General features: G+C 63.0%; 217 protein-coding genes, 3 tRNA genes, 4 pseudogenes and 1 riboswitch (2 of these 225 only partly in view). Of the genes and pseudogenes, 134 read left to right on the top strand and 90 right to left on the bottom strand.

Translation table 11 applies throughout. From position 1 onward, the window contains the following. The 6 genes from JN280_RS25050 to JN280_RS25025 form a co-directional block, all read left to right on the top strand. Positions 1–4 carry the 3' end of a twin-arginine translocase TatA/TatE family subunit gene (locus JN280_RS25050; RefSeq protein ID WP_202306297.1) on the top strand. 218 nt of this gene lie to the left of the window's left edge, so the window shows 4 of its 222 coding nt (coding positions 219–222); its start codon lies beyond the left edge, outside the window; its stop codon occupies positions 2–4. A 33-nt stretch (positions 5–37) separates the two neighbouring features. Further along, positions 38–751 (top strand): Sec-independent protein translocase protein TatB, encoded by a 714-nt coding sequence (gene tatB / locus JN280_RS25045; protein ID WP_202306294.1) that lies wholly within the window; start codon positions 38–40, stop codon positions 749–751. A gap of 44 nt (positions 752–795) precedes the next feature. Next, positions 796–1581 carry a twin-arginine translocase subunit TatC gene (gene tatC, locus JN280_RS25040; RefSeq protein WP_202315033.1) on the top strand — a complete coding sequence of 262 codons (786 nt, stop codon included), beginning with the start codon at positions 796–798 and terminating at the stop codon, positions 1579–1581. A gap of 192 nt (positions 1582–1773) precedes the next feature. Next, positions 1774–3078 (top strand): serine--tRNA ligase, encoded by a 1305-nt coding sequence (serS, locus tag JN280_RS25035; protein WP_202306291.1) that lies wholly within the window; start codon positions 1774–1776, stop codon positions 3076–3078. A 2-nt stretch (positions 3079–3080) separates the two neighbouring features. Further along, positions 3081–3839 (top strand): 5'/3'-nucleotidase SurE, encoded by a 759-nt coding sequence (surE, locus tag JN280_RS25030; RefSeq protein WP_202306288.1) that lies wholly within the window; start codon positions 3081–3083, stop codon positions 3837–3839. Beyond that, a complete protein-coding gene (locus JN280_RS25025) occupies positions 3836–4489 on the top strand; it encodes a protein-L-isoaspartate(D-aspartate) O-methyltransferase (RefSeq protein ID WP_202306286.1) in 654 nt (217 codons plus the stop codon). Before surE ends, JN280_RS25025 begins: the two co-directional genes overlap by 4 nt. Before the next feature lie 125 nt (positions 4490–4614). Here JN280_RS25025 and JN280_RS25020 read toward each other — a convergent pair whose 3' ends face one another. Continuing rightward, entirely contained in the window at positions 4615–5433 is an 819-nt protein-coding gene (locus JN280_RS25020) for an IclR family transcriptional regulator (RefSeq protein WP_202306284.1), read from the bottom strand. Between the two features lie 184 nt (positions 5434–5617). On the opposite strand from JN280_RS25020, the gene JN280_RS25015 reads away from it, so the two are divergent. From JN280_RS25015 to JN280_RS24980, 8 genes are all read left to right on the top strand, one after another. Then, positions 5618–7147, top strand: coding sequence for a M81 family metallopeptidase (locus JN280_RS25015; protein WP_202306282.1), 1530 nt, complete (start codon positions 5618–5620; stop codon positions 7145–7147). Positions 7148–7221: 74 nt separating this feature from the next. Further along, complete coding sequence (locus JN280_RS25010) at positions 7222–8847, top strand: ABC transporter substrate-binding protein (RefSeq protein WP_202306280.1); 1626 nt, start codon at positions 7222–7224, stop codon at positions 8845–8847. A gap of 146 nt (positions 8848–8993) precedes the next feature. Then, the gene (locus JN280_RS25005; RefSeq protein WP_202306277.1) at positions 8994–9935 is read left to right on the top strand and encodes an ABC transporter permease; all 942 of its coding nucleotides are present in this window, start codon (positions 8994–8996) and stop codon (positions 9933–9935) included. Next, entirely contained in the window at positions 9935–10819 is an 885-nt protein-coding gene (locus tag JN280_RS25000) for an ABC transporter permease (RefSeq protein ID WP_202306275.1), read from the top strand. Before JN280_RS25005 ends, JN280_RS25000 begins: the two co-directional genes overlap by 1 nt. Before the next feature lie 4 nt (positions 10820–10823). Beyond that, positions 10824–12485, top strand: coding sequence for an ABC transporter ATP-binding protein (locus tag JN280_RS24995; protein WP_202306273.1), 1662 nt, complete (start codon positions 10824–10826; stop codon positions 12483–12485). A 36-nt stretch (positions 12486–12521) separates the two neighbouring features. Beyond that, positions 12522–13685 (top strand): M20 aminoacylase family protein, encoded by a 1164-nt coding sequence (locus JN280_RS24990; protein ID WP_202306270.1) that lies wholly within the window; start codon positions 12522–12524, stop codon positions 13683–13685. A 42-nt stretch (positions 13686–13727) separates the two neighbouring features. Beyond that, on the top strand, positions 13728–14858 hold the full coding sequence (locus tag JN280_RS24985) for a M20/M25/M40 family metallo-hydrolase (protein ID WP_202306269.1): 1131 nt from the start codon (positions 13728–13730) through the stop codon (positions 14856–14858). A gap of 380 nt (positions 14859–15238) precedes the next feature. Next, on the top strand, positions 15239–16765 hold the full coding sequence (locus tag JN280_RS24980; RefSeq protein WP_202306268.1) for a peptidoglycan DD-metalloendopeptidase family protein: 1527 nt from the start codon (positions 15239–15241) through the stop codon (positions 16763–16765). Positions 16766–16951: 186 nt separating this feature from the next. On the opposite strand, the gene JN280_RS24975 is transcribed toward JN280_RS24980, so the two are convergent. After that, complete coding sequence (locus tag JN280_RS24975) at positions 16952–17830, bottom strand: ATP-binding protein (RefSeq protein ID WP_202306267.1); 879 nt, start codon at positions 17828–17830, stop codon at positions 16952–16954. Between the two features lie 276 nt (positions 17831–18106). On the opposite strand from JN280_RS24975, the gene yajC reads away from it, so the two are divergent. The 6 genes from yajC to JN280_RS24945 all read left to right on the top strand — a co-directional run bounded on the left by yajC (position 18107) and on the right by JN280_RS24945 (position 23777). After that, positions 18107–18445 carry a preprotein translocase subunit YajC gene (gene yajC / locus JN280_RS24970; protein WP_202306266.1) on the top strand — a complete coding sequence of 113 codons (339 nt, stop codon included), beginning with the start codon at positions 18107–18109 and terminating at the stop codon, positions 18443–18445. Between the two features lie 48 nt (positions 18446–18493). Further along, entirely contained in the window at positions 18494–21055 is a 2562-nt protein-coding gene (gene secDF, locus JN280_RS24965; protein ID WP_202306265.1) for a protein translocase subunit SecDF, read from the top strand. A gap of 7 nt (positions 21056–21062) precedes the next feature. Further along, a complete protein-coding gene (locus tag JN280_RS24960; protein ID WP_202306264.1) occupies positions 21063–21461 on the top strand; it encodes an Mth938-like domain-containing protein in 399 nt (132 codons plus the stop codon). Positions 21462–21472: 11 nt separating this feature from the next. Further along, the gene (locus JN280_RS24955) at positions 21473–22315 is read left to right on the top strand and encodes a phytoene/squalene synthase family protein (protein ID WP_202306263.1); all 843 of its coding nucleotides are present in this window, start codon (positions 21473–21475) and stop codon (positions 22313–22315) included. A gap of 77 nt (positions 22316–22392) precedes the next feature. Next, entirely contained in the window at positions 22393–22824 is a 432-nt protein-coding gene (locus JN280_RS24950) for a hypothetical protein (RefSeq protein ID WP_202306262.1), read from the top strand. Between the two features lie 2 nt (positions 22825–22826). After that, positions 22827–23777: a sterol desaturase family protein gene (locus JN280_RS24945; RefSeq protein ID WP_202306261.1), complete on the top strand. Its 951-nt coding sequence runs from the start codon at positions 22827–22829 to the stop codon at positions 23775–23777. A 54-nt stretch (positions 23778–23831) separates the two neighbouring features. Here JN280_RS24945 and JN280_RS24940 read toward each other — a convergent pair whose 3' ends face one another. Then, positions 23832–24683 carry a crotonase/enoyl-CoA hydratase family protein gene (locus JN280_RS24940; RefSeq protein WP_202306258.1) on the bottom strand — a complete coding sequence of 284 codons (852 nt, stop codon included), beginning with the start codon at positions 24681–24683 and terminating at the stop codon, positions 23832–23834. 28 nt (positions 24684–24711) lie between these two features. Next, the gene (gene trmFO, locus JN280_RS24935; protein WP_202306256.1) at positions 24712–26121 is read right to left on the bottom strand and encodes a methylenetetrahydrofolate--tRNA-(uracil(54)-C(5))-methyltransferase (FADH(2)-oxidizing) TrmFO; all 1410 of its coding nucleotides are present in this window, start codon (positions 26119–26121) and stop codon (positions 24712–24714) included. A gap of 376 nt (positions 26122–26497) precedes the next feature. Here trmFO and JN280_RS24930 point away from each other — a divergent pair, with 376 nt between their 5' ends. After that, on the top strand, positions 26498–27046 hold the full coding sequence (locus JN280_RS24930) for a hypothetical protein (protein ID WP_202306255.1): 549 nt from the start codon (positions 26498–26500) through the stop codon (positions 27044–27046). 197 nt (positions 27047–27243) lie between these two features. On the opposite strand, the gene JN280_RS24925 is transcribed toward JN280_RS24930, so the two are convergent. Then, positions 27244–27384 (bottom strand): DUF1127 domain-containing protein, encoded by a 141-nt coding sequence (locus JN280_RS24925; protein ID WP_106727353.1) that lies wholly within the window; start codon positions 27382–27384, stop codon positions 27244–27246. 340 nt (positions 27385–27724) lie between these two features. On the opposite strand from JN280_RS24925, the gene JN280_RS24920 reads away from it, so the two are divergent. Then, positions 27725–28831 (top strand): DUF2157 domain-containing protein, encoded by a 1107-nt coding sequence (locus JN280_RS24920; RefSeq protein WP_202306254.1) that lies wholly within the window; start codon positions 27725–27727, stop codon positions 28829–28831. Further along, positions 28828–29412 (top strand): GDYXXLXY domain-containing protein, encoded by a 585-nt coding sequence (locus tag JN280_RS24915; protein WP_202306253.1) that lies wholly within the window; start codon positions 28828–28830, stop codon positions 29410–29412. The genes JN280_RS24920 and JN280_RS24915 overlap by 4 nt, the downstream gene beginning before the upstream one ends. A gap of 13 nt (positions 29413–29425) precedes the next feature. Here JN280_RS24915 and JN280_RS39575 read toward each other — a convergent pair whose 3' ends face one another. Then, positions 29426–29551: a type II toxin-antitoxin system HicB family antitoxin gene (locus JN280_RS39575; RefSeq protein WP_244742034.1), complete on the bottom strand. Its 126-nt coding sequence runs from the start codon at positions 29549–29551 to the stop codon at positions 29426–29428. Between the two features lie 143 nt (positions 29552–29694). On the opposite strand from JN280_RS39575, the gene JN280_RS24910 reads away from it, so the two are divergent. Next, positions 29695–30288, top strand: a complete 594-nt coding sequence (locus JN280_RS24910) for a nucleotidyltransferase family protein (RefSeq protein WP_202306252.1) — start codon at positions 29695–29697, stop codon at positions 30286–30288. A gap of 387 nt (positions 30289–30675) precedes the next feature. On the opposite strand, the gene JN280_RS24905 is transcribed toward JN280_RS24910, so the two are convergent. Continuing rightward, positions 30676–30760, bottom strand: a tRNA-Leu gene (locus tag JN280_RS24905). A 345-nt stretch (positions 30761–31105) separates the two neighbouring features. On the opposite strand from JN280_RS24905, the gene tig reads away from it, so the two are divergent. After that, positions 31106–32605, top strand: coding sequence for a trigger factor (tig, locus tag JN280_RS24900; RefSeq protein ID WP_202315032.1), 1500 nt, complete (start codon positions 31106–31108; stop codon positions 32603–32605). Between the two features lie 159 nt (positions 32606–32764). Here tig and JN280_RS24895 read toward each other — a convergent pair whose 3' ends face one another. Beyond that, positions 32765–33187: a VOC family protein gene (locus tag JN280_RS24895; RefSeq protein WP_202306251.1), complete on the bottom strand. Its 423-nt coding sequence runs from the start codon at positions 33185–33187 to the stop codon at positions 32765–32767. A gap of 213 nt (positions 33188–33400) precedes the next feature. On the opposite strand from JN280_RS24895, the gene JN280_RS24890 reads away from it, so the two are divergent. Then, a complete protein-coding gene (locus JN280_RS24890; protein ID WP_202306250.1) occupies positions 33401–34231 on the top strand; it encodes a helix-turn-helix domain-containing protein in 831 nt (276 codons plus the stop codon). Between the two features lie 191 nt (positions 34232–34422). On the opposite strand, the gene JN280_RS24885 is transcribed toward JN280_RS24890, so the two are convergent. Together JN280_RS24885 and JN280_RS24880 are read right to left on the bottom strand one after the other, a co-directional pair. Further along, positions 34423–35928, bottom strand: coding sequence for an arylsulfatase B (locus JN280_RS24885; protein WP_202306249.1), 1506 nt, complete (start codon positions 35926–35928; stop codon positions 34423–34425). Positions 35929–36627: 699 nt separating this feature from the next. Further along, on the bottom strand, positions 36628–37395 hold the full coding sequence (locus JN280_RS24880; protein ID WP_202306248.1) for a DeoR/GlpR family DNA-binding transcription regulator: 768 nt from the start codon (positions 37393–37395) through the stop codon (positions 36628–36630). A gap of 73 nt (positions 37396–37468) precedes the next feature. On the opposite strand from JN280_RS24880, the gene JN280_RS24875 reads away from it, so the two are divergent. Beyond that, positions 37469–38662, top strand: coding sequence for an N-acetylglucosamine-6-phosphate deacetylase (locus tag JN280_RS24875; RefSeq protein ID WP_202306247.1), 1194 nt, complete (start codon positions 37469–37471; stop codon positions 38660–38662). Positions 38663–38683: 21 nt separating this feature from the next. Here the strand turns inward: JN280_RS24875 and radC are convergent, their stop codons facing one another. From radC to JN280_RS24860, 3 genes are all read right to left on the bottom strand, one after another. Beyond that, entirely contained in the window at positions 38684–39427 is a 744-nt protein-coding gene (radC, locus tag JN280_RS24870; protein WP_202306237.1) for a RadC family protein, read from the bottom strand. Between the two features lie 137 nt (positions 39428–39564). Continuing rightward, positions 39565–40392, bottom strand: a complete 828-nt coding sequence (map, locus tag JN280_RS24865) for a type I methionyl aminopeptidase (RefSeq protein WP_202306235.1) — start codon at positions 40390–40392, stop codon at positions 39565–39567. Between the two features lie 120 nt (positions 40393–40512). Continuing rightward, a complete protein-coding gene (locus tag JN280_RS24860) occupies positions 40513–42900 on the bottom strand; it encodes a bifunctional diguanylate cyclase/phosphodiesterase (RefSeq protein WP_202306233.1) in 2388 nt (795 codons plus the stop codon). Between the two features lie 185 nt (positions 42901–43085). Between JN280_RS24860 and JN280_RS24855 the strand changes: the two genes are divergently transcribed. Together JN280_RS24855 and JN280_RS24850 are read left to right on the top strand one after the other, a co-directional pair. Then, entirely contained in the window at positions 43086–43352 is a 267-nt protein-coding gene (locus JN280_RS24855) for a hypothetical protein (RefSeq protein WP_202306231.1), read from the top strand. 111 nt (positions 43353–43463) lie between these two features. Further along, positions 43464–43856 (top strand): hypothetical protein, encoded by a 393-nt coding sequence (locus tag JN280_RS24850; protein ID WP_202306229.1) that lies wholly within the window; start codon positions 43464–43466, stop codon positions 43854–43856. A gap of 138 nt (positions 43857–43994) precedes the next feature. On the opposite strand, the gene JN280_RS24845 is transcribed toward JN280_RS24850, so the two are convergent. From JN280_RS24845 to JN280_RS24830, 4 genes are all read right to left on the bottom strand, one after another. Further along, positions 43995–44558: a DUF305 domain-containing protein gene (locus tag JN280_RS24845; protein WP_244742026.1), complete on the bottom strand. Its 564-nt coding sequence runs from the start codon at positions 44556–44558 to the stop codon at positions 43995–43997. Between the two features lie 1222 nt (positions 44559–45780). Beyond that, positions 45781–46680, bottom strand: a complete 900-nt coding sequence (locus JN280_RS24840) for an NYN domain-containing protein (protein WP_202306227.1) — start codon at positions 46678–46680, stop codon at positions 45781–45783. A 77-nt stretch (positions 46681–46757) separates the two neighbouring features. Next, positions 46758–47393, bottom strand: a complete 636-nt coding sequence (locus tag JN280_RS24835; RefSeq protein ID WP_202306225.1) for a methyltransferase family protein — start codon at positions 47391–47393, stop codon at positions 46758–46760. A 19-nt stretch (positions 47394–47412) separates the two neighbouring features. After that, positions 47413–48255, bottom strand: a complete 843-nt coding sequence (locus JN280_RS24830; RefSeq protein ID WP_202306223.1) for a sterol desaturase family protein — start codon at positions 48253–48255, stop codon at positions 47413–47415. Positions 48256–48665: 410 nt separating this feature from the next. Here JN280_RS24830 and JN280_RS24825 point away from each other — a divergent pair, with 410 nt between their 5' ends. The 3 genes from JN280_RS24825 to JN280_RS24815 all read left to right on the top strand — a co-directional run bounded on the left by JN280_RS24825 (position 48666) and on the right by JN280_RS24815 (position 51528). Beyond that, positions 48666–49700, top strand: coding sequence for an acyltransferase family protein (locus JN280_RS24825; protein ID WP_202306221.1), 1035 nt, complete (start codon positions 48666–48668; stop codon positions 49698–49700). A gap of 7 nt (positions 49701–49707) precedes the next feature. Then, a complete protein-coding gene (locus JN280_RS24820) occupies positions 49708–50778 on the top strand; it encodes a phosphatase PAP2 family protein (protein ID WP_202306219.1) in 1071 nt (356 codons plus the stop codon). 171 nt (positions 50779–50949) lie between these two features. Then, a complete protein-coding gene (locus tag JN280_RS24815) occupies positions 50950–51528 on the top strand; it encodes a hypothetical protein (RefSeq protein WP_202306217.1) in 579 nt (192 codons plus the stop codon). 294 nt (positions 51529–51822) lie between these two features. On the opposite strand, the gene JN280_RS24810 is transcribed toward JN280_RS24815, so the two are convergent. The 10 genes from JN280_RS24810 to JN280_RS24765 all read right to left on the bottom strand — a co-directional run bounded on the left by JN280_RS24810 (position 51823) and on the right by JN280_RS24765 (position 60223). After that, positions 51823–52389, bottom strand: coding sequence for a hypothetical protein (locus JN280_RS24810; RefSeq protein ID WP_202306215.1), 567 nt, complete (start codon positions 52387–52389; stop codon positions 51823–51825). Beyond that, on the bottom strand, positions 52386–52964 hold the full coding sequence (locus JN280_RS24805; RefSeq protein WP_202306213.1) for a L,D-transpeptidase: 579 nt from the start codon (positions 52962–52964) through the stop codon (positions 52386–52388). The genes JN280_RS24810 and JN280_RS24805 overlap by 4 nt, the downstream gene beginning before the upstream one ends. Before the next feature lie 312 nt (positions 52965–53276). Then, positions 53277–54440 (bottom strand): pilus assembly protein, encoded by a 1164-nt coding sequence (locus tag JN280_RS24800; RefSeq protein ID WP_202306211.1) that lies wholly within the window; start codon positions 54438–54440, stop codon positions 53277–53279. Next, on the bottom strand, positions 54437–55009 hold the full coding sequence (locus JN280_RS24795; protein ID WP_202306209.1) for a TadE/TadG family type IV pilus assembly protein: 573 nt from the start codon (positions 55007–55009) through the stop codon (positions 54437–54439). Before JN280_RS24795 ends, JN280_RS24800 begins: the two co-directional genes overlap by 4 nt. Before the next feature lies 1 nt (position 55010). Continuing rightward, positions 55011–55508, bottom strand: coding sequence for a TadE/TadG family type IV pilus assembly protein (locus JN280_RS24790; protein ID WP_244742021.1), 498 nt, complete (start codon positions 55506–55508; stop codon positions 55011–55013). Between the two features lie 10 nt (positions 55509–55518). After that, the gene (locus JN280_RS24785) at positions 55519–57045 is read right to left on the bottom strand and encodes a TadE/TadG family type IV pilus assembly protein (RefSeq protein WP_202306205.1); all 1527 of its coding nucleotides are present in this window, start codon (positions 57043–57045) and stop codon (positions 55519–55521) included. An 88-nt stretch (positions 57046–57133) separates the two neighbouring features. Continuing rightward, positions 57134–57421 (bottom strand): hypothetical protein, encoded by a 288-nt coding sequence (locus JN280_RS24780; RefSeq protein ID WP_202306203.1) that lies wholly within the window; start codon positions 57419–57421, stop codon positions 57134–57136. Next, a complete protein-coding gene (locus JN280_RS24775; RefSeq protein ID WP_202306201.1) occupies positions 57408–58835 on the bottom strand; it encodes a type II and III secretion system protein family protein in 1428 nt (475 codons plus the stop codon). The genes JN280_RS24780 and JN280_RS24775 overlap by 14 nt, the downstream gene beginning before the upstream one ends. A gap of 86 nt (positions 58836–58921) precedes the next feature. Then, positions 58922–59950 carry a Flp pilus assembly protein CpaB gene (gene cpaB / locus JN280_RS24770; RefSeq protein WP_202306199.1) on the bottom strand — a complete coding sequence of 343 codons (1029 nt, stop codon included), beginning with the start codon at positions 59948–59950 and terminating at the stop codon, positions 58922–58924. Between the two features lie 99 nt (positions 59951–60049). Next, positions 60050–60223 carry a Flp family type IVb pilin gene (locus tag JN280_RS24765; RefSeq protein WP_202306194.1) on the bottom strand — a complete coding sequence of 58 codons (174 nt, stop codon included), beginning with the start codon at positions 60221–60223 and terminating at the stop codon, positions 60050–60052. Between the two features lie 828 nt (positions 60224–61051). Here JN280_RS24765 and JN280_RS24760 point away from each other — a divergent pair. From JN280_RS24760 to JN280_RS24700, 13 genes are all read left to right on the top strand, one after another. Further along, positions 61052–62434, top strand: coding sequence for a CpaF family protein (locus JN280_RS24760; RefSeq protein ID WP_202306193.1), 1383 nt, complete (start codon positions 61052–61054; stop codon positions 62432–62434). A gap of 194 nt (positions 62435–62628) precedes the next feature. Next, positions 62629–63405: a type II secretion system F family protein gene (locus JN280_RS24755; protein ID WP_244742018.1), complete on the top strand. Its 777-nt coding sequence runs from the start codon at positions 62629–62631 to the stop codon at positions 63403–63405. A gap of 4 nt (positions 63406–63409) precedes the next feature. Then, positions 63410–64369 (top strand): type II secretion system F family protein, encoded by a 960-nt coding sequence (locus tag JN280_RS24750; RefSeq protein WP_202306185.1) that lies wholly within the window; start codon positions 63410–63412, stop codon positions 64367–64369. Between the two features lie 155 nt (positions 64370–64524). Continuing rightward, positions 64525–65001 (top strand): tetratricopeptide repeat protein, encoded by a 477-nt coding sequence (locus JN280_RS24745; protein ID WP_446720789.1) that lies wholly within the window; start codon positions 64525–64527, stop codon positions 64999–65001. Next, positions 64998–65498 (top strand): prepilin peptidase, encoded by a 501-nt coding sequence (locus JN280_RS24740; protein WP_202306182.1) that lies wholly within the window; start codon positions 64998–65000, stop codon positions 65496–65498. The genes JN280_RS24745 and JN280_RS24740 overlap by 4 nt, the downstream gene beginning before the upstream one ends. A gap of 313 nt (positions 65499–65811) precedes the next feature. Continuing rightward, entirely contained in the window at positions 65812–66075 is a 264-nt protein-coding gene (locus JN280_RS24735; RefSeq protein WP_342216122.1) for an HNH endonuclease, read from the top strand. Between the two features lie 267 nt (positions 66076–66342). Further along, positions 66343–67092, top strand: a complete 750-nt coding sequence (locus JN280_RS24730) for a hypothetical protein (protein WP_202306181.1) — start codon at positions 66343–66345, stop codon at positions 67090–67092. A gap of 471 nt (positions 67093–67563) precedes the next feature. Continuing rightward, positions 67564–68943 carry a tyrosine-type recombinase/integrase gene (locus JN280_RS24725; RefSeq protein WP_202306179.1) on the top strand — a complete coding sequence of 460 codons (1380 nt, stop codon included), beginning with the start codon at positions 67564–67566 and terminating at the stop codon, positions 68941–68943. A gap of 601 nt (positions 68944–69544) precedes the next feature. After that, the gene (locus tag JN280_RS24720; RefSeq protein WP_202306168.1) at positions 69545–70447 is read left to right on the top strand and encodes a hypothetical protein; all 903 of its coding nucleotides are present in this window, start codon (positions 69545–69547) and stop codon (positions 70445–70447) included. Between the two features lie 59 nt (positions 70448–70506). Further along, complete coding sequence (locus JN280_RS24715) at positions 70507–71070, top strand: hypothetical protein (protein WP_202306166.1); 564 nt, start codon at positions 70507–70509, stop codon at positions 71068–71070. Continuing rightward, the gene (locus JN280_RS24710; protein ID WP_202306164.1) at positions 71040–71855 is read left to right on the top strand and encodes a hypothetical protein; all 816 of its coding nucleotides are present in this window, start codon (positions 71040–71042) and stop codon (positions 71853–71855) included. The genes JN280_RS24715 and JN280_RS24710 overlap by 31 nt, the downstream gene beginning before the upstream one ends. A 174-nt stretch (positions 71856–72029) precedes the next feature. Next, positions 72030–72449 (top strand): hypothetical protein, encoded by a 420-nt coding sequence (locus tag JN280_RS24705; RefSeq protein ID WP_202306162.1) that lies wholly within the window; start codon positions 72030–72032, stop codon positions 72447–72449. A 126-nt stretch (positions 72450–72575) separates the two neighbouring features. Continuing rightward, on the top strand, positions 72576–72998 hold the full coding sequence (locus JN280_RS24700; RefSeq protein ID WP_202306160.1) for a hypothetical protein: 423 nt from the start codon (positions 72576–72578) through the stop codon (positions 72996–72998). A 681-nt stretch (positions 72999–73679) separates the two neighbouring features. Here JN280_RS24700 and JN280_RS24695 read toward each other — a convergent pair. Then, entirely contained in the window at positions 73680–73895 is a 216-nt protein-coding gene (locus JN280_RS24695; protein WP_202306158.1) for a hypothetical protein, read from the bottom strand. Here JN280_RS24695 and JN280_RS24690 point away from each other — a divergent pair. Next, positions 73895–74104, top strand: coding sequence for a hypothetical protein (locus JN280_RS24690; protein WP_202306157.1), 210 nt, complete (start codon positions 73895–73897; stop codon positions 74102–74104). The two genes, JN280_RS24695 and JN280_RS24690, sit on opposite strands and share 1 nt — an antisense overlap. A gap of 49 nt (positions 74105–74153) precedes the next feature. Here the strand turns inward: JN280_RS24690 and JN280_RS24685 are convergent, their stop codons facing one another. Further along, positions 74154–75131 carry a hypothetical protein gene (locus tag JN280_RS24685; RefSeq protein WP_202306156.1) on the bottom strand — a complete coding sequence of 326 codons (978 nt, stop codon included), beginning with the start codon at positions 75129–75131 and terminating at the stop codon, positions 74154–74156. Positions 75132–75335: 204 nt separating this feature from the next. On the opposite strand from JN280_RS24685, the gene JN280_RS24680 reads away from it, so the two are divergent. The 4 genes and pseudogenes from JN280_RS24680 (at position 75336) to JN280_RS39565 (ending at position 77681) form a co-directional block, all read left to right on the top strand. Beyond that, entirely contained in the window at positions 75336–75581 is a 246-nt protein-coding gene (locus JN280_RS24680) for a hypothetical protein (RefSeq protein ID WP_202306155.1), read from the top strand. Positions 75582–75799: 218 nt separating this feature from the next. Then, positions 75800–76474, top strand: a complete 675-nt coding sequence (locus JN280_RS24675) for a recombinase family protein (protein WP_202306152.1) — start codon at positions 75800–75802, stop codon at positions 76472–76474. 466 nt (positions 76475–76940) lie between these two features. Continuing rightward, positions 76941–77066: pseudogene (locus tag JN280_RS39570) on the top strand (IS3 family transposase); the annotation flags it as partial. After that, positions 77058–77681 carry a group II intron maturase-specific domain-containing protein gene (locus JN280_RS39565; protein WP_342216200.1) on the top strand — a complete coding sequence of 208 codons (624 nt, stop codon included), beginning with the start codon at positions 77058–77060 and terminating at the stop codon, positions 77679–77681. The pseudogene JN280_RS39570 and the gene JN280_RS39565, both read left to right, overlap by 9 nt. A 320-nt stretch (positions 77682–78001) precedes the next feature. Here the strand turns inward: JN280_RS39565 and JN280_RS24665 are convergent, their stop codons facing one another. Next, positions 78002–78391, bottom strand: a complete 390-nt coding sequence (locus tag JN280_RS24665; protein ID WP_202306150.1) for a hypothetical protein — start codon at positions 78389–78391, stop codon at positions 78002–78004. 11 nt (positions 78392–78402) lie between these two features. Then, a complete protein-coding gene (locus JN280_RS24660; RefSeq protein ID WP_202306149.1) occupies positions 78403–79281 on the bottom strand; it encodes a GNAT family N-acetyltransferase in 879 nt (292 codons plus the stop codon). Between the two features lie 231 nt (positions 79282–79512). Here JN280_RS24660 and argE point away from each other — a divergent pair, with 231 nt between their 5' ends. From argE to dapD, 7 genes are all read left to right on the top strand, one after another. After that, positions 79513–80637: an acetylornithine deacetylase gene (gene argE / locus JN280_RS24655; RefSeq protein WP_202306144.1), complete on the top strand. Its 1125-nt coding sequence runs from the start codon at positions 79513–79515 to the stop codon at positions 80635–80637. Between the two features lie 16 nt (positions 80638–80653). After that, complete coding sequence (locus JN280_RS24650; RefSeq protein WP_202306142.1) at positions 80654–81577, top strand: 2-hydroxyacid dehydrogenase; 924 nt, start codon at positions 80654–80656, stop codon at positions 81575–81577. Between the two features lie 13 nt (positions 81578–81590). After that, positions 81591–81947, top strand: coding sequence for a cupin domain-containing protein (locus JN280_RS24645; RefSeq protein WP_202306140.1), 357 nt, complete (start codon positions 81591–81593; stop codon positions 81945–81947). 186 nt (positions 81948–82133) lie between these two features. Beyond that, positions 82134–83177 carry a tartrate dehydrogenase gene (locus tag JN280_RS24640; RefSeq protein WP_202306138.1) on the top strand — a complete coding sequence of 348 codons (1044 nt, stop codon included), beginning with the start codon at positions 82134–82136 and terminating at the stop codon, positions 83175–83177. Between the two features lie 19 nt (positions 83178–83196). Continuing rightward, on the top strand, positions 83197–84672 hold the full coding sequence (locus JN280_RS24635; protein WP_202306136.1) for an NAD-dependent succinate-semialdehyde dehydrogenase: 1476 nt from the start codon (positions 83197–83199) through the stop codon (positions 84670–84672). 409 nt (positions 84673–85081) lie between these two features. Beyond that, the gene (locus JN280_RS24630; protein WP_202306134.1) at positions 85082–86458 is read left to right on the top strand and encodes an aspartate aminotransferase family protein; all 1377 of its coding nucleotides are present in this window, start codon (positions 85082–85084) and stop codon (positions 86456–86458) included. A gap of 101 nt (positions 86459–86559) precedes the next feature. After that, positions 86560–87567, top strand: coding sequence for a 2,3,4,5-tetrahydropyridine-2,6-dicarboxylate N-succinyltransferase (gene dapD / locus JN280_RS24625; RefSeq protein WP_202306133.1), 1008 nt, complete (start codon positions 86560–86562; stop codon positions 87565–87567). Positions 87568–87606: 39 nt separating this feature from the next. Here the strand turns inward: dapD and JN280_RS24620 are convergent, their stop codons facing one another. The 4 genes from JN280_RS24620 to JN280_RS24605 all read right to left on the bottom strand — a co-directional run bounded on the left by JN280_RS24620 (position 87607) and on the right by JN280_RS24605 (position 91526). Next, positions 87607–88095: an Lrp/AsnC family transcriptional regulator gene (locus tag JN280_RS24620; protein WP_202306132.1), complete on the bottom strand. Its 489-nt coding sequence runs from the start codon at positions 88093–88095 to the stop codon at positions 87607–87609. 8 nt (positions 88096–88103) lie between these two features. Next, positions 88104–89177, bottom strand: a complete 1074-nt coding sequence (locus tag JN280_RS24615) for a tartrate dehydrogenase (RefSeq protein ID WP_202306131.1) — start codon at positions 89175–89177, stop codon at positions 88104–88106. Beyond that, positions 89159–90136, bottom strand: coding sequence for a DMT family transporter (locus tag JN280_RS24610; protein ID WP_210387817.1), 978 nt, complete (start codon positions 90134–90136; stop codon positions 89159–89161). Before JN280_RS24610 ends, JN280_RS24615 begins: the two co-directional genes overlap by 19 nt. A 64-nt stretch (positions 90137–90200) precedes the next feature. Beyond that, on the bottom strand, positions 90201–91526 hold the full coding sequence (locus tag JN280_RS24605) for an NAD(P)/FAD-dependent oxidoreductase (RefSeq protein WP_202315026.1): 1326 nt from the start codon (positions 91524–91526) through the stop codon (positions 90201–90203). 275 nt (positions 91527–91801) lie between these two features. Between JN280_RS24605 and JN280_RS24600 the strand changes: the two genes are divergently transcribed. The 12 genes from JN280_RS24600 (at position 91802) to tdh (ending at position 106984) form a co-directional block, all read left to right on the top strand. Further along, entirely contained in the window at positions 91802–92836 is a 1035-nt protein-coding gene (locus JN280_RS24600; RefSeq protein ID WP_446720714.1) for an ABC transporter substrate-binding protein, read from the top strand. A gap of 41 nt (positions 92837–92877) precedes the next feature. Continuing rightward, entirely contained in the window at positions 92878–93873 is a 996-nt protein-coding gene (locus JN280_RS24595; RefSeq protein ID WP_446720741.1) for a FecCD family ABC transporter permease, read from the top strand. Continuing rightward, positions 93870–94634: an ABC transporter ATP-binding protein gene (locus JN280_RS24590; protein WP_202306128.1), complete on the top strand. Its 765-nt coding sequence runs from the start codon at positions 93870–93872 to the stop codon at positions 94632–94634. The genes JN280_RS24595 and JN280_RS24590 overlap by 4 nt, the downstream gene beginning before the upstream one ends. A 946-nt stretch (positions 94635–95580) precedes the next feature. Then, the gene (locus tag JN280_RS24585) at positions 95581–97245 is read left to right on the top strand and encodes an ABC transporter ATP-binding protein (RefSeq protein ID WP_202306126.1); all 1665 of its coding nucleotides are present in this window, start codon (positions 95581–95583) and stop codon (positions 97243–97245) included. Positions 97246–97283: 38 nt separating this feature from the next. Beyond that, positions 97284–98951 (top strand): peptide ABC transporter substrate-binding protein, encoded by a 1668-nt coding sequence (locus JN280_RS24580; RefSeq protein ID WP_202306124.1) that lies wholly within the window; start codon positions 97284–97286, stop codon positions 98949–98951. Between the two features lie 76 nt (positions 98952–99027). Continuing rightward, positions 99028–99978, top strand: coding sequence for an ABC transporter permease (locus tag JN280_RS24575; RefSeq protein ID WP_202306122.1), 951 nt, complete (start codon positions 99028–99030; stop codon positions 99976–99978). Between the two features lie 28 nt (positions 99979–100006). Beyond that, entirely contained in the window at positions 100007–100885 is an 879-nt protein-coding gene (locus JN280_RS24570; RefSeq protein ID WP_202306119.1) for an ABC transporter permease, read from the top strand. Between the two features lie 58 nt (positions 100886–100943). Beyond that, on the top strand, positions 100944–102254 hold the full coding sequence (locus tag JN280_RS24565; protein WP_202315022.1) for an NAD(P)/FAD-dependent oxidoreductase: 1311 nt from the start codon (positions 100944–100946) through the stop codon (positions 102252–102254). A gap of 79 nt (positions 102255–102333) precedes the next feature. Next, positions 102334–103758, top strand: a complete 1425-nt coding sequence (thrC, locus tag JN280_RS24560) for a threonine synthase (RefSeq protein WP_202306117.1) — start codon at positions 102334–102336, stop codon at positions 103756–103758. Between the two features lie 30 nt (positions 103759–103788). Continuing rightward, entirely contained in the window at positions 103789–104760 is a 972-nt protein-coding gene (locus tag JN280_RS24555) for a homoserine kinase (RefSeq protein WP_202306116.1), read from the top strand. Then, the gene (locus JN280_RS24550) at positions 104751–105938 is read left to right on the top strand and encodes a glycine C-acetyltransferase (protein WP_202306115.1); all 1188 of its coding nucleotides are present in this window, start codon (positions 104751–104753) and stop codon (positions 105936–105938) included. Before JN280_RS24555 ends, JN280_RS24550 begins: the two co-directional genes overlap by 10 nt. Before the next feature lie 11 nt (positions 105939–105949). Further along, positions 105950–106984 carry an L-threonine 3-dehydrogenase gene (gene tdh, locus JN280_RS24545; RefSeq protein WP_202306114.1) on the top strand — a complete coding sequence of 345 codons (1035 nt, stop codon included), beginning with the start codon at positions 105950–105952 and terminating at the stop codon, positions 106982–106984. 84 nt (positions 106985–107068) lie between these two features. On the opposite strand, the gene JN280_RS24540 is transcribed toward tdh, so the two are convergent. From JN280_RS24540 to JN280_RS24515, 6 genes and pseudogenes are all read right to left on the bottom strand, one after another. Next, positions 107069–107419 (bottom strand): hypothetical protein, encoded by a 351-nt coding sequence (locus tag JN280_RS24540; RefSeq protein ID WP_244742012.1) that lies wholly within the window; start codon positions 107417–107419, stop codon positions 107069–107071. 55 nt (positions 107420–107474) lie between these two features. Next, a complete protein-coding gene (locus tag JN280_RS24535) occupies positions 107475–108161 on the bottom strand; it encodes an aspartate/glutamate racemase family protein (RefSeq protein ID WP_202306113.1) in 687 nt (228 codons plus the stop codon). Between the two features lie 86 nt (positions 108162–108247). Next, positions 108248–109182 (bottom strand): annotated as a pseudogene (gene ltaE, locus JN280_RS24530) (low-specificity L-threonine aldolase). 148 nt (positions 109183–109330) lie between these two features. Further along, positions 109331–110386: a cupin domain-containing protein gene (locus JN280_RS40165; RefSeq protein ID WP_202306112.1), complete on the bottom strand. Its 1056-nt coding sequence runs from the start codon at positions 110384–110386 to the stop codon at positions 109331–109333. After that, the gene (gene pdxA, locus JN280_RS24520; protein ID WP_202306111.1) at positions 110386–111396 is read right to left on the bottom strand and encodes a 4-hydroxythreonine-4-phosphate dehydrogenase PdxA; all 1011 of its coding nucleotides are present in this window, start codon (positions 111394–111396) and stop codon (positions 110386–110388) included. Before pdxA ends, JN280_RS40165 begins: the two co-directional genes overlap by 1 nt. Continuing rightward, positions 111393–112460 (bottom strand): four-carbon acid sugar kinase family protein, encoded by a 1068-nt coding sequence (locus JN280_RS24515; RefSeq protein ID WP_202306109.1) that lies wholly within the window; start codon positions 112458–112460, stop codon positions 111393–111395. The genes pdxA and JN280_RS24515 overlap by 4 nt, the downstream gene beginning before the upstream one ends. 74 nt (positions 112461–112534) lie before the next feature. Here JN280_RS24515 and JN280_RS24510 point away from each other — a divergent pair, with 74 nt between their 5' ends. The 3 genes from JN280_RS24510 to JN280_RS24500 all read left to right on the top strand — a co-directional run bounded on the left by JN280_RS24510 (position 112535) and on the right by JN280_RS24500 (position 116521). Then, positions 112535–113413, top strand: coding sequence for a LysR family transcriptional regulator (locus JN280_RS24510; protein ID WP_202306107.1), 879 nt, complete (start codon positions 112535–112537; stop codon positions 113411–113413). Positions 113414–113695: 282 nt separating this feature from the next. After that, positions 113696–114904, top strand: a complete 1209-nt coding sequence (locus tag JN280_RS24505; protein WP_202306106.1) for an ISAzo13 family transposase — start codon at positions 113696–113698, stop codon at positions 114902–114904. Positions 114905–115198: 294 nt separating this feature from the next. Next, positions 115199–116521: an NAD(P)/FAD-dependent oxidoreductase gene (locus tag JN280_RS24500; RefSeq protein ID WP_202306105.1), complete on the top strand. Its 1323-nt coding sequence runs from the start codon at positions 115199–115201 to the stop codon at positions 116519–116521. A 286-nt stretch (positions 116522–116807) separates the two neighbouring features. Here JN280_RS24500 and JN280_RS24495 read toward each other — a convergent pair whose 3' ends face one another. Continuing rightward, complete coding sequence (locus JN280_RS24495; RefSeq protein WP_202306103.1) at positions 116808–117746, bottom strand: ornithine cyclodeaminase family protein; 939 nt, start codon at positions 117744–117746, stop codon at positions 116808–116810. 237 nt (positions 117747–117983) lie between these two features. Between JN280_RS24495 and JN280_RS24490 the strand changes: the two genes are divergently transcribed. From JN280_RS24490 to JN280_RS24480, 3 genes are all read left to right on the top strand, one after another. Then, positions 117984–118850 carry a GNAT family N-acetyltransferase gene (locus JN280_RS24490; RefSeq protein ID WP_202306101.1) on the top strand — a complete coding sequence of 289 codons (867 nt, stop codon included), beginning with the start codon at positions 117984–117986 and terminating at the stop codon, positions 118848–118850. Positions 118851–118870: 20 nt separating this feature from the next. Further along, positions 118871–120040 (top strand): alanine racemase, encoded by a 1170-nt coding sequence (locus tag JN280_RS24485; RefSeq protein WP_202306098.1) that lies wholly within the window; start codon positions 118871–118873, stop codon positions 120038–120040. A gap of 70 nt (positions 120041–120110) precedes the next feature. Next, positions 120111–121565, top strand: coding sequence for an aldehyde dehydrogenase family protein (locus tag JN280_RS24480; protein ID WP_202306093.1), 1455 nt, complete (start codon positions 120111–120113; stop codon positions 121563–121565). Positions 121566–121676: 111 nt separating this feature from the next. Here the strand turns inward: JN280_RS24480 and JN280_RS24475 are convergent, their stop codons facing one another. From JN280_RS24475 to JN280_RS24465, 3 genes are all read right to left on the bottom strand, one after another. After that, positions 121677–122342, bottom strand: a complete 666-nt coding sequence (locus tag JN280_RS24475; RefSeq protein ID WP_202306092.1) for a GntR family transcriptional regulator — start codon at positions 122340–122342, stop codon at positions 121677–121679. Positions 122343–122407: 65 nt separating this feature from the next. Next, positions 122408–123793 (bottom strand): aspartate aminotransferase family protein, encoded by a 1386-nt coding sequence (locus tag JN280_RS24470; RefSeq protein WP_202306091.1) that lies wholly within the window; start codon positions 123791–123793, stop codon positions 122408–122410. Beyond that, complete coding sequence (locus JN280_RS24465; RefSeq protein ID WP_202306090.1) at positions 123793–124866, bottom strand: phosphotransferase; 1074 nt, start codon at positions 124864–124866, stop codon at positions 123793–123795. The genes JN280_RS24470 and JN280_RS24465 overlap by 1 nt, the downstream gene beginning before the upstream one ends. A gap of 539 nt (positions 124867–125405) precedes the next feature. On the opposite strand from JN280_RS24465, the gene JN280_RS24460 reads away from it, so the two are divergent. The 6 genes from JN280_RS24460 to JN280_RS24435 all read left to right on the top strand — a co-directional run bounded on the left by JN280_RS24460 (position 125406) and on the right by JN280_RS24435 (position 132130). Continuing rightward, complete coding sequence (locus JN280_RS24460) at positions 125406–126095, top strand: haloacid dehalogenase type II (RefSeq protein WP_202306080.1); 690 nt, start codon at positions 125406–125408, stop codon at positions 126093–126095. A 154-nt stretch (positions 126096–126249) separates the two neighbouring features. Continuing rightward, positions 126250–126426: a hypothetical protein gene (locus JN280_RS24455; RefSeq protein ID WP_202306073.1), complete on the top strand. Its 177-nt coding sequence runs from the start codon at positions 126250–126252 to the stop codon at positions 126424–126426. Positions 126427–126498: 72 nt separating this feature from the next. Continuing rightward, positions 126499–128682, top strand: coding sequence for an FAD-dependent oxidoreductase (locus JN280_RS24450; RefSeq protein ID WP_202306072.1), 2184 nt, complete (start codon positions 126499–126501; stop codon positions 128680–128682). Between the two features lie 339 nt (positions 128683–129021). Beyond that, entirely contained in the window at positions 129022–129690 is a 669-nt protein-coding gene (locus tag JN280_RS24445) for a haloacid dehalogenase type II (RefSeq protein WP_202315021.1), read from the top strand. A 4-nt stretch (positions 129691–129694) separates the two neighbouring features. Beyond that, positions 129695–130765, top strand: a complete 1071-nt coding sequence (locus JN280_RS24440; RefSeq protein WP_202306067.1) for a phosphotransferase enzyme family protein — start codon at positions 129695–129697, stop codon at positions 130763–130765. 36 nt (positions 130766–130801) lie between these two features. After that, a complete protein-coding gene (locus JN280_RS24435) occupies positions 130802–132130 on the top strand; it encodes an aspartate aminotransferase family protein (RefSeq protein ID WP_202306061.1) in 1329 nt (442 codons plus the stop codon). Positions 132131–132204: 74 nt separating this feature from the next. On the opposite strand, the gene JN280_RS24430 is transcribed toward JN280_RS24435, so the two are convergent. Further along, positions 132205–132693 carry an ornithine cyclodeaminase family protein gene (locus JN280_RS24430; protein ID WP_202315020.1) on the bottom strand — a complete coding sequence of 163 codons (489 nt, stop codon included), beginning with the start codon at positions 132691–132693 and terminating at the stop codon, positions 132205–132207. 13 nt (positions 132694–132706) lie between these two features. Between JN280_RS24430 and JN280_RS24425 the strand changes: the two genes are divergently transcribed. Continuing rightward, positions 132707–133150 carry an NAD(P)/FAD-dependent oxidoreductase gene (locus tag JN280_RS24425; RefSeq protein WP_342216199.1) on the top strand — a complete coding sequence of 148 codons (444 nt, stop codon included), beginning with the start codon at positions 132707–132709 and terminating at the stop codon, positions 133148–133150. Positions 133151–133621: 471 nt separating this feature from the next. On the opposite strand, the gene JN280_RS24420 is transcribed toward JN280_RS24425, so the two are convergent. Together JN280_RS24420 and JN280_RS24415 are read right to left on the bottom strand one after the other, a co-directional pair. Then, entirely contained in the window at positions 133622–134155 is a 534-nt protein-coding gene (locus JN280_RS24420) for a PTS sugar transporter subunit IIA (RefSeq protein WP_202306060.1), read from the bottom strand. A 184-nt stretch (positions 134156–134339) separates the two neighbouring features. Next, positions 134340–134900 carry an NUDIX hydrolase gene (locus JN280_RS24415; protein ID WP_202306059.1) on the bottom strand — a complete coding sequence of 187 codons (561 nt, stop codon included), beginning with the start codon at positions 134898–134900 and terminating at the stop codon, positions 134340–134342. Between the two features lie 226 nt (positions 134901–135126). Here JN280_RS24415 and JN280_RS24410 point away from each other — a divergent pair, with 226 nt between their 5' ends. Then, positions 135127–135402, top strand: a complete 276-nt coding sequence (locus tag JN280_RS24410; RefSeq protein WP_202306058.1) for a hypothetical protein — start codon at positions 135127–135129, stop codon at positions 135400–135402. A gap of 740 nt (positions 135403–136142) precedes the next feature. On the opposite strand, the pseudogene mnhG reads toward JN280_RS24410, so the two are convergent. After that, positions 136143–136384: pseudogene (gene mnhG, locus JN280_RS24405) on the bottom strand (monovalent cation/H(+) antiporter subunit G); the annotation flags it as partial. 270 nt (positions 136385–136654) lie between these two features. On the opposite strand from mnhG, the gene JN280_RS24400 reads away from it, so the two are divergent. The 5 genes from JN280_RS24400 (at position 136655) to JN280_RS24380 (ending at position 139718) form a co-directional block, all read left to right on the top strand. After that, complete coding sequence (locus tag JN280_RS24400) at positions 136655–137044, top strand: DUF5602 domain-containing protein (RefSeq protein ID WP_446720853.1); 390 nt, start codon at positions 136655–136657, stop codon at positions 137042–137044. Then, the gene (locus JN280_RS24395) at positions 137041–137571 is read left to right on the top strand and encodes a plastocyanin/azurin family copper-binding protein (RefSeq protein ID WP_202306054.1); all 531 of its coding nucleotides are present in this window, start codon (positions 137041–137043) and stop codon (positions 137569–137571) included. The genes JN280_RS24400 and JN280_RS24395 overlap by 4 nt, the downstream gene beginning before the upstream one ends. Before the next feature lie 81 nt (positions 137572–137652). Next, complete coding sequence (locus JN280_RS24390) at positions 137653–138096, top strand: histidine kinase dimerization/phospho-acceptor domain-containing protein (protein WP_202306053.1); 444 nt, start codon at positions 137653–137655, stop codon at positions 138094–138096. Between the two features lie 42 nt (positions 138097–138138). Further along, positions 138139–139251, top strand: coding sequence for an IS630 family transposase (locus JN280_RS24385; RefSeq protein ID WP_202306052.1), 1113 nt, complete (start codon positions 138139–138141; stop codon positions 139249–139251). A gap of 89 nt (positions 139252–139340) precedes the next feature. After that, positions 139341–139718: an ATP-binding protein gene (locus JN280_RS24380; RefSeq protein ID WP_244743601.1), complete on the top strand. Its 378-nt coding sequence runs from the start codon at positions 139341–139343 to the stop codon at positions 139716–139718. Positions 139719–139726: 8 nt separating this feature from the next. On the opposite strand, the gene JN280_RS24375 is transcribed toward JN280_RS24380, so the two are convergent. Further along, entirely contained in the window at positions 139727–140575 is an 849-nt protein-coding gene (locus tag JN280_RS24375; RefSeq protein ID WP_202306051.1) for a LysR family transcriptional regulator, read from the bottom strand. A gap of 188 nt (positions 140576–140763) precedes the next feature. Here JN280_RS24375 and JN280_RS24370 point away from each other — a divergent pair, with 188 nt between their 5' ends. From JN280_RS24370 to JN280_RS24340, 8 genes are all read left to right on the top strand, one after another. Next, positions 140764–141516: a gluconate 2-dehydrogenase subunit 3 family protein gene (locus JN280_RS24370; protein ID WP_202306050.1), complete on the top strand. Its 753-nt coding sequence runs from the start codon at positions 140764–140766 to the stop codon at positions 141514–141516. 24 nt (positions 141517–141540) lie between these two features. Then, entirely contained in the window at positions 141541–143310 is a 1770-nt protein-coding gene (locus tag JN280_RS24365) for a GMC family oxidoreductase (protein ID WP_202306049.1), read from the top strand. A 123-nt stretch (positions 143311–143433) separates the two neighbouring features. Continuing rightward, the gene (locus tag JN280_RS39550) at positions 143434–143685 is read left to right on the top strand and encodes a c-type cytochrome (protein ID WP_244742005.1); all 252 of its coding nucleotides are present in this window, start codon (positions 143434–143436) and stop codon (positions 143683–143685) included. A gap of 65 nt (positions 143686–143750) precedes the next feature. Beyond that, on the top strand, positions 143751–143846 hold the full coding sequence (locus JN280_RS40345; protein WP_446720788.1) for a c-type cytochrome: 96 nt from the start codon (positions 143751–143753) through the stop codon (positions 143844–143846). Between the two features lie 58 nt (positions 143847–143904). Further along, positions 143905–144561, top strand: a complete 657-nt coding sequence (gene fsa / locus JN280_RS24355; protein WP_202306044.1) for a fructose-6-phosphate aldolase — start codon at positions 143905–143907, stop codon at positions 144559–144561. Between the two features lie 26 nt (positions 144562–144587). Then, complete coding sequence (locus tag JN280_RS24350) at positions 144588–146123, top strand: FAD-dependent oxidoreductase (protein ID WP_202306042.1); 1536 nt, start codon at positions 144588–144590, stop codon at positions 146121–146123. Positions 146124–146199: 76 nt separating this feature from the next. Beyond that, positions 146200–146496, top strand: coding sequence for a hypothetical protein (locus JN280_RS24345; RefSeq protein WP_202306041.1), 297 nt, complete (start codon positions 146200–146202; stop codon positions 146494–146496). A 178-nt stretch (positions 146497–146674) separates the two neighbouring features. Beyond that, positions 146675–147499: a universal stress protein gene (locus JN280_RS24340; RefSeq protein WP_202306040.1), complete on the top strand. Its 825-nt coding sequence runs from the start codon at positions 146675–146677 to the stop codon at positions 147497–147499. Positions 147500–147651: 152 nt separating this feature from the next. Here the strand turns inward: JN280_RS24340 and JN280_RS24335 are convergent, their stop codons facing one another. From JN280_RS24335 to JN280_RS24320, 6 genes are all read right to left on the bottom strand, one after another. Beyond that, positions 147652–148020, bottom strand: a complete 369-nt coding sequence (locus tag JN280_RS24335; RefSeq protein ID WP_202306039.1) for a DUF488 domain-containing protein — start codon at positions 148018–148020, stop codon at positions 147652–147654. A 563-nt stretch (positions 148021–148583) separates the two neighbouring features. Next, complete coding sequence (ctaD, locus tag JN280_RS24330; protein ID WP_202306038.1) at positions 148584–150179, bottom strand: cytochrome c oxidase subunit I; 1596 nt, start codon at positions 150177–150179, stop codon at positions 148584–148586. A gap of 757 nt (positions 150180–150936) precedes the next feature. Beyond that, positions 150937–151071 (bottom strand): recombinase family protein, encoded by a 135-nt coding sequence (locus JN280_RS40160; protein WP_342216121.1) that lies wholly within the window; start codon positions 151069–151071, stop codon positions 150937–150939. A gap of 167 nt (positions 151072–151238) precedes the next feature. Then, a complete protein-coding gene (locus tag JN280_RS40155; RefSeq protein ID WP_342216120.1) occupies positions 151239–151472 on the bottom strand; it encodes a hypothetical protein in 234 nt (77 codons plus the stop codon). Continuing rightward, on the bottom strand, positions 151450–151632 hold the full coding sequence (locus JN280_RS40150) for a recombinase family protein (RefSeq protein WP_342216119.1): 183 nt from the start codon (positions 151630–151632) through the stop codon (positions 151450–151452). Before JN280_RS40150 ends, JN280_RS40155 begins: the two co-directional genes overlap by 23 nt. Before the next feature lie 419 nt (positions 151633–152051). After that, the gene (locus JN280_RS24320; protein ID WP_202306037.1) at positions 152052–153809 is read right to left on the bottom strand and encodes an adenylate/guanylate cyclase domain-containing protein; all 1758 of its coding nucleotides are present in this window, start codon (positions 153807–153809) and stop codon (positions 152052–152054) included. 433 nt (positions 153810–154242) lie between these two features. Between JN280_RS24320 and JN280_RS24315 the strand changes: the two genes are divergently transcribed. The 5 genes and pseudogenes from JN280_RS24315 to JN280_RS24300 all read left to right on the top strand — a co-directional run bounded on the left by JN280_RS24315 (position 154243) and on the right by JN280_RS24300 (position 156336). Continuing rightward, positions 154243–154431, top strand: coding sequence for a hypothetical protein (locus JN280_RS24315; RefSeq protein WP_202306036.1), 189 nt, complete (start codon positions 154243–154245; stop codon positions 154429–154431). 102 nt (positions 154432–154533) lie between these two features. After that, entirely contained in the window at positions 154534–154935 is a 402-nt protein-coding gene (locus JN280_RS24310) for a hypothetical protein (protein WP_202306032.1), read from the top strand. A 5-nt stretch (positions 154936–154940) separates the two neighbouring features. Beyond that, on the top strand, positions 154941–155111 hold the full coding sequence (locus JN280_RS24305; protein WP_202306030.1) for a DUF3489 domain-containing protein: 171 nt from the start codon (positions 154941–154943) through the stop codon (positions 155109–155111). A 383-nt stretch (positions 155112–155494) separates the two neighbouring features. Beyond that, positions 155495–155650, top strand: a pseudogene (locus JN280_RS39545) (MarR family transcriptional regulator); the annotation flags it as partial. 110 nt (positions 155651–155760) lie between these two features. Further along, on the top strand, positions 155761–156336 hold the full coding sequence (locus JN280_RS24300) for a hypothetical protein (protein ID WP_202306028.1): 576 nt from the start codon (positions 155761–155763) through the stop codon (positions 156334–156336). A gap of 333 nt (positions 156337–156669) precedes the next feature. On the opposite strand, the gene JN280_RS24295 is transcribed toward JN280_RS24300, so the two are convergent. Further along, complete coding sequence (locus JN280_RS24295; protein WP_202306025.1) at positions 156670–157020, bottom strand: phage terminase small subunit P27 family; 351 nt, start codon at positions 157018–157020, stop codon at positions 156670–156672. Between JN280_RS24295 and JN280_RS24290 the strand changes: the two genes are divergently transcribed. Continuing rightward, positions 156973–159486 (top strand): BPTD_3080 family restriction endonuclease, encoded by a 2514-nt coding sequence (locus JN280_RS24290; protein ID WP_446720787.1) that lies wholly within the window; start codon positions 156973–156975, stop codon positions 159484–159486. The two genes, JN280_RS24295 and JN280_RS24290, sit on opposite strands and share 48 nt — an antisense overlap. A 271-nt stretch (positions 159487–159757) precedes the next feature. Here the strand turns inward: JN280_RS24290 and JN280_RS24285 are convergent. The 4 genes from JN280_RS24285 to phaC all read right to left on the bottom strand — a co-directional run bounded on the left by JN280_RS24285 (position 159758) and on the right by phaC (position 163954). Then, positions 159758–159834 (bottom strand) — tRNA-Met (locus tag JN280_RS24285). A gap of 594 nt (positions 159835–160428) precedes the next feature. Further along, positions 160429–160504 (bottom strand) — tRNA-Glu (locus JN280_RS24280). 75 nt (positions 160505–160579) lie between these two features. After that, positions 160580–161713 (bottom strand): YcbK family protein, encoded by a 1134-nt coding sequence (locus JN280_RS24275; protein WP_342216118.1) that lies wholly within the window; start codon positions 161711–161713, stop codon positions 160580–160582. A gap of 417 nt (positions 161714–162130) precedes the next feature. Beyond that, a complete protein-coding gene (gene phaC / locus JN280_RS24270; RefSeq protein WP_202306022.1) occupies positions 162131–163954 on the bottom strand; it encodes a class I poly(R)-hydroxyalkanoic acid synthase in 1824 nt (607 codons plus the stop codon). A gap of 245 nt (positions 163955–164199) precedes the next feature. Between phaC and JN280_RS24265 the strand changes: the two genes are divergently transcribed. The 5 genes from JN280_RS24265 (at position 164200) to recJ (ending at position 170415) form a co-directional block, all read left to right on the top strand. Next, entirely contained in the window at positions 164200–164421 is a 222-nt protein-coding gene (locus tag JN280_RS24265; RefSeq protein ID WP_202315346.1) for a hypothetical protein, read from the top strand. A 207-nt stretch (positions 164422–164628) separates the two neighbouring features. After that, positions 164629–165846, top strand: coding sequence for an LL-diaminopimelate aminotransferase (locus JN280_RS24260; protein ID WP_202306019.1), 1218 nt, complete (start codon positions 164629–164631; stop codon positions 165844–165846). Positions 165847–165994: 148 nt separating this feature from the next. Continuing rightward, on the top strand, positions 165995–167308 hold the full coding sequence (locus tag JN280_RS24255; protein ID WP_202306018.1) for a homoserine dehydrogenase: 1314 nt from the start codon (positions 165995–165997) through the stop codon (positions 167306–167308). A 193-nt stretch (positions 167309–167501) separates the two neighbouring features. Continuing rightward, on the top strand, positions 167502–168482 hold the full coding sequence (gene glpX, locus JN280_RS24250) for a class II fructose-bisphosphatase (protein ID WP_202306017.1): 981 nt from the start codon (positions 167502–167504) through the stop codon (positions 168480–168482). 148 nt (positions 168483–168630) lie between these two features. Then, the gene (gene recJ / locus JN280_RS24245) at positions 168631–170415 is read left to right on the top strand and encodes a single-stranded-DNA-specific exonuclease RecJ (RefSeq protein WP_202306009.1); all 1785 of its coding nucleotides are present in this window, start codon (positions 168631–168633) and stop codon (positions 170413–170415) included. Between the two features lie 9 nt (positions 170416–170424). Here the strand turns inward: recJ and JN280_RS24240 are convergent, their stop codons facing one another. From JN280_RS24240 to folE, 3 genes are all read right to left on the bottom strand, one after another. Next, positions 170425–171396: a patatin family protein gene (locus JN280_RS24240; protein WP_202306008.1), complete on the bottom strand. Its 972-nt coding sequence runs from the start codon at positions 171394–171396 to the stop codon at positions 170425–170427. 88 nt (positions 171397–171484) lie between these two features. Then, positions 171485–171943, bottom strand: a complete 459-nt coding sequence (gene hisI, locus JN280_RS24235) for a phosphoribosyl-AMP cyclohydrolase (RefSeq protein ID WP_202306007.1) — start codon at positions 171941–171943, stop codon at positions 171485–171487. Positions 171944–172020: 77 nt separating this feature from the next. Continuing rightward, a complete protein-coding gene (gene folE, locus JN280_RS24230) occupies positions 172021–172662 on the bottom strand; it encodes a GTP cyclohydrolase I FolE (protein WP_202306005.1) in 642 nt (213 codons plus the stop codon). Between the two features lie 236 nt (positions 172663–172898). Between folE and JN280_RS24225 the strand changes: the two genes are divergently transcribed. Next, complete coding sequence (locus JN280_RS24225) at positions 172899–173345, top strand: iron-sulfur cluster assembly scaffold protein (protein ID WP_202315018.1); 447 nt, start codon at positions 172899–172901, stop codon at positions 173343–173345. A 27-nt stretch (positions 173346–173372) separates the two neighbouring features. On the opposite strand, the gene JN280_RS24220 is transcribed toward JN280_RS24225, so the two are convergent. Further along, complete coding sequence (locus JN280_RS24220; RefSeq protein ID WP_202315017.1) at positions 173373–174278, bottom strand: LysR substrate-binding domain-containing protein; 906 nt, start codon at positions 174276–174278, stop codon at positions 173373–173375. Positions 174279–174373: 95 nt separating this feature from the next. Between JN280_RS24220 and JN280_RS24215 the strand changes: the two genes are divergently transcribed. From JN280_RS24215 to thrS, 3 genes are all read left to right on the top strand, one after another. Then, a complete protein-coding gene (locus tag JN280_RS24215) occupies positions 174374–174541 on the top strand; it encodes a hypothetical protein (protein ID WP_202306004.1) in 168 nt (55 codons plus the stop codon). A gap of 80 nt (positions 174542–174621) precedes the next feature. Continuing rightward, positions 174622–174999: a membrane protein insertion efficiency factor YidD gene (gene yidD / locus JN280_RS24210; RefSeq protein ID WP_202306003.1), complete on the top strand. Its 378-nt coding sequence runs from the start codon at positions 174622–174624 to the stop codon at positions 174997–174999. Between the two features lie 162 nt (positions 175000–175161). Further along, positions 175162–177144 (top strand): threonine--tRNA ligase, encoded by a 1983-nt coding sequence (gene thrS / locus JN280_RS24205; protein WP_202306002.1) that lies wholly within the window; start codon positions 175162–175164, stop codon positions 177142–177144. Positions 177145–177281: 137 nt separating this feature from the next. Here the strand turns inward: thrS and JN280_RS24200 are convergent, their stop codons facing one another. Beyond that, positions 177282–178247, bottom strand: coding sequence for a hypothetical protein (locus tag JN280_RS24200; RefSeq protein WP_202306001.1), 966 nt, complete (start codon positions 178245–178247; stop codon positions 177282–177284). 140 nt (positions 178248–178387) lie between these two features. Here JN280_RS24200 and JN280_RS24195 point away from each other — a divergent pair, with 140 nt between their 5' ends. After that, positions 178388–178972, top strand: a complete 585-nt coding sequence (locus JN280_RS24195; protein WP_202305999.1) for a nitroreductase family protein — start codon at positions 178388–178390, stop codon at positions 178970–178972. After that, on the top strand, positions 178973–179581 hold the full coding sequence (locus tag JN280_RS24190; RefSeq protein ID WP_202305997.1) for a flavin reductase family protein: 609 nt from the start codon (positions 178973–178975) through the stop codon (positions 179579–179581). It abuts the gene before it with no gap. A 141-nt stretch (positions 179582–179722) separates the two neighbouring features. On the opposite strand, the gene JN280_RS24185 is transcribed toward JN280_RS24190, so the two are convergent. Both JN280_RS24185 and JN280_RS24180 read right to left on the bottom strand, forming a co-directional pair. Next, positions 179723–180592 carry an HpcH/HpaI aldolase/citrate lyase family protein gene (locus JN280_RS24185; protein ID WP_202305995.1) on the bottom strand — a complete coding sequence of 290 codons (870 nt, stop codon included), beginning with the start codon at positions 180590–180592 and terminating at the stop codon, positions 179723–179725. Continuing rightward, a complete protein-coding gene (locus JN280_RS24180; protein WP_202305993.1) occupies positions 180592–181047 on the bottom strand; it encodes a MaoC family dehydratase in 456 nt (151 codons plus the stop codon). Before JN280_RS24180 ends, JN280_RS24185 begins: the two co-directional genes overlap by 1 nt. 184 nt (positions 181048–181231) lie before the next feature. Between JN280_RS24180 and JN280_RS24175 the strand changes: the two genes are divergently transcribed. Then, positions 181232–182353, top strand: coding sequence for a DUF2336 domain-containing protein (locus JN280_RS24175; protein WP_202315016.1), 1122 nt, complete (start codon positions 181232–181234; stop codon positions 182351–182353). 20 nt (positions 182354–182373) lie between these two features. Here JN280_RS24175 and parE read toward each other — a convergent pair whose 3' ends face one another. The 7 genes from parE to JN280_RS24140 form a co-directional block, all read right to left on the bottom strand. Further along, positions 182374–184440: a DNA topoisomerase IV subunit B gene (gene parE, locus JN280_RS24170; RefSeq protein ID WP_202305990.1), complete on the bottom strand. Its 2067-nt coding sequence runs from the start codon at positions 184438–184440 to the stop codon at positions 182374–182376. A 265-nt stretch (positions 184441–184705) separates the two neighbouring features. Beyond that, a complete protein-coding gene (gene gcvP, locus JN280_RS24165) occupies positions 184706–187507 on the bottom strand; it encodes an aminomethyl-transferring glycine dehydrogenase (RefSeq protein WP_202305988.1) in 2802 nt (933 codons plus the stop codon). A gap of 11 nt (positions 187508–187518) precedes the next feature. Continuing rightward, positions 187519–187887 (bottom strand): glycine cleavage system protein GcvH, encoded by a 369-nt coding sequence (gene gcvH, locus JN280_RS24160; RefSeq protein WP_202305987.1) that lies wholly within the window; start codon positions 187885–187887, stop codon positions 187519–187521. 5 nt (positions 187888–187892) lie between these two features. Beyond that, entirely contained in the window at positions 187893–188993 is a 1101-nt protein-coding gene (gcvT, locus tag JN280_RS24155; RefSeq protein WP_202305986.1) for a glycine cleavage system aminomethyltransferase GcvT, read from the bottom strand. A 152-nt stretch (positions 188994–189145) separates the two neighbouring features. Next, positions 189146–189233, bottom strand: a riboswitch (glycine riboswitch). A gap of 151 nt (positions 189234–189384) precedes the next feature. Continuing rightward, positions 189385–190065 (bottom strand): DUF1345 domain-containing protein, encoded by a 681-nt coding sequence (locus JN280_RS24150; protein WP_202315014.1) that lies wholly within the window; start codon positions 190063–190065, stop codon positions 189385–189387. A 95-nt stretch (positions 190066–190160) separates the two neighbouring features. Then, entirely contained in the window at positions 190161–190640 is a 480-nt protein-coding gene (locus tag JN280_RS24145) for a YaiI/YqxD family protein (RefSeq protein ID WP_202305985.1), read from the bottom strand. Positions 190641–190659: 19 nt separating this feature from the next. Beyond that, complete coding sequence (locus tag JN280_RS24140) at positions 190660–191787, bottom strand: S-(hydroxymethyl)glutathione dehydrogenase/class III alcohol dehydrogenase (RefSeq protein ID WP_202305984.1); 1128 nt, start codon at positions 191785–191787, stop codon at positions 190660–190662. A gap of 211 nt (positions 191788–191998) precedes the next feature. On the opposite strand from JN280_RS24140, the gene JN280_RS24135 reads away from it, so the two are divergent. Beyond that, a complete protein-coding gene (locus tag JN280_RS24135; RefSeq protein WP_202305982.1) occupies positions 191999–194011 on the top strand; it encodes an acetyl-CoA carboxylase biotin carboxylase subunit in 2013 nt (670 codons plus the stop codon). Positions 194012–194106: 95 nt separating this feature from the next. On the opposite strand, the gene JN280_RS24130 is transcribed toward JN280_RS24135, so the two are convergent. Next, positions 194107–194478: a nuclear transport factor 2 family protein gene (locus JN280_RS24130; protein ID WP_202305980.1), complete on the bottom strand. Its 372-nt coding sequence runs from the start codon at positions 194476–194478 to the stop codon at positions 194107–194109. A 198-nt stretch (positions 194479–194676) separates the two neighbouring features. On the opposite strand from JN280_RS24130, the gene dnaE reads away from it, so the two are divergent. Together dnaE and JN280_RS24120 are read left to right on the top strand one after the other, a co-directional pair. Continuing rightward, positions 194677–198207 (top strand): DNA polymerase III subunit alpha, encoded by a 3531-nt coding sequence (dnaE, locus tag JN280_RS24125; RefSeq protein ID WP_202305978.1) that lies wholly within the window; start codon positions 194677–194679, stop codon positions 198205–198207. Positions 198208–198411: 204 nt separating this feature from the next. Continuing rightward, a complete protein-coding gene (locus JN280_RS24120; RefSeq protein WP_202305976.1) occupies positions 198412–199173 on the top strand; it encodes a TSUP family transporter in 762 nt (253 codons plus the stop codon). 40 nt (positions 199174–199213) lie between these two features. Here the strand turns inward: JN280_RS24120 and JN280_RS24115 are convergent, their stop codons facing one another. From JN280_RS24115 to JN280_RS24095, 5 genes are all read right to left on the bottom strand, one after another. Next, positions 199214–200095: a DMT family transporter gene (locus JN280_RS24115; protein WP_202305974.1), complete on the bottom strand. Its 882-nt coding sequence runs from the start codon at positions 200093–200095 to the stop codon at positions 199214–199216. 80 nt (positions 200096–200175) lie between these two features. Next, positions 200176–200355, bottom strand: a complete 180-nt coding sequence (locus tag JN280_RS24110) for a hypothetical protein (RefSeq protein ID WP_202305973.1) — start codon at positions 200353–200355, stop codon at positions 200176–200178. A gap of 30 nt (positions 200356–200385) precedes the next feature. Then, on the bottom strand, positions 200386–201189 hold the full coding sequence (locus JN280_RS24105; RefSeq protein ID WP_202305972.1) for a DUF72 domain-containing protein: 804 nt from the start codon (positions 201187–201189) through the stop codon (positions 200386–200388). Positions 201190–201247: 58 nt separating this feature from the next. Further along, positions 201248–204169, bottom strand: coding sequence for an excinuclease ABC subunit UvrA (gene uvrA, locus JN280_RS24100; RefSeq protein ID WP_202305970.1), 2922 nt, complete (start codon positions 204167–204169; stop codon positions 201248–201250). Positions 204170–204853: 684 nt separating this feature from the next. Next, positions 204854–205069 carry a hypothetical protein gene (locus JN280_RS24095; RefSeq protein ID WP_244741995.1) on the bottom strand — a complete coding sequence of 72 codons (216 nt, stop codon included), beginning with the start codon at positions 205067–205069 and terminating at the stop codon, positions 204854–204856. Between the two features lie 363 nt (positions 205070–205432). On the opposite strand from JN280_RS24095, the gene ssb reads away from it, so the two are divergent. Continuing rightward, positions 205433–205939, top strand: a complete 507-nt coding sequence (ssb, locus tag JN280_RS24090) for a single-stranded DNA-binding protein (RefSeq protein WP_202305966.1) — start codon at positions 205433–205435, stop codon at positions 205937–205939. A gap of 9 nt (positions 205940–205948) precedes the next feature. Continuing rightward, positions 205949–206464, top strand: a complete 516-nt coding sequence (locus tag JN280_RS24085) for a GyrI-like domain-containing protein (RefSeq protein WP_202305965.1) — start codon at positions 205949–205951, stop codon at positions 206462–206464. Between the two features lie 64 nt (positions 206465–206528). Here JN280_RS24085 and JN280_RS24080 read toward each other — a convergent pair whose 3' ends face one another. The 3 genes from JN280_RS24080 to JN280_RS24070 form a co-directional block, all read right to left on the bottom strand. Next, on the bottom strand, positions 206529–207158 hold the full coding sequence (locus JN280_RS24080) for a MarC family protein (RefSeq protein WP_202305964.1): 630 nt from the start codon (positions 207156–207158) through the stop codon (positions 206529–206531). Positions 207159–207283: 125 nt separating this feature from the next. Next, on the bottom strand, positions 207284–207664 hold the full coding sequence (locus JN280_RS24075; protein ID WP_202305962.1) for a VOC family protein: 381 nt from the start codon (positions 207662–207664) through the stop codon (positions 207284–207286). A 23-nt stretch (positions 207665–207687) separates the two neighbouring features. Beyond that, entirely contained in the window at positions 207688–208200 is a 513-nt protein-coding gene (locus JN280_RS24070) for a hypothetical protein (RefSeq protein ID WP_202305960.1), read from the bottom strand. An 84-nt stretch (positions 208201–208284) separates the two neighbouring features. Between JN280_RS24070 and JN280_RS24065 the strand changes: the two genes are divergently transcribed. From JN280_RS24065 to JN280_RS24055, 3 genes are all read left to right on the top strand, one after another. Beyond that, a complete protein-coding gene (locus JN280_RS24065) occupies positions 208285–209130 on the top strand; it encodes a helix-turn-helix domain-containing protein (RefSeq protein ID WP_202305958.1) in 846 nt (281 codons plus the stop codon). A 344-nt stretch (positions 209131–209474) separates the two neighbouring features. Continuing rightward, positions 209475–212258 carry a DNA gyrase subunit A gene (gene gyrA / locus JN280_RS24060; RefSeq protein ID WP_202305956.1) on the top strand — a complete coding sequence of 928 codons (2784 nt, stop codon included), beginning with the start codon at positions 209475–209477 and terminating at the stop codon, positions 212256–212258. Between the two features lie 60 nt (positions 212259–212318). After that, a complete protein-coding gene (locus tag JN280_RS24055; RefSeq protein WP_202305954.1) occupies positions 212319–212465 on the top strand; it encodes a hypothetical protein in 147 nt (48 codons plus the stop codon). A gap of 103 nt (positions 212466–212568) precedes the next feature. On the opposite strand, the gene JN280_RS24050 is transcribed toward JN280_RS24055, so the two are convergent. After that, entirely contained in the window at positions 212569–212811 is a 243-nt protein-coding gene (locus JN280_RS24050; protein ID WP_202315345.1) for a hypothetical protein, read from the bottom strand. Between the two features lie 74 nt (positions 212812–212885). Here JN280_RS24050 and coaD point away from each other — a divergent pair, with 74 nt between their 5' ends. The 6 genes from coaD (at position 212886) to tgt (ending at position 217177) form a co-directional block, all read left to right on the top strand. Then, positions 212886–213386 (top strand): pantetheine-phosphate adenylyltransferase, encoded by a 501-nt coding sequence (gene coaD / locus JN280_RS24045; protein ID WP_202305953.1) that lies wholly within the window; start codon positions 212886–212888, stop codon positions 213384–213386. An 18-nt stretch (positions 213387–213404) separates the two neighbouring features. After that, a complete protein-coding gene (locus JN280_RS24040) occupies positions 213405–213992 on the top strand; it encodes a peptidylprolyl isomerase (protein ID WP_202305952.1) in 588 nt (195 codons plus the stop codon). Positions 213993–214015: 23 nt separating this feature from the next. Further along, entirely contained in the window at positions 214016–214531 is a 516-nt protein-coding gene (locus JN280_RS24035) for a peptidylprolyl isomerase (RefSeq protein WP_202305951.1), read from the top strand. A gap of 175 nt (positions 214532–214706) precedes the next feature. Further along, positions 214707–215792 (top strand): tRNA preQ1(34) S-adenosylmethionine ribosyltransferase-isomerase QueA, encoded by a 1086-nt coding sequence (gene queA, locus JN280_RS24030; protein WP_202305950.1) that lies wholly within the window; start codon positions 214707–214709, stop codon positions 215790–215792. Next, on the top strand, positions 215785–216054 hold the full coding sequence (locus JN280_RS24025) for a hypothetical protein (RefSeq protein ID WP_202305948.1): 270 nt from the start codon (positions 215785–215787) through the stop codon (positions 216052–216054). The genes queA and JN280_RS24025 overlap by 8 nt, the downstream gene beginning before the upstream one ends. Continuing rightward, positions 216047–217177 carry a tRNA guanosine(34) transglycosylase Tgt gene (gene tgt, locus JN280_RS24020; protein WP_202305947.1) on the top strand — a complete coding sequence of 377 codons (1131 nt, stop codon included), beginning with the start codon at positions 216047–216049 and terminating at the stop codon, positions 217175–217177. The genes JN280_RS24025 and tgt overlap by 8 nt, the downstream gene beginning before the upstream one ends. A 37-nt stretch (positions 217178–217214) precedes the next feature. Here tgt and JN280_RS24015 read toward each other — a convergent pair whose 3' ends face one another. Next, entirely contained in the window at positions 217215–217631 is a 417-nt protein-coding gene (locus JN280_RS24015) for a DUF4864 domain-containing protein (protein WP_202305945.1), read from the bottom strand. Positions 217632–217859: 228 nt separating this feature from the next. On the opposite strand from JN280_RS24015, the gene JN280_RS24010 reads away from it, so the two are divergent. From JN280_RS24010 to JN280_RS23985, 6 genes are all read left to right on the top strand, one after another. Further along, a complete protein-coding gene (locus JN280_RS24010; RefSeq protein ID WP_202315012.1) occupies positions 217860–218096 on the top strand; it encodes an Lrp/AsnC ligand binding domain-containing protein in 237 nt (78 codons plus the stop codon). 161 nt (positions 218097–218257) lie between these two features. After that, the gene (locus JN280_RS24005) at positions 218258–219670 is read left to right on the top strand and encodes a circularly permuted type 2 ATP-grasp protein (protein WP_202305943.1); all 1413 of its coding nucleotides are present in this window, start codon (positions 218258–218260) and stop codon (positions 219668–219670) included. A 133-nt stretch (positions 219671–219803) separates the two neighbouring features. Beyond that, complete coding sequence (locus tag JN280_RS24000) at positions 219804–220745, top strand: alpha-E domain-containing protein (protein ID WP_202305942.1); 942 nt, start codon at positions 219804–219806, stop codon at positions 220743–220745. 15 nt (positions 220746–220760) lie between these two features. After that, positions 220761–221558: a transglutaminase family protein gene (locus JN280_RS23995; RefSeq protein WP_202305941.1), complete on the top strand. Its 798-nt coding sequence runs from the start codon at positions 220761–220763 to the stop codon at positions 221556–221558. Between the two features lie 34 nt (positions 221559–221592). Further along, positions 221593–222324, top strand: coding sequence for a proteasome-type protease (locus JN280_RS23990; protein WP_202305940.1), 732 nt, complete (start codon positions 221593–221595; stop codon positions 222322–222324). Positions 222325–222468: 144 nt separating this feature from the next. Beyond that, positions 222469–223887, top strand: coding sequence for a pyridoxal phosphate-dependent decarboxylase family protein (locus JN280_RS23985; RefSeq protein WP_202305939.1), 1419 nt, complete (start codon positions 222469–222471; stop codon positions 223885–223887). A gap of 306 nt (positions 223888–224193) precedes the next feature. Here the strand turns inward: JN280_RS23985 and JN280_RS23980 are convergent, their stop codons facing one another. The 4 genes in view from JN280_RS23980 to JN280_RS23965 are tightly spaced (at most 35 nt apart) and all read right to left on the bottom strand, a layout consistent with a single transcriptional unit that may run on beyond the window. Continuing rightward, entirely contained in the window at positions 224194–225387 is a 1194-nt protein-coding gene (locus JN280_RS23980) for a serine hydrolase domain-containing protein (protein WP_202305938.1), read from the bottom strand. A 35-nt stretch (positions 225388–225422) separates the two neighbouring features. Beyond that, positions 225423–226349 carry a MurR/RpiR family transcriptional regulator gene (locus JN280_RS23975; RefSeq protein ID WP_244741992.1) on the bottom strand — a complete coding sequence of 309 codons (927 nt, stop codon included), beginning with the start codon at positions 226347–226349 and terminating at the stop codon, positions 225423–225425. Beyond that, on the bottom strand, positions 226346–227815 hold the full coding sequence (locus tag JN280_RS23970; protein WP_244741989.1) for an amidase: 1470 nt from the start codon (positions 227813–227815) through the stop codon (positions 226346–226348). Before JN280_RS23970 ends, JN280_RS23975 begins: the two co-directional genes overlap by 4 nt. A 3-nt stretch (positions 227816–227818) precedes the next feature. Further along, a protein-coding gene (locus tag JN280_RS23965) for an ABC transporter ATP-binding protein (protein ID WP_202305937.1) crosses the window boundary here: on the bottom strand, positions 227819–228890 show its 3' portion. The gene runs 572 nt beyond the window's last position; the window shows 1072 of its 1644 coding nt (coding positions 573–1644); the start codon falls outside the window, past its right edge; the stop codon is at positions 227819–227821.

Below are 228890 nucleotides of genomic sequence, written 5' to 3'. Positions count from 1 at the left end.
CTGAGCGCCGGTTCCGCCGTAGCCGGATTGGATAGCCATGTTTGATATCGGCTGGACCGAGATGCTGGTGATTGCGGTCGTGATGATCGTGGTCGTCGGCCCGAAGGATTTGCCGCGCATGTTGCGGACTTTCGGAAAGACCACGGCCAAACTGCGTACCATGGCCGGTGATTTCCAGAAGCAGTTCAACGAGGCGCTGAAGGAGGCGGAGCTCGACGACGTGAAGAAGTCGGTCGATTCGCTGCGCACCCTCAATCCGATGGCGGAGATCCGCAAGCAGCTCAATCCGTTCGAGCAGGCTGCGGCGGACGTCAAGGCCGGCGTCGACTCCGCGTTGAAGCCTGCGCAGCCGGCTGCCGCCGACAAGGCGGCGTCGACGGAAGCGATCGGGAATGGCGTGGCCGATGGGCATGCCGCGGCTGCTCCGACCGGTCCGACGGAAATGCCGGCAGAGCCGGTATTCCCGGCCATGTCGGCGGAACCGGCTTCGCCCGTCACTGCACCTGCCGCCCCGCTGAAGGCAGGGCCGGCGGCCTTGCCGGCTCAAGCGCCGGCGGTAGAGGCGACTGCCGGCGAGGCAGCAGTCCCGGCCGGCAAGACCAAGGAGACACGCCAGGGCCAGTCAGGGGCCAAGGCCCCCGCAACGAAGGCGTCGGCCAAGACGAAACCGGCCGCGGCAGCGCCTGCCAAGGGCAAGCCTGCCGCGAAAGCCGCGGCAACCAAGAAAAACACGGCGGGAACCGCAAAGTGAGCAATTCCGAGCAGGACGAAATCGACAAGTCGTCGGCGCCGCTCATGGAGCATCTGATCGAGCTGAGGACGCGGCTGATCTGGTCGATCGGCGGTTTCTTCGTCGCTTTCCTGGTCTGCTTCTTCTTCGCCAAGCAGCTGTTCAATCTGCTCGTCATCCCGTTCAAATGGGCGACCCAATGGGCCGGCCTCGATCCGCAAAAGGTCGAACTGATCTATACGGCGCCGCAGGAGTTCTTCTTCACCCAGATCAAGCTGGCGATGTTCGGAGGCATGGTCATCGCCTTTCCGCTGATCGCCACGCAGATCTACAAATTTATCGCGCCAGGCCTCTACAGAAACGAGCGCGCGGCCTTCCTGCCGTTCCTGATTGCATCGCCCCTTCTTTTCCTGCTGGGGGGCGCGCTCGTCTATTTCTTCTTCACGCCGATGGTCATGTGGTTCTTCCTGACCATGCAGCAGGCGGGTTCCGGCGACCAGGTGCAGATCTCATTGCTGCCGAAGGTTTCGGAATATCTCAGCCTGATCATGACGCTGATCTTCTCGTTCGGGCTGGTGTTCCAACTCCCGGTCGTGACCACGCTGATGGCCCGTGTGGGGCTCCTGACGTCGGAAGGCCTTCGGGAGAAACGGAAATGGGCGATCGTGATCGCCTTCGTCGTCGCCGCGGTGCTGACCCCGCCCGATCCCGTCAGCCAGATCGGTCTTGCGCTGCCTACCATCCTTCTCTACGAGATCTCGATCCTGGCGGCACGCATGATCGAACGCAAACGCGAGGAGGAGCGCGCCGCGGCCGAGAAGAAGGCGGAAGGCGAGGCGGCCGAGGCCTGAACGGCATTCCCGCGCAGCGGCCTGCCAAGCGCTTTGGCGGTCGCTTTGCAATCAGCCGCATCCTTACCCTCTCCACGTTTGCCGTCGCTGCGGGTATGGAAGAAGGGTAGTGACCGCCGAGCGCCCGATTCTCCCTTTGAACGAAGGAGATCGCGGCTCGGACAATCCGAACGAGAACGGAATTCTGGACCCATGCTTGACATCAGATGGATTCGCGAGAACCCGCAGGCCCTGGTCGATGCTCTGGTGAAGCGTGGCCAGCCCTCCGATGTCGCGCGATCGACCGTCGATGACCTCGTCGCCAGGGACGAAGCACGTCGCACCCACGTTTCCAGGCTTCAGGAGGCGCAGGAACGCCGCAACGCCGCATCGAAGGAGATCGGCAATGCGATGCGCAACAAGGACATGGCGCTTGCCGAGCGGCTCAAGGAAGAGGTCGGCGAGATCAAGGCCTTCATCCAGGGCGGCGAGGCGGAGGAGCGCCGGCTCGACAAGGAACTGGACGATGCGCTGGCCGTCATTCCCAACATCCCGCTCGACGATGTGCCGGTGGGCGAGGATGAACGCGGTAATGTCGAGTTGCGCAAGGTAGGCCAGCCGCGTGAGCGCGCGAACTGGACGCGCGAGCATTTCGAGATCGGCGAAGCGCTCGGCATGATGGATTTCGAGCGGGCGGCGAAGCTGTCCGGGGCCCGCTTCACCGTGCTGCGGTCGCAACTGGCCCGGCTGGAGAGGGCGCTTGGCCAGTTCATGCTCGACCTCCACACGACCGAGCACGGCTACACCGAGGTGCAGCCGCCGCTTCTGGTCCGCGACGAGGTTCTGTTCGGTACCAATCAGCTCCCCAAATTCGAGGAGGACCTGTTCTTCACCCCGCATGCGGGGGGGCGCCTCGGCCTGATCCCGACGTCGGAGGTGCCGCTCACCAACCTGGTGCGAGAGGAGATTCTTTCTCACGAGCAGTTGCCGTTGCGCTTCACCGCCCTGACCCCGTGCTTCCGTTCCGAAGCCGGGTCGGCGGGCCGCGACACGCGCGGCATGCTGCGCCAGCACCAGTTCTACAAGGTCGAACTCGTGTCGATCACCGACCAGGAGGGCTCGCTCGCCGAGCATGAGCGCATGACCGAATGCGCCGAAGCAGTGTTGAAGAAGCTTGAGCTGCCGTTCCGCACCGTCGTCCTGTGCACCGGCGATATGGGTTTCGGTGCGCGCAAGACCCACGACATCGAAGTCTGGCTGCCCGGCCAGAACACCTATCGCGAGATCTCGTCCTGCTCCGTCTGTGGCGATTTCCAGGCCCGGCGCATGGATGCGCGCTACCGTGCCCGGGACGAGAAGGGCACCCGCTTCGTTCATACGCTGAACGGTTCGGGCGTCGCGGTCGGCCGCGCGCTGATCGCCGTCATGGAAAACTATCAGGACGAGGGCGGCGGCATATCCATCCCCACTGTGCTGCGCCCCTATATGGGCGGCCTGGAAAAGATCGAAGCGAAATAGCCATGCGTATCCTGCTCACCAATGACGACGGAATCCATGCAGACGGGCTGCGCACCCTGGAGCGCATCGCCCGCCGATTGTCCGATGACGTCTGGGTCGTCGCGCCCGAAACGGACCAGTCGGGCTATGCGCATTCGCTTTCGCTTTCGGAACCGCTGCGCCTGCGCAAGATCGACGATCGTCACTTTGCGGTGCGCGGTACGCCGACCGACTGCGTGATCATGGGGGCCCGCAAGTTGATGCCGGGCCTTCCCGACCTCATCCTGTCGGGAGTCAACTCCGGCTCCAATATCGCCGACGACGTCACCTATTCCGGCACCGTCGCCGGCGCCATGGAAGGGTGCCTCCTGGGTATCCGCTCCATCGCGCTCAGTCAGGCCTACAACGTGTTCAACCAGGAGCGCATCGTTCCGTGGGAGGTGGCGGAGGCGCATGCGCCGGCCTTGCTCGATCGGCTGATCGGTACCGAATTGCCGCAAGGCGTTTTCCTCAACGTCAATTTTCCCAATTGCCGGCCCGAGGAAGTGCGCGATACGGTGGTGACCAGTCAGGGCAAGCTGGTTCACGGATTGTGGATCGACGAGCGGGCGGACGGGCGTAACTTCCCCTACTACTGGCTGCGTTTCGGCCGCGAACCGGTTGAAAGCAAACCGGGAACCGACCTCGCCGCGTTGCGAGACAAGCAGATCTCGGTGACGCCGCTGAAGCTCGACCTGACCGCGCATGAAGTCAAGGACGCGCTGCAGAAGGCGATTGCATGATCAACGGCGCCGAGGATCGCGAAGGGTTTGCGGCATTCCTGCTGAGGCTGCGCGGCAACGGCATCGTGACCAAGGATCTCGTCGCCGCCTTCGAGGCGACGCCACGGCGCGCATTCATTCCCGGCCAGTGGCAGAGCCTGTCATGGTCGGACCGCATGATCCCGATCGAATGCGGGGAGGCGATCGAAGGCGCCGATCTTCAGGCTGCGGTGCTGCTCGCGCTCGACCTTCAGCCGGGTGTCCGCGTGCTCGAGATCGGTACCGGCACCGGTTTCACTGCCGCGGTGATGGCTCGCCTTGCCGCGCGGGTCGTCACCGTCGAGCGCTACAAGACGCTCACGGAACTCGCCAGGCAGCGCTTCGAAAATATCGGCCTGACCAATGCGTTCATCCGCCACGCCGACGGCGGCAATGGACTGCCGGGCGAGGGGCCCTTCGACCGGATCGTGGTGTGGACGGCCTTCGACAGCCTGCCGCGCCCCTTCGTCGACCAGTTGTCGAGCGGCGGCGTCATGATCGCCCCGATCGGACCGGGCGAGGGCGTGCAGGACGTCGCCAAGCTCACCAAGGTCGGCAGCCGTTTCGAACGCGAAGATATCGGCCAGGTCCGCCTGCAGCCGATCGCCAAGGGCGTCGCTGCCGCGATCTGACGGCAGTTCCCATTCCACGTCCAGCCTCTCGCCAGGCATGACCGCCATCGGTAGGGAGCCTTGCTGGCGTGGGGAAGCCGCCGTGGCGATCTCGATGAAGCCAGGCGTGCCGTCACGGTCCTGCCTCAGCGCGTCCCCAGCCTGTTGATCGCGCCGGCGGCCTCGACGGCCAGCGGTGCGAAGCGGCGGCAGAACGTCTCGGCGTCCCATTCGCTGAGCGACGCGGCCACATGTATGGCGCCAAGCGGCCTGCCGTCCGGCGCCAGCACGGCCGTGGCGATGGCGACCTCGCCGAGGAGGATTTCCTCCACCGCCAGGGCGAAGCCGTTCTCGCGCGCCTCGTGAACCTTGGCCCATATCCGCTCCGGGTCGGTGATCGTCTTGGGCGTGATCTCGCGCCGATCCGAGCGCGCGATCACGTCGTCCACCTCGGCGTCGCTCAGATGCGCCATCACCGCGCGACCGCCTGATGTGCAGTAGATCGGCACGCTCTGGCCGACCAGTGTCGCAAAGAATGTCTCGCGTTTGCTCTGGAGCCGCGTCGCGTAGACGAGGCGCAAGCCGTCGACCAGGCTGAGGTCGACACGTTCGCGTACACTGCGGCGCAATTCCAGCAGCACCGGCGAAGCGCGCGAGACCAGCGGATTGAGCCGCAGGTAGTCGCGCGTGAAGTCGAGGATCCGGATGCCGGGCAGATAGCCCCTGTCGTCCGCGTCGCGCTCGATGAAGCCCAATTGCCTCAACGTGTGGACGACGCGTTGCGCGGCACTCTTGCCTACGCCTGCGATCGCGGCGATCTCGTTCAGCGTGAGTGGTCTTCCCGCCTCGTGAAAGGCCGAAAGCACCTGCATGGCGCGTCCGATCGCCTGCACGAACAGCGGGTCGTCTTCATCGATGTCGATGACCGGCCTGACCCCGTATTCCCCCTTTTGAGTGTTCCGCAAGCCCACCTCCCCAAAAAGCGTTTGACTCCACCCCGATGGCAAACCTATCGTAACAGCGATACAAGCATATCGCCTAGCGATACGACCATCCTATCACGCATGTTCCGGGCGTCGACCCGAAAAATGCGTGATGTGGAAATTGGCTCGATGGCGATGCCGGTGTTTGTTGCAGACGAGGGGCAGCATGAGCAAACGGGTGGCGTTGGCCGGTTTTCTGCACGAGACGAATACGTTCGCGCCCTCCAAAGCCACCTTTGCACATTTCGAGCAGGGTGGCGGCTATCTTCCCCTGTCGCGGGGACACGAAATCCTCCCGCGTTGCAGAGGCGTCAATCTCGGTATTTCCGGGGCCCTCGCCCATGCCGGGCGGGAGGGCTGGGAAATCGTTCCGGTATTGTGGACAGGAGCAATACCGTCCGCCCATGTGACCCGTGACGCATACGAATCCATTGCCGGCGAGATCGTGGCCGGCATCGCCGCGGCGGGTCGGCTCGACGGCGTGTTCCTCGATCTCCACGGGGCCATGGTGGCGGAGCATCTCGACGACGGCGAGGGCGAGTTGATCGCCCGGATACGCCGGGTCGTGGGGGCCGACGTTCCGATCGCCGCCAGCCTCGATCTGCACGGCAATACAACCGGGCTGATGGTCGAGAAAGCGGATCTTCTGGTGGCCTTCCGAACCTATCCGCATGTGGATATGGCCGAAACCGGCAGGCGCGCCGCGGAAGGCCTGGCCATGCTGATGAAGCGCGGAAAACCGTTCGCCAAGGCGTTCCGCCGTTTGCCTTATCTGATCCCGATTCCCTGGCAATGCACCGGCCTCGAGCCGGCAAGGAGCCTTTACGCCGAGACGGCCGGGCTCGAAGGCGGCGAGATCGCGAGCGTCTCCTACTGGATGGGTTTTCCCGCGGCCGACATCGCAGAGTGCGGCCAGAGCATCGTCGTCTATGGCGAGACGCAGCAAGCCGCCGACCGTGCGGCCGATCATCTTTACGCGCGCGTACTGGCGAGTGAAGGCGCCTTTGCCGGCCGTGCCTATGAACCGGACGAGGGGGTTCGCGAGGCGATCCGCATTGCTGGCGCGGCGCGCAGGCCCGTGGTGATCGCCGACACGCAGGACAACCCCGGTGCCGGCGGCGATTCCGACACGACCGGCATGCTGCGTGCGCTGCTGCGCAACGGAGCCGGGAACGCGGCCATCGGCATGATCGTCGATCCCCAGGCGGCGCGTGCCGCGCATGCGGCCGGTGAAGGGGCGGAAATCGCCATAGCTCTCGGCGGACGGTCGGGCGTCGCCGGGGATGCGCCGCTCGAGGGCACGTTCCGCGTCGAGAAGGTCGTAAGCGGAGACCTGCACGCCACCGGTCCGTACTACGGCGGAACGCATATGAATGTCGGCCTGTCCGCGTGCCTGGCCATAGACGGCGTGAAAGTGGTGGTCGCGACGCACAAGGCGCAGATGGCGGATCTGGCAATGTACCGGTTCGTCGGCATCGAGCCGACCGAGAAAGCCATATTGGTCAACAAGAGCTCGGTCCATTTCCGCGCCGACTTCGAGCCGATCGCCGAGACCGTTCTCGTCTGCACGGCGCCGGGTCCCATGCCGCTGGATCCCGCCGACCTCGCCTGGACCAGGCTTGCCGAGGGCATGCGCCTGTCGCCGAACGGACCTGCCTATCGACGATCCGTCCATCCTCGAACGATGGAGGCATGACGGAAAGGGAGAAACGCTATCGGGGCGTCATGTCAACGCGCGCGAATTCACTGTCAACGAAAAAGGGGAACATCATGTTGCGTATTCAGGAGAGACTTCACAGCTTTAACCGCCATGTGCGCGGCGCAGCCTTGGGGCTGCTGGCCGGCGCCGCGCTCTCGGCCGGCCTCGGCGTCGCGAGCCAGGCCCAGGCCGAAGGCAAGACCATCACAGCCGTCATGCATTCGGGTCTGCGTGTGCTTGATCCGATCATCACGACCGCGCACATCACGCGAAACCACGGCTACATGATCTACGACGTGCTGGTTGCGGTGGACGAGGTTTTCAGGCCGCAGCCGCAGATGGCCGACTGGACGACGACGGACGATGGCCTCACCTACACCTTCACCCTGCGCGACGGCCTGAAGTTCCATGACGGCGCTCCGGTCCGCGCGGCCGATGCCGTCGCTTCGCTGAAGCGCTGGGGCAAGAGGGATTCGGGCGGCCAGTTGATCTTCGATGTCACCGACAGCCTCGAAGCCAGGGACGACAAGACGATCGTCTGGACGCTGAAGAGCCCGTTCCCCGCACTGCTCGACATTGTTGGCAAGCAGTCGGCCGTTCCGCCCTTCATCATGCCCGAACGTGTGGCGAGCGGTTCGGCCGACGAGGCGATCACCGATTACACCGGCTCCGGTCCCTTCGTCTTCGTGCAGGAAGAATATCAGCCGGGCGTTTCCGTCACCTACAGGAAGTTCGAGGATTATGTGCCGCGCAGCGAGGCGCCGAACTGGATGGCGGGCGGCAAGAAAGTCAATGTCGACACGGTGAAATGGGTGACGATGCCCGACGCCCAGACCGCCATCAACGCCATCATGTCCGGCGAGATAGACTACATCGAGATGGTGCAGATCGACCTTCTGCCCATTCTTCAGTCCAGCGAAGACGTGACAGTCGAGGTGCGCGAGCCGTTCGGCTACCAGACCATGGGCCGTATGAATTTCAAGCACCCACCTTTCGACAACGTCAAGATCCGCCAGGCTGCCCAGATGGCGCTGAGCCAGGCCGACGTCCTGGGCACGCTCATCGGCAACCCCGAATACTACAAGGCCTGCGGCGCGATCTTCGGCTGCGGAACGCCGCTTGCCGATGAGGCCGGCTCCGAGATGCTGACGTCGGGCGGCAACATCGAGGGTGCCAGGAAGCTGCTCCAGGAGGCCGGCTATGATGGGACGCCCGTCGTCCTGATGCAGCCGACCGACGTGGTGACCTTGTCCTCCCAGCCGGTCGTGGCGGCGCAGGCCTTGCGCAATGCCGGCTTCAACGTCGACATGCAGGCAATGGACTGGCAGACGCTCGTCACGCGCCGTGCCAGCCAGGCCAAGCCGTCCGAAGGCGGCTGGAACATGTTCTTCACCAACTGGATGGTGCCCGAGGTCAACTCGCCGCTGATCAGCCCCATGCTGAACGGCCGCGGCGACAAGGCCTGGTTCGGATGGCCAGAAGACGACCAGCTCGAAGCGCTGCGCGCCGAGTTCATCGCCGCCGACTCTTCCGAGAAGCAGAAGGAAGTCGCGGTGAAGATTCAGAAATATACTTTGGAGAACGTCGTCTATGTGCCGCTTGGCCAGTATCTGTCGCCCCAGGCGCGCAGCAACAAGGTCACGGACATGATCCCGTCTCCGGTCCCTGTCTTCTGGAACATTCAGAAGGCCGACTGACCGCGGCCCGTCGGGAGTTCGGTTGACCCGTCTCCCGTCCGCAAAGCCGATCCGGCGCCGCCCCCGGCCGTTCTTCTCCTCGCCATGCGTGGAGAAGCGGGCGCTGGCGGGGCGGCCGCCCTCATCGACAACCAGGCGCGACATTCATGCTAGGCTACATCGTTCGGCGCATCCTGGCCGTCATCCCGGTCATGATCATCGTCGCCATCTTCGTGTTCCTGCTGCTGCGGCTCACGCCCGGCGACCCCGCCGCGATCATCGCCGGCGACATGGCCACGCCGGCGCAGCTCGAGCGGATACGCACCTCGCTCGGCCTCTCCGAACCGCTCCACGTGCAGTTCGTCACCTGGGCCGGATTGCTGCTTCGCGGCGACCTCGGCACCTCGTTGATCTCCAACATGCCGGTCACGCAGATGATCGGCCAACGCATGTGGCCGACCTTCAACATCGCCGTGCTGACCATCTTGCTTTCCGTTGCGATCGCAGTACCGATGGGGGTGCTCGCCGCCTGGCGGCATCGCACCTGGGCCGACTACGCGGTGATGACCTTTTCCGTGCTCGGCTTCTCCATTCCAGTATTCGTCATCGGCTATCTGTTCATACATGCCTTCGCCGTCGAACTGCGCTGGCTGCCCGTGCAGGGCTATTCGCCGCCCTCCGCGGGCTTCGGCAAGTTCCTTGCGCGCGCCATCCTGCCCTCCCTGACGCTCGCCACCATCTATGTCGCCCTGATCGCCCGCATGACGCGGGCTTCCATGCTGGATGTTCTCGGCGAGGATTACATCCGCACTGCTCGCGCGAAGGGCGTTAAGGAGAGGGCCGTGCTGTTCCGTCATGCACTGCGCAACGCCGCCGTGCCGATCATGACCATCATCGGGACCGGCTTTGCATTGCTCATCGGCGGCGTGGTCGTCACCGAGAGCGTGTTCAACATCCCCGGGATCGGACGGCTCACGGTCGACGCCATACTGGCGCGCGACTACCCCGTTATCCAGGGCATGATCCTGCTGACGAGTGCGCTCTACGTGCTCGTCAACCTCGTCATCGACCTGTCCTACACCTTCATCGATCCAAGGATCCGCTACTGATGGTCGCTTCTCAGCAACCGGCGGCGCGGCTGCAGTGGCTGTTCGGCGCGATCGCCCTGCCGCGGCGCTGGCGTGTCGGCGCAGGCCCCGTCATCGCCGCAGCGGTACTCGCCGCGATAGTCCTGGTGACGCTGCTCGCCCCGTTCATCGTGCCCCACGATCCCATGGCAATGGACGCGGTGCAGCGCCTGAAGGGGCCGAACGATATCTATCCGCTGGGAACGGACGCCTTTGGACGGGATGTCCTTTCGCGCGTGCTGACGGGTGGCCGCATCTCGTTGTTCATCGGCATCGGAACGGCGGTCGTGAGCGTCCTTGTCGGGCTTCTGATAGGGCTCGTTTCCGGCTTCTTCCGCCTGGCGGACGCGATCGTCATGCGCGTCATGGACAGTCTTATGGCGATCCCGTCCATCCTGCTCGCCGTGGCGCTCGTTGCCCTCAACGGCCCGAGCATCTGGTCGGTCATGGCCGCGATCGCCATTCCGGAGATCCCGCGTGTCGTGCGGCTCGTCCGTTCGGTGGTGCTGTCGGTGCGCGAGGAGCCTTACGTCGAGGCGGCCATCTCGCTCGGTTCCTCCATGCCGAAGATCCTTTGGCAGCACCTGATGCCCAACACGCTGGCGCCACTCATCGTGCAAGGCACCTATATCTGCGCCTCGGCGATCCTGACCGAAGCGATCCTGTCTTTTCTCGGCGCGGGCGTTTCCACCGAGATTCCCACCTGGGGAAACATCATGGCCGAGGGCAGGACCTATTTCCAGCTCAAGCCGTCGCTGATCTTCTGGCCCGGCCTGATGCTGTCGCTCTGCATATTGTCCATCAACCTGCTTGGCGATACCGCGCGCGATCTTCTCGATCCGCGTCTGAAGAAGCGTGAGGGCTGACCCCGTGAAGTTCAAGAATCGCCAATTCGACGATGCGCCGATCGTGCTGGAGATCACCGACCTGAGCGTCGGACTGGTCGGAGCCGAAGACGCCGCGCCCGTTCTGGATCAGATTTCGCTCAGGATCCGACAAGGCGAGACAGTGTGCCTGGTCGGTGAAAGCGGCTCCGGCAAATCCGTGACGTCGCTCTCCGTCATGGGGCTCCTGCCCAAGGCCGCGCTCGCGGCCCTCGGCGGTCGCATCGACCTCGAAGGCAAGAACCTCCTGGAACTGGGCCCGCAGGCCATGCGCGACATGCGCGCGCGCAAGATCGCCATGATTTTTCAGGAGCCGATGACGGCGCTCAATCCGGTGATGCGGGTCGGCGACCAGATCGAGGAGGTGCTGAACACGCATACCAGATTGCCCGCGAGGGAGAAGAAGGCGCGAGTGCTCGACATCATGAATCAGGTGCATCTGCCGGATGTCGAACGCATTTACCGTTCTTATCCGCATCAGCTTTCGGGAGGGCAGCGCCAGCGGATCATGATCGCCATGGCGCTGATCCTGGAGCCGCGCCTGCTGATTGCCGACGAACCGACCACGGCGCTCGACGTCACCACGCAAAAGCAGATCCTGAACCTGATCGCCGAACTGCAGGAGAAGCACGGAACGGCCGTGCTTTTCATCACCCACGATATGGGCGTGGTGGCGGAGATCGCCGACACGGTTTGCGTGATGAGGCTTGGCAGGATCGTCGAGCATGCGCCGGTGGAAGAGTTGCTCCGGAAGCCCCGCCAGGACTATACGAAGCAGCTGTTGCGGGCGGTTCCGAGCCTCGTGCCTCGCCCGCCCCGGCCCGCGGCCGGGGGTAGCGGCGTGCTTGCGGTGGACCGACTGCAGAAGGTCTACGGCTCTCACGGCGTCTTCGGCCGAGGGGAGCCGACCCGAGCGGCGAGCGGCGTGAGTTTCTCCATTCCGCGCGGGCGCACGCTCGGCATCGTCGGCGAGAGCGGGTCGGGCAAGTCGACCGTAGCGCGCTGCATCATGCGGCTGATCGATCCGACCGAGGGCGAAATCCATGTCGCGGGCAGGGAGATCGCGACGCTTTCGAGGCGTCGGCTTCGCCCCTATCGGAAGCACATTCAGATCGTCTTCCAGGATCCGTTCCGCTCTCTCAACCCGCGCTGGACGATCGGCCGAAGCCTGATCGAGGGACCGCTCAATACCGGCACGGACAGGAAGGCCGCGCTGGCCCGAGCGGTCGAGCTTCTCAAGCTGGTCGGCCTGCCGGACGATGCCGTGGGCCGCTATCCGCATCAGTTCTCGGGCGGACAGCGACAGCGAGTGGCGATCGCCCGGGCCCTGGCCATGGAGCCCGACATATTGGTGGCGGACGAGGCGGTTTCAGCGCTGGACGTTTCCGTGCAGGCTCAGGTCCTGGATCTGCTCGACGAATTGCAGAAGAAGCTCGGCATCGCCATCCTGTTCGTTACGCACGACCTGCGCGTGGCGGCGCAGATTTGCGATGAGGTGCTGGTGATGCAGCGCGGTCGTGTCGTCGAGCACGATAGCGCGGCAAACGTTCTGTCCAACCCCCGGCATGCCTATACGCGCTCGCTGATCGAAGCCGCACCGGGCCGCGCCTGGGATTTTGCCAATTTCCGCGAATTGCAGACCGCCTGACACGCGGCTGGAACATTTATTCTGGAGGAAGCCTACATGCCCGTACTGCCGAGAATCGCTGACTATGCCGGCGAACTCACGGAAATCCGCCGCGACTTCCATCAGCATCCCGAAATCGGTTTCGAGGAGGTCCGCACGTCGGGCATCGTTGCCGAACTCCTGAGAAAGTGGGGAGTGGACGAAGTGCATACCGGCCTCGCCAAGACCGGCGTCGTCGGTATCATCAAGGGCAGGAAGGAAGGCGGCCGCACCGTCGGCCTGCGCGCCGACATGGATGCGCTCCCCATGCCGGAGCTGACGAACCTGCCTTACGCCTCGAAGAACCCGGGCGCGTTCCATGGCTGCGGTCATGACGGCCACACCACGATGCTGTTGGGCGCGGCGCGCTATCTGGCCGAGACGCGCGATTTCGCCGGCCGCGCCGTGATGATCTTCCAGCCGGCGGAGGAAGGGCTGGGCGGCGCGCGAGCGATGCTGGCTGACGGGCTGTTCGAGAAATTCCCCTGTGACGAAGTCTACGGCATGCATAACGACCCGCTTGCCGACCCGAACAGGTTCGGCGTCAAGCCTGGTCCGGCCATGGCGGGCGCGACCTTCTTCGACATCACCATCAACGGCGTGGGCAGCCATGGCGCCATGCCGCATCATTCGAAGGACCCGATCATCATTGCCACGGCGCTGGTGCAGAGCCTGCAGTCGATCGTCAGCCGCAATGTCGAGCCGACGCAGCCGGCCGTGCTTTCGGTGACGCAGATCCATTCGGGCTCCGCCTACAACGTGGTGCCCGACAAGGCGGTGATCTCCGGCACGATCCGCTATTTCGCCAGCGAGGTAAGGGACCGTATTCACGAGCGCATCCTGAAGATGTGCGCCGGCACTGCGGCAAGCTACGAGGTGGAGATCGTTCCCGACCTGCGACCCATCTTCGATGTACTGATCAACGACGCCGAGCTTGCGCTGGCCTATCGGGAGGCGGCGAGCGAGATCGTGGGAGAGGAGAACGCGACCATCACCGAAGGGCTCGTGACCGGAAGCGAGGACTTCGCCGACATGCTCAGACTCGTTCCCGGCGCCTATTGCACGCTCGGCCACAAGGGATCCGTGCCAGTGCACAATCCCGGCTTTCTCCTCGACGACGACATGCTCCCGGTTGGCGCAAGCATCATGGCGCGCATCGTCGAGAAGCGGCTGCCGCTCTAATTGCTGTGGCGTAAACACTTTTCAGGATCAGGAACCGATTTCATGGATTTCAGGCAACTGCCATTCGATACCGATACGATGCTTGCCGGGCTCAAGCCCTGGGTCGAATGCGAAAGCCCGACCTTCGACGCCGCCGCCGTCGACCGCGTGATGGACCTTGCGGCATACGACTTGGCAGCGGCCGGTGCCGAGATCGAGCGCATACCCGGCCGCATGGGGTTCGGCGGCTCGGTGCGGGCGCGCTTTCCCCACAAGGACTTCGGTAAGCCCGGCATATTGATCTCCGGTCATCTCGACACCGTCCACCCGGTCGGCACGCTCGCGAAGAATCCCTGGCGCATCGAAGGTGGCCGTTGTTATGGCCCCGGCATCCAGGACATGAAGGGCGGCAACTATGTGAGCGTCGAGGCCCTGCGCCAGCTGGCGTTGACCGGCACCGGGACGCCGCTGCCCGTCACCGTGCTTTTCACGCCCGACGAAGAGGTCGGTACGCCCTCGACACGCGAGCTGATCGAGATGGAGGCGCGCAAGAACAAGTTCGTCCTCGTGCCGGAGCCCGCGCGCCCGGACGGTGGGGCCGTCACCGGCCGCTATGCCATTGCCCGCTTCAATGTGAAGACCACCGGGCGGCCGAGCCACGCTGGATGGGCTCTGAAGGACGGCCGTTCGGCGATAGCCGCCATGGCCCGCAAGATCCTGCAAATCGAGCAAATGACCGGCGAGGACTGCACCTTCTCCGTGGGTGTCGTTCATGCCGGCCAATGGGTCAATTGCGTCTCCTCCTCCTGCGACGCGGAAGTGCTCTCCATGGCCAAGCGCCAGGCCGACCTGGACGAGGGCGTCAGGCGCATGCTGGCCCTCTCGGGTGAGGAAAACGACGTGACGATCGAAGTCACCCGCGGCGTCACCCGGCCGGTGTGGGAGCCCGACGCGGGCACGATGGAGGTGTACGAGATCGCCCGGCGGATCGCCGGGGAGATCGGCTTCGAGCTCACCCATGCCAGTGCCGGTGGCGGTTCGGACGGCAACTTCACCGGCGCGCTTGGGATCCCGACACTCGATTCGATCGGCGTGCGGGGCGCCGGCCTGCACACGCTCAACGAGCATATCGAGATCGACAGCCTCGTGGAGCGGGCGCAACTCGTGGCGGGGCTGCTGACGCGGTTGGCCTGAGGTGCCACGGGAACGAGAGCCGAAGCCTCTGGCCCGGGCGGGGCGGACCGTCGACCTGTAGCGGGAACCGCGTGCCGGTCGTCGATCCCCCGGTTCTCGATCCCACGGTACTCGATTTATCGTCCGTGATCGGCGAAAGAGCCGGCGAATCGCGGGCGACGGCGAGGGGAGCAAGACGATGTCATGTCAGCGTCGTGCCGGGCGATTGATGCCCGACCGACGTTTTTTGCGATTCCGGAGCTTTTCTGCGGCCGGAAGACCTCAAAAGCACCGGAAACCCTTCCATCCGGACCGGGTCGGGATGACTGCTTAACCGACCAGTAAGATTAACGCGCTTTAATCATGCTCAATTCGGTATTCGGGTACGCGTGGGTCTGGCGATGCGATTCAGTATTCTCAAGGTCAATAGGCGTTTCCTGGCGCGCGGCGCCGCGATCCTGGTGGTCGGTGGTCTCGCCACGGGGTGCAGTTCGAGCGCGATGCGGTTCAGCGATGGCGTCGATGGCATCTTCACTGCCTCGACGGACAACCAGCGCTCGATCATAAAGCCGCAGAGCCAGCCTTATCCGGGCGATGCGCAGTCCGCAGCGGTCCACGGCAACCCGGCCGGTTCGGTTGCGCAGGCGGCGCCGACCCCCGTCGACGTCGCGGCCGGTTCGGTCAGCCGGGGCGACCTCGCGCCGCCCAGCGGAGCAGGGGCCGCCAAGCCGACCCAGCCGGCCCCGACGCTGACGGCGGCGGTGACGCCTCCGGATCGCAGCGCGATCGAGGCGGCGAAGCCGCAGGCCGCGGCCGCGGCCGAGGAGGTGGCGGGCTGGTCGAGAGCCGGCGGCACGCAGATCACGGCCAGGGAAGGCGAGACCGTCTACAATCTCTCGCGCCGGTTCGGCGTGCCGGCCGACGTTCTTATGCGGGTCAATGGCCTCTCCGGTGCGAGCGCGCTGCGCGCGGGGCAGAAAGTCGTCATCCCGACCTATGTCTATTCCAGCAAGTCGCCTGTCTCGGCGCCCGATAGCAATCCCAATGTCGCCGACGCGAAATCGTCGCGCGGGATGAAGAGCGACCTGCCCGCCGACAAGGTGCCGACCCGCAGGCCGACGGACAACGTTGCGGTGCTGCCGCAAGAACCCAAACTGAAGGAGAGCGGGGCCGCCTCCGCGAACGCCGCGCCGACCGATGCGTCTGGCAGCTACACCGTGAAGCAGGGCGATACGCTGGCCGCGATCTCGAGAAAGACCGGGGTCAGCACCGCGGCCCTCAAGAGCGCCAACGGCATGACGGATGGGCTGATACGCGTCGGCCAGAAGCTCACCATTCCCGGAGCGGCTACTCAGACGGCGAGCGCGAAGCCGGCAAAGGTCGATTCCGTCGTCACCAGCACCGCAGCCCCTGCCAAGGAAGCCGCCGCTGAAAAGGTGGCTGCCTACACGCCGCCCAGGAAAGCCGAGCCCGGGAAAGCCGAGCCCAGGAAAGCCGAGAGGGTCATAGAGGACGCGGAGCAGGAAGCTTCGGCCGCACCAGACTCGACAGGCATCGGCCGGATGCGCTGGCCGGTGCGTGGCCGCGTCATCACCGGTTATGGCGGCAACAGCGGTGGCAAGGCCAATGACGGCATCGACATCGCGGTGCCCGAGGGCACGCCGGTCAAGGCAGCGGAGAATGGCGTCGTCATCTATGCGGGCGACGGTCTAAAGGAATTCGGCAACACCGTCCTTGTCCGCCACGAGGACGGATTGGTCACCGTCTACGGACATGCCAGCGAATTGAAGGTCACGCGTGGCGAGAAGGTCAAGCGTGGGCAGGAAATCGCGACGTCGGGCATGAGCGGGTCGGCCGACTCCCCGAAGCTGCATTTCGAGGTCCGCAAGAACTCGGCTCCGGTCGATCCGAAAACTTTCCTCGAATAGCTCGCTGGGGCGGCAGCCCGTTCGGAACTGAGAATTGCGGTCGGCACGCCCCTTCAGCCTCGGATCAATTCCGCATTTGGTTCGGCCGTCAAGCTGCGCTGATATTGCCGCTGACGGCCGGATTGACTCCGTCGGCAGGGCGCCGGAGATCACCGGCTATCTGTGACGGACGGTAGCGAAGGACCTTCAGTCCTTCAGCGGCTGGCCCAGCCGGCCGGCGAGGTCCTGCGTGAACTGCCAGGCGACGCGGCCCGACCGGCTTCCGCGCGTCGTGGCCCATTCCAGCGCCTCGGCCCGCAGCGTCTCCGGATCGATCTCCAGTTCGTGATAGCGGACATAGCCGACGACCATTTCCAGATATTCGTCCTGCGAGCATTTGTGGAAGCCGAGCCACAGGCCGAACCGGTCGGAGAGCGAGACCTTCTCCTCGACCGCCTCGGACGGGTTGATCGCCGTCGAGCGTTCGTTTTCGATCATGTCGCGCGGCAAGAGATGGCGCCGGTTCGACGTGGCGTAGAAGATGACATTGGCCGGCCGGCCCTCGACGCCGCCGTCGAGCGCGGCCTTGAGCGACTTGTATGACGTGTCGTCATGATCGAAGGACAGGTCGTCGCAGAACAGGACGAAGCGATAGGGCGCCTGCTTCAGGAGCGACATCAGCTTCGGCAGCGTGTCGATGTCCTCGCGGTGGATCTCGATCAGCTTCAGCGGACTCTTCCCGTCGGCGTGTGCCGCATTGATGCGGGCGTGAGCGGCCTTGACCAGCGACGACTTGCCCATGCCGCGCGCCCCCCACAGCAGCACGTTGTTGGCCGGCAGGCCGGCGGCGAAGCGTTCGGTGTTGTCGACCAGTATGTCGCGGACGCGGTCGACGCCCTTGATCAGTCTGATGTCGACGCGGTTGACGCGACGGACGGGTTCGAGTTCGCCGGGATCTGCCGCCCACACGAAACAATCCGCTGCGTCGAAATCCGGTTCGGGCGTCTGTCGCGGCGCAAGCCTCGCCACCGCCTCGATCAGCCGGTCGAGTTTATGTTCGAGCGTCTCGTTGTTTTTCTGAGGCATCTGGAGCGGATTCCTGACATATGAATGGCGGCCAAGCGTCTACCGCATCGGCCGGGAAATCGGAATCGTTTTCGATAGGCACAGCGCTCCGGTCGACGGGGCAGAGCCGCTCTTCGCGCCTGGAGACGGACCTGGGGCGCTCTATCACGTGGAAATCCGGCCGAAAACCGCCCTGGATCAGGGTGAGCGCGGTTGCAAAGCAGGTATGACCGACTATATTCCGGCCACCTTTGAGGGGGCCGGGTTCGGCCCCGTTTTCCGTCTCAGGAGTTTTCCATGTTCGTGACGCCGGCTTATGCGCAAGGTGTGGGTGGCACCCCCGATATGTTCATCAGTATTTTGCCGTTTGTCCTGATTTTCGTGATCATGTATTTTCTGATCATCAGGCCGCAGCGTCAGCAGTTGAAGAAGCGCGGCGAGATGTTGTCGGCGATCCGGCGCGGCGACACCGTGGTCACGGGCGGCGGTCTCGTGGGCAAGGTCACCAAGGTGATCGATGACAACGAACTGGAAGTCGACCTCGGCAACGGCCTGAAGGTGACGGCGTTGCGCTCGACCATCGCGGATGTCCGCGTGAAGGGCGAGCCGGTCGCGAACCAGAACGCCAAGAAGTAATTTCCCGGGCGGAGCCCGGTTGCTCTCCGCCTGATCCGACGAGGCAAGATGCTCTATTTTTCGCGCTGGAAGACAATCTCGATTTGGCTGATCGTGCTGCTCGGCGTGATCTTCGCCTTGCCCAATGCACTTCCCCAATCGACCCTCGACACGATGCCGGACTGGATGCCGAAGCGTCCGATGACGCTCGGCCTCGACCTGCGGGGCGGCTCCCATATCCTTCTGGCCGTCGACCGCCAGGACCTAGTCAACGAGCGGCTGAACGTCACCCGCGACGATATCCGTACGCTGCTGCGCGATGCCAGGATCGGCTATACGGGGCTCTCGGGCACCGGTCGCACCGTGCAGGTGCGCATCCGCGAGGCCAATGAGCTCGACGCCGCCAAGGAGGCGCTGGCGCAGCTCCTGCAGCCGGTCTCGGCGGGTGTCTTCGGCACGAGCGCCATCAACGAACTGACGCTCGACGAGCCGGAGCCGGGCCTGTTGCGTTATACGCTCACCGACGAGGGCATCGACTATCGCGTATCGAGCGCCGTCACCCAGTCGATCGAGGTTCTCGGACGGCGCGTCAACGAACTGGGAACGACCGAGCCGATCATCCAGCGGCAGGGAGCGGACCGCATCCTCGTTCAGGTTCCCGGCCTGCAGGACCCCACACGGCTCAAGGAGATCCTTGGCCAGACCGCAAAGCTGACCTTCCAGATGGTCGACCAGTCGATGTCGGTCCAGGAGGCTATCGAGGGGCGGCCGCCGGCGGGCTCCAGCGTGATGTATTCGCAGGATGATCCGCCCGAACCCTACCTGATCGAGAACCGGGTCATCGTCTCGGGCGAGAATCTGGTGGAAGCGCAGCCCAGCTACGACCAGCGGACGAACGAACCGGTGGTGACGTTCCGCTTCGATACCAAAGGGGCGGCGCGCTTTGGCCAGGCGACCCAGCAGAATGTCGGCAGGCTGTTTGCCATCATCCTCGACAACCATGTGATTTCGGCGCCGCGCATCAACGAGCCGATCCTCGGCGGCTCGGGCCAGATCTCCGGAAACTTCAGCCCGGAAAGCGCGAACGACCTGGCCGTGCTGCTGCGTGCCGGCGCGCTGCCCGCCGACCTTACGATCGTCGAGGAACGGACTGTCGGTCCGAGCCTCGGCGCCGACTCCATCGAAGCCGGCCAGTTCGCCTCCGTCATCGCCGGCATCCTCGTCGTCGGCTTCATGCTGGCCGCCTATGGCAGGCTGGGGCTGATCGCCAATGTGGCGCTCGCCGCGAACGTCACCCTGATCATCGCCATCCTTTCCGCGCTCGGTGCGACCCTGACGATGCCCGGCATCGCCGGCATCGTGCTCACCGTCGGCATGGCGGTCGATTCAAACGTGATCATCTACGAGCGCGTTCGGGAGGAGCGCGCGCAGGGCCGCTCGCTCGTCCAGTCGCTCGATTCGGGTTTTGCCCGCGCGCTGGCGACCATCGTCGACGCCAACTTCACGACCTTCATCGCGGCGGTCATCCTGTTCTTCCTCGGCTCTGGGCCGGTGAAGGGTTTCGCGGTCACGCTAGGCATCGGCATCGTGACGACGGTGTTCACGGCCTTCACGCTGACGCGATGGCTGGTGGCGCTCTGGCTGCGCTACTACAAACCCAAGGAACTGCCGAACGGACTCGTCCGCTTCATTCCCGACAACACCACGCTGCCCTTCATGGGCTGGCGGCGCTACGCTTTCACCTTGTCCTCGGCGATGTCCATCGCGTGCGTGGTGCTGTTCTTCACTATGCAGATGAACTACGGCATCGATTTCCGTGGCGGAACCAGCATCGAGGTCCAATCCAAGGGAGAACGCGCCGACACGGCGGCCGTGCGCGCTGCCTTGGCCGAGCTCAACCTGGGCGACGTTCAGGTCCAGGAGTTCGGCTCGGACCGGGAGTTGCTCATCCGCGTCGAGGGCCAGCAGGCAGGCGACAATGCCGAACAGAGCGTCGTGGCAAAGGTGCGCCTCACCCTTGAGGATGACTACGAGTTCCGTCGCGTGGAATCGGTGGGGCCGACGGTCTCCGCGGAACTGGCTTGGAAAGGAACGATGGGCGTGCTCGCCTCGCTCGTCGCCATGCTGATCTACATCTGGTTCCGTTTCGAATGGCAGTTCGGCCTCGGTGCCGTGATCGCCACGGTGCACGACGTGATCATGATGATCGGGCTTTATGTGCTGTCCGGCCTGGAGTTCAATCTCACCAGCATCGCGGCGATCCTCACCATCGTCGGCTATTCGATCAACGACACGGTCGTGGTCTATGACCGCGTGCGCGAGAATTTGCGCAAATACAAGAAGATGCCGATCGAGGACTTGCTCGACCTGTCGATGAACCAGACGCTGTCGCGTACGATCTTGACCGGTCTGACCACGCTTCTCGCGCTGATCGCGCTCTATCTGTTCGGCGGAGAGGTCATCCGTTCCTTCACCTTCGCCATGATCTTCGGCATCCTCGTTGGCACCTACTCGTCGGTCTTCGTGGCTGGACCGCTCCTGATCCTGTTCAAGCTCCGGCCGGGGAGTTTCGGCACGGACGAGCAGGGCAAGAACAGGATTGAGACGACGGCGCAGCCGTCGAAGACGTGACCTTGCCATGACCGGGCGCTCCCGAGGAATCCTTATCCGCGAGGCACATTTTCCCGGCCGCGCCCCGATCGATGCCTACGGCAATGGCGGCTTCCGTTTCGCCGACATGTCCCACCGGGGCTCGATCCTGTGCCTTCCGTCCGGGATCCATGGCTGGGAGCCGGCCGATCCGGCGGCGCTCACCGCATCGGATTTCGAGCGGCTTCTGGCCGAGGCTGCCGATATCGAAATCCTTCTCGTCGGCACGGGCAGGGAACTGCGCCCGCTCGCCAAGGACCTTTGGTCCGCGTTCAAGGAAGTGCGGATCTCGGCGGATCCGATGTCGACGGGAGCCGCCGTGCGCACCTACAACGTGCTGCTTGCCGAGGACAGGGCGGTCGCCGCGGCGCTGATCGCGGTCGACTAGGAGCCAGCCGGGTGAGCAAACCAGCCGGCCAGATCGCCGCGACGCTGCGCGCGGCCGACCGCGATCGTTACCTCTCCGTCCTCTACGCGCCGGAGGGCAAGCGCGATGCGCTGTTTTCCCTCTATGCCTTCAACGCCGAGATCGCCGCCATACGCGACCGGATCCGCGAGGCGTTGCCGGGCGAGATAAGGCTGCAATGGTGGCGGGATGTGCTGGCGGCATCTGAAGGGGCTGGCGAGGGGCATCCGGTCGCCGCGGCGCTCGTCGAGACCATCCGCCTTCACAATCTGCCCCGGTCCGCCTTCCACAACTATCTCGAGGCGCGCATTTTCGACCTCTATGACGACCCGATGCCGAGCCGCGTCGATCTCGAGGGCTATTGCGGGGAAACGGCATCGGCAATCATCCAACTCGCCGCGCTGATCCTCGATCCGGCCGCGGCCCCGGCGCATACGAAGCTTGCCGGCCACGCCGGCTGCGCGCTTGCCATCACAGGCCTTCTGCGGCTCCTGCCGATTCACCGGGCGAGGGGGCAGTGCTATGTGCCCCGCGACATTCTCGCTTCAGCCGGCATGTCGCCCGAAGAATTCCTGGCGGGAGCGCCGGATGGTTCGGCGCGACATGCCGTCGAGGCGACGGTCGCGCTCGCAAGCGATCATCTCGCCGCTTTCCTGAAGAATGCGCCCGATCTGCCGCCCGGCCTGCGGCCGGCCTTCCTGCCGCTCGCTGTGGTTCCGGCCTATCTTTCGAAGCTTTCCCGCAACCCGGCGGCGGCGCTGGAAACTTCGGCGGGTATCTCGGACTTGCGGCGCCATTGGATCATGCTGCGCGCCGCATCCAGCGGCTGGCGTTGATCCACGCCTTTGACGTAAACGTCAATCGTGCTAGCGTCGGAAAATGCCGTAGAAGCGGCCAGGGAGGAAACCACTTTATGACCTTGCCGGTGCTGATCGCCATCGTGGTGGTCGGGATAGCGCTTGTCGTGGTCGCCGTTCACCTGACAGGCGGCAGCAGGGTCGCGACCATCGGCGGCGACGATCATGCGCGCCAACTGTTTCAGCAGGATTTTCCCGACGAGCTACCAGGCCATGTGGCGATCACCACCGACCGCATGTCGGCATTCCTGGCGCTTTCCGGCGGACGCACCGGCATCGTCCAGAGTTTCGGCGACGGCTATTTCACCCGCATGACGGCGCCGAAGGACGTCGCGGCAGTGACGTTGCGGCCTCCCGCCACGGTGTCGATCCGCTTTCGCGACTTCACCTGGACGGGCGGCCATTTCACCTTCGCGCAGGAGAGCGAAGCGCGAGCGGTCGCCGCCGCGCTCGATGCGGCAGGGCAAAGGGAAAGCCAGGAGGCCTGAGCATGGAGAGCTACGACTTTCCCAGCGTGACCCAATACGCCATTCCGTTCTTTGTCGCCGCCATCCTGATCGAACTCTGGCTGGTCAGAACCGGTCGGGCGAAAGGAGCCTTCGAGACGCGCGACACCTTCACCAGCCTGATGATGGGTACCGGCAACGTCGCCGCCGGCATCCTGCTCGGTGTCGTGTCGTACCAGGCGCTGCTGTGGCTCTGGCAGTTCCGCTTCTTCGATCTCGGTCTTTCGCTTTGGGTCTTCGTCGCGGCGTTCCTGTTCGACGACCTGCGCTACTATTGGTACCACCGCATTGCCCACCGGGTGCGCTGGGTCTGGGCGGAGCACGTCAATCATCATTCCAGCCAGCACTACAATCTGTCGACCGCCCTGCGGCAGAGCTGGACGGGCCTGTTCACCGGCATGTTCGTACTGCAGGCGCCGCTCGTGCTGCTCGGCTTCCATCCGGCGGTCATCGCTTTCGTCTTCGGTTTCAACCTCGTCTGGCAGTTCTGGATCCACACCGAGACGATCGGCAGGATGTGGGGCTGGTTCGAGTTCATCTTCAACACGCCGTCGCATCATCGGGTCCATCACGCCACCAACCCGCGCTATCTCGACGCCAACTATGCCGGGACGCTGATCATATGGGATCGCATGTTCGGCACCTTCGTCGAGGAACTGCCGGAGGACCGGCCGCGCTACGGTATCGTGAAGAACCTCGGAACCTTCAATCCGCTGAAGGTCGCCTTTCACGAGTGGATCGGCATGTTACGCGACGCGTTCGCGCCCGGGCTGAGCTTTCGCCAGCGCTTCGGCTATCTCTTCGCGCCGCCCGGCTGGAGCCATGACGGCTCGCGGGAGACCTCGCAGAGCCTCAAGGCTGCCTATGTCAGGCGCAACCCGGCGGAAGCCGGCAAGCCCGGACTGCCGGAAGCGAGCCTCGGGCCGGCCGAGTGACTGGCGGAGCGGGGCGGTCGCTTGGTCGGAGCTCTTGACAGGAGACGGCTCCGATCAGGTGGCGCTGTCCTTCCTCGTCGGGACGAAGTCCGCGAAAACGGCTTCGGATTTCGCCATCTTCGCCTGCAGCGCGGTCATCAGATCGTTCGCCCTCAGCATGCCGCCGTTCCAGGTCGCGATATAGTCGAGCCCGTCGGCAACGGAATGATCGCGGGCATAAGCGAGGTTGCGCTTGATGCCGGCGATCGCCAGCGGCGACTTCTTCGCGATCGAGGCGGCCAGAGCATGAGCGCCTTCCATGAGGCTCATGCGGTCGTCGGCAAGCTGGCTCAGCAGGCCGAACGCCTTCGCCTCGGCCGCGGTGAAGCGCCGGCCGGTATAGGCGAGCTCGGCGGCGATCGACGGCGCGATCAGCTTGGGCAATCGCTGCAGCGTTCCGACGTCGGCCGCCATTCCGATATGGATTTCCTCGATCGAGAAATAGGCGTCGGCGCTGGCGAGCCGGATGTCGCAGGCCGTGATCATGTCGATGCCGGCGCCGATACAGGCGCCGTGGACGGCGGCGATGACGGGAAAGCGGGCGCGTTCGATGGCGTTGAAGGCGTCCTGCAGCCTCAGGATAAGGTCGCGCATCGCATAGGCGGCGCGGCCGGGCTCGTTCTCGAACAGCCTGGCGATGTCGGAGAAGGCGGCGAGGTCCATGCCGCCGGTGAAATGTTTGCCCTCGCCAGAGAGGATCGCGCAGCGGATCGCCTCGTCCTGCCCGAGCGCGTCGAGCAATCGCGGCAGGTCGGCCCAGAAGTCCGGCGTCATGCCGTTCGCCTTGTCGGGGCGGTTCATGACGATGCGGGCGATGCCGCCGTCGCATTCGACCTTGAAGAAGCTGCTCTCGAGTTCCGGTGCCATCATCCCTCCCGACAGTGGCGTCTTCGGACTATTCGGCCGCTTCGGCCGTCGTGTCCAGCCCGAGCCACGCGCGGCAGTCGGAAATCGCACGCGCCGTGATCGCCTTTTTCTTGGCCAGCGTCTTTTCCTTGCCGCGCAGGCGCTTGCCCTCGGGCTTCGGCGTGGCGGCCGGCGGAAACAGCCCGAAATTCACGTTCATGGGCTGGAACGAGCGCTTGCCGGGCTCGTCGTCGGAAACGATGTGACCGCCGGTGATGTGGTTGAGCAGCGCCCCGAAAGCGGTCGTCGCGGGCGGAGGCGCGAGTGGTCGGCCAAGACGCTCGGCTGCCGCGAACCGGCCGGCCAGCAGCCCGATCGCAGCGCTCTCGACATAGCCCTCGCAGCCCGTGATCTGCCCGGCGAAGCGCAGGCCCGCACGCCGCTTGAGCTGCAGGGTGCCGTCAAGCAGCGTGGGCGAGTTGATGTAGGTGTTGCGGTGCAGGCCGCCGAGCCTGGCGAATTCGGCATTCTCCAGTCCTGGAATCATACGGAAGATGCGCGTCTGCTCGCCATGGCGCAGCTTCGTCTGGAAGCCGACCATGTTGTAGAGCGTGCCGAGCGCATTGTCCTGGCGGAGTTGCACGACCGCGTAGGGCTTCACCGATGGATCATGGGCGTTGGTCAGGCCCATCGGCTTCATCGGCCCGTGGCGCAGCGTCTCTGGCCCCCGCTCGGCCATCACCTCGATCGGCAGGCAGCCGTCGAAATAGGGCGTGCCTTCCCATTCCTTGAACTCGGTCTTCTGGCCATCGAGCAGAGCCTGCACGAAAGCCTCGTACCGGTCCTTGTCCATCGGGCAGTTGATATAGTCCTTGCCCGTTCCGCCCGGGCCGACCTTGTCGTAGCGCGACTGGAACCAGCAGGTATCCATGTCGATCGTGTCGAAATGGATGATCGGCGCGATCGCATCGAAGAAGGCGAGCGCGTCGGCGCCGGTGGCGCTGCGGATCGCCTCGGCGAGCGAAGGCGCGGTGAGGGGGCCGGTGGCGATGATCGCGAGGTCCCAGTCCTCGGGCGGCAGGCCGGCCACTTCGCCGCGTTCGATCGTGATCAGCGGATGGGCCTCGATGCGTTCGGTCACATCAGCGGAAAAACCGTCGCGGTCGACCGCGAGCGCGCTGCCGGCCGGCACCTGATGGGCGTCGCCGGAACGCATGATCAGCGAGCCGGCAAGCCGCATCTCGGCATGCAGCAGGCCGACGGCATTTGTCTCGGCATCGTCGGAGCGGAAGGAATTGGAGCAGACCAGCTCGGCGAGCCCGTCGGTCTTGTGCGCCTCCGTGCCGCGCACAGGGCGCATCTCGTGCAGGATGACGGGCACGCCCGCCTCAGCCGCCTGCCAGGCCGCTTCCGAACCGGCGAGCCCGCCGCCGATCACATGGATGGGTTTCATCGTCATGGCCGCCGGAATAGTCCTCGCAACGGCCAAATGCAAGGAAACCGGACGTCGATGCCTGTCCGGCGGCTCCAATCGCCGAGCGCCGGGCTTCCCGGCGGCAAGCACACGGGGAACCTTCGCGTCAGTGCCGTCGATATTTTCTCGCATGCTTCCATGAGGCCGATCCGCCAGCGGCGGAAGCTGCCTCCTCGGGCAATGGGGCCGGCCATGGCGCACAGGCTGTTGCATTTCTGCCGCGTGCCCAGGCAATTCGAGTTGTTGCCGTCACCGCGCGTTGCGGCGACTCGATCCGCCGATTACTCATCGGTTCATGAGGAGCCGTTTTCCTGCCCTTGTTGCACCACTGGTTCTGTTCTGCCTTGCCGGATGCACCTCCGTGACCAGTCGCTACGAGGGTGAGTTGAAAAAGGTCGATACGGCGCGGATCTATGCGTGCCACGGCTTCGACTGCTACCACAAGACCCGTGTCGACCTCGGCGCGGCCGACGCCGGCCGTTTCGCCGAGATCATGGCGGCGGGCGCCGCTTCGCCCGAGGCGGAGCGTGCGGCGATCTCGAAAGCCGATCAGTATTTCGAGGATAGGGTGGGCCAGACGATCGGCGTTCGCGATCAGCCGAAATCGAGTTTCGGCAAATCCGGGCAGAAGGGGCAGATGGACTGCATCGACGAATCGACCAACACGCGTTCGTTGTTGCTTTACCTCGCCAAGCGCGGCCTCTTGAAATACCACACCGTCGAGAAGAACGTGTCGCGCGGTTTCTTCTTCGACGGCCGCTACCCGCATTCCACGGCTGTCATCACCGAGAAGGGCGGCGGCAAATGGGCGGTCGATTCCTGGTATGCCCCCATGGGCGGCGCGCCTGACATCATCCCGCTCAGCCAGTGGCTGCCGCGCGGCGTGCTGTCGAGCGGCGCGCTGGACTGACGATCGGATTTTCGGGATTGGCTTGCCTGGAGCAGCCGGTATCGGCGCGGGCGCTATAGTACCCCTGAATGCACAACACCCGCCGGGGGAGGAGGTCCGGCGGGTGTCGTTTTGTTCGGCCAGCAATCGGGAGGAGGTGAAAGCTGGCCGTATCCGCCAGGACCTGGGAGGAGGAAGGTCCTGACGAAATCTCGCTGTCAGATCGACTTGCGCGCGACGAAGGGGATGTCGCTGCGGCTGATGCCGAGGTCGGTGAGTTCGCGGTTCGACAGGCGGCTCAGCTCGGAAACGGTTTCCCGGTAGCGGCGCCAGTTACGGTAGTTGCGGATCAGGTTCATCGTAGTGCTCGTTTCGTCTTTGCTTCGTACGTTCGTCTCTGTGTACGAGGCGTAGATAGGCCCGGCCGTTGGCCTTTTGAAGTGCTGTTGCTGCATGGCAGCAATGCAGATTGTGCAATGCAACATCACGAAACTTACGCAATTGTCGCATGAGGTTATCTGCGAATCGAAAGTGTCATGGCGTCAACCACTTGCGTGCTAAGGTGCGAGTCGGCCGCAGTGTCGCGATCGCGGAGTCTCGGTCATCCCGATCGGGTGCCGACGGTGCTTCGGCATTGCATTGGACGCAAGATTCCCGGGGTGATCCAGCCCCCGGAGGTCGACGACGGAAGAGCTCGCAATGGCGACCTATTCGGCTCGGGTGAAGAAGGACATAGCGCGCTGGGTCGAGCAGGGCCTGATCGGTGTTGCGACCGCGGATGCGCTCTCCCGCGACGTGGAGGCGAACGAACGGCGCTCCCTCAGCTTCGGATCGATCCTGGCGATCCTTGCGGCCATCCTGTTCGGAGCGGCGATCCTGCTGATCGTGGCCGCGAACTGGGAAGGGATCCCGCGGCTGGTGCGTGTCGGGCTGCTCTTCGCGCTGATCCTGGCGGGTTATGTCGGCGGCGCGTTTCTGAAGCTGCGGCAGCACGAGGCGTTCGGCGAGGCGCTCTGGCTCGTCGGCGCCGCGGCCTTCGGCGGCTCGATTGCGCTCATCGGCCAGATGTACCACCTCGCTGGCGACGAAGCGCAGGCCGTGCTCACCTGGTGCCTGGGCACAGGATTGGCTGCTGCGGCGCTTCGATCGGGGCCACTGACCGTCGCTGCCGCGGGGCTCGCAGCCGCCTGGCTGTTCCTGACCGGTTTCGAGATCTGGCGCGACAGCCCCATTCCGCACCTGTTCCTGGCCATTGCCGCCGCGCTCTGGCTGATCTCCTATTGGACCCGGAGCAGGGCGGCGCGGCATCTGATCCTGTTGTCGCTTATCGGCTATGTGGCGCTGCTCGCCGTCCGGCAGGATATGGTGCCGGTAACGGCTGCCCTGGCTGCCGTCTCGGCCGTGCTTTTCGCGCTGGCCGTGTGGCTGCCCGTTTCGACCGAAAGCGTGGCCCGCATCGACGGCCGCCTGCCGGTGCATGGCCTGATCGGCTTCCTCGTCGGCATGGCTATGCTGCAGGCCGAGATCGCCGATGATCTTGGGCCGTTGGTCCTGGCGGCTGCCGTGACCTTCGCGGGTGCGGTCGCCGCGCTGGTGCTCGGGGGCCGGGAGAGCCGGGGCCTGCGCTGGATCGCCTATCTCGGCTTTGCCCTGGAACTCTGCTTCGTCTACGCAGCCATGCTCGGCACGATGCTGGGCACTGCGGGCTTCCTCCTGGCTGCAGGCGTCATCCTGGCGCTGCTCGCCCTCGTCATTATCCGCGTCGAAAGACGCATGAACGCCGCCCCGCAGGGAGTTGCCGTGTGATGACGGCGAAGAGACTGCTCATTTCGGCGATCGTTCTGTCGCTCCTGCAGATCGGCTTCCTGGGCTGGATCATCACCAGCCGCGCCGGCCTGCTGCGGGCCGGGACGGAAGTGCTTCTCAGGATCCAGCCGGTCGACCCGCGCGATCTCTTGCGCGGCGACTACGTCTCCCTGCGCTACGACATCGACCGCATCCCGGCGGCGATCATAACCAACATTCCGCCCGGTGCCTCCACGACCGAAGCCGGGCCGCTCTTCGTGCGGCTGAAGAAGGGGACGGACGGTTTCTGGGAGGCGGCCTCGGCCAGTTTCGGTGCGCCGCCCGCGACGCCGCCCGGGCCCGGCGATGCCGATATCAGGGGCGATGTTGCGGCCGGCTGGTCCCTGGATCAGGCCGCGTTCGTCGATCCCGACTACGGCATCGACCGGTTCTATCTTCCCGAAGGCGAGGGGCGGGCGATCGAGAACGACATGCGTGAGCGGCCCTTCGCGATGCGCGTGGCGATCGGCCGGGATGGCACGGCCCAGATCAAGGCCCTGATGGACGGCGACAAGACGCTTTTCGAGGAGCCGTTGTACTGAAGACGACGAAGCATCAATCGGAGTTCGTCATACTTCGATTTTGCTCGTCGGCAGCGGAAAACACGTTAGGGAGATCGGGAAGCTGAAAGCCGTAGGCGCTTTCCGCTTCCTTGTGGACCAGTGCGAAGAAGTGGCGCATGGCCGCCTTCCTTGACGGGTACGCTCGGCCAGGCCCTACAGCCAGCCTGCCTGCTTTGCGATCACTCGAGCGGTTCCTTCCGGAAGGTTCCAGGCGAGCGACACACGGATATCGTCTTTAATATGCAGGAGCGAGCCAGAGCTATGCCGATCTCGGACGAGACTTTCGTTGATGCGACGATGCAAAATCCCGCGAACGTCGAGATCATCGAGCGTTTGCGATGTCTCGGGTTGCCGCAATGCTTCCTGACGGCGGGTTGTCTTTTCCAGACTGTTTGGAACCTGCGATCCAGCCGCCCGGCACAGGCCGACATCAAGGACTACGACATCTTCTACTTCGACAACAGCGATCTGTCGTGGGACGCCGAGGATGAAGTGATTCAGCAGGCCAAAGCGCTTCTCAGCGATCTCCAAGTCTCGATTGAAGTCAAGAACCAAGCTCGGGTCCATCTGTGGTACGAAAAGCGGTTTGGTGGCAGCTATCCGCAGTTGCGGTCCTCGAAGGATGGCATCGATCATTTCCTCATTTCCGGTACCTGCGTGGGAATCGATGTCAGTACAGGCGAACTCTACGCGCCGAACGGAGTGCAGGCGGCGTGGAACGGTGTCTTGGAAATCAATCCTAAGAACGCGCGGCCTGACCTCTTCCGCAAAAAGGCAGAAGACTTCCTAAGCCGACGGCCTTGGCTGACAATTGACTCGCTATCGTCGCCTGGTCGTCCGCGGGCAGTGTCGTGAGCGAACTTCCGCTCAGGTCGCACTTTGTCGTCTACAGGGAGACTATCCAGGGGCGAACCCGGAGGGTTCGCAAGGGCGACCGCCCGTCGGCCGGGCAGGCCGCCCCATCGGATCCGTGAGCGAAGCGAACTGACGTGAGATCAAGAAATGGTGCGCCTTTGGCAGAGGCATCGAACCCGAAGGGTTCGCAAGGGCGACCGCCCGTCGGCCGGCCAGGCCGCCCCATCGGAGCGGTGAGCGAAGCGAACTGGCGTGAGATCAAGAAAATGGTGCGCCTGAGCGGTGAAGGATCGAACCCGGAGGGTTCGCAAGGGCGACCGCCCGTCGGCCGGCCAGGCCGCCCCATCGGAGCCGTGAGCGAAGCGAACTGGCGTGAGATCAAGAAAATGGTGCGGATGAAGGGACTCGAACCCCCACGCCTTTCGGCACCGGAACCTAAATCCGGGGCGTCTACCAATTCCGCCACATCCGCAACGCGACCGCCAAATCCCACGCGGTCATCATTCTGTCAATCTCCGGGCCGAAAGCGATGTCGCGGCAGGCGTGAAGATAGTTGAAAATCCGGCCCGTGTGTGACAAAAGGCGTGGCAAATGTGACGGGACCGGCGTTCCGCTCGACCAGAATCTGGTAAGTAAAAGGAAAAACAGGCACTTACCGTCTTCCGGCGACGAGTTTCATGAAGAAGGCGTAATCCGCTGCGGCAGCGGGAGGCGCTTCCGAAATCCCTCACACAACGGCACTCCCGGCACGAAAATCCGGCAGGCTCACCACAGGCGAGGCCCCTTCCAGGGTATTCGTGAACACAAAGGTTGAATGATGCAGGTAACCGAAACGCTCAATTCCGGTCTGAAGCGCGAAATCAAAGTCGTTGTACCGGCCAGCGACATGGAAGCCAAGCTGATGAAGCGGCTTTCCGACGCGAAGAACAAGGTCCGCATCAACGGTTTCCGTCCTGGCAAGGTGCCCGTCCAGCATCTACGCAAGATGTACGGCAAGTCCTTCATGGCCGAGGTCGTGAACGAGATCCTCAGCAATTCTGCCCGCGACATCCTCTCTGACCGCGGCGAGAAGGCGGCCATGCAGCCCGAGGTCAAGATGACCGAGGACGAGAAGGAAGCCGAGAAGATCCTGGCTGGCAACGCCGATTTCGAGTTCGAGCTGGCCTATGAGGTCATCCCGGCAATCGAGATCAAGGACTATAGCGGCATCAAAGTCACCCGCCAGGTCTACGACGTGCCCTCGGAAGAAATCGAGGAGCAGGTGAAGAAGATCGCCGAATCGGCGCGCTCCTACGAGCCCAAGGAAGGCAAGGCCGCCGAGGGCGACAGGCTGACGATCGATTTCCTCGGCAAGCTCGACGGTGTCGCCTTCGACGGCGGCGCCGGTTCCGACCAGTTCCTGGTTCTGGGCTCCAAGCAGTTCATCCCCGGCTTCGAGGAGCAGCTTGTCGGCGTGAAGGCCGGCGACGAGAAGACCATCACGGTCACTTTCCCGGAGGACTATACGGCAGCACATCTCGCCGGCAAGGAAGCCACCTTCGACGTCACCGTCAAGGAGGTGGCCAAGCCGGGCGAACTGGAACTCAATGACGAGACGGCGAAGAATCTCGGGCTGGAGTCGATCGACCGCCTGCGCGAGATCGTGAAGGGGCAGATCGAGAGCCAGTTCGGTACGCTGACCCGTCAGAAGGTGAAGCGCGAACTGCTCGACCAACTCGACGAAAGCTACAAGTTCGAGGCTCCGTCCAAGCTCGTCGAGGCCGAGTTCAACAACATCTGGAACCAGGTGACCAGCGACCTCAAGGGTGCCGGCCGCAGCTTCGAGGACGAGGAGACAACTGAAGACGAGGCGCGCGACGAGTATCGCCGCCTTGCCGAACGTCGTGTCCGCCTTGGCCTGGTCCTCGCCGAGATCGGCGAGAAGGCGGGGGTCCAGATCACCGACGAGGAGATGCAGCGCGCGCTGTTCGAATTCGTTCGCCGCTACCCGGCCGACCAGCAGCAGGGCATCTTCGAGTTCTATCGCAGCAACCCCGCGGCGCTCACCAATCTGCGCGCGCCTCTGTTCGAAGAGAAGGTGGTCGATCACCTGCTCACGCAGATCTCGGTCACGGATCAGAAGGTGAGCAAGGAAGAGTTGCTGGCCGACGACGAGGACGAAACCGAGACCAAGAAGAAGCCGGCCAAGAAGGCCGCTTCCAAGAAGGCGGACAAGGCCGAGAAGGCCGAAGGCGCCGAGGCAACGGAAGCGGCAGAGCCGAAGAAGAAGGCGGCCCCGAAGAAGAAGGCCGCCGCGAAGGACGACGCCGCCGAGTAAGGCGGGCCAGCGACAACGCAACGGAGAAGGCCGTCCGCGAGGGCGGCCTTTTTCGATGATTCAGACCATGGCTTTTGCGGTCACAAGCGAAGTTGCCGCAGCCGCGAGTTGCTGCGTTTCCGTGGCCGTCCCGCGGAACGCGGCTCTTGCGCTCACTTCTCAATCGTCCGGGATCACTGCCGGATTGAAGACGACTTCCCAAAGATGATCGTCCGGGTCCTGGAAATAGCCGGCGTAACCGCCCCAGAACGTCTTCTGCGCCGGCTTGACCAGACGCGCTCCGGCATCGATCGCCTGGCGCATCACGGCGTCGACGTCCTGCTCGCTGGCCACGTTGTGACCGAGGGTGAACTCCGTCGCGCTGCGCGCGGTCGCCGCGATACCAGCGTCGCGGGCGATGTCTTCGCGACCAAAGAGCGCGAGCCTCAGCCCATGCTGGAGGTCGAAGAACGCGACCGCGCCATGCTCGAATTCGGTACCGATAATGCCTTCCGTGGCAAGGCCGAGGCCGTCGCGGTAGAACCGGACGGATGTCTCGAGATCGTCGACCCCTATGGTGATGACGGTGATCCTTGGTCTCATGATCGTTTTCCTTCTCGGCTGTTCGTCGCGATGGAAAGGGGCATGTGCCCCTGCCGCGCTCTGACCCATTTTGCAACTTTCGGCCGTGGTTCCTTGAACAAATCGGCCACGGCACGCGTTTTCGAATGGGCTCGTCTCGGCCCCCCGCGGTATCCTGTGTGTGGCTTGCCAGAGCACCGAGCCCGTAGCGGCAACGGCCTCGGGAAAATTCCGATGTTTGAGCATACGGGAAAGGGACAAGACGCCGGGCCGCTCGCACAGGTCACGGGTGAATACCTTGAGCGTCCGGCCCCGCGGTCGCTGCGCGACAGCTTTGCCTGTGTCTGGACCCACCGGATGCCGCTGGCGCCGGTGCGGCAGGTGGTCATCGTTCCCGATGCCACGATCGACCTGCAATGGCTCGACGGGAAGTTCCGGATCGCGGGCCCCGACAGTTCTGTCCAGCAGGAGATCGTGGCGGCCGGCGCGACGGTCGTCGGCTTCCGGTTCCGGCCTGCCGTGGCCACGGCGTGGCTCGGGGCTTCCGCGGAAGAATTTCGCGACCGGCGGGTGGCGCTGGAGGACATCTGGGGAATGAAGGCTCGGAATATGGCGGCTGCCGTTCGCGATCACCTGGAGGCTGAAGGGATCGTCGGCGCGATTGAAGCTGTCCTTGCCCGGTTCGGACCGGAGTGCGCTGCCGCCGATGCTGCGATGCGCGCGGCCTACACACTGGTCGCCGAAGGGCCTCCATCCGGCATCCCGCTCGTTCCCTGGCTCGGCCGCGCCCTCGGCATGAGTGAAAGAACGCTGCGCCGCCGGTTCGACGAAAGTTTCGGCTACGGCCCGAAGACGCTCGATCGCATTCTGCGCCATCAGCGCTTTCTGCGCCTGGCAGGCACCGAGGGCGTATCGACGGCAATGCTGGCCGCGGAGGCCGGCTATTCGGACCAGGCGCATCTGGTGCGCGAGAGCCGGCGCCTCACCGGCAGCACGCCGCTGGAACTCCGGCGCGCCTTGCGCGCCGACGCCTGTCACCGTCCATCCGCAATCAATTCTTGCTGACCGAACGATCTTTCGATTGACTTCGCCTGCCGGACTGCTGAATTTCTGACGCAGAGTTTCACTGTCGGCAGGATTGCGTCCGCCCGGTTCACGATCGCGGCGTTCTTTTGATCTGGCCGCCGACGGCATGGCCACCAGGGAACGAACGGCCCCGCCAGGCCGCTCGTCCTCAGAATGAACCGCCAAATCACTCAATCCCCGACATTGAACATTTCGGCAGCGTCGGGCAATACGGTGTCCGAGTGCAAGAGCATTCGCACGGCGTCCTGCAGGATGAGAGGAGGAGACATCTTTGAGGCGAGCTCGATGACCCGCGCCTGCAGTTTCTGCACCATTTCGGGGTTCTGATCGGCAAGGTTCGTGGTCTCGGACATATCCTTCGAAAGATCGAAGAGTTCGACTTTCGGCGGCAACGTCGTCTTCCACACAAGCTTCCAATCGCCCTGGCGCACGGCGGCCGTCATCGGTTCGATGTTGTAGACGATCTCGGTGCGTGGCGATGGCTTTCCTTCGCCAAGCATCGGCCACATGTCCATCCCGTCCAGCGGCTTGTTCTTGCCGAGCTCAGCGCCGGCCAGACCCGCCAAGGTCGGGTACATGTCGACGACATGCATCATTCCGCCGGCAGTGCCGGGCTCGATCTTTCCCGGCCAGTTGACCAGGCCAACAACGCGCGTGCCTCCTTCATAGGTCGTCCCCTTGCCCTCCCGGTAAGGACCGTTGTCGGCCGGAAGCTTGCCCTCGACATCGCTTTCCCCCGCAAAGAAAGCATTGACCACGCCGCCGTTGTCGCTGTGAAAGACAAAGAGCGTATTCTCGCGCATGCCGCGCATTTCGAGAGCTTCGACGACTCTGCCGATGCCATCGTCCATCACCGAGATCATTGCTGCATAGTTTCGCCGGCTCTCGTCGGCGATGTGGCTGTTGCGTTCAAGATATTCCTTCGGCGCCTGGAAAGGCGTATGCGGCGACGTGAAGGCCAGATACAGGAACAAAGGGTTCGACTGATCGTGCTCGTTGATCACTCGCACGGCTTCGCTGGCGAAGAGGATGTTGTCGAATCCTTCCTCCTCCATGGCGTCGTTGTTCCGGTACCAATCGGCATTACCGTTTGCCGACTTATGCGTGAAGTGATCGATCTCGCCAAGCAGTGCGCCATAGAATGAATCGAATCCGCGCTGGCGTGGCCAGAACGCCGCCTTGGCGTGACCGAGGTGCCACTTGCCGCTCGCGGCGGTGGCATAGCCTGCCTCCTTCAGCATTTCTGGCAAGAGGTAGTCATCGAGCGCCAGGCCGTAGGTACCCCCTTGGGGAATGACGGCGGTCTGCATGCCGTAGCGGAACGGGTAGCGGCCCGTCATCAACGCCGCCCGGGTGGGCGTGCACATGGGCTGGGCGTAGTATTGCTCAAGCCGGGCGCCTTTCTCCGCCAGTTCGTCGATGTTTGGCGTCTTTATGTCAGAGCCGTGAAATCCGACATCCTTCCAGCCCAAATCGTCGGCCAGGATAAAAACAATGTTCGGCTTGGTCGACTGTGCCAACGCAGCCGTTTCGGAAGCAAGCGCGGCGACCATTCCGCGCACGCCAACCCTGCCAGCGATCTGCGCCGCCAGCGAACCGCCAGTGGTGAGCACTGCCCGGCGCGTAAACCCTTTTGGACCGATATGACCGGCCTTGTCATCAGCGTTCTTGTCCATTGGTTCTGTCTCCGTTGCTCAGCGGTTTGTCCGGCATTTCGCGCAAGAACAGTTCGTTGATGATCATCGCCCGTCAACCTATGGCTGTACCGATACCCAATGTGGAAATTCCGGGCTGGCGAGCATCAAAAATGCCACTCTGCTACCCGGCATATGCGCCCCTGCCTCCGCAGGCGGGCATGTTGCGAGCGGCGTCTGAAAATGATGGTGAGGGCCGGTAATCTTTCCTCATATACTTGTTCCACATCGCCTCCCAGCGGAACCAACCAGGCATCGGCGTCTTGGCATTGTCTATCCGATTTGCGCAAAAGGCGAGTACGTGAGCTCTCAGGTTTCTGGATTTTCGGATAGATCGGCAAAGCTGTCGCCGCGCAACTTTCAGATGTAGCGCTACGCGTACCGCTCGGCGGGACACGACCAAACCAATGCTATGTCCTCTTTGAGTCCATGCACCGTGCCTTGCGAAAATCGATCACGCTCTGGCCGATCCGGCAGCCTGCTGCCTCGTCCTGCAAAATTCCTGTTTTCTGCAGGACCAGCGCCCACCGGATCGCCAACTATGCTTCCCGAAAGCGTGCGGTGGTTTCGGGAAATCTCGTGAAAGAGCCATGCATGGCCTGCAGCGTGTCACGTCAATTCACGCGAGACGCTCCGGGATCATCGCTGACGAAGCGCCAGGGCCTGAAGAACGGTTGGCCGCTAGCAATAGACGATGCGGCTCGGAATCGAGGCTGCCGTGACCCACTCCCGAGCGCGCGCGGAGCCTTCGGTGACGAGTACGTCGACGAGGGCGAGATCGCCGAATTTGTGCGCGGCGGCGGACCCGAACTTGTCCGGGGTGGCGACAGCAGCCACTTCGGCGGCACTTTTCATCATCGCCTGCTTGATCGTGGCTTCGTCGTACCCCGACGTCGTCAGGCCGAACTCGGCGTGGAACCCATGGACGCCGATGAAGCACAGATCCGCGTTGACGTCGCGCAGCGCATCGAGGACACGGGCGCCGAGCGTCATCTGGCTGCGCTTGTCGAAAACGCCGCCGAGCAGGATGACCTCGAGCATCGGATGCTCCGATGTCGCGGTTGCGATCGGCGGGCTGTTGGTCACGATCGTCGCCGGCAGGTCGCGGGGGAGGTGACGCGCCACCTCCAGGTTCGACGTGCCGCCGTCCATTACGACGACCTGGTTCGGCAGCACGAGGCGCGCCGCGGCTTTGGCCAGCCGCGCCTTGAGGTCTGATGCGATTCTGTAGCGGCCGGAAAAAGGCAGCGCAGCCGGGGAAATCGGCAATGCCGCGCCGTGCACGCGCTTGATCAAGCCGTCGGCCGCCATTTCGCGGAAGTCGCGCCGCGCCGTGTCCTCCGACACGCCGAAGCGCTCGGAAAGTTCTGTCGTGCTCAGCCGGCCTCTTTCGCTCAGGGTCGCGAGCACGAATTCCCGTCTCTCGTCAGGTGTCGCTTCGTTCGTCATTGGTGCACGATCTTGCGTATTTCGGTAAAAGCATGCAGAATGAAACCCGAATTATCGTGCATGGTCAAGGCGCATGGACAAGAAGCTACTCATCCGGGGCAAAGTGATCCTTCCGGAGGGCATCGTGGACGATGCCGTTGTCCGCTGCGAGAACGGCCGCATCGTCGCGGTCGAGCTGTTCGCCCCGCGGCATGTGTCGGAAGACCTCGTCGACTGCAGCGGGAGCTATGTTTCTCCCGGATTCGTCGACATCCATGTCCATGGCGCGGCAGGTGCCGACTACATGGACGGCACGGCAGAGGCGGTGCGCATGGCCAATCGCGCCCATGCCAGGCACGGCACGACGTCCTTGTTTCCGACAACCACCACCGGTTCCTTCGGGCAGCTCGACGCGATGGTGCGTTCCTGCGAGGAAGTGCGCCGGCAGTGGAGCGTTTCGGACGGGGCGCGGATCGCGGGCATCCATTTCTACGGACCCTATTTCGCCGAGGACAAGGTTGGCGTGCATGCCCGCGAGGGCAGGCGGGATCCGGTCCGGGAAGAATACGAGTACTTCCTGCGCAAGGAGATAATCAGGATCGCGACCTGCGCATCCGAGCTTCCCGGCGCGCTCGACTTCTTCGACCATGCCAGGGAGCAGGGCTGCTTCATCACCTGCGGCCATTCCAATGCCCGCTGGAGCGAACTGGAGGCCGCCTTCGCCCATGGCATGCGCCATGTCGATCATTTCTGGTGCGCCATGAGCTCGGTCTCGTCTTTGCGCGGCCGCTTCGGCTTTCCCATGCAAGCCGGCATGGAGCAGTATGTGCTTGCCAACAAGGGCATGAGCACCGAAGTCATTGCCGACGGCGTCCACCTCTCCGACGACCTCTTGCGTTTCGCCTATGAGGTGATCGGCTTCGAGCGGACTTGCCTCGTCACCGATTCCAACCGCGCCATGGACGCCCCGCCCGGCAAGTACCGTTTCGGTCCATCAGAGGATGGGACCTGGGTGTTCAGCGACGGCAATGCGGTCAGGGGAGCCGACGGCAGCCTCGCCAGTTCGATGCGCGGCATGGACTGGATGGTGAGGACGATGGCCGGGGCGCTCGGCCGCGACCTCCACAATGTCGTCAGGATGGCGAGCCTCACGCCGGCAACGCTCGCGGGAATAGCGGACGAGGTCGGCAGTATCGCGCCGGGCAAGCTGGCCGACATCGTCGTGCTCGGCCCGGAATTGGACGTCAGACGGGTCTATATCGGCGCGGAAGCCGCATATGCGGCGTGAGGACCGGCGACTGGTCGCCGCTCAGACCAGTTGCAGGCCCTTCATGCTGATATGGCCGCTCTTGCCGATGATGATGTGGTCATGCACGGCGATGCCCAGCGGCTTCGCCGAGTCGATGATGGTCTTGGTCATTTCGATGTCGGCACGCGATGGCGTCGGGTCGCCCGAGGGATGGTTGTGCACCAGAAGCACGGCTGTCGCCGAGAGTTCGAGCGCGCGCCGCACCACCTCGCGCGGATAGACCGGCGTGTGGTCGACCGTGCCGGTCTGCTGCACCTCGTCGGCGATCAGCGCGTTCTTCTTGTCGAGGAAGAGCACCCGGAACTGCTCCCGCGTCTCGAAGGCCATGGTCGTTCGGCAATAGGCGATGACCTGGCTCCAGGACGACAGGATCTGCCGCCCCTTGATCTCGCCATGGGTCATGCGTCGAGCCGCTGCTGCGACCAGCTTGAGGTCGAGCGCGGCCGACGGTCCCACGCCATCGATCTCTCTCAGAAGGTGGATGGGCGCGCCGAGCACCTCGGCCACGGAGCCGAAGCGCGCGAGCAGGGACTTGGCTATGGGCTTCGTGTCGGCGCGTGGGATCGAACGGAACAGCAACAGTTCGAGCAGTTCATAGTCGGCGAGCGTCTCCGGGCCGCCGGACGCAAAACGCTCCCGCAGACGATCGCGGTGGCCGTGGTAGTGTGGCTTGTCGGCGGCCTTGTCCCTGGCCGGTAACGGCCCGACCGGAAAACGGCCTTCGCCCTCTCGCTCGTCTGTCATCGAATGCCGCCCGCTGTCACCGCCCATCTGGCCGGGCAGAAAGTATATGCAGGTTTCGCCATCGCGCGCCACGCGATTTGCGGGAAAACGCAGGCCTCCCCGCAGCCGGCCCGTCGGGCCGAGGGCGTCTGGTTGCTCTACGCAGGCAGACCGGGACGATCGAGCCCCGCCGGCGACAGCGTGAAGATCTCGCATCCCGTCTCGGTGACGCCGACCGTATGCTCGTACTGCGCGGAGAGCGAACGGTCGCGCGTGACCGCCGTCCAGCCGTCGGACAATACCTTTACATGCGGACGGCCGAGATTGATCATCGGTTCGATCGTGAAGATCATGCCCGGCCGCATCTCGACGCCTTCGCTCGGGGTGCCGTAGTGCAGGATGTTGGGCGCGTCGTGGAACAGCCGGCCGACGCCATGGCCGCAGAAGTCGCGCACCACCGAGCACCGTTCGTTTTCCGCATAGGTCTGGATCGCCGCACCGATTGCACCGGTCCGGGCGCCCGGCCGCACGGCCGCGACGCCGCGCATCAGGCATTCATGCGTGACTTCGAGCAGGCGTTCGGCCGCGCGCTTGATGGTGCCGACCGGATACATCCTGCTGGAATCGCCATGCCATCCGTCGAGGATGTAGGTCACGTCGATATTGACGATGTCGCCCTCGCGCAACGGCTTGGCATCGGGGATTCCATGGCACACGACATGATTGATCGAGGTGCATGAGGACTTGGTGTAGCCGCGATAATTGAGCGTCGCCGGAAGTGCGCCGTGGTCCATGCCGAACTCGAACACGAACCGGTCGATCGCCTCGGTGGGAACGCCGGGTTTCACCATTCCGGCAAGTTCGTCCAGGCAGCGCGCCGTCAGGTTGCAGGCTGCTCGCATGCCGGCGAAGGCCTCTTCGCCATAGAGCCTGATCTGGCCGGTGTTACGAAGTGGAGCCGTGTCGGCATCGAGATAGGTGACCATGGGTGATTCCGCGCTTGACCGACGCGACCGTTTGCCGCCGCCGCCCCCCATGTGACACTCAATCGTCCAAGGTTCAAGGGCGGCGCAGCCGAACGAAGGCGGAAGGATAGGCCCGCCGGCCTATGCCGCTCGGGAGGCGTCGTCGGCCGCGTGGGGTTCGGCCTCCGCGAAGGTTTCGAGCGCCGCGGGGCGGCCGAGATAGTAGCCTTGGCCGATGGTGCAGGCCTCCGCGGCCAGGAAGCGCAGTTCGCTCGCGGTCTCCACACCCTCGGCCAGTACCGGCAGCCCGAGCCCCTTGCCGAGGCCGAGCACGGCACGCACGATCGTTGCCGCCTGCTCGTTGGTATCGACCGAGCGGATGAAGGAGCCGTCGATCTTGATCTTGTCGAAGGGGAAGGCGCGCAAGTTGGAAAGCGACGAATAGCCCGTGCCGAAATCATCCATCGCCACCTTGACGCCCAATTCCTTGAGCTGACGCAGCGAGGCGAGTGCCCGGCTCATGTCGCGTACGAGAGCCGTCTCGGTGATCTCGATCTCCAGCCTGTGCGCCGCGAGCCCGGTCTTTGCGAGGATGGTTTCGACGCTGCGCGCGAAATCCGTCTGATGAAGCTGGACTGCCGACACGTTGACCGCGATCGTCAAGGGCTTTTCCCACGATGCGGCCGCGCGGCAGGCCGTCTCCATGACCCAGTGACCGATCTGGATGATGATGCCGTTCTCCTCGGCGATCGGCACGAAGAGCGCCGGCGAGACGTTGCCGCGTTCGGGATGCGTCCAACGCAGCAGCGCCTCGAAGCCGACCACCTCGCCGCTGTCGAGCAGCTTCTGCGGCTGATAGACGAGATGGAACTCGCCGCGCGTCATCGCGTGCCGCAGTTCATGCTCCATCAGCCTGCGATCGCGTGCTTCGACACCCATCTTCGGCTCGTAGAAACGATAGGTGTTGCGGCCCTCGGCCTTGGCCCGGTAGAGCGCGGTGTCGGCGTGGCTGAGCAGCACCTCGGGCTCGGAAGCATCCGTGGGATAGATCGCGATGCCGATGCTGGTCGAGGCCAGCCCGTCGCTCTGGGCGGTCTGGCTGTCTTCCCTCAATGCCTTCAGGATCGCTTCGGCAACGACGCTCGCGGAGGCCGGGGCTGCGAGGCCGGGTACGATCACTGCAAACTCGTCGCCGCCCAGGCGCGCCAGCATATGGCCGTCGTCGAGCACCCGCGAGGCGCATCGCGCCACCTTCTGCAGCATGGCGTCGCCTGCCGCGTGCCCGAAAAGGTCGTTGACTTCCTTGAACCGGTCGAGGTCGAGACAGAGCAGGGCCAGGTATTTTCCGCTCTGGCCCGCCATTCGGTCCAGTTCGGCATCGAGCCGCGTCGCGAAGCTGCGGCGGTTGGGCAGGCCCGTCAGGCTGTCATGGTGCGCGAGCCGGTGGATGTCGGCCTCGTTGGCCTTGCGCTGCCTGATGTCACGTACCGCGACCGCGACGTGCGGGCGGCCGGCATATGAGACCGGTCGGGAGATGAGTTCGACCGGCACGGCTCCGCCGTCCGGCAGCGTGAGTTCGGCCTCGAAGACTTCCGAGAGACCGGCCTCCAGCCTGTCGAGCACGGCGCGATGGGGAAAGAAGGTTGCGAGCGGCCGGCCGGCGATCGCCTTCGCCGAAACGTCTGCCAAAGCGAGGAAGCTGGCATTGGCGGTCGCGACCTCCTGGCCGTCGCAGACGATCAGCCCTTCCACCGCTGCGTCGGCGAGGCCTTGCATGCGCGTGACCTCCAGCCGGGACCGTTGCTGATCTCTCAGGTCGATCCACAGCGCCAGCGCCGTGATGACGAGGATGACGAAGCTCGCGATCGCCACGGCGACGGCCAGCCAGAACGGCGTGGCGGCCGACTGGGAAATCTCGACCGATGCGTCGGGCAGGATGGACACGGCCGCCATGGCCGTGAAATGCAGGCTGCAGATAGCGACGGTCAGCAGCAGGGCGCCGCAGACCCGGGCGCGCCAATCGCTGCGGGCGAGACCGACGCAGACGGCCGCTGCTCCGAAGCCTGCCGCGGCTGCCAGAGCCGCGGCGACCAGGACGGGATCCCAGGCGAGATGCCCCGGAACCTCGAAGGCTGCCATGCCGGTGAAGTGCATGGCCGTGATGCCGCAGCCGATCAACGCACCACCGGCGAGACGGTTGTCGAGCTTCTGCTGTGCCGTCGCAGCCCACATGCCGAAGCCGGTGAGCACGATCGCCACGACCAGCGAGGCACCGGTGAGGAGGCCGTCATAGGCGGTGGGCAGGGAAGGAGAGAAGGCGAGCATCGCGATGAAATGCGTCGCCCAGATCCCGAATCCGATGGAGACTGCCGAGACCCCCAGCCAGAAGGCGCGCAGACGGTCTCGTGAGCGAAGCACCTGATGGAGAAGGTTCATGGCGGCCATCGAGGCCAGCGTACAGACGAGCGCGGCCAGGATCACGAGCCTGAGGTCGTGCTCATCGACGATACAATTGTAGACGGTCAGCATGCCGGACCTCCGAAACGCGAGCGGCACGGCTAGCACCCGGGCGTTGAAGAAGCGGTGAATCGCAAGCGTTAATTCTGGGTTGAGAGAAAGGTGCCTGCCGGACGCGCCAGCGCCTGCGAAGGTCCATCCCGGCATGCATGTCCGCTCTGCTTGGTGCGCTCATGTCCTGGCCCCCCGGAGTACCGTTGACCGTTTCCGTGGAGGAGTTGCCCCTTCTTGCATTCTTCGGCATGGCGTCAGCCGCCGGACTGGCGCTGTTCACGCTCGGCGCGCGCCTGCTGCCTGCGGTGGAAACCGCTCTCATCGTCTTCCTGGATGTGTCGCTCCCTCCGCTCTGGGTATGGTTGTTCTTCGCAGAGACTCCCGACCCCGTCACGATGGCGGGCGGACTGATCGACTTCGCGGCTGTGGCGCCGCATCCGGCGCGCAGCGCCCGCCCGGGACACGGATAGCTCCAATTGTTGATGGCGAAGACCGCCGCGTTGGTTGCTTCATGTCGCGACGGATCCCGCTCGCGGAACGGTTCGCGCGGCGGCCGTTTGGGCGATGAAGGAGGGGCAACCATGTCGGCAACACGCGGGCCACGGCTGGTCTTGCTGCGGGAGGCGAGCGCAAATGTGGACGCGCAGACCGTTTCGCTGCTGCTCGAATCTGCAAGCGGCAAGACCTATCGCATGCCTTTCGCCGCATCCTGCATTCCCATGGTCGTGGCCGGGCTCGCTGCGGAATTCGCAAAACTGAAGGCCGCGCTCCCCCCCGGCGAGGTTCCGATGCTTCAGGACGTTCGCGGCGGCATTACCGTCGGCGTGCGGCCGGACCGCACGGCCGTCCTTATCCTGGCGCTGCAGGGGGTCGAGTTGCCGCTGACGCTCAATCGCGAGGAACTGGTCAACCTGAGAACCGGCATCAACGATGCGTTGATGATGATCGACAGGACGGCCCAGGGGATCAACTGAGCCCCGTAACGCAATCAAACTGGACGCCGCGTGATCGCACAGACCTTCTTGGTGTTGCGCGCTGCATCTGGTGGCCAGAATTTGACGCTTGGTGCCGGCCCGAAATGTCACGAGACGACCCGTCGCGGAATTCCGCCGCTACTCAATCGCCTCGCGGATTTTCGGCATCATGTCCGGCGTGACAGTCGCGGGACGTGCAGGAATTGGCTGCTTGGCGCGCTCTCCGTTCTTCTCGATGTCGTCGATGAGAAGCCTCATTTCCTCGATCTCCCGCACCTGGGATGCGATGATCCCGTCAGCAAGCTGGCGCACGCGCGGGTCGCTGATTTCGGCTCTCCGGGCATTGTTGATGGCGATGGAGTGATGCGGAATCATCGACTGCATGAAGATCGTGTCATCCACGAGGCTTTGGCTGCGGTTGACGTAGAGCAGGGTGACGGCAGCAACGGTCGCGCCTGCGAAGATGGCGAGCTTGATGCCCATTCCATTGTACATCGACCACATGAAGCCCAGCATGACGACAGCCATCACACAGCCCATGAGCAGCGATGCAATAAGCCGGTTCAGGCTGAACGTGGCGTGATCGTAGCTGTAGACGAGTTGATACATCAGTAGGAACATAATCAGGGTAGAGGTCGCGATCATCGCTGCGAACCGACCCCAGCCCATGCTCATCATGTGCTGTTGGTGACCCATTTTCATTCCTTTCTTCGATGTCGGCATCGAAGCAGGAACGTAGGCGACCGGGATTTGGTTCGACGGAGGGTCGGCAGCCCACTGGTGACGGCTATCCGCCGGGGTGGTCGAGAACCGTTTCGAGTTTTTCGGTTCGCATGTTCGGTGGGTGTTTGCGCGTCCCCCTTTTCTCAAATCAACGTCCGCTTCCCACGGCTGCGGCCGTCGTTGCGTCGGGTACCACGCGTCAGGTTTTTGCCCACCGGCGACTGGCTTTGGAGAATATACATTCCCATTTCGTATGGAAAAAGCGGGGAGGGTGTAGGCCGGATCAATCTAAGAGATCGATTTCAAGAATTCATGATCTTCATCAACTGCGGCCGGCTTGACAATTTGTTCTGTTCGGCAATCATGGCCGCCGCTCAGATGTACGTGGGCCTTGGGGGAGAGGCAGTTCATCCGGCCTGAGCTCTCGACGCGGACGGTAGCCGTTTCCGCGGGGGGCTCTGTCTGTCCAGCGTTCCCGCACGCGCTATCGTCAGCGAACTGAACAGTGGCAGCATACGGGGCGATTCAGAAATGCGAGTACATGTAGGCCCGGCGAAACGGCCGGGAAGCGAGCGCACGATCTTCAACGGACCTGTGGGGCGACAGGAAGTTGCGTCGGACGGAGACGAGGTTTGCCTCTCGTTCTGTGCCGACGGTCTATACGATCGCCAGTCGCAATATCGGTACACGGTGAGATTCTCGCGAAGCGAATTGCTGGCCATGCTGGGCGCGGCATCGTGAGAAGTGCCGGCACCGAGGTCGGCACAAGCCTGGTGGGCGGACGGTCTGCCGCCCGCCGATGGGCGGCGCCGGGCGCACGACCCGGCGCCTGCCAATACGCGCGCCATACCCCGTGACGTGACGGTAGGAGTTCGTTAATCGCCGCAATCTATCCGCGTACAACCCTTCGAACAGATGGCGGCAGGTTGCGCGTGAATGACGTTGATCGCTTCGAGCATTTCCAGGACCCTACCGATGCGTGGCTGGTGTGGGACGGCACACTCGCCGAGCCGGCGACATATTCCGGCATCGCGCTGACCGAACTGTCAGTGTCCGAGGCGCGGTCCATGTGCAGCCTTCTGAACCGCCTCCACGCAGCACGGCGCGCACGATGCCTTCTGATAGGACGATCAAGGCGCTCGGCGATGCTCAGGAGCGTTGCCGGTGGCAAGAGATAATGCTCTGCGCTCAGAACGGCTCATCAATTGCCGGAACTGCATTGTCGCTCGCGTTCCTTCTCATTGCGACCCTTCGCTGGCTGCTGCGACGGCCTTGACACGGCAAGGGCTTGACCTGCGCCTGTCCGCGGCGTCGGCCCGGCATCATTCGATATCAAGGATGTTGTTGCGCCGGTTGCCCGATTCGGCTTGGGTCCCTTCTGCGATGATGGCTTGATGCGAATGCGCATCGTACCGCCTTGGGAACCGTCGATTTCGAACGAGTCCACTCTTCGGATGAGATCGCTCAGTTTGCGGACGCCGTACCTCGTCGGATCGAAATCGGACGCCAGTTTCGCAAGTTGGTTGCCGACGGCACCCAGCGGCACCCAGCCGCCTTCGCTCTCCATTTTTTCGATGATCTTCTTGATGATCGGTACAGCATTGTCCGGAGGCAGGCGGGATTTGGCGGAGCGGGCGACATCCGCGCTGTTCGCCGGAACAGTCGGCATAAGATTCTCTATATAGATGAACCGCCGGCACGCCTGCCTGAAGCTTTCCGGGGTCTTCTGCTCCCCGAAACCGAAGACGTCGACACCCTGTTCGCGAATGCGGGCCGCAAGCCGCGTGAAATCGCTGTCGGAGGAAACAAGGCAGAAGCCGTCGAAACGACCCCTGTACAGAAAGTCCATCGCGTCGATTACCAAGGTGATGTCGGAGGCGTTCTTGCCGAAAGCGAATTGCTGCTGCGGAATGATCGCATGCCGTGGCAGCACATCGGCCCAAGCCCTCGAGCGACCGTTTGAGAAGTCGCCATAGATGCGGCGAACGCTGGCTTCGCCGATCTTCGCAATTTCTTCGAACAACCCGTCGGCGATCTTGGCCGATACGTTGTCGGCGTCGATAAGAACGGCAAGCCGCGGCGAGCGATTCTCCGATGACATTTCTTCCTCTACTTCGTGGGGCCCAACTTAGAACATCGTCCCACAATGGGAGAGCGGTGACATCTTGAGGCGGGTGACTAGTTCTGGAGCGCCGGTCTCGGCGCCTTGAGCCGCGGTAAAAGCATGGGCACCTGTTCGGCATAGGCTGCATACTCCGGGAAGGCTGTTCGCAGCACACTCTCCTCGTTGCGGATGCGCAGATATTGAAATCCCAAAGCCATGGAGGCGATCGCCAATGCCCCCCAAGACGGATTGCTCAGGATGATCCCGGCGAGCGCGACAGCTTCGCATGCGTAAAGGGGATGTCTGACGAGTCGGTATGGGCCCGACGTCACAAGCCGGCGCGCCTGGGCCATGATGCTGAAGGACCGACCGAGCCACCAAAGGCACCAAATGCAAAGGGAAAATCCGACAATCGTGAGAAGATCGGCGATCAGGCGAATTGCCGGGGATATCTCGACAACCGGGAGCACGATCAGCGTCACCGTGGCAAATGAGCCTAGCAGGGCAACGACGCGGGGCTGAATTCCCTCCGCCGAACGCTTCGGCGGCAATCGCCTGACTGTCGTCACAACTATAAGAAGCAGAAAGCCAAGGCTGGCGACTCCAGCGGCGAGATCGATCAGGCTCCGTGGCGAACCATCCATCGCGTCGAACATTGCTGTAAGCTGGATGGCCTTCAAGGTCGCGCAAACCGTGAAGTATGCGGTCATTGTTCCTCGGCCGATCAGATCACGCGTCTGCGATTGAAGCATCATCTCCTGTTTCCTTGGCTTTCGGCAGGAATGGATAGGACATCTGCTGGATATAGTTCCCGGGCACGGCGTCACGAATGCCGTATTTCACCGGCATCCGCTTTCCCGGCATATAAAGCGTACCGAACAGAGCATCGAGAAAAGGCAACTGGCCGGCAAAATTCTTGTCATAGGCAACTCGCTCATCAGCGTGATGCCAATGGTGGAACTGCGGTGAGGCGATCAGCCACCTGAGCGGCCCGAATGAAAGCTTGAGATTGGAATGGATCATCAGGACGTGCCAATGGAAGATGGCGACGAACACACCGATCGCCGTGTCGGAGAAGCCGAAAACGACGGCCGGCACAAAGGCAGTTCCTCGACCCAGGATCAGATCGACTGGGTGATTTCGGTGTGCAGCCATCCAGTCCATCTCTTCGATGCTGTGGTGGATCGCGTGAATGTTCCAAAGGAATGGAACGGTGTGAAAGGCACGATGGGCGAAGTAGTAGGTGAGGTCGGCAGACAGGATGATCGCCGGCACTTGCAACCATAGGGGCAGGCCTCCGACCCAATCCTTGAGAGCGGGCGGGACCAACCACCCGAAGATCGCAGTGCCGACGACAACGACGCCGACCAGTCCCGCTTTGGTGACAAATCCGTTCAGAAGCGCGTGGACAACATCGTTGGTAAACTGCTTGCGAAAGGTTCTCTGATTGCGATGAACGCTGAAGAGATGCTCAAGCGGAACGAAGATCAGGAACGCGATCAGCAGGGTCTTTACAGGCTCCAGGATCAACTCAGCACCCCCCCGAAAACAGCCGACGGTTCCTGCGCGCAAGGAAGGTCGGCGATCCGCAGATCGATACAAAAACCATAAGCTTTGGCGACGCAGGGCGCGTCAGCGACGTCAAGCACCACCGCTGACGCGAACGGCATGGTTGAGGGTAAGCATGGTCGCCACAATTGCGACCTGCCGCTTCCTGCCACGATGCTTGTCAGGATTCCAGCCATGTCCAGCCCCTGTCAGAATCAAAACCACGGTTTCGATCGTCCGGCAAGCCGATGGTTTCCGGATAGTTAATGCCTAATCCAAAATTGGTAGGAGATACCCGAAGCGGCAGTTGCTTATTTGCGATCCTTTTGAACAACTTCGCGGGCTACCCCGTCCAAGGACGTTAACCCTTTGTCAGCCAATCTATTGCGCTGCCGGGGAATGAGTGGTCCAATCAAAACTGGGGGGGAACCGCGTTGATCTGGTCACTGCAGTCATTGCGTTTCGTCGCGGCGCTGATGGTGGTGTACGCCCATGCCGCCCAGACGGCGCTGGCGGCAACGGGGTCGACAGGGCTCCTGCCGCTCCAACTGGCAGCAGTCGGGATAAGTGGCGTCGATATCTTCTTCGTGCTTTCGGGCGTTGTGATCGCAAGAACTGCTCGCGGCCTGACCTGGCGGCAATTTGCCTGGAAGCGCCTCAGACGCATCGTTCCGATCTATTATCTTGTCTGTATTCCTGCGCTGTTTATGGCGGCTCGCGTCGGCTTCGGCTGGCGCGACTTCATAGCGACTTTTCTCCTTTGGCCGGCGACCGATGTCATGACCACGCCGATGCTCCCGGTGGCCTGGACGCTCTGCTTCGAGGCGCTGTTCTACTCGGCGGCAGCGCTCGTCCTGGCAGACCGTCGATGGGTCTACGTGCTTGTGGCCATGTATGCAATCGCGTTGGTGCTGCGGCCCTACGGTCCCCTGTTCCAGTTCCTGGGAAATCCGATCATCGTAGAATTCCTGTTGGGGGTGGGGATTGCCTTTCTGCCTGGGCGAAGGCTGGGCCTATTGGGGATTCCTGCCGGTATGGTCGCGCTTCTGGCGACGGGTTTCTCGGGCACCGCACCGACCGGCGAGACCGTCAGCTTCCTGGCGGGCGAAGGTGCATTCCCACGCCTGCTGGCCTATGGCGTGCCTGCCGCACTGATCGTCTACGGCACCATGCAGATCAGAGCAGGCGAAAGTGTATGGGCCTATCTTGGGGACGGCTCATATACTCTCTATCTCGTCCACAGCCTTGTCATCACTGCATTATCCGTCCTTTGGCTGAAGTTTCACTTGCCGGCCGATGTGATAATCCTTGTCGGAATGGGGGCTTCCGTTTTGCTGGCATGGCGCATCCACGAGCGTATCGAGCGGCCGCTGCTTAGAATTCTGGGGCAAGCTGACGCGGGGTGGATGGTATTGACGACTTGGAAGCGGCGGCACCCGGGTGAAGGCAAATATCCTGGATTCGAGTGAGGATTGGATGCGCGACCAGTGGTTGAGGGATCCCGTGTGGGCAGGATCGAGAGGCTTATTGGTGCTGTTGCTGGGGATCACTCTTCTCCTGGGAGCGATTGACCTTCTCAGGCTGCCTTTCTCATCGGTGGATCTAGCTGCTCGGAACTGGGTCGATCTTATCAAGGCATCAGGCTGCCTCGCCCTTGTATGGCTCGCATGCTCCTTCGTTCTTTATCGCCTGAACCGGGATTTTTCCCGCATGGCTCAGGTAATTCGAGGCGTGGCGGAAAGAGTTCGGGCCTTCGCTGCTCTCGTCGGTGCCTTCCTTCCCCTGTCGATGTCGATATCGGTTTTCATGTATCTTTCGTCAGCTACTGATAAGCCGCTTACCGACGCTGAATTGGCGATGATTGACGAAGCGCTGGGTTTCAATTGGCTCAATTTCCTGATCGCGGTAAATGAGAGCGCTTTCTTCAGCACCGTCTTGCTGGTGGCATACCACAGCCTGGCATTCCAGGTGCCTCTGGTGCTCTTCTGGCACGCCATGCAGCGCTCTGAGCATTACGCTATTGAGTTCATCGCGCTTTTCGGCATATCGGCGACCATCTCTCTTGCCCTGATGAGCGTCATTCCGGCAGCCGGCGCGTACACCTATTTCGACCCCGGCCCCGCCGATTTCAGCAATTTCACAGCGCAAGCGGGCATGTGGCATTATTCGGTTCTGTCGGCCCTTCGATCAGGAATGCCGTTCGAGTTGGTCCTGACCGAGGTCAATGGACTGGTGACTTTTCCGTCGTTTCACACAACGCTTGGTATCCTTGTCGTATATTCCCTGCGACACAGTGCGCTTTGGATTCCCGTCGGCATGTTGAACTTGCTGATGATCATCGGCACCTTGCCGGAAGGCGGCCACTACCTCATCGACGTAATCGCTGGGATGATGGTGGCCGCTACCTCGATACTAGCCGTCAGAACGTACAGCGCTCGATTGGCCCATTTCGATAGGCAGCGGAACCCGCTGGCGGTAGGCGCTGGAATCGAGGAGACGAACTTGATCGGCGACACCACGACAGCGTTTCCAGACGCGCGGCGCTAGAAAGAACGGACGGAATTCTTGGCGCTATCGTGACCGCCACGACGTGCGCAAGGTGCCGGCGTTCGAAGAATTCTGCGGCTTGCGTCGATGCGCCCGCGGAGCTTGCATTGAGACCGGTATTAAGCCTCGGACAACTTTTATGGGGCATCCTCCTGGGTAACGGAGGGTGTCATGCTTCGCCGCAAATACGTCGCTGCCGGATTTCCGATCCTCGTCCTAAGCCTGTTCATGACCGAGCGTGTCGTTTCATATCTGCTCGACATCTATCCACCAGCGCCTCCCTTGTGGGCTGCGTCGTCTGAACTTCGAGCGTTGTTCCGCGATAGCGCAAATTGGCTGGATATGGTCACGGGCCACTCGCTTCCGCTGCAAATTGCGTCCATCTCCGGCCTGGCGGCGTTGATCGCGCTTGCGACAGGAATGCGGCAGTGGGGGCCGGTCTCGTTCCTGATCAATCATGCCACCCTGCTTCTCCTGGCCAGCATGCTTGTCGTCGGTAGCGGCGCTTCGGTCGCCAGCTCCCATTCCGCGCCGGCCGCGAGAAGCTACCTGCTGCAGGGCAGCCAACTCGGCGCAATTCCTGTCCTGGTCCTGTCGCTCGGTTTGGTGGCGTGCGCCTGGTGCCACATGGTAGTCCTGGCCGAGGCTCGTCGACGCGAGCGGACGGTGTCGACAGCCGTCAGGGAACTGGCATTTGACCTGGAGGACAGGCGGCAGTTGCGACGAAATAGGCCTTCACATAGCCGGTGATACGCACCGTCGGCAAAGGATAGTAGTCGACCGGACACCATTGGCGTTTGCGGCTCGCGCCTCGCGGCCGGCAGGCGCCGGTAGCGTGGATGATGCCGGTGTGGTCTGGCGCTATGGCCCCAGTCGGTTTCGAGCGGTGATCCTGTCTGCTCCTGATGTAGAGTACGTCCCAGAGATCGACATTGACCACCCGATAGCATTCGGCCTCCGCAGCCTGCGAGGACGGCACAGCTGCAAACGCGGTCACTGCCAGAGTCGCGCACGCGATGCGGCATGCCTTAGCACGGCGGAGTCTCATTGAACTTTGCGGTAGGTGACCTTGCCGTCCGGCAATTCGATCCGCTGATAGGCCGGACTGACCGGCTTCGGCGCTGACTTGCGTCGCGGCCGCGGCGGATCGGCCGCGATGACGGACGGTTCTTCTTCCGCGGCTGGTTCTGACAAGGGCACAATGGTCTCCACCGGCAGGTCCGACTGCAGCGACGCGGCGCCAAGTCCGATCTCCGAGCGCAACCGCGACAGGCCGCGATCGAAATCGGCCATCGCCTCGTTCACCAGCCCCAGACGCATGTCGAAATCGCGATTGAGCTCGTGCACCCGATTTTGCATGCCGGTGTTGACCAGGTCGAGCCGCTCGATGATCCGCTTCTCGAAGGCCGCAAGTTCCTCCAGCCGCTTTTCGACTCCACGCACCTCACTCGCCGCCCGGTAAAGGGAGATGGAGGCCGTCAGATTGACTGCGGTCAGCACGAGGGCCGACACGCCCAGGATCGCGAGGAGTTTCCCTCCGGTGCTTCTGTTGCCCTGCTGCCGGAATTCTCCCTCGACCGGAGGTGCTGTCGTGTCACGGATTGTCGTCATTGCACGATGACCTTTGTCCCTACGGGGACCCGCTGAAAAAGATCGACCACATCGGTGTTGGTCAGGCGAAAGCAACCAGAGGTGCCGTCGAAGCCGACTCCCCTCGGATCATTGGTACCATGAATCCGGTACAGCGTGTCGCGACCATTCTTGTGGAGGTAGAGCGCGCGCGCGCCAAGCGGATTGTAGGGGCCCGCCGGCACCAGTTCCGGCAGGTCCGGCTCGCGTTTGCGCATCTCCGCCGGGGGCCGCCATTCGGGCCATATCTGCTTGGCGCCCACTTTCACGGTGCCGGTCCAGCCGAAGCCGTCGCGGCCGACGCTGATCCTGTAGCGCAGCGCCTGTCCCTTGCCGGTTACCAGGAAGAGGGCTTTCTCGTCCTTGCGGATGATGATCGTCCCGGCGCGTTCATTTGTGTCCAGGCTGACCGAGTTGCGCAGGCTCGGGCCCATGCCGGGCAGCCGGGGGCGGTCGGCCCGGTGGACACGCTGGATACCGGCCTCGGCGGCGGCGGGTGGAGCGGCGCAAAGAATGCCGGCAATGGCCAGGATGACGAAATTGAAGTGCCTGCTCATGATGGACACGAACCGTGGGTTCGGGCCTCGCCATGGAGGTGGACCGGAACGCTGTCGAGTCGCATGGCAGCCCAGTCCTTCACCGTAGCGGTCGCGTTCGAGGTCACGGCATGGATCCTCGGGTCGGGGCCCGAGGATGACGAAGTGGAAAGGCCGCGGCAAACCACCGGCGCCACTGGCGACAACGGTTGGCGATTGACGAAAGCGTACCCGTCTTCGTCATCCTCGGGCTCCGACCCGAGGATCCATTCCGTGACCTTGACGACGGCCGCCGACGGAGAGAAGACCGCTTGCCGCAGCGTCGTCGCATTTCTACCGCGCCTTTGCATCGAGCCGCTCGCGGAAGATTGCTTTCACGTCCTTGTTGAAACGCGCCCGGGCATGCACCTCGGACGGGAGCAGCGCGCGATTGAGCGCATCCGTCAGCAGCGGCGTGTCGAGGCTGACGGCCTTGATGTGCGGCTGCCTGAAGATCTTCTCCAGCTCGCCGCGGGAGAAATGGTTGCCGAACAGCTTGCGCTTGCGCTTGTTGGCGACCAGCGTGATGCTTGCGCCGTTGCCGCGCAGGCCGCGTATCCTCTGGAAGAGATGCTTGGCGTGGCGCAGCGAGGCGATGTTGAGTTCGAAGACGACGAAGATCTCGTCGCTGGTCGAAAGGACCGAGTTCTGCCACGGCGTCTCGACATTGGGCAGGTCGATGACGACATCCTCGAAACGGTAGGCGGCCAGATCGAGCAGCTTGAACACGAAATCCTGGCCGTTGGACGCGAACGGCAGGCTCGGCCGCTCGAAGGAATAGAGCGTGAAGCCCGGCTTGCGCGTCAGCTTGATGAGGTCCATCAGTTCGACATCCAGCCGGTCGGGATTGGCGACCACGCCTTCGATGTCGAACTCGGTGTAGACATTGAGGTAGGCGCTGCAATTGGCGTGCTGGAAATCGAGGTCGACGAGGCAGGTCGCCGCGGCCCGCTCCGCGGACCGGGAGGCGAGATGATCCGCGGCCGAAAGGGCGAGCGTCGTGGCGCCGGCGCCGCCCGTCGCGCCGATGAAGGTGATGACCCGGCTCTTCGACGCCTGGCTGCCGCTGTCGTGGAAGGTGACGGCATTGATCAGTTCCTTTCCGTCGAAGGGCTTGCGCAGCCAGTCGGCCGCGTTGAGCCGGACGAGGTTGCGCATCTGTTCGGAGCCGAGCTCTCCGGAGAGTGCCACGAGAGGAACATTGGCCCAGGCGGCGCGGGCGTCGACGAGCCGGGAGCCGGCGAGCAGTTCGCCCTCGCCGACGTCGAGGATGGCCACGCTCGGCCGTCCTTCCGCCGGCGGTCCCGCCAGGAAGGCTTCCGTCTCGGCGACCTGGACATCGTAGATGGCAAGCGCATCGAGCCGCGTCGCGATTTCGCGCCGGAGCTGGGGGTCGGAGGAATAGAGCGCGATGCGCTTTCGCCTGGTAGGCAGGACTTTGGGACTGAGAGCGTTCATGGCCAGGTACTCTTCAGGTCTTCGCCCGTGACCGTGCTGAGCATGGAGGGCATGGTTATGTTGTTGAGGCCGAGAAGTCCGCTGAGAAAGAAGAACTGGAAGGTCAGGCCTTCAAGGCTGACGGTGACGGTCGGCACCGGCCCGCCCGGGCGGCCCCAGTAGCCCAGCCCGGTAGCGGTATAGGTAATCCTGACATTGGCCGGCTGGAGCCGGGGGAAGAATGGCACCATCCGGTTGTAGATCGTGTCGAAATTGGCCTGGCTGAAGCGGGCGCAGCCACCGGCGCCTGTGCAGGAATAGGTCGGAAAGCTGCCGGACCCCATGGCCGTTCCCGCCAATGCGGAGTCCGCGGTATTCGCGGCGCTGGCGAGCGAGGTGCTCACGGGACTGGAAACGGCGGCAGTCCTGGCGCCCACCTGAACGGCCTTGTTGGCCGCGTTCCATTGATAGAACGCATAGCCGAAATCCACGAAGCCAAGCGTCAGAGTGAGCAGCAGCGTCAGCGCGATGGTCATTTCGACCATTGCGGCGCCGCCTTCGTCCTTTCTGAAGTCGTTCGGTTGCCGCATCTCAATACCCGATGAATCGCTCTTCCTGGGAGGCCGTGAAGGTGATCGGGCCGAGGCCGATATAGGCAAGCAGCGAGGTCGCCCCGTAGGTATACGAGGTGGTGACGCGCACCGTGGTGACGTTGGCGCCGGTGCCGCGATAGTCCTGGAGGCCGGTGACGGAATCGACGTTGTTGGTCGTCGTATAGGTCGTGATGGCGACGGCCGCCGTCCAGTCGGTCACCCTGAGCGTCCCCGCGGTCGGTATCCCGTATTTGGCAATGTTCTGTGCCGCGGTTGTGCAATCGGTAGCGACCGCGGAAAATCCATCCGTGCAGCGTGCCATGAAGCGCGCCGCGTCACGCAGGCCGGCCTCGATCAGCAGCTTGCGGTGGAAGATGGTTCCGAACTCGAAGACGCCTGCCGACAGCGCGATCATCAGCGGGGTGATCAGCGTCATCTCGACCAGGATCGCGCCGCGCTCCTCGCGACGGAACCGTCGGGCGATTCTGCGGAGCATGCCGGTGCGCCTAGCGGTAGAGCTGAACATTGTCCTTCGCGAAGCCGATCATGGTGCCTCGCCCCTGTTCGCCGTCGATATCGACGATCTCTGCCATGATGTCGCCATTCGTGCGCGCCTGGTCCACCGGCTCGGTCAGGAAGAAGCTGGCGAAGCCGACAGCCGGGATCGCAGCTCCGCTCTGGCCGTTGAGTTCGGTGGCGTGCTCCCCGCAATTGATGATGGCGCCATAGATCAGCCGACGGTCGGGATCGGTCGACGGGCTGGCATGGCATGCCGGAACGCCCGTCTCGCCGCCGAGCGAAGGATTGTCCACCAGGCCGCTGCTGATCTCGTATCTGTAGAGGTCGTATCGCGAGGGCGGGTTTGTATTGGAATAGGCATTGCCGTCGCTGTCCACGAAGCCCGCCATGTCGGAAGCCGTGAAGCCGTTCGCGGCCAGATAGCCTTCATAGTCCCACATGCCGTTGCCGATGCGCCCGGTATAGGCGCTGTCCTGCGTCAGATGGCGGTACTGGGTGAGTTCGGCGGCATCCGTCACGGGATCCATGTTGCAGGCATTGGGATTGGCCGGGTTCTTGTACTTGTACCCTTTGCGCATGTTGGGTGCCGGCGGGATCGCCGGATCGGTCTTTTTCATCTGCCCGCCATAGATGTCGAAGCGGACATTGATGGCGTCGCGAACGGCCGGCTGCGGGCCGCCCGTGCGCATGTAGACCCCGCGGGAATTGACGCATTCGGGGGAATCGGCCTGTGCGATGTCGTCGGCGAGTTCCGCGGCGCCATAGCCGTGATCGTCGGTCGGGCGGAGGAAACCGAAATTGCCGGGTCCCCAGCTTCCGGTGCCGCCGCCCTGCACGAGCTTGATGCCCTTCCTGTAGAAATTCTGGTTGTTGACGACCTGGTGGAGGGGAATCCCCAGATCCTCGAACGGATTGCAGATGAAGAGCGGGGTCATGTCGCAGACGACCACGCCTGCAAAACCGGCGACTGCGCTCGCGCCGACATTGAAGCCGTTGTCGGCGGTGCTGCCCGTCAGGAACGAAGCCGGGAAGATCGCAGCGAAGCCTGTCGGGTTGACCGTGACTTCGATGAACTCGGTCTCCTCGGGTGTCGCTGCATGATTGGCTGCCGAAACGTCGGTCGTATCGCTGGCCGGTATCGTCTCGAGAAAGCACCAGGAAATGTGTCCGCGCGACCGGCAGGCCGAGTTCGACGGATCGACTGTGACGCCTCCCGCACTGGCAAGTGTCGTCGGCCCCGAAGTCGAGAAAGTGCTGGTGTTGTCGACCAGATTGGCGAGCGCCCGTTCCGCCCGGGTCCAGGCATCGGGTCCGCCGTCGAGCTCCGCCGCCGACGCCAGAGCGAAACTGTCGGCCGCCTTCTGCAGATCATTGTGAAGACTGTTTGCCCGGCTCATGTCGATTGCGAGCAGCGCAAAACCGATGATGACCGGAAGCATGATGCTCACCAGGATCAGCGCCATGCCGCGCTCGTCTGCCTGGAACTGGCGTATTTTCTCCAAAACCCTGCACATCTACACACTCCCCGCGGGACGCCTCCGTTCGTCCCGTAACCCCTTTAGCCCTGCCGCATCGCGTCCTGTTTGTTCATTTGTCGTTTGTTCAGTTATTGGTTCCGAGATTCACGGTCACGTTCGCCGGCGGCGGTGGTTTTGCCTGCTGCGACGTCCGGTAGTTCTTCACCGCATCGGCCGCCCGCTGCCCGTCGGTCGGAATGGCCGTCACCTTCGATGCCGGATTGAAGGGATCGACCGTATGCAGCAGCCGGTTATGTTTCTGGGCGTCACCGGCCGCCAGCGTCACCGTTTCGTAATGATTGAGATAGTCCGCGCAGCCCCCGAGTAGGCCCGTGGCGGCGAGGACCGCGAAAAGTGTTCTATTTCTTGGCATAGATCATCTTGTCCTTGGCTGGGACGTCGAGCATGTGGCCGTAAGGTCCAACCACGCCGTCGCCGAGTTCGTAGCGGCGCACCATGTCACGGGTGACCTCGAGCTGTCCGAGCAGGAAGAATTCGGGGTCGTTGGCCGGCCGGGTCTTGTCGAGCGGCGTCGCCACCTGCTGGCCGGGCTTGGCCGGTCGCACCAGCCGCGGCGTGACGATGATGACGAGGTCGGTTTCGTTCTTGATGTAGCTCGACGAGCGGAACAGCGCGCCGATCACCGGAACCTGGCTCAACCAGGGCACCTGGCTCTGCAGCTTGCGGCCGGTCGACTGCAGCAGGCCGGCTATGGCGAAGCTCTGTCCGTCGCGCAATTCGACCACCGTCGATGCCCTGCGGGTGATGAAGGACGGAATCTCGATGTCCCTGGTGCGGATCGTGTTGGTCGGGTCGACCTCGCTCACTTCCGGATTGAGCCGGAGGTTGATCTTGCCGCCCTCGAGCACGATCGGGGTGAAGTCGAGCTTCACACCGAAATCCTTGAATTCGATGGTGATGGTATCGTTTTCCTGCGCGACGGGGATGGGCACCTCGCCGCCGGCGAGGAAGCTCGCCGTCTCGCCCGAGAGCGCGGTCAGGTTCGGCTCGGCCAGCCGCCGGGCGAGACGCTTGTCCTCCAGCGCACGTATGATGACGTCGACATTGACGCCGGCGTCGATCACATTCGCGATGATGGTGGCAAAGGGTGAGTTGCCTGTCACGAAATTACCGGCCAAGGTTCCGATCACCGCTCCGGCCGGCAGTCCTCCGGCTCTTTCCGGCTCGTCGGTGCTAACGAACCATGAGACGCCGAGTTCTCGACCGGCATTCCGCGACACTTCGAGAACGCGCACTTCGAGATTGACCTGCTGGCTGTCCTCGACCTCGACCGAATTGATGACCGTGTCCGGTCCGTATTGCTGGGCCACTTCGAGGATCTTCGCCAGCGTGGCGCCGTCCTTGACGCGGCCGCCGAGGCGAACCTTGCCGTTGACCGAGCCGATGGTGATGCGTGACTTCGGCGCCACCTGCCTGATGGCGATCGCCATGTCGTCCACATCGACGCCGACCTCGACCTCGATGACCCCGAGCGAGCGCTTGTCCTCGGAGAACAGGTTCACCGAAGTCGTGCCGACACCCTTGCCGATCACATAGAGCGTGCGATCGGTCATCGGCTGCGCGTCGGCGATCCTGTTGTCGGCAATCACGATGTCGCCCAGATTGGCGTTGACCTGGATCGTCACCGACTGGGAGATGGGAATGAACACCCGGTGGACACGGACGCGCGAGACGTCGATGTTCCGATCCGCCGCAAGCGCGCCGGCTGAAAATGCCAGCAGGAGTGCGAATACCCGGGCCAGCCAGCCCAATCTGACGAACATCATGACCGAACCCCTCCTTCGACCGCGTTTGGATGCGCGGAACGTTTGTGAGGCCCGGCCACCGAGGTCGGGCCGCTGCAACCATAACGCTACCTTGCCCGTGGCACGTCGTAAACCTGCCGATCCATGCCACGGTAAACGCCGACTGAAGCCCTGACCGGCGGTTCGGGTTGGATATATCTGACGACTTCCCTCACCACCTCGTGCGCTTCCGGCTCGGGCGCAGGCTGCTTGAGCTTGTTTAGCTGATCCTCGACATTTCCGACGCGTTCATCGATACGCTCTCCGAGGTTTTCCACAACCTGCCGGATGCCGTTGAACTGCTCCTCGGCGCGCTTGCGCTCGGCTTCGAGCGCCGCCTGCCGCGCCGCCACATCTTCCGGCGTCTCCCCGGTGAGGTCGGCGAGCGTAATTCGGTCTGTCGATTCGCCTTCATTGGACGCGACCTGGCGCAATGCCAGCGAAAGCTGCCCGGCGCCGGCGGCTAGGGTCAGCTTCTGGGCGTCGCGAGTCGAGACTTCGAGCGTGACCGCCTTGACGACGGTCGGGTTTTCCTTGCTCTCGTCCGCGATCTGATCGACAGCGAGAACCTTGATGCTCTGCAAGAGCACGTCGACATAGGCCCTTTCGCCGCCTTCGGCCTGGCGAACGTTGCGGGTTAGGAGTACGTCCACCCGGTCGCCCGGAAAAACAAAGCCTGCGACGCCGAGAACGTCGTTGACGCGGATCGATACGGCCTTCATGCCGTCGGCCAATACCGCCGAAAGCGTGGCGCGCTGTCCCGGCCCGGTGATCTTGGTCGCAAGCACCGGCTCGTTGGCGCCGATCGCCTGCAGCGCCTGGCGATTGCCGCCTTCGACCGAAAGCAGTTCCGAACTGGTCTTGAAGGCGCCGGCCGGAACAGCGCCCGATGGCCAAGCGATCTCGCGCAGCTTGTCGCTCGTGAGGACGTCGCCGAATTTCAGCGGCACGGCCGCTACCACGATCGTCTCACGCGGCACTTCACTGGGCGAGGCGATCGCGCTGCGCTGGTTCGCCAGCCACATATTGGCGAGCACCACCGCGACCACGCCGAACACGGCGGCCAGAAGCACCATGATGATGGTATTTGCACGCATGTTAGCCACCCCGCAGCAGCTACGCTATCCGAACTTGAGGTTCGGCCCCCAGAACCAATTCAGGCCCGGACTGGATGCCCGAGCCTGAAGTCTCGCCTGTTACGGCAACTGGGTAGTCAGTGCCGTCCACTGGGTCCCGACCCAACCGCCGACGAAAATCACCGACAGAATGACTGCCACCGTGATGATGCCGAGCAGGATCGTGTATTCGACCATGGCAGCACCGTTTTCGTCGTCGCGGAACTGCCGGGCGATCGTCATGAGCTTGTTCATGCCAATTTCTCCCTAAAGAGGTTACAACCCGACGAGACGAGCAAGGAAATGTACCCAAACCCCAGCATCCCCCGTCAGTTGCAATCCTAGGAACGGCACAAAATATAAGTCAAATGAAATTAACGGCTCCTTAACCGAACTATATCTGCTCGAACAAGAATATGCTTGTCGATGGCGTTCGTATCCGATTGATTCCGTTAAAGAATTCCGTGACCTTAACCATTTCGCGACAATAGGCCGGGAGTGTCCGCACTCTGTACGATCTGGATATAGGTAATTATATTATGACAAGGAATGTCATATTTATATCTCTACCGAAATCCGGCGCTCCGTTCTCCTGCGGTGGTATCATGGTTGCAGAAATGCATACCCACCTATGCTATCCGATAAGTCGTAGGGGAGTAGTCCGGCTACACCCTTTGATGTAGATCATCTGGCCAGGTATCGCGTTTTTGTAGAATAAATGATCGACGGATCGATAGCCGGTTCGAGCTAGCTGCACGCAGCGCCACGGAACCCGACAGGGCTTCGGCAGTCGAAGATCGTATCGGGTTGGTAAGAAAAGAGCCGTCGCCAGGTAACATGGGTGCACGTACCGCCGCGAGGCGATAATCTCTTAAGTATTGACCACAAGTAGTTAACGAAAAATATTCCAGATATTTTAACGGATCGCTCCGCGGGATCTGGCGCCGCCGGGGAGGGGTGGGTCTGATGCTCACTCTGCCCGGATGCGAGCTTACGTTCCGGGGCATTAACTCTAAGGTTAACAAAGCCTTGCGAAGATCTCGAAAATGAGGAACCCTGAAGAAGGGTAAAGGGGGCTGAGCCATGCTGGGCCGATTCACCAGAAGCAGTGCGGAGCCGCGGCCCGAGCCGCAACCGGTGGCCGCTCCGGTCGTGGCGCCTGTCGTGAAAGAGGCAGTCGCGCCGGCCGGCCGGCACGACGATCTTCTGTCGGTCAAGGTCGAGCTCCACCGTCACCTGATCGACCGGTTCAACCTCGCCGCGCTGGAGACCGCGTCCAAGGACGACATTCTGACGGAAATCCGCCCCGTGGTGCGCGACTTCGTTCGCGCCCGCAGCATACCGCTCAATGCGCGCGAACTCGACCAGCTCACCAGCGACACGGCCGATGAGATGCTCGGCCTCGGCCCGATCGAGCCGCTGCTGAAGGACGACACGATCGCCGACATACTGATCAACACGCACAACCGCGTCTTCGTCGAAAGGCGCGGCCAACTCGAGGAAACGGCGGTACGTTTCCGCGACGAGGCGCATCTGTTGCGCATCGTCAACAAGATCGTCTCGGCGATCGGACGGCGTGTCGACGAATCCTCGCCCATGGTCGACGCCAGGCTCGAGGACGGCTCGCGCGTCAATGTCGCCGTACGGCCGATTTCGGTGGACGGACCGCTGGTATCGATCCGCAAATTCTCCAGGAAGCCCTATTCGCTCGAGCGGCTGGTGGAATTCAATTCGATCCGTCCGCCGATGATCGAACTCCTCAAGATCGCCGTGCAGGCGCGCAAGTCGATCCTGGTTTCTGGCGGCACGGGCAGCGGCAAGACCACGCTGCTTAACGCGCTTTCGAGCTACATTTCCCACAAGGAGCGGCTTATCACCATCGAGGATGCCGCCGAACTCCAGCTCCAGCAACCGCATGTGGGGCGGCTGGAGACGCGCCCGCCCAATGTCGAGGGCAGGGGTGAGGTGAGGCAGCGCGAACTCCTCAAGAATGCGCTGCGCATGCGGCCCGACCGCATCATCGTCGGCGAGGTGCGCGGCGAGGAAGCCTTCGACATGCTTCAGGCCATGAACACCGGCCATGAAGGCTCGATGACGACGATCCATGCCAACACGCCGCGCGACGCCCTCGGCAGGATGGAGCAGATGGTCGGCATGGCCGGCATGCCCATGTCGCAGGAATCGATCCGCGCCCAGATCGCCTCGGCCATCGACATCATCGTCCAGACCCAGCGTCTTTCCGACGGCGGCCGCCGCGTCATCTCGATCGCCGAGATTACCGGGATGGAGGGCAATGTCATCCAGCTTCAGGAGATCTATCATTTCGTCCGGCGCGACGTAGCCGCCGACGGCAAGATCGTCGGCGAGTTCCGGGCGACAGGCGTCCGTCCGCGCTTCGCCACCGAGGCGGCGACGTTCGGCTTCCATTTCGCCAGGGACGCCTTCAACCCGCAGGTGCCCCTCTGATGCTGACCGGCCAGACCCTCCTCTACGTCGTCTACGTGCTGGCAGCCGCTTCGGCCATACTCGCCGTCGAGGCCTTCTACGTCTCCTATGCAGGCCGCCGCGCGCGCGCCGGCACGATCAACCGGCGGCTGAAGCGGCTCACGGAAGAGGCGCCGGCCGAACAGACGCTCCAGGGTCTGCTGCGTGAGCGAGGTTTGAGCGAGACCGGCGATTTCGCCTACGGCGCAATCGCTCTCAATCGGCTCTATACCCAGTCCGGCATTACGGGCAGTCCGATTGCCTTCGGCATGACGTTTATTCTGGCCGGCGTGGCCGTTGCGCTCGTATTGCGCCTTTTTCTCATCGTCGGGTCGCTTTCGGCCTTTCTCAGTTTCCTGCTGATCGGCTTTGCCCTGCCGATCCTTATTCTCCGCCGAGCGCGAAAAAGGCGCATTGCCCGCTTTGCTGCTCAGTTGCCCGACGCCCTAGACATGATTGTGCGCTCGCTGCGGGCCGGACACCCGACGTCGGTCGCTATCTCCCTGGTCGCGCGCGAAATGCCGGATCCGCTTGGCACCGAATTCGGTATCGCCTCGGACGAGGTCACCTTCGGCCTCAGCCTGGAGCAGGCGGTGCGCAAGCTGTCGGAGCGCGTCGGGTTCGAAGGGCTGCATCTGCTCTCCGTCTCCCTGTCGATCCAGGCCAAGACCGGCGGCAATCTGACCGAAATCCTGGCGAATCTTGCTTCGGTGCTGCGCGAGCGTCAGAAGCTTCGGCTGAAGATCCGCGCGCTTTCTGCGGAGGGCCGGGTGTCCGCAATTATCATCTCGGCGTTTCCGATCATTATGTTCGGAATACTTTTGCTGATCGCGCCGAGCTATTATGGCGAGGTCTGGGATAGCCCCCTCATCAGGCCCGTGTTCACGATATTCGGGTTGTGGGCGCTGCTCGGCGACTTCATCATGTACCGTATGGTCAACTTCGATTTCTGATCCCATGACCGACCTTCTTGCCAATCTCCAGAATTCCGGGTTACTGATTTCGGCATCCGTCTTCGTGGCGTCGGTCGCTCTATTCCTATTCGGCTATGTCCTGGTCACGCCGGCGATCGAGACACGGCGGCGGCTGACCGAAACCCTGCTCGCCGACGGGATAACCAGCCGCCGCTCGCTGCAGGCGCAGACCCAGTTCGTCAAGATCGCGGCGCAGCGGCCGGTTGAAGCCTATTTCCGTGCGGCGGAAAAGGAACGCGGCGAGCCGGATGCGCTGGAAGCCAAGCTGTTCCGGGCCGGCTTCCACCAGTCCTGGGCGCCTATGGCGTACAATCTTTCGCGAATTGGATGCGTCGTGGGGAGCTTTCTCGCCGCGTATATGCTTCTCTCGACTGTCGTTCCACCACATCTGCCGAGCATCGTCGCATTCGGCGGCGCCTTCTTGATTGGCCTCGGCTGCATCGTTATCCCGAGCATCGCACTCGACCGCTTCGAGAATGCCGTCAAGCAGCAATACCGCCGCGGCTTTCCTGATTTCATGGACATGATGATCACCTGTGCCGACGCCGGCATGAGCCTCGAAGCCGCTGTCGAGCGCGTCAGCAGCGAGCTTGCCGGCACGCACAGGGCGCTCGGCATCCAGCTGGCGATCATGACCCTGCAGATGCGCGCTGGCAAACCGCTGCGCGAGGCGCTTCGGGAACTCGCCGACCGCATCGGCATAGAGGAGGCGCGTTCGCTGGCCGTGCTGTTCCGGCAATCGGAGGAACTCGGAACCAGCCTGACCGAGGCCTTGCGCGTCTACAGCGACGAAATGCGCTCGCAGCGCATTCTGCGTGCCGAGGAGAAGGCGAACGCCCTGCCCGTCAAGATGATGGTCCCGCTCGGCCTCTGCATATTTCCCGTCGTGATGATGGTCGTGATGCTGCCCGTGATCATCCGCATGAAGGGTGTTTTCTTCTGAACCGTTGCCCGCGCGTTCTAGACATTGAGGTTTTGTTATGTTCTTGGGGTTATAGGGAACTGAAACGGGGACGCAATGCAATGAAGCAGCCGCCGCTTGCTGCTTTGGCGGGAATTCTTCTGGCCTCTATACTCGCAGGTTGTCAATCTGCTGCGATGACCTCTGACGGTGTGGTTCGCACCAATGAGCCCGCGAAACTGGAGTTCACCGCCTTCGGCGATACCTTCGAAGGCCTGAAAACGATCGCCGATGTGGAATATTTCGCTTCCGACCAGGCGATTGCCGAGGCCAAGAACCAGTTCCGCTCGGAGAACTACGGAAATGCCGGAGCGCTGTTCTACAAGGCCACGCAGCTTGCCCCCAACGATGGCGAGGCCTGGCTGGGCCTCGCGGCATCCTGCGACCGCATCCGCCGCTTCGATCTTTCCGACAAGGCCTACAGGAAGGCTTACCCGCTGGTGGGGGCCACTCCGGCCTACTACAACAATGTCGGCTATTCCTATCTCCTGCGCGGAAACCTCAAGGAGGCCCGCCAGAATTTCCTAAAGGCCTATGAACTCGCGCCCAACGATCCGACGGTGGCCAACAATCTCGAGCTGCTGCAGTCGAGCGTCAAGAACATCAACAGATGAGCATTTCGGCTGCCGCGCAGATCCTGATCGCGGCGGTGACGGTGGCGCTGCTCCTGCGCATCGCTTGGGTGGACTTCACCACGCAGAGGATCGCCAATCGCGACGCGCTGGCGATTGGCGCCCTGGGTGCCGGCGGGCTCGCCGTCACGGCGCTTCAGACGACGGACTGGTGGAGCCTCGCGCTCGCCGCGATCGTTTCCGCGACATTCTTCCTGGTGCTGTTCCTCTTCTGGCTGGCGAAGAAGGTCGGCGCCGGCGACGTGAAGCTGATGGCGGCCGCCCCGCTGGTCGCCGGTCCTGAGGGACTGATGGCGTTTTCCATCCTGCTCCTGATCTTCGCCGCGATCACCGCCTTCCTGGTGAAGAATCCGCTTCTGTTGCCGGCCCCGACCTTCCGGCACTACCTCGACAAGCTCGATCGCAAGGGCGTGGTTCCCTTCGGCGTGCCCATCGCCGCAAGCCTCATCGGCGTCGTGTTCCTGCGCTTCTGGGTGTGATCGCGACGGTTAGGACCTCGTCCCGCCTGCCGCACGCCACACCACCGTGCTCAGTGCACGCAAGGACGCTCCGCGGCTGAACGACGATCAAGCAGGGCAAGCGCGAACTAAAGGGGTAGCGATCTGTCCGCGTCGGGCGACTGCCAATTGACAAGGATTGGGCATGCCCCGGGCGTGTCGGCAACTCTTTGGTCGATAGAAGACCTTTCTAGGAAGATGGACGCCGTTGAGCCTAAGCCGGGCAAGCGCAGTCCTTACAAGTAGGGGATTGACGCTCAAGCCGCTGCCGTGTTCCCTTTATACGGGGGAATACATGAAGCACCTAAGAAACCCTCTATATCGAATGTGGGTACGCCGAAAACTGGTTAAGCTCCAAGGTGGGGCGTGCTGTTATTGCCGCCGTCAGTTTACGAAGCGTGGCCCGACACGGGCTACCATTGAACACAAGAAAGCTCGTATGGATGGCGGCACCGACGATCTGAACAATCTCGCCGCCGCCTGCTTTCACTGCAATCAGCATCGCGGCCAACAAAAAAATAGTGCACGCCAAAAAGCTCAACGAGAAAATTCAAGCTGAGACACTACCGTTACTCGGCGTGAGCGCTGCGCTGCCCAGTCATTCCTGGCGACCTGCCCCCCGTCATCGTTACATGCCCGCGCATTCTTGTACAATTCTTTCTTGTTTCTCAAAGAGGTCCATGGTGGCGGCCGCATGGAGACGCGAAAGTTAACGCGAGGATTCCGGCCTGATCGGGCTCGACGACTATTGCGCTTTGATCGGCAGCGCCCCTAAGTTGCCGGATTCGGCAGCGATCATCTGGGAAATGATCTGTGGAGCTGAACGATGACCCCAGTTACTCGCCTGCTCGCATCGGCATCTGTGTTCGCCATGATTGTCGCCCCTGTGCTGCCGAACCCGATCGTCTCCGATCAGGGGACGGCTTGGGCTAACGGCGGTGGCGGCGGAGGTGGTGGCGGCGGAGGAGGCGGGGGCGGAGGAGGCGGGGGCGGCAATGGTGGCGGCGGCAACGGTGGCGGCAACGGTGGCGGTGGCGGCAACGGCGGCGGGCATGGCGGCGGAGGCGGACAAGCTGGCGCTGCCGGCCACGGCAGCGGAGCCGGGCACGGTGGCGCGGCAGTTTCCGGACGCGGCGGCATGGCGTCCGGTCGCGGCACCGCGGCACCCGGACGCAGTGCCGAAACCGCCCGCGGCACCGAGACCAGGGGGCGAGGGACCGACCACGGTGTATCCGCACGGGGCGTCAACACGCATCCGGATCACACTGCCCTCGCCAGCAAGCTGGGCGCCCTGAACGCGGCCCATGCCTCGCCCACCGCACGGGCCAACGCCGCGCCAAATTCTCGCGTCGGCATGATCGCAGCTTATGAAAACGCCATGCTCGCGGCGCTGGCCATGCCCGCCACCACGCCGGAAGAACGCGCCCTGCGCGATGATGCAATCGCCCAGGCGCGTGCCAACGAACTGAGCGCGGCCGCGAACCATACCGTCACGCCGGACGTCGTGTCGCAGGTAGACAGCCTGCTCGGCCTGCCGGCGACCGACCCCACGCTCGGGACAACTGTCTCTCCCTGACGGTTGCCCCTGCTCTTCAGCCGCGCGGTCGGGCACGTAGCCGCCCGATCGCAGATCGAGCAGCCGACGATGCGCTAGCGGCAGCGTTCGCGTCATGTCGCTAGCCTTGCCACCAGCCGATTGAACGGCCGACTTCCATCACGGCAGATTCGATGCCCTGTGTGCATCAGTCCAGAAGGGCGGCGGGTTGTCCACGGTCGCTTGTTCAATGATGCGTAAGCGCGGCATTGGACAAGAGATTGGACAGTTTCGGGAGGGATAGCTAAGTGCGTGAAATGATTGGCACGCCCAACGGGACTCGAACCCGTGTTTCCGCCGTGAAAGGGCGTAGCATGTTGTCGATATTCGTCCGTTTTCGTTCACCAAAGTTCGCCAAACGCTTGTAACTTATAGCTTTCTGTCCTATGTTGTTCGCTAGTGTCCGCGCAGGGATATTCGGCGAATATTCGACGGTTTCGGAGGGCAGCATAGGTGGCGAAGACATTAAAGGAGGCGCCGCTCACCATAGCGAGCGCGAGGTCGAAGCTGCCGATTGGCGAGCACGCCCGCCGTCTCGATGCCGATGCTGCGCTCTGGTATCGCAAAGGCAAGCGTGGCGGCGTCTGGTTTGCCCGGTGGCGGAACTATGGACCGGGTGCAGCATACAAGCAGGCACCCGTCGGCGCAGCCAACGATATCAACGATAAGCGCTCCGAAGGCCTCTTCACGTTCCAGCAGGCTGAAAAGGCGGCGCGACAGATCGTCGAACAAGCCAGAGCCCAGGCAGAGGCTGCAAAGGCGGGGCCGGTGGCGACCGTCAGAACCGCAGTCGAAGCCTACATCGCGCAGCGTGACGCGCGCGACAGCAAGCGAGCGGACCGTCCTATCCGTTCCGATGCTGCGGGGCGACTGGAATTGTATGTTATCGGGCGTGAGGCGAAAGGTAAGCGCAAGGCCATTGACCCTGCCCCGCTGGCGTCCGTAGCTCTGTACGAACTGGACGGCGCTCATCTGCAGAACTGGCGCAAAGCACTGCCGGACACATTGTCAGACACGGGCAAGCGCCGGCTCATCAATGATTTGAAAGCAGCGTTCAACTCGGCGTGGCCCGAGTTTCCGAAGGAGGTGCAGGCACGAAACCCGCTTTATCTGGCGAGCGTGAAGACCGGTTTGAGGACAGAAGCTGCCGACGACGACACGGAAGCCCCCGTCAGGGACAACCAGATACTCACCGAGTCCCAGCGAGGCGCGATCCTGCAGACGGCACGCGAGATCGACGATGATCTCTTTCGCCTTGTCGTCGTCCTCGATGCCACGGGTGCCAGATATTCGCAGGTCGCGCGGATGAAGGTCGGCGACCTTCAGGTGAAGGAATGCAGGCTGCTTGTTCCTGGCTCCCGCAAAGGCAGGGGAGGGAAGGCTGATCCCATCCCCGTTCCGATCACAGCTGATGTGCTGGATGTGCTTTTGCCCGCCGTGGCGGGGCGCAAACCGGGGGAGCCGCTTCTGCTGCGCGATCACATGGTCCAAGAAGCGGGCATGGTCGGCAAGTGGCGCTCAGACGGTCGTCGGGCCTGGGCGAAGAGCGAATTGACACGGCCATGGCTGGAGATCAGGCGCCGGGCCGGTTTGGCCGAGGATATTGACGGCTATAGTCTTAGGCACTCGAGCATCGTGCGCGGCCTTCGTGACGGGCTGCCGGAATCGTTCGTAGCAAAACGGCATAACACCAGCGAGGCCATGATCCGCCGGCATTACGGGCGTTTCATCGTGTCGGCGTTCGAGGAACTAGAGCGGGAAAAGCTTGCCAGACGGTCGTCTGTCCTACCAGTTGAAGGCTCGAACGTGGTGCAGATCGGCAAGGCGTCGTGATCATGCGGAAGCGTTGATGCCCGTCCTGGCAGGTCGCGCCCGCCGAATGCGTCCCCCTTTTGGAGACGTCCTCCGATTCATCCGTCCCGCTGAAGTGGCAACAGTGATCGCTGTAGGGCGCTGGTGTACGTTGACGATCTGTGCAAACCACCCCAAGATACTGAATTAAGGACAGCCCTAGAGACCGCCCCGACACACAGGAGCCATCTCGACAGGCAGTCTGTTGGACATAACGGACGGAACCCGTCCCGCTTACCGCGCCAGAGAGAACCGCGGTTGGACGGACGGTAAAGCACAACGGCCGCCACCGAACCTATTCTCCATTGGGAGATGGGTTCGGTGGCGGCCATTTTTTTTGACCTCGAATCCGAAAGGAGTTTGTCGTGGACGAGGTGAGTGAAAAGCGGACAGCAGCGGCCCAGCTTAAGGTCGCCTACTCGATCGATGAGTTTTGCGAGGCCTATGGCGTTGGCAGGACGTTAGCATATGAGGAGGTAGCCGCCGGACGACTTCTTACACGTAAGGCCGGCCGGCGAACACTCATCCGGGCGGTTGATGCCCAAGCGTGGCTGGATGGCCTGCCGAGTGGAAAGGACGCAGCATGACCGCGCCCGTCGAACCGGAGCCGGTCCCGGATAAGATCGCTGCCGCAAACGCCTGGCCGGATCAGCAAGGGGAAGTTCGGGCCGATGCGGGCTTCAAGGCGAGCGGCAACGATGCGCTGTTCCTGAAGGCGCTGCTGACCGCGCTCGAGGCGAACGGCGTCACACCGCCGCCGACGCTCGGTTTGCCCGCATCGCTTAAGAAGGTGGTGCACTGTGACCATGTAAGGGTCGCGTTCCGGGATCTCAATCCGGGCGACGGCGACGATGCCGATAAGCACCGGGAGCGGCTGAAGAAGGCGCTGCAGCGGACGCGCGAACGCCTTCACAGCTTTGGCATCATTGCTATGGCCGACCCGTATGTCTGGCCGACCGGGAGGCCGGTGAAGGGGATCATCCAAAACAGCAATGCGGAGGCAGACGAATCCGAGCAACTCACCGAAGAGTCCACCGAACTCCCTGTGCAACGGTTTGATGCGAAGGCCGCGGCCAGAATCGGTGCAATGATCAGGCTGCTCGGCAGCGATGACCCCGGCGAGGTCGCCGCCTTGGTCCGCGCGATCCGCAGAATGTTGGACGAGGCAGGGGCGTCACTGGAAGATCTGGCTCAGGCAGTGCTACGGCCTGAGGAAACGACACGACGTCCGACGAAGGCTCGAGAGCCCCGGCCATATCCGCCGCCAGGTCCGCTGAGTATACGCTTCGATCATCAGTCAATGCTTCGGATCGGCCGCACGCTGATCTATGAGCACGATCCTGCTCCGATAGAAGTGCAGTTCATCGTGGGCCTCACTGCCAAAGCGAGGCAGCACGGTGAAGGTTTCCGGCTGACGGTGCGACAAGAAGATTGGCTCTTGGTCCTGATGTATCACTACGGCGTCGTCGACGAGGCTGAGCGGTGACCGGAAGCCGTTCCAGGGTACCGTGGTGGCGCCGCGAGAGTGTCCCGTTCGCCGCGGTCGTGGACGAGAAGGATCCGCGCGCCAAGAACGTCGCCAAGGTGGTGCCGACCACGGCCAAGAAGCGCATGCTTGGCGCAGTTGTGCTCGGCTACACCAAAGAACCAGGCCGATTGCGAAAGCCGCTATCCTGGTCCACAGTAACGGTCATGCAGCGCAAGAACGAGTTGGCCAGGCTCGTCCAATACCGGCTCCACAACGGGCTGGACGCTGGGCCGCCCATCGGCTGGGCGGCCGTGCTGGCCAATTTGTCCGCTACGCTCGGGGATGAGGTGACCGTCGACAGCGTTGCCGATCTATGCCGACGGATCGGCTTGCCTGAGATCGACGCCGCCATCGTTGCGGGCTTGGCGCGCGACCCCGAGAAGGCTCGCCGGGTCTGGACCAAGTATGAGCTCCTGGACGCTGCCAGCACGGGCGCTCTAATCGAAATGACATCCGTCGAAAGAGAGGAGCTCGAGATCAAAAGGATCGATGCCTGGGATGAGACTGCCGACGATCGGAGGCGTCGATTGACACGGGAGCGGAAGCGGAAATGCATAGCGAAAAAACGTCAGCAATCCTGACGCAGGTAACGCGCACATATCATAAGGAAGAAAAGGGTGAGCGTTACCTTTGCACGGGTGAGCGTTACCTTTCCACCTCTTCCAAGCACCGCATCATCGGAGGGGATAGCGGGACGAACTCGTGCCCGAAGGGCCGAAGAGAGTTTGTCCCGGTGTCCCCGGCCCATGAAATGCTGGCGAGTGCGGGACACCGCCTCAAGGGGCTTCGCCCACGGCGGCGTCCCGACACGTCGGCGTCGAGCAAATCAGAGATGGGGGGATTCGACGCTCGATGCAGCATGCAGGATAACCTATCTCAAGGCGCGGCGGCGGAAGTTCGAAAGGCGCGCACGATGGCGATAGAAAAGAAGATCAGGAAGTCGATCGACCCGGCCCTGGACAGGCTTGTCGCCGAAAACCCAGAACTGGTGCCGGCCACGGCCACAGGGATACAAGACATCGCTGGCTGGTTCATCGTGGAAAGCCTGGAGGCTGCTCGCCTTACGGCGCTCCAGGAGTCCGATGCGCTCGCCGGCGGCGTGGCGCTGATCGTGACAGGCGACTATTTACCTTGGGACGCATCCGCGGTCGAGGATCGACTCATCGAGGCCCCACGGACCTCGATGGCCCTGCCGCACACCGGCGGCCCGCCGCTCGAATGGGAGTCTGGCCGTCGCCGACTGAGATATCTCACACGGACGAGGCCCTCAGGAGATGGGATCGGTTTAGCACGGAGGCCACGCCCAAGGGGGCGCCGACAAGTTGTGCCGGCACAATTCGATCTACCGATGGCGGAGATTGAATGACCTCGAATCCGAGCTCATCGATCGGCTGGCCTCCATCATTGTGGGACGCTGAGGGCGAAAGGAAGCCGCTGCGCTGTGGTAGAAGGAAGAGGTGTAAACAATTCATCAGATGATTGCTCGTATCTTCATCTGAGTAGATGCCAAGTTTCAACGCTATCAACGGGAGAATTGGCTTTGGCCAGTCTTTCCAACGGAAGGCATGAAGCCTTCGCTATTGGACTTGCCGAGGGCATGACTGCCGATCAGGCATATGTCGAAGCTGGCTTTAGGCCAAACCGCGGCAACGCCTGTCGCTTGAAATCAAATGAAAGCATCCGAGCTAGGGTGCGCGAATTGCTCGATGCAAGCGCAGAGAAGGCCACCGTAACAATTACGACCATCGCCACGCAGCTCGACGAGGATCGCGCCCTTGCTCATGCCAAGGGGCAAGCGAGCGCGGCAGTTGCGGCATCGATGGCCAAGGCGAGACTGTACGGGCTGCTCGTCGACAAGGTTGAAGCGACGGTGTCGCACAGCTTCTCGAACCTGTCGGATCAGGAGCTTGATTTCGAGATTGCCGCACTGGTCAACGAGATGGCACCGCCGACGCATTGACGTAGGCGACGGCGGCACTGCTCAAACAAGGGCCGCCCCGCGCGGAAGCTTTAACCGGTGCACGGATCGCGCCGGCCAACCCCACCGAAGCGCAGATGAAGGCTGCCCGCGAAAAGCCCATTCTGCGTGCCTTCGACGACATCCTATCGCAGGGCCAGGGTCGCGCAGAGCGTAGTCGTCACCGACGACATTCTCGCCGGCTTTGACGCCATAGGCGGCAACGGCACGAGCATCAACTTCACCCACAGCGACAGGCGGCTGCGGCAGGGCATCATGATGCGCAGCGGTTTCGTTCTGGAGCAGTTCATCGACGCGCCCCGGTCCGGTTCGAGACACCGTCGCAATTCCTGCAATGTGAGAAACAAAGATCACCTTGACGAGATGGTAGGGCTGACGCGGTCTATTCCCGCAGACCTGCCGTCCTCGCGGAGCGACATATCTCGTCAAGGTGAAATACCGCAGCGAGGAGTATCGGCTTTGATGGGGCTAATTCCCAAGTCGGGGCTCAACAAGGAGCCCTTCCTCGCCAGCGGGACAACGCGAATGTAGTCTCTCGCGATGAAGCCGTCAAAGACGAGGCAGCAAGACGTAGCTCGCGGCAAGAGTGGCACGCGGCTCGCACGCCGTGCGGAAATCTTTCCTTCTCCTGAAAGAATGGCTGCCTGGCAGAAGCATCTCGATCGGCCGATGAGGAGTAGCGCCAAAATCGAGGACTTTATCGTTCTCGATCAGTCTCCGATGTTGGCGGCAATGATCGGCGGCAAAGGACGCATCATTTCATTCTCAATGCGAGGCGTTTCAGCAAGATCAGGGCAGCACCCTAAGTCCGAGTGGGTGTGGGAGCATCTTCCCGAACTGATCGCCAATCCGCGATCCGTCTGCAGTCGCGGCGATGGAACGAATATGCTTGTCCTTCGCGTCAGGCTCGATGAAGGATCCGGATCCAACATCATCGTTGGCACGGACGACGAAATCGCCACCGTCACACCTTGGGAGAGCAGCACACAGGCGACTCCGACGCCCGATTGGCATGCGAAAACTCACCGCCGCGCGCTGGCGTGGCCTGGAAAGGGCTATGGAGTGCCGAGAGCGGCCCTTGATGAGATCCTACGGCTGACGCGGCCTATTCCCGCAGACCTGCCGTCCTTGCAGACTGGCATGTCTCATCAAGGGCGCGAGGCAAAGATAGTCACCCTGAGACAATATTGTCAAACGCGAGGGGAGTGGCGCTTATGCATCCGCGAGCAGCCTGCCGGTGTAACCTCCGGTTTCGAGTTGACGGATGCCTTCGTGGACCAGGCGGTGGCGCTCAGGAAGCCGCTGTGCGCCGAGCTCGACCGCATCGGCCTGAAGGCTGTCGGGCCCAGGATTTCCGAGCGGATCAACGTCATCGGTCGCGGGGCGCTTCGCGGTCGACGGCAAGTACCCCAACGGAATGATCGACATTGCGCTCGACGCCGCCGACCCGGCTTCGGCACTCGACCACGAATCCATCCTTGCGGCGCATGGACCTGTTCAGCGATGCCGAGTGGGCGGTGCTGTCGCGGAAGTCGAAATCACACTGGATCGGCCGTCACAACATCGCCAGTGTAAATGGCATGTTCGGCGCTGAGGTGCGGATCGAGGAAGGTGTTGCCTACGCCTATGCCGACTGAAAGGCCGGCGGCAAGTCCGACAGCATCATTGCTCGCTCTTTCAAGCGTATCAGCGATTTTCCTTGAGGCGCTGCGCAATGTGTTCGCCGGCCTGGGCTTCAGCGCACACCAAGCCGTGGCCCAGAAGCCGGTCTAGGGGGACTGCGAGCGCACGAAGCATCATCCGCTCCTCGTCCGCGAGCAGAGCGCAATCCTCCGGCAATGGGACCTCCGCCACAATCCTGGCAGCAGCAAACTCCTGTGCCGCATCCCAATCGTCTGGAAACTGGCCTGCTTTGACCCCATCTTGCCATTCCGAGTCCGCCGCGTCTGAAGCGCGCTCATATTCGGCATCATTCAGGCAGCAATGGCAGACGTAATGGTGAGCGAAACACGGGTGGTTGGCAATTGCCGTCGACAGACTGCGGAATTGCCGCAGCAGCGCCTCCCGATCGGTTATTGCGTCGATGATCTCGGCTTCTCCGTTGCGCCGAACTTCCAGGTAGAAGCGGCACAGATGCGGATCAGGGCCATCCTGCACGACGAAATGCGCCGTCGCTCTTTCTGCCAAGGCCGCGTGTGGCTCGCCGCCGGCGGCCAGGATCTGGATGAACCGGACGAACGTGACGAGCGAGTCGTGGATATCGTCGATCTGTAGGTCGAGCCGCTTTCCGTGCGCTTCGACCGCAATGCAGATCCAGCCGTAGACAATCGACCTGAGGGAAAGCGACACGTCGGCGGGGACTGGGATGCCGGGCAGCCTTGGTAGCGGTTGGTCCATCGGAAACCAGGTCTCGCTGCTCCAGTCTTGATGCCAACCAGCCTTCAAGGCCTTTTCGACGACCAACTGCCTTACGAACTCCACTGCCACCTGAGCCGCGCCAACAAGCCGATGCTCCCGCTTGTCGAGGCCACTTGCCGCGAGCCGCCGCGGCAAGTCTTCTGGCTCGCACTCCCACGCCAGCATTTGCCAGCCAGGCGCATTTTCGTTGCGAACCGCGAAAACGGTCTCATCCAGCAGGCGCGTCGATCGATATGGTAGCGGCATGGCTTTGCATGTGTTCGCAGTTGCGGAGCTTTCCGCGGGCATTGTCCATCACTGGCCGGGCGGTGGACGGCGCTCGTATTGATCTCGCCGTCGATGACCCGAGTTCAGTTGGAAGCATGCCACCGTATTCCCCGCCAAGCTACTTATAATTGTAGCCTTGCATCCCTACGTTATCCCTGTAGACCCGGGGGGAGGATGCCAGCAATGGCAAGCAACGAAAGTTCTGAGGCGACTACCCGGATTGCAACAAGTTCTGAGGGTCGCTGTGATGCAGAATCCTGGGCCGACACGCGGCAAGATGGCCTGACACCTTCGGATCGGATCGTATTGATTGTTCTGGCCAAGGTCCACGATCATCAGGCCACCATGGCGCCAGTGCGATTCCACGAGAGCTGGAGAAAGCACGCTCAGAAACTGCGCGAGCTAGCGATCAGCCTGCGCGCGAGGTGATCGGTCATCATACCGCAGGTGCGGCCCAACATCGACATGGCCTGGTATGTTTCACACGGCAAGTTACCAAAGAACGGGCTGTTCAAAAAACCCAACGAAATTTGCCGTCGGTGATGTGCCGGATTTCGGGAGGTTTATCCTCCCGCTACAGGCGTTCATAAAACACTTGGTTTTTGAACACCACTACTCAAACTGGAACCCTTACTGAGAGCAACAGAATGCGTCGGGCAGCGATATACATTCGCGTATCCACAGACGAGCAAACAACCGCGAACCAAGAGAGGCAGCTGCTCGAGATAGCCCGTCACAGTGGCTGGGACGTCGTTCAAATCTATCGCGATCAAGGCGTCAGCGGTGCAAAGGGGCGCGATAAACGCCCGGCCTTTGACGCGCTTTGCAGCGATATAACACGGCGTAGATTCGACATCGTCATGGTGTGGTCAGTCGACCGCCTCGGCCGCTCGTTGCAGGATCTCGTTACATTCCTTTCGGAACTTCATGCCCTTCGGATTGACCTGTTTCTGCATCAACAGGGCATCGACACGACCACGCCAGCCGGGAAAGCGATGTTTCAGGTGATGGCCGTTTTCGCCGAATTTGAGCGCGCCATGATCCGTGATCGCGTCAAGGCCGGTCTGGCCCGCGCTCGAGCGGAAGGCAAGAAGCTTGGGCGCCCGAAGCTGTCGCCGGGAACTGAAGCGGTCATCCGCGCCGCACTCGTCCGCGGTGAAAGTCTGCGAAAAGCCGCCAAGTCATGCAACGCCAGCATCGGCACAGTCCATCGCATCAAGGCCTCTCTTTTGCTCAACACCGGTACTATCCCTTCTGCCGGCATTCACATGAATCCGGAAGCCCAACTGTCGGACGTAGGCATCACAGGTGATGAAGGGTAGGAACCCTGGTCGCAGGCGGATCTGGATCGAGCTCGCTCGGCGGGAACTGGCGGCACGAGCCGTTGCAGGGACGCCTGCAGAAGCGTGGCAAGCAGTCGTTCGGGGGGAGGCGGGGAGCCCGGCGGGTGACGGACTGGAGTCGCGTTTGGCTGCAGGTGCCGCCAACAAGGTATTCACTGCTGAAAAGGCCGAGGCCGCACGCATGTGGCTCAAGCGACGTTTCACCAAGCATGAGTAAATGGCTTTTCGCCGAGATCGTCGACATTGCCCGTCAGGTCACGCCGATAACGTGCCCTCCGCGGGAATGAAAGCCCTGATCGAGCTGCTGCCCGGCGCCTCCTGATCGCCATCATCCTTGGCCGCTTTCCAAGTTGTTCCACCGACGGGAACAGAGCCGGCTCGGGAAATTTGAACTAAGTGGAATTTCTGCCTGGACACGGCATAGAAGCCGGGAACAGGAGAGACCATGACGAGACGACCCCGCCGAAACCACAGCGCCGAATTCAAGGCGAAAGTTGCGCTCGCCGCGATCCGGGGCGAACGCACCCTTGTCGAGCTGTCGCAGCAGTTCGACGTTCATGCTATGGAGATTCGCGAGGAATGCCGAGCGTCCCTGGAAGGCCGCCTGAAGCTGACGTTGAATATGGAGAAAACCCATATCACCCACGTCGATGACGGGTTCGTCTTTCCGGGGCATCGGATCATTCGCAAACGAGGGTCGAACGGGCACATGTCCGTCGTCACGACGATACCCAGGGAAAAGGCCAAGGCGTTTGTCCGCAAACTGACCGAGGCCATTTCCGGCAATCATGATGTTGGCAAGGTCGACATGGTGGACCGCATCAACCGTCAACTGGCGGGATGGGCGGCCTTCTACAAGTTCACCGACTTTACAGCGCGCATCTTCCAGCGCATCGACCATGTCGTGTTCTGGAAACTGGCGCACTGGCTGGCGCGGAAATATCGGTCACGCATCAAACCCTTGATGCGGAGCTGGTATCGAGCGCCGGAGGTGGGCAAGGCAAAAACCTGGCTCGTCTACGGACGAAGTGAGCGTGGAAACCGTGTCGGAAAGGCTCTGCACCGAAGGCGCAGTTCCGATGGCGGAATCCGGAGAGCAATCCATACATCTTCCGGAGCGAAACTCGCAGCACCGTCACCTCGAACTATCGCGATGTTGCCATGGCCACGGGCCAAGGTTGAATAGAGAGCCGTATGCGCTGAAAGGTGCACGTACGGTTCGGGGAGGAGAAGCGCATCCGCGCTTCTTACTCCACTCCCCATGCGGCGCGGCTTCGTCTACCCCCGACATGAAGAGCCGGTGTTCGCCTTTGAACTGAACCGATCGAAGCAGCCTGATTGGTAGGGCGTGGCCATCGCGTTGCGAAGCAGCGCTGTTCGATCGTCCGCAGCATTGAACGCTCATGTGGAAGTTGGAACTCGTTTCCTTATCCGCGGGACGAGCGGCATCTGATACATGCCACAGGTCATTCCGCCAACACGGTCCTCACCGTCTGTAAGTTGGTGCTACTTGCCCGTCAGCAGGGAATGGGCTGGTCTGTGAGCGAAGATGGTTTGGCTCGCATAGACGAGGCCCTGGCGGCGGTCGGCATCGCCGACGTCGCTTTCAGGAATATAGGGGAGTTCCGGCGGCCAACGGCAACTCGCCAGCCTGGCGCAGATGCTGGTGCGGGAACCATTGAGCCGTGCTCGCGCGGCATCGGCCACGTCATCGTGGATGGCGTGGTGGATGAACGTCGGATGGTCATGATGTCGGCAGCGGTAACCGAATCCGCGATTCGGAGGAGATCCGAAGCGGCAGCCGTTCCGGCCGCGTGAACGGCAGCCGCGTTGCGCCTCTTGATTCACGCGTGTATCAATCGACCTGCCGTCCGTGACCGCACCTTGGACGGACATGAACTTGGGGCTCAGCTCAACGCGTGGCCGGCCAATCCATAAACCCACGGTCCATTGTCTTCCCGGTTCAGGAACCGGCGGCCCTTGGACATTGTCGTCACGGTCTCGGCGACGCCGAGGCCGCTCTGCTCAAGAAACTCGGCAAACACGCCATCCCTCTCGCGCGTATCGACGCGAACGAACCGGCCTTGCAGCTTCTTGAGATGGACGGCGGTGAGATGCACCGCGTCCTGGTCGTTGCCAGCGATCACGGGGCCAATCACGAAGCCGCGCCCGAACTCGCGACACATCGAATAGCCGACAACCTCGCCGCCACGCCTCAAGACGGAAATTGTCGCGTCCGCCGATAGCAAGGTGAGCACCCGGGACCGATCGCTGCCAAACGCACGTTCGTCCAGCGCGGTGATCTCCGAGAGCCTGTCGCTGGTAAGTTCACTCAGCTCACCCTCCAGCGGGGGCAAAGGCGAAAGCGCTTGTGGGGCCTCGCCTTGTCGCATGTTCACGATCGCCTCGCTGGCGAAGCCGAGCGAGACATACAGTGGATAGGCGACGTGGGTGGCGTTCAGTGCCAGGTTGCGCGCGCCGCACTGCTCGAGAACCTGGTCCATGAGCCATCGACCGCCTCCCTGCGCCTGGGCGCGAGGCGTCGTAATCACGAGCCCGATGGTGGCGAAGTCGTTGCCCTGAGGGAACCACATCGCGCTTCCGAAAACGCGCCCGATGCCGTCGACGGCAACGATGCCGCGCCCGACGCGACGCAGGAGCTCCCAATCCTTGGGGCGATGCGGCCAGCGAACGGAGATGGACAGAGCGTGCAGGAGGTCGACATCGACATCATTGATGTCGCGGGCGACCAGTTCGAAGGATTTCAGGCGCACCGATTTCTGCATGTCAGCTCATCCGCTCTGTCACCGCGCACCAATCCACCATCGCCACACCGATTGCAACTGCGCAGCGAGTGTCCGTTGCCGCAGGTTTGCACGGAAACGCCAGCAGATTTCACCGACTGAAGGCGCGTTTTCGCAATCTTCGGCCAAAGCACGGCGCGATTCGGCAGGGAATACTCCTGCTCGCGGTTACGCTGGTCCTATCCGCCGTATTGCGCAAGCAGAGTGGCCGCCATGAACGTGGAAGAGATTCTCGCGAGGCTGATCGCATTTCCTACTGTCGTGGGCACGCCCAATGGCGCGATCGTCGATTGGATCAGCGACTACTGTCGGTCGGCTAGAGCGGAGGTGACGGTTCTGCCGGGACCCGAAGGCGACCGCTCCAACCTTTTTGTCACGATCGGTCCGCGCGAGCGTCGAGGCCATGTCATCTCCGGACACATGGACGTCGTGCCGGCCGGTGAGCCGGAATGGAGTTCGGATCCGTTCGTCCTGCGTCGCGATGGCGGCAGGCTCTACGGCCGTGGAACCACCGACATGAAGGGTTTTCTCGCCTGCGCTTTGGCGGCGCTCCCGGCGCTTGCGGCCATGGACCTGCGGCAGCCCATCCATCTGGCCTTCTCCTACGACGAAGAGGCGGGATGCCGTGGCGTGCCGCATCTCATTGCGGCGTTGCCGAGCCTGTGCGAGAAGCCGCTCGGCGCGATTATCGGTGAGCCGAGCCGAATGCAGCCTGTGTTGGCGCACAAAGGCAAAATCGCCGCACGGCTCGAGGTGATCGGCCGATCCGGCCATTCGTCGCGCCCCGATCTCGGGCTCAATGCCGTACACGCCATGGCCGGCGTTATCACGTACGCCGTGGCCTACGGTCAGTCCCTCGCCGACGGGCCGCTCGATGGCAATTTCGAGCCCCCGTATTCTTCCTTGCAGGTCGGCGTCATCGCCGGTGGACAGGCCGTCAACATCATCCCTGACCGCTGCACTGCCGATATCGAGGTGCGTGCCGTGCCGGGTGTTTCCCCGACTTCGCTGCTCGAGCCGGTGAGGGCCCGGCTTTTCGCCCTGCGCGACAGTGGCTTCGATGTGGTGTGGCACGAGTTGAGCGCCTATCCCGCCCTTGCGCCCGTGAACAGGGGTGAACTGGCGGCCACGCTCAAGCAATTGACCGGGCAGGAGCCGCTCACGGCGGTCAGCTATGGAACTGAGGCTGGGCTTTACCAGCAGGCCGGCATCGACGCGATCATTTGCGGCCCGGGCGAGATCGGGCGGGCCCATCGCCCGAACGAGTACATCGAGCTCGGCGAACTCGCGGCCTGCCGAAAGATGATCGAGGATCTCGGCGCACGACTTGCGGCGTGACTGAAGGGCGATTTCGATGGCGTTTCTCTTCAATTCCGATGCGGCACGCGGCGCCGTCTTCCGCGAGGTCTTCGCGCGGGAGCTGCCGGATGTGGAGTTCTTCCATTGCAGCGAAGAGGTTGACCCCGAGAAGATCCGGTATCTCATCACCTGGACCGTACCGGACGACATATCACGCTTCCGCAAGCTGGAAGTGCTGTTTTCCATCGGGGCGGGCGTCGATCAGTTCAAGGCGGATATCGTGCCCGGCCACGTGAAATTGGTTCGCATGGTCGAGGACGGCATCATCCGCATGATGCAGGAATACGTCGCTCTCGGCGTGCTGGCGCTTCATCGCGACTTGCCCGCCTATCTCGGCCAGCAGAGAAGGCAGGTCTGGAAGGGCATTCCTGCCCGTCAGGCCCACGAATGCCGAGTTGGCTTTCTGGGGATCGGCATGCTGGCACAGGCTGCCATTGAGCACCTGAAGCCGTTCCGGTTTCCGCTGGCCGGGTGGAGCCGCAGCGAAAGGCGGATCGATGGCGTTACTTGCTTCCATGGCGAGGAGCAATTGAGCGGCTTCTTGAGCCAAACGGACATTCTCGTCTGTCTGCTGCCGCTGACGCAACGAACACGCGGCATGCTCGATGCGCAGCTCTTCTCCCAGCTTCCCGTCGGAGCGCGTCTGCTGCATGTCGGCCGCGGCCCGCAACTCGAGCAGGGCGCGCTGATCGAGGCCCTTGACAGCGACCGCCTTGCGGCGGCGATGCTCGACGTCACCGATCCTGAGCCGCTGCCGGAAGACCATCCGCTGTGGTCGCATCCTAAGGTGATGATCACCCCGCACATCGCGTCCGTGACCCAGCCGCATACGGCGGCGCAGTCGGTCGTCGAAAACATCCGGCGTCACCTCGCCGGGAAAGAACTGATCGGCGTCGTCGATCGGACACTCGGCTACTAACAGGAAACCTCACATGTCACTTCTGATCACGATCGACACGAATCCTTCCTTCGCTCCCAAAGAGTCATTGCCATTGCCGGAGCGCCTCATTTGCGGCGCTCCATCCTTCAAGAGCTGGCCGCAGGATGCCTCGAAAGGCGAGAAGGTTCTGAGCGGTGTTTGGGAAGCGACGCCCGGCGTCACGCATTCGATCAAGGGCACCACCTACGAGTTCTGCCACATCCTTTCGGGCGTGATCGAAATCGAGGAGAAGGGCGGAGAGACCAAGACCTACCGCGCCGGCGACAGTTTCGTCATGAAGCCGGGCTTTGTCGGCGTCTGGCGCACTATCGAGACCGTGCGCAAGATCTACGTCGTCGTGAATGACTAAGTTCGACGGTCGACTTCCGAATGGAGCGCGAAGCGACCGCAGAATAATCGACTTTCCAAGTCCCGCCCGACGAGATTCAACGCCGTCCGGCGGGTCATCCTCGACGAAAAATGCAACGCGCGGTCGACTATCCTCTCACCGATCGAGAATCCAAGAAGCGTGTTTATCGACCTCCAGGTGCCGTCTATGAAAACCTACACGATAGCACTCGTCCCCGGCGACGGCATCGGCAAGGATGTGACCGAGGCGGCATGGCAGGTGCTGCAGACGGCGGCAAAGCGGGGCGGGTTCGCCCTTGAGGGTACAAGCTTTCCGTGGTCCTGCGTCTACTACCTGGAAACCGGAACGATGATGCCGCCCGACGGCATCGAGACACTCCGGAAGTTCGAGGCGATCCTCCTAGGTGCTGTAGGATGGCCCGCTGAAGTGCCCGATTCAGTATCGCTCCATGGACTGCTGCTGCCCATCCGGAAAACCTTCACGCAATATGCCAACATCAGGCCGCACAGGCTGCTGCCAGGCGTTCAGGGTCCCCTCCGCTCGGAGGGTTTCGACATACTCTGCATCCGCGAGAACACCGAAGGTGAATATTCCGGCGCCGGCGGCCGCGTTCACTCCGGTACGGCCGACGAGGTCGCGATCGAGACGGCGATCTTCACGCGTACGGGCGTCGAACGGATACTCCGGTTCGGTTTCGAACAGGCGCGGGGCCGCCGCAAGAAGCTCGCGTCGGTCACCAAATCCAATGCACAGAAACACTCCATGGTGTTCTGGGATGAGGTCACGCGCGAGGTGGCGAAGGACTATCCCGACGTCGAGGTCTCGCCCTACCACATCGACGCCATAGCCGCCCGCATGGTGCTTGCGCCGGAAAGCCTCGATGTGGTCGTCGCCTCGAACCTGTTCGGCGACATCCTCACGGATATTGGCGCGGCCATCCAGGGCGGGCTGGGTTACGCCGCATCTGCCAACATCAACCCCGATCGCAGCGCGCCTTCGATGTTCGAGCCGGTTCACGGTTCGGCGCCCGATATCGCGCATCTCGGCATCGCCAATCCGATCGCCGCGATCTGGTCCGGCGCGATGATGCTCGACCATCTGGGCGAGGGGGAGGCGGCGGCCGAAGTGATGTCGGCAATCGAATCCGTGACCGCGCGGGGCATCGGGACGGTCGCTGGCAATGACAACACGGAAACAATCACGCGCGCAGTGGTAGCGGCATTGAGCTGAAAGGGCAGAGGAAAAGACCATGAATGCGATGACGAACATTGGCGTCCTGAAGGATGCGGACCTGTTCCGCCAGCGCGCATTGATAGGCGACGTCTGGCAACATGCTCACAGCAAGGCGGCGGTCGACGTGATCGATCCTGCCAGTCTTGAAGTGCTGGGCACGATCCCCGACATGGGCCGGGACGAGACCCGTGCTGCCATCGACGCGGCCGCCGAGGCGTTCAAGGGCTGGAAGGTGCGCACCCACGCGGAACGTGCCGCACTTCTCGAACGCTGGCACGACCTGATGCTGGAGAACGAAGAGGATCTCGCGCTTCTCCTGACGTTGGAACAAGGCAAGCCTCTGGGTGAAGCGCGCGCCGAGATCCGTTATGGCGCGTCATTTGTCAAATGGTTCGCCGAGGAAGCACGGCGGATCGGCGGATCGACCATTCCGTCGCCCACGGCCGATCGCCGCATTCTGGTGTTGAAGGAGGCGGTCGGGGTCTGCGCCATCATCACGCCGTGGAACTTCCCGAACGCGATGATTACGCGCAAGGTGGCGCCCGCTCTGGCGGCCGGCTGCACAGTCGTCATCAAGCCGTCGGAGTTCACGCCCTTCTCGGCGCTGGCGCTCGGCGTTCTGGCCGAACGGGCCGGCATCCCGGCAGGTGTGATCAACATCGTCACCGGCATGCCGACCGAGATCGGCAACGAACTGATGGCCAATGAGACGGTGCGCAAGATCTCGTTTACCGGCTCGACCCGGGTTGGCGCGCTGCTGATGAAGGGCGCTGCCGACAGCATCAAGCGGCTCAGCCTTGAACTCGGCGGCAATGCCCCGTTCATCGTCTTCGATGACGCCGATCTCGACGTGGCGGTGGACGCCGCAATCGCGTCGAAGTTCCGCAATGGCGGCCAGACCTGCGTCTGCGCCAACCGCATTCTTGTGCAGTCGGGCATCTATGACGCGTTTGCCGCAAAGCTCGCCGACAGGGTCACCACGATGAAGGTTGGCCGCGGAACGGAGGCCGGCGTGGAGGTCGGACCGATGATCAACCGCGCCGCAATCGAGAAAATCGAACGTCACGTTGCCGACGCGTTGGACAAGGGCGCGCGGATCATCGCCCGGAGCGAGGCGGTTGCCGAGGGCTCGCAATATGCGCGGCCCGTCGTTCTGGGCGAGGCGACGACCGAGATGCTTCTGGCGTCCGAAGAGACCTTCGGTCCCGTGGCACCGCTCTTCCGTTTCGAGACAGAAGAGGAAGCGATCGCGATCGCCAACGGCACGCCGTTCGGTCTTTCCGCCTATTTCTTCACCGAGAATCTCAAGCGGTCGTGGCGCGTCGCGGAAGCGCTGGAGTTCGGCATGATTGGTCTCAACACGGGCCTGATCTCGACCGAAGTCGCACCTTTCGGGGGGGTAAAGCAGTCAGGCCTGGGGCGCGAGGGCTCGCAACTCGGGATCGAGGAGTATCTCGAAGCCAAGACACTGCACGTCGGCGGTCTGAACTAGCTCAAGCCAACGTCTGAAGGCGCAAGGGCGATCCTGGAGCGAAAACGTGGCCGTTTTCGAACCGCCCCCGACCACGGAGCTAACCTCATTGCATAGCGTGTTTAGCAGAGCGTTGCGCCGGTCTTTCACTCGTCTCTGACGCGAGCGCTTGCAACGTGGCGGCCGGTCGTCCTGCTGCGGCAGAAGATGCGGCGCAATCGGCGAAGGATAGCGAAAACGGACGGAGAAAGGCCCCCAGTCGGGAGGAACTGCTGTCCTTGATGGCCTAACGTAGGCACCTGAGCACACGGGGCGGAAATTACAGCATGGCCGAAGCGGCACGTCGCGGATGGCCGGAAAGACAAGGGCGCTGCGCCTCGCCGGACCTACGCGCTCGTCAGTCAGGCACTCGGTTGATTTGGAGGAAGAAATGCTTGCGAATTCGCTGATCGAACTCGATCGCGCGCACCTGGTTCACCCGGTGGCGTCCTATCGCAGCCATGAGGCAATGGGCGTGCGAGTGCTGAAGTCGGCCACGGGCGTGACGCTGACCGACGCGACGGGGCACAGCCTGCTCGACGGGTTTGCTGGCCTGTGGTGCGTAAACGCCGGCTACGGACAGGAGAGCATCGTCGAGGCGGCATTAAAGCAGTTGCGCGAGCTGCCCTACGCGACTGGCTATTTCGGGCTGGGATCAGAGCCGGCCATTCGCCTCGCCGCGAGGCTTGCCGAGCTGGCGCCGGGCGATCTCAATCATATCTACTTCACGCTCGGCGGCTCCGATGCGGTCGACAGCACCATCCGGTTCATCCGCTACTACCATCATGCCATGGGAACGCCGTGGAAAGACCAGTTCATTTCGGTCGAATACGGCTACCATGGATCGTCGACGGCAGGATCCGGCCTGACCGCGCTTCCAGTCTTTCACGCCGGCTTCGGCGTCCCTTACGACTGGCAGCACAAGATTCCGTCCCACTATCCATATCGCAATCCAGTCGGTCCCGATCCGCAGGCGATCATCGATGCGTCGGTCGCCGCCCTGCGGGCCAGGATCTCTGAAATCGGCGTCGACCGCGTCGCCGCATTCTATGTGGAGCCGATCCAGGGATCGGGCGGTGTGCTCGTTCCGCCGGCGGGCTGGTTGAAGGCCATGCGCGCCGTCTGCAAGGAGAACGACGTCCTTTTCGTTGTCGACGAGGTCATCACCGGCTTCGGGCGGACTGGTCCGCTCTTCGCGTGTGAAGAGGACGACGTCGTCCCCGACCTCATGACCACGGCGAAGGGCCTGACCTCGGGCTATGCGCCGATGGGCGCCGTTTTCATGTCCGATCACGTTTACAACACGATCGCGGATGGTGCCGGCAGGGCGCTGGTCGGCCATGGTTACACCTATTCCGCCCATCCCGTGAGCGCAGCGGTCGCACTCGAATGCCTGCGCCTCTACGAGGAGGGCCTGCTGGAGAACGGGCGAAAGGCCGGAAAGCGCCTTATGGAAGGCCTGCGCTCGCTTGCCAATCACCCGCTGGTCGGCGACGTACGTGGTCGCGGCATGCTGGCAGCGGTCGAACTGGTGACCGACAAGGAGCGCAAGACGCCCTTGCCTCCGGAAGCCGATCCCGCGCGCCGCAACTTTGACCGCGCATGGCAGAACGGCCTCGTGATCCGCGCTTTCGGCAATGGCGTCCTGGGCTACGCCCCGCCGCTCTGCTGCACTGACGAAGAGATTGATGGAATTATCGAACGCACCCGTTTGACGCTCGATCAGACGCTTGAAGACAAGGACGTGCGGGCGGCGATGAAAGGGTGAAATGCTGCATGTGCCGCTAGAGTAGATCTTGTGGCTTCGGTAATACGTCGGCGGCAGGTGAAATGCATCGACCGCACTGCTAAACTCGAATGTAGCCCGCGATGGGGCGTAGATATCCAGGTGACGCGAGAGTGGCCAGTTTAGAAGTGACGAGCGCCGACGGGTACGGTCTGGCTACAGTTGCGGATAATGGCATGGTCCTCGACACCTGGTTCCCGAAACCCCGACTTGGCAAGCCATCTGGTCCATCGACGTCACTCGTTTTGACGGCTGAACAGGCCAACGTCGCGTTCGGCTCGAGTGCGGCGGGTTGTTTTCTTTCCGATCCGCGCCGTGCGGTCTCTGTGATCCCGGTCAAGACTGTCATTGAGGATTTGGCTCAACCTCCACGTGATCCCCATGATGTCTATCTGCGCCTTCATCTGCTAAGTCATCGTCTGATCCGGCCCCATGGAGCCAATCTGGAGGGGATATTTGGCTTGCTGGCAAATGTTGCATGGACATCCTTTGGACCATGCCTGCCTGAGCAAATTGAAGAACTGCGCTGGGCAACTCGCTCATCCTCCGCCACTTTGGAGGTGCGTAGTATCGACAAATTGCCACGCATGACTGACTACGTCGTGCCGGAGGGCGTCCGGATCGCCGATGCGAGCCGTGTTCGACTAGGTGCCTATCTGGGGCGAGGAACAACTGTACTTCATGAGGGTTTCTGCAACTTCAATGCTGGAACTCTCGGTTCTTCAATGGTGGAGGGACGGATCAGCGCGGGCGTTGTAGTCGGCGATGGCACGGATATCGGCGGCGGGGCGTCGATCATGGGCACACTTTCCGGTGGCGGCAAGCAGGTCGTGTCTATTGGGAAGCGCTGCTTGCTCGGAGCCAATTCCGGCACAGGTATCGCGCTTGGTGACGACTGCGTGGTTGAGGCCGGTTGCTACGTGACGGCAGGCACTCTCGTTCGGCAGGTTTCGGGGGAAGTCGTAAAAGCCGTCGCGCTATCCGGTAAGCCAAACATTCTCTTCCGGCGCCATTCCCAGAGCGGCGCAGTAGAGGCGATTCCACGCAACAGGTCCTGGGGAAGTCTAAACCCCGCGCTACATGCCAGCTAGCTCAGCCGAGGCCTACCGAAGCTATCGCATCAAGAGCGATCAGCCGCTTCCTCTTTGGTCGAATATGGCGTCGAGCGGAAGGTGAGACTTCACGATGGGCGACTTCAGAACGACAAAGCTGAAGTACTTGTCGATCCCGATATCCATTTCGAGCAAGCGTTCCATGATTGTCTGATACTCGGTTATTCCCGCCGTGATGAACTTGACGAGATAATCGTAGCCGCCGGAGACCAGATGGCATTCGATGACGGAATCGATCTTCTCGACCGTCGTGAGAAACCGCGCGAAGTCGTTCTGGCGATGGTTCCTGAGCGTGATCTCGGTGAAAACTGTCAGGGTTTGCCCAAGCTTCGAGACATCGATCTGGGCGGAGTAGCCAGTGATGAAGCCTTCGGCCTGAAGCTTCTTGACCCGCATCAGACAAGGGCTTGGTGATAGATGCACCAGGTCGGCGAGTTCTACGTTGGATATGCGACCGTTCTTCTGCAATTCCGCCAGGATCTTAATATCGATATTGTCGAGCTTCATCGGAGACCTCAAACGTTCGAGCCGTGGATCGCCCGGCACACAGCATCGGTCACCTCCTGCGTGGTGGCATCGCCGCCCACGTCCGGCGTCAGCACTCCTTCGGCCGTCACGGCTTCCACGGCCCGCATCAATCGGGCGGCTGCTTCATCCTCGCCCAGGTGCTCTAGCATCTGGGCGGCGGTCCAGAATGTGGCGATAGGATTGGCAATCGCAGTGCCGGCAATATCGAATGCAGAGCCATGGATGGGCTCGAACATCGAGGGATAACGCCGCTCGGGATCAATATTGGCTGTCGGCGCCACGCCGAGGCTGCCCGCAAGGGCGCCGGCAAGGTCGGACAGAATATCCGCGTGGAGATTGGTAGCGACGATAGTATCGAGGCTCTGCGGCTTAAGTGCCATGCGCACTGTCATAGCATCAACCAACATCTTGTCCCACGCGACATCGGGGAACTCCCGCGCCACCTCGGCGGCGATTTCGTCCCACATTACCATGCCGTGTCGTTGGGCGTTCGATTTGGTGACGACGGTCAAGAGCTTTCGCGGCCGCAACTGGGCGAGCCGGAACGCGTAGCGCATGATGCGCGTGACACCGGCGCGGGTGAAGATTGCGACCTCGGTCCCGACCTCCTCAGGTAGGCCCCGGTGAGCTCGCCCGCCGTGGCCGGAGTATTCCCCCTCGGAATTCTCGCGTACGATCACCCAATCCAGATCGCCGGGGCCGACGCCGGCGAGCGGCGAGGAAATCCCAGGCAGGATCCTGGTCGGCCGCACATTCGCGTATTGGTCGAAGCCCTGGCAGATCGGCAGCCTCAAACCCCAGAGCGTGATGTCGTCGGGCACATCCGGAGCGCCGACGGCGCCGAAGAAAATCGCATCAAAACTTTTCAGTTGCGCCACCCCGTCTTCGGGCATCATGCGGCCGCGGGTCTTGTAGTAGTCCGAGCCCCAGTCGAAGTGCTCGACGCGAAGCTTGAAGTCGCCGCAGCGTTGCTCGAGTGCCTCGAGTACCTGGAGGCCGGCAGCTATGACTTCCGTGCCGATCCCATCGGCTGGGATGGCGGCTATGTTGTATTCGCGCATAAAGACGACTCCGTGGTCTCTGAAGTAGGCACGCTACGTGAGGGCGATCCGCGACGGAGAAGAATCACCATCGCTGTCACGAGGAAGGCGGCGCCGATTATCGCGGCAAGACTCAGCGTTTCGCCAAAGATCGCAACGGCGAGCGTAGTCGCTGCCAGAGGCTCGACAAGGGCAAGAACACTAGCGGACGTCGCCGGCGTGCTGCGTATTCCTCGAAAATAGAACAGGTAGGCGAGGGCAGTCGGCACGAACCCGATATAGAGGAGGATAGCCCATCCCGATGCCGACCAAGCGAAGGCATCGGCGCCGGAAGCGAATGCAAATGGCGCAACGATGATGGCGCCGCTTCCGAACCCCACGACAATGATTTTGCCCGGATCGTGTTTCGCCAGACTCCGGCTGACCAGGACGAATGCGGCATAGGCCAAGGCCGCGATGGCCGCGTAGAGCATGCCGGTCATGTTGCCTTCGTCGGAAGGCAAACCGACAAGCAGACCTGCTCCGATCAAACCGAGGCTTAGTGCCACTCCAAGGCGACGGGTGACAGTCTCGCCGAGAAGAGATACTGCCCCCAGGCCGACCAGTAGCGGACCCGAGCAAATCGTGATCAGGGCTGCCAGAGCAGCACCGATTTCAGGTACTGCGGCGAAGAAGAACACTTGGTAGACCGCTATCGAGCCTCCAAGAGCAAGGACGAGGAGAAGATCACGGCCGGGAAAATGGAAAGTCGCTACACCGAGCCTCAACCAGCACCAGACCACGAGAGGAGGAACGGCCAAGGCGAGGCGGAGGAACCCGACAACGAGTGGCGGAACATCGTCGATGCCGTAGAGCATCTTGGACGCGATGCCAGCCGTCCCCCAAAGCATCGCTGCCAACGCAACAAGACTTGGCCCGACCTTGCGGCCGGCTTGGGAAGCTCCTCTATTTGCAATCTCGTCACCCGATAATGACGACAACATTATTCTCCCGCGTTGGCGCCAATCACCATCAGTTGCGCGCCGTGGCACCAACTCACTCTTGTCAAAATTCGGCGACCTTGCCCCATGCAGCGGTCTTCAGGCGCTCTGGCCGGTACGGACGCGGATCGACGATCGGTTCGCAGCCTGTGATGATGTCGGCAATCAAGTGCCCGGCGCCTGGACCGATCCCGAAGCCATGACCGCTGAAGCCGGCGGCCAATATGAAGCCTGGAACGCCTTCGACCTCACCGATGACCGGGATGCCGTCGGGCGTGCTGTCGATGTAGCCGGCCCATGCATCGGCGATGGTAACGCGTCGAAACTCGGGGATCAGCTCGCAGGCGCGCCGATAGGTGAGATTGATCTGACGCAAGTCCGGCCGCGGATCGAGTATCCGGGTCCGTTCCATGGGTGTCACCTGTTCAGGCCCCCACTGGGCAAGCGTTTCATGACCCTGCCGCCAGCCCTCAAGGCCGCCGGGTTTCAAACTGCGCCAGCGGCGGGCAAACATGGGCACGAATTCTTGTGAAAACCGCAACTGTTGCGGTGTCGGGTCGACGCGCGCCCGCCCGCTGATCGCCAGCGTGTATCCGCCGTTGCCGCGGCGCGTAAACGCGATCCCGGAGGTATAGAGGGCGGCGGGCAAACACTCCACTCCGGGTGCGGTTGCCAGTATCGAAGAGCGCACGGAAGCTTGCGGGAAGCGAATGCCGAGCTGGTGGCAGAAGGAGGAAGCCCATGCGCCGCCGGCCATGACGACGGCCTTGGTGCGGATTGTCCCCGCTTCAGTCACCACACCGCTGACCCGGCCTGCACTAAGCTCAATGGTCCGCGCGGCGCATTGCTGGTGCACGCTGCCGCCGGCGGCCATGATTCCGCGTGCGGCGACGGGCACTGCCCGCGAAGTGTCGGCGGTTCCGTCGGTAGGCGAGAGCACTCCGCCTTTCCACGGGCGCCCGGTCGCCTTGCCCCGTTCGGTCGCTTCCTCCGCAGTTAACATGTGCGTGGTGACGCCGACCGTCTTCGCGAAGTCGCGCCACTTCGCCCAGCCGGCCAGCTCGCTCTCATCCTGCGAGAGATAAAAGAGTCCGCAGCGGCGAAAACCCGTGTCCTCACCTGTCTCCTGCGCCACCTTCTCCCAGAGATCGAGGCTCTTCGTCGCCATGGATAGTTCGCGCGCGTCGCGGTTTTGCTGGCGGCACCAACCCCAATTGCGGCTGGACTGCTCGGCGGCCACGCGTCCCTTCTCCAGCAGGGCTACGCTGACGCCGCGGCGCGCGAGATAATACGCCGTAAACACGCCCACCACGCCGCCGCCGATGACGACGACGTCTGCCTCGCGAGGCAGGGATGGGCTGGACTCGATGTGCATGAGCGGCGCGGGCATGGACTGAGCTCCGGTATTTTGAACCATCCTAGTCTGCTACCCCCAGAAGCAGGCTGCGGAGTTTGTGCTTGGACAGAATATCCTGCCGTTGGACGCCTATAGGACGGGCAATTGTTGCGCGAAAAGCCCGGCCATTACCCCCAGCCAGGCGGCGGCTGCGGGACCGCCCACACGCCTCTCGATGAGAGAAAGTTGTTGACTGAGACTCTCTTGAAGTCCCTCCGGTGCTCGGCTAGGGAAACCTGACTTTCTTACTCTACAAATGGAAGCCTCCCATGTTGACCAGAACCGCCTTCGCCGCGACCGGCGTTGCCGCCGTCCTCTCTTGCTCGGCCGCACTGGCTGAGGCGACGACCTACCCCCTGACGATCGAGAACTGCGGCCAGCACGTCACTTTCACCAAGGCGCCCGAACGCGCAGTTGCGCTTGGCCACAACAGCGCCGAGATCCTGTTCATGTTGGGGCTGGAGGACAAGATGGTCGGGACCGCCTTCTGGCCGAACCGGGTTCTTCCGGGATTCGAGCCGGCCTACGACAAGGTCGAGGTCCTGACGGTCGAGTTTCCCACGCTGGAAGCGATTCTGGCGAAGAAGCCCGACTTCATCCCGGCAATGCTGGTGACGCTGTTGGGCCCGGACAGCAAGATCGCCAAGCGCGAGGATTTCGAAAAGCTGGGGATCCCGACCTATCTGTCGCCGACCGCGTGCTCCGTTGTGACCGATACCGAAAATGCCAATAACAGCAAGTCGACCAGCGTCTATGGCCTGCGCAAGCAGTTGTGGAACCTGGACCTGCTCTACCAGGAGATCGAGGATCTCGCGAAGATCTACGACGTGCAGGATCGTGGGCAGGCGCGGATCGCGGATTTCAAGAAGCGCGAGGCCAAACTGCGCGCGGAGTTCGCCAAGAACGAGGACCTGACCTTCCTGTTCTGGTTCTCTTCGCCATCGCCGTCTGACGACGCCTATCTGACCGGTGGCAATGGCCCCTCGGCCTACATTGCCGATCTCCTTGGCGGCTCGAACGCCTTGAAAACCGAGGCGGAGTGGCCGGCGCTGGGATGGGAAGGCATCATGGCCACCAATCCCACGGTGATCGTCGCCGCGCAGGTGGATCGCAAGCGTTGGGGTCTGGACGAGTCGGCAAACAAGATCGCTTTCCTCACCACCGATCCAGCCGTCAGCCAGATGGAAGCGGTCAAGGCAGGCCGGATCGCCATGATCACCGGGGCCGCGATGAACCCCTCGGTCCACACGCTTTATGGCGCTGAGCTGTTGGCCGAACAGATCAAGGCGTTTGATCTGAAGTGACTATCGCGGACGAAAATAAGGCCGGGGCAGGCTGGCTCGCCCTGGTCCTCGGCCTTGCCCTGATCGTACTCGCCTTCGCTGTCGCCCTCGCGGCGGCCATCGGCGATTATCGGATCGGTCTTGGGACGGTGTTCCTGGCCGTGACCAACGGGTTGGGGCTGACGGCTGCGGATATTCCACCCATCGAGCAGAGCGTCGTCTGGGACCTGCGGCTGAGCCGCGCCCTTGTCGCGGCGCTGGCTGGGGCGGGACTGGCCATCAGCGGCGCGATCCTCCAGGCTCTGTTGCGCAATGCGCTGGCCGAGCCTTTTGTTCTGGGCATCTCCGCCGGGGCCTCGACCGGGGCAGTGGCGGTGATCGTGCTGGGCATCGGGGCGGGCAGCCTGTCGCTGTCGATGGGCGCCTTTGCGGGAGCCTTCGGGGCCTTTGCCCTGGTGGCGATCCTGTCGAACGGGGCGACGAGCGGACCCAACCACACGATCCTGGCCGGTGTCGCCGCCTCGCAGCTGTTCAACGCGATCACCTCCTACATCGTCACCACATCGGGCAACGCCCAGCAGGCACGGGACGTGATGTTCTGGCTGCTGGGCAGCTTCGGTGGCGTGCGCTGGCCGGACTTCCAGCTTCTGATCGTGGTTGTGTTCGTCGGACTTGCGATCTGCCTCCTGATGGCGCGGTCGCTCGATGCCTTCACCTTTGGCGACGAGGATGCCGCCGCCCTCGGCGTGCCCGTCGCGCGGGTCCGGCTGATCCTGTTCGGCGTCACCGCGATGGTAACCGCCACCATCGTCAGCATGGTGGGCACGATCGGCTTTGTCGGCCTCGTGGTGCCCCATGCCACCCGCTACATCGTCGGACCGATGCACCTGCGGCTACTGCCTGCCTGCGCGGCGGTGGGGGCAGTGTTCATGGTGCTGGCCGATATAGCCTCGCGCGTGGTGGCCGAACAGCAGACGATCCCCATCGGCGTGGTGACCGCGCTTGTGGGCGTGCCCTTCTTCGCCATAATCCTGTATCGCGCAAGGCCGCAGCCATGACCGTGATCGCGCAGAATCTCGTCTGGGGCGTGCGGCGCAAGACCATCGTGGCCAATGTGTCGCTGGCCTTGGCCGAAGGCGAGACGCTGGGCCTGATCGGTCCGAACGGCTCGGGAAAGTCCTCGCTTCTACGGCTACTCGCCGGGCTGAAGGCGCCGCAATCGGGCCGGGTAGAAATCCTCGGGCGGGACATCGCCCATGTGCCGCGCCGCGCCCTCGCCAGGCAGGTCGCCTTCGTCCAGCAGAACGCCGCAACCGATACGAACCTTTCCGTTCGCGAGGTCGTGCGGCTGGGCCGAACACCGCATCGCAGCGCGCTGTCGGGGTGGTCCGCGGCGGATGAGGCAGCAGTGTCCGCCGCATTGGCCCGCGTCGACATGGTCGACCGGCGCGCGCAGGCCTGGCAGACCCTGTCAGGCGGCGAACGTCAGCGCGTCCATATCGCGCGCGCCCTCGCACAATCGCCCAGCGTCATGTTTCTCGACGAGCCGACAAACCACCTCGACATTCACCACCAGATCGAAATCCTGCGCATGGTTCGGAATATCGGCCTGACCAGCATTGTCGCGCTCCACGACCTTAACCTTGCCGCCATGTTTTGCGACCGGATTGTCGTGTTGCATACCGGAGCCGTTGTCGCCAGCGGACTACCCCAGGCGGTGCTGACCGAAACCCTTCTGCGCGACATCTTCCGGGTAGAAGCAGAAATCTGCACCTATACGCAATCTGGCCGGCCGCATATCCGCTTCAAAGCCGGTTGACGGGTGGCGGCGCTTTTCGCGGGGCAACAAGACGGTCCCCCCTTTTTGGCCACGTCGCCCGTAGCCTTGAAGGGAGCCTGTCTGTCGGACTGTTTCATGCTGCAACCGCTAAACCTGCATCGCGGTCACCGCACAATCAGTACCAGATAGGTAGCACTGCAACCGCATTGCCGTGCGTGAAGACACCGACCACGCCTCCGCCGATGACGACGCCTCTGCCTCCCGAGACAGGGTTGGTACCCCCAGCTGCGAGCTGCGAAGTTTGTGCCTGGACAGAACATCCTGCCGTTAGCCACCTATAGGACGGGCATTTGTTGCGCGAAAAAGCTCCCACTCACCCGCCCAAGCAGGAGTACACTTCGTGCTGTCGCGTCATCTGCATGACTTTTTCGGAGCGTGGCTCGTAGCTGTCGGCCTCTGTCCGATTATCCCTGGCCGACATTGCGATGGGGCGCGCTGATACCAACCGCTCGATGGCGTTGCCATGCAGGCAGCGCGTGCTAACCGGATGAATGACATGGCGGTCTGATCCCGGGCTTCCGCGCTGGAAACAGGTGCAGAGTGAAATGCCGATCTGGCAGTTTTTTTTAGAAGTTCCTGCCGCGCAAGGGCCATTTTTCAGCGACTCTGCGGAACCAGAACAGTCAGACTGGCTGAAAGAACGGAGCAACCCTTCCTGACGGCGGGGTAAGCTCCAGAGGACTTCCGATAGGCGGGCTTTGTCCCTCGGAGAGTTCTCCAAGAAATGGGAACAGTGTCCGCTCTGCGGGCTGAAACTCGGCAAGGGAGCCGCCAGGATGAATAGGATTCATCTTTCGCAGCCGCACGGCAGCAAGCGCCGAAATGGTCGGACGATGGCCACTTGGGTGACGTGCTTCCGCTCAAACGGCGATGATGCGGTCCGAGCCAGGGTGGACCCACTCCGTTGAAAAGGGAGGTGATCGCGATGGTCGCAAGCATCCAGGCTGTAGCCCCCCACGATGTGGCGCTTTCGGTGCGCGACCTGACCGTTACCTTGCCGCAAGGCATGGAACGGACCCATGCGGTCGAGAACATCTCTTTCGATCTGATGCGCGGCCAGATCCTGTGCATCATCGGCGAATCCGGATCGGGAAAGTCTGTCACCGCCAATGCGATCATGGGGCTATTGCCTCGGGTGATCCGCGTCTCCTCGGGCGCCATCCAACTGGATGGGATGAACATCATCGGCATGTCGTCGGACAAACTGCGCAGCCTGCGCGGCCGCGTCGTGTCGATGATCTTTCAGGACCCGCTCTCGGCGCTCAATCCGCTGATGACCGTGGGAGCACAGATCGACGAGGTCATGGCGGCGCATGGCGTCGGCACGCCGAAGTCCCGCCGCAGTCGCGCTCTCGAACTGCTGACCGAAGTGGGGCTGCCTGACCCGGAACTCATGTACCACCAATATCCGTTCCGACTTTCTGGAGGGCAACGGCAGCGGGTTATGATCGCCATGGCGCTGGCGCTCGAACCCACCATCCTGATCGCGGATGAGCCGACGACAGCGCTCGACGTGACCACCCAGGCACAAATTCTGGAACTGATCCGCGACATTCAGCGCCGCAAGGGAATGAGCGTCATGTTCATCACCCATGACTTCGGGGTGGTGGCGGAAATCGCCGACAGCGTCGTGGTGATGGAGAAGGGCCACATCGTCGAGCAGGGCATCGCCCAACAGGTCCTCAAGTCGCCCAGCCATCCCTATACGAAGCGGCTTATCGCCGCTGTGCCGCACCTGACCGGTGAGGATCGCGTGCCTCTGCAGGTGGCCGACAGGGAGCCCATCCTGAAGGTCGAGGGGCTGGCGAAGACCTACCGCAGCGGCAGCGCGCTGTTCGGCTCACAGCGGATCGTGCCTGCCGTGAAAGAGGTTTCTTTCGATCTGTTGCCGGGGCGCACGCTGGGCGTCGTTGGCGAGAGCGGTTCCGGCAAATCGTCGCTGGGCCGGCTTCTGATCAAGCTGCTGGACAGCGACGGCGGCGGAATAGTGTTTCAGGGGCAGGATATCGCAAAGCTCTCGGAAGCCGAGTTCCGCCAACTGCGCCCGCGGATTCAGATGATTTTCCAGGACCCCTTCGCCTCGCTCAATCCGCGTTCGACTATCGGCCACGTCCTGACTGTAGGCCCGGTCGCGCACGGCACGCCCTATGCACGAGCACGTGAAGAGGCGAAGCAACTGCTCGCGCATGTTGGGCTCGATGCCGGCGCCTTCGACCGCTATCCGCACGAATTTTCCGGCGGGCAGCGCCAGCGCATAGGCATCGCCCGGGCGCTGATGTTTAAGCCGAAGTTGCTGATCGCCGACGAGGCCGTGTCGGCGCTCGACGTGTCGATCCAGGCGCAGATCCTGAAGCTGCTGGACCAGATCCAGCGGGAGACCGGCGTATCGATGATCTTCATCACCCACGATCTGCGCGTCGCCAGCCAGATCTGCGACGAAATCGCGGTGATGCAGAAAGGGCGGATCGTTGAACGCGGACCACCCTCGCAGATCTTCCTCGACCCGCAATCAGCCTACACGCGTGAGCTGGTGGCGGCGATTCCTGGAGAGCAGCTTGGAGCTACCCGCCCGGTTGCAGCAAACGGATAAGAGCCACGGCGGATACCGCCAGAACAAGGGGAATTCCAATGACCGAGCGTTCAAACACCAAAGCAAACTACTCGCGGCGCGATGCTTTGCGCTTGCTGGCGATAGGTGGGGCCGCGGGCCTTGTCGCACCAAATCTGCTGGGCAAGCCCGCCTTCGCCCAGAACCCTCCGGCGAGCCCAACCGGCCGCGTCGTCGTCGGTCTCTCGCAGGAACCGACCGTCTTCAATCCACTGATGGTGCATATCGAGGTCGATGACGGCGTGAACTTCTCGATGTTCGACGCGCTGTTCCGCATCGATCCGAAAGGCGTCATCCAGCCCAACCTTGCAGTCGAAGTGCCGACCCAAAAGAACGGCGGCATTTCGGAAGACGGCCTGACATGGCGCGTGCGCCTGCGCGACGACGTCCGCTGGCATGACGGCAAGCCCTTCACGGCCGACGACGTGAAATTCACGCTCGAACTCATCACCAAGCCGGATTTCAAGGCCTGGCGCACCGCGGGACACTCGCTCGTCCGTGACGTTACCGTCGTCTCGCCGACCGAGATCACCTGGCGGATGGAGGAGGCCTTCGCGCCCTATCTGTCGTTCCTGACGGAGACGTTCATTGTCCCGAAGCATCTCCTGGAGAAGGAGGCCGATCCCAACACCGCCGCCTTCAATCAGGCTCCGGTCGGCACCGGTGCGTTCAAATGGGGCCAGCGCATCGCCGGCGACCGCCTCGAACTGGTCGCCAATCCTGACTATTTCGGCGATGGCCCCTACATCGAGCAGCTTATCTTCAAGTACATTCCCGACATGACGGTGCTGTACACGCAGTTCCGCAGCGGCGACATCGACATCGTCGGGCAGGCCTACATCACTCCAGACAATTATGAGGAAGCCCGCAACCTTCCCGACCGCGTCGTTACGCTCGTCCCCAAGGCATCGGTGGAGTCCATCTACCTCAATCAGGACCGGCCGCAGTTTAAGGACCCCGCGGTCCGCGAGGCCCTGTATGCCGCGATCGACCGCAGGGCGATCATCGACGCCCTGAACTACGGGGTGCCGCGCGAAACCGAGACATTCATGCCGACGCAGTCCTATTTCTTCAATGCGGACCTGCCCAAGCATGAGTTCAACCTCGATCGCGCCCGCAAGCTCCTTGACGATGCCGGCTGGGTGCCCGGCGCCGACGGCATCCGCGCCAAGGATGGAGTGCGGCTTTCCTTCAAGAATTCCACCACCTCCGGCGCCCATCTGCGTGAGCAGGCGCAGCAATTCATTCAGCAGACCTATGCCGAGATCGGCGTCGAGATGCTGATCGAGAACCTGCCTCCCGCGGTGATGTGGGGAGATTTCTGGGTGCAGTCCCAGTTCGACACCGCGATGGTCGGCATCACCTATCTGATCGGCTCCGACCCCGACGTTACCAATCGGTTCCACAGCAAGGCGATCGTCGCCAAGGGTGGCAACGGCTCGAACAACGCGCAGTACTCCAACCCCGAGGTCGATGCGCTTCTTGAAGAAGGCAGCCGCACCTTCGATCCGGAGAAGCGGCGCGAAATCTACCTGAAGGTGCAGGAGATCGTCCGCCGCGATCTGCCATTCCTTCCGTTGTTCGCGAACACAACGGTCTACGGAATCAAGAAGGGCATCGAAGGTTTCGTTGCCAACGCAAACACCCGCACCGAATCCTGGCACGCCGCAGGCTGGTACTGGGCCTGACCGAATGTCGGCCGCCCGGGGCTGATTGCTCCGGGCGGCGGCAACGTTTTGCCGCCTGTTCCGGAAGGAGGAAACCATGGCCGCGTTCCTGCTCAACCGCTTCATGCAGAGCATCGTGCTGCTGGTGATCGTTTCGATCATCGGGTTTCTCGTGCTCAACCTCATTCCCGGCGGGCCGATGTCGCAATACGCCCTCGATCCGGGAATGACGCAGGAAGACTTGGACCGGCTTGCCGAACAGCTCGGCCTGAATCGACCCTTTTGGGTTCAGTATCTGGAGTGGGCCTGGCGGCTGCTGCAGGGGGACTGGGGAACTTCGTTCCGTGACGGCAATCCGGTAACGACAGTCATCGGCAGGCACATCTGGGCGACCTTCCTGCTGATGGGATCCTCCACCGCCATAGCGATCGCCGTCGGAACCTGGATCGGCATACGCGGCGCGACTCGCCGCTACTCGGCCTTCGACTACCTGGCGACCGTTGGCGCGATGGTTGCCCTTTCGATCCCGACCTTCTGGTTCGGTCTGATCGGCATCTACGTCTTCTCCCTGGAGCTTGGCTGGCTCCCGGCGGGCAACATGTACACGATCGGCGACGGCTCCGTTCTGAACTACCTGCACCACCTCATCATGCCGTCGATCGTTCTGGCGCTTGTGCACATCGCAATCTGGAGTCGTTTCATGCGTTCCTCCACCCTTGACGCGATGAGCCAGGAATTCGTGAAGACCGCCCGCGCCAAGGGCGTGAGCGAACGGCGGGTCATCCTGAAGCACGTCGTCGGCAACGCGCTCTTGCCCATGATCACTTTGGCCGGCGTCCAGCTTCCTTCGATCTTGACGGGGGCGCTGGTCACGGAAACCGTCTTTACGTGGCCGGGGATGGGAAGGCTGTTCCTCGATAGCCTCGGCTACAGCGACTATCCGGTCGTAATGGGCCTGCTGATGTTCTCGGCCATTCTCACCATCGCCGGCAATCTCATCGCGGATATCGTGGTCGCATTGGTCGATCCGCGCATCCGTCTGGCTTAGCCCGCCGCCAACAGTAGGAGGCCATGACATGACCGCCATCGCCGCAGTAACGGAGCACAGCCATTGGTGGGACAGTCGCGTCATGCGCCGCTTCCTCGGCCATCGACTGGCGCTGCTCGGGCTGGTGATGATCAGCCTGCTGACACTTGCCTGTGTCGTCGGGCCTCACCTGCTGCCGTACGACTCGCTGTATATCGATCTGCGTGCGCGCTTCGCTCCGCCCTTCACCGGCGATCACTATCTGGGCACCGATCCTTTGGGTCGCGACATCGCGGCAAGATTGTTCATGGCCGGCAGGACGTCGCTCCTCGTGGGTGTCTCCGCGATGGTGCTCTCGATACTCGTCGGGACGATCGTGGGCGTGATCGCGGGCTATCGAGGCGGGTGGGTCGGCGCATCGCTGATGCGCACGGTCGACGGCTTCCTGTCGTTCCCTTCAATCTTCCTGCTGTTGGCCCTGGCGGCCGCTCTGAAACCCAGCGCGTCGATGATCACCGTCGTCATCGCGCTGACAAGCTGGATGGAGGTCGCCCGCATCGTCGACGCCGAGGTGCGTTCGCTGCGCGAGCGCGAGTTCGTGCTGGCTGGACGGATGCTGGGATTGAGCAGGACCTACATCATGTTCCGCGAGATACTCCCCAACGCCATGGGCCCTATCATCGTCGCCGCCACGCTTACCGTCGCCCGCGCTATTCTCATGGAGTCCTACATCAGCTTTCTCGGCTATGGCATCCAGCCGCCTCTGCCGAGTTGGGGCAACATGCTCAACGGCGCGCAGCAGTATCTGGCGAGCGCCCCGTGGCTGGCGATCATTCCCGGAGCGGCCATCACCATCGCGGTGACCAGCTTCAACTTCATCGGCGACGGCCTGCGCGACGCGCTCGACGTGAGGGACGATCGTGTCTGATCTCGTCAGCGCGCGCGGCACACCGTCGATCGTCAACACGCAGCAGAAAGCTGTTCAGGTGCAACAGCCAAAAGTCGCTGCCAAGAACACGCCCTACTGGTGGGAGGCCGCGCCCGTCAGGCCGCTGCCGCCGCAGCCTTTGGCCAAGACTCTGGATGTGGCGATCGTCGGCGCGGGCTATGCCGGCCTCTCCGCCGGAATGACGCTGGCGCGCGAGGGACGTTCGGTTGCGGCCTTCGATGCGATGATGCCGGGCGAAGGGGCCTCGTCGCGCAACGGCGGCGTGACCAGCGGCACGATCCGGCCGGACTACGCCACGATCGCCAGGCGCTTCGGCGAGGACAAGGCGATCGCCATCGAGCAGGAGGGCAAGCGCGCGCGAGAGTTCCTCTACGACTTCATCAAGACCGAGGGGCTCGACTGCGACTTCCGGCTGGTCGGCAACTTCAAGGGCGCGCTCGGATACAACCATTACGACGCCATGGCCCACGGCGCCGAGAGGCTGGCCAGGGTGCTGGGGATCGAGTCCTACGCCGTTCCTCATGCCGAGCAGCAAAGCTATATCGGGACCGACTTCTACCGCGGCGGCACGGTGCGCATGGACATTGGCGGGCTGCATCCGGCCAAGTTCCATGCCGAACTCTTGCGCGTGGCGCTGGCCTCGGGTCTGACCGTGCACGCGAACACGCCGGTCACCGCGATTACGCGCGACGGCAACGGGTTCAGCGTCAAGACTTCGGCCGGCACGGTGCAGGCGCGGCAGGTTCTGGTTTGCTCCAACGGCTATACCGATGACGCAGCACCCTTCCTGCGCCGCCGCTTGGTGCCGGTTCGCGCGCGCATCATCGCGACGGAGGAACTGTCGCCTGACCTGATGGCCCGGCTGATGCCGAAGCTGATGATGATGGGTGAGAACCGCCAACTGGGTTTCTACTACCGGCCTTCGCCGGACGGAAAGCGCATCCTCTTGGGTGGACGCGACAGTTCGCGCGCGGGCGATCCAGCGGAACCAACGATCCGCCTGCGCAACGGCCTGGTCGAGATCTTCCCGGAACTGGAAGACGTTCGCCTGTCGCACAGCTGGTTTGGAAACGTGGCGATGAACCGCGACATGATCCCCCGCATCTTCGAGAAGGACGGCCTGCTCTATGCGTCCGGCTTTTGCGGTTCCGGCGTCGTCTGGGCGCCTTGGGTCGGCATGCACGCGGCGCACAAGCTCATGGGCCATGTCGACAAGGCACGTTCGGCTTTTGACTTCCGTGCGCCAGCGGCGGTGCCGTTCTTCAACGGCAACGCCTGGTTCATGCCCGCGATCATCAAGGGTTATGCACTGCAGGACAAGATCGCCTGGTTGCGCGCCCGGCGCTGAGAAGACGAAAGGTCGGTCAGCCCGACGCAAGCTGTCGTGACGATAGCCACATAGCTGCGTCCACAAGGAAGAGTTTCCGATGCACTACATATCCACACGGGGCCATCCCGAGCGCAAGGCGTTTTGCGAGATCCTGCTCGAAGGTCTCGCGCCGGACGGCGGGTTGTATGTGCCCGAGGCCTACCCGCAGGTGGACGGCATCATGCTGAGCCGTTGGAGTGGCCTGTCCTACCCGGACCTTGCCTTCGAAATCCTGTCGCTCTACGTCGACGATATTCCGCCCGTGGACCTGAAGACGATATGTGAAAAGACCTACACGGCGCAGATCTTTGGATCCCGCGAGATAGCACCCGTGCGGCCACTTGAGACGGGAGTCTACGTTCTGGAGCTGTCGAACGGCCCCACGCTGGCGTTCAAGGACATGGCGATGCAGTTGCTCGGCAATCTGCTCGAGTACGAGCTGGCGCATCGGGGCGAGGAACTCAACATTCTTGGCGCCACCAGCGGCGACACGGGGAGCGCGGCCGCATACGCGATGCGCGGCAAGAACGGTGTGCGGGTCTTCATGATGTCGCCGCATGGTCGGATGAGCGCTTTTCAGCAGGCTCAGATGTTCAGCCTTCAGGACGACAACATCCACAACCTCGCCATCGAAGGTGTGTTCGACGATTGTCAGGACATCGTGAAAGCTGTGTCCGGCGATGCTGACTTCAAGCGGCGTCACCGGATCGGAGCCGTCAATTCGATCAATTGGGCCCGGCTGATGGCTCAGGTGGTGTATTACTTCCACTGCTACTTTCAAGTCGCCAGGAACGGCGGCACCCGTGTCGCCTTCACCGTTCCGTCGGGCAATTTCGGCAATGTCTGCGCCGGCCATGTCGCGCGGATGATGGGACTTCCGATATCCAGTCTCGTCGTGGCGACGAACGAGAACGATGTTCTGGATGAGTTCTTCCGCACCGGTGTCTATCGCGTGCGCGGGCGTGCCGACACGTTCGAGACCTCGAGCCCGTCCATGGACATTTCCAAGGCGTCGAATCTCGAGCGGTTCGTATTCGACCTGATCGGCCGCGACGCGAGGCGGACGAAATCGCTGTTCGGTGATCAGCTGCGCCAATGCGGGTCCTTCGATCTCAGCGGGGATCCCGCATTCTCCCAGGGCGCGGATCGTTTTGGCTTTTGCAGCGGCAGGAGCATCCATGCCGACCGACTGGCCACGATCCGTGACACTTGGGAGCGTTCCGGCACGCTCATCGATCCGCACACGGCCGATGGCCTGAAGGTGGCACGCGAGCACGCCGATTCGCAAACGCCGATGATCGTGCTCGAGACCGCGCTGCCGGTGAAATTTGCCGAAACCATCCGGGAAGCTCTGGGTCGCGAGCCGAACCGTCCGCGGCGGTTCAACGGCCTGGAAGACCTGCCGAAACGGTTCAAAGTCCTTCCCGTCGATGCGCAAGCCGTCAAGAGCTACATCTCCGAGACCCTGCAGGGCGCAGGCTAGAGAAAACGCCGCGTCGGGAGCTGTTTGTCCATGGCCGTGTACACAGAACTCTCGGACGACGAGGTCGCGGCGTTCTTTCGGGCGCTGGGACTGGGCAGGCCGCGTTCCGTTCGCGGCATCACGAGCGGGATCGAAAACACCAACTATTTCGTCGACACCGACACCGGCGCCTATGTGCTCACGCTGTTCGAGCGGCTCATGAGCGGGCAATTGCCGTACTATCTCCATCTCATGAAGCATCTCGCGGCGCGGGGTATGCCGGTTCCGAACCCGGTCGCCAACGGCGGTGGCGAAATCCTTCACGCGCTGAAGGGCCGGCCTGCCGTCGTCGTCGACCGGCTTGAGGGCGAGAGCGTGACAGCTCCGGGCGACGCGCATTGCCACGCGATCGGCGAATTCCTGGCGCAGATGCACGTGGCCGGGCGCGACTACCCGCGGCATCAGGACAATCCGCGAGGTCTCTCCTGGTGGGACGAAGTGGCGCCGGTGGTCTGCCGCTTCATGTCCGATGCGCAGCGCTCGCTGTTCGCGAGTGAGCTGGCTTTCCAGAAGGAGTTGGCGGCCTCGGCATCCTACGCGTACCTTCCCAGAGGGCCAGTTCACGCCGATCTTTTTCGCGACAACGCATTGTTTGTCGGCGAGCGCCTGACGGGCGTTTTCGATTTCTATTTCGCGGGCTGCGACGCGCTTCTGTTCGATATCGCTGTGTGCCTGAACGACTGGTGCGTCGATGGTTGCACCAGTCGCCAGCACGAATCGCGAGCCGCCGCATTGCTAGCCGGCTATGAATCGGTGCGCGTTCTTGCTCCGGCCGAACACAGATTGCTTCCGGCAATGCAGCGGGCCGGAGCATTTCGCTTCTGGCTTTCGCGTCTCTGGGATCTGCACCTGCCTCGCGAGGCCGCGCTGCTCAATGCACACGATCCCAGCCACTTCGAGCGCATCCTTCGCGGGCTTTGTGGAGAGAACACAACACGGGAGTTAGAGGCATCATGGCGATGACCTTGGAAGGCCACATTCGAGAACTTCTTTCACAGATGGAGGCGGACGGCCTCTACAAGTCCGAGCGCGTCATCACCTCTCCTCAGTCCGCCGAGATCGAGGTCGGCGGCAGGAAACTGCTCAATTTCTGCGCCAACAACTATCTCGGGCTTGCAGATAGCGAGGACTTGCAGGCGGCTGCGAAGGCCGCGCTCGACCGTTATGGTTATGGCATGGCCTCGGTGCGCTTCATCTGCGGCACCCAAGAGGAGCACAAACAGCTCGAGACGAAGATATCCAGCTTCCTTGGCATGGAGGACACGATCCTCTACGGCTCGTGCTTCGATGCTAATGGAGGCCTGTTCGAGACGCTGCTTGGCGAGGAAGACGCGATCATCTCCGACGCACTCAACCATGCCTCGATCATCGACGGCGTGCGGCTGTCGAAGGCCAAGCGCCTTCGCTACGCCAACAACGACATGGGTGCCTTGGAGGAGGAGCTGAAGAAGGCCGAGGGTAGCCGCTTCAAGCTGATCGCCACGGACGGCGTCTTCTCGATGGACGGCATCATCGCGAACCTCAAGGGTGTGTGCGACCTCGCGGAAAAATACGAGGCGATGGTGATGGTGGACGACAGCCACGCGGTCGGTTTTGTCGGAAAACATGGCCGCGGTTCGGCCGAGCATTGCGGCGTCGAGGGCAGGGTAGACATCATCACTGGAACGTTGGGCAAGGCTTTGGGTGGCGCTTCAGGCGGCTATACAAGCGCCAGCAAGCCGGTGGTGGAGTGGCTGCGCCAGCGTTCGCGGCCCTATCTCTTTTCCAACACGCTGATGCCGGCGATCGCTGCGGCGTCGCTCGAGGTCTTCGACATTATCGAGAGGGGTGACGCGCTACGGAAGCGGCTCTACCAGAATGCAGAGCGGTTTCGCTCGGGCATGACCAAGCTTGGCTTCACGTTGGCGGGCGCCGATCACCCGATCATCCCGGTGATGATCGGAGATGCGGCGCTGGCATCGCGCATGGCGGAAATGATGCTTGAGCGCGGCATCTATGTGATCGGCTTCTCTTTCCCCGTGGTGCCGAAGGGTCAGGCGCGCATCCGCACCCAGATGTCCGCCGCGCACTCCACCGCCGACATCGACCGCGCGGTGACGGCGTTCGGCGAGGTGGGCAAGGAACTCGGCATCATTTCCTGAGGAACAACAATATGTCCAACATGATGCGGGCCCTCGTTAAGGCAAAGGCCGAACCCGGCATATGGATGGAGCGCGTGCCGATCCCCGAGATCGGCCCGAACGACGTACTGATCAAGGTGAAAAAGTCGGCCATCTGCGGCACCGACGTCCACATCTACAATTGGGACCAGTGGGCCCAAAAAACCGTGCCGGTGCCGATGGTTACCGGTCACGAGTTCGTCGGCACGGTCGCCGATTTCGGCGCGGCCGTCAGCGAATACAAGATCGGCCAGCGCGTCTCCGGCGAGGGCCACATTGTCTGCGGCCACTGCCGCAACTGCCGCGCGGGCAGGGGACATCTGTGCCGCAACACGCTGGGCGTCGGCGTCAGCCGCCCGGGCTCCTTCGGCGAATATGTCGCCATCCCGCAGAACAATGTCGTGCCGATCCCCGACAACGTGCCCGATGAAATTGCGGCGATCTTCGACCCGCTCGGCAACGCGGTGCATACGGCTCTTTCGTTCGATCTCGTCGGCGAGGACGTGTTGGTCACCGGCGCCGGGCCGATCGGCATCATGGGCGCGATGGTGGCGCAGTGCGTCGGCGCCCGCAAGGTCGTCATCACCGACATCAACCCGGTGCGGCTCGACCTCGCCCGCAAGATGGGCGTCCACCACGTCGTCGACGCCTCCAAGGAAAAGCTGCGCGACGTGATGAAAGAGGAGGGCATGACGGAGGGCTTCGACGTCGGCCTCGAAATGTCGGGCTCGGCGCACGCCTTCCGCGACATGATCGACACCATGAACAATGGCGGCAAGATCGCCATCCTCGGCATCGCGCCGACCGGTTTCGAGATCGACTGGAACAAGGTCATCTTCAAGATGCTGCATCTCAAGGGCATCTACGGCCGCGAGATGTTCGAGACCTGGTACAAGATGATCGCGCTCGTACAGGGGCCGCTCGACGTCTCCGGGCTGATCACTCATCGCATCGGCGTTGACGACTACCAGACAGGCTTCGACGCCATGCGCTCCGGAAACTCCGGCAAGGTGGTCATGGACTGGTAGGGTTGTGCTTTAGACGAGACTTGGGGCCTCGCGGCCCTGGCTCTCTGCTTCAAGTACCAGCCGCCCCCAAGTGGCCACATCCGTCTAGATGTGGCCGAGTTCGGTCACCGTTCGCTCGTTTGTTGCCGTGCCGGTATCAAGCGTGGTGTCCGGTTCGAACAGCGCTACCTCGCAGTATTGTCCAAAGCCACACGGCAATGTTCGACGCCATGCGGGACGACGATGAATTCGCCTTCCTCGATGATCTCGTCCCGATCGCGGAACTTCACCAGCAGGCGGCCCTTGTGCACGAAATTCATCCTCGCTCTTATGGAAGTACCAGACGAATACGTCAGATTTCGCCAGCTTTATCTGCATGTCGTTGATCTGACCGGCGATCCTCAAGGAGGAGGTGTCATTGAAGCGTGCGAACGCGCTGACCGCCAGATCGAACATGCCCATTGTTGGCGTATACGGGACCAACCCCATCACGAATTCAGCTAAAGCAGTGCTAGATCTGTCGGGTGGGCCGATGTCCCATTGCAGCCTGCGAGATCGCCGCAGCGTGGATCAGTGCGGTATCCGCTACAGGGTAGTCTGGCGTCCTGCCTTTAAAGGCGACTGAAAGATCGGTCCCACCAAGAACAATGAGCTCCGCGCCGGCTCGACAAAGCCGTGCTCCCGCTTCGATGAAAAACTCCGAAATTTTCTCACCCGCAACACCACTGGCTGCTATTCGCAAGTATGCATCGTGAACGTCATCGATCTGATCCGAGTCGGGGGCGATAACCTCAACCGTCGCGACACCATAGAGCTTCGTCTCCATCACCTTTCGGGTTCCGAGGACTCCTACACAGCTTGCTTGATGCGCCGAAAAGAATGCATCGAGGGCAGGGACGGCGTCGATGATCGGGAGCGGCGATATGGCCTTGAGTTCGTTGATGCAGAAGTGACCACCCATCGACGTGACCGCGGCAGCCTGACAGCCAGCGGCCCGCAGTTGCTCAATGTGACGGGCAAAGATTTCTGCCTGCTGTTCGGCTCTGCCAGCTTCCATATTTGCTATCATTTCCCGCAGATCAGCATGGGCAATAGTCAGCTCAAGCTTGAGGCCCGTTGTCGCGAACGACCCTACGATCGCTTCATAGTAGACGCAGGTGGCCGCTGGACCAATGCCACCTATCAAACCCACATGCACTGGCTTTCTCCTATCTTGGCTGCTCTCTCCAGAAGCTCGCCAGTTGATCATTCCGCCAACGTTTCTCTATCTCCTTGGGGCGTCCTTCATCTTTGACTCTCAGCGACCTCGCGCACCGCTACGATTGCCTCGTCAACGGCGACACGATCGACGTCGAGATGGGTGACCCAGCGCATGCGTCCACCCGGCCAGAAACTGGCCGCTATGCCTCGATCAGGCAATGCTTCGGATAGCCGGGTCGCCAGCTCGGGCGCGAGATCCACAAACACCATGTTGGACTGCGGCGGTGTCACCGTCAGTCCCTTGGTTCCCGAGAATCCATCCGCGAGTGCCTTGGCGTTGGCGTGATCCTCGGCCAGACGTTCGACATGATGGTCGAGCGCATGCAGGCCCGCCGCTGCAACTATTCCTGCCTGCCGCATGCCCCCGCCGAGCATCTTGCGCCAACGGTGCGCTCGGGCGATCAGCGCGGCATCCCCGACCAGCACCGAGCCAAGCGGCGCTCCCAGCCCCTTCGAGAGGCATACAGACACGCTGTCAAAGCCCTCTGCCAAACGGCCGCCATTGACGCCAAGCCCCACGGCCGCGTTGAACACCCGCGCGCCGTCAAGGTGGGTGGCGAGACCCCGCTCCCGCGCGAAGCCGACCACCTCGTCCTGATACTCCGGCCGAAGTATCCGCCCGACAAACGTATTCTCTATCGACACCAGTCGTGTGACAGCAAAATGGGGGTCGTCGGCCTTCACCGCCGCATGAAGATCGCCGATGCGGATCGTACCATCGGCACGGACCGGCAACTGTTGTGGCTGAACCGAGCCGAGCACGGCGGCGCCCCCCGCTTCCCACAGATAGGTGTGAGCTTCGTTTCCGCAGAGGTACTCCTCGCCGCGAGATTGGCCATGGTCCCGGTCGGCAGCAGCAGGCCTGCTTCCTTGCCGAACATGGCGGCAAGGCGCGTCTCCAGCGCTTTCACTGTGAAATCATCGCCCAAGACATCGTCACCCACCTCGGCGGCTGCCATCGCCGCGCGCATCTGGGGGGTAGGGCGGGTGACAGTATCGGACCCGGAAGTCGAGCCGGATGGTTTTGGATCGCACGATCGAAGTCCTATCGAGGTAGGCCAGCGCGCCGCTGGGTGACGGTACAGCTTATGGCGTTGTGAGCATGCCTCACGCGCGGCCGAGCTCGACCACCTTGCCCGAATCTTTTGCCGAGCCCGTGTTCACCGAGGTGCCTGGCTCGATCAACATCACTTCGCAGGTGTCACTGATCGCGACAGGGCAATGTTCGACGCCATGCGGCACAACGATGAATTCGCCGGCCTCCACCATCTCCTCGCGATCACGGAACTTCATCAGCAGGCGGCCCTTATGCACCAGGATCAGCTCATCGACCTGCGGACGGAAGTGCCAAGCCTGCTCACCGGCAAATTTGGCGAGCTTGATCTGCATGTTGTTGACCTGTCCCTCGACCGTGGGCGAACGGGTATCGGGGACATGGGCGAAGGCGTTGGCCAGGTTCTTCTTGTGGAAGGGCGAGATGTGCCGGTTGAGCGTGGCGACGTCGCGCAGGATCGCAGCGAGCTGGCTCGACACATCCTTTTCCGGCGCCGGGTATTTGCCGTCCAGCGCGGCGGTACCGATCGTGAAGCCGGCGGCGCCGGCGTCCTTGACCACTGCGATCCGCTCGGGCGTGTCGATCGAGCCGGCGACGTAGACCGGTTTGGACACGGCCGCGCAGGCCTGCCTGATGAGGGTCGGGACGTCTTCCCTGGAGCGATAGGCAAGCAGGTCGAGACCATGCACCCCGTCGCGCGCGGTCAGCGCCTTGGCGCTCTCGACAATCTCCCCGATCGTGCCTTCGAGCACGCTCGGGTGACCGCTGATGCGCCCGGGGAAGGGGAAGTATTGCAGGCTGCTGCCGGTAACGATCGGCAGAACGTCGTCAACGCGCGTACCGCCCAGCAGGATGTCGACGCCGATCTCGACCGCGGCCTTTGCGGAGACGATCTCGCTCTCCCGGTCGAGCGAGACGACTTCGAGATAGGAGGTTGCGCCGCCGGCCTTGATGGCTTGATTGAGCGACTTCAGCTGGTCGATCGGCAAGCCGATGTCCTTGAAGCCGATATGGCGTACGCCGAGCCTCAAGGCGGTCTGAAGTTGTTTCGACGCGTCCTCGACCGTGCGGTCGTTGCGCGTGAGCATGAAGATGAAGCGGAGGCCCATCAGACTACCCTTTCACGTTCTTGGGACTTGGTTTGCGCAGCAACGAGCCGCCGGGCGTAAGCGATTGCGGTCTCCAAACTGGTGGAATCGGCAACGCCCTGACCCGCGATATCGAACGCCGTGCCATGGTCGGGGCTTGTGCGGACGAACGGTAGGCCAAGGGTGATGTTCACGCCCTTTTCGAGCCCGAGATATTTCACAGGGATCAGGCCCTGGTCGTGATATTGGGCCACTACGACATCGAAGCGACCCTTGCGGGCCTGCATGTAGACGGTGTCGCCGGGCCAAGGACCGCTGGCATCGATGCCCTCGGCGCGCGCCGCCTCGATCGCAGGCCGGATGATGCGGATTTCTTCATCGCCAAAGAGGCCGCCTTCGCCGGCATGCGGATTGAGCCCCGCGACCGCGATGCGTGGCGCCGCGATCCCGAGGGCCTTGCCGCCGTCATGCGCCAGCCGGATAGCCGCCATCTGGGCGTCAAAATCGGCCTGATAGATGGCCTTGCGGAGCGAGGTGTGGATCGTCACCAGAACCGTGCGGATTTCGTCATTGGCCAGCATCATCGCAACGCGCTTCGCGCCGCTATAGTCGGCCAGAATCTCGGTATGCCCGGGATAGCGGATGCCCGCGCATCCCATCGCTTCCTTGTTGATCGGCGCGGTTACGATGCCGCTGACGGTGCCGGCCTTGGCCGCGGAGATCGCGGCTATGATTGCGTCGAAGGAAGCCTGGCCGGAAATGGCGTTGACGACCCCAAGCGGCGGTAACTCCAGGATTTGGGTCGTTTCGACCACCTCGATGGACCGAGGCTCGAAGCGTGCTTCTTCGGGTCCGGCGACATGCCTGACCGTTAGGTCAAGGCCCAGACGATGGACGATCTCCCCCATCACGACGCGGCTGCCGAACACGACGGCCCGCTGGCTTCCCGGCGCCAATGCCTTGGCCACGATCTCCGGACCGATGCCGGAGGCGTCGCCCATCGTGATGGCAAGAGGAGCAGATTGGGTCATGGCAATGCCTGTGCTGACGTCACGATGTTCGGGCGGAGCTCGGCGATTGCGCGCCGCAGCGTGTCGCCGTCTCCGAAGCCACCTGCCTTCATGCCGATAAGAAGCTCGCGCCCGTCCCCAAGGAAAGCGCGGCCCAGCGGAAAGCCTGGCTCGAACTCCCGCAGGATCTCGAAGGCGCCGATCTCCAGGAGGTCGAGAATGGCTTCCATGGTATCTCCGCCTGTGGCGATCACGACATCAAACGGTTGGCGGCGTAGTCGTTCGGCCGCGTCCCGAGCGATACCGTGCAGGACGGACAGGGGATCATCCATGCGCTGGGCCGGAGCCCGAAGCAATGTGACCCGAGCCTGCGTGGCGATCTGATCGGCCTGGCGATGGCTGAGCGAGTTGGCGCTGCCGATCACGACGAGAATGTCGCCAGCAGCGGGCACGACCGGATTCGATGCTGCCGCGGCCGGCGCGAAGCGTTTCGCCAGCGCCATCGCCATGCCGGGAGAACCTGCCCAGAGGATCGATTCCGCTTCCGGCATAGCAGCGATCTCTCTGTCGAGATCGCCCTGGGTGGTCGCATCGATGACGACGACATTGCCGATGCAGGCAGGAACAAGCTCGACCAGCCGCGAGTGACGCGCCGGATGAACGGGGTCGCGACCATAACGGGTTTCCGCGACCGGCACGCCGTCCACAAGCTGAACACCGCTGACGGTCGTGCGCCCCGCGGTGGGGAACGCGGGAGCAAAGACAAGCGTCTTGCGACCGCTCGCCCTGAACGCCGCTTCCAGTTCCGCCGTTATATGTCCGCGCAGCGTGGAGTCCACGGTCTTGTACAGGATTTGGCGGGAGGCGAGCCGTGCGGCAAGGCCCGCGGAGAGTTCCGCCGCTGCCGAGGCGTCGACGGACCGCGACCCGCTGTCGACGGCGACGATCGTCCCTTCCACCGCCGGTAAGCGGCCCCTGCCTACCACTGCTCGTAGGCCACGCTCGACAAACGGGCCGGCGCCATCCGCGGCGCTGGTCAGGTCGTCGGCGAGGATGCCGATCGTAGGCTGGCTATTGGTTCGCATGGAACAATTATGCAGACGCGGCGCCTCTTAAAAAGCGATAGTTTCTACACGGAAGCGGTGATAAAAATTCACCGATGAAGCGGTCCGACATACCCTCGCTGGACGATCTTCGGGCGTTCGAGACGACGGCTCGTCTCGGCTCCGTTCGGCTGGCCGCAGACAGTCTCGCCCTGACCCATGGCGCCGTCAGCCGTCGGGTCGCCAAATTGTCCGACGATCTCGGATTCAGGCTGTTCGAGAAAAGCGGTCGGGGCTTGCGCCTCACGGCGGCAGGGGAGACGCTCAACCTTACGCTTGGCCGGTTCTTCACGGAGCTGGCGACAACCATCGAAAATCTGCGCGCCGCCAACGCTCGCCAGGACGTGCTGGTGCTTTCCTGCGAGCCCTCGGTCGCGATGCGTTGGCTCATTCCGCGACTGGCGAGCTTTCAGAGCGCGCATCCCGATATCGCGCTGCATCTCTCGGTAGGCGGCGGCCCGGTGGAGTTTCGTCGCGACCGGATCGATCTGGCCATTCGACGGCTCGATTTCGCGCTGCCAGAGGCCTCGCATGTCCAGCGCCTTTTTCCAGAAAAGGTTGGACCGGTGATGAGCCCTCAACTCGCGCCGGCCTTTGCCTCGGGGGAGTATATCGCGCTGGGTTCAAAGACCCGGCCGGACGCCTGGTCACAATGGCTCGCCGTCCACCCATCGGTGCGGCGCCCCACGGAAATCCGCTTCTATGACCACCACTTCCTGATCGTTGAGGCCGCATCGGCGGGGCTTGGCGCTGCCCTCAGTCCCCTGGTCCTCGCAACCGACGACATAGAGAGAGGGCGGCTCGTCGCACCGGCCGGTTTCGATCCCGATGGAAGCCATTACGGGCTCATCTGGACGGGAGAAGCCGAATTGTCTGGAAAGGCCCACGCGCTTGCCCGATGGCTGGAAGCCCAATGCAGGCTTTCGTTCGAGTGAGGCCTACATTCGATGTCGGCAAGCGGCCCGGCGCGCGGCCTAGCCGCGGGTCGCCGCTGCCCTGATCAGCGGGTCGGTCGTGTAAGGGCCCCGCGGCGCAACGCCGGTGTCTTCCAAGATCACCAGACGATCTTCCAGTTTGGTCTCGACCAGCTCCGCCGGGATCGCATTGGTTAGGACAGCTGCAACGATAATTGAATCGGTCGGTTGTCTCGACCTGCGGCGGTGTGACTCACCCGGCAGGGATTCCCTGCCGGAGCGAGGCGCGCTAGCGGTAGCGACATGATCGACCGGCGCGGGATCCAGCAGCGGTGGGAGGCGGACGGCTCGAAGCGCGACGAGCGCGGCCGGCGCGTGTTCGCCGCGAGCGAGGCGCGCGCTGCGGGCCGGGGTGGGCTGGCGGCGGTCTCGGAGATCACAGGGCTGGCCCGCTCGACGATCGGGCGCGGGCTGAAAGACCTCGACGCGGCGGCGCCGCGCGGTCGGGTGCGCCGAGAAGGCGGCGGCCCGCGGCCGTTGACGGCGCGCGATCCGACGCTGCTTGCCGACCTTGAGCGCCTCGTTGAGCCGGCGACCTTGGGTGATCCGGAGCGGCCTCTGTTGTGGGTGTCGAAGAGCCTGGACAAGCTGGCGCGCGCGCTTGGCGACATGGGCCATGCGATCAGCCCCAACAGCGTGCGCAAGCTGCTTGTCAAGCTCGGCTTCTCGCGCCAGCTTAACCGCAAGACGGATGAAGGCGCGCACCATCCCGACCGCGATGCCCAGTTCGCGCACATCAACGCCAAGGTGGTCGCCGCGCAGGCGGCCGGTGAGCCCGTCATCTCCGTCGATACAAAGAAGAAAGAGCTCGTCGGCGCCTTCAAGAATGGCGGCAGCGACTATCGCCCGAAGGGCGACCCGCAGCGCGTCAAGGTGCACGACTTCGTCGACACGACGCTTGGCAAGGTCGTCCCCTACGGCGTCTACGACGTGGCCGCCAACGAGGGCTGGGTCAGCGTCGGCATCACCGCCGACACCGCCGAGTTCGCGGTCCACTCGATCCGCACGTGGCTCGAGCGCATGGGCCGCCAGCGCTATCCCTCGGCCGGCGCGCTGACGATCACCGCCGACTGCGGCGGCTCCAACGGGGCGCGCGTGCGGCTGTGGAAGGTGGAACTGCAGAAGCTCGCCGACGAGACCGGGCTTGTCGTCCACGTCCATCACTATCCGCCGGGCACGTCGAAGTGGAACAAGATCGAGCACCGACTGTTCTGCCACATCACGCAGAATTGGCGCGGCCGTCCGTTGACGGATCGCCTCGCCGTGGTCGAGTTGATCGGCGCGACCACGACCAAGACCGGGCTCAAGGTCGAGTGCGCGCTCGACGCCACCACCTATGAGAAGGGCGTGAAGGTCTCGGCTGCCGAGATGGCGACCCTCGATATCACCGGCGACCAGTTCCATCCAGAATGGAATTACACAATCAAACCGCGGCGGTCGGCCATAGCGTAGCGGTTATCGTTGCAGCTGTCCTTAGTGTCGTCTTGCCTGTTCCGGCGCTCCCGACACTGAGCCGATCCACGATCCTCAAGCTCGATCCAAACGGACTCGCGAGCAGGTTGCGCCGCGCTGTGCCGAACTGGAATTCGGTGGGGCTTGAGCAGATCCTATCGATCAAGCGATCAAAAATCCGCACATCTGGCGAAGTCCTCGATGATTTCGGCACATTCTTTCGAGCGCACGATGCGATGAAGGGCTGATCGGAACTTTGCTTCCGCATTCCTGGCAGCCGAGGTTGGTTGGAACATGTCGCCCCGAGTCGAACGCATTCACAGTGATGAGCGTCTCCCGGCCGAGGCGGACGTCGTCATCGTCGGCGGCGGCATCCTCGGCTCCACGGCCGCCTACTTTCTGGCGAAGCGTGGCCTTTCCGTGGCTCTGCTCGAGAAGGGCCACGTCGCATGTGAACAATCGAGCCGAAACTGGGGTTGGTGCCGCCAGCAGAACCGCGACCGGCGCGAACTGCCGCTCTCGGTGATCTCCCTGCGACTGTGGGACGAGCTGACGCGCGATATCAATCGGGACCTTGGATTTCGACGCTGCGGTCTCCTCTTTGCGACTCACGACGAGGCTGTGCTCGCCGGCTGGGAAAAGTGGCGCGAGATCGCCAGGGAGTACGACGTCGAAACCCGCAGTCTCAGCCGGGCGGAGGTGGCCGAGCGCGTCCCCGAAGCGCGCGATAAATGGGTCGGCGGGATCTATTCGGAACGGGACGGTAAGGCCGAGCCTGCGCTCGCCGCGCCGGCTATCGCCGAGGGCGCCAGAGTTCTGGGCGCCACGATCCACCAGGAATGCGCCGCGCGGGCGCTCGACTTGGCCAATGGCAAAATCGCGGGCGTGCACACGGAGAAGGGCTACATCAGAACCAGCGCCGTGCTGTGCGCCGCTGGCGCCTGGTCTTCGCGCTTCCTGAGGCCGCTCGGGATCAGTTTCCCCCAAGCGAGTATCCGGCAGACCGCGCTGCGTTCCACCCCGACAATCAACATAGGCGAGGCAATCTCCACACCCTACTGCACAATCACGCGCCGACTGGACGGAAGCTATACACTTGCCATCAGCGGCAAGGCGAACCTCGAAATCACGCCCCGGGCTATCCGGTATAGCCGGGAATTCATGCCGCAGTTCTTCCGTCGCCTGAAGAATGTCAGGCTCGGCATTGGCCAATCGTTCTTTTCGGGGCCGGATTCATTGTCCGCCCTTTTGGCAAGCGACGATCGGATATTCGAACAAAGTCGGGTGCTGGATCCCCCACCCTTGAAATGGCTGGTAAGCCAAGTGGTGGAGAGTGTCCGCAAGACCTTCCCCCAACTGGCCGACATAAGGATCGATAGCGCCTGGGGTGGTTTCGTCGATTGCACGCCGGACGCAGTGCCCGTGGTGTCGCAGGTCGACGGGGTGAAAGGCCTCGTCCTCGCGGCGGGCTGTTCGGGCCACGGCTTCGGTTTAGGCCCGGGGCTTGGCTATCTGGCCGCGGAGCTTGTCGTAAACGACACGCCTTGCGTCGATCCTACACCGTTCCGCCTGTCGCGTCTGGTTGACGGCTCGAAGCTGGACATCGCGGCTATCTGAAGATCAGCCGGAAGTCAGACCTGACGCGCACCAAGCCAAGGTGTCAGCGGTCGGGTGAGCGGAATCCCCACGTTCCCCCGCCAAGTCCGCGGTACATAAGCGCAAGGTGGCAGGAGTTGCACCAGGCGACGGCTCGTCTCGGCTCCGCCCGACTGGCCGCGGACAGACTCGCCTTGCAACCGACGACATCCGGGAAAGCTCACGTTCTTGCGCGATGGCTGGAAGCCCAATGCAGGCTTTCGTTCGAGTGAGGCCTACACTCGATATCGGGCGGCCCGGCCCACGGCTAGCGGCGGGACACCTTTGCGCTGATCAGCGCGTCGGCCATGTAGAGATCCTGCAGGGAGATGCCGGAACTGTCGAAGACGGTGATTTCGTCTTCGAGGCGGCGTCCAGGTACACGGCCCTCAATGACGTCGCCGATTGGCGTCACGGTAAGCGTGCCCGCCTCGATCTCCGCGCGAGCGTGCTGAAAGTCGCCAATCCGGAGGGACTGTGAGGGCAGGTCGCAGAACAGGCTTGCCATCGACAGCAGTTGGCCCGGCAATTCCTGCTTGCCGGGCGCATCCGATCCCATGCTGACGACATGGGTTCCGGGTTCCACCCACGCGGCATCGAACAGAGGTTCGCGTGAGGGGGTCGCCGTCACCACGATGTCGGCCGCGCGCACGGCTTCTTCGGCCGATACGGCGCGCGCCTCGAGGCCCCTTTCGCCGATCTGGCCGACAAAAGCATCGCGTCGCGCCGAAGGCCGTGCCACGACCAGCACGGTTTCGATCGGTCGGATGCGAGTCAGCGCCGCGACCTCGAAACTCGCCTGGTTGCCCGCGCCGAAGATCGCCAGAACCTTGGCGTCCTGCCGGGCGAGAAGGTCGGCCGCAACCGCGTCGGCTGCAGCCGTTCGGTAGGCGTTGACCTTGCCGGCCTCGATCACGGCGCGGAGCCGACCTGTCTGCTGATCCAGCAGCACTATGGTGGAGTTGTGGCGCGGAAGGCCCCGCGCCGGGTTGCCGGACCAGAAGGAGCCGATCTTCACGCCTGTCAGGTTGTCCGACCACCCGGACTTGATCGAGAACGTGTTGGTCGCTTCCCGCGAGCGCCCCAGAACCGCCGGAAAGACACCGCTGTGCCCGGATGCCGCGGCCACGAGAGCCGCCCGCGTCGCCTCGAAAGCAAGTTCGTGGGTGACGAGGGCGGCAGACTCTTCCTCACTGATGTAGATCATCTGGACTACCTCCCTGGCATTGATGACTGTGCGGGCGTGGCGGGGATCGTCGAGCGAGCAAGGCGGAGACCATATAAGACGCCGCACATACCTCGCCCGAATTGCGCGGTCCGGTATGCCGAAGAATCGTCCAAAACGAACAATCGCGCTGATCTCTACGGGAAAAACAGCATCGAAATCTGCGCGCGGGGCGCCACCTTGAGCTTCGATCTCTGGATGAATGAAGGCTGCTTGCGCATGGCCGTTGGGCTCAAAATGGACATTGTCGGCGATCCGGCCGAACTGACCGCTTTCGAGCCGCGCCATGTGCCCGGCGCGCTGAAGCTGTCGCAGGAAATGGGCTGGCCTTACCGCAGCGAGGACTGGGAGTTTGCCGCCAGGGTCGGCGAGGGCCTTGTCCTCGAGCGCGCGGGCGAGGTGATCGGCTCTGCAATGTGGTGGAACTACGGGCAGGCCTATGCTTCGGCCGGGATGATCATCGTTACCCGCTCCGCGCAAGGTGGTGGCAACGGCTCGCGGCTCTTCAACGGTTTGCTCCAGGCGACTGAGGGTCGCAACGTGCTGCTCAATTCGACCGAAGAGGGGCTGCCTCTCTACAAGCGGCGCGGCTTCACCGTCTGGGGTGCCGTCCTACAGCATCAAGGCCCGCTGAACGTCGCCGTGCCGGCGAAGTCCCGCGACGATGTTCGACCTGCAACGGTCTCCGACCTTTCGGCGATCCAGGCTTTCGACGAACGCTCCACCGGCATGCCGCGAGGGCCGATGGTGGCCGCGCTTGCCGAAGTGGGCGAGGTGGTGGTGATAGACCGCGGTGGAAGGATCGCCGGTTACGCCATCGCAAGGAAGTTCGGGCGCGGCTACGTGGTCGGCCCTGTTGCCGCCGAAAGCCCTGAAGACGCGCAACTCCTGATCCTTGATCGGCTTTCCAGGCTCCACGGCCAGTTCGTGCGCATCGACGTCTATGCCGAACATGGATTGGGCGACTGGCTGCAAAGCCTGGGCCTTGTCAGGGTCGGCGGAGCCACCGCCATGATCAAGGGGCGGCAGCCAACGCCCGATGGCGCGGCCCGCATGTATGCCTTGGCGAACCAGTCCTTCGGCTAGTGATGAGGAACATCGGGAAGATGGCAACGAACGCGGAATTGCTGAAACCGATCCAGAAGGTTGACGGCCTTGTCACGCCGGCGCTGCTGCTGGATCGCGCAAAGCTCGATCGCAACATAATGCGTCTCGCCGATCGCGCCAGGAAGCTGGGCGTTGTCCTGCGGCCGCACATGAAGACGGCCAAGAGCATCGACGTGGCCCAACGGGCGTTCCCCACTGAACCCGGCCCGATCACGGTGTCGACCATCGCCGAGGCGGAATACTTCGCCCGCCACGGCTATAGCGACATGACCTATGCGGTCGGCTTGTCGCCGGCCTCGGCACTTCGTGCGGCGGAGCTTTGCCGCCGCACCGGCATCGACCTGAAGCTGCTGCTCGATACCGTTGAGCAGGCCGATGCCCTGGCCGATGTGCGCCAGGCCACGGGCATCACGCCGTCCGTGCTCATCGAACTGGATTGCGACGACCATCGCGGCGGATTGAAGCCGGACGATCCCAAGCTCATTGAGGTGGCCGGCAGGGTCGTCGCGGCGGGCGCCAACTTCGCGGGCGTCCTCGCCCATGCGGGCGAATCCTATGGCTTGAGCTCGCCCGATGCGCTGGTAAAAGCGGCTGAGGCCGAGCGCCTAGCCACGGTGCGCGCCGCCGAAATCCTGCGGGCTCATGGTCATGCGTGCCCGATTGTCAGCCTCGGATCGACACCGACCGCGCATTTTACCGAGAATCTGGAAGGTGTGACGGAGCTACGCGCGGGGGTCTATATGTTCTTCGACCTCGTCCAGCACGGGGTGGGGGTCTGTGCAGTGGACGATCTCGCGATTTCGGTGCTGGCCACGGTCATCGGTGTCAAGCCGGAAAAGGGCTGGGTGCTGGTCGATGCGGGATGGATGGCGCTATCGCGCGATCGTGGCACCGCGAGCCAGCAGGTGGATCAGGGCTACGGCATGGTCTGCGACGAGGCAGGACAGGTGCTCGAAGACGTGATCGTCGCCCAGGCCAGCCAGGAGCACGGCATCCTTGCGATCCGCAACGGCTCCGGCAAGACGATGCCCAACCTCCCGGTCGGCGCGCGGGTACGCATCCTGCCCAACCACGCCTGCGCGATGGCCGGCCAGCACGACTTTTACAGCGTCGTCAATGGAGCGAGCCCAGAAATCGAGGCGCGGTGGGAGCGGATCCGTGGCTGGTAGGGGCTCCGATCTCCACGCCCTGGATCCTGCCGATCCTCGGTGCCTACTACCGCATGAAGGACTTGGTGACATGATGACGCCCCTCGAGCATTTGTCCCGCAACGGCCGCTTGGACAAGTTCTTCATCGGCGGCGAATGGCGCGCGCCGAGCGGCGCCGCCGAGGGCGTCGTGGTCAATCCGGCGACGGAGGCGGTCGTCGCCCGGTTCCCGCTCGGGAACGGCGCGGACGTGGACGCGGCTGTTGACGCGGCGCGCCGGGCGTTCGCCAGATGGAGCCGGACCAAGCCGGAATACCGCGCCGATTTGCTCGATCGCTTGCAGGCGCTGCTCGAGGCGCGTGGCGAACTGATCGCACAGTGCCTGACCCTCGAAATGGGCGCGGCGATCGGTTATGCGCGCTCGGCGCAGGTTCCGCTCGCGGTCGCCCATGTGAAGACCGCCCGTGATGTCCTGAAGTCCTTCGCCTTCGTCGAGCAGCGCGGCCACACGGCCGTCACGCGAGAAGCGATCGGTGTGTGCGCGTTGATCACGCCCTGGAACTGGCCGCTCTACCAGATCACCGCCAAGGTCGCGCCGGCGCTCGCCGCGGGCTGCGCGGTCGTCCTGAAGCCGAGCGAGCTTTCGCCTTTGAGCCCCCTGCTGTTTGCCGAGGCGATCGAGGAAGCCGGGTTCCCTGCCGGTGTCTTCAACCTGGTGAATGGCGACGGGGCAGGCGTCGGCGCCGCTCTCGCCTCCCATCCGGATGTGGACATGATATCCATCACCGGGTCTACCCGCGCCGGTATCGCTGTGGCAGAGGCAGCGGCGCCGACGGTCAAGCGCGTGGCACAGGAGTTGGGCGGCAAGTCGCCGAACGTGATCCTGCCCGATGCCGATCTCGACCGCGCTGTTGCGCTGGGCGTGGCTGCCGGCTTCCGCAATCTCGGCCAGTCGTGCAGCGCGCCGACGCGCATGATCGTGCCGCGGGCCCTGCTTTCGCAGGTCGAGTCGATTGCCGAACGCGCTGCGGGCGAGATCGTCGTCGGCGATCCTCTCGCGGAGACCACCACACACGGCGCAATCGCCAACGGTGCCCAGTTCGACCGTATTCAAACCATGATCGGGGTCGGCATCTCGGAAGGCGCGAAGGTCGTCGCCGGCGGACCGGGTCGCCCGGGTGGTCTGAACGTCGGGCTCTATGTCAAGCCGACGATTTTTTCCGAGGTGCGCACGGACATGCGCATTGCCCAGGAGGAGATATTCGGTCCGGTTCTCTGTATCATCCCCTACGACACCGTAGACGAGGCCGTCACCATCGCCAATGACACCGTCTATGGCCTCGGCGCGCATGTGCAGGGCAGGGATATGGACCGTGCCAAAGACGTCGCCTCGCGGATCCGCTCCGGTCAGGTGCATCTCAACTACCCTGCCTGGGACCCGCACGCGCCGTTTGGCGGTTTCAAGCAATCAGGAAACGGACGCGAATACGGTCTCGAGGGCATGTTGGAGTATCTCGAGGTCAAATCCATCCTCGGCTATTTCTAGGTTCAGCATTGTGCACAAACGCTGGCCCTTCATGCCTGTTGTGTCGCGGTTAGCTGCCCTCTTGGGAGACCTTAGAAGAGCCTCAGCCGTGACGAATGTAGGGAGCGCTGGTCAGCGCTGATCGAGCAGCTTGATCTGGAGATCTTCCCAGTGCTCCTTGAAGGCCTCCCGGGCGGTGTCGAAGTGGCGGCTTCTCAGACTTTTGACAAGTCGCTCATGCTCCAGCGCCATTTCCTCGGCGGTGCCGTAAAAAGCCTGCCGCTGGACGAGAAGAAGCTCGATCTCCCCTTCGAGGTTCGAATAGGCCCGCTTCAGGCGGGCGCTCCCGCTCGCTGCGATGATGGCGCGATGGAAGTCGCGGTCCGCAGTAACCAGCGCCGACCTGTCCGAGGACAGGGTCGAGGCATGCATGACCTCGACCGCCTCGAGCGCCAGGGGCGGAATGACGCCGGTCAGCACGATAAAACGGATGGCTTCGCCCTCTATGGCGCCGCGCACCCGTGTGATGTCGACAATGTCATCCGGTCCGAATTCGGGCAGCATAAAGCCTCGGTTCGGGATCTGGCGCAGCAAGCCCTGTGTGACGAGCAACTGGGCCGCCGCACGGAACGTGTGCCGTGAGGTCGAGTGCTCCTCGCACATCCTGGCGTCGCGGAGGAATTCGCCAGGCTGGAAATCTCCCGACAGAATACGGCGTCGCAGGTCCTGCGCCAGGATATCCACAGCGCTAACGGGGACGGGTTCAGCGTTGGCGTCAAGGTCCTGGACTTGCTTCATGGGCCTGGTCGTTGATGATGGCGCGCGTTTTGGTGCGTCGGGTGCCGCAGCGCCGGCAAAGGTTCCTATTGCAACCGCTCCCAGGTCTGCACTGCCCGCAGCGCATTGTCGACACCTTCAAGCAGACGCCCCGCATTGGCTGATGTGAAGACGAGCGGGGGCCTGATTTTGAGAATATGGGCGTCTGCTCCGGTCGCGGAGATGAGAATGCGCTGGTCGCGCAGAGCATTGACGGCCGCGAGCGCGCGATCCATGTCGGGTACCTTTCCGTCGCGGTCCTTGACGAGTTCGACGGCGAAATAGAGGCCCGCCCCACGCACATCACCGACGAAGTCGTACTTGTTCTGCAGGGTGCGGAGACCGTCGAGGATTTCGCCGCCAACCTTGGTGGCGTTTTCCATCAAACCCTCTTCGAGGATCGTGTCGAGCACGGCATGCGCGGCGGCGATAGCGACGGAATTGCCACCGAACGTGTTGAAGTAGCGCATGCTGGCCCCGAACTCGGCTACGAGTTCGCGCCGGACCACCAGGCCCGCTACGGGATAGCCGTTGCCCATGGGCTTCCCAAGGGTGACGATGTCCGGATCGACCTTGTGTCGGGCGTGTCCCCAAAGGTGGGTGCCGGTCCGCCCGAACCCTGACTGCACCTCGTCGGCGATGAACAGGCCTCCGGCCTTGCGGACGACTTCCGCCACAGGCGCCAGAACGTCCGTGGGGTCGACATAGAGGCCATCGGAGGAGAAGACGGAATCGGCGATGAATGCGGCCACGCCGTTGCCATGCCTTTCGAGGTCGGCAATCTGTCGGGCGACATCCTCCGCCATCCGCCGGCCGATGTCCATGACGGGCAGGCGGTAGGAGTCGGGGGCAGCGACCGTTCGAACGTAGGGATCCAGCGCCGATTTCTTGCCGAGCGACGGCGAGATCGCCGCCACAGCGCCGCTGTTGCCGTGATAGGCTTCGGCCGTGACGACGACGCCGGTCCTGCGTGTGTGATAGCGCGCGATACGCAAGGCGAGATCGTTGGCTTCGGAGCCGGTGCAGGTGAACATCGCGCATCCGGTTCGGCCGAGATCACCCGCGAAAGTATTGATCAGGGCTTCGGCGTAGTCCAGCAGAGGTTCCTGCATATAACGCGTGTGCGTGCAGAGGATTTCGAGCTGCTTCTGGATAGCCTCGACGACGCGTGGATGAGCGTGACCCAGCGATACAACGTTGTTGTAGGCGTCGAGATATTCGTTGCCATGCTTGTCATAGAGGAAGACGCCCTTGGCGCGGGAAATCTCGACCGGCGTCTTGTAGAAGAGCCGATAGGCGGGGCCAAGCAGCCTTTGCCGCCTGGCCACATGCGCCGTGGCTTCCCTCGGGAGATGAGCCGCATCCCGAGGGTTGAAGCCGTTGGCCATGTCGCCACGGAAGCCCTTGGGCAGGGCAGTTGCTTGCTTTGGCATTACGGTTCCTCTCGGGTAAGAAGGTCGGATATCTGCGCGGTCGACATCGAATTGAACCACTCGAGGTGAGCCCACCCCGCTTCGGTGTTGCGCAGGATGTAGCGGCTGTTCTCAGGGAAGAGCTGGGCGCGCCAGCAGGTCAGCAGCGCGCGGACCGCAAGTCGGCCCTGTGCCAGGAAGGGGATGAGCTGGAGCTCCTCGTCCGTCAGTTCAGCATGGCGGAGATAGCCGCGCAGAACGTCGCGCGGTTCGTCGAACAGGTCACGTCGATTCGCGTGGTCGAAGGTTTTGGGCATCTGGTTCATCAACGCCGTGGAGACATCGACGGCGATGGCAGTACGAACCGCATCGCCAAAATCGATGACGCCGGTCAGGAAATTCGGTCTGGCAGGATCAACGACCAGGTTCGATGTATTGAAATCGTTGTGGAGCACCTGCCGCCGGCACTGGTCGAGCTGCGGCTTGATCTTCGCAAAGCGCTCCAGCGCACGCAGGGTCCATGCGCGCTTGCCCCCTGCTGGGATGAAGCCCAGCAGATCGGAGAGATCGAGCAGGTGGGTGACGTCCCATGCCAGGGTTCGACTGTCCGCAAGATGCGAAAAATCGGCCATGGCGTGGCGTAGTTTTGCCAGGACCTCGCCGATCCGCTCACGCTGCGGGGCGATGGAAATTGTCCGGTCGAGTGGTGTGCCGGCGAGAAAGGTGATGAGCCGCACTACGCGCTGCTCGCCGGCGCTGGTCGTGACGACGGGTAAATCCACGCCGTCGACGTCGCCATGCGCACGGGGAACAGGCAGGTCCGGAGCGTGCTCCGCGATATGGCGCAAGAGAGCGACCTGGAAATCAAGTTCCTCCACCCGCTCGGAAGGATGAGCGATCTTCAGCACGAACTTCCCACGGTTCGCGCAGTCGAGAAGAAACGTGTCGTCCTTTTCGGTCTCAAAGCGGGTGGCCGAGCCATGAATACTATAAAGACGTGCGGCGATTACTTCTGCTTCAGCCGCACCGACGGGATGGCAGGCTTCGGAAAGCTCCGATGTGCGAGCCGGTTTTGTTTGTAGGTTGTGACCCATTTCCCACTCGATTCATGTGCCGCGAAAACAGGCTTCAGCGCCACGGCCTCACATAATGCGCGCCAATTTTTGTACAACAATTTTTGGGTTAGTTCAAGAAGGGCGTCCGGCCTGGCCGGAGGGCAGGGGAAGCCGCAATCCATTTAGACGGCCACTCGCCAGGTGCCTGATCATCGAATGTCGTCGCCAAGACCAAAGTTCGCAGCGCTTTTAGCTCGTTGCCGAGCCAAGGGCCCTTCCGCGCCGACGGGCGCATTGAAGCATTGCATCTGCGCCATCGTGCATCGATGCGCGGATGAGGGTTGAATACAATTGTTGTACAATCACGGCAGTTTTGCGGTGCGAGCCATCACCCGTCGGGGGAGGCGCAGTCTCGGTGTTGCTGGTGGCCGGCGATAGATTCTGCTTAAGGACGGGACAAATTCAGAACAATGCGCTTCACGCGGTGAACGTTCGGAAAGTTATGCTCCACTGTTCGCACAATTATGGAGTTCCGAGAGGGGCCAGTCAGGGTCGTCAAATTGAAAGGAACGTACGCCATGACCAAATTTAGGCCAAAGTATATCACCTTCGACTGCTATGGCACGCTGACCAATTTCGACATGGCTGGTGCGGCGCGGCGTGTGTATGCCGAGCGCCTTTCTGCTGAGGCCATGGCCAATTTCGTCGAAGCTTTCAGGGGCTATCGCCTGGACGAGGTCCTGGGCGCATGGAAGCCCTTCGGTGAAGTGGTGCACAATGCCGTTGAACGCAGCTGCAAGCGCATCGGTATCCAGTTCAAGTCCGAAGACGCGCAACGCATCAACGACGAAGTGCCGACCTGGGGCCCGCACCCGGACGTCCCGGCAGGACTCTCCAGGGTGGCCAAGGAAATCCCGCTGGTGATCCTGTCGAATTCGATGAACAACCTGATCATGTCGAATGTCGAAAAGCTCGGTGCGCCCTTTCACACCGTCATCACCGCCGAAGAGGTTGGCGCCTACAAGCCGCTGATGAAGGGCTTTGAGTATATGCTCGACAAGCTCGGCTGCGGTCCCGAAGACATCACTCACGTGTCCTCCTCTTTCCGCTACGACCTGATGCCGGCCTATGATCTGGGGATCAAGAGCAAGGTCTGGGTCAACCGCGGTCATGAACCCGCCAATCCGTTCTATGAATATACCGAGATCAAGGATATTGGCGGACTAGCCGCCGCCGTTGGCTTGGAACCCGCCCTGGAGCGCGCCTGAAAAACCAGCGTTCTGGCACTGCTGCTACGATGAGATGGGGGGGGCGGTTCATTCGCCCCTTCTCTTTATAGTTGGAAGGGGAGCAAGCATGGCCTTTTGATGACCCTTCCGCACGAGAGACCTGCTGGCGTTAGGGTGTCAATCGGCGTGCAAAATGTGCACGCCGATTGACACACAAGCTGATAGGGCAAGCCGACGAGGCACGCTCAGCCTCGACTTCCGCCCGCCCTCGGCCGTGCCGTTCTATCGCGCCAATCCGTGGTTTATTCCGGCGATCATCAAGGGCTGCGCCCTGCAGGACAAGTTCCTCTGGTGGCGCGCGCGCCGCTGAGAAGGCGGAGCAGCCGCCATACGTCGCCGAGGCCCCGCCGGACGATCTTGGCTACAAGGACGAACGAGACAGATGGGTGAGACGATGATCGGATCCGTCGTTAAGCTGATCCGCTACCCGGTAAGCTCTCTCGCAGGCGAAGAACTCAAGCGAGCCACGCTTGCATTGTCCGGAATTGCTGGCGATCGCCGGTTCGGATTCTTCGAGCGGGATACCGGCCACCAGATTTACCCAGCACGCGACGGCCGCTGGAATGCCGCGCCCCAAATTCATGCGCGACTTAGGGACGAGCTAGAACTGTCGACCGACGGCCAGTCCTGGCTGCCGGCCGACGATCCCGAAATCACGTCGCGCATCGAGGCAGTTTTCGGCCAGGGGGTAGAACTTCATGCTTATGGGCCGCATCGCTCGCCGCGATACAGCATGTCGCCGCTGCATATCCTCAGCCTCCAGTCTCTCGATCACCTGCGCCGGATCATTCCGGCGAGCCTGATCGACTACCGCCGCTTTCGCCCCAACATCCTGGTAGATCTTCCGGACGACGCCGCTGAGCTTCCGGAATACGCGCTGTTGGGAAGGGAGTTCACCATTGGGGGCGTTCGCATGCGCGGGACACGCCCCTGTGGCCGCTGCGGTTTCACGACCCTCGCGATGGGAGACCTTCCTGAGGATCCCGCCATTCTCAGAGCGCTGGTGAAGCGGTACGAGCGAAATTTCGGGATCTATTGCGATGTATTGGAGGGAGGCGATGTAGCGCAAGGCGATGTCCTGACAGGTCAAGAGGTCAGCCGCGGTATCGACCCCGTGCTGATCGTGGGGGCGGGACAGGCCGGCGCCATGGCGGCGCGCGCGCTACGGCGCTTGGGCTATACCGGCGCCATCCGCCTCTACGGTGCCGAGCGCCATGCGCCCTACGAACGACCGCCGCTGTCCAAGCGTTTGGCGACAGCAAATCGCGAAACTCATGTTCCGATCCTATCCGCCGCCGAAGCCGAAGATTTGGGGATATCGCTCCACCTTGGTACCACGGTCGAGGCTCTCGATCTTCCGCGGCGCCGGGTCGAGACCTCCGACGGCACTGAGACCAGCTTCGGCACGCTGATACTGGCAACCGGCGGCGCGGCCCGGCGGCTGCCCGATCTCGACCGGGGACACGGACGGGTGCATGTCCTGCGGACACTCGAAGATGCGGCGCGCTTCGCAGGCATTTTGCTTCCCGAAACACGGCTTTTTGTCTTCGGCGGCGGCTGGATCGGCATGGAGGCCGCTGCAATTGCCCGGCAGTCGGGCGCCAAGGTCACGCTCTTCGTCCCGTCAAAGCGGCTTGCGCCTCGGATACTTCCACCCGAAATCTCTCAACGACTGGAGGACTTGCTCGGCGACAACGGCGTCCTCCTGCGGTTTGGGGTTGACCCCAGCTTCCGGGAAATGGAAGGCGCCGTCCGCTGCAGTATCGGCAGCCAGGTACAGGAGGCCGATCATCTCATCGTTGCGATCGGCATGGTGCCGCTGGACGGCATTGCCCGCAGAGCGGGCCTGGCGTGCGACGACGGTATTCTCACGGATGAGAATGGAGCGACGGAAATCGACGGGGTCTACGCCATCGGCGACGTCGCCCGCCATCCTATGGGACGCATCGAGAGCTGGCAGAACGCCAACGTCCAGGCAGAACGAGCTGCCCGCCATGTGCTCGGGATGGAACAGTCTGCACGGGAACCTGCCTATTTTTGGTCGGATCAATTCGGCCATAGGCTTCAGATCGTTGGCATGCCCGACCCGCGGGCGCCTCTCGTCGCCGAGGGCGACGGTTTCTGGGAGTATGGCAGCTTCGTCGTTGCTCTTGATCGGCCGGAACTGATCCACCGGATGATGCGCCGTTTGGCCGACGATCCGGTCGCTGCTCCCCTCGCGGCTGCAGTGCCCAATGTGCCGAGAACCGAACACCACCTCTGCGCTTCAGCCGACATCCCGGAAGGCGCGCTCGTGCAGATTGAACACCCGGCAAAGCGTGTGCTTGCGGTCACTCGCCAGCAGGGGCAGTGTCATGCGATGGACGATCGCTGCCCCCATTCGGTGGCTTCGCTCTCGAAGGGGTTCGTGGATGACGGACACATCGTCTGTCCGTTGCATTTCGCGGAGTTCGGGTTGAGCGACGGCGTGCCGCGCAACGCACCAGCCGGGTGCGAACATCTGGTCGTGCACCCGGTGGCCGAGAGAGACGGGCATATATACGTCCTTCTTCCGAACGCGACCTGAACGGATAGCGGATAGATGTATGTCAAAGTCCGGCTACCAGGCAAATGAGGCTGTGATCGAGGCACGCTTCGGCTGGCGCCTTCAGCACTGAGCGAGTCAGGGTCGAAAAGTCCCGAACGCGAGGCTCAAGGTGACAGGCTGGCCAAATGGGCACGCTCGACCAAGTTTGGCAAGGCGACGCCTGAGCGACCGCGGACACCGGAAACAGAGCCCAAAAGGTCGTGCTAAGTTTGCGGTTGAGCGGAGAGCCTCCTGCTGAAAGTCGATGCATTGCGGCAGATTCTGCCAACCGGCAGCGGCTATCCTTCAACCACAGGCAGACCACAGGGGTTCAAGGACATGAATCGTTTCCGGCCGAAATACGTGACTTTCGATTGCCACGGCACGCTGATCAACTTTCAAATGGCGGAAGCCGCACGGGACCTGCACGGCCAGCTTCTGGACGGGCCGCGCATGGATGAATTCATCAAAAATTTCCAAGGCTACCGCATCGACGAGGTGATGCAGGCATGGAAGCCTTATGCCGAGGTTGTCCACAACGCCTTCGAGCGCGCCTGCCGCCGCAACAATGTCCCGTTCCGAGCCGAAGACGCCGAAACGATCTACAACCGTATCCCAACTTGGGGACCGCATCCTGACGTCCCCGAGGGTCTGGCCAAGCTGGCGAAGGAAATTCCGCTGGTCACGTTGACCAACTCGATGAATGCCCAGATTCCGTCGAATGTGGCGAAGCTCGGCGCGCCTTTTCATGCCGTTTTGACTGCCGAAGACGCGGGCGCCTACAAGCCGCATTTCAAGGCTTTCGAATACATGTTCGACACGCTGGGTTGCGGCCCGGAGGACATAACCCACGTTTCCTCGTCCTTCCGCCATGACCTGATGTCCGCCTATGACCTGGACATCAAGAGCAAGGTCTGGGTCAATCGTGGCCACGAACCAGCCAATCCGTACTACGAGTACGTCGAAATCCGTGACGTGTCACAGTTGCCGGGCGTTTTTGGGATCTGACAGCATGGATGCGGCGCGCGACCGTTTGTCCGGCGCGGCAGCCGGTTTTCCCGCTGCCGCCGCGATGCTGGCCATGCGGCCGGATCCTTCCGAACCGGACATGTCGGCGGCGCTGCTGGAGCGCCACTACGGATTGACGGGGTCGGTCGCAACATTGTCCTTCGAGGTGGAGCGCACGGCTAAAGTCAACCTGCCGCAAGGCCGCGGGCTGATCCTCAAGACTTCGACAAGGCCGGAAGCGCTTGACAGCTTCCGTTTCCAAACCGGCGTCATGGCTGGACTGCAAGGGGCTGCGGGCTTCGCCGCACCCCAGGTGATCCGCACCAGCAGCGGCGCCCTGATGTTCGAGGAGGAGGGTGTGTGCGGCTACGTGCAGTCACGGATCGAGGGCGATCCGTTGCACAAGGCAACGACCACCCCGGATATGCTTCTCCAAACAGGGCGCGCTCTGGCTCACCTCGACCTGGCGCTTGCGCAAGTCGATGTGCACGCGGTCGATCGCCCCGTTCTTTGGCACATCGGGTGCTGGTCGCGGTTGACGGAATTCGAGCAATACCTACCCTCGGGCAGCGTTGCAGACAACGTCCGCGCCGCAATGGCGGAGTATGTGGCGCGTATCGAACCGCAGATCGCTGATCTGGCGTGGCAAGTCACTCACAACGATCCCAGCCCACACAATATGATGGTGACTGGTCAGGGGATCGCCTTCATCGATTTTGGCGATGGCTGCTGGAGCCCCAGGGTTCAAGACGTGGCGATCGCGGCAGGTCACATGGTAACGGACCCGGCCTTGCCGCTCGGAGGGGCGGAACGCCTGATTGCTGGCTATGCCTCCGTTGTCCCGCTTTCGGCACTGGAGGCGAGGCTGCTCGTCGGACTGATGAAGGCGCGGCAAAGCGCGCTGATACTGGTCAATTATTGGCGCTCGCATCTCTTTCCCGCCGACGCCCAGTATATCAAGAAGAACGTCGCACGCGCCGAGCGCGGTCTTTCCATCCTGGCGGCTCTCGATATGGCCGCCGGCGAAGCGGCGGTCCTGGCGGCGACGTCGTCGCCGCAACCAATAGAAACGTGAATCGACCGGAACACTCTTTCAGATAGGCAGAAGCACATGTCCACGGATCTCATGCCTAATCGCTACAGACCCGGCGAATCTGACCTTCCCGAGCGCGAGGCCGAGTTGATTGCCCGCCGGGACAGTGTTCTCGGGGCCTCCTACCGGCTTCAGTACTGCCGGCCTGTGCACTTCGTTCGCGCGGAGGGTATGTGGCTCTACGACCCGGACGGGCGGGCCTATCTCGACTTCTACAACAATGTGCCGTCGCTCGGCCATTGCCACCCGGAAGTGAATGCCGCGATGGCTGAGCAGGCGACTCGAATCAGCGCCAACACGCGCTATCTCGAGGCAAGGCTGATCGACTATGCGGAACGCTTGGTCGAGACGTTCCCAAACGAGCTCGACCGGGTGGTCTTCACCTGCACGGGTAGCGAGTCCAACGATCTGGCCTTGCGGATTGCGCGATTTGCCAGCGGCAACGAAGGCGTGATCGTTTCTTCCTATGCGTATCACGGCACGAGCGCGTCGGTCGCAGCGGTTTCGCCGAACCTCGGCGATGCCGTCAAGCTCAGCCCATTCGTGCGCATGGTATCGCTGCCGGGGCCAGCGGGCGTGCCCGACACCCAGGCCGGTGACTATTTCGAAGCGCAGGTGCGTTCGGCCATTCTGGATCTGAACCGTCGTGGCATCGGCGTTGCGGCCCTGCTCTTTGACAGCATCTTTTCCAGCGATGGCGTGTGGGTCGATCCGCCAGGTTTCATTGCCCGGGGCGTTGAGGCGGTGCGGGAGGCGGGTGGCCTCGTCATTGCCGACGAGGTTCAGCCGGGCTTTGGACGAACCGGCGCCCATATGTGGGGTTTCGAGCAGCACGGAATCGTTCCGGATCTGGTTACCCTCGGCAAGCCGATGGGCAACGGGTTCCCGATCGGTGCCGTCGTTGGCCGCAGGGACCCCATGGAGCGCTTTGGTGCCACGGCGCGCTACTCCAACACGTTCGCCGGCAATACGGTTGGTATCGCGACCGCCAACGCCGTGCTGACGATCCTGCAGCGAGACCGCATCCCCCAGAATGCGCTTGCCATGGGCCGGCGCATCCGGGCCGGGCTGGAGGAGGTCTCAAGGCGGCATGATGCAGTCCGTGGAATTCGACACGCCGGTCTGTTCGTTGGGGTCGACATCGGCGCGGAGGGTACGCCAGCGGCAGGCCGACGTGTCATGGCTTTGGATGTGGTCAACGCGATGCGTGACGACGGCGTCCTCATCAGCACCACGGGGGCAAACGAGGACACGCTCAAGGTGCGCCCTCCGCTGGTCTGCCGGGCCGAGCACGTCGATCTCTTCCTTGCCTCCCTCGAGCGCGCCCTCGTCAAGGTGCGAGGCTAGGCCCGACACTCTTGAGGCAGTTGGCGATCGGTTCGCTTGCTGCCCCGGTAGCTCCAGAGGGGCGCGTGTGCGCGCTAGCCAATCGCGCCGCGGCCCGACTTTGCTTTGATCAGCGCGTCGGCCATGTAGAGGTCCTGCAGCGAAATCCCGGAGCTGTCGAAGACGGTGATCTGCTCTTCCGAGCGGCGTCCCGGCGCACGGCCCTCAATGACGTCGCCGATTGCAGTTACCGCGAGCCTGCCCGCCTCGATTTCGTGGCGCACGTGCTGGAAGTCGCCGATCTGGACGGACTGTGAAGGCAAGTCGCAGAACAGGCTTGCCTTCGAGAACAATTCGGTCGGCAATTCGTGCTTGCCCGGCGCATCCGACCCCATGCTGGTGACGTGCGTGCCGTCACTTACCCAATCGGCCTGAAACAGCGGCTCGCGCGAGGGGGTAGCGGCGACCACGATGTCCGCCTGACGCACGGCGTCTTCAGCCGAGACAGCGCACGCCTCTAGACCCTGGGCGCGGAGCTGCTCGACAAAAGCGTTGCGTCGTGGGGAAGGTCCGGCGACGACCAGGGGTCTCTACCATGTGTCCGCCGCCAACCTTGTGCAAAGCAGTCACGGGCAGATCGAACGGCTCATGCCTGTGCGCCGCAACGTCGTCGACATGCGCAATCTCGTCGTCTACTGGCGGCTGACCCCGGACAATCGCATGCTGTTCGGCGAGCGGGCGCGCTTCGCGGGTTCAAATCCGCAGTCCGACCAGAAGAGCGGCCGGATCCTGAAGGCGACGATGGTCGACGTCTACCCGGAATTGGCCGGCACCCGGGTCGACTACTGCTGGGGCGGACTTGTCGACATGACGCGCGACCGCCTGCCCCGCGCAGGCGAGCGCGACGGCATCTACTACTCCATGGGCTATAGCGGGCACGGCACGCACATGTCGACGCTGATGGGCTCGATCATGGCCAAGGTCATGGACGGCCGCCCGGACCAGCCGTCAACGGCACAAAACACCAGCGACCGCTTCTGACCCTCAGGTTTTCAGTATCGGAACTCGAGCTGCGCGCATAGCTGATCGCAGATGCCGCCCTGGCTACGATATCGGGGGAAACAGTAGTAGCGGATCGAAATTTTGTCTAAGCTACTGATTTTATTGGATGGTAGAGGGAAGGGGACTGGAATCCAATATTCTCTGACTGATCGAACCGCTCGGCGCCTCCTCGACGGCAGCAGACGTGCGACAGAAGCGGCAGCACGAGGCCGCGACGGCCGGCCACAGGCCCGGTGTGGCTCCAGTGGCTTCGGTCGGCTACGGAATACGGATACGCTTTGCAAGCAGTTCGGGCCACCCGCATCTTCGTCCTCGCCATATGCCGAGACGCACGCCAAACTCGTGGTGCCCACCCCAATCACTCCGGAAGCTGATGCCCCTGCAGCGCGTCTAACAGACACTTGGTGGATCCTATGCTCGCGCCTGGAGCAGGGAGGCCCGGTCAGAGTCTCATGCTCGTGCCTCCCGGAGCAGACTTGGCAAGCGCGCCCGGCCTGTCCTGGAAGCATTGCCGCCAGATCGAGCCCAGTTCCTTCCCTCGAAGGATTGGATCCAGGCGTAGGCCTCCGCAGGCGAACCGGAGGCCCGAAGCCGGGTCCGAAGCTCGGGATGACGCAGGATACGACAGAAGCGGGAAAGTGCCGGCAAGAAACCTTCTGTGTCCGCTGTCGGCCACAGAAGCGCCAGCAGCACGTCGACCGGTTCGTCGTCTGGCGCGTCGAACCAGACAGGGCGCTGCAACGTCGCGACCATCGCCGCCGGAGCGGAGATCGCGTCGAGGCGAGCGTGTGGAATAGCCACGCCGTGCCCGACGGCGGTAGACCCGAGACGCTCGCGGCGAAGGAGGGCCGTCAGCGCAACGCCTTGGCCCCTGCCCACCCTTTCCCCGAGCGAGGCCGCGACTCTGGCCAGCGCGGACCGCTTTCCCTTCGCAGGTATGCCGAGCACGATGTCCTGCTCGCGCAGGAGCTCGCATATCTTCATGAGAGCCTCCACGTCGTTGCCGCCCCGGGCGCGGGTGAATGCCCGCGCCCTTGTTCGGCGACGCTCAAGTCAAGAAGGTGGAAACCTGGCGGTCCCGGACGCAAAGCCAGGATTAGATCGCGTCCGGGTCAGAGGCCCGCTTTGAGGAGACGCGCTCCCCGCAAGAGACAGAAGCCAGGCATGGTCAACATGCCCCAGACGAACGCGATGCCGCGGCGGATTCGATCCGTGGTGAGACGGGGACAACCTGCCGGAACTCCCGCCCGGCGGCGTCCGTCAAAGCGGAACGCTGGGCCTTGCGGGAACCCGACTCCAAGCACCTTAGAAGCTCTGCCAGTCCCGGCTCCCCAACCGCGTCGCACGCCTCGCCGATCGGCCACCACCGCCGCTTCCGCTGGCCTTTCTCCGGCCAGTTGACCAGCGTTCTCCGGACATGAAGTCCGAACACGGTCACGTATCGTGGCTCGCGCGAGCCGTCTTCCCGCGGTCTCGAGCAGCGGTAGTTTCCGATCGGCTCGGGTCCGGCGCGGCCGACCACGCCCGCTTCCTCGAAAGCCTCGCATTCGGCCGACTGCAACGGCGTGCATCCCGCCACCTGCCATCCCTTCGGCACGATCCACCGGCCGCGGCGGCGCGACGTCACGAGCAGCACCTCGAGGAAGCCATCGCGGCTCATGCGCCACGGCAGCGCAGCGTATTGCTGCGCGATCTCGTGCATTCCCGCGACGTTGACGGCCTGAGGCAACTTCCGCTTCATGGCAGCACCCGATGGCAGCCCCAACCTGAGACGGTATGGCGATGGGGTTGCGGCAAATGCATGTGGGCAGAGGGAACCACGACCGAAGCGATGCACCGTGGGCACCGGGGCGCAATACTCGGCAGGAAACGGCTGCAGGAAAGGCAGATGCGCCTTGGATGGGAAATTCTCATGTTACGCTCCATCAGGTACGACGCCGCGAAGCGCCGCAGGAATGAACCGCAGGTTTTTCTGGAATGTCCCGGAGCAGGAGTTACGTGCGGGATTCAGGGGTGGAGAGCCCGCCCCGGGAAAAGACGCGTCCTTCTCCGGCAAGCCTCGAAACCCTGATGAAAGTCTCCATGCACATGCGCCTAACCTAGTCGCTAACGCCAGCTTCTTCAAGGCGACGCTGAAAAGCCAAACCCGGATTCAAATCAACGCGAACGCGACGAGCATCAATCCGAATATACCTACCGCGATGATCGTTCTCGTTGTGGTGTCCAATTGAATGTCTCCGACTGCTCAAGCACGACGGCGCGGGGGATGTGGGGGCGTCTGTTCTGACAAATCTCCACATGCGGCGACCTTCAGGCCGCCTCCCGAAGCCGACCGGAAGCCTGCTCGGGTATTGTCTGCGAAGGGACGGGCTCTGCGTGGCCGTTGGACTGAAGAAGCCGCTCGACCACTCGCGGAATGTCATTTCTCGATATTCCGCGAGTGGTCGAGTTGCCTGTCGTCCAGGCCTCGAAGGTCGGCAATCGCCTTATGCCGCTGCCAACGCTGCAATGCGCGGACGAGAAGCTGCGCGAGGGCTACTCGCGGCTTATGCCGCCTCGGACGTCGCCGGGTTGGGCTAGATGATGGTAGAACGGTCAAGTGATCGGACATGTCATCCTCTGTTGGACAGAATTGGTCAGGCCTAATGCGCATCGCTCGCCAGGGCGGCACAGTTGCATGTCGAAGGCATTGACGGTTCGTTGGGTGCCGCATGCGGTCCCTCGACCGCAGCGAGAGGATCGCATGCGTGCCAGTCTGTTTGACTAAGAAAGGAGATCCCCGAGACGGCGGACGTGAGGTCCGGACCGTTCGGGGCTACGAACGGTTCAGCAAAGAGGCCGAAACAAGCAAGTACTTTTTATGGCGACTTGAGAAGATCATAGATCCGATATGGCCGCCTCACCTTGCCGATTCAATCGGCTGCAGTGTAGATGCGGCCTTTGGACGCTAGGAACTCGATCTGCAAAGTCATCAACAAGACCGACACTGGCCTGCCTGGGACGTAATAGCTCCCTCCGCCCGGTCGCGATAGAGAGCCGCGCGGGCGAGCAGCATGAGTGACACCGGCGTGGTGACGGCGATGAAGACCCCGATCAGGATCTCGTGCACGACGGCCGCGAGCCCAACGCCGAATGGCAGACGATCGACGCGAGCACGATGGCACCCGTTCCCCAGCTGGTGCCGAGAGTCGGCGCGTGCACGCGCTCGAAGAAGCCGAGCGCATTCTGGACATCGGCGTTCCGACCGTCAGAGAAGCCACGTTGGGGAAGCCGTCGTTTGTTGCCTCGACGGTCCACCTTGGTCATGCTGGCCTTCAGTGCTAACAAAAATATTGCACAGAAATGCTGATTAATTTCGTTTGACGAACGTATCTATTTCCTACTTGGTGGTCGGGCGCGACACGGCAACTTCGGCCACCGCGGCTTTTGTTACAACAAGGAGACGCCCAAGTGAGAAAACTCGCCTTTGCACTTGTCCTGACAATGGCCGGTTCGCTCGCAGCGTTCGCGCGCGACGTTCCTGCCGAGGTCGCCAAGTCCCCACCGACAGCCCCCTACGAACAGGTCAGCAAGTTGGTGAAGCTGCCCGATTTCCTGCCAGGAATGGGCCAGCTCTTTGTCGACCCGGCGAGCCTGCCTGCCGGCCCGTTCCTGGCCTATGACCACGATGGCAAGCTTGTCAGCACGATCTACATGCTGCCAGTCAAGGACCTCAATCCGGACAAGACCTTCGACAACCTTGTCGCGCCCGGCGGCAATGTCGATCATGTCGACGTCTACTACAATGCCGGCCATCCGGGCGTCGAAGAGCCGCATGTCCACGTCGTGCTGTGGCACGTTACCGCCGCAGACGAAGCGAGTGTCGCCAAATGACACTCACGCGTCGTGAGATCCTGGGTGTGGGCGGCGGGCTTGCCGCCGCCCTTTCCATGCCATTTAGGGTGGTGCTGGCCGGGGAAGTGACCGAGGTAAGGATGCAGGGGCGTGAAGACGGCTCGCATGTCTGGTTCGACCCAATCGGCATTTTGATCAAACCCGGACAGACGATCCGCTGGACCAATCTCAATCCCGGCAATTCTCATACGGCGACGGCCTACAATCCGGTAAACTTCGACCGGCCGCTCCGCATGCCTAAGGCCGCGAAACCCTGGAATTCCGACTATCTCCTGCCGGGTGAGAGCTTTTCCGTCACCTTCATCGAAAAGGGAGTCTATGACTATTACTGCATCCCGCATGAGCATGCGGGAATGGTCGGCCGCATCCTCGTCGGCGCACCGGAGCCGGATGGCTGGATGGAAACGGCCGGCGCGGAGGGCGACCTGCCCGAGGAAGCGCTAAGAGCTTTTCCAATGGTCGATGAGATCATGGCGAACGGAGTCATCCGGCAGTTTAGAGCATGAAAGGTGCGACCGTCAGCAGCAAGATGACGCTATGCTACGACATGCAAATATCCATCAGGGTACCGATCAAAGGCGAACTCCATGACAGGCACCGTCTTGCCGGATGGAACCCTGCAGCAGCCGCGGGCAGAGCACGACGGGCGCTCAAAGGGATCCGCCACGCTTCTCGATGCCCGATCCGCTGAACTGCAACGCGAACGTGCGACGCGCCGCCTCGCGGCGGTTGGCGAAATGACAGGAGGAATCGCCCATGATTTCAGGAATCTACTGGCCGCGATCGAATCCGGACTGCGACTCGCCGAGAGAACTGCCGACGACCCGCAAAAGGTGCGCGCCTGCATAGCGGCAGCGCGGGACGCGATCGATCGAGGAGTCGAACTGACTTCGCAATTGCTCGCCTTTGCAAAGCATCAGGAACTCGATCCTCACGCCGGCGACCTGAATGAATTTCTCAGGACTTTCGAACCTTTCTTGCGGCATGGGGCCGGACCAAGGGTCCGCGTCAAGCTAGTGTTCAGGCGCTAACAAATGATTCCCTTCGGGCCGCAAATCAGTCAGTGTGCGGCCATGAGGAACGACATCTGCATTTACGTGAGCCCGGCGGACCGGGCTCGGCTCGAGCGGCTTGTGGCGGATCGCAACACGTCGCGCAAGGCGGCCTGGCGGGCCGAGATCGTGCTGGCGACGGCGGACGGGCTCGGCACGATGGCGATCATGCGGCGCACGGGGAAGTCGAAGCCCGCCGTGTGGCGCTGGCAAGAGCGTTACATCGAGGCCGGCGTCGACGGGCTGTTGCGCGACAAGACGCGGCCGGCGCGCAAGAAGCCGCTCTCGGCGGAGGTGAAGCTCGCCGTGCTGACCAAGACGGCGCAGGAGCGGCCGCCGGGCGGCGGCACGCACTGGAGCGCGCGGACGATGGCCAGGACGGTCGGCATCAGCCACAGGAGCGTGCAGCGCATCTGGGCGGAGGCGGGCTTGAAGCCGCACCTGGTGACCACGTTCAAGCTGTCGAATGATCCGAAGTTCGCCGAAAAGGTGACCGACGTCGTCGGCCTCTATCTCAACCCGCCGGACAAGGCGCTGGTGTTCTGCGTGGACGAGAAGAGCCAGATCCAGGCGCTCGACCGCACCCAGCCCGGCCTGCCGATGAAGAAAGGCCGCGCCGGCACGATGACCCACGACTACAAGCGCCACGGCACGACCACGCTGTTCGCCGCGCTCGACGTGAAGACTGGCGCGGTGATCGGAGAATGCCAGCCCAAGCATCGGGCCAAGGAGTTCATCCGTTTCCTCAGAACCATCGACCGCAACACACCGAAGTCCTTGGACGTGCACCTGATCGTCGACAACTACTCCACCCACAAGACCCAGGCGGTGAAGGACTGGCTCGCCAAGCATCCGCGCTTCAAGCTGCACTTCATCCCCACGTCGTCGTCCTGGCTCAACCAGGTGGAGCGCTTCTTCGCCGAGATCACGAGGAAGCGCATCCGGCGCGGCGTCTTCACGAGCGTCGCCCAGCTCGAGACCGCTATCTGCGACTATCTCGACGCGCACAACGCCGACCCGAAGCCCTTCGTGTGGACCAAGAGCGCCGATGTCATCCTCGCCAAAGTCCACCGCGCCCGCGCTGCTCTTGACGCCGCCAAGAGCAGGAACCAAGCGTTAGAGTCGGAACACTAGAACTCGGTGCTGATATCCCGGACTGCTTGGTTGATCCGGCATTCTTCGACGCCGCAGTCCTCAATCTCGTCGTCAATGCGCGGGACGCCATGCCAAATGGCGGCGAGGTTAGAATTGTCACGGCGCATCTGGGGCAGGGTACCGTGACACCTCACGCGGCAGGGCCGGGAAGCCATGTCCGCGTTCGCGTTGAGGATGACGGCGACGGCATGCCAGAGGAAATCCTGCGAAGGGTGTTCGATCCTTTCTTCACAACGAAGGGCGAGAAGGGTACCGGGATAGGGCTGTCGCAGGTGCGCGCGTTCACGCAGATGGTTGGCGGCGAGGTCCGCATTGCCAGCGAACCAGGGGTTGGAACGGCAGTCGACCTCCTGTTCCCGGCTATCCATCCACATGCTTACGCGCCCGTTGTCGCTCACGCCGATACCGAGAATCGCTTCGAACCAACAATACGGGAAACACGCTAAGTTCCAGCCTATTCGGCTTTGCCGTTTGAAATGGAGTGCAGTCCAGCCAATGCAGGGCCCACTACGGTCTCATCAGCATTCGCGGACTGTACCGCGTAGACCGGGTAGGAGAATTGCGGCATTTCGGACACGAGGTGAAGCCGCCCCCCCGCAATATGAGACTCCACCGCGCTCATCCTGAAATATCCGGAACCGCCAGCCGAAAGAACGTAGCTGAGCGCGAGCGGGCCAAGATCCATAAACAAATCCGGCGCAACATCGGGGAAATTCATTCCATGATGAAGCGTAAAATCCGGCCCCCAATCCATATAGACATAGTCCGTGCCGTCCGTCAGGCGCCCTTTCGGATCGGTGGTCACTAGCACGAGCTTTTCTTCCATAAGAAGATCGATTTTGAGACCCGGCCGGTGCTGGGGCGCATACATGATGGCGACATCGACCATCCCTGAGGCAACTTGATTGATCAAATCCTGTGGCACATCGACATGCACGCGAAGCGCGATATCCGGAAGCGATTGGCGCATCCATCGCACCCAGTCGAGTAGGAGCGGTTGCCAAAGGCTGACCTCGCTGCCGATGGTCAGAACAGCGCGCCTGCCGGGCGGCACAGCAACCTGATGAAGCGTACGCTGCCATAGCTGGACGAACATTGGGGCGTGGCGAAGGAACTGCTCGCCAGCTGGAGTGAGCGAAGCTCCACCTTTGTGCCGGACGAAAAGGGATCGCCCTAGCTGTTGCTCGAGACTGCGGATTCGTGCGCTCACGGTCGTCTGAGCGACATTCAGTTTCTCCGACGCTCGAATGAAGCTTCCAGTTGAAACGATCTCGATAAAAGTCCGAGCGAGCTCAATGTCCATACCACATAGCACAAAAATTGCATTCAAATGTCAATCATATTCGTTTGCCAGATAGATGACTGGCGCACTAGGCTTCGGACAAATCCACCAAGCTTGGCGCGGCTCACGCTGCGGAGCGCCAGTTGGAGCGGCCGGAAGCTCGTCTCCAAACACGTATCGTGTTGCTTGCAGCGTGACAGGAGAAGATCATGTCGACGGGAGAAAAGAGCCAGGGCGACGTAGGTCGTCGCGACTTCCTAAGATTGTTTGGCGCGGCTGGAGCGGCAGCAAGCACACTGCCGATGGCCGGGTCCGCGTCCGCGGACGATATGATGAACATCTCGACCCACAATCATGCGGTCGTCGCTGAAGGCTCCCGTGACGAGTGGTCCGGCTACGAATTCTTCAATGTGGACGAGGTCGCCTTTGTCGAGGCAGCAGTTGACACGCTCATTCCAAATGATTCAACCGGCCCCGGCGCCAGGGAACTTGGTGTTGCGACTTACATCGACCGGCAGATGGCCAGCGGATACGGCAAGGGCGACCGGCTGTACTTGGAAGGGCCGTTTGGCGAGGGCACGCCCGAGCAGGGCTATCAACTGGCGATGACGCCATCGGAGCTGATCCGGGCTGGCATCGACGACGTCAGCGCCTACGTGCGGGAGAAATACCGGACCGGATTCGAGATCCTGTCGGCGGAAGATCGCGCCGCGGTGATGACCGATCTGGACGGCAAGAAGGTGCATCTGCCGACGGTGCCGGCCGATACCTTCTTCGGGCTTCTGCTCCAGCTGACGATCGAGGGTTACTTTGCCGACCCGATGTATGGCGGCAACAAGAACAGGGCGGCCTGGAAGATGATCGGCTTCCCCGGCGCGGACGCCATGTACATGGACAAGATCGAGCCCTTCCGGAACAAGCCCTACACCGCTGAGCCCAAGGGTATCCAGGATCTCGTCTAGTTGGCGGAAAAGGAGACGGTAATAATGGCTACGAAACTCGACGCAGCAGACGTCCTGATTGTCGGCCTTGGATGGACGGGTGGCATCATCGCCAAGGAGCTTGCATCTTCCAAGCTGAAGATCGTCGCCCTCGAGCGGGGAGGGCCGCGGGACACCAATCCGGACTTTCTCGACCCGCAGATCCACGACGAACTGCGCTACGCCGCCCGCCACGACCTCATGCAGAATGTGCGGCGGGAAACCATTACCTTCCGCAATAGGGAATCGCAAACGGCGCTGCCGATGCGACAGCTCGGCTCCTTCCTGCCTGGCATGGGTGTCGGCGGCGCCGGCGTGCACTGGAACGGCGTCACCTGGCGGTGGCTCGAATGGGATCACCTGGCTCGCACCAGGACGGTCGACAAGTATGGCGAGAAGATCATTCCTTCAGACATGAACTTGCAGGACTGGCCGGTCAGCTACGACGACCTCGAACCCTACTACGACAAGTTCGAAAAGACCTGCGGCACTTCGGGCAAGGCCGGGAATCTCAACGGCCAGAAGATCGATGGCGGCAACATTTTCGAGGGACCACGCAAGCACGAGTATCCCAATCCGCCGCTGATTGCCGCGCAGAGCATGGTGATGTTCGAGAAGGCGGCTCGCAATCTCGGCTACCATCCGTTCCCCAATCCCGCGTCGAACGCATCGCAGGACTACGTCAATCCCGATGGCGTGGCGTTTGGCCAGTGTCACTATTGCGGCTTCTGCGAGCGCTTCGGCTGCGAGGCGAACGCCAAGGCGAGCCCGCACTTCACCATCATTCCCCTAGCTTTGACAAACCCGAATTTCGAGCTGCGCACGAACTCGATCGTGCTGAAGGTCAACCTCGATTCGACCGGCAAGAGAGCGGTCAGCGTCACCTACCTCGACGCGCGGGGGCGGGAACTCGAGCAACCCGCTGATCTCATTATCCTGTCGGCCTATGCGCTCGGCAACGTCCACCTGCTGCTGCATTCAGAAATCGGCGTGCCCTACGATCCGGCGACGGGCAAGGGCGTGGTCGGCCGCAGCTACGCCTATCAGGGCGGCGGCGGAGCGACAGCCTATTTCGACGGAAAGACGATCCTCAACCGCTTCATGGGGGCGGGCGCGCTCGGCACCTGCATGGATGATCTCAACGGTGACAATTACGACTTCGAGAAGGCCGGTTATATCGGCGGCGGCGGCATCAGCTGCAGCAACTCGGGAGCGCGTCCCATCCAATCGCACCCCACACCGCGGGGTACGCCCCGCTGGGGTTCAGACTGGAAGAAGGCGGTGGTCGAGAACTACGACCGCGCCGCCAATATCGGCAACCAGGGGGCGGTGATGGCCTATCGGCAGAACTATCTCAGCCTCGACCCCACCTACACCGACGTCTTCGGACGTCCGCTGATGCGGATGACATTTGATTTCCAGGACAACGAGGTGAAGCAGATGAACGGCCACGCCGACATCTGCGTGAACATCGCCAAGGAAATGGGGGCTAAAAGGGTGGACCGGAACATGCCGCCCGTGCCCTATTCGATCGTGCCTTATCAGAGCACCCACAACACGGGCGGCGCGGTCTTCGGCGCCGATCCGAGCACCAGCGTCCTGAACAAGTATCTCCAGGTCTGGGATGTTCCGAACGTGTTCGTCACCGGCGCCTGCGTGTTTCCTCAGAACGCCGGGAAGAACCCGACCGGACCGGTCGGAGCGCTCGCCTATTGGGCGGCGGACGCAATCAAGAATCAGTACCTGAGGAATCCCGGTCCACTGGTTCACACCTGACGCAAAACCTGACGCGATCGGATGACCGGTTCAACCCCGGCAGGCACGCCGTGCGTCAAAGGCAGCGACACTGCAGGCCGGCAAGACCAGTTGAATTGCCATCCGCGCGCATTGGAGGAAGCATTGCCGAAATCGATCGTGTTCGGCTCAGTCGCCGCGACTATTGTCGCGGTCGTTGCGGCCCATGCGCAGGAATCGCCGCCTGTCGGCGATGCTGCGGCGGGCGCTGCGGTCTTCAAAAGATGCATGGCCTGCCACAAAGTTGGCACTGACGCCAGGAAAGGAGTCGGCCCGGCACTGAACGGTGTGGTCGGGCGGGCTGCTGCTACGCATCCCGACTACAGCTACTCCGACGCGATGAGGATTCCGGGCTGATCTGGGATGAGGCGACGCTGACGACCTACCTGCAAGCGCCGCGTAGGCTGGTTCCCGGGACGAAGATGACGTTCACGGGTCTCAAGAAGTCCCAAGAGATCGCCGACGTGATCGCCTATCTGAAGCAGTTCGACGCGCAGGGCCAGCAGACCCGTCCGTGAGGCAAGGGGGGCGTAATCCAATCATCGATGGACGCGTTCTATTCGAGGAGAAAGGGCAGTGAAGTTCTTCGCAGACACCGCCGATATTTCTGAAATCCGTGAGCTTGCCGCCACGGGCTTTCTCGACGGGGTAACCACCAACCCATCGCTGATCGCAAGGACCGGTCGGCCAATCAGGGACGTGATCGAGGAAATTTGCCAAGCGATCGAGGGTCCGGTGTCGGCGGAAGTCACCGCGACCGACTTCGAGGGCATGGTCGCTGAGGGAGAGCGGTTGGCCGACATTGCCGCCAATGTGGCCGTCAAGGTGCCGTCCACCTGGGACGGATTCAAGGCCTGCCGGACGCTCAGGCAGCGCGGACGCAAGGTCAATGTGACCCTCTGCTTTTCGGCCAACCAGGCGCTGCTCGCCGCCAAGGCAGGTGCGACCTACATTTCACCCTTCGTCGGCAGGCTGGACGATCTCGGCCTGGACGGCATGGAGGTGATCCGGGAAATCCGGAGGATTTATGACAACTACGAATCCCTCAGCACGGAAATCCTCGCGTCCTCAATTCGCACGCCTCTCCACGTCAAGCGGGCAGCGGTGGCGGGCGCCGATGTCGCGACGGTGCCGCCAGCGGTACTCAAAAATCTCGCTAGGCATCCGCTCACCGACAAGGGCCTAGACACGTTTCTGGCCGAGTGGAGGAAGACAGGGCAAGCGATCTTCTAGAGGGCAGCGTTGCCGAGGAGAAGAGAATGGCTAAAGGTCATACCAAGACGAACGGGCCGGATCTGGTCCAGGGCATCGCGCTCGCCAATCTTTCCGACGGCGGCATGATCGTCGGCCATTGTGGCGACGAGCAGGTGCTGCTGGTGCGCCGCGGAACGGGGATGTTCGCGGTCAGCGCGACATGCACGCATTACGGCGGGCCGCTCGTCGACGGCCTGGTGGTGGATGATAGCGTTCGCTGTCCCTGGCATCACGCGTGCTTCGATTTGCGCACAGGCGAAGCCTTGCGTTCCCCCGCTTTCAGTCCGCTCGCGTGCTGGTCCGTGGAACAGCGAAAAGGTAGGATATTCGTGGACAAAAAGCGCAAACAGGCGGCACCGAAGCCGCGCGATGGAGGCTCCGGCCAGGTTCCCGAAAAAGTCGTCATCGTCGGCGGCGGCGCGGCCGGCTTTGCCGCGGTCGAGAGCCTGCGACGCGAACAATATCAAGGCAGCATCGTCATGCTCAGCGACGACGAAGCGCCGCCGGTTGACCGGCCCAATCTCTCCAAGGACTTCCTCGCCGGAAAAGTGCAGGAGGACTGGATTCCACTCCGCGGGGAAAACTACTATTCAAGGAACGGCATCGACCTGCGCCTCAAAACGGATGTCATGGGCATCGATTCGCGCTTCAGTGAGGTTTGCCTCGCGGACGGAAGCAGAATTCCTTACGACAGGCTGTTGCTTGCGACCGGAGCAGAACCGGTCCGCCTGACCATTCCCGGCGCCGACCAGCCGCATGTTCACGCGCTGCGTTCGCTCGCGGATTGCAGGGCGATCATCGAGTGCACCAGGACCGGGCGCCGTGCCGTCGTATTGGGCGCCAGCTTCATCGGTCTCGAGGTTGCTGCGGCCCTGCGCGCCCGTGATGTCGAAGTTCATGTCGTGGCACCCGATGAACGGCCCATGGAACGAGTCCTGGGCCCGCAAATGGGCGACTTCCTCCGCGCCCTCCATGAGGAGAACGGTGTCGTTTTCCATCTCGGTGACACGGCGAGCAGCATCGACGGCGGGAAGGTGAAACTCGCCAGCGGCGGCACGTTGGCAGCGGATTTCGTTGTCGCCGGCATCGGCGTGCGGCCGCGGACCGCGCTCGCGGAAACCGCGGGGCTGACTCTTGACCGGGGCGTCGTGGTGGACACTTTTCTGGAAACGAGCGCGCCGGGCATCTTCGCGGCCGGCGACATTGCACGGTGGCCGGATTCCCATAGTGGCCAGAACATTCGGGTCGAGCACTGGGTGGTTGCAGAGAGGCAGGGCCGAACCGCGGCGCTCAACATGCTCGGCCATCGCGAGAAATTCGATGCCTTGCCGTTCTTCTGGAGCCAGCACTACGACATCCCGATCCACTATGTCGGCCATGCCGAGAGATGGGACGAGATCTCGATCGAAGGCGATATTGCCGCCAAGGACTGCCTCCTTCGTTTCAAGCGCAACGGACGCACGCTGGCCGCCGCCTCAATTTTCCGGGACCTTGAAAGTCTTGAGGCCGAGGTGGCAATGGAGCACGGAAGGGCGGCCTGAAGAAGCGCCGGCATCCGGGAAGGACGCAATCACAAAGGACGGAGCGGAATGCCGCCGCGATCGAAAGGAGTCGACCATGTCCACAGCGAAGCAGGAACGTAACATCACCGGCGGTATGCGCAAGGTTGCGCCAGCACAGCACTATTCGACAATCGTCAACTTCATCAACGAGGTTGCCAAGAGGGCACCCGCCGAGGCGCCGACTTCGATTGAAATCTTTAACGAGGGCGACCAGTGGTACTGCCAGGTTCGCCGGGGCGATCAAAAGACCCAACCGATGGGGCCTTATACCAAGCTGCAGGCGGAGCGGATCCAGGATGCACGAAAAATGTTGATCGCAAAGGGTGGCACCGCCCGGCTCGCGTTCAAGTAGAACGGAGACGGTCGACGGTCACGCCAATGGACAAACGGGGCGATGACCGATCGCCGTGCAGTTGGTCGGCGTGACGGAACTATGCGTGTTCCGAAAGCGCGACTACGACACTGACAACGCAAGGACGCGCTACCGCGACAGAGCGCCTGCCGGGGTTTCCCGCGCGAAGGAAAGCCTTATGACCTACAAGTCGATCCTCCTCAGCCTCGATATCGACGGCCACTTCATCCCCCTCATCAAACTCGCCATCGATTTGGCCAAGCGTTTCGATGCTCGCCTGATCGGATTTTCGGCCGCCGACATTCATCTGCCTCTCGCTAGCGCCGAAGGCATGGCTTTCGATGGCGAGATCATGGTTCGCCAGCGGGAGAACATCGAGCGTCGCCTTGACGAGTTGCGCAAGGAATTCGAGGAACTTGCCGGCGCAGCAGCGGTGGACATGGAATGGCGCGGAGCAGTGGGCAATCCGACCCGCCTGCTGATAGACGCGGCGCGCGCGGCCGATCTTGTCGTCACCGGATCGCCTGAAGGCGCCTCCGTGAGAAACGTTCACCGGTCCATCGATCTCGGCAGCCTGGTCCTTCAGGCTGGGCGGCCTATGCTGGTCGCTTCGAATGGCCAAGAACATTTCCTGGTAAACAGGGTTATCGTCGCATGGAAGGAGACGCGTGAAGCCAGACGCGCTGTTGCCGACGCGATACCCTTTTTGCAAAAGGCCAAGGAGGTTCGTCTCATCACGATTGATAAGGACGCAACCGACGAAACCTGGAATGGCCTGACCGATGTTGTCGCCTTCCTTTCCCACCACGGCGTCAAGGCAGCGGCGGATGTGTTTCCGGAGAAGCCCGATGGCCAAGCGATCGCCGATCTCGCCAAGGTGATGGGTGCGGACCTGATCATATCCGGCGCCTATGGCCACAGCAGGGTCAGGGAATGGGTCTTCGGCGGCGCCACCCGTTCCCTCCTCGAAAATGACGGGCTGAACCGTTTCATGTCGAATTGATCACGTGTTGGGCTGGTAGTCCACGCAGACATGGTTGGTCCGCATATAGAACAGGCCTGTCTTCGGCGAACACGACGTAAGAACCGCGGGTGTCCGCTGTTTGGATCAAATGAGGGCGAACGCGAGCCGGCTGGATCGAACGCGCACGGGTATCATGGTTCCAGCAGAACATCGCGGAGCACAACCGCGTCGTTGTGGCACTCGTCATGCGCGGCATAGACGAGGGTGATAGCGCCCGATCGCGCAAGTTCACGCAGGTTGTCGAGTTGTTCGAGGTGCTGGTGAAGTTCGGCTGTGTATCGGCGACGGAACTCCTCCCAACGCGCTGGCTCGTGTCCGAACCACTTTCGTAGTTCGGTACTGGGCGCGATATCCTTGGCCCATTGGTCGATCTTGGCGGACCTTTGCTTCACGCCTCGCGGCCACAACCTGTCGATCAAGACGCGCGCACCGTCCTCCGCGGACGGGCGCTCGTAGGCGCGCTTCAGCCGGATTCTTTCAGCCGGAATCTTCTTGTCCATTGAGTTGTCCTCGGTTCGATTGGGGTTCCCATCTAAGGCCTCACCGCCGCCAAGTGGTGGCGGGACCAGGACAGTCGACTTGCTCGGCGAAGGAGGAACTCCAGTCCTCATCGGGTAAGTCGGCAAGCCGCGCTCTTTGCACCTGGCCTCGCCGGGTAACAATCTCTTCCAAGATTCAAAATAAATCCAGTGAAATTAATCGTCATTTAAATGCAAGTTTGTTGCATAAAGTAGTTCTTGTGGTTGGTGTGGAGGAGCATGGCGTTGTTTAAATGCAGGTGGGGCAGGAACACTCGAAAGATACCTGGAGTGAATTGCTGCCTGACGGAATTAATTGTCAAGTGCCCTGCCGCGACGAGATCATGCAAAGTTCCAGCCACTCGATGAATTTGTCTGTGTCGAGGAGAGAGAAACCGACCCAATCGGGCGCCCATCTGAGGCGACTACCTTCCAGTCGGGCTTCCTTGACGGGACAGAGCGGGCAAACGTCCACAGGTCCGTTACCGGTTCGCGCCGGCGTAGCTCCTCCTCAAAGCGCCTCCACAAATCGGCATGCTGGAGAATTACCGGATGCGAGGCAAGGATTCGAACTGATGGAACGGCGGCGGTGACGACAGCGTCCATTCGAGTGTGGTCGCCCTCTCGCCCCACGGATTGGCGCCAGCCTCGCGTCTACGGCTGAAGGCTTCGGCCACCGTGATGAAGAAGATGACAAGCCCCGCCGCGGAAATGTAGGACCCGATAGAAGAGACAAAATTCCAGCCGGCAAAGGCGTCGGGATAGTCGGCATAGCGGCGCGGCATGCCGGCCATTCCGAGGAAATGCTGAGGGAAGAACACGAGATTGACGCCGATGAACATCAGCCAGAAATGCAGCTTGCCCAGCGTCTCGCTATACATGTAGCCGGTCATCTTCGGGAACCAGTAGTAGAAGCCAGCGAAGATGGCGAAGGCCGCCCCCAGCGACAGCACATAGTGGAAATGCGCCACGACGTAGTAGGTGTCATGCAGCATCCGGTCGACGCCCGGATTGGCGACCACGACGCCGGTGACGCCGCCGATAGTGAAGAGCAGGACGAAGCCGAGTGCCCACAGCATCGGCGTCTTGAACTCCATCGAGCCGCCCCACATGGTCGCGAGCCAGGAGAACACTTTTACGCCCGTTGGAACGGCGATCACCATTGAGGCGAAGGCGAAATAGCGCTGCGTGTCCACCGACAGGCCGACGGTGTACATGTGATGGGCCCAGACAGCGAAGCCAATCACGCCGATTGCCACCATCGCATAGGCCATGCCGAGATACCCGAAGATCGGCTTTTTCGAGAAGGTCGAGACGACGTGGCTGATGACGCCGAAGCCGGGCAGGATCATGATGTAGACTTCGGGATGGCCGAAGAACCAGAACAGGTGCTGGTAGAGGATCGGATCCCCGCCTCCGGAGGGGGCGAAGAAGGTGGTGCCGAAATTTCGATCCGTCAGCAACATGGTGATGGCGCCGGCGAGTACCGGAAGCGCGAGCAGCAGCATGAATGCAGTGACGAGCAGCGACCAGGCAAAGAGCGGCATCTTGTGCAGCGTCATGCCGGGCGCGCGCATGTTGAAAATCGTGGTTATGAAGTTGATGGCGCCGAGGACCGACGAGGCTCCAGCCAGATGGATCGACAGGATCACTAGGTCGACGGCTGGGCCGGGCTGTCCGTCCGTCGAATAGGGCGGATAGAGCGTCCAGCCGCCGCCATGGCCGAGCCCGCCGGACGCTCCTGGAACGAACATCGACATTAGGAAAAGGAGTAGTGCGGCGACCAGCAGCCAGAAGGAAATGTTGTTCATGCGCGGAAAGGCCATGTCTGGCGCTCCGATCATGATCGGCACGAACCAGTTGCCGAACCCCCCGACCAGCGCCGGCATGATCACGAAAAAGATCATGACGAGGCCGTGGGCGCTGACGACGACGTTATAGGTGTTGGAGGCGGCGAAGATCTGCAGGCCCGGTTCCTGAAGCTCCATCCGGATCACCACCGAAAGCGCGGTGCCGAGGATTCCCGCTGCAATCGAGAACAGGAGATAGAGCGTCCCGATATCCTTGTGATTTGTCGAAAACAGCCACCTGACGAGAAACCGCGGCTTGTGATCGTCTATAGCAGTCGTTGGATTCGACATAATATGAACCTGCCCTTCATTGCTGGCAGGCCTTGCGGTTTCAGCGATGGACGGCCTTAAGGGATCCGTCGTCGCGAAGGGTAACGAGGCCTTGCCTGCGTCGTGTTCATTCTTCCCGTAACAATCACGTCCATGAGGCACGTCGTGTGGCCGCGGATAGATCGTTGGGAAGCCGACGCCGACCGCGAAAGGCCTTGCGGGCATCGCGGCGAGCGTTCTGTCAAAGAACCCGCCGCCGTAGTCGCCACGGAAAGGTCCTGTCGACGCTGACGACCCGACCGCTGACCTTGCCGATCGCTAGGCCGAGCCCTGGACGAGATCCGTTCCGATGCGGCGCTCCGCTTATCCGTCGACAACCAGACGTTCCTCGATCAGGCGCTTGCACTTCGCGTTGCGCCAGCGGGTAACATCCGGCCAGGCGCTCGACTGAACCGGCTCAGCTCGGGCGCGAGGTCATGCATGACGGAATGGGACAAGGCGTATTGCCCCGGTTCGAAATGCGCCGATTTTCGGTCCAGCAAGGGGTACTCCATGGCATCTGCTGCGGTGACAAATTGTCGTCTGCCGAGAACCTTGCCCATCCCGAAAAAGGAAGGCAAACGGAATTAAATGCTGTATCAATGCAAGATTATTGCATCAAATTTTGAGGCGGTGATGGACGTCGATCACGTCCGCACGATTGGTTGCGCAATCCACACCGGCCCGCCTCTCCCTTTTCCTGAAGCGCCTTGGAATGCCAACCGGATTTTCCCGACTATCAAAAGTCGGTTGGTCCCGGGTTGGGGACACGCGCCAGCAGATTGCGCACGTTCGACACCTGCCACCGACCACCTCGCGCTGTTCGGACGCCACGGTTGTTCAGCGCTGTCGCAATGCCTCTGAGGCTCGTCACGCCAGAGCGTTGGATGGCGTGGACGATCGGAAGCACGGACTCGGCGAAACGCTCGGCTTCCCGGATTGAAACCTCACGGCCCTTCGCAGCAGCCGCGGCGGTGTCGCGGGGATTGCCCAGTATGGTCCCACTCTGCTTGCGTGAGGCGAGGGCGGCCCCTGGTGCGTTCAGATATCAGCCGGCGCTCCTTCTCGGCCAGTGCGGCGTAAAGGTGGGAGCATGAAGGGATCAGCGTCGGCCCCAAGTTCGGCCACGATGAAGGGAACGCGCTGAACCATCAGACCGGAAATGAATGCGACATCGCGGGAGAGCCGATCGAGCTTGGCGACCACGACCGGGCACTTCGCCTGGCGGGCCATTGCCAAGGCGGCTGCCCAACTACGGCCGGCGATCGAGCGCATCGGCTCCCTTGGCCGTCTCGATCTCGGTGAACTCGTTGACGATCAATATGCCTTCGGACTCGGCGAAACGCGCGACGGCCGTTCGCTGAGCTTCCAAGCCGAGCCCGGATCGACTTTGGCGCTGCGTGGAGACCCGATAGTAGGCGATTGCCGTGTTCATGGCTGTGATCCCGAGGGTGTTCAGACTGCAAACCACCGTTTGCAGTTTGCTCACTCTGGCCGAATAGCCAAGTTGTTTCAGTAGCTTATGGGAATCCCTTGTTGCACCGCAACGAAGGACCAGCCAGTGGCGTGGTACCCGCACGCAGAAAGCCAAAGCTGGAATTCTGCCCCCGCCTAGACTGGCTTTCGGAAGGAGCAAGTAGCGCCAGAAGCCGACCTCTGCCGATCCGACGTCGTGGACGTCGGATCGGCACGCGAGGGCGGACATTGCCTCGCGCATCAAGGGTCTCGCCAAGCCAGGCGAGGTTCGGAAGTGGTCTTGTGGCAGGCCAAGGGTGTCAATTCAATTCATGCCGCTCGGTGAGCACCTGGTCCTCGTCTATCGAAGTCCTAGAGAGGGGGTATGCGAGGCCGCCTCTAGTCTGGAATCCCCGCGCGGATGAGCCCGACCCGCAGTCGGGCCAGTTGGTCAGAATGCATGCTAGGAAAGGGAAGGGTCCGAAGACTCGCGTTAGGCAAAATTGTCTGAAACGTGGATAGGGCGTTCCTCGCTGAAATACCGTCATCCAAGTGGGACAGGCTTGCAATCAGCACAACATGGGCAAGCCACCAACTCGACCGACGAGCAATGGCACGCTGGGCCCAGTCGCGGGCTTGCGAGTAGTCGCGCTTCGCAAAATTGGCCATTGCCAGTCCTGAGTAGCGGAAGAAAATGCTTGGATCACGGGGGTTGAGCCTGATTGCTGTCTGGATATTCCGAATGCTCTCCTCGGGATCACCGAGCTGAGACTGAACGGTTCCCAAACTGCCAAACGCGAGTGAAAAGTTCGGATTAATTGAAAGAGCTTCCCCAAAGGCCATAGTGGCTTCTCCGTAGCGGCCAAACAACACGCCCAGAATATTCCCGTACGACCACTGCGTATATTCGTCTCGATCGTCTAGCCGTATCGCTTCCTGAATAGCCCGAAGCGCCTCGTCTCGCATTTCATCTCGGTCACTCGAAAAACCCATCCAAACCAGATGGTGATCCGCCGTAGCAACCACCTGATACCCCTTTGGACTATCGGGGTCCTGCTCTATTATCGACTTACCAATCGACCGAGCGGTCTGGAGACTTTCCCTTGTGAGTTGGTAAATTTCTCTCCAAGCCTGTTTGTTCAACGCCCACGTATTGAAACCCATCGATGGGCTGCGCTCAGCTTTAAAGCCTTCGTTAAGGATGACTTGGGTCTGCGTCGACGCGACCACGCTCCGAGTCACTTCATCCTGGACATCGAAAATGTCGGCGATCGGTCGGTCATATTTCTCAGCCCAAATATGTGCGCCAGTCTTTGCGTCAATCAACTGCGCTGAAACCCGCATTCGCTCGCCGGTCCGTCTAACGCTCCCTTCGAGTACATAGTCAACGCCCAACTCACGCCCGACCTGCTTCACGTCGACCGCCCCAACTTTGTAGGTGAATGTCGAGTTCCGCGCGATTACCAGAAACGCGCTAATTCGCGATAGCTCGGTGATGATGTCTTCAGCGATGCCGTCGGCGAAGTATTCCTGCTCCCTATCGCCGCTCATATTCGTGAAGGGCAGCACAGCGATCGACGGCTTTCCGGCCGCTGGTGGTTGCCCCTGGGCGTTTGCCGCCGTCGCAGGCGTCATGACGAGGCAATAACCCCGGATGGGCGATGCTATGTTTTTCGCCTGTCTCTCCCCCCGGTCTTCGAACCTGTAGGAGAGCTTGTTTCTGATCTCGTCGAAGACCTTGCCCGAAATCCAGACGCTCCCCGGCTCTGCCATCTGCTCGAGGCGAACCGCGATATTGACGCCCTCTCCGTATATGTCTCCATCCTCGTCGATGATGACATCCCCGAGATTGATTCCTATCCTAAGACAGAGGCCGAGCGCGTGATGCTCGGTCGAGAGGCAATGTTGAATCTCTGCAGCACATCGCACGGCATGGACGGAGCTCGGGAATTCGGTCAGGAAGCCATCGCCCATTACCTTTACGAGTCGGCCACCGTGCTCGATCAGCCTGGGCCTGATGATGTCCTGACGCAGCTGCTTAATCCGCGCAAGAGTTCGCTCCTCGTCCACGCCCATAAGTGCAGAAAATCCGACCACGTCTGCCGCAAGAATTGCGGCCAGGCGCCTGTGCACTCCGGGATCGGTCGAACCAGACATGCTTATGCCAAGTCAACAGTGGACTTCATTGGGGCAGTTTAGGACAGTTTTCGTCCGGAGCGAACATCCCTTATTTATTCGGCCTCAGGGTCTCGTTCTGGAAGCTCAGCGAGTCTTTCGCTCCCTCCGCGAGACTAAGGTCATCATCCTCGGGGGCGAATTCACTGGTGAAAGCCGACCTTCGCATTGGCTCACATCGAACGTCCGCTCAGGGTATCAATTCTTCGCTTTCAGCTAGGGCTCGCTCCTGGCACGTTCCCCTCGCCGAGGAATCGGATGGCGCCGAAAGCCTCAAGGCCACCAAACGTCAGACTCTCCCACAAGGGATCGACCGCCGCTTTCGGCGAAGGCAATGAAATGATCCACTTGGCAGTTGATGTCGCCGCCGATCCGAGCATGAGTGGTGTCGCCAAGGAGAGAGGATCGCGCACGCATGAACAGCCACCTGCTCGCCACCACGCCCAGGATGCAGATCGTCTGGGACGTGCTCGAAGCCGCCAAGGACAACAGCGACGAGATGGTGATCGCCGCATGTCGCCGGCTGATCGTTGCCGACCGGCTGGGCTGGAAGAAGCATGCCGAGCGCCGCGATGTCGAACTGGTGATGAGCTTGGCAGGCTAGCCGCTTAAACATCCCGCTCCTTCACCGACCCCGTCGCAGTCGGGGCTTCACGCGCTAGAAGCGACGGGACGGTCCCGCCGCATTTCCAGCGGGAGAACCCCGATGAAACTCTCCGATACGCAACTCGTCATCCTCAACACCGCCTGCCGGCGCGCCGATCGCCGTGTGCTGCCCTTGCCTGCGAACCTGAAGGGCGGTGCCGCCGAGAAGGTGATCGGCAGCCTCATCGCCAAGGGGCTGGTCGAAGAAGTCCAGGCCGAGCTTGGCGACTTGGTTTGGCGCATCGCCGAGAATGATCAGCGCCTCGCACTGGTGCTGACGCCGCGAGCGTCGAAGTCCTCGGCATCGAGACGGAGCAGGGGCCGGAGCCGGCCACAGGAGCTGCTCAGGCCGCTCCGGCAAAGCCAGCAAAGGCCAAAGCCGGCCGCGCCAAGAGGGCCGCGGGTGCCGACTCTGCGCCCGAGGCGACGAAGACCCGCGACGGCACGAAGCAGGCGAAGCTGATCGAGATGCTGCGCGCTCCCTCTGGCGCGACCATTGAGGAAGTCATGAGCGCCACCGGATGGTTATCGCACACCGTGCGGGGCGCGATTGCCGGTGCGCTGAAGAAGAAGCTCGGCCTCAACGTGACCTCGGAGAAGGTCGAAGGCCGCGGACGCGTCTACAGGATCACCGATTGACTTTGCCAGTCGCCGATCATGAGCGCCGGTCAGAAACACTCTGGCCGGCGCATTTTTGTCAGCCGATAGTCCTTCGTGTTCCAGCTTCGTATGCAGGCCTCGCATCCAATACCTGTGTTTCGACAGCCATCTTCATCCGGATTCGACGGCAACCTTGATTTGTGCTTTGCTGTTTTCTGGGAAGGTTGGGCATTGCGGTGGGGAAAGCAGTCTACTCCGGTAGGAAGCCTACACGGCGAAGAGGCTATCAAGGCCACTATCGCCGGCGACGGAGGGTGCCCGTTTGGCTGCCGTTGGCAGTGCTCATTGCCGGGGCCGGGGCGCTCCATCTGGTGACCGGCATCAACACTCCCTACTGGCTTCGACAAGCGTTTGATGCTGCGCCGTCCGTTCATCAGATGGTGCTCACCCTCGAGCGCGCTGGATTGATCCGGAGGCAACCGGGCCTCGCACGCAGCATTGAACTGCTCGTCGAACCCGATAGCCTACCCAGGTTGCAACCCATCCAACCCGTCATTTCCTCTCTGCCGAGGTACTAGTTGCAGCAAACGGAGTCGACCCGTGCTGCAAAGAGTAGTAGCTTGGTGGCAAGCTCCGGGGACCGTAAGATGCAGGTTCGATTCCTGCCTACCCGCTTGGAGGGGATGCAATGCGCATATTCTCTCAATTCGCTTTCTTACCGCTACTGCTCACGCTCGCATTCCCAGCTGGCGCTCAGAACCCCACGCCCGCCGAGACGATCCAAAGCATCGCCCAGATGCAGAAGCTGATCAGCCAGACATACAAACTGGAAAGCGCCGGCGAAGGAATCGTGAATCTGGAGACTATCGCGCTGCTCGCAGCCTACGGCGGCTGGACGCGATACGAGGGAGAAGCCGCCACAGGTGGAATACGGCCGAACGAGAACCAAAACATCGTCAAGTTCATCGGGCGAATAAAGCCAGACATGGCCAACGCACTGAAGGCGGCGCAGCGAAACAAAGGCGCGACCGAAGACGAATTGAAACGATTCTTAGATATCCACGCCAACGTTGAGAAATTATCCGCAGTGGCAATGGAAGTGCATGATCTACTCGTAGAAGGCAAGAAGGACGAAGCCAACGTCGTCTACCGTGACAGGTCGATCCCTCTTATACAGTCGGTAAACGCAGACGCATACACATTGATCACAGGATTGGAGAAGAAAATCGACAAGACAGCCCTCCAAGCCCGCCTCGCAAAGTAGATGGCCGACGGGGAGCGACAAGAGTTACAGGACACTGTTCTGGTCCAAATCAACCGACTTATTGCGAGTCAGTCCTTACTGATTACCGGCGTTCTGCACCGACGACGAGAGCGCGGCGAGGTGGATTCCTTGGCGGAACCCTCAAAATGGTGACATGGCCGAGTTGCTGCGCGAGAGGGTCGCATTTGCGCTCGACAGGAACACCGGACCATAGGCTGGAGATCTGGCCGCACCCTGCGGAATGAGAGTTTCGACCTCGTGGGTCAGTTGGCGACAGCCGATACGAAGCGTCGCCTCAAACAACCGACAGATGCTCCTGGGTAGCGCGGAGTTTCACGAAAAGAACTCGTCGTCTTCCTGGCCGGTGAACTCCCATGGCTTCGGACCCATGCTGCGCGTGGTCTCGACCCGACCGCGTGATACCGGCGAGAGCCCGAGCTCGCTCATGAACTTGTGCATCAGTTCGACGTTCTTGTTCGAGATCGCCAGCCAGGGAGATTGCTGAACATAACCGGCGGGCGTCCTGAGGAGGGGAGGAGTCTCCTTCAGCTTCTTCTCAGCCTCCACCCATCGACCGTAGGCTTGGCAATAGGCTGCGAGCGCCGCGCGGTCGAGTTCGCTGATCACGCCGAGGTCATGGAGGTAGCGGGCCAGCCGTTTCCATTCGGTCTTGGCCGCCGACATCAGATGCGCCGGGCAGGTGGGAATGGCGGTGATCTGTCACTTTACAGAACCCGGCAATTGGTCCCTGTGCATCGCATGGAGGACTTGCGGCGCGGCGAGGTGATGATCGCCAACTGGCACCGGCTGGCGAAGAAGGAAACCAACACCGTAAACGGCGACTCCGCCAAGGTCGTGAAGACCGGCGAACCCGTCGAGATCGTGAAGAACGCCGGCAAGCCCAACGAAACCGTGGAAGTGAAATACTTCGAGTCCGATGCTGCATGGTTCAAGCGCATCCGCCGCGAGCTGAGCAGCGGCAAGGGCCGCAGCCCGCACTGGCTGATTTTCAACGACGAGGCGCATCACGCCTACCGGCGCGGCGATGCCGCGATCGAGGAACAATCGATCGACGAGGACAAAGACCTCGCCAGCAAGAATGAGCGCGAGGCGACTATCTGGATTGAAGGGCTGGACCGCATCGACAAACTGGCTGGGGGCAGCCGGCGGCGCGGTATCCATCTCTGCGTCGATCTGTCGGCGACGCCCTTCTACATTCAGGGCTCCGGCAATGAGGTCGGCAAGCCCTTCCCGTGGATCGTCTCTGACTTCGGCCTGCTCGACGCCATCGAATCCGGCCTTGTGAAGATTCCGCAGCTTCCCACCCGCGACGTAGCCGGAGCCGAGGAAGCGGCCTATTTCAATATCTGGCGATGGGTGCAGGCGAAGGCGAAAGAGGACGGGTACGGCACTAACGTGACGCCTGAAATCGTCATGAACTATGCCAGCGCCCCCATCAATCTGCTGGCCACTGAATGGCATCAACGGTTTCTTGAATGGGAGCAGCATTCCAAGCAGCAGCAAAGGCATCCGGTTCCGCCAGTCTTCATCGTCGTCTGCCGCGACACAGCCGTCGCGCGCGAGGTTCATTCGTGGCTCGCCAACGGCAATGATGGCTACGGCGTCTCGCCGCCGTGGTTCCGCAACACGCCCGGCGAGGAAGTGATCGTCCGCATCGACTCCAAGGTGATGGAGGACATCGAGGCCGGCGGCACGAAGGACGAGACGCGCCGGCTGCGTTTCATTCTCGATACCGTCGGCAAGGCCGAGTGGCCCGGCGGCAAGGTGCCGGAAGAATGGTCCGAGCTTGTGCGCAAGCACAACGAGAAGGCCGCAAGCGACGACAATGACGGCTCGCTGAAATGGATCGACGAGCGCACACCGCCGGGGCGAGACATTCGGTGCATCGTTTCCGTCGCAATGCTGGCCGAGGGGTGGGACGCTAACACCGTGACCCATATCGTCGGTTTGCGGCCGTTCGGGTCGCAGCTCCTGTGCGAGCAAGTCGTCGGCCGCGCCCTGCGCCGCAAGAGCTATGCGCTCAACGAGGATACGCAGATGCTCGCCGAGGAAACCGCCAAGGTCTTCGGCGTGCCATTCGAGCTGATTCCGTTCAAGGTCGCACCGGCCGGGCCGCAGTTGCCGCAGCCCCACCCGAACCACATCTATTCGGTGCCCGAGAAGGCGGAGTACGAGATCACATTCCCGATCGTGACCGGCTATCACCAGTCGGGAAGCTTCGAGGTTTTCGTCGATTGGGACCAGGTGGCGAAGGTCACGATCGACCCCATGCGCATCCCGCAGCGCGTCGAACTGACACCGCTCACCACGCCGGACGGCACGTTGGCGGCCTACGGCCCCGGCGAAAGGCCCGTCCTTTCTTTGAAAGAGTGGCGTACGCTGTTCCGCGACCAGCAGGTAGCCTTCCGGCTCGCCCGAGAAATCTGCGTCCGCTGGCAGGCCGACAATGGTGCTGCCGCCGTACCGGTTCAGCAGCTTTTCCCGCGCGTCGCCTTCGCCGCGAAACGCTTCCTTGCCGAAAAGCTGGAAAGGAAGGGCGACAGCCAGCCATGCGACGTTTTGCTTGTGGGCGAATACACGCAGGCTGCGGTCGGCGCGTTGCTCGACGCCATAAAGAAAGGCTCCTCAACATCCGCCGCCGAAGTGGCGATCATCCCGCAAGGGGCGGCCGGGCGCGGCAGCACGCTCTACGTCGATTTCCACACGACGAAGCCGATCCAGCCCGCCACACGCTGCCATCTCAACGCCATGGTCGCGGACACGCAGAAGTGGGAACAGATCGCAGCCCTTGTTCTCGACACGCATCCGGGCGTTCGGAAGTGGGTGAAGAACGAACGGCTTGGTTTCTTCATTCCCTACCGCCGCCACGGACTGCCGGCAAAATACGTCCCAGACTTTATCGTTGTGACCGACGCGGATCAGAACGTCATCGTCGAGATCAAGGGTCAGGTCACCGACAATGCCGACGCAAAGGCCAAGGCGGCGGAGCGATGGGCCAAGGCCGTGACGCAGCTCGGCCAGCACGGAACCTGGAGTTATCTTCTTGTCACTGACTCGAGCCGTCTGGGCTTGATGCTGAATACTTTCACGGTGGCAAGTTGGGACCAGTGCGAGTTCCAACTGACTTGAAGCGCTTTTTCGATCAGGTTGCCACCGCCAAGCAGGTGATACTACAAACTCGGCTTTAAAGAGTTTAACGCTAAGTCCTTGAAATCGCTCGATCTGAAGACCTCTGTGCTAAACGGCGAAGCACACAGCTTTGGAGAAAATCCGCTCTCTGAAGAGCGATTCGGCTGGTTTGCCGCTCAGGCCAGCACACAGCTTTTTGCTGAAAGCCGCGGGAAAGCTGGGCTTTTGAGGCGCCTCTTGTCAACGCGGAGAATAGTTTGCTGGGCGGTGCTGGTAGCGGAGGAGGGATTCGAACCCCCGACACAAGGATTATGATTCCTCTGCTCTAACCTACTGAGCTACTCCGCCCCGGTTGGCCGGGCCTCGAAATCGCCCGCGTTTTGTCGCGGCTGCTCCGGGCGAAGGAAGCCCGAGCAGCTTAGATCGAGAAGCTGCGGCGCGACATGGCAAAAGGGAAGGCGGAGCGCGACATCCCTGACAAATGCAGCAGCCTACATCGCGACGATGAGGTTCGCCATCATCGAAAAGCACCGGGGCGTCTGGCCGGTGCCATGGCAAGCGACGCTCTGGATATGTCGTGTTCCGGTCAGGACTGGACTGTAGCGCCATCAACCAATCGGCAGATCCGTAGATATCCCGTAGATCGCGGGATTTCTCGCCGATTCTACATGCCACTAAGTGCTTGGAAAGAGTGGCTCCCCGGGCCGGATTCGAACCAGCGACCAACCGGTTAACAGCCGGATGGTCGCTGCTACAGATGCCTTCGTCGCCTTCATCGGTCCGAGTCAGATGCTCGGCACATCGGTCGGCAACGTTCTGCCGAGGCCCGTTTGAGCTCAGACCAGTAACACTGTGAGATGGCTGTTCGCCGAAATCCGCCGACGTATATTCGACGCGTATTCGATGATTGCAAATGAGGAACAGTTAAGTCCCTGATTTTATTGGCACGCCCAACGGGAATCGAACCCGTGTTTCCGCCGTGAAAGGGCGGCGTCCTAGACCGCTAGACGATGGGCGCGCTCGGAACGAACCGGCTTATAGTGAGCTTGGCGGGAACCGGCAACCCGTCATCAAGCGGAAATCCAAACTTTTTTCAGCTCCTGCGCCGGCGGCAGCGCCAGTTCCAGTCGCGCTCGGGACCGACGTCGATATGCACCGATTCCGTGTGGCAATAAGTGCCGACGCCCCCACGGCCGGGCATCGAGCGGACGAACTTCGCGAGTTCCCACTTGCTGACGCCCTGCACCTGCACGTCGGCTGCCGCGCAGTACATGTGCAGTGAATTCTTGGCGCCACGAGCCCGGCGGTTGTGGGCCGGGCTGCGATAGCCCGACGTCACCACGATCTTGCGGCCGTAATGCTGCTCGACCGTCTTGAGCACGCGTACCAGCGACGGCTTGAGGCACGAGACGTCGACCCGATCGGTCTGCGTCATCAGGCCGTTCGGAGCCAGCCGGGCGAGACCGGCCGCGGATGCGACACGAATCGGCCCGATATCCTCGTCTTCGTGCAGATCGACGTCACTGTCGTCGTCGAGTCCCGACTTGCGCTTGATCTCGAACAGGTCCGTCTGCCGGACGCCGGGCAATGCATAGTCGCCGCCAGAACTGGTCGCCAGCGACGCCTTGACGAGCTTGGGCCGTTGTGTCGAGGCGAGTTCGATGATCGGGGTCGGCTTGCGGGCGGGTGCGGGCGCCGCCGCAGTACTCGGTGCTGCCGCGGCCGCCGGCGCCGTACCGAACAGTGACGACAGGAAGCCGCGCTTCTTGGGTTCGATCGGGGCGTCCGGCTTGGGGTCGATTGCCGTCACATAGACCTCGCCCTCGGCTGCGGGAGTATCAGGGGCCTTGGAAGGCTTCGGCGCGGGGATCGCGGCGGCTGTGGCGCCTTGACCCGCTTCCCCGGGCGCCGCCGATTTGGCCTCGGGCTGCGCGTCAGCCGCCGGAGAAGCGGCCGGCTCCTGGCCGGAGGAAGCCGCGGCCGCGGGAATGTCAGGGAATTTCGCTAGCGGATTCGAGGTCGGCAGATAGGCGACCTGCTGCGGAAGTGCCGTTTCGGCTGAGGCCGAAGCAAGCGTGGGTGATGTCGTCGTCGCTGCGGGTGCGGCAGACTGGTCGCCTTCGGTCCCGGTTTGCGTGGCAGCGGTGGTGTTCTCTGCCGCACTTGCCTCTGCGGCCGCCTGCTCCATCACGCCGGCCACGCCGGGCGCATAGGATGGAGAGGTCATATTGAAGGTGGTTTCACCATTGGTCGTGCAGGAAGCCAGGAACGCAGAGAACATCGCAATCGAAACGATGCGCCATTCCCTCGTCGCGTTAAGCGATCGCCCTCGTTTCAATACGCTTCCCCTTCTCCGTTTCCCCGGCGCCGTCACCGCGGCTTCAAAAATGCCGGCTTCGGGCCGGCTTCTGCCGAAGGAAACCATATGAACGAATCTGCCCGTCTCGCAAAACCATCCCGCTAGGAATGGAATAAGGCAGCTTCGTGAAGTGCGGTCACCATTTCGCCCGCTTTTACCGGACGGTCAATTCAACGGACATTACAAACTGTTACATATTGCCTGGAGGCCGCAGAGCAGTGCGCCCCGCTGGAGGCGGCCCATCCTGCCGGGCTGTTTGCCGGCGAGCGACTCGCACGCCTTCACTCAAACGCGCACCTTCACATAGGCTCCCGGCGCATCGCCGAACGTCTCGGTGCGGGCGCCTGGCTTGCGCGCCTTGACCCGACGGTTGTCCTTGGCCTCGATCCAGGCCTGCCAGTGCGGCCACCACGACCCGGGGTTCTCCTTGGCCTTGGCCACCCATTCGTCGAAGTCGCCAACCGGCTTTCCACCGGTCCAATGCTGGTACTTCTTCGAAGCGGGCGGATTGACGACGCCCGCGATGTGGCCGGAGCCCGCCATCACATACTCGACCTCGCCGCCGAAATAGCGGCAACCGAGGAACACGGAGCGCGCCGGGGCGATATGATCCTCGCGTGACGCCAGATTGTAGACGGGGATCGCGATGTCGCCCAGCGAGACGGTGTGTCCGGCGAGTTGCATGCGGCCTTGGGACAGGTTGTTCTCCAGATAGCAGTTGCGCAGGTAGTAGGAGTGGTTGGCGGCTCCCATCCGCGTCGAATCCGCGTTCCAATAGAGCAGGTCGAACGGCATCGGCTCCTTGCCGCGCATATAGTTGTTGACGACATAGGGCCAGATGAGGTCACCCGAGCGCAGCATGTTGAAGGCGGTCGCCATCTTCGTGCCCTCGAGATAGCCCTTCTCGTTCATCGCGCGTTCGAGAGCGGCGATCTGGTCCTCGTCGACGAAGACCTTGAGGTCGCCGGCATAGGTGAAATCAACCTGCGTCGTGAAGAAGGTGACCGAACGGATGCGGTCGTCGCCTTCCTGGGCCATCAGGGCAAGGGCGGCTGCGAGCAGCGTGCCGCCGACGCAATAGCCGATTGCGTTGACCTCGCGTTCGCCTGTCGCCGCTTCGACCGTGTCGAGGCCGTATTCGATGCCCTCGCGTATATAGGCTTCCCAGCTCTTGGTGCCGTGGCGCTCGTCGGGATTGATCCAGGAGATCACGAACACAGTGTGGCCCTGCTCGACCGCCCAGCGAATGAACGACTTCTCGGGGTTGAGATCGAGAATGTAGAACTTGTTGATCCAGGGCGGGCAGATCAGCAGCGGCCGTTTCAGTACGGTCTGTGTCGTCGGTTCGTACTGGATGATCTCGGCGACATCGCTCTTGCCCACCACCTTGCCCGGGGAAACGGCGATGTTCTTGCCGACCTCGAACCGCGAGTAGTCCGCCTGACGCAGCTTCAGGTCGCCTTTGCCGGCATGGATGTCCTCGGCCAGCATGCGCATGCCCCGCACCAGGTTCTCGCCGTCGCTCGCCACGGTTTCGCGGAACAGCTCGGGATTGGTCAGGATGAAGTTGGACGGCGAGACGGCGTGGCTGATCTGCTTCACATAGAAGCCGGCCTTGTGGCGGGTGTGCTCGTCGAGCCCCTCGGCGTGCTCGACGAGATCGGCCGCCCAGCGCGAACTCACCAGATAGGCCTGCTTCAGGAAGTCGAAGAAGGCGTTGCGTCCCCAGTCCGGATCCTGGAACCGCCTGTCGCCGCTGTCGGGCTTCACCGCATTCTCGGGCGCCTCGCCGCCGATCTTGCGGATCGCGTTGGCCCAGACGTTCATATAGCCGGAGAACAGGCGGGTCTGCGCATCGAGCGCGCGCTGCGGGTCGGACAGCCAGTATTCGGTGAGCTTGGAGAAGGTCTTGATCATGTCGGCGACCGGCTCGGCGACGCTGTCGCGCACCTCGCCACGCTCCCGCGGACCGGCCCAGGCTGCTGCGGCCTTGCCCGCCTCCTCGATCATCCGCGCCAGATTGAGTGCGAAGCGCTCAGGATCCTTCACGATGTACTGCTCGACCGGCGACGCCGCATCGGTCTTGCCAGAATCGTCGGGTTTAGACATGCTGCTCCTGTCCTCCCATGGGCCCTTTTGTTGACATGTTATCACGGGACCTCGAAGAGGGTCCAACACCTACCTACAGCGCCCGATGGGGAAAGAATATGACACAGCGTATCGGCTTTCTCCCCGGCTTTCGCAGCTTGACCCGAGGTCTCGTGGGCATTGGGGTGATCGCATCGCTGAGTGCTTGCGCCTCCCCGGACAGCGCGACGTCCCGGACCGCGTCCGCCGGAGCGGAGCGCAAGGGCATGAATACCGGGACCTTTCCGAACCTCAACGTGCCGCCGAAGGTCGCGGCCGAGCAGATCACGCCCGAGGAAAAGTCAGCCAAGCTGGCTCAGCTCAAGGCCGAGAAGCAGCAGCTGACGGCCGAGGGAGCGACGGCGAAGCCGACCGCCAACACGGCCGAATTGAAGAAGCTTGCGCAAAGCCACGCCCAGGACGCATTGAAGCAGATCGAGGGCGAATAGCGCCGGACGGTTGCCCGGCGCGGCGGCAACGGTGCCTTCGCGGGCGCGATTCGCGCGGTCGGTCGATCTTGCCGGGACGATCGAGGCTGAGGCGGTTCGATTTTCGAAGTCTTTTCGGAAAGGCCGGGCCCTGATCTATCGACCCTCGTGGCAATTGGGTGTATATCGCGCCCGCGCTGTTGCTCCGCCCCCCTGGAACCGACCGAGATGGAAGAATTTCACAAAGTCCGCAGGCTCCCGCCTTATGTGTTCGAGCAGGTCAATCGGCTGAAGGCCAGCGCACGATCGCGCGGCGCCGACATCATCGACCTCGGGATGGGCAATCCGGACCTGCCGACGCCGAAGGCCATCGTCGACAAATTGTGCGAGGTCGTGCGCGACCCGCGCACCCATCGCTACTCGTCCTCGCGCGGCATACCGGGGCTGCGCCGCGCACAGGCCAACTATTACGCACGACGCTTCGGCGTGAAGCTTGATCCCGACACCCAGGTCGTCGCGACGCTGGGATCGAAAGAGGGCTTCGCCAACATGGCGCAGGCGATCACGGCGCCTGGCGACGTGGTGCTCTGCCCCAATCCGACCTATCCGATCCACGCCTTCGGCTTCATCATGTCGGGCGGTGTCATCCGCTCGCTTCAAGTCGAGCCGAACGACGGCTTCATTCCGGCGCTGGAGCGCGGCATCCGCCACTCGATCCCCAAGCCGCTGGCGCTGATCCTCAATTATCCCTCCAACCCGACTGCGCTGGTCGCGTCGCTGGATTTCTACAAGGATGTGGTCGCCTTCGCGAAGAAGAACGACATCATCATCCTGTCCGACCTCGCTTATTCCGAAATCTACTTCGACTGCCCGCCGCCGCCCTCGGTCCTCGAGGTTCCCGGCGCCATCGACATCACCGTCGAGTTCACCTCCATGTCGAAGACCTTCTCCATGCCCGGCTGGCGCATGGGCTTCGCCGTCGGCAATGAAAGGCTGATCGCGGCGCTGACGCGGGTCAAATCCTACCTCGACTATGGCGCGTTCACGCCGATCCAGGTGGCCGCGACGGCGGCGCTCAACGGTGACGGATCCGATATCGCCGAGGTGCGCGAGGTCTATCACAAGCGTCGCGACGTGATGGTGGACTCCTTCGGCCGAGCCGGCTGGAACGTTCCAGCGCCACCGGCGTCGATGTTCGCCTGGGCGCCGATCCCGGAGCCGTTCAAGCGGCTTGGCTCGCTGGAGTTCTCGAAGCTTCTGATCGAGAAGGCGGATGTCGCCGTCGCACCCGGTATCGGCTTCGGCGAGTATGGCGACGATTTCGTCCGTATCGCCCTGGTCGAGAACGAGCACCGCATCCGTCAGGCGGCGCGCAACATCAAGCGTTTCCTGTCGTCGGCGGAGGGGCCTGCCGACAACGTGGTTTCGCTCGCCGCGCGGCGCTGATCGCGCGGCAACGTTTTTTCACCAGAGCACCCCGCGTCCCTCGGACGCGCTGGGGACGCTCCAAGACTTTAGATTTGCGCGTCGAGCTTTCCGAAAGTCGGTTCCGATTTTCGGGCCGATGCCGCGGCGATCGAGGGACGATACGGTCATGGCCGAAGCTTTGCGTGTTGGAATTGCCGGCCTGGGCACGGTGGGTGCCTCGGTCGCGCGCGTGCTCGCCGACAAGGCGGCAGAACTGACGCGTCAGTGCGGCCGCGACCTGGTCGTGACCGCCGTCTCGGCCCGCAGCCGGGGCAGGGACCGCGGGGTGGATCTCGGTAAGGCGCAATGGTTCGACGATCCGGCCGAGCTGGCGCGCAAGGCCGACATCGATGTGTTCGTCGAACTGATCGGCGGTGAGGACGGACCGGCGCTGGAGGGAGTCAAGGCGGCGCTCGAAGCCGGCCGCCATGTGGTCACCGCGAACAAGGCGCTGCTCGCCAGGCACGGCGTCGCACTGGCCGAGATCGCCGAGAAGAAGGGAGTGCTGCTCAACTACGAGGCGGCGGTCGCCGGCGGCATTCCGGTGATCAAGACCATGCGCGAGGCGATGGCCGGCAATTCGGTCACGCGCGTCTTCGGCATCCTCAACGGCACCTGCAACTACATCCTGACGCGCATGGAGGCCGAAGGGCTGTCCTTCGATGCCTGCCTGAAGGAGGCGCAGCGCCTCGGCTATGCCGAGGCCGATCCGACCTTCGACATCGAGGGTCACGACACAGCGCACAAGCTGTCGATCCTGACGAGCCTGGCATTCGGCAGCCGCATCGCGGCCGACGACATCTATCTGGAAGGCATCTCCAACATCACCCAGGCCGATATCCGCGCCGCGGGCGAACTCGGTTACCGCATCAAGCTGCTGGGCGTCGCCCAGAAGACGGAAAGCGGGATCGAACAGCGTGTGCATCCGACCATGGTGCCGACCTCGTCTGTCATCGCCCAGGTGCACGGCGTCACCAATGCCGTGGCGATCGAGACCGACATCCTGGGCGAACTTTTGCTGTCCGGTCCCGGTGCCGGAGGCAATGCGACCGCATCGGCGGTGGTCGGCGATATCGCCGACATCGCCAAGAGCCGCCCGGGCTTCCAGCACGGCCCAGTCTTCGGCCGTCCCGCCCGGGAACTCAGGCCCTACAAGAAGGCCCAGATGCGCTCCCACGCCGGCGGCTATTTCATCCGGCTCACCGTGCACGACCGGATCGGCGTCTTCGCGGCGATCGCCAAGCGTATGGCCGACAACGAGATATCACTGGAATCGATCGTCCAGCATTCGGCGGGTCCCGAGGCCGGTTCGCAAAAGACGGTCGTTCTCGTCACCCATGAGACGACCGAGGCTGCCGTACGGAAGGCCGTCGAGGGGATCACCAAGGATGGCCACCTCACCGACAAGCCGCAGGTGATCCGCATCGAGCGCGCGGAATAGCACGCGACAAGGCGACCGATCCCGCTTGCGCGGCGCCGCGTCCCGCCAGCCGAAAAACTTAATCGATTGATATGTTTGGCCGGCCCGGCAAAGCCCGCCGAAGGTCTTGCCGTTGTCATTTCACTTTGACAAAAGGAGAGCCCGCAGGCGCGACGCGCGCCGAAACGACAATGAATTTCAGCAGGAACCACAGATGGCGAAAGGCGCGACAACCGGTGGTCTGGACCGGATCCTCACCCTCGAACTGGTGCGCGTCACAGAACGCGCAGCCGTGGCCGCGGCGCGGCTGAGGGGTCGGGGCGACGAGAAGGCGGCCGACCAGGTGGCGGTGGACGCGATGCGTTCGGAACTCAACCGGCTGCCGATCAAGGGCACGGTGGTTATCGGCGAGGGCGAACGCGACGAGGCGCCGATGCTCTATATCGGCGAGGAGGTCGGCACCGGGGAGGGGCCGGATGTCGACATCGCGCTCGATCCGCTGGAAGGCACCACGATCTGCGCCAAGAACCTGCCCAACTCGCTGGCCGTCATCGCCATCGCCGAAAAGGGCAGCCTGCTCTTCGCGCCTGACGTCTATATGGACAAGATCGCGATCGGACCGGGCTATCCCGCGGGCATCGTGGATATCGACGCTTCTGCCGCCGAGAACATCGCCAATCTCGCCAAGGCCAAGGGAGTTCCGGTCTCGGAGGTCACGGCTTGCATTCTCGACCGCCCGCGCCACGCGCGCCTGATCGAGGACGTCCGGGCCACTGGCGCCGCGATCCGGCTGATCGGCGACGGCGACGTCGCCGGCGTCATCCACACCACCGATCCGGATGAGACCGGCATCGACATCTATCTCGGCATCGGCGGCGCGCCGGAAGGCGTGCTGGCGGCGGCCGCGCTGCGCTGTATCGGCGGCCAGATGCAGGGGCGCCTGCAGCTCAACACCGACGAGAAGATCGCGCGCGCGGCCAAGATGGGAATCTCGGACCCGAACAAGGTCTACCGCATGGACGAGATGGCGCGCGGCGACGTGCTGTTCGCGGCCACCGGAGTCACCGACGGCAACATGCTGTCTGGCGTGAAGTTCGGACGCCACTCGATCCAGACCCACACGATCGTCATGCGCTCGTCGTCCCAGACGGTGCGTGAGATCAAGGCCAGGCATCAGGATCTCGACAAGTTCTGACGGGCAAGCCTTTGCGCAAGCGCGGCGGCCTCGGCTATCGTCCTCGAATCATGTGTGGACGAAGGATCGCGACGGCACATCGCTTCGAAAGACGGCCGCTGGACCCCAAAGGCTCCGGCGGCCTGTTGCCGGCGCGAGGTGTCCACGGATGACCCTGGACAAGCGTTTCTTCCTCGACGTCAGACGTTCCGCGACCGGTATCGCTTGGGAGCACCGGCTGAACGAGCGGCAGGAGATGGCCGCACTCGCGATCGCGCAGGGCCATGGCACCGGCGATCTCCTGGCGCGCGTACTCGCCGGCAGGGGCGTTACCAGCGACTCGACCGGGCGTTTCCTCGATCCCACGATCCGCGACCTGCTGCCCGATCCCGCATCGCTCACCGATATGGAGGCGGCCGCGGATCGGATCGCCCGGGCGGTCCTGCGCCGCGAGAAGGTGGCGATTTTCGGCGACTACGACGTCGACGGAGCGGCCTCCTCGGCGCTGCTCAGGCGCTACCTGGCGCATTACGGCGTGTCGGCCGACATCTACATCCCGGACCGCATCTTCGAGGGCTACGGTCCCAATCCGGACGCGATGCGGGAACTGGTCGCGCGCGGCGCGAGCCTCATCGTCACCGTCGATTGCGGCACCAACAGCGCGGCCTCGATCGAAGCCGCAAAGGCGGCTGGCGCCGATGTCGTCGTGCTTGATCATCATCAGGTGGGTGGGCCGCTGCCCGCGGCGACGGCCGTCGTCAATCCCAACCGGAACGACGACCTGTCGGGCCAAGGGCATCTGTGCGCGGCCGGCGTCACGTTCCTTGCGCTGGTCCAGACCGCCAAGTTGCTGCGCGCCCACAATACCGGAACCGCCGCTCCGAACCTGCTGTCGATGCTCGACCTGGTGGCGCTGGCCACGGTTTGCGACGTCGTCCCGCTCGTCGGCGTCAACCGTGCCTTTGTGGTGAAAGGCCTGATCGCCATCCGCCAGCAGAACAATCCAGGCCTCGCGGCGCTGGCGCGCGTGTCGCGCATCGGCGAGCCTGTCAATGCCTTCCATCTCGCTTTCCTGATCGGGCCGCGCATCAATGCGGGCGGGCGCATCGGCGACGCGGCCTTGGGCAGCCGCCTGCTGGCGACCGACGAGCAGACCGAGGCCGACGCGATCGCCGAGACGTTGAACCGGCTGAACCAGGAGCGGCAGGCAATGGAGCAGGAGATGCTTGCCGAAGCGCGCGCCGAAGCCGACGCCGAGCTGCTCGGCGGGGCCGGGCCGGGCGTCCTGGTGACGGCAAGCGAAAGATGGCATCCCGGCATTGTCGGGCTGCTGGCGTCGCGGCTCAAGGATCACGCTCGACGTCCGTCCTTTGCGATAGCCTTCAACGCGAACGGCGTCGGAACCGGTTCGGGACGTTCCGTCTCCGGCTTCGATCTCGGCCGGCTGGTGCGGGAGGCAGCGGCCGAGGGCCTGATCGTCAAGGGTGGAGGCCACGCCATGGCCGCCGGCATCACCGTGGAGCGGTCGAAGCTCGGCGCTCTCCGTGCTTTCTTCGAGGCGAAGGCCGCCTCCGAGGTGATGCGGCTGCGCGACGAGGAGAGCCTCAAGATCGACGCCGCACTCTCGGCCGATGGAGCCACGCAGGACCTTCTGGACGCGCTGGAGCGGGCCGGGCCTTACGGTGCGGGCCACCCGGCGCCGGTCCTGGTGCTGCCTCGACATCGTCTGGCCGACGCGCGGCTGATCGGCACCAATCACATCCGCGCCGACCTGAAGTCGGAGAGCGGCGGCAGGATTCAGGCAATCGCATTCCGCGCGGACGGAACCGATCTCGGCCAGTTCCTGATCAAGCATCGCGGCGCGACTGTTCATGTCGCCGGCGCGTTGTCGGGAAACTATTGGAACGGCGCGCGCAACGTGCAGTTCCGCATCATCGATGCCGCGCCAGCGTGATCCCGCCGGTCAGGCGAGCACGGTCTGCAGCCGTGTCAGATCGGCGATCTGGGCCTTCGTCGCCTCGTAGCCGAGATTGATCGCCTCGTCGGCGCGATGGAACTCCGAAAGGCCGATATGGCCGAGCTTCGGCTGGAGTGAAAGATCTGGCGGGTCGCCCGCGAGGCGGGCCCGCGAGATGCGGTCCTGGATGATGTTGAAGGCTTCGACCATGACGCCGGTGATGCCGAGGCGAGACTCCCTGGAAGTGAGCTCGCTGCTCGACCGGCCGCTGCGGTCGGCGTCCCGCTCGACGACGAGTTCGCCGGCGCTGTGCTTGATGACGGCGGCCCGGCCATAGAGGTCGTAGTGAAGGTTTACAGCCACGACCAGCGGCTGCTCATAGGCGCGGCAGACCGACACCGGCACGGGGTTGACCAGTGCGCCATCGACCAGGACGCGCTTGTTGCACGTCACCGGTTCGAACACGCCGGGCAGGGCATAGGATGCGCGCATCGCGGTGATCAGCGATCCGCTCGACAGCCAGATTTCGTGGCCGGTGCGGATCTCGGACGCGACGCAGACGAAGGGCTTCGGCAAGTCGTCGAAGGTCATCCCGGAGAGGTGCTGCTGCAGCCGCGCGTTGAGCTTCATGCCACCGAACAGGGCGTTGCCGGCGAACTGCAGATCGAGAAGGCCGAAAATCCGGCGCTTGGTGAGGCTGCGGGCGAATTCCTCGAGTTCGTCGAGCTTTCCAGCCAGGTAGCAACCGCCGACCAGTGCACCGATCGAGGTGCCCGCGATCATGTTGATCTCTATGCCGGCTTCATCGAGCGCGCGAAGCACGCCGATATGTGCCCAGCCACGCGCGGCGCCGCCACCCAGGGCGAGCGAGATGCCCGACTTCCCTACCGGCTTTGCTTCGGGTGCCCCGCCCAATGAGGAGAAGTCGTTCGCTTCCCTCACATCGGCCCTGCTGCGCATCGACGCCCATTCGAGCATCGCACTCTCCCCTTGTGTCCCACCCTTCCTGATACAGCTTTATCGTATAGGAACGATGAATCTACGTGGTTTTCAAATCATCAACGCGTCATCTCTTTGCATGATAGACGCTTGAACTATCGAACAGGGCTTCGCTTCCGTCGTTTCTCAGTCCTATTCCATCGGCTCCGGCTTCAACTACCCTGTAGAAGCAAGAACGTTTGCCTGTGTGACAAGTTGCGTCGTGTCCTGCGACTTTCACCTTAAGCCAGATCGCATCCTGGTCGCAGTCCGTCCGGACTTCCACCACGTGCTGCACGTTTCCCGAGGTCTCGCCTTTCTTCCACAGCGATGCCCTGGAACGCGACCAATAGTGCGCAATTCCGGACTTTATGGTTAGGGCGAGCGCCTCGGCGTTCATATGGGCGACCATCAGCAACATGCCATCGCCCGCGTCGGTGACGACGGCCGTAATGAGGCCGTTGGCGTCGAACCGCGGCGAAAAGACGCTGCCCTGTTCGAGCAGGGCCTTGTCGCCGGCCGGTTCTGGAAAAACGATCGTCTGCATGTCCAATTCCTTAGGGAAGGACCGTGAGAACAGCGTGAAGCCACCGTTCCGCTAGAGGTTTCGACTGGCGGGCAGCGCTAGTTTCCGCTCCGAATGCCGGCACGGACCATGGTGACGAAGCGGACCTGCTCCTCCGGAGCCTTGAACGCCCCGGTGAAGGTCGACGTCAGCGTCGAGGAGCCCTGTTTCTTGATGCCACGCATGGCCATGCACATATGCTCGGCCTCGATCATCACGGCGACGCCGCGGGGGTTGAGAACTTCCTGGATCACATTGGCGATCTGCGCGGTCATTGCTTCCTGTGTCTGCAGGCGTTGCGCGAAGATGTCGACCACGCGTGCCAGCTTGGAGAGGCCAACAACCTTGTTGTCGGGCAGATAGCCGACATGCGCCCTCCCGATGATCGGCACCATGTGATGCTCGCAATGCGAATGGAACTCGATGTCCTTGAGCAGAACGAGGTCATCATAGCCGGCGACTTCCTCGAAGGTCCGGCCGAGCTCCTCGGCCGGGTTCATGTCGTAGCCCGCGAACATTTCGCGATAGGCCTTGGCAACGCGCGTGGGAGTGTCTTTCAGACCCTCGCGCTCGGGATTGTCGCCCGTCCAGCGAAGCAGGACACGAACCGCCGCCTCGACCTCTTCCTGGGTCGGGCGATCGCCCACCACCCTTTCCATGTAGTCGGACTTGGGCATGAGCTTCTTGATGACGGCATCCATAAAGGCGTCTCCCGTAGTTCCACTCTGCGGAGGAACGAGTTTAACGGACCACTGCCTGTTACGGGTTGCGCGAACGTCATGTCCAGTACCCGAAAGCGGCATGTTCTGGCTCCTGCATGTCAAGGTTCCCGCCTTGCCGATGCTGGAGCCGGACCATTATATATGCGCTGGATACGCGATTGAAAGACACGCCGGCGGCAACGCCTGTTCGCGAAACGGCGGCTGAGTGGAAAAAGATGATCAGCGACGTCTACAATACGAAAATTCTCGGCTTCGCCGGAAATATCGCGCGCATCGGCCGGCTCGACAATCCGGATGCGACGGCTATGGCGCATTCGAAGCTGTGCGGGTCGACGGTGACCGTCGACCTCAGGATGGACGGCGATACGGTGACCGATTTCGCCCATGACGTGAAAGCTTGCGCGCTTGGGCAGGCCTCGTCATCGATCATGGCGCAGAACGTCGTCGGCTCCACGGCAGCGGAGTTGCGCGAGGTTCGAGAGACCATGCGCCGGATGCTCAAGGAAAACGGGCCGCCGCCCGACGGCCGGTTCGCCGACCTGAAATATCTCGAGCCCGTGCGCGACTATAAGGCACGGCATGCCTCGACCATGCTCACTTTCGACGCGGTCGTCGACGCCATCGGCCAGATCGAGAAGAAGCGCGCCGGCGAAGCCGCCTGATCGCGGCGCGCAACGCGGAGCCGACGGTCATGTCGGCTTTGCCTGTGCCACTCCCAGTTCCTCCTTCAGCCAGGCTGCAAAAGCACTTGCCGGTTCGCTGAGCGCGGCAAGGTCCGGAGCGACCAGCCAGTAGGCGCCCCAGGGCACCTCGACTTCGAACGGCTGGACGAGGTCCTCCTCCCGCAGTTCGCGGCTGACCATCAGAGGGTCGATCAGCGCCACGCCATGGCCGAGCAAGGCTGCCTGCGCGGCAAGCGCGCCGTCGGGAAAGATGGGACCACGCGCGGGGCTGGCTTCGGCCATACCCGCTTCCTCGAACCAGCATAGCCAGCCGTCGCGGTTCTCTTCGTGCAGCAGCGTGTAGTGCCGAAGGTCGGCCGGCTCCATCAAAGGCGGCCCCGAGGCGAGCAGGGCGGGACACAGAACCGGCGTCACCGAGGTATCGAACAGATGCACCGACTGCGTCCGCGGCCAGGAGCGCTCGGTGAGGCTGTGGCGGATTGCGATCTCGGCCTCGTGGGTGCGAAATTCCACCAATTGAGGATCGACATCGACCGAGACGTCGATGTCGGGCCGAAGTGTGCGGAACTGGTTGAGCCGCGGCACGAGCCATGAGCCGGCAAAAGACGGCTCCACGCTGACCTTCACGAGGCTCTGCATCGGTGTCGCCTGGATCTCACTCAGACAATGGTCGATCTCGTCGAGGCTGCGCGTCAGCCGGTCGATCAGCTTGTATCCGATTTCGGTCAGTTCAACGCGCCTGTGCAGCCGTTCGAACAATGGATGTCCCACGAAAGCCTCGAGTTCGCGCACCTGCCGGCTGATCGCCGCCTGCGAGACGAACAGCTCCTCCGCGGCACGGCTGAAGCTCAGATGTCGCCCTGCCGCCTCGAAGCTTCTGAGGGCCGTCAACGGCAGCCGCCCACGCTTCATTCGCATAACACCATGTTATCCGACCTGGAAATTATACTCGTTTGAGCGCCGATGCCAGTGGCGCTCTACTCCTCCGAGCAAGGAGGCAAGTACAAATGAAGGAGTACCTTGAGATCATGACCGAGGTGATCCGGCTGCTCACCTTCCAGGAGAGACTGGATCGATCCTGGGAGAACGATCCCGCTCGTCGCGAGGATCGGTCCACGGACGGTGACCGCAAGCTGGGTGCCGGCCACGGGCCCCGGCGCAAACGCTTCGAGTAAGTAGGCACGGAGGCCATTGCGGATTCGAGGCTGAGGCGACATCTAAGGGGAATGGAGCCCTCGCGACGGCGGTCCTTTCGATGACGCACGACCACCATGCCAGGCCCGGGCGCGGCACGGGGCAGGGTCGCAACTGGTCCGGCCCCTGGCCTAAGACGCCGGGCCGACTCGCGGGGACCGCATTGGTGCGGCTTTACCAGCTGACCCTTTCAGGCTTCGTCGGAAACTCCTGCCGACATCTGCCGACCTGCTCGGAATATGCATACGAGGCTATCGCCCGCCACGGGCTCTGGGCGGGTGGCTGGATGGCGCTCTTCAGGGTCGCCCGTTGCGGGCCAGGCGGCACCCACGGCATCGACCGCGTCCCGGAGCAGCTCGATGATCGCTACCGCTGGTATCTTCCCTGGCGATATTGGGGAATCGGCCGCAAGCGCGCCCGGGACCATGGGGTTGGATAGCAGCCGAGCCTGATGCGGTCGAAGAACCGCGGACGAAAATCTCCGCCCCTGCGGCCTTCATTACTGTTTACGACCCCGCATTTCGCCACTAGAAACGCCGCGCCGCCGGATTCCGGCAAACACCACCCGCGCTCGTTTGCGGGACTGGATAGGAGTAAGACCTTGGCCAACAGCATTTCCCTCACATTTCCCGATGGTTCTGTCCGCCCCTGCGATGCGGCGACGACGGGCGCAACGCTCGCCGAGCAGATATCGAAGTCGCTCGCGAAGAAGGCGGTCGCCTATGCGCTCGATGGGACCTTGCGCGATCTCTCCGACCCGATCGGCCAGTCCGGCGCGATCGAGATCGTGACTCGCGACGACCCGCGCGCCTTGGAACTCATCCGCCACGACGCCGCCCATGTGCTGGCCGAGGCCGTGCAGGAACTGTGGCCGGGAACCCAGGTGACCATCGGACCAGTCATCGAGAACGGCTTCTATTACGACTTCGCCCGCAACGAGCCTTTCACGCCGGAAGATTTTCCCGCGATCGAGAAGAAGATGCGGGAGATCATCGCCCGCAACAGGCCCTTTACCAAGGAGGTCTGGACGCGCGAGAAGGCCAGGCAGGTGTTTCGCGACAAGGGCGAGGCCTACAAGGTCGAACTGGTCGATGCGATTGCCGAGGATCAAGAGCTCAAGATCTACGCCCAGGGCGACTGGTTCGATCTCTGCCGCGGGCCGCACATGGTCTCGACCGGCCAGATCGGCAACGCCTTCAAGCTGATGAAGGTGGCCGGCGCCTATTGGCGCGGCGACGCCAACAACCCGATGCTGACGCGCATCTACGGTACGGCCTGGGCCGATCAGGCGCAACTCGACGCCTATCTCCACATGCTGGAGGAGGCCGAGAAGCGCGATCACCGCCGGCTCGGCCGCGAGATGGATCTGTTCCATTTCCAGGAAGAGGGACCGGGCGTCGTCTTCTGGCACGCCAAGGGCTGGAAGATGTTCCAGAACCTGGTGTCCTACATGCGCCGCCGCCTCTCGGATCTCGACTACCAGGAGGTCAATGCGCCCCAGGTGCTCGACAAGTCGCTGTGGGAGACCTCCGGCCACTGGGGCTGGTACAAGGAAAGCATGTTCAAAGTGCAGTCGGCCGGCGACGAGACCGAGGACGACCGCGTCTTCGCGCTCAAGCCCATGAACTGCCCGGGCCATGTACAAATCTTCAAGCACGGCCTCAAGTCCTACCGCGATCTCCCGATAAAGCTTGCGGAATTCGGCAATGTGCATCGCTACGAGCCCTCCGGAGCACTGCATGGGTTGATGCGCGTGCGCGGCTTCACGCAGGATGATGCGCATATCTTCTGCACCGAGGAACAACTCGCCGAGGAATGCCTGAAGATCAACGACCTGATCCTCACGACCTATGCCGATTTCGGCTTCGACCAGATCGAGGTGAAGCTCTCGACGCGGCCCGACAAGCGTGTCGGTTCCGACGAGGCGTGGGATCATGCCGAAGACATCATGAGCGGCGTGCTCGCCACCATCAAGGCGCAGTCGAACACGATCAAGACGTCGATCAATCCGGGCGAGGGCGCGTTCTACGGTCCGAAGTTCGAGTATGTGCTGCGCGACGCCATCGGCCGCGAATGGCAGTGCGGCACGACCCAGGTCGACTTCAACCTGCCGGAGCGCTTCGGCGCTTTCTATATCGGCTCGGATTCGGAGAAGAAGCAGCCTGTGATGGTCCATCGCGCCATTTGCGGCTCGATGGAACGCTTCCTGGGCATCCTCATCGAGAACTATTCCGGTCATTTCCCGCTATGGTTCGCGCCGCTGCAGGTGGTCGTCGCTACCATCACCTCCGATGCCGACGACTATGCCCGCTCGGTGGTCGAACGGCTGAAGGCCGCGGGCCTCTCGGCCGAAGCCGATCTGCGCAACGAGAAGATCAACTACAAGGTCCGCGAGCACTCGCTGGCCAAGGTGCCCGTCATCCTCGTCTGTGGAAAGCGCGAGGCGGAAGAGGGCACCGTCAACGTCAGGCGGCTGGGCTCGCGCGACCAGCAGTCGCAGACCCTCGAAGCGGCGGTCACGGCACTGGCCGACGAGGCGCTCGCGCCCGACCTTCGGCGCAAGCGGCTCGCCAAGGCGGCCTGACGGAGAAGGTCAAGGGGCGGGGGAGTTTTCCCGCCCCGACCGGCTGCCTGTTGCCGCCTGGTCTGGAGCGGCCGATCCGTGCAAGCCGTTTTTCGTCGATTTCGAAGGTGAATTTGGCGCTTGGGGGCAGGAGGGCCTCAGTCGGCTTGGTCCTGGGCGGCGGTCGCGGACGTGCCGTCCGTGGCGAGCACTTCGACCTCCTGGTTGCGGCCGGGAACGACGGTAAAATCGCGCTGATAGATACGGTCGCGATTCTTGGCCACGATCGTGTACTCGCCTTCCGCGAGCACCATGGAGGCATAGGCGCCGACGCTCTCGCGCACTGGATCGCCCGAATCGCTGACGATCGACCACGATGTGTCGGCGATCGCCTCGCCGCCGGGCTCGCGCACCAGCTTCAAGGTGATCTCCGCTGCATGGTGTTCCACGGTCGCCTCGGTGAGCTTGCCGGCCTCGACGCGGATATCGGAGCGGATGACCGCATTGACCGAGCCGTAGGTCGAGACGACGTGATAGGTGCCCGCGTTCAGCCGCACCACCCTGTTAGGCTTGACGTCGGGAACGATCAGGGCGCGATCGCCGTCGGCATCGGCCGTGGCTTCGTAGATCGAGAAGCTCAGCTTGTCCGGCGGGATCCTGAGGTCGCCGGATAGCACCCCGTCGAGCTTGAGCCCACCTGCGTCGAGCACGAGGCTTTCCCGCTTGGCTTCACGGCCGACGCTGATTCTCTTGGTCGCGCCGGCCCGGCCGAAGGAGGCGTGGACGAGATAGCTGCCGGGTTCAAGCTCGAACTCGATCGTGCCGCCCTGCGCGGACGCGACCAAGGGCAGCTTGCCGTCCGGGCCAGGATCCGGCTGAAAAATCCGCCATACGAGCCCGCGCTTCAGATCAGGCGCATCATCGGTCAGCTTGGCGGCAACGGTGATCTTGCCTTCCCCCCGGGCGAGCGGCCTGTCGGGCCGCGTCGGGGCATAGCTCGTCACGCCGGGAAAGTCGCCTTTGCCGGACTTGCGGGGATCCTGGGCAAATGCGTGTCGCGGCCCCGCCACCAGCACGGCCGTCAGGAGTATCGGGGCTAACAGTCTGCTGCGACCGGCGATCATCCCTTGCCTTGAAGCCCAAGGCGGTGGCAATTTCAAGGCTTAATCGTGCCGGCGGGAGCCGCCGACGATTCGTCCCAGCCGAGCGTACCGACCTCCCCTCCGTGTCCGCTTCAGCCAGATCGCCGAAGGAGAGTTCGACCGTGACCAGCCCTGTCATAGACTTCATGCTGAACCGGATTTCAGCGCCTATCCCCGAGTTGCGGGAGCCGGTGCCCACAAATGCCGAGATCGAAACGATGATCCGGATCGCAACACGCGTGCCCGATCACGGCAGGCTCGCTCCATGGCGTTTCATCCTCTATCGCGGCGACGCCCGCGTCCGGATCGGCGAGAAGCTCGCCGCATTGGCGGAGGAGCGGGAGGGGCCACTGACGGAAGGGCGCCGGCAGCAGGAACTGGCGCGGTTCTCGCGAGCGCCCCTGGTGATCGGCGTCGTTTCCAGCCCCAAGGAGAATCCGAAAATCCCCCGGTGGGAGATGTTCCTCTCCGGTGGCGCCGCCGCCATGAACCTTGTCATCGCCGCCAATGCGCTGGGCTATGCCACCAACTGGATCACCAACTGGTATTCCGATGTAGAGGAGGGGCGTCGAATCCTCGGCCTTGCACCCCACGAGCGTGTCGTCGGCTTCATCCATATCGGCACCTATTCGGGCGTTGCGCCGGAGCGGCCGCGGCCCGATGTTGCTGCGCTCTACGCTGATTATTCGGGCCCTTGGAGGGAATAGGTGTTCTACGAGCCGAGCAAAGGCCACGGCCTGCCGCATGACCCGTTCAAAGCGATCGTCGCGCCGCGGCCGATCGGCTGGATTTCCAGCATAAGCCGCGACGGCGCGGTGAACCTTGCGCCCTATTCCTTCTTCAACGCCATCTCCACGCATCCCTTCCTGGTCTGGTTCTCTTCGGAGGGCGAGAAGGACAGCGTCGCCTTCGCCGGTGATACCGGCGAATTCGTCGCCAATCTTGTCGGGCGCAAGCTCGCCGAGAGGATGAATGCGAGTTCAGTCGATGCGCCGCGCGGCGTCGACGAATTCGGCTATGCGGGATTGACGCCGGCTCCATCGCGTCTCGTCGCACCTCCGCGTGTGGCCGAAGCACCGGCCGCCCTCGAATGCAAGGTGACGGAGATCTTCAGGCCGAAGGCCCTGGACGGCAGCCTTTCCGGCAGCGTGGTCGTGGCCGGAGAGGTGGTCGGCGTGCATATCGACGACGCTATGCTGACCGACGGCCTCTTCGATGCGGTGAAGGCCGGCAATGTCGCGCGTCTCGGCTATATGGACTATGCATCGGTGACCGAGACGTTCTCGATGCGCCGCCCGCGATGGAAAGCCGACTGACTACCGGCGGGCCCGGACGCTGACGCATCCGCACGGCCTCGGTCGCAGGCGCCCCCATCCAGGCCGCCTGGTTTTCGCGCCAACAGGCATGGCCACGCGGTCGCGCGCTTCAATGGTCGATAGATCGGCCATTGGGTAAGATCAGCCGGCCTTGACGGCGCGCGCCAGCAAGCGCTCGGCGAGCCTGAGGTGAGGGCGGTCGTACATCTTGCCGCCGATCGCGACGACCCCCGGGTTGCCGGCAGCGGCAAAGGCGTCCACGACGGCCTGCGAATGCGCGACTGCTTCCGACGACGGCGTGAACACCTCGTTGATGACAGGCACCTGCGCCGGGTGGATCGCCATCTTGGCCGTGAAACCATCCCGCTCGGCCTCGATGCATTCCTGCCGGAAGGCGTCGAGATCCCGGAAATTGGGAAACACCGTGTCGATCGCGACCGTCTCTGCAGACGATGCTGCGAGGATCGTAAGAGTGCGCGCAAGGCAGAAGACGTCGGTATAGAGGCCGTTGCCGTCGCGGGCCGTCCGTGCGCCGACGGCGGCAGACAGATCCTCGGCACCCCAGGTCAGGCCGGCAAGCCTGGGCGACGGCTGATAGGTTCCGGCGGCGAGCACGCCGGCTGCTGTCTCGGTGATCAGCGGGATGATGCGGGTGCTGCCGTCGGCAAGACCGTTCTCGGCCTCATGCACCCGCAGCTTCGCGGACAGATGCGTGACGTCGGCGCCGCTGTTGGACTTCGGCAGCATGATGCCGTCGGGGGCCGCGCGCATGATGCCGCGCAGGTCGTCGTCGGTGAGACCTGTCGAGAGGTCGTTCACCCTCACATAGACCGCGCACCTCGACTCCTGACGCCGCGCCACGATGAAGGACGCAGCGATGTCGCGCGCGGCGGCCTTGTTGGCCGGAGCGACGGAATCCTCAAGATCAACGATGACGACGTCCGCGCCGGACTGGAAGCCTTTCTCCAGCTTCTTCTCCGAATCGCCTGGAACGAAGAGCAGGGAACGCATCAGGCCTCGCCCTTCTTCAGCATCATGGCCTGGCGCGTGCATTTCGCCACGAGCTTCCCGTCCTGATTATAGGCGCGATGCTCGAACTCGACGATGCCGCGGTCGGGACGCGACTTTGATTCCCGCACGGATTTGACTTCCGTCTCGACCCGGATCGTATCGCCGTGGAAGACGGGATGTGGAAACACGGTGTCGGTCATGCCGAGATTTCCAACCGTCGTGCCGAGGGTCGTGTCGTGCACGGAGATGCCGATCATCAGGCCGAGCGTGAAGAGTGAATTGACCAGAGGCTTGCCCCATTCGCTCTTCGCCGCGAAGTCGAAGTCGATGTGCAGCGGTTGCGGATTGAGCGTCATGACCGAGAACATCATGTTGTCGCTCTCGGTGACGGATTTGCGCAGTGGATGGTCGATCACCTGACCCACCATGAACTCGTCGAGATACAGTCCTGGCATCATCTCCCTCCACGACTTCAGGCTCCAAACCCCACCCGCGGCAGCTACTCTGGCCAGCGAGCGACTCAGCCGCTTGATAGGCGCCGGGCAGCGCTGCGGCAAGCAGGTTAACGGATATGGTGAACCGTTCGTAAACCATTGCCGGCTACGTTGGTACCAACAGGGCTGGGGAGCTTGCTGGGTGATGGTTGTCGGGCATTTCCTGAAATGGGTCCACACGGCACGGGTGCCGGAACGTGCGGCGGCGGCAAGTGCCCTCGCCAGGGCCTATGTGGACAGTCAGCTGCCGTTCGAGGATCGTTGCGCGGCAGAATCGGCACTTACGCTGTTGCTCGAGGACCCATCGTCGAAGGTTCGCCTGGCCCTGGCCGAGGCGCTGTCGATGAGCCGGCATGCCCCGCCGCAGGTGATGGCCGCGCTGGCAGCGGACCAGCCCGAGATCGCCTCGCTCGTGCTGGCCCGCTCGCCGCTGTTCACCGACGCGGACCTGATCGACCGCGTCGCCGCGTCCGTCGGCCAGGTCCAGGCAGTTATTGCCGGCCGGCCTTTCGTATCGATGGCTCTCTCGGCGGCAATCGCCGAGATCGGCGAGCCGGAGGCATGCACAGCGCTCATCACCAATGCGGGGGCCGACATCGCTTCCTTGACCTTTCGACGCATCACTGAGCGTTTCGGCGACTTGGCGAAGGTTCGCAATGCGCTGCTGGCCGATGCCCGCCTGCCGTCCGACTGCCGCCACGCCCTGCTGGTCAAGGTGGGCGAGGCGCTGCGCCAGTCTCCGCTGGTGTCGGCCCTGATCGGCTCGGGGCGCGCCGAGCGCGTCACTCGGGAAGCCTGCATCAAGGCATCGATGACGCTGATCGACACGATCCGCCTGGAGGAGCATGCAGCGCTGGTCGAACATTTGCGGCTTCGCGGCGACCTGACGGCCGCCTTCATCGTGCGGCTCGTCGCCCACGGCAAGATCGACTTCTTCGGATCGGTCCTGATCGCCCTCACCACCCATGGCGAAGGGCGCGTGAAGTCATTGCTTGCCGGTGGGCGCGACGTCGCCTTGTCGGCCCTGTTTCGCGCCGCCGGGCTGGCGCCCGCCATGCACGACGTCATCCTGTGCGCCCTGAAGGTCTGGCGGGAAGTCGCGAACGGCAAGCGTTTGGCCGGCGCCCAGGAGGTTTCGCGGCTGATGCTCGAACAACTCGGCGGGCAAGCGGCAGACGGGGATCTCGCTCGCCTGCTGAGGTCAATTCACCTCGACGCGCTGCGCGCCAATGCGCGCAGCCATGCCCTGGCGATCTCTGCGGCCTGACGACCACGTCAAGCTGCGTGTCAGATGTCGAGTTCCTCGGTTTCGGCGAACTCGGCACGTTCCTGAATGAACCGGAAGCGCGCTTCGGGCTTGGTTCCCATCAAGGCGTCGACGGCCGACTTCGTTGCGGATTCTTCGTCGAGCACCTCGACCCGAAGCAGCGTGCGCCTCTTCGGGTCCATCGTGGTCTCCTTGAGCTGTGACGCCATCATCTCGCCGAGACCCTTGAAGCGACCGATCTCGACTTTGCCGCGGCCCGTGAACTCCGTTCTGAGGAGTTCGTCCTTGTGGGCATCGTTGCGCGCATAGGCCACCTTGCCGCCCTGTCTGATGCTGTATAGCGGCGGCACCGCCATATAGAGATGGCCGCCGCGGATGAGCTGCGGCATCTCCTGATAGAAGAAGGTGATCAGCAGCGAGGCTATGTGCGCGCCGTCGACGTCGGCGTCGGTCATGATGATCACGCGGTCGTAGCGCAGATCCTCTTCGCGGTATTTCGAGCGCGTGCCGCAGCCGAGCGCCTGGATGAGGTCGCCGATCAGCTGGTTTCCGGAGAGCTTGTCCTGACCGGCGCTGGCGACGTTGAGGATCTTGCCGCGCAGGGGGAGTACGGCCTGCGACTGCCGATCGCGAGCCTGCTTGGCGGAGCCGCCGGCCGAGTCGCCCTCGACGATGAAAAGTTCCGCGCCGGCCGCCGCGTTCTGCGTGCAGTCGGCCAGCTTTCCCGGCAAACGGAGCTTGCGCACCGCCGATTTGCGGCTGACCTCCTTCTCCTGGCGCCGCCGCACGCGCTCGTCGGCGCGCGCGATCACCCAGTCGAGCAGTTTCGAGGCTTCCTGCGGATTGTCGGCCAGCCAATGGTCGAAGGGATCGCGGATCGCCTGTTCGACGATGCGAACGGCCTCGATGGTGGCGAGCCTATCCTTGGTCTGGCCCACGAATTCCGGCTCGCGGATGAAGACGGAAAGCATGCCCGCCGCCGAGATCATCACATCTTCGGAGGTGACGATCGAGGCGCGCTTGTTGCCGGTCAGTTCGGCATATGCCTTCAGGCCGCGCGTCAGGACGTTGCGGAAGCCCGTCTCGTGCGTGCCGCCTTCATGAGTGGGAATGGTGTTGCAGTAGGAGTTCAGGAAACCGTCGCCGCCATACCAGGTCACCGCCCATTCGAGGGAGCCGTGGCCGCCCTGCTTGTCGCTCTTGCCGGCGAAGATCTCGCGCGTGACCTGGAAGTCGTCGCCCAGCGATGCGGCGAGATAGTCCTTCAGCCCGCCCGGGAAGTGGAAGGCCGCCTTGGCGGGAGTCGGGTCCTTTTCCTTGATCAGCGAGGGATCACACGACCAGCGGATCTCGACGCCGCCGAAGAGATACGCCTTCGAGCGCGCCATGCGGTAGATGCGCGCCGGCTCGAAGGCCGCACCCTTGCCGAAAATCTCGGCATCGGGATGGAAGCGGACCCTGGTGCCGCGCCTGTTGTGAATCTCACCCAGGCTTTCCAGTCCGCCTTGCGGGATGCCACGCGAAAACCGCTGCCGGTAAAGCTGACGGCCGCGTGCCACCTCGACCTCAAGATAGTCGGAGAGAGCGTTGACCACCGATACGCCAACGCCATGCAGGCCGCCCGAAGTCTCATAGACCTTGGAATCAAACTTTCCGCCGGCGTGAAGCGTCGTCATGATGACTTCGAGTGCCGACTTGTTCTTGAACTTGGGATGCGGATCGACCGGAATGCCGCGGCCGTTGTCGGTAACGGTGAGGTAGCCATCCGCGTCCAGTTCGACCTCGATGAATGTGGCATGGCCGGCCACTGCCTCGTCCATCGAGTTGTCGATCACCTCGGCGAAGAGGTGGTGCAGCGCCTTTTCGTCGGTGCCGCCGATATACATGCCGGGGCGGCGCCGGACCGGCTCCAGCCCTTCAAGCACTTCGATGTGGCTGGCGTCATAGCCCTCACTGCCGTCGCGGGCAGCCGGCGGGCGCTTTGCTGTTGCGGCCGCACGCACGATCGGATCCACTGGACGCGTCTGAGTCCGTGCCGGCTGGGGCGTGCTGTCGAGTTTGGAAAAGAGATCGTCGCGGTCGTCCAAGGGCGTCTCTCAGTTGCGAATCGCTCCACGATACTGCCACGCTTTGCAGGCGGAGCGACAGAGGTTCCCGTTCCGTTCAGGAGTTTGGGCCGTAGCCCTACGATGTCCGGTGCGATGTTTCAATAACCCAGAGTCCGGATTTCAAAGCAATTTTGAACCCTCGAGGTTCCCGTTTCCTTAAGGAACGGCGTCTTTCCGGATAACTTTCGGCCGGCGTCGATCCGACGCCGGCCGAATGTTGGAAGGGCCGAGGCCGATTTCGAGGTCAACTCGCCAGCGCCTCGATCGGGGGGCAGGAGCAGACGAGGTTGCGGTCGCCGCCGACATTGTCGACGCGCGAAACCGGCGGCCAGTATTTCGCCGCGGCATCGGCGTTGCCACTGGGATATGCGGCGACCATGCGCGAATAAGGGTGATCCCAGGCATCGGCCAAAGCCTCCGTCGCCGTGTGCGGCGCGTTGACCAGCGGATTGTCGGTCCTCGGCCATTCGCCCTTGGCCACCCGCTCGGCTTCGCGCGCGATCGATATCATCGCCTCGCAGAACCGGTCGATCTCCTTCTTCGGCTCCGATTCGGTCGGCTCGACCATTAGCGTGCCCGCCACCGGCCAGGACATGGTCGGCGCATGAAAACCGTAGTCGATCAGTCGCTTGGCGACGTCTTCTACAGTGACACCTGCAGTGTCCTTGAGGAAGCGCGTGTCCAGGATGCATTCATGGGCGACGCGCCCGTTGTGGCCCTTGTAGAGCACGGGGAAAAAGCCGTTGAGCCGCTCGGCGATGTAATTGGCGTTGAGGATCGCGGTCTCCGTCGCCTGCTTAAGGCCCGATGCGCCCATCATCCTGATATACATCCAGGTGATCGGCAGGATCGACGCGCTGCCATAGGGTGCCGCCGACACGGCATGGCTGGTGTCGCCCGACACGTGGCCGGGCAGGAACGGCTGCAGGTGGGACTTTACGCCGATCGGCCCGATGCCGGGGCCGCCGCCGCCATGCGGGATGCAGAAGGTCTTGTGCAGGTTCATATGGCAGACATCGGCGCCCAGATCGCCCGGCCGCGCCAGTCCGACCAGAGCATTGAGGTTTGCGCCGTCGAGATAGACCTGTCCACCACGATCGTGGACGGTGGCGCAGATCTCCCGCACACCCTCCTCGAAGACACCGTGCGTCGACGGATAGGTGATCATCAGGGCTGCGAGCTTGTCGGCATGCGATTCCGCCTTGGCCTTCAGGTCTACGCGGTCGATGTCTCCCGCTTCGGTGCATTTCACGACCACGACGCTCATCCCCGCCATGCTCGCGCTCGCCGGGTTGGTGCCGTGAGCCGAAGACGGGATGAGGCAGACATTGCGATGACCTTCGCCGCGCGACTGGTGGTAGCGACGGATCGCCAGCAGCCCGGCATATTCGCCCTGGCTTCCGGCGTTCGGCTGCAGCGACACCCCGTCGAAACCGGTGATCTCGCCCAGCCAGCGCTCGAGATCGCCGATCACGGCTCGGTAGCCGGTCGAATGGCCGGCGGGCGCGAAGGGATGCAGATTGGCCACACTTGTCCAGCTCACCGGCATCATCTCGGCGGCCGCATTGAGCTTCATCGTGCAGGAGCCGAGCGGGATCATGGCGCGGTCGAGCGCAAGATCCTTGTCGGCCAGCCTCCGCAGGAAACGCATCATGTCCGTTTCCGAGCGGTTTTCGTGGAAGACCGGCTGCGACAGGAAGTTCTTGTCCCGTGCCTTGCCTGGCAGCGTCTCGCCTGCAGTGCCGACCACCTTGGCGCCCAACAGGGCCACGATCGCCTCGAGGTCGGCCTCGGTCGAGGTCTCGTCGAAATTGACAGCGAGCCTGTCGGCGTCGATCACCCGAAGCAGGCGACCGCCTTCCTCGGCGGCCGCAGCGATCTCCTTCGCCTTGCCGGGGACGGAGACAGTCACCGTATCGAAGAACCGGGTTCCCGCCAGCGTCAGCCCGGCCTCCTTCAACGAGGCGGCCAAGCGCGACGCAAGCGTCTGCACCCGCCGGGCGATCGCCTGCAATCCCTGCGGGCCGTGCCAGATGGCATAGGAAACGGCCATATTGGCCAGCAGCGCCTGCGCCGTGCAGATATTCGACGTCGCCTTGTCGCGGCGTATGTGCTGCTCGCGCGTCTGCAGGGCTAGGCGATAGCCCGGCCGGCCATGGGCGTCGGTCGACTGGCCGACGAGGCGGCCTGGCATCAGCCGGGTGAGCTTGTCGGCGACGGCGCAATAGGCGGCGTGCGGTCCGCCGAAGCCGATCGGCACGCCGAAACGCTGCATCGAGCCGACGGCGATGTCGGCGCCGAGTTTCGCGGGCGCCTCCGTCAGCGTCAGCGCCAGCGGATCGGCAACGAAGATGACCACGGCGCCAGCAGCCTTCGCTTTGGCGATCATTGCCGATTGGTCGTGATAGACGCCTGAAGTGTCCGGCCACGGCACGATGAGAGCCGCCGTGTTTTCGCCGATCGTCTCGGCGCCGATCCTGATGCCGAGCGGTTCGGCGCGGGTCTGGACGACGTCGAGCGTCTGCGGATGCAGAGCCCCGGCCACGACGACATCGGCCCGTTTCTCGCGGTGATGCCGCCAGGCGATGCCGACGGCCTCGGCCGCAGCCGTCGCCTCATCGAGCAGCGAGGCGGACGCGACCGGCAGCCCGGTCAGCTCGGTTACGAGCGTCTGGAAATGGAACAGCAGCTCGAGCCGGCCCTGGCTGATTTCGGATTGATAGGGAGTGTAGGCCGTATACCAGGCCGGATTCTCGAAGAGATTGCGCTGGATCACCGGCGGCACTTGGACGCCGTGATAACCCAGGCCGATGAAGCTCTTCAGGACCGTGTTGCCGCTCATCTTGGCGGCCAGTTCGGCCAGCGCCTCGGCCTCGGTCGCCGGACCCGGCAGGTCGAGCGCGCGGCCAAGGCGGATCGATTTCGGCACAGCCTGGGCAATGAGGGTTTCGATCGAGGGCAGGCCGAGCGTGGTCAGCATGGCCCTTACGTCGCCGGGGCCCGGTCCGATGTGCCGGCCAGCGAATGTGGATGCGTTGTCGGTCATGGTTTCCTTCCTCAGCCGACGATGGCCTTGTAGCCGGCTTCGTCGAGCAGGCCGGCAAGCTGGCTTGCGTCGGCCAGCTTCATCTTCCAGAGCCAGCCGTCGCCGGTCGGAGCCGAGTTGACGAGCGCGGGATCCGCCGACAGGGCGGTGTTCGCCTCGACGATCTCGCCGTCGACGGGTGCGTAAACGTCGGAAGCCGCCTTCACGGACTCCACGACCACGGCCGTGTCGCCCTTCTTCACGACACGTCCTGCCTCGGGGAGTTCGACGAAGACGAGGTCGCCGAGCTGTTCCTGGGCATAGTCGGTGATGCCAACCGTCGCCACCCCGCCCTCGACGCGGATCCATTCGTGGTCTTCGGTGTAGTAGGTCGTCGCCATGGAATTCATCCTTTGCGGTAGCGATGCGGCGTGAAGGGAAGGGGGTGGATGTCGACGGGAATGCGCTGGCCCCGCACCTCAGCGTAGAGACGGGTGCCCGGCTTGGCGAGCGGCGCCGCGACGTAACCCATGGCGACCGGGCTGCCCGCCGAAGGGCCGAAACCGCCAGAGGTGACGAAGCCGGCAACCTTGCCGTCCCCGTCGATCAGGCTGGTCCCTGCACGCACCGGCTGCCGGCCCTCGGCCTTGAGACCAACGCGCTTGCGCGATGGTCCGGCGGCCAGGACGGCGCGCAGCGCCGCGGCCCCGACAAAAGCACCGGTCTCGCGGACCTGCTTCGGGATGGCCCACATGAGACCGGCACTTGCGGGGTCGAACTCTTCGGTGATGTCCTGACCGTGTAGGCAGAGCCCGGCCTCCAGCCGCAAGCTGTCGCGGGCGGCGAGCCCGATCCACATCACCCGTTCGTCCTCGAAGAGCTTCGCGACCAGCGGACGGGCGTCCTGCTCCGGCAGCCCGATCTCGAAGCCGTCCTCGCCTGTGTAACCGGAGCGGCTCATGAACCAATCCGCCCTGGGTTCGACGCCCGTCATGAAGGTCAGCCCCCTTGACTCGACACCGGCACGGGCGAGCACCGCTTCGGCTTCGGGCCCCTGTATCGCGAGAAAGACCCGGTCGAGCGGTTTGATCGTGACGTCGAAAGCGGCGGCGAGGCTGCGCAGATGCTTTTCGTCGGTCGCCGCGTTGCCGGCGTTGGCAACGACCATGAAGCGGTGCTCTCCGAGTCGGGTGACGATCAGGTCGTCGATGATCCCCGCCTTGTCGTTGAGGAGGAAGGTATACTTCGACTGCGATGTCGCCAGAGCCGCGGCGTCGAGTGGGCAGGCGCGATCGAGCAGGCCCACCGCGCCGCTGCCTGAAACCTCGAACAGCTTCATATGGGAAATGTCGAAGAGCCCGACATGTTCGCGTGTGTGAAGGTGCTCCTTCATCACGCCGGCGGGGTAGGTGATCGGCATATGCCAGCCGGCGAACGCGCCGAAACGCGCATTTGCCGCGGCATGCAGACCCTCGAGAGGAAGATGGCTTAGATCGGTGCCCGTCAATTGCTTCTCCAGAACAGCACTGAAACGGCCGCCCAATGCAGCCGGTTCGTGCCCCTCTGTCTGAAGCCTGAGAGACTCGCGCAACCGGAACCCTGTCGGCGGCGCTTACACCTTCGGCGCGGAGCTCTCGCCCCGACTTTCCAGAGTTGTCTTACCCGTCAACGGTTCTTTTGCCTGAGAGATTTCGGGCGATTTCCCCTTCGGCGGCAAACGAACGTTGCTCTCTCCCGCAGACCGGCAGGGCCGAAGCCCTCGACGAGTCGGGACGCTAGACCAAGGCGACGGATTTGTCACCTCCCAACCACGCCAAATCGACGCGACCCCAAATGGCGCCGACGCCGCTGATGGCGGTTCTCCCGCTGCGTGGCGCATGCAGGCCGAAGGCGAGTGTTCAAGGCTGCTGCCCCAGCGAGACCGCCAGATTGACTGCGGCCGCGACCAGCACCGTGTTGAAGAAGAACGAGGCGATGCCATGGAGCAGGGTGAGCTTGCGCATCGCCTTGGTGGTGACCTCCGTGTCGGATGTCTGGGCCGTCATACCGATCACGAAAGCGAAATAGAGGAAATCGAAGCCCTCCGGGTCCTTCGTATGCGGGAAGTCGAGGCCGCGCCGGGGAAACGGTTCGTCTGGCGTCGCGCCGCCGGTCCTTTCCTCCGGCTCCCAATATTTATGGGCATAGTGCAGCGCGGCCATCGTATGGATGGTCAACCAGGCCAGCCAGACGGCGATGAAGGAGAAGCCGAGCAGCCATGGCGCCACAACCGGGTCGCGTTCGCTGTTGATCACCACGAAAAGGATGACCAGTGAACCGGCCGCCACGAGGATGGTGCCGATGCTGACGCCGAGGAGGATCCAGAACGGTTCATCCGCCTCGGCAGCGTGTCTTTTCAGGAAGCTGGCGGTGAGGCGGGGAACCTTCATGCCGCTGAGGAGGAGATAGACGAGGAAGAATGTGTTCGCCGCGGCGACCGCTACGAGATTCCACGGGAGACGATACGCCGTGGCCAGCACGAGGATGCCGCAGATGGCCGCCGAATAGAACGGAAGGTGGCGTCGAGAGTGCCAGACCATGCTCATGTCACGCCGTCCGCCCACTTCATCCGCATGGCCTCAGGTCTGCGGCAAGTTCGTCAGCATAGCACGCCTTCGGCCGCCCGACAGTCCGGTCAGGCCGCGGCCTTTACCGCTCGCCGCGCCATCTGATCGAGCGCGCCGAGGAAGCGCGAGCGGTCTTCGCGGGAGAAGCCGGCATTGTGACCCTTGATCTCCCCGGTCTCGCGAAGATGTTGCTTCAGATCACGCATCGCGACCGCCATGCCAATCGTCTCGGGTGTGAACGGCCGCCCGGTCGGCCCGAGCACGTGGGCGCCGAGGGCCACGGCACGTGCAGCAAGCGGGATATCGGCCGTCACGACGATGTCGTTGGGCTTGGCGTGTTCGGCGATCCAGTCGTCCGCGGCATCGGCCCCCTTGGACACGACGACATTGCGGATCATTGGATCGCGCGAGGGCCGCAACCCGCCATTGGACACGAAGGTGACGACGAGCCCGAGCCGCTCGGCCACTCGCGTCACCTCGTCCTTGACGGGGCAGGCGTCGGCATCGACATAGATCGCCGGCGCCTGGACGGAATCGGGATGGTCCATCAGCCGATCGGCCGGGTTCCTAGTACACCACGACGCTTCTGATCGATTTGCCCTCGTGCATGAGGTCGAAGCCGGTGTTGATCTCGTCGAGCGTCAGCGTGTGGGTGATCATCGGGTCGATCTCGATCTTGCCGTCCATGTACCAGTCGACGATCTTCGGCACGTCGGTGCGGCCGCGCGCGCCGCCGAAGGCGGTGCCCTTCCACACCCGGCCGGTGACCAGCTGGAACGGCCGCGTCGAAATCTCCTGGCCGGCGCCGGCGACGCCGATGATGATCGACTGGCCCCAGCCGCGATGCGACGCCTCGAGGGCCTGGCGCATCACCTTGACGTTGCCGGTGCAGTCGAAGGTGTAGTCGGCGCCGCCGATCTGGTCGGCGCCGCGCCTGGTCAGGTTGACGAGATAGGGCACGATGTCGCCCTCGACCTCCGTCGGATTGACGAAATGCGTCATGCCGAAGCGCTCGCCCCAGGCCTTCTTGTCGTCGTTGAGGTCGACGCCGATGATCATGTCGGCGCCGGCCAGCCGCAGCCCCTGGATGACGTTGAGGCCGATGCCGCCCAGGCCGAAGACGATCGCGGTGGCGCCTTCCTCGACCCTGGCGGTGTTGATGACGGCGCCGATGCCGGTGGTGACGCCGCAGCCGATGTAGCAGATCTTGTCGAACGGCGCGTCGGGATTGACCTTGGCCAGCGCGATCTCCGGCAGCACGGTGAAGTTGGAGAAGGTGGAGCAGCCCATGTAGTGGAACACCTTGTCCTTGCCGATCGAGAAGCGGCTGGTGCCGTCGGGCATCAGGCCCTGGCCCTGGGTGGTGCGGATGGCGGTGCACAGATTGGTCTTGCGCGACAGGCAGGACGGACATTGCCGGCATTCGGGCGTGTAGAGCGGAATGACATGGTCGCCCTTCTTCAGGCTGGTCACCCCCTTGCCGACATCGACGACGATGCCGGCGCCCTCATGGCCGAGAATGGCCGGGAAGATGCCCTCGGGGTCGGCGCCGGACAAGGTGAACTCGTCGGTGTGGCAGATGCCGGTCGCCTTGACCTCGACCAGCACCTCGCCCTCGCGCGGCCCGTCAAGGTCGACCTCCATGATTTCGAGCGGCTTTCCGGCAGCGACGGCAACGGCGGCGCGGGTCTTCATCGACATGTCTCCAAGCGCAGAAATAGACGCTCAAACTTTCAGGTTTCGATAGCGCAATCAACCCGGTATCGGCCTTGAGACAGCACTCGAGCGCAGTTCCCTGGATAACGATGTCTCAGCGGAAATCCGGCCCGAGCCGCGGATTTGCGCGCTTGAGCGTGCCGCGCGAACTCCATAAAAGAGTGGGGAAAGCCGGAGGAAGAACGCCCGCATGTTCAAGAAGATACTGATCGCCAACCGGGGCGAGATCGCCTGCCGTGTGATCAAGACCGCCAGGAAGATGGGAATCGCGACCGTGGCGGTCTTCTCCGACGCCGACCGGGACGCCATGCATGTGGAGATGGCCGACGAAGCGGTGCATATCGGACCGGCCGCCGCGGCCCAGAGTTATCTCGTCGCCGAGAAGATCATCGAGGCCTGCAAGCAGACCGGCGCGCAAGCGGTTCATCCCGGTTACGGTTTCCTTTCCGAACGTGCTTCCTTCTGCGCCGCGCTGGAAAAGCAGGGAATCGTCTTTATCGGTCCGAAACCCAAGGCCATCGAGGCGATGGGCGACAAGATCGAATCGAAGAAGTTTGCCAATGCCGCCGAGGTGAATACTGTCCCGGGTTTCCTCGGCGTCATCGAGGACGCCGATCATGCGGAGACGATCGCCGGCGAGATCGGCTACCCCGTGATGATCAAAGCCTCGGCCGGAGGTGGCGGCAAAGGCATGCGCATCGCCTGGAACGAGGCGGAGGTGCGCGACGGCTTCGACAGGGCGCGCTCGGAAGCAAAAAGCTCCTTCGGCGACGACCGCGTGTTCATCGAGAAGTTCGTAGTCGAGCCGCGCCACATCGAAATCCAGGTGCTGGCCGATTCGCAAGGCAACGCCATCTATCTCGGCGAACGCGAATGCTCGATCCAACGCCGCAACCAGAAGGTCGTGGAGGAGGCGCCGTCGCCCTTCCTCGACGAGAGGACGCGCAAGGCCATGGGTGAACAAGCCGTGGCGCTCGCCAGGGCCGTCGACTACCAGAGCGCCGGAACGGTCGAGTTCATCGTCGACAAGGACCGCAATTTCTACTTCCTCGAGATGAACACCCGCCTGCAGGTCGAGCATCCCGTCACGGAGCTCGTCACAGGCGTGGATCTGGTCGAGCAGATGATCCGCATCGCGGCCGGCGAGCCGCTCACGATCAGGCAAGGTGACGTGAGGCTGCAGGGCTGGGCGGTCGAAAGCCGCCTCTATGCGGAAGATCCCTATCGCAATTTCCTGCCGTCGATCGGTCGCCTCACACGTTACCGTCCACCCGAAGAAGGCCCGGTCGGCGATGCCGTCATCCGCAACGATACGGGGGTGGCCGAGGGCTCCGAGATCTCGATGTATTACGATCCGATGATCGCCAAGCTCTGCACCTGGGCGCCGACCAGGCCCCAGGCGATAGACGCCATGTCGGACGCGCTCGACAGTTTCGTGGTTGACGGCATCGAGCACAACATCCCATTCCTGGCCGCACTCATGCAGCATCCCCGCTGGCGCGAGGGACGCCTTTCGACCGGCTTCATCGCCGAAGAGTATCCGGACGGCTTTGCCCCGATCACGCCTGACGAGAGCGACAACGGCGTGCTCGCTGCGATCGCACTGTCCGTCGAACTATTGCGCCGCGACCGCCTGGATCGCCTGACCGGCCGCCTCGCGCCGCATTCCGGAGCACTGAAACGCGATTGGGAAGTTCGCATCGGAGACGACTATGTGCCGGTGTCGATCACGGAGGGCATGATCTCGATCCCGATGGAGGTCGACGTCTCGATCCGCGGTGCCGCGCCGCTGACCGTCAGCTCGGAATGGCGGCCGGGTGAGGCGGTCTGGCACGGTTTCGTCGACCGCAAGAGGGTCTCGGCTCAGATCCGGCCGCAGCTCAACGGCATCCGCATCGCCTGGAAAGGGATTGCCGTGGTTGCGCGGCCGATGCTGCCGCGCATCGCGGAACTCGACCGACTGATGCCTGTGAAGCTGCCGCCCGATACGTCGAAGATGCTGCTGTGCCCGATGCCTGGCCTCGTCGTCTCCGTCGCCGTGAGCGAGGGCCAGGAGGTGAAGGCCGGCGAAACCTTGGCAGTGGTCGAAGCCATGAAGATGGAGAACGTCTTGCGTGCCGAGCGCGACGTTACCATTGCCAAGGTCAACGCCAAGCCGGGCGACAGCCTGGCCGTCGATGCCGTGATTCTGGAGTTTGCATAGAGCATTTTGTTTTTTGCGAGATTCCGGGCGCAAGATCGCTACGCACTTTTGCTGGAATTGCTCTAAGCGCGCCGCCGGTATGGGCGCTGGCAGGGTCAGGGGTGCACGAAAAACGTCTTGTTGACGATCTGCCACTGGCCCTCATGCCTGAGCAGGCTCAGATAGTCGGTGAAGCGTTTGCCCATGTAGTCGTCCGCGAGCTTGATCACGGCGACGTCGCCGGTGATGTCTGCCGAAAGGATTTCCCAGTAGTAGGGCTCGTTCGCGGGGGCAGAGCCGGCTTTCTCGCAGCCGGAGATGAAGGTTTCGAGCGAGAGCCATTCGAGATCGGCGCCGAAATGGCCGATGACGCAGGCGCCCGGATGGAAGGCCTTGCGCAGCTTCGCGGCGTCGGCGAACACCATGCCGTCGAGATAGTTGCGGATGACCGTCTCGATCTCGCCCACTTCGTTCTGCAACTCGCTCATCTCGCGTCTCCTGTGTCCTTGTCCTTGACGCGTTCTAACAAGATCGACGCAAACGGCAAGGAAGGGTGGCCGCGCCGGGGCAGCGGGATGTCCACAGCGCCTGTGGGTGCCCTTCGGTCGGACTCGCATCGGATGCGGCCGGACGATAAACATCTCCTCAGGACACGAGAGACAGATTCATAGGAGCGGCTTGGAATCATGGCGAGCGACAGGCCACCACGCGACCCGATTCTGCGCGAGGCGGCGGCCAGGGAGGAGGTGCCCGATGCGCCGGCGCGACCTTTCGTGCATTTGCGCGTGCATTCGGCCTATTCGTTGCTCGAGGGCGCGTTGCCGCTGGGCAAGGTCATCGCACACGCTGTGAAGGACCAGGCGCCGGCGATCGCGGTAACGGACAGCAATAATCTCTTCGGCGCTCTGGAGTTCGCACAAAAGGCAGTCAAGGAAGGCATCCAGCCCATCATCGGATGCCAGATAGACGTCGACTTCGGCGACGCCGGCGAAAGCGCCCACCGCGGCAATGCGAAGAGGCAGGGGCCCGATCTCTTCCCGATACTCCTCATCTCGGCAACCGAGCTGGGTTATGCCAATCTCGTGCGGTTGATCAGCCGCGCCTATCTGGAAACGCTGCCGGGCGAACCTGTCCACATCGAGCTCGGCTGGATGAACGGAGCCGTGGATGGTCTGATCTGCCTGTCGGGCGGGCCGTGCGGGCCGATCGGCGCCGCCGCCAGGGCAGACCATGCGGAACTCGCCGAAGCACGCCTGCTCTCGCTCAAGTCACTGTTTGGCGACCGGCTTTATGTCGAGATCGAGCGCCTGAAAGGCTACGATCGGACCGTGGAGGCCACGACGATCGAGCTCGCCTATCGCCATGAGCTGCCGCTGGTCGCAACAAATGAAGCCTTCTTTCCCAAGAGGGAGGACTTCGAGGCGCATGACGCCCTCATCGCCATTGCCGAGGGATCGGTGATCGCGGAAGACAACCGTCGGCGCCTCACCCCGGACAACTATCTGAAAACCCAGGAGGAGATGTCGGCTCTGTTCGCCGACCTGCCGGAGGCTATCGACAACACGATCGAGATCGCCCAGCGCTGTTCCTACTACACCAAGACCCGCAGCCCGATCCTGCCGCGCTTCACCGGCGGCGACATCGCCGATGCCGCCGCCGCCGTGAAGGCCGAAGCCGAGGAATTGAGCAGACAGGCTCGCGAGGGTCTCGCCCAGCGGCTCGCCACACGTGGGCTGACGGAGGGCTACACGGCCGAGCAATATGCCGAACGGCTCGATTTCGAGCTCGGCATCATCGAGCGCATGAAGTTCCCTGGCTACTTCCTGATCGTTTCGGACTTCATCAAGTGGGCAAAGGCCCACGACATTCCCGTCGGTCCGGGCCGCGGATCCGGCGCTGGCTCGCTGGTCGCCTACGCGCTCACCATCACCGACGTCGACCCGCTGCGCTTCTCCTTGCTGTTCGAGCGCTTCCTCAATCCCGAGCGCGTGTCGATGCCTGACTTTGACATCGACTTCTGCCAGGACCGCCGCGAAGAGGTGATCCGCTACGTGCAGGGCAAATATGGTCGCGACCAGGTCGGCCAGATCATCACCTTCGGAACGCTGCAGGCCCGCGCCGTGTTGCGCGACGTCGGGCGCGTCCTCCAGATGCCGTACAGCCAGGTCGACCGGCTGTGCAAGCTGGTGCCGCAGAACCCGGCGAATCCGGTGCCGTTGCCCAAGGCCATCGAAGGCGAGCCGCGTTTTGCCGAGGAGGCCGAAAAAGAGCCGATCGTCCAGACCCTGCTCGACATCGCGCAGAAGCTGGAAGGGCTCTATCGCCACGCATCGACGCACGCCGCCGGCATCGTGATCGGCGACCGGCCGCTGTCCGAACTGGTGCCGATGTACCGCGACCCGCGTTCCGACATGCCGGTGACGCAGTTCAACATGAAATATGTCGAACAGGCCGGCCTGGTGAAGTTCGACTTCCTCGGCCTGAAGACGCTCACCGTGCTCGAAACGGCGGTGAAGCTGATCCGCCGGCGCGGAGTCGAGATCGACCTTGCCAAGATCCCCATCGACGACCCCGGCACCTATGCGATGCTGTCGCGCGGCGAAGTGGTCGGCGTGTTCCAGGTCGAAAGCGCTGGTATGCGCAAGGCGCTGATCGGCATGCGGCCGGACCGTATCGAGGACATCATCGCCCTGGTGGCGCTGTACCGCCCCGGCCCGATGGAGAACATCCCCACCTACAATGCCCGCAAGCATGGCGAGGAGGAGATCGAATCGATCCATCCCAAGATCGACCACCTGGTGAAGGAGACGCAGGGCGTCATCGTCTACCAGGAGCAGGTGATGCAGATCGCTCAGGAGCTTTCGGGCTACTCGCTCGGTGAGGCCGACCTGTTGCGCCGCGCCATGGGCAAGAAGATCCGCGCCGAGATGGACAAGCAGCGCGAGCGCTTTGTTTCCGGCGCTGTCGAGCGCGGGGTCGGCAAGGCGCAGGCCAATTTCATCTTCGACCTCCTGGCCAAGTTCGCCGACTACGGCTTCAACAAGAGCCACGCGGCCGCTTATGCGATCGTGTCCTACCAGACCGCCTATCTGAAGGCGCATTACCCGGTCGAGTTCCTCGCGGCGTCGATGACGCTCGATATGTCGAACACGGAGAAACTGTCGGACTTCCGCCAGGACGCCATGCGCCTCGGCATCGATGTGGTGCCGCCTTCTGTGATGTCGTCCTATCGACCCTTCGAAGTCGGCGAGAACCGCATCTTTTATTCACTCGCGGCCATCAAGGGCGTCGGCGATGCCGCTGTCGAGCACATCGTGGCGAAGCGCAAGGAAAAGCCGTTTGCGAGCCTCGCGGATTTCTGCGAGCGCGTAGACCCCAAGATCGTCGGCAAGCGCGTCTTCGAAAGCCTGATCGCCGCGGGCGCACTGGACTGCTTCGGTCACGACCGCGCCACGCTGATGGGCGGCGTCGAGCGCATGATGGGCATGGCCCAACGCGCCCAGCAGAATGCCGTCTCCGGACAGACCGACATCTTCGGTGCGGCGATTTCGGGCGAGGCGCCCACGCTTCATCTTCCGCAGGCCGATCCCTGGTTGCCGGCCGAAAGGCTGCATCGCGAGTTCCAGGCCGTCGGCTTCTACCTTTCGGCCCACCCGCTCGACGAGTACAAGGCTGCGCTGCAGAAGATGCGGGTGCAGACCTGGGCCGAATTCTCCGTGGCGGTCAAACGCGGCGCTTCTGCCGGTCGACTGGCTGGAACCGTGACCTCCAAGCAGGAGCGCAAGACCCGCACCGGCAACAAGATGGGTGTGATCCAGCTCTCCGACACCACAGGACAGTACGAGGCCGTGCTGTTCTCGGAAGGGCTGGCGCAATATCGCGACGTCCTGGAGCCCGGCACGTCCGTCGTCATCACCGTGTCGGCGGAGGATCGGCCCGAGGGCATCAACATGCGCATCCAGACCGCGCAGTCGCTGGAGGACGAGGCATCGCGCGTCCAAAAGGCGCTGCGCATCTATCTGCGCGACGCCGCGCCGATAAATACGCTGTCCTCGCAATTGTCGACGCGTGGCGAAGGCCAGGTGAGCTTCGTCGTGATCAAGGAAGGCGGGGCAGGCGAGGTCGAGATCGAACTGCCGAACCGCTGCCGCATCTCGCCGCAGGTCGCGTCCGCCATGCGCGCCGTGCCTGGCGTCGTCGAAGTCGAACTGGTCTAGCCGCCCGGTGTCCCCTCAAGGCCATCATCTGTCCCCGCGCCAATCGATACCGTATCGCTGGCCCTACAACACGGAGATCATCGGATAGACAGACCGGCTGCAGCGATTTTGGGACGGGAACCGATTGGTCGAATATCCGGAGAGTTGGGTCGGTGAAGCCGGCGGTGTTAAGGCAAGCCCCGCCATGACGCGGGACGGCTAGCAATGGATGCCGGCGGCCTGGCCATTCTGCTTTGCCTTGCCGCCGTGGCGGCCTACACCCAGACGCTCACCGGTTTCGCCCTCGGCCTGATCCTCATGGGTGGCGTCGGTCTGACCGGCGTGATCGCCTTGCCCGATGCAGCAGTGCTGGTGAGCTGTCTCACATTCGTGAACGCCGTCCTGGTCCTGGCCAAAGGCTGGCGCGACGTCGCGCTCCGCCAGTTCGTGTCGATCATCGTGTCGAGTCTTGCCATGCTGTTTGCCGGCTACGCGCTGCTCGGAGTGATGGCGGCCGCATCGATCGACTGGCTGAAGCTCGTGCTCGGCGGCGTCATCGTCACGTCGAGCCTCCAGCTCGCCATGAAGCCGACGCAGTTGGCGCGGCTTTCGTCCACTGCGTCCTTCCTCTTCTTCGGCGCCATTGCCGGACTGATGGGCGGGCTGTTCTCCACTTCGGGACCGCCGCTGGTCTATCACCTTTATCGCCAGCCGCTGCATCCCGTCGTCATCCGGGAGACGCTTGTCGCCGTCTTCGCGGTCAACGCCGTCGTGCGGCTCGGCGTGGTGGCGTCCGTCGGGGCCATGCCGTCGGCGGGCTTCTGGTGGACCCTTCTGACAATTCCAGTCGTCATCGTGACCACGATCGCGGCGAGGAGGTGGCCGCCGCCGCTCTCCAGCCTGACGATGCGGCGCCTGGCGTTCGTGCTCCTGTTCCTGTCGGGTGCGTCGCTGGCGCTGCCTGCGGCATACGACATCTTCTTGTGATGCCACAGCGTCCGCCAAGGCCGCGTCGATGTGGAGATCGTCAGGGCTGAATCATGGTAGCGTCAGCCGCCCGCCGCCGCTGAAGGTTGACCAGATTGCCGCCCAGGATGAGCAGGGCGCCCGCGCCGGTGAAGACGTCGATCTGCTCCTGAAAGAGCAGCCAGCCGATGAGCGCCGATAGCGGCAAACGCAGGAAATCCATGGGCATGACGACGGTGGTGTCCGCATGGGCGAGCGCGCGGGCGAGACAGAAATGCGACGACATGCCGGTGAAGGAGATGAGCAGGATCCACGGCCAGAGCTCCGTTGACGGAGTCTGCCAGGTCTGGATCGCAGGCGCCAGGCCGATCGCCGACTGGATGACAAGCATCCAGAAGATGATGCGCACCACGTTGTCGGTGCGGGTGAGCGACTTCACCATGACGATCGAGATGCCGAATGCCACGGCGCCGGCCAGCATCACCAGATGGCCTTCCTTGATCTCGGCCACTCCCGGTCGAACGATGACCAGTACCCCGATCAGGCCGAGCACGATCGCCAGGATTTTCCGGACATTCACCTTTTCTCTCAGGAACACGACCGCGAGCAGCGCGCCCCAGATGGGCGTCGTGAATTCGATCGAGATCAGTTCCGCAAGGGGGATCAAGGTCAGGGCGTAGAGCCACGCGGCCTGCCCGGCGTAGTGGACGACGTTGCGCCCGAGATGCTGAAGCGGGCGCTTCGTACGCATTGCAGGGAAACCGCCGACGGCGAATACCAGAGGCAGCAGCATGACAAAGCCTATCACGGAGCGCATCTCCATGACCTGGAATACGTTGAGCGACGCGGTCGTGGCGCGTCCTGCGACCGACATGGCGAGGAACGACGAGATCGAACCCGCCATCCACAGCGCCGCTCTGGAGTTCGACTGTGCCTGTTCCATCAGCAGCTATGTGACTGCCGCAAGTTGTCGCCGCAACCCTCGGCTGCGGGTTTCGACTGGGCCAGCAAGTCTTCCAGGGGTTACATGTTTCCGGGAGAAGCGTTGCCTTCGCGATGCTTGCGGCGGAACCGCTCGGCCTGCGCCGCGTCCTGGGCGGAAGTCGGCGATACCCAGTTCGGGTCCCGCGTCTCGACCGACATGGGCGAACCGCCGCAACCGACGAGAAGCAGCAAAGGAACGACGAACAGGACGGCTTTCATGGACATCACCTTTGATCGGGCAGGCGGGATTTAGCCGACCCGCTTCATGAAGGCCATAGCGCCATGCGGCGCCCTGACCTTGCCCTCGGTGATGAAGTAGACGAACACGTCGCGCGGCTTGCTCTGCGCTGCTTGGGACGGATCGGCACGGAGCAAATCGGATGGCTCCGTACCTTGCGCCCACGCCTTTGCGCGCGCGACCCACGCGTCGAGCGCCTCCGGCGTATAGCAGTCTGGATTGTCGTCGCTGCCGGTCTGGAGCCGTGCATAGACGAAATCGCCCGTGACGTCGGCGATAGCGGGATAGGTGGCGTGGTCGGCATAGACCACCGGCACCTTGTACCCGCGCAGCAGGGCGGCGAATTCCGGCACGGCGAAGGACGCGTGCCGGACCTCGACCGCGTGGCGCAACGCGACCCCGTCCTGCCTCGGCGGCAGCAGCTTCAGGAAGGCTTCCAAATCGTCGGCGTCGAACTTCTTGGTCGGGGCGAACTGCCACAGGATCGGGCCGAGCTTTTCGCCGAGCGCGGTGATGCCCGAGCCAAGGAAGCGCATCATCGATTCGCCTGCCTCACCCAGCACTCGCCGATTGGTGACAAAGCGATTTCCTTTCAACGAGAAAACAAAGCCTTCCGGCGACTCGCTCGCCCATTTGACGAAGGTCGGCTCCTTGAAGCTCGAATAATAGGTGCCGTTGACCTCGATCGTCGGCACTTGCCGCGACGCATATTGGAGCTGTTTCGCCTTGGGAAGCTTGTCCGGATAGAAGGAGGTGTCCCACGGCTCGAAGGTCCAGCCGCCCATGCCTGCGCGGATCGTTCCGGATTCGCTCATCCCATCCTCCCTCGGTGCACTTGAGCAGTAGTCGGGCTTCCGCAGCCGGCTTGCAGCCTCACTCGGCCGCTTCCCGCTTGCCGCGCGGACGCCGCTCGAGCAGTTCCTTTAGATACTGGCCCGTATAGCTGCGCGGCTCGCGCATGACGTCCTCTGGCCGGCCGGATGCGACCAGTTCGCCCCCGCCGTCCCCGCCCTCGGGGCCGAGATCGAGGATCCAGTCGGCGGTCTTGATCACTTCCAGATTGTGCTCGATGACGACCACCGTGTTGCCCTGATCGACGAGCTCGTGCAGCACTTCGAGCAGCTTGGCTACGTCGTGGAAATGCAAGCCGGTCGTCGGCTCGTCCAGGATGTAAAGGGTCTTGCCGGTCGCCTTGCGCGACAGCTCCTTGGCGAGCTTGATGCGCTGCGCCTCGCCACCGGAGAGGGTGGTCGCCTGCTGGCCGACGTGGATATAGCCGAGTCCGACCTTGGCCAGCGTCTCCAGCTTGTCGCGCACCGCCGGCACCGCCGCAAAGAACTCCACGCCTTCCTCGACCGTCATCTCCAGCACGTCGGCGATCGATTTGCCCTTGAACAGCACTTCCAGCGTCTCGCGGTTGTAGCGCTTGCCGTGGCAGACGTCGCAGGTGACGTAGACATCGGGCAGGAAGTGCATTTCGATCTTGATGACGCCGTCGCCTTGGCACGCTTCGCAGCGGCCGCCCTTGACGTTGAACGAGAAGCGCCCCGGCTGGTAGCCGCGCGCCTTGGCTTCGGGCAGGCCGGCGAACCAGTCACGGATCGGTGTGAAGGCGCCGGTATAAGTGGCCGGGTTGGAGCGCGGCGTGCGGCCGATCGGCGACTGGTCGATGTCGATGACCTTGTCGAGGAACTCCAGGCCCTCGATGCGGTCGTGTTCGGCCGGATGCTCGCGCGATCCCATGATGCGCCGCGAGGCCGCCTTGAACAGCGTCTCGATGAGGAAGGTGGACTTGCCTCCGCCCGAGACGCCTGTGACGCAGGTGAAGGTACCGAGCGGAATTTCCGCGCTGACATCCTTCAGATTGTTGCCGCGTGCGCCGACCACTTTAATGGACTTCTTCTTCTTGAACTCGCGCCGGGCGGACGGCATTGGGATCTCGAACTCGCCCGTCAGATACTTTCCGGTGATCGAGTTGGGGTTTGCCATGACCTGTTGCGGAGTGCCTTCGGCGATGATCGTTCCGCCGTGGATACCGGCGGCCGGGCCGATGTCGACCACATAGTCCGCGGTCAGGATCGCGTCCTCGTCGTGCTCGACGACGATCACCGTGTTGCCGATGTCGCGCAGATGCTTGAGCGTATCGATCAGCCGGGCATTGTCGCGCTGATGAAGGCCGATCGAAGGCTCGTCGAGCACATAGAGCACGCCCGTCAGACCCGAGCCGATCTGCGAGGCGAGCCTGATGCGCTGGCTTTCGCCGCCCGACAGCGTTCCTGAATTGCGCGACAGCGTCAGATAGTCGAGGCCGACATCGTTCAGGAAGCGCAGCCTTTCCCTGATCTCCTTCAGGATGCGCAGGGCGATCTCGTTCTGCTTGGCGTTGAGCTGGCCCGGAAGATCCGTAAACCAGCGGTCGGCGGCGCGGATCGAGAGCTCCGTGATCTGGCCGATATGCTTGCCGGCGATCTTCACCGCGAGCGCTTCCGGCTTCAGGCGATAGCCCTTGCAGGCGGGGCAGGGCGTGGACGACATGAAGCGCTCGATCTCCTCGCGCATCCAGGCCGATTCCGTCTCCTTCCAGCGGCGCTCGAGATTGGGGATCACGCCTTCGAACGTCTTGGTCGTCTTGTAGGAGCGCAGGCCGTCGTCATACTGGAAGGTGACTTCGCGCTCGCCCGTGCCGCGCAGGATGGCCTGCTTCGCCTCCTCGGACAGATCCTTGAAGCGATCGCCGAGCTTGAAGCCGTAAACCTTCCCGAGCGCCTCGAGCGTCTGGGCATAATAGGGCGAGGTCGATTTCGCCCAGGGGCTGACGGCACCGTCGCGCAGCGAGACGTTCTCATCCGGCACGACGAGGTCGGCGTCGATCGCGCGCTGGCTGCCAAGGCCGTCGCAGGACGGGCAAGCGCCGAACGGATTGTTGAACGAGAACAGACGCGGCTCGATCTCGGGAATGGTGAAGCCGGAAACAGGGCAGGCGAACTTCTCGGAGAACAGGATCCGCTCATGCGTCTCGTTCTTCGATTTGTTGGCGGATTCCTCCGCTGTGGCTTCGGCCGGCAACGGCTTGTCGGCAAACTCGGCAACGGCGAGCCCGTCGGCCAGCTTCAGCGCCGTCTCCAAGCTGTCGGCGAGCCGCGCCGCGAGGTCCGGTCGCACGACGATGCGGTCCACCACCACGTCGATGTCGTGCTTGTACTTCTTGTCGAGCGCGGGAACGTCGGCGATCTCATAGAAGACGCCGTCGACCTTGACGCGCTGAAAGCCCTTCTTCTGAAGCTCCAGCAGTTCCTTCCTGTACTCGCCTTTCCTGCCTCGCACGATCGGCGCCAGCAGATAGAGGCGCGTGCCTTCGTCGAGTTCCAGGACACGGTCGACCATCTGGGACACCGTCTGGCTTTCGATCGGCAGGCCCGTGGCGGGCGAATAGGGGATGCCGACGCGCGCATAGAGCAGACGCATGTAGTCGTAGATCTCGGTCACCGTGCCGACAGTGGACCGCGGATTGCGAGACGTGGTCTTCTGCTCGATCGAGATTGCCGGAGACAGGCCGTCGATCTGGTCGACATCCGGCTTCTGCATCATCTCCAGGAACTGGCGGGCGTAGGCCGAAAGGCTCTCGACATAGCGCCGCTGGCCTTCCGCGTAGATCGTATCGAAAGCCAGCGACGACTTGCCCGAGCCAGACAGGCCCGTCATCACGATCAGCCGGTCGCGCGGCAGGTCGAGGTCGACATTCTTCAGATTGTGCTCACGCGCACCGCGAATGGAGATGTATTTGTGATCGGCCATGGCCGGTCCGCCGCCTGTGTTGTGGAGTTCGGGTGGCTGGGTCGCTCCGGCCAGGCCCTTATGTAAGCACGTTTGTCGCTACGTCGAGGCCGGCGCCGGATCCGCCGGCCACCTCGTCGAAATTGTGGTCTAGCCGGGTTGCGCCCGTAAGGGCAAGCAAAAAGAACAAAGGCCGAACACGCTCCTGACAAACAGCGTGTGGAAAAACCCGTACGACGAGGCGGCCGCGATCACATTTTTCCGTTCGGGCCAGGGAAAGGTTGACGCCGGGCGAGGCAGGGGGCAAACTTCGACAGTCACCCGAAGCCGAGCGCTCACAGGGCGCTCTTCGTGGCCGCCGGGCCGTTCGCGAGACGCCGTGAACAGCGGATTAGCGCGTCGGAAGACATTGGAGCAACGGACAGAGGAGCGGAGGCATGACCCCACCGGACAGTCCAGATTGGCTCCACTGCGTGTGGAGCCGCGCCAGGTAACGTTGCCCGTGGGGCAACGCTGATCTGACGTAAATCCCCTACAATCAGAGACCATAGTCGGATCGTCGGCAGAAAGCCGCGTCGCATCCGAAATGAAAGCCGGCAGCTAGAACTCCGGCAATCGAATCAGAAGTTCGAGAAAAAGGCCCTGCGAGCTCCCAGTGGCGGCAGGGCCGTTTCTTTGTGCCCGGCAGCTACGGGCCGGGATGGGCTACCGGCGATCCTCGCCTGCGATCTCGGGGCCGAATCCGATCTCGACGGAAACGCTGCCGGAAATCCTGATATCGGTGTTGCCGGCCTTGAAGGTGTAACCGCCCCCTTCCGACGGCGCTTCGAGGGGTTCGGGGGCAGGCGCCACGATGCTGTAGGCGCCCTCGACGCCGGGAAGCTTTTCGGAGGCTGATCCGGCTTGGCGCTGATCCGCCAACGCAGGGAATCCCGCAAGAGACGCGGCCATGCCCGTAGCGGCGAAGCGAAGCAGTCGGGATGTCGTCATCATGACGGTTGTATAGGGCGCTCCGGCGTCAACGCCAAGTCACGATATTGTTGACCCGGCGGTTGGCCTGCGACGGCCGGCTCCCGGCCATATGTGTGCGACATAGGGCTGAACGACCGGCCGCATTTCCCGACGCTCTTGCCATCTCCTGCAATGGCGTGTAGAACATAAAGAGAACAAAAACTGTTGTGGACAGGACGCTGAATTGACCGGCGGCGCGGCGCACCGCCGAGGGTGATCGGTTAAAGTGCGCCGCGAACAAGCATTGGTTTCGGACGAGCGCGGAGAAGTTTCATGGCGGGTAGCGTCAACAAGGTCATTCTGGTGGGGAATCTGGGCGCCGATCCCGAAATCCGGCGGCTGAACTCCGGCGATCCGGTCGTCAATCTGAGGATTGCGACATCCGAGACGTGGCGCGACAAGGTCTCCGGCGAGCGCAAGGAGAAGACCGAATGGCACAGCGTCGTCATCTTCAACGACAATCTGGCCAAGGTCGCCGAGCAGTTCCTGAAGAAGGGCATGAAGGTCTATGTCGAGGGTCAACTCCAGACCCGCAAATGGCAGGACCAGAACGGCCAGGACCGCTACACGACCGAGGTCGTGCTGCAGAAATTCCGGGGCGAGTTGCAGATGCTCGACGCCCGCGGGCAGGGTGGTGAAGGTCAGGGGAGCTATGGCGGCGGTGGCCGCGGCTCCGACCACCAGCGCGGATCGGACTTCGGCCAATCCGGCCCGAATGACGGTTTCGGACGCGGTGGCGGCGGCTCGTCGCGCGATCTCGACGACGAGATCCCATTCTGACCGCTGACGATGTGTGCCCGCTGCGGCGAGTTCGGCAGCCATCGCTTCGCCATCGCCGAGCGGGCGCCGCAGCGTCTTCGCGGCCTGGTCTGGGAAGGCACCTACGCCGAAGCGGCGGCGGGGGCGATCCATCCGCTCATCGAGGAGATGAAGATCGCCGCGGCCGCCGAAGACGATCCTTGGTCCCGTATGATCATCGGGATTTCATGGAACGACCGGCCGGACGGGTTCCGCTACTTCGTCGGGATCGAGGCGGCGGAATACATGGCTCCGGCCGCCGGGCACCGGCTCCTCTCATTGCCTGCGATGCGTTTCGCCTGCGTCTGGCACGGTCCCGACGATGGCGATGTCGTAAAGCACTATGGCCGGATGATCGACTGGATCGAGACCGAAGGACAAGAGCGGGACGTCTCGATCCTGCATCACCGCGAAGAATACCCTGCCGACTTCGACCTCGCCGGGCCGCCAGTGCTGCGTGTGATGCTACCGCTGACGCCGGCCGGGAACCTTACGTCTGGTGCCTGACCGTTCGGCCGCCATGGAGGCGGCTTGAAGCACGATCGGCTGATCGGCCGAGCCTCGGCGCGGCTCATCCCGCCGTCAGGGCCTTGACGCCGTCGGCCACGAACTGAACGGCCAGCGCGGCCAGGATCACGCCCAGCAGCCGCGTAAGGATCGACCGCCCCGTCTGACCGAGGAACTTGTCGACGCGCTCGGCGACCAGAAACACCAGGTAGGTCAGGATGATGCCGACCAGGATGACGCCAACCAGCGTCGCCTGACCGCCGATGCCGGGCAGCGAGGCCGAGAGCAGCACCACGGCAGAGATCGCGCCGGGGCCGGCTATCAACGGGATAGCCAGGGGAAAGGCGGCGATGTTGTGGATCTGGTCCTTGGTGATCGCGGCGTCGGCGCTTTTCTCCTTTCGCTCCTGGCGCCGCTCGAAAATCATTTCGAAGGAGATGAAGAAAAGGAGCAGGCCACCGGCAACCCGGAAGGCAGGCAGCGTGATGCCGAACACCGACAGGATGCCCGCCCCGGCGACCGCAAAAAGGGCAAGCACAAGAAAACCGATGAGAGACGCCCTGAACCCGACTTGCTGACGCTGTTCGCGGTTCATGCCGCGCGTCAAGGCCAGGAACAGAGGAGCGAGGCCGGGAGGGTCTATGGTGACGAGGATGGTGACGAAAGCGTTGAACAGACTGTCGTAGTTCGGCATCAAGCATCCCCCCGTGTCCGGGGAAAGTCGTATCGCAACCTTCCCCCAGACGCCAGCGGGCGCGGCGCGGACACGGCAAGCTTTGCGACCCTGCTGAAACGGAGGAGACAGGGAACGAGCCGGTGTCAGGCCTGCTCCTTGCCGCAATAGGCCTCGAGCCGGTAGCCGTCGGGATCGACGACAAAGGCGGCGTAGTAGTGCTCGCCATAATCGGCACGCAAGCCGGGTTCGCCATTATCCTTGCCTCCCGCACCAAGCGCAGCGGCATGAAATGCCGCGACCGCGTCGCGCGTCGGTGCGGAGAAACAGAAATGCAGGCCGGAGTCCCGGTCAGCCGGAACGGGTCGCGCAGCCTCGTTCACCCAGAATGCGACAACGTCACGCCCATAGCCGAGCGAGCCAGGCCCTTCGCTAAGGCAGCTATAGCCGAGTGGCGACAGAACGGCATCGTAGAAGCCCTTGGAGGAGGCGGCGTTCCTGACACCGATGGATACGTGGTCGAACATGGCTTTTCCTTTCCTGATAATTGTCAGTCCTGGCGGCGGGCAAAGAACTCCACCTGCAGACGCCACGTCGCGCCCTGGTCGGGCGATCGTTCCCCCAGCCAGTGGAAGCTCCGAGGTGTAATTTCGGTGAAGCGCCAGCGCACCGGCGCTCCAGTGGCGTCGGTCCCGTGCTGGACGATGTCGTTGCCGTCGGCCCGGCCGATCTGGCGCAGATGGTTCTGCCCGACCGGGTCGACCCAGATGATGTGCCAAGAGTCTATGCCGGGGTCGTAGACTCGCAAGGTCGTGCCGAACAATGACGGCATCTCGCCTTTCGCAGCAGGGACAAGCCAGACGTCCTGGATGGCGCGACCGCCCAGAACCCAGCCGAAATGGATTTCGCCAGGCGACTTCCGCGTCGTCCCGTCATCGAAATGGCGGACGGCATCCATGTCCCAAGTGCCGATCAGCCAGCCATACAGTCCCGACTTGTCGGCCCGGTCGCGGTCTGCACCATCCGCATGGAGCGCCGCCGGAAAGGAGGGAAAAGTGGTCATGATGGATATCCTTGTGTCAGGAGATGCCGCCAGTCTGGCCGGGTCCCGCTTTTGACGCTTGGGAAAAATTGCTATTTTCGACATATGACGGTGACGGCTTCGATATTGGCTTCCGGTCCCGGCTGGCAGGTTTCGGACATCGTCTGCGCGGCGGGCGTTGGTGATAGGCCTTTCGAGGAACAGCACCGCAGCTTCTGCGTGGCGGCCGTCACGCACGGGACTTTCCGATACCGCGCCTCGCTCGGCACCGCGATCATGGCACCGGGGGCACTCCTACTCGGCAACCCTGGTACCTGCTTCGAATGCGGACACGATCATTCCGCCGGCGACCGTTGCCTCTCGTTCCATTTCTCGCCCAGCTATATCGAGGCGGTCGCCGCCGAGCTTCCCGGCGTGTCGCGGTTGGGCTTCGGGACGCCGAGACTGCCGCCGGTGGCGGCGCTGGCCCCGCTGCTTGCCGATGCCGAGGCAGCGCGGGACGACGGTGACATAGGGGCCTTCGAGGAACTCGGACTGCGCCTGTCAGGGGCAGCCGTCAGCATCGCCAACCACGAGCCGAAGCGGGACCGGGCACCCAGCACGCGGGACGAAAAGCGCGTCAGCGAGGCGCTGCGGCGCATCGAGGCGGATGCCGACCAGACGATCTCCATCGACGGGCTCGCCAGCGAGACGGCGACCAGCCCCTATCACTTTCTGCGCAGCTTTCGCACTGTGACCGGCATGACGCCGTATCAGTATCTGTTGCGGACCAGGTTGCAGCGCGCCGCCGTGCGGCTGCGCACGTCGGACGAACCCGTCGCGTCGATCGCCTTCGATGCCGGTTTCGGCGATCTTTCGACCTTCAACCGGCGTTTCCGGCGCATCATGGGCGCCACGCCGAGCGACTATCGCCGACGAAAGGCGCCAGCCGGCCCGGACCGGAAGCCCTGAGGAAACATCCACTGAACATCGGGCGAGCAGTAGAATACGGTCGACGGACGAGCCGTCGGGTGTATGGTGCTCCCATGTTCGCGATCGCATCGAACGGTTCGCCGGCAACCTCAGGACGAACGGTGGAACGAGTGCCGGTCGGTCGTTTTCCGAATAATATCGCGACTGTTCCCTCCGGCCGCTGCCGCGGCCTTTTGACACCTGGCAATATCACATTGAAACGAAAGGAAAAATAGGCCCGGCAAAAAGGGCGTTTCCGCGCCGTTGTCCCACGATCCGATTGGAGTGGCGGCCCGCTTTCCTATATAAGACAGAAGTGATTCCCAATCTGATCGTGATCCATATTGACTGACCAGAAGACACCCCGCGGGCCGGATGGCGGCCCGACCGGCATCGAGCCGATATCCATCATCGAGGAGATGCAGCGCTCCTATCTCGATTACGCCATGAGCGTGATCGTGAGCCGCGCCTTGCCAGATGTGCGCGACGGCCTGAAGCCCGTGCATCGGCGCATCCTCTATGCCTCGCATGAGAGCGGCTATCACTGGAACCGCAAATATGTGAAGTCGGCCAGGCCCGTCGCCGACGTGATGGGTAAATACCATCCGCACGGCGACGCCTCCATTTATGACGCCCTGGTGCGCATGGCCCAGGACTGGTCGATGCGCGTGCCGCTCATCGACGGACAGGGCAATTTCGGTTCGATCGACGGCGATCCTCCCGCAGCGATGCGCTACACGGAGGCCCGTCTCACCAAGGTGGCTCACGAGCTTCTGGAGGACATCGACAAGGATACCGTCGATTTCCAGGACAACTACGACGCCAGCGCCGAAGAGCCGAAAGTCCTTCCCGCGCGCTTCCCGAACCTTCTGGTCAACGGTTCGGGCGGCATCGCCGTCGGCATGGCGACCAACATTCCGCCGCACAACCTCGCCGAAGTGGTCAACGGCACGATCGCGCTCATCGACAATCCGGCGATGGATCTGCCGTCGCTGATGGAGATCATCCCGGGGCCGGATTTCCCGACCGGGGGACTTATCCTCGGTCGCTCCGGCATCTACAGCGCCTATTCGACAGGTCGCGGCTCGATCATGATGCGCGGCAAGGTCCATTTCGAGGATATCCGCAACGACCGCGAGGCGATCGTCGTCACCGAGGTCCCCTATCAGGTCAACAAGGCGGCAATGATCGAGAAGATGGCCGAACTGGTGCGCGAGAAGCGCATCGAGGGCATCTCCGACATTCGCGACGAGAGCGACCGCCAGGGCTATCGGGTGGTGATCGAACTGAAGCGCGACGCCGTTGCCGACGTCGTGCTCAACCAGCTTTATCGCTATACGCCGCTGCAGACCTCCTTCGGTGCCAACGTCGTGGCGCTCAACGGCGGCAAGCCCGAACTCTTGACGCTGGTCGACATGCTGAAGGCCTTCATCGCCTTCCGCGAGGAGGTCGTCAGCCGCCGCACCAAATATCTGCTGCGCAAGGCGCGCGAGCGCGCCCATATCCTGGTCGGCCTGGCGATCTCGGTCGCCAATATCGACGAGGTCATCCGCACCATCCGCAATGCGCCCGACCCCCAGACGGCGCGCGAGCAGTTGATGGAGCGGCGTTGGCCGGCTGGCGACGTCGAGGCACTGATCCTGCTCATCGACGATCCGCGCCACCGCATCAACGAGGACGGGACCTACAATCTCTCCGAGGAGCAGGCGCGCGCCATCCTCGCCTTGCAACTGTCGCGCCTGACCGCGCTTGGCCGGGACGAGATCGCGGACGAGTTGAACAAGATCGGACTCGAGATCACCGACTATCTCGATATCCTCGGCTCGCGGGCCCGGATCCAGCAGATCATCAAGGATGAACTGGCCGCGGTGCGTGACGAGTTCGGCACACCCCGCCGCACCGAAATAACGGATGCCGGCACCGACATGGATGAGGAAGACCTCATCCAGCGCGAGGACATGGTCGTCACCGTCACCCACGAGGGCTACATCAAGCGGGTCCCGCTCTCGGTCTACCGAACGCAGAATCGCGGCGGCAAGGGCAAGACCGGCATGTCCACAAAGGACACGGACTTCCTAACCCGGCTGTTCGTCGCCAGCACTCACACGCCGATCCTGTTCTTCTCGTCGCGTGGCATCGTCTACAAGGAGAAGGTCTGGCGGCTGCCGGTCGGCACACCGCAATCTCGCGGCAAGGCCCTCATCAATCTCCTGCCGATCGAGAGCGGAGACCGCATCACGGCCATCTTGCCGCTGCCCGAGGATGAGGCGCAGTGGGGCGAACTCGACGTCATGTTCGCGACCACGCGCGGCACGGTGCGGCGCAACAAACTGTCCGACTTCGTGCAAGTCAACCGCAACGGCAAGATCGCCATGAAGTTCGACGAGGCCGGGGATGCCATCCTCGGCGTCGAGACCTGCACGGAAACCGACGACGTGCTGCTCACGGCCGATTCCGGCCAGTGCATCCGTTTCCCGGTCAGTGACGTCCGGGTCTTCAAGGGTCGGGATTCGCTCGGCGTCCGCGGCATCTCGATGGGCGAGGGCGACCGCGTCATCTCCATGGCTATCCTCGAGCATGTCGACGCGACCCCGGCGGAACGCGCCGCCTATCTCAAGCAGGCGGTCGCCGAGCGGAAGATGGCCGGGGCCGACGAGGAAGAGATCGCGCTCACCAACGAGGAGGTCGGCGAAGAGACGACCCTGCCGCAGGAACGCTACGACTTCCTGAAGGCGCATGAGCAGATGGTTCTCACCGTCAGCGAATATGGCTACGGCAAGCGATCCTCTTCCTACGATTTCCGGCTCACCGGCCGCGGTGGCAAGGGCATCCGGGCGACCGACGTCTCCAAGACCGACGAGATCGGCCGGCTGGTCGCGACCTTCCCGGTGGGTGCCGAGGATCAGCTCATGCTGGTGTCCGACGGTGGACAGGTCATCCGCGTGCCCGTCGGCGGCATCCGCATTGCCAGCCGCGCGACCAAGGGCGTCACAATCTTCAACACCGCCGAGGGTGAAAAGGTCGTTTCGGTCGAGAGGATCTCCGAGCCGCAGGATGACGGCAATGGGGGATTGGTGGAGACCGGCGCTTCCGACGCAGGAACGCCCGGCGGGACCGGCGAGGCCTGATGCCGGCTGCGTAGGCCGGCAACGCTACATCCACCTCGCGGATGCGACCGATCTCGGGCCGTGGCCGCCCCCGAAATGGCTTATGTGCCCTGTCTACCGGCACTCGGCGCAGCGCCGGTGGCGGTCAGGCATGGCGCCCCGCGCATTCGCGGCGGCAAGGTCTTGCTGATGCTTCGCAACATCACGCTCTACCAGGCGTTCGGCTGACGCGAGACCGGCCTACGGCCCACACCGATCGTCCCGGCTGGATGGTTGTGGATATGGCGAAGGAAGTGCCCGGCGGCTGGATACCGCGAGTCATTGGAGAAGCTCAGCGCGGACCGAAACGATCGAACTTGTTCTTCCGGTCGTCGAAGCGAACCTGCTGCGCTTCCTGATGGACGCCGAACGCAGTCGCGATCAGCATCGCTATTGTCATTGCGGCGGCGAGCATGAAGATCATCATGGTTTCGGACTCCTGCACCCAACAACGGTTACATGGGGATTTGGTTTCAACCTTCGAAGGCCGAGCGTAGATGCGGATGCGTGAACTTTCCGTGATCGGCCCATTCATTCCATGTTCATGTCAAGCGAAACCAGGCTGAAGCGATTTGCCTTTGCCGGGCCGGGCCGCTAGAAGCAGCAGCCATGAAAGAACGCATCGCCATCTATGCCGGATCCTTCGATCCGCTGACAAACGGCCATCTCGATGTGCTGAAGGCCTCGCTGGCCGTCGCCGATGTCGTCTACGCCGCGATCGGCATCCAGGCGGCGAAAAAGCCGCTATTCAGCTTCGATGAGCGCGTCGCTCTGATCGAATCGGTTTCGGCGGCGGAATTCGGGCCGGATGCGAGCCGCATCAAGGTGGTCTCGTTCGATGGGCTGGTCGTCGATGCGGCGCGCAGGCACGGCGCCTCGATCATGATCCGCGGCCTGCGCGACGGCACCGACCTCGACTACGAGATGCAGATGGCGGGCATGAATGAGACCATGGCGCCCGATCTGCAGACGGTGTTCCTGCCGGCGAGCCCTTCGGTGCGAACCATTACCGCCACGCTTGTCCGCCAGATCGCCTCGATGGGCGGCGACATCCGCCCGTTCGTGCCGGCGCCCGTCGCCATAGCGCTCGTCGACAAGTTCAAATCGTAGAGGTCCGAGGAGACATCCATGACTTTCGCAAGGCTTGCCGCCTTCGCCGCCTTCCTTTTGATGGCGGTCGGCGTCTCGGCCCCGTCGTTTGCGGCCGATCCCGAGAATACCATGATCGTCACGCTGAAGGAGGGCGACGTGACCATCGCGCTGAGGCCCGACCTGGCGCCGAAGCACGTCGAACAGATCAAGGCGCTGGTGCGTGAAGGCGCTTATGACAACGTCGCCTTCCACCGGGTCATCGACGGCTTCATGGCGCAGACCGGCGACGTACAATTCGGCAACCTCGCCAAGGACTACGATGCCGACAGGGCAGGCATGGGCGGATCGAGCAAGCCGGATCTGCCGGCCGAATTCTCCGGCGAGAACTTCACGCGCGGCGTCGTCGGAATGGCGCGCGCTCAGGATCCCAATTCGGCGAACTCGCAGTTCTTCATCATGTTCGCGCCGGCGTCTTCACTTGACGGCCAGTACACGATCGTCGGCAAGGTGGAGAGCGGCATGGAATTCGTCGACGGGATCAAGAAAGGCGACGCCAACAACAACGGCCTCGTCACCGACCCCGACCGCATGGTCAAGGTCCGCATCGCGGCCGACCCGAAGTAAACCTCCAGAGAAGGACCAGGCAAATGGCCGAGATCAAGGATCGCGAAAACGCGCTCATCATGGAAACCACAAAGGGCAATGTGGTCATCGAACTTTTGCCCGACCTTGCCCCGGGACATGTCGCGCGCATCAAAGAGTTGGCGCGCGAAGGTGCTTATGACGGCGTCGTCTTCCATCGCGTGATCGACGGGTTCATGGCTCAGACGGGCGACGTTCGGTACGGCAATTCGACCAAATCCTCGTTTAACCCCGGTCGAGCTGGCATGGGCGGCTCCGACAAGCCAGATCTGAAAGCCGAGTTCTCCAACGTGAACCATAGCCGCGGCACCTGCTCCATGGCTCGTGCGCAGGATCCGAATTCCGCCAACTCGCAGTTCTTCATCTGCTTCCAGGACGCCGGCTTCCTCAATCGCCAGTACACGGTGTGGGGCCAGGTGATCGAAGGCATGGAGAATGTCGACAAGATCAAGCGCGGCGAGCCGGTTGTCGACCCCGACAAGATCGTGTCCATGAAAGTGGCCGCGGACGTGGCGGCCTGAGGTGAAGCCCGTGGGCGGCGTTTTCTGGTCCCTGCCATGGAGTCGCCGCCCGGCGGGTCGTCGCCTTTCATGCGCCGATCAATTCTCAGTCGGGCCAGGCAATGGGATTCCCCGTCGCTGGCCGGAGCTATGATGCGCGCGGCCGGCGCGTTGATGATCCGGCTCTACTGATACGATGCGCGTAGACCTGTTCGACTTCGACCTGCCCGAAGACCGGATTGCCTTGCGGCCCGCCGATCCGCGCGACGCTGCCCATATGCTGCTCGTGGGGCCGGGCGAGGCCCTCGGCGACGGGCGCGTCTCCGATCTGCCCGGCCTGTTGCGTCCGGGAGACGCATTGGTCTTCAACGACACCAAGGTGATCCCGGCGCAGCTTTCCGGCATTCGCCGGCGCGACGACGCCGCGGCCCAGGTCGACGCGACATTGCATATGCGTGTCGCCCCTGATCGCTGGCTGGCTTTCATGCGCCCCGCCAAGCGCGTCATGCCAGGCGATCGCATCCAGTTCGGTCATGGCGGCAATGCCTGTTTCCTCGGCACGCTCGACGCCACGGTCGCTGAAAAGCACGATGCCGGCGAGGTCCTGCTGGTCTTCGATCTCTCCGGACCTCTGCTCGACGAAGCACTGCACGCGGTCGGCCATGTCCCGCTGCCGCCCTACATCGCCTCGAAGCGCGCAGACGACGAGCGCGACCGCGACGACTACCAGACGATCTATGCACGCGAGGAGGGAGCCGTCGCCGCTCCGACTGCGGGTCTGCACTTCACGCCGGACCTGATGGCCCGCCTCGACCGGGCCGGCGTCGAACGGCACTTCGTCACGCTCCATGTCGGTGCCGGCACCTTTCTGCCGGTGAAGGCTGAGGACACGGCCGCGCACAAGATGCATGCGGAGACGGGCGTGGTGAGTGAAGCGACCGCTGCCGCATTGAACGCGGTCAGGCGAAAGGGCGGTCGCATCGTCGCCGTCGGCACCACTTCGCTGCGGCTCCTGGAAAGTGCGGCCAGGGACGACGGCACGATCCAGGCATGGTCGGGCGCGACCGACATCTTCATCACGCCGGGTTATCGGTTCCGCACGGCCGACCTGCTGATGACCAATTTCCATCTGCCGCGCTCGACCTTGTTCATGCTGGTCTCGGCCTTCTCCGGTCTCGACACGATGCGGGCGGCCTATGCCCATGCCATCCAAAACGGCTATCGTTTCTACTCCTATGGCGACGCAAGTCTGCTGTTCCGCAAGGAGGAGAGCGATGGATGACGATCTCGACACCATGGACCGCGCAGCATTGATCGCGGAGATCAGGAAATTGCGTGCAGGCATTCGCGAGCACCGCGACGCGACCGGCCATGACCTGTGCTGGCATCATCCTGATCTATGGGCCCTGCTGCCGGAGAAGACCGATCCGGCAATCGCCGTGCCGCCCTGGCCGAAATTCATGCGCGGCTGCATCCGCTACCGCCAATCGCTCGACCGGCAAGCCCCGGGCGCTCCCATTCATGACCAGGAATTCGATGGCTGACCAATTTTCGTTTCGTCTCATCGCGACCGACGGCAAGGCGCGGCGCGGCGAAATCACCATGCCGCGCGGCTCGGTGCGGACGCCTGCCTTCATGCCCGTCGGAACCGGCGGTACGGTGAAGGCCATGTATCTCGACCAGGTCCGGGCGCTCGGCTCGGACATCTTCCTGGGCAATACCTATCACCTGATGCTTCGGCCGGGCGCCGAACGCGTCGGGCGGCTGGGCGGCCTGCATGAATTCGCCCGCTGGCCTTACCCGATCCTGACCGATTCCGGCGGATTCCAGGTGATGTCGCTGGCGCAGCTGCGCAAGCTTTCCGAACAGGGCGTCACCTTCCGGTCCCACATCGACGGCGCCGCCTATGAGATGTCGCCGGAGCGTTCGATCGAAATCCAAGGCCTGCTCGATTCCGATATCCAGATGCAGCTCGACGAATGCGTGGCGCTGCCGGCGAAGGAGAACGACGTCGAGCGCGCCATGGAGTTGTCGCTGCGTTGGGCCGAGCGCTGCAAGGCGGCCTTCGGCGACCAGCCAGGCAAGGCGATGTTCGCCATCGTCCAGGGCGGCGACGTCGCCCGGCTGCGCATCCGTTCCGCCCAGGCTCTCTCGGCAATGGGGCTGAAGGGTTACGCCGTCGGCGGTTTGGCGGTGGGCGAGCCACAGGCTGTGATGCTCGACATGCTGGAGGCCACATGTCCCGAGCTGCCGGCCGATAAGCCGCGCTATCTGATGGGGGTGGGCACGCCTGACGATATCCTCAAATCCGTGGCGCGGGGCATCGACATGTTCGACTGCGTCATGCCGACAAGGGCAGGGCGCCACGGCCTGGCCTATACGAGGCGCGGCAAGGTCAATCTGCGCAACGCCCGTCATGCCGAGGATCCGCGCCCACTGGACGAGGAAAGCGACTGCCCGGCCGCGCGCGACTATTCCCGCGCCTATCTGCACCATCTGGTGAAGTCGGGCGAGGCACTCGGCGCCATGCTGCTCACCTGGAACAATCTCGCCTATTATCAGCGTCTGATGCGGGACATCCGCGACGCGATCGAGGCGGAGGTGTTCGCTGAACGCTCCGCGCTCATCACCGAGGACTGGCAACGCGGCGACCTGCCGGCACGGTGAGCTTCGAGCGCGGAAGCCAGAAGGATATCGGCAAGAACTACGTGCTCAAGGTGTTGGATGCCCTCAGGCTGCAACCGGTGATGCGGAACGTGCCGTCGGGCTGGAGTTCGAGCGTATAGACCGCCTCATATTCCTTGCCGTCGGGTCCGGTGATCAACACCTGCTGGATGATCGATGTCGGGCTCGACTGCTCGACTTTGCCGAAGGCATAGTTGCGCGGCCGACGCACCGGCATGTAGCCGTTGGTGACCATGTCCATGAAGCTCTCGACCGTGGGGAAGATACGCTTCACATTCGGCGCGGCGAAGGAATAGGCCAGCGCACCGTCGTCCGCGAGAAATGCCCTCAACTGGCTGTCGATCGTGGATTGGGCCGCTCTGACTTCGGCGTCCCCGGCCAGGCCCGGCACGGCCGACAGCAGGAGAATGGCGGCGGTAATCACGTAGCTGCGCATGGCCCAACTCCATTGTTCGGGCTCGGCTCGGCACTTCCGACGATAACATAACATACGGGCCGAAGTCCGAAGCGGTTTCAGGGCCGGCCCTCGGCTTCCCGATGCAGTGGTGGTGGGGCCAAACGTTGTTTGGGTTTGAAGTTCCTTGCCGCCCGTGTCATCAGGGGCCTTCGCATCCACCATATCGGCGCGGCCTCCTGCGGACCGCTGCAGAACCAGGGACAGGCCATGAAGGCGTTTTTCGTGCAGATCAAAACCGAACTGGGCAAGGCCTATGAGGTCGCGGCCGCGCTCGTCGATGCCGAGATCGCATCCGAGGTCTATTCGACGGCCGGCGACTACGACCTGCTGGTGAAGTTCTATGTCGACGAGAACGAGGATGTCGGTCATTTCGTCAACCAGAAGGTCCATTCGATTCCCGGAATCAAGGACACGTTCACCACGGTGACGTTCCGGGCGTTCTGACCGGCCCCGACATGTGCCGCAGCTGCAGGCATGGACTGCACCGATCGGCGATCTTCTGCCCATGCCCTGAGCACGGCTGAACTCTCGCGCAGCAACCATGCGATTGCGCTTGCTTTTCTTCTTCGACCCATCTTCAAATGGGGCCAAGAGGGAGTGCGCGCGTGGTTGCGTTCGACGAAATGAAGCCGGGCGATACCGGCCTTAGAAAGCCTTACTCGGCTTATGACAGCTGGCTTCAGGAGCAGGATCCGGCACGCCTCACCGAAAAGACCAGCGACGCCGAACGCGTCTTCCGCAAGACCGGCATCACCTTCGCCGTCTATGGCGAGGAGGAGGCGGCGGAACGGCTGATTCCCTTCGACATCGTACCGCGCATCATTTCGGGCTCGGAATGGCGCCGCCTCACCCAGGGCATCGAGCAGCGCGTACAGGCGCTGAACGCCTTTCTCGACGACATCTATCACCGCCAGGAGATCCTGCGCGCCGGGCGCATACCGAAGCAGCTCATCGCCGCGAACGAAGCCTTCCTGCCTGAAATGATCGGAGTGAGACCCCCGGCCGGCGTCTACACTCACATCATCGGGGTCGACATCGTCAGGACCGGCGAGAACGAGTTCTACGTGCTGGAGGACAATGCCCGCACTCCGTCGGGCGTCTCCTACATGCTGGAGAACCGCGAGACCATGATGCAGCTCTTCCCGGAGCTCTTCCAGCGCGTCAAGGTGCGGCCGGTCGAAAACTATCCCCAGCTCCTGCGCCAGTCGCTGGCAGCGGTGCGCCCGAACGGCGTGAAGGACGCGCCTTGCATCGCGGTGCTGACCCCCGGCAGTTTCAACTCGGCCTATTTCGAGCACGCCTTCCTCGCAGACCAGATGGGCGTGGAACTGGTCGAGGGTACTGATCTCCGAGTGGTCGACGGCCATGTCGCGATGCGCACCACGGAGGGCTACAAGCGCATCGATGTGCTTTACCGCCGTGTCGACGACGCGTTCCTCGATCCGCTCAGCTTCCGTCCGGATTCGGCGCTCGGCGTCGCCGGCATCATGGATGTCTACCGCGCGGGCAACATCACCATCGCCAATGCGCCCGGCACGGGAATCGCCGATGACAAGGCGATCTATTCCTACATGCCGGAAATCATCGAGTTCTACACCGGTCGCAAGGCGATCCTGGAGAACATCCGCACTTTCCGCTGCTCCGAACCCGACAACCTGAAATATGTGCTCGAGCATCTGGACGAACTTGTGGTGAAGGAGGTTCACGGTTCTGGCGGCTATGGCATGCTGGTCGGACCGACGGCATCGAAGAAGGAGCGCGAGGCTTTTGCGAAGAAGCTCGCCGCAAGGCCGTCCAACTACATCGCGCAGCCGACACTTTCGCTGTCGACCTGCCCCATCCTGACCGAGAAGGGCCTTGCGCCCCGTCACGTGGACCTGCGCCCCTTCGTGCTCGTCTCGGACCGTATCCAGATCGTGCCGGGCGGCTTGACGCGTGTCGCGCTCAAGGAAGGATCGCTGGTCGTCAACTCCTCGCAGGGCGGCGGCACCAAGGATACGTGGGTGTTGGATGACTAGAGACAGCGAATAGTGGGTAGCGAATAGCGAGTAGGGCAAGAGGAGGGTAGCAGAACCACGATGAAATCACTTCGCCTCTTCCCCTATTCGCTATTCGCTACTCGCTACTCGCTCTCTCCGATGGTTATCTGACATGCTCCTCGGACGCACCGCCAACGGCCTCTACTGGATGAACCGCTATATCGAGCGGGCGGAGAACATGGCCCGGCTGGTCGATGCCGGGCTCAGAATGGCCCTGACGCGCTCGCACAACGCCTCCGAGGAGTGGACGTCGGTCGTCATCAGCGCGGCCGCCGAAAAAGCCTTTTGCGAGAGACACAGCGAATATTCCGCCGCGACCGTCTCCGACTTCCTGCTTCGCGACATGAGTAACCCGTCGAGCGCCATGGCGGCCATGGAGACGGCCCGCATGAACGCGCGCATGGTGCGGACCGCGCTCACCCGCGAGACCTGGGAGAGCATCAACGAAGCCTGGATGGCGATGAAACGCATGCTCGCCGGGCCGATCGACGAGCGCGACCTGCCGAAGGCGCTCGACACGATCAAGCGCGAGACGGCTTTGATCCGCGGCGCATTTTACGGAACCATGCTGCGCAACGAGATCTTCGATTTCGCCCAGATCGGCACCTATGTCGAGCGAGCCGACAACACCGCCCGAATCCTCGACGTGAAATATTACGTGCTTCTGCCTTCGATCTCCTGGGTGGGATCGTCGCTCGACAACTACCAGTGGGAATCCATCCTGCGTTCGGTCGCGGCGCACCGGTCCTATCGCTGGGTCTACGAAGGCGACTACAAGCCGACCAACATCGCCGACTACCTGATCCTCAACGGCCGCATGCCGCGCTCGCTCACTTTCTGCTACCGCTTCATTGTCGAGCATCTCGGCTTCAGGGCAGCCGAATACGGGTTGAGGCTGCCATGCCACGGAACTGCGGAGAAGACGCTGACCCAGCTCAAGAGCAGCGAGATCAAGGAGATCTTCGACACCGGCCTGCACGAGTTCCTCGACGCCTTTGTCAGGAGCAACAACCGCTTCGGCGAGGAGATCGCTGCGGACTATCGGTTCTATTAGCGGAGGCTCTTCGACATGCGTCTCAAGATCACGCACCGCACCGAGTACCGCTACGACGTTCCGATCCTCTACGCGCTGCAGCGGCTGCGGCTTGTGCCGTTGGCCGGGCCGACACAGATCATCGGGCATTGGAACCTCTCGATCGACGGCGCGCGCGAGGAGCTTCGCTTCATCGACCATTTCGGCAACGACACCCGGCTGATCAGCGTCGAGGGAGAGCCGCACGTCATCAGCGTCGAAGCCTCCGGCGAGGTCGAGACATCAGACAAGGCCGGTGTCACCGGCCCACATCGCGGCTTCACGCCGCTCTGGCTGTTCGCACGGGAGACGCCGCTGACCGAGGCCGGACATGGCATAGCGGCGCTCGCCGGCGAGACAGGATCGAGCGGCGGCCAGATCGACCGGCTACACCGACTGATGGGTCTGATCGGCGAGCATGTGAAATACGTGCCGGGCAGCACCGACGCGGCGACGCCGGCGGAGGGCGCGCTCGCCCAGAAGACCGGCGTCTGCCAGGATCACGCTCACATCTTCATCGCCGCAGCACGCCATCTCGGCTATCCCGCGCGCTACGTCAGCGGCTATCTGATGATGGAAGGGACGAGCGAGCAGGCGGCAAGCCACGCCTGGGCCGAAGCGCATGTCGACAATCTCGGCTGGGTGGCATTCGACGCCGCCAACGGCATCTCGCCGGACGAGCGTTACGTAAGGCTGGCCACTGGCCGTGACTATCGCGAGGCTGCGCCCGTCTCCGGAATTCTGTTGGGGCAGGCCGAAGAACGCCTTGCAGTCCGCATAACCGTAGAGCAGTAATTGCCCCGGCCGCGACTATTTCAGACGGAATGCGATGACCTATTGCGTTGGGCTCAAGATCGACCGGGGACTGGTGTTCATGTCGGACACCCGCACCAATGCCGGCATCGATTCCATATCGACCTTCCGCAAGATGCATGTGTGGGAGGAACCCGGAGAGCGCCTGATCGTGCTCATGTCCGCCGGGAACCTCGCTACCACGCAGGCCGTCGTCAGCCTGCTCGACGAGCGTACGAAGGCGGTTTCCGAGAGGGCACCGACGCTCTTGGAGACGCCGTCCATGTATCAGACGGCCAGGCTCGTCGGGAACACGGTCAAGGAGGTCATTGCCAGTTCCTCGCCGGACGGACAGAGGGCGGATGCCGCCTTCAACGCATCCTTCATTCTCGGCGGCCAGGTCCGGGGCAGCGAGCCTCGCCTGTTCATGATCTATCCGGAAGGCAACTTCGTCGAAGCGAGTGACGACACGCCGTTTTTCCAGATCGGGGAGACGAAATACGGCAAGCCGATCATCGTGAGGGCCTTTGACCGCCAGATGAGCTTCGCCGAGACCGCCAAGCTGCTGATGGTCTCGTTCGATTCCACCTTGCGCTCCAACCTTTCCGTCGGCCTGCCGCTCGACCTCCTATTCTACGAGCGCGACAGCTTCGCCGTGAAGCTGAAGAAGCGCATCAGCCAGGACGATCCCTATTACAGGACCGTGACGGAGGGGTGGTCAGACGCCCTGAAGTCCGCTTTCGCGAGCCTGCCGGATTTCCCGGAATAAAGGTTTGTTCGGTCGTTATGGCTGGTTGCCTTTGACAAGAGACGCTGGATCGCGGTGGCGAAGTACGCTATAGATATTTCACGCGTTAATTAAATCGATCCAGGAACGGTCTCATCGACCGAATGAAGGGAGGGAGGTGAAGACATGCACGGTGACGATTTCCGCAATTGGTCGAGGAGGGCCGCCGACTGGGGCGCGGACTACAGGCAGGGCCTGCGCGATCGCCCCGTCCGGCCACGCACCCAACCGGGTGATATTGCTGCTTTGATCGAGACCTCCCCGCCGGAACAGGCCGAGCCTATGGAAAGGATCTTCGCCGATTTCGAGCAGAAGATCGTCCCGGGCATGACGCACTGGCAGCATCCCCGCTTCTTCGCCTACTTCCCCGCCAATTCCGCACCCGTGTCAGTCGTTGCGGAATATCTGGTCACGACGATGGCTGCCCAATGCATGCTCTGGCAGACCTCGCCTGCCGCGACCGAACTCGAGACTGTGATGATCGACTGGCTGCGCCTGGCGCTCGGCCTGCGGCAAGGCTTCTCGGGCGTCATCCAGGACTCGGCGTCGTCTGCAACCCTTGCAGCCGTCCTCACCATGCGGGAGCGCGCCTTGTCCTGGCAGGGAAACGCCAAGGGCTTGGCGGGGCAGAGGCCGGTGCGGATATACTCGTCGGATCAGGTACATACTTCGGTCGACAGGGCAATCTGGGTCTCCGGCGTAGGCGCCGACAACCATGTCCGCATCCCGACGGCCGGCCGCTGGCGGGGCATCGACGTCGACGCGCTGGAGCGGGCGATCCTCGCCGACAGGGCGGCCGGCCTCCTGCCTGCCGGGATCGTCGCCTGCGTGGGCGGAACCAGCGTGGGCGGCACCGACGACATCAGCGCCGTGACGGCGCTGGCGAAACGTGAAGGCCTCTACGTCCATGTCGACGCCGCCTGGGCCGGCGCCGCGATGATCTGCCCGGAGTTCCGGCATTTCTGGGCGGGAGTGGACGAAGCGGATTCGATCGTCTTCAACCCGCACAAATGGCTCGGCGCACAGTTCGACTGTTCGGTGCAGTTCGTCCGCGATCCCGAAAGCCTGGTGAAGACACTTGCCATCCAGCCGGAATATCTCAAGACACATGGCAAGGACGGCATAGTCAACTATTCGGAGTGGTCCGTGCCGCTCGGCCGCCGGTTCCGCGCCCTGAAGCTGTGGTTCCTGCTGCGCGCGCATGGCCTCGAAGGGCTGCGGACGATGATCCGCAACCATGTCGCCTGGAGTGCCGCGCTGGCCGGCCGCCTCGCGGAGAAGCCCGGCTTCGAGATCGTAACGGAGCCGATGCTGTCGCTGTTCTCGTTTCGGCATGCGCCGAATCCCGGCGAGGATGCGGACGCCCACAATCTGCGGCTGGTCAACGAAATCAATGATGATGGCCGCATCTATCTGACGCAGACTCGCGTCGATGGAAAAGTGGCTGTCCGTTTCCAGGCAGGCCAGTTCGAAGCGACCGAAGCCGATGTCGACGCCGCATTCGACGTGATCGTCGAGGTGGCGGCAAGGTTGGGCAAAGGCTGATCTCCGCGAGTTCGGCGGCACCGATCCGCATCCCCGGGCTTGCGCGGGGCTCAGTTCCCAAGTGCCTGCTTCAGCCGGTCATGGGTCGGCGCGAGTGTGCCCGCAAGGAGGCCGGGGCCGTCCGGTCGTCGGCGAGCGGATGCAGAAGCGCGCCGATGAGCCGGGCCTGTTGAGCGGCAATGCGTGCGGCCTCGGCTTCATGTATGAAGCCTGCCAAAGCGCCTCGCCGTCCTCTTGACGCATAACCTCGCTCGATGTCCGTGCTGTCAACGACCCTCTTGAGACCAGCTTTGTGACACAATGGAGTCAAGCCAAGGCCGCACGCACGGCATGCAGGGCGGCGAGCGCGGTTCGGGTGCGCTGCGCGCTCACGAATTCCGGCCAGCTCGACAACACCACTGCGCCGAAGGACGCCTCGGGGTCGAGATAGATCATCTGCCCGAACACGCCGCGCGCCATGTAGGCGCGCCGTTCGCCGTCTTCGATCCAGAACTGGTTGTGATAGGCGCCTTTGGGCAGCACGTCGTGATAGACGCCGCCGAACCGGTCGGCGCGCGCGCCCGCCCGTGTCTCCGCGAGCCAGTCCGCGGGCACGATGTGCCGCCCGTTGATCCGGCCGTTGTCGAGATGCATGAGGGCGAAACGGGCATAATCCCGAAGCGTCGCGTTGAAGCCGCCATCGGCGAGCCCGTATCCTGCCGGATCGATGGTGAAATAGGCGTCCTCCTCCGCCCCCATCGGCGCCCACAACTCCCGGCTGACGAGTTCGGCGATCGAGGTTCCCGCGGCCCTCTGCAGGACGAAAGCGAGCACGTCGGTTTCGATCGACCGATAGCGGAAGGAGGCGCCGTGCGGGCATTCCGCATCCGTGAGGCCGAGGATGAGCTGCCACACCGTTCCGGGCCAGGATGGGTCGGAACTGTCCTTCCAGCCGGAGGCGACATCGAGCCGGGCCATATGGGAATCGAGCGCGGTATAGGTTTCGTCAAACAGGACGCCGCTGGTCATGTCGAGCACATGTTGCACGGTCGCACCGCGGTAGGCCGTCGCTTCGAGTTCCGGCAGGTAGGCGGTGACCGGCGCCGCCGGATCGACCACGCCACGGCCAGCGAGGATGCCGGCAACCGTGCCGACGATCGATTTCGCCACCGACTGGGACAAATGAGGCGTTCGCGCCGTCATGCCGTTGAGATATCGCTCGGCGACGACCGCGCCGCGATGCAGGACGAGGAAACCATCGGCATAGCTCGTGCGCAGGAACGTCTCGATCGTCTCGTAGCGCCCGTCGATGTCGAAGCCGACATCATCGATGTCGCGCAGCGCGACGGGCAGGGGCGACGCAGGCCCTTCACCGCGCCACACCTGCGCGGTCGGCAGCAAGTGGCGCACGTGCTGGAAGGTCCAGCGGTTCCAGGGGGCGCGATCCCATTCCGCGCGCGGAATGACCGGCGCGCCGGAGGCTGTCGGATCGCGGAAGTGGGAAACGCCGTCGCTGCTCATGCCGTGTTCTTTCGCTGGAGGTTGTCGAGCGAGGTTCAGTTTTTGCGGCGCAGATAGCTGCCGCCGACGAACTCCCCGAACAGGTTGCCGAGATCGCTCATCATCGAGAAGTTGCGCTTGGCCTTCGGACCGAGCTTGATGGCGACGGTGTCGATCAGCAGGTTCAGGATCACACTGAGGCTCGCGGTCGAATCCCAGAACGTCTTCACATGCGTATGCGCCTCGAAGACGAAACGCGTATAGGCGTAGGCCCAATGGCTGAACTTGTCGGTCACGATGACGAGCGGCAGGTCGAGAGACTTCAGCTTTTCGACGAGCCTTATGCCCCGCGTCGCATAGGTGGCCGTGTCCACCAGCACGACCAGACTGTGCTTGGGATCGGCGTTGACGATCTCGCCGAAGGTTCCGCTGGCATTGTCGATGAAGACGACATTGGGCCGGGCCCAGAGCAGGCGGCTGGCGAAATCCATGGCGAGCCCCTTTGAAGCCTGGAATCCGACGACGTAGATCGTGCGTGTCGTCGCCAACGCCTCGGTCGCCTCCTCCCAAACCTCGGTCGCGGTCAAAGCATAGGCCTTGACGATTGCGTCGAGCTCCAGGCGCAGGCTCTCCTGCAAGACCTGTTGCCGGCCGTTCCGTACCTGGAAACGGGTCATGTAGTCGTCGATGTCACTGTCCTTGTCGGCCGTGGCGTCGCGCAGCCGGTTCTTGAGGTCTCGTAGATTGTCGAAGCCGAGGCCGCGGATGAAGCGCGTCACGGTCATCTCGCTCACGCCGACGGCCTGGGCGATGCTCGTGCCGGTTTCGAACGGCAGGATATGGATGTTGTCGAGCAGATGTGCCGCTAGGCTCTGTTCCGATGGCGAGAACGTATCCATGCGTGCGCGCAGGAGCTCCTCGATGTCGATCTTGCTCCACTCGCTGCGTGGTTTCGTCGACGTGCCGTCTCGCGTCTTGCTCAAAGCTCTTTATCCCTGGTGATTGCCGGCATGCACCGGGGCCGCCCCTGGCTCCATATGCCTGGGCCGTCGCTCAATTCCTCTTCGAGCTCGCGGGCGAGGGCAAGCAACAGATCCTCACGCCCAAAGCGTGCGGCGAACTGGACGCCGATCGGCAGTCCGTTGCGGGTGCGGCCGGTCGGCAGAGATATCGCCGGTTGGCCGGTCGCGTTGAACAATGCCGTGAAAGTCTCTTTCGGCTCCAGATCCGCGAAGACGTCGTCCACGTCAATGCCCGGTCGGGCCGGATCATATGTCCCCAACGGCTCGGGTGGAATGACACTGGTCGGGGTGAGCAGCAGATCGTAGCGCTCGAAGAACCTGCCGATTTCCCTGGTCAGCGCATCATAGACACCAAGCGCCGTCATGAGCTGCGCGCCGCTTAGTGTCAGCCCGTGGCGATAGAGCGCGAGCACACTTGCGCCAAGCGTCCCATTGTCGATCTCTCGTCCCATTCGTGCGGCCATCAAAGGCAAGCCGGCCGCGCTATCGGCCGCCCAGATGGACTTCTGCGCGGCCAGGAAGGTAATATAGTCGAACGAAGGCGCGGCGATGTCCACGTAGTGCCCCAGCCGCTCCAGCCTGGCGCCGGTCGCAGCCACCACCGCCGCCACCTCAGGATCGACCGTCGTCTCCGACCAGGACCGCGTAACGAGCGCGATGCGCAACCGCTTCGGTGGCCGGGTGATCGCTTCGAGATAGGCACCTTCCGGTCGGACGATCTCGTAGCCGTCGCCCACATCCGGGCCGTGACAGAGGTCGAGCAGAAGGGCCGTGTCGCGCACCGAGCGTGTGAGCATGAAGCCTGTCGCCAGCCCGAGGAGCGGCGCGTTCGATCCGGGCGAGCCGGTGATACGGCCACGCGACGGCTTCAGCCCGATCAGTCCGCAGAACGACGCCGGGTTTCGGATCGACCCGCCGCCGTCGCTGCCCTGCGCAAAAGGAACAATGCCTGCCGCAACGGCCGCTGCCGCCCCGCCGCTCGATCCCGAGACGCCGAGCGCCGTATCCCAAGGGTTGCGGGTCGCGCCGTAGAGCAGCGTCTCGGTCGTGGCCGGCACGCCGAACTCCGAACTGGTCGTCCGTCCGACATTGACGAGCCCCGCCTTGCGCAGGCGTGTCCAATAGCAGGCGTCGTGGGGGGCTCGGAAGCCCTGGGCGAGGCGACTCCCGAACTCGGCCGGCCGGCCGGCCTCGACCGGAAAATCCTTCGTCAGGGTCGGGATGCCGTGAAGCGGCCCGCCGAGCGAAGCGGACGGAAGGGCCTCGAGCGCGTCGCGGTAGAGTTCGACAACGGCATTGATCTCGAGGTTGACCGCAGCGACGGCTGCCTGCACGCAGACGCCCAATTCGTTGGGCGTGACCTCGCCCCTGGCGAGCAACTCGGCAAGACCGGTTCCGTCATAGGTCACATATTCGTCGAGACGCATTGATCACACCGTTGCGGGAACTGGATGGGAGACAGGCAACAGCTGCGTGAGCGAGCCGACCAGTTCCTGGGTGTAGGGAGCCTGAGGGGTCGTCAGGACCTGGCGCGCCGGCCCGCTCTCCACGACACGTCCGGCCTTGAATACATAGACGCGCTGGCAGAAGCTGCTCACCACTGAAAGATCATGGGAGATATAGAGCAAAGTGAGGGACCGTTCACGCTGCAGGCGGACCAGAAGCTCCAGGATCTGCGCCTGCGTGGTCACGTCGAGCGCCGAAGTGATCTCGTCCGCGATGAGGATTTCAGGCTGCAGCGCGAGCGCCCGGGCAAGTCCGACGCGCTGGCACTGCCCGCCGGAAAGCTGGCGCGGCTTGCGCTCGCGCAGCGCAGCGGGAAGCTCGACCATGTCGAGCAGTTCGTCGGCCTGATTCCTCGCCGCCCGGCGGTCGGCAAGGCCGTGCCTCCAGATTGGTTCGGCGACAGCCTCCGCGATCGTCATGCGCGGATTGAGGGAGTCATAGGGGTTCTGGAACACCATCTGCACGCGGCGCCGGAAGCGTAGCAGCCCTTCGCCGCCGAGCGCATGGACATCCTGCCCGTCAAGGCGGATCGTGCCGTTGCTCGGCCGGTTCTGCCGGATGATAGTTCGGGCGAGAGTGCTTTTGCCCGATCCGCTTTCACCGACGATCCCGACTGTTTCGCCGGCAGCGACCTGGAGTTCGATACCGTCGAGCGCGAGGAAGGAGCCACCGCTCAATCCACCGGCCAGGCTGCGTTTGACGGGAAAGGAAACGGAGAGCTTCTCGACGCTGAGCAAGGGTGCCGCATACTCTGCCGCCGGCCGGGAAGGGAGGCCGCGACGGCCGGGCTGGGACTCTATCAGCAGCTTCGTATAGGGGTGCCGCGGGCGATGGATCACGTCGTCGATCGGACCTTGCTCAACCACTTCACCGTGCCGCATGACGACCACGCGGGAGCAGATGTCGGCGATCACGCCGAGATCGTGCGAGACCAGGATGATGGCGAGCCCGTGCCGCTGGTTGAGATCCTTGAGCAGTTTCAGGATGCGCGCCTGG

It is taken from the genome of Mesorhizobium sp. L-8-10 (assembly GCF_016756635.1).
GTDB lineage: Bacteria > Pseudomonadota > Alphaproteobacteria > Rhizobiales > Rhizobiaceae.
This window is presented reverse-complemented; position numbering and strand designations above follow the sequence as displayed.

Bases quoted from the DNA above. Each gene is read 5' to 3' on its own strand.
- serS (WP_202306291.1), top strand. From the start codon at position 1,774: ATGCTTGACATCAGATGGATTCGCGAGAACCCGCAGGCCCTGGTCGAT.
- JN280_RS24340 (WP_202306040.1), top strand. From the start codon at position 146,675: ATGACCTACAAGTCGATCCTCCTCAGCCTCGATATCGACGGCCACTTC.
- JN280_RS24795 (WP_202306209.1), bottom strand. From the start codon at position 55,009: ATGCGGCAACCGAACGACTTCAGAAAGGACGAAGGCGGCGCCGCAATG.
- JN280_RS24805 (WP_202306213.1), bottom strand. From the start codon at position 52,964: ATGAGCAGGCACTTCAATTTCGTCATCCTGGCCATTGCCGGCATTCTT.
- JN280_RS24320 (WP_202306037.1), bottom strand. From the start codon at position 153,809: ATGTCTGGTTCGACCGATCCCGGAGTGCACAGGCGCCTGGCCGCAATT.
- JN280_RS24885 (WP_202306249.1), bottom strand. From the start codon at position 35,928: ATGGACAAGAACGCTGATGACAAGGCCGGTCATATCGGTCCAAAAGGG.
- yidD (WP_202306003.1), top strand. From the start codon at position 174,622: ATGACGCACGACCACCATGCCAGGCCCGGGCGCGGCACGGGGCAGGGT.
- JN280_RS24065 (WP_202305958.1), top strand. From the start codon at position 208,285: ATGACGGTGACGGCTTCGATATTGGCTTCCGGTCCCGGCTGGCAGGTT.
- JN280_RS24745 (WP_446720789.1), top strand. From the start codon at position 64,525: ATGACCTCTGACGGTGTGGTTCGCACCAATGAGCCCGCGAAACTGGAG.
- JN280_RS23985 (WP_202305939.1), top strand. From the start codon at position 222,469: ATGCACGGTGACGATTTCCGCAATTGGTCGAGGAGGGCCGCCGACTGG.
- JN280_RS24920 (WP_202306254.1), top strand. From the start codon at position 27,725: ATGGCGACCTATTCGGCTCGGGTGAAGAAGGACATAGCGCGCTGGGTC.
- JN280_RS24175 (WP_202315016.1), top strand. From the start codon at position 181,232: ATGGTTGTCGGGCATTTCCTGAAATGGGTCCACACGGCACGGGTGCCG.
- JN280_RS24350 (WP_202306042.1), top strand. From the start codon at position 144,588: ATGGCTAAAGGTCATACCAAGACGAACGGGCCGGATCTGGTCCAGGGC.
- JN280_RS24945 (WP_202306261.1), top strand. From the start codon at position 22,827: ATGGAGAGCTACGACTTTCCCAGCGTGACCCAATACGCCATTCCGTTC.
- JN280_RS24760 (WP_202306193.1), top strand. From the start codon at position 61,052: ATGCTGGGCCGATTCACCAGAAGCAGTGCGGAGCCGCGGCCCGAGCCG.
- JN280_RS24135 (WP_202305982.1), top strand. From the start codon at position 191,999: ATGTTCAAGAAGATACTGATCGCCAACCGGGGCGAGATCGCCTGCCGT.
- JN280_RS24145 (WP_202305985.1), bottom strand. From the start codon at position 190,640: ATGGACCATCCCGATTCCGTCCAGGCGCCGGCGATCTATGTCGATGCC.
- dapD (WP_202306133.1), top strand. From the start codon at position 86,560: ATGGGGCGTAGATATCCAGGTGACGCGAGAGTGGCCAGTTTAGAAGTG.
- JN280_RS24630 (WP_202306134.1), top strand. From the start codon at position 85,082: ATGCTTGCGAATTCGCTGATCGAACTCGATCGCGCGCACCTGGTTCAC.
- JN280_RS24635 (WP_202306136.1), top strand. From the start codon at position 83,197: ATGAATGCGATGACGAACATTGGCGTCCTGAAGGATGCGGACCTGTTC.
- JN280_RS24200 (WP_202306001.1), bottom strand. From the start codon at position 178,247: ATGATCGCCGGTCGCAGCAGACTGTTAGCCCCGATACTCCTGACGGCC.
- gcvP (WP_202305988.1), bottom strand. From the start codon at position 187,507: ATGACCGACAACGCATCCACATTCGCTGGCCGGCACATCGGACCGGGC.
- uvrA (WP_202305970.1), bottom strand. From the start codon at position 204,169: ATGGCCGATCACAAATACATCTCCATTCGCGGTGCGCGTGAGCACAAT.
- JN280_RS40165 (WP_202306112.1), bottom strand. From the start codon at position 110,386: ATGGGCCTCCGCTTCATCTTCATGCTCACGCGCAACGACCGCACGGTC.
- JN280_RS24975 (WP_202306267.1), bottom strand. From the start codon at position 17,830: ATGCCTCAGAAAAACAACGAGACGCTCGAACATAAACTCGACCGGCTG.
- tgt (WP_202305947.1), top strand. From the start codon at position 216,047: ATGGCTGACCAATTTTCGTTTCGTCTCATCGCGACCGACGGCAAGGCG.
- JN280_RS23970 (WP_244741989.1), bottom strand. From the start codon at position 227,815: ATGCGTCTCGACGAATATGTGACCTATGACGGAACCGGTCTTGCCGAG.
- JN280_RS24000 (WP_202305942.1), top strand. From the start codon at position 219,804: ATGCTCCTCGGACGCACCGCCAACGGCCTCTACTGGATGAACCGCTAT.
- JN280_RS24890 (WP_202306250.1), top strand. From the start codon at position 33,401: ATGTTTGAGCATACGGGAAAGGGACAAGACGCCGGGCCGCTCGCACAG.
- JN280_RS24765 (WP_202306194.1), bottom strand. From the start codon at position 60,223: ATGAACAAGCTCATGACGATCGCCCGGCAGTTCCGCGACGACGAAAAC.
- JN280_RS25005 (WP_202306277.1), top strand. From the start codon at position 8,994: ATGCTAGGCTACATCGTTCGGCGCATCCTGGCCGTCATCCCGGTCATG.
- JN280_RS24810 (WP_202306215.1), bottom strand. From the start codon at position 52,389: ATGACGACAATCCGTGACACGACAGCACCTCCGGTCGAGGGAGAATTC.
- JN280_RS24050 (WP_202315345.1), bottom strand. From the start codon at position 212,811: ATGAATGGGCCGATCACGGAAAGTTCACGCATCCGCATCTACGCTCGG.
- JN280_RS24265 (WP_202315346.1), top strand. From the start codon at position 164,200: ATGAATACCGGGACCTTTCCGAACCTCAACGTGCCGCCGAAGGTCGCG.
- JN280_RS24775 (WP_202306201.1), bottom strand. From the start codon at position 58,835: ATGATGTTCGTCAGATTGGGCTGGCTGGCCCGGGTATTCGCACTCCTG.
- JN280_RS24680 (WP_202306155.1), top strand. From the start codon at position 75,336: ATGGCAAGCAACGAAAGTTCTGAGGCGACTACCCGGATTGCAACAAGT.
- JN280_RS24740 (WP_202306182.1), top strand. From the start codon at position 64,998: ATGAGCATTTCGGCTGCCGCGCAGATCCTGATCGCGGCGGTGACGGTG.
- JN280_RS24495 (WP_202306103.1), bottom strand. From the start codon at position 117,746: ATGATCTACATCAGTGAGGAAGAGTCTGCCGCCCTCGTCACCCACGAA.
- JN280_RS24410 (WP_202306058.1), top strand. From the start codon at position 135,127: ATGAACCGCAGGTTTTTCTGGAATGTCCCGGAGCAGGAGTTACGTGCG.
- hisI (WP_202306007.1), bottom strand. From the start codon at position 171,943: ATGCAGACGATCGTTTTTCCAGAACCGGCCGGCGACAAGGCCCTGCTC.
- JN280_RS24260 (WP_202306019.1), top strand. From the start codon at position 164,629: ATGGAAGAATTTCACAAAGTCCGCAGGCTCCCGCCTTATGTGTTCGAG.
- tdh (WP_202306114.1), top strand. From the start codon at position 105,950: ATGTCCAACATGATGCGGGCCCTCGTTAAGGCAAAGGCCGAACCCGGC.
- JN280_RS24040 (WP_202305952.1), top strand. From the start codon at position 213,405: ATGACTTTCGCAAGGCTTGCCGCCTTCGCCGCCTTCCTTTTGATGGCG.
- JN280_RS24790 (WP_244742021.1), bottom strand. From the start codon at position 55,508: ATGCTCCGCAGAATCGCCCGACGGTTCCGTCGCGAGGAGCGCGGCGCG.
- JN280_RS24615 (WP_202306131.1), bottom strand. From the start codon at position 89,177: ATGCGCGAATACAACATAGCCGCCATCCCAGCCGATGGGATCGGCACG.
- JN280_RS24140 (WP_202305984.1), bottom strand. From the start codon at position 191,787: ATGAAGACCCGCGCCGCCGTTGCCGTCGCTGCCGGAAAGCCGCTCGAA.
- JN280_RS24605 (WP_202315026.1), bottom strand. From the start codon at position 91,526: ATGCCCGCGCCGCTCATGCACATCGAGTCCAGCCCATCCCTGCCTCGC.
- JN280_RS24120 (WP_202305976.1), top strand. From the start codon at position 198,412: ATGGATGCCGGCGGCCTGGCCATTCTGCTTTGCCTTGCCGCCGTGGCG.
- JN280_RS24365 (WP_202306049.1), top strand. From the start codon at position 141,541: ATGGCTACGAAACTCGACGCAGCAGACGTCCTGATTGTCGGCCTTGGA.
- JN280_RS24150 (WP_202315014.1), bottom strand. From the start codon at position 190,065: ATGGTCTGGCACTCTCGACGCCACCTTCCGTTCTATTCGGCGGCCATC.
- JN280_RS24025 (WP_202305948.1), top strand. From the start codon at position 215,785: ATGGATGACGATCTCGACACCATGGACCGCGCAGCATTGATCGCGGAG.
- JN280_RS24510 (WP_202306107.1), top strand. From the start codon at position 112,535: ATGAAGCGGTCCGACATACCCTCGCTGGACGATCTTCGGGCGTTCGAG.
- cpaB (WP_202306199.1), bottom strand. From the start codon at position 59,950: ATGCGTGCAAATACCATCATCATGGTGCTTCTGGCCGCCGTGTTCGGC.
- JN280_RS24910 (WP_202306252.1), top strand. From the start codon at position 29,695: ATGCCGATCTCGGACGAGACTTTCGTTGATGCGACGATGCAAAATCCC.
- JN280_RS24465 (WP_202306090.1), bottom strand. From the start codon at position 124,866: ATGGGTCACAACCTACAAACAAAACCGGCTCGCACATCGGAGCTTTCC.
- JN280_RS24925 (WP_106727353.1), bottom strand. From the start codon at position 27,384: ATGAACCTGATCCGCAACTACCGTAACTGGCGCCGCTACCGGGAAACC.
- JN280_RS24620 (WP_202306132.1), bottom strand. From the start codon at position 88,095: ATGAAGCTCGACAATATCGATATTAAGATCCTGGCGGAATTGCAGAAG.
- JN280_RS24220 (WP_202315017.1), bottom strand. From the start codon at position 174,278: ATGAAGCGTGGGCGGCTGCCGTTGACGGCCCTCAGAAGCTTCGAGGCG.
- JN280_RS25000 (WP_202306275.1), top strand. From the start codon at position 9,935: ATGGTCGCTTCTCAGCAACCGGCGGCGCGGCTGCAGTGGCTGTTCGGC.
- JN280_RS24590 (WP_202306128.1), top strand. From the start codon at position 93,870: ATGACCGTGATCGCGCAGAATCTCGTCTGGGGCGTGCGGCGCAAGACC.
- JN280_RS25025 (WP_202306286.1), top strand. From the start codon at position 3,836: ATGATCAACGGCGCCGAGGATCGCGAAGGGTTTGCGGCATTCCTGCTG.
- tatB (WP_202306294.1), top strand. From the start codon at position 38: ATGTTTGATATCGGCTGGACCGAGATGCTGGTGATTGCGGTCGTGATG.
- JN280_RS24720 (WP_202306168.1), top strand. From the start codon at position 69,545: ATGACCGCGCCCGTCGAACCGGAGCCGGTCCCGGATAAGATCGCTGCC.
- JN280_RS24515 (WP_202306109.1), bottom strand. From the start codon at position 112,460: ATGCGAACCAATAGCCAGCCTACGATCGGCATCCTCGCCGACGACCTG.
- JN280_RS24455 (WP_202306073.1), top strand. From the start codon at position 126,250: ATGTGCACGCCGATTGACACACAAGCTGATAGGGCAAGCCGACGAGGC.
- JN280_RS24305 (WP_202306030.1), top strand. From the start codon at position 154,941: ATGCTGCGCGCTCCCTCTGGCGCGACCATTGAGGAAGTCATGAGCGCC.
- JN280_RS25010 (WP_202306280.1), top strand. From the start codon at position 7,222: ATGTTGCGTATTCAGGAGAGACTTCACAGCTTTAACCGCCATGTGCGC.
- gcvH (WP_202305987.1), bottom strand. From the start codon at position 187,887: ATGGCGACGACCTACTACACCGAAGACCACGAATGGATCCGCGTCGAG.
- JN280_RS24895 (WP_202306251.1), bottom strand. From the start codon at position 33,187: ATGAGACCAAGGATCACCGTCATCACCATAGGGGTCGACGATCTCGAG.
- JN280_RS24130 (WP_202305980.1), bottom strand. From the start codon at position 194,478: ATGAGCGAGTTGCAGAACGAAGTGGGCGAGATCGAGACGGTCATCCGC.
- JN280_RS24105 (WP_202305972.1), bottom strand. From the start codon at position 201,189: ATGAGCGAATCCGGAACGATCCGCGCAGGCATGGGCGGCTGGACCTTC.
- JN280_RS39565 (WP_342216200.1), top strand. From the start codon at position 77,058: ATGGAGATTCGCGAGGAATGCCGAGCGTCCCTGGAAGGCCGCCTGAAG.
- JN280_RS40150 (WP_342216119.1), bottom strand. From the start codon at position 151,632: ATGAACACGGCAATCGCCTACTATCGGGTCTCCACGCAGCGCCAAAGT.
- JN280_RS24980 (WP_202306268.1), top strand. From the start codon at position 15,239: ATGCGATTCAGTATTCTCAAGGTCAATAGGCGTTTCCTGGCGCGCGGC.
- JN280_RS24490 (WP_202306101.1), top strand. From the start codon at position 117,984: ATGGCCGTTGGGCTCAAAATGGACATTGTCGGCGATCCGGCCGAACTG.
- JN280_RS24380 (WP_244743601.1), top strand. From the start codon at position 139,341: ATGCCAAATGGCGGCGAGGTTAGAATTGTCACGGCGCATCTGGGGCAG.
- JN280_RS24485 (WP_202306098.1), top strand. From the start codon at position 118,871: ATGGCAACGAACGCGGAATTGCTGAAACCGATCCAGAAGGTTGACGGC.
- JN280_RS24845 (WP_244742026.1), bottom strand. From the start codon at position 44,558: ATGAAAATGGGTCACCAACAGCACATGATGAGCATGGGCTGGGGTCGG.
- secDF (WP_202306265.1), top strand. From the start codon at position 18,494: ATGCTCTATTTTTCGCGCTGGAAGACAATCTCGATTTGGCTGATCGTG.
- JN280_RS24460 (WP_202306080.1), top strand. From the start codon at position 125,406: ATGACCAAATTTAGGCCAAAGTATATCACCTTCGACTGCTATGGCACG.
- JN280_RS24780 (WP_202306203.1), bottom strand. From the start codon at position 57,421: ATGCCAAGAAATAGAACACTTTTCGCGGTCCTCGCCGCCACGGGCCTA.
- pdxA (WP_202306111.1), bottom strand. From the start codon at position 111,396: ATGACCCAATCTGCTCCTCTTGCCATCACGATGGGCGACGCCTCCGGC.
- JN280_RS24640 (WP_202306138.1), top strand. From the start codon at position 82,134: ATGAAAACCTACACGATAGCACTCGTCCCCGGCGACGGCATCGGCAAG.
- JN280_RS24540 (WP_244742012.1), bottom strand. From the start codon at position 107,419: ATGTTCGATCTGGCGGTCAGCGCGTTCGCACGCTTCAATGACACCTCC.
- JN280_RS24010 (WP_202315012.1), top strand. From the start codon at position 217,860: ATGAAGGCGTTTTTCGTGCAGATCAAAACCGAACTGGGCAAGGCCTAT.
- JN280_RS24580 (WP_202306124.1), top strand. From the start codon at position 97,284: ATGACCGAGCGTTCAAACACCAAAGCAAACTACTCGCGGCGCGATGCT.
- JN280_RS24015 (WP_202305945.1), bottom strand. From the start codon at position 217,631: ATGCGCAGCTACGTGATTACCGCCGCCATTCTCCTGCTGTCGGCCGTG.
- JN280_RS24835 (WP_202306225.1), bottom strand. From the start codon at position 47,393: ATGACCGCATACTTCACGGTTTGCGCGACCTTGAAGGCCATCCAGCTT.
- JN280_RS24570 (WP_202306119.1), top strand. From the start codon at position 100,007: ATGACCGCCATCGCCGCAGTAACGGAGCACAGCCATTGGTGGGACAGT.
- JN280_RS24660 (WP_202306149.1), bottom strand. From the start codon at position 79,281: ATGCAGAAATCGGTGCGCCTGAAATCCTTCGAACTGGTCGCCCGCGAC.
- JN280_RS24880 (WP_202306248.1), bottom strand. From the start codon at position 37,395: ATGACGAACGAAGCGACACCTGACGAGAGACGGGAATTCGTGCTCGCG.
- JN280_RS24665 (WP_202306150.1), bottom strand. From the start codon at position 78,391: ATGTCCGTCCAAGGTGCGGTCACGGACGGCAGGTCGATTGATACACGC.
- JN280_RS24115 (WP_202305974.1), bottom strand. From the start codon at position 200,095: ATGGAACAGGCACAGTCGAACTCCAGAGCGGCGCTGTGGATGGCGGGT.
- JN280_RS24675 (WP_202306152.1), top strand. From the start codon at position 75,800: ATGCGTCGGGCAGCGATATACATTCGCGTATCCACAGACGAGCAAACA.
- JN280_RS24225 (WP_202315018.1), top strand. From the start codon at position 172,899: ATGATCAGCGACGTCTACAATACGAAAATTCTCGGCTTCGCCGGAAAT.
- JN280_RS24500 (WP_202306105.1), top strand. From the start codon at position 115,199: ATGTCGCCCCGAGTCGAACGCATTCACAGTGATGAGCGTCTCCCGGCC.
- JN280_RS24110 (WP_202305973.1), bottom strand. From the start codon at position 200,355: ATGAAAGCCGTCCTGTTCGTCGTTCCTTTGCTGCTTCTCGTCGGTTGC.
- thrC (WP_202306117.1), top strand. From the start codon at position 102,334: ATGCACTACATATCCACACGGGGCCATCCCGAGCGCAAGGCGTTTTGC.
- JN280_RS24240 (WP_202306008.1), bottom strand. From the start codon at position 171,396: ATGCTCGAATGGGCGTCGATGCGCAGCAGGGCCGATGTGAGGGAAGCG.
- JN280_RS24555 (WP_202306116.1), top strand. From the start codon at position 103,789: ATGGCCGTGTACACAGAACTCTCGGACGACGAGGTCGCGGCGTTCTTT.
- JN280_RS40155 (WP_342216120.1), bottom strand. From the start codon at position 151,472: ATGCGCTCGATCGCCGGCCGTAGTTGGGCAGCCGCCTTGGCAATGGCC.
- JN280_RS24850 (WP_202306229.1), top strand. From the start codon at position 43,464: ATGTCGGCAACACGCGGGCCACGGCTGGTCTTGCTGCGGGAGGCGAGC.
- folE (WP_202306005.1), bottom strand. From the start codon at position 172,662: ATGGATGCCGTCATCAAGAAGCTCATGCCCAAGTCCGACTACATGGAA.
- JN280_RS24990 (WP_202306270.1), top strand. From the start codon at position 12,522: ATGCCCGTACTGCCGAGAATCGCTGACTATGCCGGCGAACTCACGGAA.
- JN280_RS24390 (WP_202306053.1), top strand. From the start codon at position 137,653: ATGACAGGCACCGTCTTGCCGGATGGAACCCTGCAGCAGCCGCGGGCA.
- coaD (WP_202305953.1), top strand. From the start codon at position 212,886: ATGAAAGAACGCATCGCCATCTATGCCGGATCCTTCGATCCGCTGACA.
- JN280_RS24730 (WP_202306181.1), top strand. From the start codon at position 66,343: ATGACCCCAGTTACTCGCCTGCTCGCATCGGCATCTGTGTTCGCCATG.
- JN280_RS24840 (WP_202306227.1), bottom strand. From the start codon at position 46,680: ATGTCATCGGAGAATCGCTCGCCGCGGCTTGCCGTTCTTATCGACGCC.
- phaC (WP_202306022.1), bottom strand. From the start codon at position 163,954: ATGTCTAAACCCGACGATTCTGGCAAGACCGATGCGGCGTCGCCGGTC.
- JN280_RS24735 (WP_342216122.1), top strand. From the start codon at position 65,812: ATGAAGCACCTAAGAAACCCTCTATATCGAATGTGGGTACGCCGAAAA.
- queA (WP_202305950.1), top strand. From the start codon at position 214,707: ATGCGCGTAGACCTGTTCGACTTCGACCTGCCCGAAGACCGGATTGCC.
- JN280_RS24950 (WP_202306262.1), top strand. From the start codon at position 22,393: ATGACCTTGCCGGTGCTGATCGCCATCGTGGTGGTCGGGATAGCGCTT.
- dnaE (WP_202305978.1), top strand. From the start codon at position 194,677: ATGGCGAGCGACAGGCCACCACGCGACCCGATTCTGCGCGAGGCGGCG.
- JN280_RS24940 (WP_202306258.1), bottom strand. From the start codon at position 24,683: ATGGCACCGGAACTCGAGAGCAGCTTCTTCAAGGTCGAATGCGACGGC.
- JN280_RS24370 (WP_202306050.1), top strand. From the start codon at position 140,764: ATGTCGACGGGAGAAAAGAGCCAGGGCGACGTAGGTCGTCGCGACTTC.
- JN280_RS24440 (WP_202306067.1), top strand. From the start codon at position 129,695: ATGGATGCGGCGCGCGACCGTTTGTCCGGCGCGGCAGCCGGTTTTCCC.
- JN280_RS24480 (WP_202306093.1), top strand. From the start codon at position 120,111: ATGATGACGCCCCTCGAGCATTTGTCCCGCAACGGCCGCTTGGACAAG.
- JN280_RS24710 (WP_202306164.1), top strand. From the start codon at position 71,040: ATGCATAGCGAAAAAACGTCAGCAATCCTGACGCAGGTAACGCGCACA.
- yajC (WP_202306266.1), top strand. From the start codon at position 18,107: ATGTTCGTGACGCCGGCTTATGCGCAAGGTGTGGGTGGCACCCCCGAT.
- JN280_RS24400 (WP_446720853.1), top strand. From the start codon at position 136,655: ATGGCCGGTTCGCTCGCAGCGTTCGCGCGCGACGTTCCTGCCGAGGTC.
- JN280_RS24070 (WP_202305960.1), bottom strand. From the start codon at position 208,200: ATGACCACTTTTCCCTCCTTTCCGGCGGCGCTCCATGCGGATGGTGCA.
- JN280_RS40345 (WP_446720788.1), top strand. From the start codon at position 143,751: ATGACGTTCACGGGTCTCAAGAAGTCCCAAGAGATCGCCGACGTGATC.
- JN280_RS24875 (WP_202306247.1), top strand. From the start codon at position 37,469: ATGGACAAGAAGCTACTCATCCGGGGCAAAGTGATCCTTCCGGAGGGC.
- JN280_RS24035 (WP_202305951.1), top strand. From the start codon at position 214,016: ATGGCCGAGATCAAGGATCGCGAAAACGCGCTCATCATGGAAACCACA.
- surE (WP_202306288.1), top strand. From the start codon at position 3,081: ATGCGTATCCTGCTCACCAATGACGACGGAATCCATGCAGACGGGCTG.
- JN280_RS24650 (WP_202306142.1), top strand. From the start codon at position 80,654: ATGGCGTTTCTCTTCAATTCCGATGCGGCACGCGGCGCCGTCTTCCGC.
- JN280_RS24255 (WP_202306018.1), top strand. From the start codon at position 165,995: ATGGCCGAAGCTTTGCGTGTTGGAATTGCCGGCCTGGGCACGGTGGGT.
- JN280_RS24335 (WP_202306039.1), bottom strand. From the start codon at position 148,020: ATGGACAAGAAGATTCCGGCTGAAAGAATCCGGCTGAAGCGCGCCTAC.
- JN280_RS39575 (WP_244742034.1), bottom strand. From the start codon at position 29,551: ATGCGCCACTTCTTCGCACTGGTCCACAAGGAAGCGGAAAGCGCCTAC.
- JN280_RS24185 (WP_202305995.1), bottom strand. From the start codon at position 180,592: ATGCGTTCCCTGCTCTTCGTTCCAGGCGATTCGGAGAAGAAGCTGGAG.
- JN280_RS24080 (WP_202305964.1), bottom strand. From the start codon at position 207,158: ATGCCGAACTACGACAGTCTGTTCAACGCTTTCGTCACCATCCTCGTC.
- JN280_RS24435 (WP_202306061.1), top strand. From the start codon at position 130,802: ATGTCCACGGATCTCATGCCTAATCGCTACAGACCCGGCGAATCTGAC.
- JN280_RS24315 (WP_202306036.1), top strand. From the start codon at position 154,243: ATGAACAGCCACCTGCTCGCCACCACGCCCAGGATGCAGATCGTCTGG.
- JN280_RS24575 (WP_202306122.1), top strand. From the start codon at position 99,028: ATGGCCGCGTTCCTGCTCAACCGCTTCATGCAGAGCATCGTGCTGCTG.
- JN280_RS24180 (WP_202305993.1), bottom strand. From the start codon at position 181,047: ATGCCAGGACTGTATCTCGACGAGTTCATGGTGGGTCAGGTGATCGAC.
- radC (WP_202306237.1), bottom strand. From the start codon at position 39,427: ATGACAGACGAGCGAGAGGGCGAAGGCCGTTTTCCGGTCGGGCCGTTA.
- JN280_RS24420 (WP_202306060.1), bottom strand. From the start codon at position 134,155: ATGAAGATATGCGAGCTCCTGCGCGAGCAGGACATCGTGCTCGGCATA.
- JN280_RS24475 (WP_202306092.1), bottom strand. From the start codon at position 122,342: ATGAAGCAAGTCCAGGACCTTGACGCCAACGCTGAACCCGTCCCCGTT.
- JN280_RS24085 (WP_202305965.1), top strand. From the start codon at position 205,949: ATGTGTGCCCGCTGCGGCGAGTTCGGCAGCCATCGCTTCGCCATCGCC.
- glpX (WP_202306017.1), top strand. From the start codon at position 167,502: ATGGCGAAAGGCGCGACAACCGGTGGTCTGGACCGGATCCTCACCCTC.
- JN280_RS24985 (WP_202306269.1), top strand. From the start codon at position 13,728: ATGGATTTCAGGCAACTGCCATTCGATACCGATACGATGCTTGCCGGG.
- JN280_RS24375 (WP_202306051.1), bottom strand. From the start codon at position 140,575: ATGGACATTGAGCTCGCTCGGACTTTTATCGAGATCGTTTCAACTGGA.
- JN280_RS24685 (WP_202306156.1), bottom strand. From the start codon at position 75,131: ATGCCGCTACCATATCGATCGACGCGCCTGCTGGATGAGACCGTTTTC.
- JN280_RS24820 (WP_202306219.1), top strand. From the start codon at position 49,708: ATGCGCGACCAGTGGTTGAGGGATCCCGTGTGGGCAGGATCGAGAGGC.
- JN280_RS24695 (WP_202306158.1), bottom strand. From the start codon at position 73,895: ATGTCGATCATTCCGTTGGGGTACTTGCCGTCGACCGCGAAGCGCCCC.
- trmFO (WP_202306256.1), bottom strand. From the start codon at position 26,121: ATGACGATGAAACCCATCCATGTGATCGGCGGCGGGCTCGCCGGTTCG.
- JN280_RS24385 (WP_202306052.1), top strand. From the start codon at position 138,139: ATGAGGAACGACATCTGCATTTACGTGAGCCCGGCGGACCGGGCTCGG.
- JN280_RS23990 (WP_202305940.1), top strand. From the start codon at position 221,593: ATGACCTATTGCGTTGGGCTCAAGATCGACCGGGGACTGGTGTTCATG.
- JN280_RS24505 (WP_202306106.1), top strand. From the start codon at position 113,696: ATGATCGACCGGCGCGGGATCCAGCAGCGGTGGGAGGCGGACGGCTCG.
- JN280_RS24295 (WP_202306025.1), bottom strand. From the start codon at position 157,020: ATGTCGGCGGCCAAGACCGAATGGAAACGGCTGGCCCGCTACCTCCAT.
- JN280_RS24445 (WP_202315021.1), top strand. From the start codon at position 129,022: ATGAATCGTTTCCGGCCGAAATACGTGACTTTCGATTGCCACGGCACG.
- JN280_RS24310 (WP_202306032.1), top strand. From the start codon at position 154,534: ATGAAACTCTCCGATACGCAACTCGTCATCCTCAACACCGCCTGCCGG.
- JN280_RS24395 (WP_202306054.1), top strand. From the start codon at position 137,041: ATGACACTCACGCGTCGTGAGATCCTGGGTGTGGGCGGCGGGCTTGCC.
- ssb (WP_202305966.1), top strand. From the start codon at position 205,433: ATGGCGGGTAGCGTCAACAAGGTCATTCTGGTGGGGAATCTGGGCGCC.
- JN280_RS24600 (WP_446720714.1), top strand. From the start codon at position 91,802: ATGTTGACCAGAACCGCCTTCGCCGCGACCGGCGTTGCCGCCGTCCTC.
- JN280_RS23980 (WP_202305938.1), bottom strand. From the start codon at position 225,387: ATGAGCAGCGACGGCGTTTCCCACTTCCGCGATCCGACAGCCTCCGGC.
- argE (WP_202306144.1), top strand. From the start codon at position 79,513: ATGAACGTGGAAGAGATTCTCGCGAGGCTGATCGCATTTCCTACTGTC.
- JN280_RS24800 (WP_202306211.1), bottom strand. From the start codon at position 54,440: ATGAACGCTCTCAGTCCCAAAGTCCTGCCTACCAGGCGAAAGCGCATC.
- JN280_RS24275 (WP_342216118.1), bottom strand. From the start codon at position 161,713: ATGACCTCTCCATCCTATGCGCCCGGCGTGGCCGGCGTGATGGAGCAG.
- tig (WP_202315032.1), top strand. From the start codon at position 31,106: ATGCAGGTAACCGAAACGCTCAATTCCGGTCTGAAGCGCGAAATCAAA.
- JN280_RS24785 (WP_202306205.1), bottom strand. From the start codon at position 57,045: ATGTGCAGGGTTTTGGAGAAAATACGCCAGTTCCAGGCAGACGAGCGC.
- JN280_RS24750 (WP_202306185.1), top strand. From the start codon at position 63,410: ATGACCGACCTTCTTGCCAATCTCCAGAATTCCGGGTTACTGATTTCG.
- JN280_RS24550 (WP_202306115.1), top strand. From the start codon at position 104,751: ATGGCGATGACCTTGGAAGGCCACATTCGAGAACTTCTTTCACAGATG.
- JN280_RS24345 (WP_202306041.1), top strand. From the start codon at position 146,200: ATGTCCACAGCGAAGCAGGAACGTAACATCACCGGCGGTATGCGCAAG.
- JN280_RS24815 (WP_202306217.1), top strand. From the start codon at position 50,950: ATGCTTCGCCGCAAATACGTCGCTGCCGGATTTCCGATCCTCGTCCTA.
- tatC (WP_202315033.1), top strand. From the start codon at position 796: ATGGAGCATCTGATCGAGCTGAGGACGCGGCTGATCTGGTCGATCGGC.
- JN280_RS24470 (WP_202306091.1), bottom strand. From the start codon at position 123,793: ATGCCAAAGCAAGCAACTGCCCTGCCCAAGGGCTTCCGTGGCGACATG.
- JN280_RS24290 (WP_446720787.1), top strand. From the start codon at position 156,973: ATGGAGGTAGCGGGCCAGCCGTTTCCATTCGGTCTTGGCCGCCGACAT.
- ctaD (WP_202306038.1), bottom strand. From the start codon at position 150,179: ATGTCGAATCCAACGACTGCTATAGACGATCACAAGCCGCGGTTTCTC.
- JN280_RS23995 (WP_202305941.1), top strand. From the start codon at position 220,761: ATGCGTCTCAAGATCACGCACCGCACCGAGTACCGCTACGACGTTCCG.
- map (WP_202306235.1), bottom strand. From the start codon at position 40,392: ATGGTCACCTATCTCGATGCCGACACGGCTCCACTTCGTAACACCGGC.
- JN280_RS24215 (WP_202306004.1), top strand. From the start codon at position 174,374: ATGAAGGAGTACCTTGAGATCATGACCGAGGTGATCCGGCTGCTCACC.
- recJ (WP_202306009.1), top strand. From the start codon at position 168,631: ATGACCCTGGACAAGCGTTTCTTCCTCGACGTCAGACGTTCCGCGACC.
- JN280_RS24860 (WP_202306233.1), bottom strand. From the start codon at position 42,900: ATGCTGACCGTCTACAATTGTATCGTCGATGAGCACGACCTCAGGCTC.
- JN280_RS24450 (WP_202306072.1), top strand. From the start codon at position 126,499: ATGGGTGAGACGATGATCGGATCCGTCGTTAAGCTGATCCGCTACCCG.
- JN280_RS24585 (WP_202306126.1), top strand. From the start codon at position 95,581: ATGGTCGCAAGCATCCAGGCTGTAGCCCCCCACGATGTGGCGCTTTCG.
- JN280_RS24075 (WP_202305962.1), bottom strand. From the start codon at position 207,664: ATGTTCGACCACGTATCCATCGGTGTCAGGAACGCCGCCTCCTCCAAG.
- JN280_RS24645 (WP_202306140.1), top strand. From the start codon at position 81,591: ATGTCACTTCTGATCACGATCGACACGAATCCTTCCTTCGCTCCCAAA.
- JN280_RS24960 (WP_202306264.1), top strand. From the start codon at position 21,063: ATGACCGGGCGCTCCCGAGGAATCCTTATCCGCGAGGCACATTTTCCC.
- JN280_RS24300 (WP_202306028.1), top strand. From the start codon at position 155,761: ATGCGCATATTCTCTCAATTCGCTTTCTTACCGCTACTGCTCACGCTC.
- JN280_RS25015 (WP_202306282.1), top strand. From the start codon at position 5,618: ATGAGCAAACGGGTGGCGTTGGCCGGTTTTCTGCACGAGACGAATACG.